Consider the following 230,686-nt stretch of genomic DNA (forward strand, 5'->3'; position numbering starts at 1 on the left):
TAGGAAATCTTAACTGGTTTGGCCTTAACTTCGATACCTTTGGGGATACCACACATCCGTATCCCAATACGCTTGTATTCGCCATCTTCCAGATGATGTTTGCCATCATCGCTCCTGCACTTATTACCGGTGCCGTGGCAGAGCGTATGAAATTTTCCTCTCTGGCCATCTTTGTAACGCTCTGGTCCATCATCGTTTATTATCCCCTGGCTCATATGGTATGGGGCGGCGGATATTTGTTCCAGATCGGTTCCATTGATTTTGCCGGAGGCAACGTAGTTCACATCAGCTCCGGTGTAAGCGCTCTGGTTCTTTCCATTCTTCTCGGAAAACGAAGAAATTTAGGAAAGGCACCGTACCACCCCCACAACGTGCCGTTTGTATTTCTCGGTGCGGCTCTTCTGTGGTTCGGCTGGTTTGGCTTTAACGGAGGAAGCGCCCTTGCAGCCAATGAGCTTGCCGCTCATGCATTTATGACGACAAACACGGCAGCAGCTTCTGCGCTCCTTTCCTGGATCTTCATTGAAGTGATTAAAAATGGCAAACCGACTCTGGTGGGAACCTCCACCGGTCTTGTGATCGGTCTGGTAGCCATAACTCCCGGTGCAGGCTTTGTGCCGATTTGGGCAGCAATCCTCATCGGAGCACTGGTAAGCCCGATCTGCTACTTCTTCATCAATGTGATCAAACCGAAGTTTGGATATGACGATGCACTTGATGTATTCGGCTGCCATGGAATCGGCGGTATCTGGGGCGGCATTGCAACTGGTATCTTTGCCCATACAAGTATCAATTCCGCAGCACCCTGGAACGGCCTGGTATTTGGGGATATCACCTTATTTCTCCGCCAGATTGCAGCCATTCTTATTACCATCGTTATCGCCGTTGTGGGAACTCTTGTGGCTGCAGGGATCGCATCTCTCATAACGAAGGGAATCAAGGTCACCAACAAAGATGAGGTGACGGGGCTTGATACTTCGGAGCATGGAGAAACTGCATATCCTGCATTTAATGGAATGGATTAATAGAAGGGGGATCATTAGATGAAGAAAATTGAAGCATTTATCCGGCCGGAAAAGCTGGAGGACATTAAAGAAATTATGGATGAATTGAAGTTAAACGGCTTAAGCGTGATGCAGGTCATGGGATGCGGCAATCAAAAGGGCTGGACAGAATTTGTACGAGGGGCGGAAGTGGACTATAACTTTCTTACCAAAATAAAGATTGAGCTTGTGGTTCCCGATTCTCAGGCGGAAGCTGTAATTGATGCCATCACCAAAAAGGCGTATACCGGAGAATTTGGTGATGGGAAAATCTTCATTTCCGATATTCAGGATGCGGTCCGTATCCGTACCGGAGAGCGGGGGGAAGACGCAATCAAATAGGTTTTTTTAAAAAGATTCTACTATATTATAAGGCCGCAGATCCTATGCTGAAAAAAGGATCTGCGGCCTTACTGCGTTGCTGTAATAAGTTATTTATACAAAATCATATCGAATTCATATTTCCGTTGTTTTTTCTATGGCAGGGTCACATCGGATTCAATAAGGTAAACCCATACTGTGGTTCTTGCTCCGGATGCAGACGAAAAAGTATCTATTTCATACAGTGACCACAATGAAGTATCAGGATCCTGCTGCCGCAGCCAGACCCGGTGCATTTCCCTGGAGGAATTGTAAACAATGGAGTCCAGGGATTGAATGGAACTTAACGTGTAATTGTTTAAGGTGCTCGCATCAATTGTTCCGTCATATTGACTGGATCGTTTCAGATCAATTAAAACAGAACCAGACACAGGGAGTATAGATATTGAAATATAGTCTGCTGCCCCATAACTTAAACGATAAATAACATTACCGACTGTCACGTCACCCACACTGCCAGAGGTAGAGAGATCAAAGTTACTTATCTGAGTCGGTGAGGTACCACTTAATCCCACAGGTCCGGCAGTTCCAGCAGGTCCAGTATCGCCAGTGGGTCCAGTGTCGCCGGTAGGGCCAGTATCGCCGGTGGGTCCAGTATCGCCGGTGGGGCCAGTATCGCCGGAGGGTCCAGTGTCGCCGGTAGGGCCAGTGTCGCCGGTAGGTCCGGTATCGCCAGAAGGTCCAGCATCCCCAGAGGGTCCAGTATCGCCGGTAGGCCCGGTATCACCAGAAGGCCCAGTATCGCCGGAGGGTCCAATGTCGCCGGTAGGCCCGGTATTGCCGGAGGGTCCAGTGTCGCCAGTAGGTCCGATGTTGCCGGTAGGCCCAGTGTCGCCGGTGGGTCCAATATCCCCCGTAGGTCCAGTATCCCCGGTAGGCCCAGTATCGCCAGAAGGTCCGATGTCACCGGTGGGTCCAGTATCTCCCGTAGGCCCAGTATCGCCAGAAGGTCCGATGTCACCGGTGGGTCCAGTATCGCCCGTAGGTCCAGTATCGCCGGTAGTCCCGGTATCGCCCGTAGGCCCAGTGTCACCAGAAGGTCCGATGTCGCCGGTGGGTCCAATATCCCCGGTAGGTCCAGTATCTCCAGTAGGCCCGGTATCACCGGCGGGTCCAGTATCCCCGGTAGGCCCGGTATCGCCGGATGGTCCGATGTCGCCGGTAGGTCCAGTATCGCCCGTAGGCCCAGCATCGCCCGTAGGTCCGGTATCGCCAGAAGGTCCAGTATTCCCGGTAGGCCCAGTGTCGCCGGTTGGTCCGGTATCGCCAGAAGGTCCAGTGTCGCCAGAAGGTCCGATGTCGCCGGTGGGTCCAATATCCCCTGTAGGTCCAGTATCGCCAGTAGGCCCAGCATCCCCGGTAGGTCCAGTATCTCCAGTAGGCCCGGCATCCCCGGCGGGTCCAGTATCCCCGGTAGGCCCGGTATCGCCAGAAGGTCCGATGTCGCCGGTAGGCCCAGTATCGCCCGTAGGCCCAGCATCGCCTGTAGGTCCGGTATCGCCGGCAGGCCCAGTATCGCCAGAAGGTCCGATGTCGCCGGTGGGTCCAGTATTGCCTGTAGGTCCGATGTCGCCGGTAGGTCCAGTGTCGCCGGTAGGCCCAGTATCACCGGAGGGTCCAATATCCCCAGTAGGTCCAGTATCGCCAGTAGGTCCGATGTCGCCGGCGGGACCAGTATCCCCAGAGGGACCAGTATCCCCGGTAGGCCCAGTGTCACCAGAAGGTCCGATGTCGCCAGTGGGCCCAGTGTCACCAGAAGGTCCAGTGTCGCCGGTAGGCCCAGTGTCACCAATAGGCCCTACGTCACCAGAAGGTCCAGTATCGCCGGTAGGTCCGATGTCGCCGGTGGGTCCAGTATCTCCAGAAGGTCCAGTATCGCCGGTAGGTCCGATGTCGCCGGTGGGTCCAGTATCTCCAGAAGGTCCAGTGTCGCCGGTAGGCCCAGTGTCACCAATAGGCCCTACGTCACCAGAAGGTCCAGTATCGCCGGTAGGTCCGATGTCGCCGGTGGGTCCAGTATCTCCCGTAGGCCCAGTATCGCCAGAAGGTCCGATGTCACCGATGGGTCCAGTATCGCCAGTAGGTCCAGTATCGCCGGTAGTCCCGGTATTGCCAGTAGGCCCAGTGTCACCAGAAGGTCCGATGTCGCCGGTGGGTCCAATATCTCCGGTAGGTCCAGTATCGCCCGTAGGCCCGGTATCCCCGGCGGGTCCAGTATCCCCGGTAGGCCCGGTATCGCCAGAAGGTCCGATGTCGCCGGTAGGCCCAGTATCGCCCGTAGGCCCGGTATCCCCGGCGGGTCCAGTATCCCCGGTAGGCCCGGTATCGCCAGAAGGTCCGATGTCGCCGGTAGGCCCAGTATCGCCCGTAGGCCCAGCATCGCCCGTAGGTCCGGTATCGCCGGCAGGCCCAGTATCGCCAGAAGGTCCGATGTCGCCGGTGGGTCCGATGTCGCCGGTAGGCCCAGTGTCGCCGGTTGGTCCGGTATCGCCAGAAGGTCCAGTATTCCCGGTAGGCCCAGTGTCGCCGGTTGGTCCGGTATCGCCAGAAGGTCCAGTGTCGCCGATGGGTCCAGTGTCGCCGGTGGGTCCAATATCCCCCGTAGGTCCAATATCTCCCGTAGGCCCAGTAACGCCAGTAGGTCCGATGTCGCCGGTAGGCCCAGTGTCACCAGAAGGTCCTATGTCGCCAGTGGGTCCAGTGTCGCCGGTAGGCCCAGTGTCGCCGGTTGGTCCGGTATCGCCAGAAGGTCCAGCATCGCCGGTAGGCCCAGTGTCACCAGAAGGTCCAGTATCCCCTGTAGGTCCGATGTCGCCGGTGGGTCCAATATCCCCGGTAGGTCCAGTATCTCCAGTAGGCCCGGTGTTTCCCGCAGGTCCGGTGTCGCCGGTAGGCCCAGTATCCCCGATAGGCCCAGTATCCCCTGTAGGCCCAATGTTGCCGGTAGGCCCGGTGTCGCCGGCGGGTCCAGTGTCGCCAGAAGGTCCGATGTCGCCAGTGGGTCCAGTATCCCCGGTAGGCCCAGTATCGCCAGAAGGTCCAGCATCGCCGGTAGGCCCAGTGTCGCCGGTCGGTCCAGTATCTCCGGAGGGGCCAATGTCGCCGGTAGGCCCAGTGTCACCAGAAGGACCGGTATTGCCAGTGGGTCCAGTGTCGCCGGTAGGTCCGATGTCGCCAGTAGGCCCAGTATTCCCGGTAGGTCCAGCGTCTCCGGTAGGTCCAGTGTCTCCCGTAGGTCCAGTGTCGCCAGAAGGTCCGGTGTCGCCGGTAGGCCCAGTATCCCCGGTAGGCCCGGTATCGCCAGAAGGTCCGGTGTCTCCAGTAGGCCCAGTATCGCCAGAAGGCCCAGTAACGCCAGAAGGTCCAGCATCGCCGGTCGGTCCAGTATCGCCCGTTGGTCCGATGTCGCCGGCGGGCCCAGTATCCCCGGTGGGTCCAGTGTCGCCGGTGGTTCCGGTATCGCCAGAAGGTCCGGCATCGCCGGTGGGTCCGGTATCGCCAGAAGGCCCAGTATCCCCGGTGGGTCCAGTGTCGCCGGTAGGCCCGGTGTTTCCAGTAGGTCCAGTATCGCCCGTAGGTCCGGTGTCGCCGGTAGGCCCAGTATCCCCGGTAGGTCCGGTATCACCAGAAGGTCCGATGTCGCCAGTGGGCCCAGTGTTGCCGGTGGGTCCAGTGTCGCCGGTAGGCCCGGTGCCTCCCGTAGGCCCAGTATCTCCGATGTCGCCGGTGGGTCCGATGTCGCCAGTAGGCCCGGTGTCTCCGGTAGGCCCAGTATCTCCGATGTCGCCGGTGGGTCCGATGTCGCCAGTAGGCCCAGTGTCACCAGAAGGTCCGATGTCGCCCGTTGGTCCGATGTCGCCGGAAGGTCCAGTATCGCCGGTAGGTCCAGTATCGCCAGAAGGCCCAGTATCGCCAGAAGGCCCGGTGCCGCCGGTAGGTCCAGTGTCGCCGGTAGGTCCAGTATCGCCGGTAGGTCCGATGTCGCCAGAAGGCCCAGTATCCCCGGTAGGTCCAGTGTCTCCCGTAGGTCCAGTGTCGCCAGAAGGTCCGGTGTCCCCGATAAGTCCAGTATCGCCGGTCGGCCCAGTATCCCCAGAAGGTCCGGTGTTCCCGGTCGGTCCAGTAACGCCCGTCGGCCCGGTATCGCCAGAAGGTCCAGTATCGCCGGTGGGCCCAGTGTCGCCGGTAGGACCAATGTCGCCGGTAGGGCCAGTGTCGCCGGTAGGCCCGGTATCGCCAGAAGGTCCAGTATCTCCGTTGGGTCCAGTGTCTCCGGTAGGCCCAGTGTCACCCGTTGCTCCGGAATCCCCGGTAGGTCCGGTATCCCCAGAAGGTCCGATGTCACCAGTCGGTCCAGTAACGCCCGTCGGTCCGGTATCGCCGGTAGGCCCAGTGTCGCCAGTGGGTCCAGTGCCCCCGGAAGGTCCCGTAACGCCGGTAGGCCCGGTATCCCCAGAAGGCCCAGAATCGCCAGTAGGCCCAGTGTCACCAGTGGGTCCAGTGTTCCCGGAAGGTCCCGTAACGCCGGTGGGCCCGGTATCCCCAGAAGGCCCAGTATCACCAGTAGGCCCGATGTCCCCGGAGGGTCCAGTGTCGCCGGTAGGCCCGGTGTCTCCCGTTGGTCCGGCATCGCCCGTCGGTCCAGAATCGCCGGTAGGTCCGATGTCGCCGGTAGGCCCAGAATCGCCGGTAGGCCCAGTGTCGCCAGTCGGTCCAGTGCCCCCGGTTGGTCCCGTAACGCCGGTGGGCCCGGTATCCCCAGAAGGCCCAGTATTACCAGTAGGACCGATGTCCCCGGAGGGTCCAGTGTCGCCGGTAGGCCCGGTGTCCCCCGTCGGTCCGGCATCGCCCGTCGGTCCAGAATCGCCGGTAGGCCCGATGTCGCCGGTAGGCCCAGAATCGCCAGTCGGTCCAGTGTTCCCGGAAGGTCCCGTAACACCGGTGGGCCCGGTATCCCCAGAAGGCCCAGTATCGCCGGTAGGCCCGATGTCCCCGGAGGGTCCAGTGTCGCCAGTAGGCCCGGTGTTCCCCGTCGCTCCAGTATCACCCGTTGGTCCAGTATAGCCCGTCGGCCCGGTATCGCCCGTCGGTCCGATGTTGCCCGTGGGTCCGGTGTCCCCTGTCGGTCCGGCATCACCAGTGGGTCCAGTGTCCCCCGAAGGTCCAGTGTCGCCGGTAGGCCCGGTGTCCCCTGTCGGTCCAGTATCACCGGTAGGCCCAGTATCGCCCGTAGGCCCAGTGTCGCCGGAAGGCCCAGTGTCGCCGGAAGGCCCAGTAACTCCAGTAGGCCCGGTATCCCCCGAAGGTCCTGTAACGCCGGAAGGCCCAGTATCCCCAGAAGGTCCAGTGTCGCCGGTAGGTCCAGTGTCCCCAGAAGGTCCTACGTCACCAGTGGGTCCAGTATTGCCAGTGGGTCCGATGTTGCCGGTAGGTCCGGTATCGCCAGCCGGTCCAGTATCGCCAGTCGGTCCAGTGTCCCCCGTAGGCCCGGTAGGTCCAGTGTCCCCCGCAGGCCCGGTATCCCCGGTAGGCCCCGTATCCCCCGTAGGCCCAACCGTCTCCCCATTATTTTCAATAACTGCCAAGATCCCCCTAAGTGGAACCTGCATAGAAAAATAAACAGTTCCTGAACTTGTATTAACAAGTGAAAGTGTAAGAGGAGGCGTTGTGACATCAATAATTCCAACTCCATAAACTTCACCCGTTTTTATGGGAGAAACTCCAGATATAAATTGCCCTTGTGATGTGCTTATTGCAAATGAAATGCCGGTGGTTGATGCGGATGATTGAGTGGATAACCACCAATGTACCATATACTGACCGGGTTCGAGAATTTGTATTTCTCCGGTAGACGGATTGTAGCTGATATTTCCAGAAAGATAGGAAACCGAATCAAAAATAACATTGGCTCCGTTGTCTACCGATAAAGCCGTATTTAAATTAACTTGTATTGCGGTAATGCCCATTGTTGTACCCCCTTTTATTATTTTAGGGATTCATAATAAATTGGTTCCTGTACTTGTATTCTATGCGTAGAAAAAATCAAGGTAACTTTCCAAGCGGCGGGAAAGGGCATTAGCCACCAGAGGATACTTGAAATTGATTCAACGCCTGAGTTTTATAAAAATATCAACAATCATCAAAAAAGTTTAGGATTGACCATTCCCCCTCATTGAAACAAAACATAAATAAAAGTATAATTATAGTAATCTCATTGCAAAATAGAAAGAATTGTACATGATCCGGGGAGGAATTATGAAAATCAGGGCAGTAGTGGTGGATAATTCAGAAGAATTATTGGTAAAGCTGACATGCATTTTAAAGGAAATAAAAGAAATCGAGCTGTGCGGAAGCTTCCGTGAAGCAGTCACAGCCATGCAGTATATCAAAGAGAATCAAATCAATCTGGTATTTTCAGATGTGGTCATGCCGGACATCAGCGGCATCACGCTTGCGGCAAAGCTTTATGAATTACCCGAACCGCCGGAAGTAGTGCTGTTATCCGGTATCCCCGGGTTTTCCCTGGAGGCATGGAAAATCCGGGCTTACGGATTTATTATAAAACCATATACAAAAGCACAGATTATAAAAATGGTTGACCGGTATAAGAAAGAATATGGAACATAAACATAAAATCTATTTCGGATTTACCCTGGGTCTGGAACACGGTGGTTTCATTTTAATGGACGAACCATGTTTCCTATGTTATAATATAAAGATAGTGAAAAAAGACCCTTTTTTTCCATAAGGAGAAAGACATGAAAGAGAAGTTTAAAATAAGGGGGCAGCTGCGGACTTACATGCAGTGGCCGCTTTATCTGAGTGCACTGTGGATTGCGGCCAATGCAGTGATTGGTGCGGTCAGTGCAAAAGCGGGAATTATCATGGCCTTGTTCACGCTTCTGTATATTGGAATCGCAGTCTGGCTCTATGTTTACAGAAGAAAACGTCTGCTTGGCGGTCTTGTGGAATTTTCCGCAGAGTATTCCTGGATGCAGAAGAATTTTCTTGCGGAACTGGAACTTCCATATGGAATCGCAGATGTAGACGGACGGATTCTGTGGGGAAATGCAGCGTTATCCGAGGTTTTAGGAGAAGAAAAGCCTCTAAAGGCCACCAAAAAAAATCTCATGACCCTGTTTCCGGAGATAACCAGGGAAGCGTTAAAGCTTAAAGATGGTACCGCTGTTCTTCATACCACACGCAATGACCGGAATTATCAGATTCGTTTAAAAGCAGTTCTGATGAAGGCCTCATCTGAAAATACCGCTGAGACCGAGGATATGGATTCCGCCGAAGAGATGCTGGTGGCGGTCTACCTTTTTGATGAAACAGAGATTCTTACTTATAAGAAAATGGTAGATGACCAGAAGATGGTGGCAGGTCTTATCTATCTGGATAATTATGACGAAGCGCTGGAAAGTGTGGAGGAAGTCCGCCGTTCTCTGCTTACGGCATTGATTGACCGTAAGATTACAAAGTACATCACCAACATGAACGGGATTGTAAAAAAGCTGGAAAAGGATAAATACTTTATCGCTATCAAACAGTCCTATATCGGCGAGCTGAAGGAAAACCGCTTCTCCATTCTTGAAGAAGTCAAGACGGTCAATATCGGCAATGAGATGGCGGTAACCCTAAGCATCGGCCTTGGTATGAACGGAGACAGTTATTACCGGAATTATGAATTTGCAAGAATTGCCATAGATATGGCACTGGGCCGCGGCGGTGACCAGGCCGTTGTCAAAGACGGTGCCAGGATTCAGTTCTTTGGAGGGAAAGCACCTCAGGTGGAAAAGACGACCCGTGTGAAAGCCCGTGTAAAAGCTCATGCATTGCGGGAACTGATGGAGACAAAAGACCGTCTTTTGATCATGGGACACCGTTTGACCGACGTAGATTCCTTTGGGGCGGCAGTTGGTATTTACCGCATTGCCACAGCCATGAATAAGAAAGCCAACATCATTATTAATGAAGTGACAACCTCCGTGAGGCCCATGCAGGAACGGTTTATCGGTAATCCTGATTATCCGGAAGATTTGTTTTTAACCGGAGCAAAAGCAGCAGAACTGGTGGATGCCAATACGATTTTAGTGGTAGTCGATGTGAACCGGCCAAGCATTACCGATGCACCGGAGCTTTTACGCATGGTTAAGACCATCGTGGTTCTGGATCATCACAGACAAAGCAGTGAGATCATTGATAACGCGGTCCTGTCTTATGTGGAACCCTATGCTTCCTCTGCCTGTGAGATGGTTGCGGAAGTCCTTCAGTACATTGCTGACGGAATCAAGATTAAATCCGCAGAAGCAGATGCACTCTATGCCGGAATCGTGATTGATACCCACAACTTCACCAATCAAACAGGCGTAAGGACCTTTGAAGCGGCTGCATTTTTAAAGAGAAACGGTGCAGACGTGGTCCGTGTGAGAAAATTGTTCCGGGATGATCTGGAGGATTACAAGGCAAAGGCAGAAGCGGTCCGCGAAGCTGAGATTTTTGAAGGCTGTTTTGCGATCAGCGTATGTCCCTCAGAAGGAATCGGAAGTCCCACTGTAGTTGGTGCTCAGGCGGCCAATGAGCTGCTTGATATTGCTGGAATCAAGGCCTCCATTGTCATGTCCCATTACAACAATACGGTGTTTTTAAGTGCCCGTTCCATTGATGAAGTCAATGTTCAGGTCATGATGGAAAAGCTGGGAGGCGGAGGCCACCGGACCATCGCAGGCGCACAGCTTGCAGATGTCAGCATCGAAGAAGCCAAAACCCGCTTGAAAGCGGTTATCAAAGAGATGATAGAGAAGGGAGACGTATCATAATGGATATTGTATTATTGGAAGACGTAAAAGCATTAGGAAAAAAAGGACAGATTGTAAAAGTAAACGACGGATATGCAAGGAATTATATTCTCCCGAAAAAGCTGGGGATTGAAGCCACTTCCAAGAACTTAAATGACTTAAAGCTGCAGAAAGCCAATGAAGCCAGAATACAGGCGGAGCAGTTAGAAGCAGCAAAGCAGCTGGCAGCCAAACTCGGAGAATCCTCAATTACTTTATCCATACGGGCAGGAGAAGGCGGCAGAGCGTTTGGTTCCGTATCCGGAAAAGAGATTTCCCAGGCGATTCAAAGCCAGCTTGGATTTGAAATAGACAAGAAGAAGCTGATCCTTCCGGAGCCGTTAAAGACATTTGGCTCCCATGAGGTTCCGATCAAACTGCACAAAGAAGTAACTGCAAAGCTGATTGTTAAAGTAGTAGAAAGCTAGGAGGCAAAACCATGGATGACGCCCTGATCAAACGGGTGCTCCCCCACAGCATCGAGGCAGAGCAGTCTGTCATCGGTTCCATGCTGATGGACCGGGATGCAATCATTGCGGCTTCCGAAATCGTTTCTGCAGGAGACTTTTACCAGCACCAGTATGGAATCATGTTTGAGTCCATACTGGAGCTTTTTAATGAGAATCTGCCGGTGGATTTGGTGACCCTTCAGAACCGGTTAAAGGTAAAGGATGTCCCCCCGGAAGTATCCAGTCTTGAGTTTGTAAGAGACATCATTACCACGGTTCCCACCTCGGCCAATGTGAAATCCTATGCCAATATTGTAAGGGAGAAAGCCGTGTTAAGGCGGTTGATTAAGGTAAATGAAGAGATAGCCAATACCTGTTACGCTGGAAAAGAGTCTTTGGAAACCATTATGGCCTTAACGGAAAAGACCATTTTTGATCTATTACAGAACCGCAACTCCGGTGAATTCGTTCCGATCCGGCAGGTTGCCATGAATGTGTTGGAAAAGATCGAGGAGGCATCGAAAAACCAGGGTACCGTAACCGGTATTCCCACCGGTTTTATCGACTTAGACTATAAGACCTCCGGTTTGCAGCCTTCGGATTTCATCTTAATCGCGGCCCGTCCCTCCATGGGTAAGACAGCCTTCGTACTGAACCTGGTGGACCATGTAGCCGTAAAAAAAGGTCTGCCGGCTATGATATTCAGTCTGGAGATGTCAAAGGAACAGCTGGTAAACCGTATGTTAGCCATGGAATCCAACGTAGATTCCCAGAAGCTGAGAACCGGTACCTTATCCGACACAGACTGGGATGCAGTGGTAGAAGGAATCGGAGTCATCGGCAATTCCAAGCTGATCATTGACGACACCCCCGGTATTTCCATTATGGAACTTCGTTCCAAATGCCGGAAGATGAAGCTGGAATACGGTCTCAGCGTAGTCATCATTGACTACCTGCAGCTCATGAGCGGAAGCGGAAAAGGCGGCGAAAACCGCCAGCAGGAGATTTCAGAGATTTCAAGGTCCTTAAAAGCCCTTGCGAGAGAACTCAACGCCCCTGTCATCGCCTTATCCCAGCTCAGCCGTGCCTGCGAAACAAGACCCGACCACCGCCCGATGCTGTCCGATCTGCGAGAGTCCGGAGCCATCGAGCAGGATGCCGATGTGGTCATGTTTTTATACCGTGATGATTATTATAACAAAGATACAGATATGCCGAATATTGCGGAAGTCATCATTGCAAAACAGCGTAATGGTCCCATTGGTACCGTGAATCTGGTCTGGAGACCGGAGTATACGAAGTTTGCAAATATGGCCCGGCAATAAGAAAGCGTTTGAAAGATTTCAATACCCTGATGGTGACACGCAGAAAGCAAAGCGTTGTGTTACCATCAGGGTATTTCAATTATATTGACATTCCTGTTCTTGTTTGATAACATCTATTAACATATAAAGCATATATGGAAATATGCTGATTCATTCACACAGGATAAAATAAAAAAAGAATTCGGATTGGATATAGTTATCAGTGATCCATAAAATGCAAGCTCCCTCTTTGAAGGAAGTGGAGCCGGGGCACTGGGCAGCCTGTCATAATCTTTCCTTAGTTTAAGAATTTAGATGAAGTTTTCCTTTAAAAATATTCATTTCCTATTCATAATCCGTATCAATCCAGCATATGATATAAATAGTAAGGTTATGAAAACTTAATGAACCAAAGGAGAGGATATAACTATGGCTGAGATACATTACTTAATATCGGATGCATCGCGCAAAGTCGATGTGGAATCCCATGTCCTTCGATACTGGGAGGACGAGCTTCAATTAGACATTCCCAGAAATGAGATGGGGCACCGGTATTACACGGAGGCCCACATCCGTTTGTTCAAGCAGATCAAAGACTTGAAGGAAAAGGGATATCAGTTAAAAGCCATTAAAACAGCGCTTGATAAGGTCATCGAGGACAGTGAAGACCCCGTCATCCCCGATGATTTACTGGAAGGCCAGATCACCCAGGAGTTGAAAGAGGGCGGGATCTCTGGTCAGGAGGGCGAAACGGGCCTAGACGTACATAACACAGCGCAGGTTTCCATTGCTCAGGGTAAAATGGAACAGTTTCAGGAAATCATGAATCACATCATTGGACGAGCCTTAGAGGTTAATAATGAGCAGCTGAGTCAGGATGTGAGCTGTCTGGTCAATGATAAGGTCATTAAGGAAATGCAGTACTTAATGAATTTAAAAGAAGAAAAAGAAGAAGAGCGTTATAAGCAGTTGGACGAGCTTTTAAGAACCTATCAAAAGGATAATAAAGGCCGTGCAGAAGCGGCGGCTTCTAAAATTCCATTTTTCAACCGCAAAAAGAAGTTCGGGAGAAATGGAAAAAAGCTATAACCTCACACTACTTTCAGATAAAAAAAGCAGATAGACCTGCTATGGCAAAAATCCGCAGTTGCCACTGAAAGTGTAAACTGCGGATTTTATGTCAGGCAATTACTTTTTACAAGCGTCTACAAAATTCTGAAATAATCGAAACGCCATTTCATCTTTCTCCCATAGATATTCCGGATGCCACTGAACCCCAAGAAAAAAAGGATACCCGGGCATTTCCAAACCTTCAACCAGTTGGTCTGGAGAATAAGCCGCAGCTCTAAGACCAGGGGCAACGTCCTTTACCGCCTGATGGTGCATGCTGTTGACCTTTAAGGTCTTTTCCCCGGTCAGCTTTGATAAAAGACTGCCTTCTGTGAGTGTGACCGTATGACTGGGGATATTGTAGCGGAAGGGCTGGGAATGGGCAATGGGGAACTCCTGCTTTACCTGAGACGAAATGTCCTGCCAGATCGTACCGCCAAGAGCGATGTTAAGGATCTGGATTCCCCGGCAGATGCCAAAAACCGGTTTTCCAAGCTCCAGAATGAGGGGGAGCAGGGAAAGCTCCATCTGGTCTCTTTCATAAGAAACATTTCCGCAGTTTGCGTGGGTCTCCTCTCCAAATATAAAAGGGTGGACGTCCGGGCCGCCGGTGAATATAAAACCGTCCAGTTCCTGAGTCAGTTGTTTTAAATCTTCTTCGGAGGCTTCTAACGGCAGTACCACTGGAATGGCTCCGGCGGTTTTTAATGCCTTTAAATAGGTGGGGCGCATTTTGATATCGTGATTATCTGTATCGTGAATGGGAGTCAGACCAATGAGGGGCTTTCTCATACAGACAACATCCTTTCTTTCTTTCTTTTATCACGGCAGAAGAATGGGAGATACAACAAAATGCCTCCCCCCAAAAAGGGAGAGGCATTTATGTATTGATAATTAAGCTTCAGAAATTGCTCCAGTTGGGCAAACGCCTTCACAAGCGCCGCAATCGATGCAGGAATCAGCATCAATGACAAACTGAGAGTCGCCCTGGCTGATTGCACTTACTGGACACTCACCTTCACAGGTTCCGCAACTAACACAAGCATCACTAATAACACGTGCCATGATAAATAACCTCCTTATATTCTATACATTTTTCTATATTTTATACTATTAATAAAAATTAATCAAGTAGCAAACAATGTATTTCATGTATAATTTTAGGAGCAAGGAGGGTTAGTTTTACCTAATCGCATGTCCCTGATTCCGCTTAAAATGATCTTTTTCGCGGCAATGGCGGCTTCCTGGGATAAAGGGGGAACATCCTTTAAAGGATAGTCCATTCCAAGGCTTTCATATTTGACCTTACCCATGTCATGGTAAGGGAGAACATCCAGTGCTTTGACATTCTTCAGTTCCCCGATAAAACGTCCAAGCCGGTATAAATCAGCAGCCTGGTCCGTAATGTTCGGAACCACCACATGCCGGACCCAGACAGGTACAGACATTTCGTCTAAGAACCGGGCAAAGTCCAGGATATTCTCATTGGAATGTCCGGTCAGAGGCTTGTGTTTTTCCGAGTCAATGTGTTTGAGATCAAGCATGACAAGACTGGTGGAGGCAAGGAGCCGCTCCATCTTTGCAAGAAGCTCTTTGTCCTCCCGCCGGAAGGTGACCCCTGAGGTGTCCAGACACGTATGAATATCCTTCTTCCTTGCAGCCTCAAAGAGTTCCGTTACAAACTCAAGCTGCATGAGCGGTTCTCCACCGGTGGCCGTGAGGCCGCCGCCCCGGTAGAAGTTCCGGGACGACTCATATTGTTTTAAAATATCTTCAACTGTCATTTCCGTACCGCCGGCCATCTTCCAGGTATCCGGGTTATGGCAGTACTGGCAGCGCATGGGGCAGCCCTGGAAAAAGACTACCATGCGCACGCCCGGTCCGTCAACGGTACCAAAGCTTTCAATGGAATGGATACGTCCTGTCATGATTGATCCGCCTTCTTTGCTTTTGTTTACATATTGTCGTGGAACGTACGGGAAATTACTTCATCCTGCTGTTCCTTTGTCAGTTTGATAAAGTTTACGGCATAACCGGAAACACGTACAGTCAGCTGCGGATAATTTTCCGGGTGCTGCTGTGCATCTAAAAGAGTTTCGCGGGTGAAGACGTTGACATTTAAGTGATGTCCGCCTTCTTCTACATAACCATCTAATAAGTTTACAAGATTGTTTACCTGAGCTGTACTGATATTTGCCATAGTGTTATCCTCCTTATGTGATTCATCTGTGTGTGTTTAATCTTCCCCATCCAGGCCCAGGAAAAGAGTAGGCACTTTACATGCCTGATCTCCCTCCGCACAGTCCGTGGAATTCAGGGTAGTTACTGTTTTCGCCATTGTCTTATCGGCGTTTATGGTACCATCCTCTGTGACCTTAATGTTCATGTGCCCGCCGTTGCCGGTCATGAATTCATCAAGCATGGAGACGATATCATCAATTTGTTTGCTTTTCGGATCTGCCATAACAGCCACTCCTTATTTCTGGTCTTCGCTGAGAGCCAGTTCTAAATCTACCTCTAAATCTCCTGAGAAAATCTTATCTTCCTTGCCAAGAGCACCCGGAATGATGGAGAAGGTATTGGAAATACCATCCTGAGCATCCTTAAATGGAAGCTTAGCAACAGATGCCAGGGAAGCGACAGCACCGTGAGTATCTCTGTGGTGCATTGGGTTTGCACCTGGTGCAAAAGCATCGCCCTTCTTACGTCCGTCAGGAGTTGATCCAGTGTTCTTACCGTATACTACGTTGGAGGTAATTGTTAAGATCGAGGTGGTAGGAATACCGTTCCGATAGGTGTGGTTTTCCTTTACATAGGTTAAGAATGTGTGAACCAGATCATGTGCGATTTGGTCAACACGGTCATCGTTATTGCCGTATTTGGGGAAGTCACCTTCTACTTCATAATCAGTGACAATGCCATTTTCATCGCGGATGGTTTTTACCTTTGCAAATTTGATTGCAGAAAGGGAGTCAGCCACAACAGAAAGTCCGGCGATACCGGTAGCGAACCAACGGGTTACTTCTTTATCATGAAGAGCCATCTGAATGCGCTCATAGCTGTATTTATCATGCATGTAGTGAATGATGTTCAAAGCATTCACATAAACGGAAGCCAGCCATTTCATCATCTGCTTATAGGATTCCATCACCTCATCGTAATCCAGATATTCGGAAGTGATGGGACGGAACTTCGGACCTACCTGTTTCTTTGTGATCTCATCCACACCGCCGTTGATTGCGTATAAGAGACATTTTGCAAGGTTGGCACGAGCACCGAAGAACTGCATCTCTTTGCCGATTCTCATGGAAGATACACAGCAGGCAATGGCATAATCATCGCCGTGGGTCACTCTCATTAAATCATCGTTCTCATACTGAATGGAAGAGGATTCGATGGAGGTCTTTGCACAGAAACGTTTAAAGTTTTCCGGAAGTCTTGTGGACCAGAGAACGGTTAAGTTCGGTTCCGGAGCAGTTCCAAGGTTGCTTAAGGTGTGCAGGTAACGGAAGGACATTTTTGTTACCAGGTGACGTCCGTCGATACCAACACCGCCGATGGATTCGGTTACCCAGGTAGGGTCTCCGGAGAATAAATCGTTGTATTCCGGTGTACGGGCAAACTTTACAAGACGAAGCTTCATAATGAAGTGGTCAACAAATTCCTGGATCTGTTCTTCGGTAAAGGTTCCTTCTGCTAAATCTCTTTCTGCATAAACATCAATGAAGGTGGAAGTACGTCCTAAGGACATTGCAGCACCGTTCTGGTCTTTCACAGCAGCTAAGTAAGCCAGATAAGTCCACTGGATTGCTTCCTGTACGTTTGCTGCAGGCTTGGAAATATCGAAGCCATAGATGGCGCCCAGCTTCTTTAAATCTTTGAGTGCACGGATCTGCTCGGATAATTCTTCCCTGTCGCGGATCACTTCAGCGGTCATTGTGCTTGGTGTGGTGTTTTTCTGTTCTTCTTTATCTTCGATCAAACGGTCGATTCCGTAAAGAGCCACACGCCGGTAGTCACCGATGATACGTCCGCGGCCGTATGCATCCGGAAGTCCTGTAATGATATGGCTGGAACGGCAGTCACGCATTTCCTGGGTGTAAGCATCAAAAACACCAGCATTGTGTGTCTTTCTGTGTGTAGTAAAGAATTCCTTGATTTCAGGATCAAGGGTATATCCATTGTCTGCACAGGCCTTTTCTGCCATACGAACGCCGCCGTAAGGCTGCAGAGAACGTTTGAAAGGCTTGTCGGTCTGGAAACCGGTGATTTTTTCTGTTTCTTTATTTAAATATCCCGGTCCGTGGGAAGTGAGTGTGGAAACAACCTTTGTGTCCATATCCAGCACTCCGCCGGCTTCCCTTTCTTTTTTTGATAATTCCAGAACCTGTGCCCAAAGATCACTGGTTTCTTTGGTTGGTCCTGCAAGGAAAGAATCATCGCCGTCATAAGGAGTATAATTCTTTTGTATAAAGTCTCTGACGTTGATTTCACGTTCCCAAGCGCCGCCGTTAAAGGCTCTCCATTCTGGTCTCATAGTAATGTACCTCCATAAAAGTTCATTTTATTAAGTAGTATAAAAAACAAGTGTCGGCAAAGATGTTATTTCCTACAATCTTTGTATGAATACATTATATATGAATACTGTATACAATGTCAATCCTTCTTATTGAGAAAATCTTTCCAAAAGCGTTTATGGGAAATGGAATTTGTACTTGCTTATTAAAAAGAAAAGTATTATATTATAAAGACAATATGTACATTTATTTAAGGAGGTATACAATATGCAGATTGATAAAGATATGCTGATTGGTCAGTTGCTTCAGATTGATGAAAGTATAGCACCGATTTTGATGCGTTCAGGAATGCATTGTCTTGGCTGCCCTTCCTCTCAGGGAGAGTCCTTGGAAGAAGCCTGCATGGTTCATGGAATAGACTGTGATGTTCTGGTTTCCCAGATCAATGAAGTGCTGGCAGTCAGATCATAAGTTTTTAAAGGAGGCGGGCCGTTAGGGTCAGCCTCCTGTGTTTTTTCTCTCTTTATTCCTTTCCCGGTAATGCGGCTGTAATGGAATCTAAAGTGGATCAGCCGGTATTTTAAAATCTTTCAATGGGGCCATTGCCCTTCACGTATGCGGGGGAAAATGAAAATTTTTATCGAAATCCCCCGTTTTTTTTTGTGAAAAATAATGGTTGCGAATGCAACTAATATGTGATAAGCTGTTTACCATCACTCAAAGGAATAAGGCAGGAGTCTGAGTGACTGGAGGTGAAATGGATGAGCCAACACAGGGAAATCGGGAAATACATCTCGATCCTCCAAAGGCTGAACAATATGTACTATGCAAACGAATTATTATCTTACCAAATAGGCTGTGGACAACAGTTTTTTTTATTGCAGATTTTTAAGTATCCTGGCATGAATCTGCAGGAACTGGCGTCTTTTGGGCATTTTGATAAGGCCACGGCTACCCGGGCGGTCAAGAAACTGGAAGAAGAGGGGTATGTTCTGACAGAAACGGGGACAGAGGACAAGCGGGTACGCAGAATTTATGCGACGGAAAAAGCAGAGCCGGTGGTAGAAAAGACATGGGAATGTGTGGAAAATTGGGAAAATATAATTTTGGAGGGATTTACAGAAGAGGAACGTGATGGGGCACAGCAGATGCTGATAAGAATGGCGGAGAATGCCCGCAATCATATGATAGAGTGCAAAGGAAAGGAATAACACAATTTATGGAACAAAGTAAGATAAAACAAGGGGCCAACCCCTTGGGATATAAACCGATCGGACAGCTTTTGATGCAGTTTGCCATGCCGGCAATCATCTCCATGCTGGTAAATTCTATTTATAACATTGTTGACCAGATCTTTATCGGACAGGGAATCGGGTATCTTGGCAATGCAGCGACCACCATCGCATTTCCCATCGTCACCATTGTTTTGGCGCTGTGTACCCTTTTGGGAGCAGGCGGAAGTGCCTTTGCAGCCATTAAGCTGGGAGAAAAAAAGGAAGAAGAGGCAGAAAAAACCCTTGGTACGGTATTTGTGCTGACCATACTTGCCAGTATCATCGTTATAGTTCTTGGCTTTCTGTTCATGGATCCGATGCTGAAGTTATTTGGAGCCACCCACAATACCATGGATTATGCAAGACAGTATACCTCTGTAATGCTCCTTGGCACTCCCTTTAACATGATAGCTGTGGTGCTCAGCAACATGGCAAGAACGGACGGAAGCCCGGCCCTTTCCATGCACGCAATCCTTGTAGGAGCTGTTATCAATACAATTTTAAATCCTATTTATATCTTTATTCTTCACTGGGGAGTCAGAGGATCTGCTTTGGCGACCATAACCTCACAGTTTATCTCAGCGGCATTTTTGGTATCATATTTTATCCACAAAGGAAAAAATATGAGATTCCGGAAAAAATATATGCGTATTGATTCTGAAGTGATCCGATCAGCACTTCCTCTTGGCATCTCCAGCGGAATCACCCAGATCGCTTCCACGATTTTGCAGGTGGTCATGAACAATTCCCTGGTCTATTACGGAAATCATTCTGAAGTAGGCGGAGATGTGGCATTGAGTGCCATGGGAATTGTCAATAAGATCAGCATGACTCTTGTATCCATCTGCGTTGGAATCGGTATTGGTTCCCAGCCTATCCTTGGGTTTAACAAAGGAGCCAATCAGACGAAGAGAGTCAGAAAAACCTTTGTTCTTGCAGCTTTTGCCTCTACCATGGTTTCTGTAGTGGGCTGGGTTGCCTGTCAGTTGTTCCCAGGCCCTATTTTAAGTATGTTCGGCACCCAGGATGTGGAGTTTTCCCTGTTTGCGGTCCGGTGCTTAAAGGTATATATGCTCGGTATTTTTACTGCCGGGTTCCAGGTAGTGGTGACCAGCTACTTCCAGTCGACCGGGCAGCCTTTAAAGGCATCTGTGCTGTCCATGCTGCGCCAGCTTTTGTTCCTGATCCCGCTCATTCTCATCCTGCCTCTCCATTTTGGCCTGGACGGAATCTTATTTGCAGGACCAGTCGCCGATATATCTTCAGCGCTTATTGTCAGCCCGTTTGTCATATATGAACTGAAGAAGCTAAATAAAATGTGCAGGAATTCTTAATGCCGACTGGGTAGGAAAGGGGAGTTTTAAACCATGAGTTTCAAGATGGAGATGGAAAAGTTTTTTGCCAAAATGGGAAAAGCGGATAAAAAAATGGCACTTGCTTTGGAACAGCCAAAACGGGGGACCGGCGAGTTGGAGCTTCTTCGATTCACCAAAAAGGTACGTGTTAAAACCTGGGACGCGGACGGTTTTTGCGGAGTCACCATCAATGGCAGCTATACGAAAAATGCACATATTCTGATGCTGCCAGGTGGTGCCTATACCTTGGAACCCACGGGGCGGAGCCGGGAAATAGCCGAGTATTTTGCGATGGAAGAGCGGATGCGGGTATCCATCTTTCAGTATCCTCTTGCACCGGAATACACGGCACTGACGGCTCACCAGTGTCTGATCAAAGCCTATACCGGTCTCATCTGCGAATATCCGGATGATGAATTTTATCTGTTCGGGGATTTTTCCGGCGGCGGACTTGCTCTTTCTTTTTTGCAGGAGCTGCGGGACATGGGAAATCTTCCCATGCCCGTAAAGACGGCGGTGGTATCTCCCTGGCTGGATATTTCGTTAAATAATCCCAGAATAAAAATTGCTAAAAAAACCGATCCGGTTCTGCCGGTCGATGCTTTAAAAGCGGCGGGAGCCAGATACTGCGGGCCTTTAGAACCGGATCATCCGTTTGTGTCTCCGATTTTCGGGGACTGGAATCATCTGGGGCCGATTCTTATATTTTCAGGAACCGAAGAGATTCTGACGCCGGATTGTGAGCTTTTGGCGGAACGAGCGGGCACCTTGGAGGGGACAGAGCTCATTTATAAGAAAGGTGCCGGTATGCCCCATAACTGGATCATGACTGCCAGCAAAGAAACGGAGGCTACCTTAGAGTTGATTTCCTCCTTTTTTCAGGAAGAGCATATGGAATTTTAAAAATGAGGTTCGACCCTTTTTTACAGGATCGAACCTCATTTTTAGATTGTGATGAAGTACTATGAACAAAGGAACGGATTAAAGTTTGGACAGAGACTGAAGGGCATGGCCTTCAATCAGGACCTCGTAATGTTCCTTGTAGTACGCTTCAGAAGCGTAATCATGACGGACCTTGGAACCGTACTCTGCAAGCAGGTTGCAGACCCGGCTGAAATCCAGAGATTTGTCAGGGGTGTTGCGGATCACCAGGTAGTACTGCCTGGAATCTGGTTTTTTATATAATGTATTCTCGCCATCGTAAACCTGTCCGATGGTCCTTGCAGCATCCGATATCTGATCTAAGCTTTGAAAACAGTAGATTCTTATAGAGGAAGCGTTTGACGGTTCTTTTGGTTTTTCGGCTTCCGGTTCGTCTTTTTTGTCTATTCCTAACAGGCTTAACAGACCGTCAGCACCTTCCAAAAGTTCGTTTGCCAGATCTCCTGGCATTGAATCCAAGTCTTCGTCGGTTGATGGTGAAAATTTAGCAAACCTTGTATCTAATTCTTCCGGATCGTCGATCTTCGTAATGACTAACATCACACTTTCGTTGGATAACGGAATTGCTTCTACCATGAGAGGAATGTCTTCTGCTTCAAATCCCACTTCGTTAGAGGCTTTCTGAATCATCTCGCGGAACAGGTTGCGGGCTTTTTCACTGCCGTAAGCAAGCTCGCCTAAATTAAGGTTTCTGACACTTAAATCAAAGCTGGTAAGCGTACAACGGATCTGATTTTCATTGATACGTTCTATCTTCATAGGATCACTTCCTGTTCTTTTAAAAATGGTGAATAATATTACATACTTCCTCAACATAACTATACTATATAATATAGTGAAAAAGCAATTACTATGTGAAAAAGTTTATATAAATTTAAGGTTTATATGCAAAAAACCGGGTATCCTATGTAATTCGTGGGAATTTCCGGTTTTATTTTTGCTTTGTAACCAATATAATATTATTTTCTGTAATTTCCGTGCAGCTTTCCTGTCTATGAGCATGGAATCATGGTTGGTACGGATTTCATAAATACAGATGAACTTAACTCCGATTGCCTTGCATATGGTGACCATTTGATATCTGAACTATTCAGGATAGAAAAGGAAACGTCTTTTGTCTGGATTGATTCCGTAAAATGGTTTTTGATGAAACCTCCATAATGTTGTTATATCCGGTTCTCCCATAAAAAATAAATAAAACAGTTGATAAAACAGAAAGAATGGATTAGAATGTATTTCAAGAGATGATATTGGACAGGCAAAAAGGAGGTGGCTTTAATCAGCGCCGTTCTGTTTGGTAAATATCAGATATGCGGCATCTTGGGAACCGGTCGGGCAGGTACAGTCTTTCTGGCGGTTCATCTTGAGCTTGAGGAATACCGTGCGATCAAGCGGGTACCCAAAAGCTTTCTTAATTACCATCGTTTCAGAAAGGAAGCACTTGTTCTAAAGGAGCTTCGCTATCCCGGAATTCCCATTGTTTATGACGTAGAAGAAGACGAAATTTATAGTTATTTAATCGAAGAGTATCTGGAAGGAGAATCTTTATTTGACCTTGTAAAAAGACAGGGCCACTTGTCTAAAGAACTGACCATATTGTATGGAATTCAGTTGACAAACATCATTCATTACCTGCATTCTGCAGGATCAAATCCCATATTACATTTGGATTTACAGCCCAAGAACCTGTTACTGTGTCACGATACCGTAAAGCTTATCGACTTTGGCCTTGCTGCGTCCTTGGATGAGGCAAATATACCTGGAGAACGGTATGGAACCGTTGGCTGTGCGGCACCGGAGCAGTATAGAAAAGACGGAATCCTTGATGAGAGAACAGACATCTATGCCATTGGTGCGATCCTCCATTATTTATATACAGGAACATTTCCCAGTCTGCCTTACAAGCCGGACCGGTTTATGGATACCGGTCTGTCCTCGGTCATCAAAGGGTGTATCAAAGAAGAAAAAGAAGAACGTTATTCATCGGCACAGGAGCTGGGGGAAAGGCTGATACAGCTTCATACGATGGGAACGGCTGCAAAAGACCGTCTGCAATCATCATCTCTTACCATCGCTCTGTTCGGGAGCAAATCAGGGGCCGGAACGACTCATATTGCCGTCGGCCTGTCCGTCTATCTTAGAAATCAAGGATATCCCAACTTATTTGAAGAAAAACATGATTCCGGCATGGGAGCCGGGCTTTCAGACTATGCAGGTGTGAAGCGGGACCAATACGGCCTTTTGCGCTACCGCAGTTTTGTTTGGAAACCTTTTTACGGCCAGGGAGTGAAGTTAAAAGATCCTCCTGTTACAGTAAGAATCAAGGATTACGGAAACCACGGGGAGAGGGCCTTTTCGGAGAAATCTGATGTAGTGCTCCTGGTGTGTGACGGAAGTCCCTGGAGCAGAATTCAATCGGAACAGGCTGCAAGTAAGGCCGTTTGCAAAGGTGTGCCTTATGGAATTGTCTATAACCATGCAGTTTTGGGGGACAAGATTCATTTGCCGGAAGGAGTACTTGCTTCCCGATGCTTCCGGGCACCTTATTATCCGGACCCATTTACCTTGAATAAAGAGTCAGAGATGTTTTACAAAGCACTGACAGCCATGATCCTGGAAGAGAAAAAAGTGATAATACCAGGAATTGAGAAATTTATGGATGGGTTCAAAAATCTGGTGTCTCGGTTTTTAAAGGAGAAATGGAAGCCTTTTAGAAAGGATACAATTTCATGATTGAAAAGAAAACATCAGTATGGCCCTTTAAAAGACGCTCCAAAAAGGCAAAGAACCAGGAAGTCATCGGCGTGATCGGAACAGGCAGATGCGTTGGAGTGACTCATTTTGCGGTCATGACAGCAGGATATTTAAGCGGAGTGCTGAGAAAGCGTTGTGCGGTCCTTGAGTGGAACAGCCATGGAGATTTCGCCGGTATGAGAAAAGTCTGCACGGAGGAAAAGGGTAAGACCGGTGTTTTTCAGGTTTTGGAAGTGGATTATTATGAACAGGCGGGGATCAATACCCTTTTACTGTGTAAAAAGTCCCGGTGCCAGACGGTGATTGTGGATTACGGAACGGTAAGAGAAGGGAATCTGGAAGAATTTTTAAGATGTGACAGACAATTTTTGCTGGGAAGCCTAAGCGAGTGGCAGATGGAGGCATTTCTGGAGTTTGAAGGAAAAGAGAATAAGGCGGAAAAAAGCTGGGAGACCTTCGTTTCCTTTGGAAGCGAAGAAGCCAGAAAAAACATGGAAAAGAGGCTGAAACGACCTGTCCGGAGAATTCCGGTTTCAGTAGATGCCTTTGTTATCACAGGAGAAATGCTGAAGTTTTACCAGAAGTTATTTTAAGGCTGGGGAGAGAAGGATGTCACGAATTTGTCCTTGTGGTCCTCTCTCCGGTCATCCTACAAAAGAAAAGATACAGGGGAGATACGGATGAAAAAAGAAGATGCCAGAGAACGGGAGGAGAGTATAAAAAGAAACCAATATCTGGAAGGGCTAAAAAAATACCGGGAACAGGGAATTACCATTTTGATTGATGGAGAGGAACTGCCGGAGGAAGACTGGAGTAAGATTTTTGAGGTAAGGGAGGATGATTGTTTTTATATGGCCGATTATATTCCGGATGAAAAGACCGGAAAACTGCAGGAAATAAGATTTGATAAGATTTATAACCGTTAGTTTTTTCTGCAGGCTAAGGGATGTGGGTTCGGATGCCATCTTCAGCCTGGAACTGGCCTAAATACCACATCAGGGTGGGATCAGGGGATTTTTAACGTAATGAAAATGTAAATATCATAAATGAGGAAGTATGATATAATCTAAAAGATAATCTACTACAAAGATAAAATGATACGATCCAATAGCAGGAGGAAAGCAGATGAATAGGAAAGCTGTGCCGGTTCTCGTGGCGCTGGGATTGATTTTGGCGGTAATTGCCGGATTTTTCGGAGTCCGGTTCCTGGAACGGTATATTCCCACGAATGAGCAGGCAGATAGGACACAACTGCTTGGTGTAAAAGAGAATGAAGTAGCCCTTTATTTAAATGAGGAATTACAGGAAGCAAAAGGAATTTTCATGGAAGGGCAGACGTATCTTCCTATTGATTGGGTAAATAGTAACTTGAATGAACGTTTTTACTGGGACAGAATGGAAAAACTTCTGGTATATGCTCTGCCGGATTCCATTGTATATGCAGATCATACCACCAAAGGTACCACCGGGAAACCTCTCATATGGGTGAATGGAGACGGAGTCTATTTATCTGTGGGACTGGTGGCCAATTATACCGATATCCGCGTGGCAGCATATGACGGCGCCAGAAATAAGCGGATGTTTATAAATAATAAGTGGGACCCCGTAACTGTGGCGACGGTCAAAAAAAACGGCAATGTACGGGTAAAAGGAGGCGTGAAAAGCCCCATCGTGACATGGATTTCAAAAGGAAATAAGGTCACGGTTTTAGAATCCATGGGACGGTGGGATAAGGTCCGGACAGAAGACGGCTTTGTGGGTTATGTAAAGCACCGCCGTCTCGGTAAGTTTAGTGACGAGACTCCTGTCAGTACCTTTAAAGCACCTGTTTATAAAAATATTTCGATGGATGAGCCGGTAAGCCTTGCCTGGCATCAGATGACGACTCCTGCGGGCAATGCCTCCTTTGACCGCGTGACCGCAAGTATGAAAGGGGTCAATGTCATCTCCCCCACCTGGTATGAACTGACGGATAATGAAGGGAATTACCGTTCCCTGGCTGATGCAGAATATGTGAAAAAGGCTCATAACAAGGGGCTGAAGGTGTGGGCTCTGATTAGTAATTTCAGCAAGGATGTAAACACGGAGATTCTTTTAGCAAAGACCTCCACCAGACGAAGACTCATTGAGTCCCTGATGGCAGAAACAGAAAAATACGGATTTGACGGAATCAATCTGGACTTTGAAGGAATCAAAGAAGAGGCAGGAGTTCCCTACATACAGTTTATCCGGGAGCTGTCCATTTTCTGCAGAGAGAAGGGGATCGTTCTGTCTGTAGATAACTATGTCCCGGTGCCCGGCAATGAGTTTTATAACCGGAAAGAGCAGGGAATTGTAGCTGATTATGTGATTGTCATGGGATATGATGAACACTATGCCGGAGGGGATGCCGGTTCTGTGGCCTCCCTTAGCTATGTAGAGAACGGAATCAAAGACACGCTTTTAGAGGTGCCAAAAGAAAAGATCATACAGGCCCTCCCCTTTTATACCAGAGTGTGGACCGTGGACAGCGGGAATAAGACCTCATCCTCTTCTTTGGGAATAGCAAAAGCCAAAGAATGGGTCAGTGAAAACAAGGTGAAGCTTCAATGGCTTAATGAGTCAGGCCAGTATTACGGAGAATTGCAGACAAAGGAAGGTATTAAAAAGATCTGGATGGAGGAAGAACGCTCCATCGGGCTTAAGATGGATTTGATCCGGCGGTATGATCTGGCCGGAGTGGCCTTCTGGAAGCTGGGGTTTGAACCGGCAGATCTCTGGGACGTGGTCCAGCTGGAAAAGAAATAACCGGCAGCCGATGACAGCCGATGAAACAAAGGACTAGAACGGATCGGATGCAGAATGATGGGAAAGTCGTCTCAAATAGTTCTTTTTTATTTCACTGAAAGATATAATTCATTAAGAATATGTGTCAGGTAGAGAATGTGAAATTAAAAAAATGGGAACCGTTGATGGCGGTGATTTTGCTGGTACTGGTATATGTGATCTCAAGCCATGCGGGGAAAATGACGGCAGGAGTCAGTGTAAAGGCTGGAAAAGAAAAGCCCGTCGTCGTGATTGATGCCGGGCATGGCGGAAATGATCCGGGAAAGATCGGGGTCGATGGAACTCTGGAAAAGGACATCAATTTACAGATCGCGAACCGGCTGAAAAAATATCTGGAAGCCTCTGATGTGGAAGTGGTGCTGACAAGAAAAAATGATAATGGACTTTATACCGAAAGAGACAACCGGAAAAAGATGGCAGATATGACAAAACGGTGTGACATCATCAATGAAGCCAATCCGGCGCTTACGGTCAGCATTCATCAGAACAGCTATCATCAGGAGGCGATTTCCGGGGGACAGGTATTTTATTATAAAAAGTCGGAACAGGGAAAGCGGCTGGCTGAGATTTTACAGGACCGGTTTGATTATGTGCTGGGAGAAAAAAATACCAGACTGCCCAAGCCCAACGACAATTATTATCTGCTCCTTCATGTAAAATCTCCTATCGTAATTGTAGAATGCGGTTTTTTGACCAACTGGAAGGAAGCGGCTTTATTAAAGTCTGAAGACTATCAGGATCGGGTGGCATGGACCATACATATGGGGATCATGGAATATTTAAACGGGAAATAATCGTTTAATACGGTGTTTCTCATTCAGGCAAAAAAGAGGCAGAGGAGAAACGGCATCCCATACAGGATTAGCGGGTGCCGTTCCTCCTCTGCCTCTGGTCCTTGTTTCTCAGTGAACAGGGATTGGTTTCTTCTGTAAGCTACAGAAGAAAGATCTTGTTTTTTCTGCAAATCTCACGCATTTCATCGGGCCAGATGCTGGCTTGTACTTCCCCCACATGGGCGCGGTCCAGGAGCAGCATACAAAGACGTGATTGCCCGATTCCGCCTCCGATGGTGCAGGGAAGTTCTCCGTTTAAAAGCATTTTGTGGTAAGGAAGCTGGCTGCGGTCTTCGCATCCGGCTTTTTTCAACTGTTCTGCCAGAGAGGTTTCATCCACGCGGATGCCCATGCTGGATATCTCCAGGGCACAATTTAAATGTTCAAACCAAAACAGGATATCCCCGTTTAACTGCCAGTCATCGTAATCAGGAGCTCTTCCGTCATGAGGCTTTCCGCCCTTTAACTGATCCCCGATCTTCATAAGGAAGACACAGCCGAACTCTTTGGTGATCAAATTTTCCCGTTCCTTCGGTGTATGATGGGGATAGCGGTCCTCCAGCTCCTGGGAGGTAATAAAGGTAATGTCCTCCGGGAGATGTTTTACCGCGTTGGGGTATTTGTACCACACTTCATGCTCCATATGCTTGATGATTTTGAAGATGGTTCTTACGGTGTCCTTTAAGGTATCCAGATTGCGATCCTCTCTGGTGATTACTTTTTCCCAATCCCACTGGTCCACGTAGCAGGAGTGGAGGTTGTCAAAGTCTTCATCTCTGCGGATGGCATTCATGTTTGTATAGAGTCCCTCGCCCGGCTGAAACCCATACTCATAAAGGGCCATGCGCTTCCATTTGGCCAGAGAGTGGACCACCTCCATGGTTTGCCCCGGAATTCCGGCAAGATCAAACTGGACCGGGCGTTCCACCCCGTTTAAGTTATCATTTAAGCCGCTGTTTTTGTCTACGAATAAAGGAGCGGATATCCTCTCCAGATTCATTTCCTTTCCAAGCTCCTTTTGAAAGGTATCTCTTATGTATTTGATGGCCTCCTGTGTTTCACGGACGGACAGCCTTGGGTCATAGTTTTCCGGTATAATCAGTTTCAATTTTTTTCCTCCCCAATAAAATCGTTTTTATCATGGTATCATTTTTAGAAAAAACCTGCAACTATTGTTTCCGCTTTTCACAAGGCCAAAGCCCCTTTGCGGCCAGCAAAAAAGTTGCATGGTGACTGGGCCTGTGATATGATAAATGGAAGTGAAAAGGAGCAATGCTATATGGTAACAGAACGAATTTATATAGAAGATAAGGATCATCCAAAGGAAGCACAATTAAAGAAGCCTGCGGAGATATTAAAAAACGGCGGCCTGGTGGCATTTCCCACGGAAACCGTATACGGACTGGGGGCCAATGCCCTGAATGAAGAGGCGGCTAAGAAAATATATGCAGCAAAGGGACGGCCATCAGACAATCCTTTGATCGCCCATATTGCAGATTTTAAGGACCTGCCAGATCTGGTTTTAGAAGTGCCGGAGGCTGGTAAAAAGCTGATGGAGGCTTTCTGGCCCGGACCTTTGACGCTGATTTTTCCAAAGAGCCGGCGGGTGCCTTACGGCACTACAGGGGGACTGGATACGGTGGCAGTCCGGATGCCGGACCATCCGGTGGCCAATGCGCTCATACGCCTGGCCGGGGTGCCCATTGCCGCACCCAGTGCCAATACCTCAGGCAGACCCAGCCCCACCACCGCAGATCATGTGTGTCAGGATATGAATGGAAAGATTGAGATGATCGTAGACGGCGGAGCGGTGGGCATCGGTGTGGAATCTACCATCATTGATGTGTCCGGTAACGAGCCGATGATATTAAGGCCCGGAGCCATCACACAGGAGATGGCATCTAAGGTTCTGGGACAGGAGATCCGTCTTGACCCTGCCATTACCTCCGGACCCATGAGCCAGGAGGTGAAACCGAAAGCACCGGGAATGAAGTATAAGCATTATGCTCCGAAAGCGGATTTAACCCTGGTGGAAGGCGAACCGGAGGCTGTCATTGGGACCATCAACCGGTTAGTAAAAGAAAAATTATCCAAAGGGTTTCAGGTGGGAATCATCTGTACCGAGGAAACGAAAGAACACTATCATGACGGAATGATAAAAAGCATGGGATTCCGTGCAAAAGAGGAAACCATCGCTCATAACCTTTATGCGGTTTTAAGAGAATTTGATGATCTGAATGCGGATTTCATTTTTTCTGAAAGCTTTCAGGACACCCATTTGGGACAGGCCATTATGAACCGGCTGACCAAGGCAGCCGGTTATCACATCATACAGACAGAGAAGGAGAAAACGTTATGACCGGAAAGAGAGAAGATTATATTACATGGGATGAATATTTTATGGGAGTCGCAGTCCTTTCTGGAAAACGTTCCAAGGACCCAAGCACTCAGGTTGGTGCCTGCATCGTAAGCCAGGACAATAAAATCTTATCCATGGGCTACAACGGGTTTCCCATGGGCTGCTCTGACGATGAATTTCCATGGGGCAGGGACAATGAAGAGAACGATCCTTACAATGCCAAATATTTCTATTCCACTCACAGTGAATTAAATGCTATCCTTAATTACCGGGGGGGAAGTTTAGAAGGCTCCAAGCTTTATGTGACACTGTTCCCCTGCAATGAATGCGCAAAAGCGATAATCCAGTCAGGCATCAAGACCGTAGTTTACGGCTCCGATAAGTATGCCGGGACCCCTGCGGTCAATGCATCCAAGCGCATGTTAAATGCAGCAGGTGTCCGGTATTACCAGTATCAGCCTACCGGAAGAAAGATAGAGATCGAGGTTTAACATGAAATTTTTACTGGCGGCGCTCAATGCCAAATACATTCATTCCAATCCCGGTATTTACAGCCTCAAGGCCTATGCAGAGGCTTATGTGGAAGAACCGGAATTAACGGATGGAAGGTTTCAGATCCAGATAGGAGAATATACCATCAACAACCAGCTTGATGATATTTTAAAGGATATCTACCTAAAACAACCGGAGGCGGTGGGATTTTCCTGTTATATCTGGAATATGGCTTATGTTTTGCAGCTGGTCCGGGACCTTCCGAAGGTTCTCCCCCAAGTGGAGATCTGGCTGGGAGGTCCTGAAGTGTCTTATGATGCAGCAGAGATCCTTCGCCGGGAACCGGGAGTTTTCGGGATCATGATGGGAGAAGGGGAAGAGACCTTTAAGGAAGTGGTGCGCAGCTATATAAAAGGAAGTCCCAGGGATTTTACCAAAATAGACGGGGTGGCCGTAAGAGATGAGGAAGGGAATGTGTTGGAAAATCCCCTGAAAAAAGCGGTGGATATGAGCCGCATCCCATTTCTTTATCAAGACCTGTCCGGTTTTAAAAACAGGATCATTTATTATGAGAGCAGCAGAGGCTGTCCGTTTTCCTGCAGCTACTGTCTTTCTTCCATTGATAAGTCCGTCCGGTTTCGTGATACGCAGATGGTCATAAAGGAACTGGACTTTTTTCTCCAAAGCAAAGTCCCTCAGGTGAAATTCGTGGACAGGACCTTTAATTGCAATCATAATCATACCATGGCCATCTGGCGCCATTTGCTGGAACATGACAACGGAATCACCAATTTTCATTTTGAGATCGCGGCGGATTTACTGACGGAGGAAGAACTGGAACTGATGTCACGGATGAGGCCGGGACTCATACAGCTTGAGATCGGTGTCCAGAGCACCAATCCGGATACCATAAAGGAAATCCGGCGAACCATGGATTTGGGAGTTTTAAAGGATATTGTATACAAGATCAATCGGTTTGGAAATATCCATCAGCATTTGGATCTGATTGCCGGGCTTCCCCATGAGGACTATGAAAGCTTCCGCAGATCCTTCAACCAGGTTTATGACATGAAGCCGGAGCAGCTGCAGCTTGGCTTTTTAAAGGTTTTAAAAGGCTCCTACATGTCGGAAAAGGCAGAGGAATACGGGGTAAGATTTAAGGAAGAGGCACCCTATGAGGTGCTGTCGACCCGATGGCTCAATTACGGAGAAATCTTAAAATTAAAAAATCTGGAAGAAATGTTAGAGGTCTACGGAAACAGCGGCCAGTTCCGTACCACCATAAAGGAACTGTTAAACGAATTTGCATCCCCATTTGATATGTTTGAAGCGCTTGCCGAATACTATGATAAACAGGAGCTGACCGGTATCAGCCACAGCCGCATGGCACGCTATGAAATTCTGGAGGATTTTATCCGTCAGCAGGCACCGGAAAGGCTTCCCATGTATCAGGATCTTCTTGTGTATGATTTATATTTGAGAGAAAATTTAAAAAGCCGCCCCCGCTTTTGTGCCGATCAGGAGCCGTATAAAGAGCAGATAAGGGCATTTTTTACAGAGGAAGCAAAATCCTTTTCCTATTTAAAAGAGGGATATGAAGGGTATGAGTCCAGACAATTGATGAAGATGGCACATGTGGAGGTATTCCGGGACCAGCGGGCGGTTCTGTTTGATTATAAAAAGAGGGATGCCCTGACCCATAACGCAGCCGTTTATGAAATCGGTATTTGGAGGAATTAATGGCAAAAAAAGAAACGAAAGCAGAATTAAGAGCGCGGGTGGACCAGGTCCTTGCAGCTCTTGACCGGGAATATGGAACGGAATATATATGTTATTTAAACCATGAGACGCCCTGGCAGCTGTTGATTGCCGTTATTTTAAGCGCCCAGTGCACAGATGCCAGAGTGAATATGGTGACAGCAGATTTATTTAAAAAATATGATTCCGTGGAAAAATTTGCGAAAGCAGATGCAAACGAGCTGGAAAAAGACATTCATTCCCTGGGCTTTTTCCGCATGAAAGCAAAGAACATCATTTCCTGCTGTCAGGATCTGATGGAACGGTTTGGCGGAGAAGTGCCGAAGACCATAGAAGAACTGACATCTCTTGCAGGAGTGGGCAGAAAGACGGCCAATGTCATTCTGGGCAATATTTATAACGAACCCAGTATCGTGGTGGACACCCACGTAAAGCGGATATCCAAAAAGCTGGGGTTCGCAAAATCAGAAGACCCGGAAAAGATCGAATATGAGCTGATGAAGATTCTTCCCAGGGACCACTGGATCTTATGGAATATACAGATTATTACGCTTGGCAGGTCCATCTGCTTTGCCAGAAGGCCTAAGTGCGGAGAGTGCTTTTTAAAGGACCTCTGCCCCAGCGCCCAGAAAACGATATCTTAAGAGAGGGGAATAAAAATGTGGTTTCATCCTATGTTGCGGTAGATTTGGAAACAACAGGTCTGGACCCGAAAAAAGATAAGATCATAGAGATCGGTGCTGTTTTGGTTCTTAACGGAGTTATAAAGGACACTTACGAAACCTTTGTAAATCCTTACCGGAAGCTGGAGGAACGGATAACCAGCCTGACCGGAATCCGGGATGAGCAGTTGGAATCGGCACCTGGAATCGAAACGGTCATCGGGGAATTTCTGGATTTTGCCGGAAAATTTCCTGTACTTGGCCATCACGTCATTTTTGATTACAGCTTTTTAAAACGTGCGGCAGTCAATGGAGGCCATGGTTTTGAACGGCAGGGAATTGATACCTTGAAGCTTGCAAGACGGTTTATGCCGCCGGAAGCAAAGAAAAATTTAAAAGATGCCTGTGAATTTTTTGAAATCAAGCAGGAACAAAGCCACCGTGCGCTGGCTGACAGTAAGTCTGCACATTTTTTGTATCAGGAGCTGGTCCGAAGATTCGGCAGCAACGAGCCGGAAGCATTTGAATCACAGCCCTTGATTTACAAGGTGAAAAAGGAACAGCCGGCATCAAATCGGCAAAAAGAACACTTGCAGGATCTATTAAAATATCATAAAATAGTTTTATCTGTGCAAACGGATCATTTATCCAGAAATGAAATATCGAGAATCACGGATAAAATCATATCACAGTATGGAAGAATATAAGAGAGGTGGGATACAACATGATTAACTTTAACAATAAAAACAACAAAAAATTAATGTCAGTGATTTTGATTGCAGTGGTAGTTTTATTAATTATTGCGATGGTTCTTCCAATGATGCTGAGTTTTATGTAAATCATCGGGGGCTTATCGCAGTTGCAGACACAATAGAGCATGAGGAATGAATATGAAAAAGAAAACTTTATCCATAACCCTGGCGGCTGTGGTATTGGCGGCAGGGATTGGTTTTCTCTCTCCGGCTTATGTTATGGCAGATACCCTTCCGGATGGAATTTATGTTGGGGAATATAATTTAGGCGGTATGACAGAAGAAGAAGCCAGCCAGAAGATACAGGGGCTGGTTAATGAAATGGAAAACCAAAAGATTACATTGGTGGTTGACGGACAGCCTATGGATACAACGGCAAAAGAACTGGGATTCCATTGGAGCAATCCGGAAGCGGTGAACCAGGCTGCCTCATCCTGGCAGGGAGGGAATTTGATCAAACGGTATTTAAATAAAAAAGATATCGAGAAGAATCCTGTGATCATTCCCCTGGAAACGGCTCTTGACGATGGAAAACTGGAAGCCTTTATCAATGAAAAGTGCGCTTCCGTTATGGTTCAGCCGCAGAATGCTACCATTGTCCGAAGCAATGGCGCATTTACAGTAACTCCGTCTGTCACCGGTAAGAATGTGGATATTGCGGCCACAAAGGAGGCCCTTAATGCGGCCCTTGCCAACGGACTCAAGGAACCAGTAACAGCAGCTGCAGTTGTTTCAGAGGTGAAGCCCGCGATCACTACAGAAGATTTATCCACCATCAATGATGTGCTCGGAACATTTTCCACCAGCTTTTCCTCCAGCGGAGCTTCCCGTTCCAAGAATCTGCAGGTAGGAGCCGGAAAGATCAACGGCCGTGTTCTTATGCCGGGAGAGACCTTATCGGGATATGAATGCATGCATCCCTTTACGGTCTCCAATGGATATGCCACTGCCGCCGCATATGAAAACGGTCAGGTGGTAGACAGTGTAGGAGGCGGTGTGTGTCAGATATCCACCACACTTTATAATGCCGTACTCCGTGCCGAACTGGAAGTAGTCCAGAGACAGAATCACTCTATGGTGGTAAATTATGTAAAACCCTCCCAGGATGCTGCTATTGCAGGAACCTATAAGGACCTTAAATTCACCAACAATTACAGCACTCCCATCTATGTGGAAGGATATACGTCAGGCAAGACCATCACCTTTACCATCTACGGAAAGGAGACCAGACCGGCAAACCGTACCTTTGATTTCGTATCCGAGACGTTGAGTGTCACCGATCCCGGTGCACCCAAAGAAGTGGTGGACCCAACCATGCCTCCCGGAAGCAGGAAGCAGGTGCAGTCCGCTCATAAAGGAATCAAATCAAGACTGTGGAAGGTGATTTATATTGACGGTGTGGAACAGAGCCGTGAGATCCTGCACACCGATACTTATAATCCTTCCAAGGCGATTATAAAGGTAGGGCCTGCGGCACCGGCCTCTGTAGCACCGGTACCAAATCCGGCACAGCCCCAGGAGACACAGCCGCCGGCAACGGAAACAGTCCCTCAGCCAGCGGAAACCAGTGCTCCTGCCACACAGACACCTGCCCCAGAAGCGACAGCCGCTGCGGAAGAAACGGTTCCTCAGGGACCTGGAATACAGGCAGAATAACATGAAGCGTATTGAAAGAGAAAACAACGGGATCATAAGACCCGGACAGGATCTGGTAGTGGCCGGTTATGCCGGCCTTTCCGGGACCCTGGAGATTGTTCAGCATAAGAAAAAGGAATTGTATCAGTGGTTTTCCAAAGACTACGTGGACCGGATACTGGAACTGGAAAACAACGGTCCGAAACCGGATCTAAAAATCTGGGAACCCTTTGGAGCCACAGAACTGGAACAGGCGGGAAAAGGCGGGATTTTAAAGGCACTTTGGGATTTGTCCGGTGCCTATATGACCGGAATCAAGTTTTCCCTCCGCCGGATTCCGGTCAGACAGGAAACCATTGAGGTTTGTGAGCGGTACGATTTAAACCCGTACCGCCTTTTCTCCGCCCGTTGCCTGCTTTTTACCGCCGATAACGGGGCGGATCTGGTGGCAGCCATGAAAGAGCAGCAGATCCATGGAGCTGTAATTGGAAAAGTGACAGAAGGGATCGGACGGATCATCGACCATGGAGACGGAGTTGGATATCTTGACCGGCCGACATTGGATGAGCTTTATAAAGTTTTGGATTGATGCCTTAAATGAAAAACAGGAGGTAAGGATATGAGGGAAAAGATATTGGCGGTCATAGAAAAAAACAGCAGGATTGATTTAAAGGATTTAGCCATTCTGCTGGGAGAAAGCGAGACGGCTATAGCCAATGAGATCGCCGAAATGGAAAAAGAACATATCATTTGCGGATACCACACGCTCATCAACTGGGATAATACCAGTGATGAAAAGGTTGTGGCCCTGATCGAGGTAAAGGTAACACCTCAAAGAGGTATGGGATTCGATAAGATTGCAGAGAGAATCTATCAGTATAACGAAGTCAATGCCGTTTATCTGATGTCCGGTTCTTTTGATTTTACCGTATTCATCGAAGGAAAGACCATGAGACAGGTGGCTCAGTTCGTTTCTGAAAAACTCTCTCCCATGGAATCAGTTTTAAGCACTGCCACTCATTTTGTCCTTAAAAAATATAAGGACCACGGAACCGTCCTTGCTGAAGAGACGCCGGATGAAAGGATGTTGATTACACCGTGAGAAATCCATTATCAGACCGGATTGCAGAGATCCCCTCTTCCGGAATCCGTAAATTTTTTGACATTGTCAGTGAGATGAAGGATGCCATATCCCTGGGTGTGGGCGAGCCTGATTTTGATACCCCCTGGCATATCAGAGAAGAAGGCATCTATTCTCTGGAAAAGGGCCGTACCTTTTATACCTCCAATGCAGGGCTGAGAGAGCTGAAGGCGGAGATCTGCAATTATTTATGCAGACGTTTTGAAGTTACCTATGACCCGGATCATGAGGTCATGGTTACGGTGGGCGGCAGTGAGGCGATTGATATTGCACTTCGTGCCATGCTGGACCCTGGAGATGAAGTCTTGATTCCCCAGCCAAGCTATGTATCCTACGTGCCATGTACCATTCTTGCCAATGGTGTTCCGGTCACCATTGATCTGGAGGCCAGGGATCAGTTTAAGCTGACAAAAGAGAAGCTGTTAGAGAAAATCACTGAAAAGACAAAAGTACTGATACTGCCATTTCCCAATAATCCCACCGGCGCGGTTATGACGGCGGAGGAATTAAAGGATATTGCAGACGTTGTCATAGAAAAAGATCTGTTTGTAATTTCAGATGAGATTTATGCGGAACTGACGTACGGCGGTGAACATACCACCATTGCGGCATTTCCAGGGCTGAAGGACCGAACCGTACTGATCAACGGTTTTTCCAAATCCTACGCCATGACCGGCTGGAGACTTGGCTATGCGGCAGCGCCCAGAGTGATCCTGGAGCAGATGTTAAAGATCCATCAGTTTGCCATCATGTGTGCGCCCACCACCAGCCAGTACGCTGCCGTAGCCGCCCTTCGTGACGGAGATAAAGAGGTGGAGACGATGCGGGAATCCTATGACCAGAGAAGGCGCTACCTGATGCATGCCTTTCAGGAAATGGGTCTGGAATGTTTTGAACCTCATGGTGCCTTTTATACATTTCCCAGTATCAAACGGTTTGGTATGACCTCCGATGAGTTCGCCACCAGACTTTTGCGGGAAGAGAAAGTAGCGGTCGTACCGGGAACGGCATTTGGAGACTGCGGAGAAGGCTATCTTCGTATTTCCTATGCATATTCCTTAAAGAACCTAAAGGAGGCCCTGGGCCGTATGGACCGATTTATTAAGAAACTTGACGGAAAGGCGTAAGAGATATGAATATCGTATTATTTGAACCGGAGATGCCTGCCAATACCGGCAACATCGGACGGACCTGTGTTGCCACAGACACAAAGCTGCACCTGATCGAACCGCTGGGATTTAAGCTGAATGACAAGCTGATCAAACGTGCGGGGCTGGATTACTGGGATAAACTGGATCTTACGGTTTACAGCGACTATCAGGAGTTTTTGGACCGCAATCCGGGCGCAAAGATTTATATGGCCACCACAAAAGGACTCCACGTTTATAGTGATATGGAATATGACCCGGACTGCTTTTTGATGTTCGGAAAGGAAAGTGCAGGAATTCCGGAAGACCTTCTTCTTGGAAATCAGGACCGCTGCATCAGAATCCCCATGTGGGGAGATATCCGGTCCCTGAATTTATCAAACTCAGTTTCCATTGTACTTTATGAGGCTTTGAGGCAGAACGGATTTGAACATATGACCATGAAGGGAGAGCTTCACCAGCTCCACTGGAAGGAATAAAAAGGATATTCCCTCATATCTCAGAATTCTGATTTGAGATGAGGCGGTAGGCTTAGAAGGCTTGCTGAACTACATAATTATATGAAATATGACAGGCGGAACTTTCTTTTGCATCGAAAGTTCCGCCTGTTTTTTGTGAGAAAATAAACGAGTCGTAATGCTCTCATAACTTATTTGTTCCTCCATATACAACTTTTCTCAAAGAAAGTAAAATATCGTCGTCAATTTGATGCAAGGAATGTAGGGATATTTTAAAATACCATACAAAAGTAACAAAAACCATAACCCTTTAGTGGAATAAAACCATAAATATATTCATAATATAGCGTGGGACGTAAAAAAGCAGAATATATATATGGATTTAATATAAAATGCAAATTTACGGAGCATGTAAATTGTATATACAAAAACCATTGGAGGGTTAGAAGTTATGAATCGAAGAATCTCAGGCATGCTTCTTGGAGTACTATTAGCGGTATCATCCATTGCCGGATGCAGCAGCTCCCAGACAGACGCAACAACAGCAAAAGAAGAAGCAAACACGGAAAAACCTGGGGGAGTGGGGAAGGTAGGTGTTGCAATGCCCACCCAGTCTTCCGAGCGGTGGATCAATGACGGTGCCAACATGAAGAAGCAGCTGGAAGCGCTGGGCTATGAAGTGGATCTTCAGTACGCAGAAGATGATGTTCAAATGCAGGTATCCCAGATTGAAAATATGATTGCTTCCGGTGTAAATTGCCTGGTCATTGCCTCCATTGATTCTTCCGCACTTGTAAATGTGGAGGAACAGGCGAAGAATGCCGGGATACCGATCATTGCCTATGACCGTCTTCTCATGGATACCGATGCTGTTTCCTATTATGCGACCTTTGATAACAAGGGAGTGGGAACTGCCATTGGGGAATACATAAAAGAGAAGAAGCAGCTGGATCAGGCAAAAGCCGAAGGAAAATCCTATACCATTGAATTCTTCATGGGCTCCCCGGATGATAACAATGCACTGTTTTTATACAACGGCCTGATGGAGGTCTTAAAACCATATCTGGATGACGGGACACTGGTCTGTGAATCCGGGCGTACATCCTTTGAGGATACCTGTATTTTACGGTGGTCTCAGGAAACCGCCCAGCAAAACTGTGAAAACTATCTGACCGGATTTTACTCAGACAGGAAACTGGATATCTGTGCTACTGCGTTAGACGGATTTGCCTATGGCTGTAAATCAGCACTGGAAGGGGCAGGCTATAAGCTGGGAGAAGACTGGCCCCTTATTACAGGTCAGGACGCGGAGCTTATGGCGGTTAAAAACATCATTTCCGGATATCAGACCATGTCTATTTACAAAGACACCAGACTTTTGGCTGAAAAGTGCGTAAAGATGGTTCAGGCGGTGCTGGAAGGAACAGAACCGGAGATCAATGATACTGAGCAGTACAACAACGGAAAAATCATTGTTCCGGCCTACCTTTGCACTCCGGTAGCGGTCGATAAAGACAATTACCAAAAGATTGTCGTGGAAGGCGGCTATTACACGGAAGAACAGCTGTCGCAGTAACAGGAAATGACATGACAGGCGGCGGGAAGAATGCCGCCTGTTTTTCCGTATCAGGAGGGTAAGAAAAGGAGCTGGGGAGATGTCCGGATACATTTTGGAGATGAATCACATCACCAAAGAATTCTATGGAGTCAAGGCTTTAGAAGATGTGAACATCAGGGTAAAAAGAGGAGAAATCCATGCCCTGTGCGGGGAAAACGGAGCCGGAAAATCCACACTGATGAATATACTCTCAGGAGTCTATCCTTACGGCTCCTATAACGGAGATGTAATATACAAAGAAAATACATGCCAGTTTCATAATATAAAACAAAGCGAAGCAAAAGGAATCGTAATTATCCACCAGGAGCTGGCTTTGAGCCCCTGCCTATCCGTTGCGGAAAATGTGTTCCTGGGAAATGAACAACAATGGATAAAAGGCGTGGTGGACTGGACCAGAACGCATAAAAAGGCCCGGGAAGTGCTTCAAAAGGTAGGGCTTGAACATGAAGATCTAAACGCTCCGGTCAATCGCCTGGGCGTGGGGAAGCAGCAGCTGATCGAGATTGCAAGGGCTATGGCAAAGCAGGTGGAGCTTCTCATTTTGGATGAGCCCACGGCGGCCCTGAATGATGAAGAAAGCAAACGGCTTCTGGGCATCCTGCTGGATTTAAAAAAGCATGGGATCACCTGCATCATGATTTCCCATAAGTTAAATGAGATCAGCGAAGTGGCGGATTCCATTACGGTAATCCGGGACGGAAAAACCATTGAAACTTTAAAAAAGGGAACCGATGAAATCAGTGAGGACCGGATTATCAAAGGCATGGTGGGCAGGGAACTGAAAAACCGTTATCCCGAAAGAATCTGTAAGACCGGCAATAAAATCTTTGAGGTGGAGAACTGGAACGTCTGGCATCCGGAGGACTTAAAGCGTCAGGTAATCAGGGATATTTCTTTTTATGTGCGAGCAGGGGAAGTGGTAGGATTTGCAGGACTTATGGGGGCAGGCCGTACAGAGCTTGCCATGAGCCTTTTCGGACGGTCCTACGGGCAGAAAATAACCGGTGTCATTAGAATCAATGGAAAACAGGTACTGATCCGCAATGTCCAGGAAGCCATCAACCATAAACTTGCCTATGTTTCAGAAGACCGGAAAAATTATGGACTCATTTTAAACGACAGCGTCAGGGCAAACATGACCTTGGCAGCCCTGCCAAGGTTTTTTTCCAAAAAAGGAATTGTGGATAAAAACAGGGAAATTCTTGCCGCAGAGGAATATAAAAAGAAAATCAATGTAAAAGCAGCTTCCATCAACCAAACGGTCAGCTCTCTTTCCGGCGGAAACCAGCAAAAAGTAGTTCTTGCAAAGTGGATGCTGACTCAGCCGGATGTGCTCATTTTAGATGAACCCACCCGCGGCATCGACATTGGGGCAAAGTATGAGATTTACTGCGTGATTAACGATCTGGCCAAGGCGGGGAAAGCGGTTATCGTGATTTCTTCCGAGCTTTTAGAGGTCATGGGAACCTGTGACCGGATCTACGTCATGAGGGAAGGCCGTATTGCCGGAGAATTATCTCAAAAAGAGGCCACGCAGGAAAAGATCATGAAGTGTATCATGGCAGACAGCGGAAAGGAAGCGTAGACATGGAAAAAAAGAGAACAGTCAATCTCAATATGAAAGAATACGGAATGGTTCTGGCTCTCATTGCGGTATTCCTTATATTTGCGGCAATGACAGGAGGGAAAAACATGTCCCCTGCCAACATCAACAACTTGATCATGCAAAACAGCTATATCGTGATCCTTGCAGTAGGGATGCTTTTGTGCGTGCTCACAGGAAATATTGATCTTGGGGTAGGCTCCATTGTTGCAGTCAGCGGTGCGGCTGTGGGAATTATGATCGTGGACTATAAAACCAGCATGTGGGCAGCCATTGCAGCCGCCCTGGTTATTGGAACCTTATCCGGAATGTTTGTAGGGTTCTTTGTTTCCAAGCTATCCATTCCTCCCTTTATAGTGACCCTGGCGACCATGCTCATGGGAAGAGGGCTTACCTATACGCTTTTGAAAGCCCAGACCAAAGGGCCTCTTCCTTCCGATTATACATACATAGGGGCCGGTTTTCTTCCCACCGTCAAGATTCCCTTTGGAGGAGGTTCCATCGACTTAATCTCCATCGGGGCGGCATTGATTGCCGCTGCCCTTATTATTTTTTTTGAATTCAGAAGTATTATGACCAGAAAGAAATATGGCCTTCCCGTTATTCCCCTCTGGCAGAGCGCAGTCAAAACCGGAGTCATTCTTTTAATCGTCGGCTTCTTCTTTTATAAGCTGTCCCGGTATAACGGAATCCCGTTTGTACTGGTCATTATGGGAGTGCTGGTGGCGCTGTATCATTTTATTACCAGCAGGACCGTTGCAGGCCGACAGATTTATGCCCTGGGAGGAAACGCAAAAGCAGCAAGGCTCTCCGGGATTAATACGGACCGGGTATATTTCTGGGTGTACACCAATATGGGCATTTTATGTGCCATTGCCGGAATCGTTTTATCCGCCCGCAATGCTTCCGCAACGCCCAAAGCCGGAGACCAGTTTGAAATGGATGCCATTGCCGCCTGCTATATCGGAGGTGCTGCAACCACGGGAGGAATCGGTACCATCATCGGAGCCGTGGTGGGTGCGTTTATCATGGGGATTTTAAACAATGGAATGTCCCTTTATGGCTGGTCAACGGATATTCAGAAAATCGTAAAAGGCGCTGTCCTTCTGGGTGCGGTCACCGTAGACTTGTTATCAAAACGGAAAAAATAACCTAAAAACAGTGAGGGCGGCATATCATTTTTCCCTCCTCTGTAAAGAGAGGGGAGTCCGTCCGGTTTCAGCAGCCAAAACTTCCTCTATAAGGAGAAAACCCCTGTATTTACCAAAAAAATGCTTAATTTTTTACATTGCCTTTACTGTAATCTGATAACAGGAATTCTTTATTTCCATTATAATCAGAATTACAAAAACTGTATTTCTGGAAAGGAAAAGGAATCCTCTAAATGATAAAAACCTATGTTGTGGATACGAATGTACTGATTCAGGCTCCTGACTCCCTGTATTGTTTTGATGACAATCAGGTGGTGCTTCCGGTAGTGGTTTTGGAAGAATTGGATCATTTGAAAAAGGCAGAAGGTGAAAAGGGAGCCAATGCCAGAGCGGCAATCAGGATTTTGGAGCAGCTTCGCCAAAAAGGGGATCTGTTATCCGGTGTGAAACTGGAGCATGGAGGGACTCTACGGATCGAAAAGAACTGCATCGACGTGGAACTTCCGCCCGATCTGCCGGATGATAAGATGGATAACCGTATATTAAAGGTCTGCAAAGGGCTTTCCGGTGAAGTGGTTCTTGTGACCAAGGATATTCTGCTGAGAATCAAAGCACAGATCATCGGGGTCAGGGCAGAGGATTTTACAACCGAGCAGGTGCCGGAGCGGGAGGAACAGTATTCCGGCAGAACCGAAGTCTATGTGCCGGAGGAGGGGGTTAAGGAATTTAAGAAAAAAGGGATTTCATCGGAATGTGTTTATATAATGGACGAAGCCGGAGAACGGAAGATACCAAAGCTGCAGCAAAATGAATTTGTGATTTTAAAAGCAGACCAGTCCACGAAAAAGACGGTCCTTGGAAGGGTCAGCGGCAGCAGGATCGTCCCTCTTGAATATGTGAAGCATAAGCCCTATGGCATATCTCCCAGGAATGCAGGACAGTATTTCCTGCAGGAAGCCTTGATGCAGCCGGCGGAGGCCGCGCCCCTGGTGATCGTAAAAGGTATGGCGGGAACTGCAAAAACCTTCTATTCACTTGCCGTAGGCTTGGAGAAGCTTTTAAACAACCCGACAGGGGAATACCGCCGGATCATTGTCAGCCGACCCAATGCCCAATTTGATTCTGATATCGGATTTCTTCCGGGAAGCGAACAGGAAAAAATTTCTCCCCTGATGCGTCCGGTCATTGATAACCTGGAACAGCTCATTGATTCCAGCGAAGAGAAACGGTATGAGAAAGAAGAGGAACTGGCGGGAAAAATAGATGAGATTTTCGACCGGGGATTGATAAAGACTGAGGCTTTGAATTATATCAGGGGACGCTCCATTGCACAGACCTATTTAATCATTGATGAAGCACAGAATATGACGCCGAATCAGGTAAAGGGGATCATCACCCGTGCCGGAAAGGGAACCAAAATTATTCTTCTAGGAGATCCCAACCAGATTGACCGCCCCTTTTTAGATGAAAGGACCAATGGTCTCAGCTATGCGGCAGAGCATATGAAGGGAAGTCCTTTGTGCTGGCAAATCACCCTGACCGCAGAGGAATGTGAACGTTCCTTACTGGCCATGGATGCGGGAAAGAGACTGTAGGAAATACAAAGGGTGCCGCGTTTTGCGGCACCCTTTTGGCTGCTATAAATTCGTGGATTTGGGAAGGCTGAAGATAAATTCCGACCCCACGCCCTCCGTGCTGATCACATCAATGTTCTCTCCATGAGACTGAATGACCTCCCGGACAATGGCAAGTCCCAGGCCGGTTCCCTTTTTGTCCTTGCCTCTGGAAACATCTGTTTTGTAAAACCGTTCCCAGATCTTTTTGATGCTGTCCTTTGGGATGCCCACGCCCTTGTCTTTGATGGATACAAAAATCTTCTCATATTTCCCAGAAGCCTGAATGTAGATGGTGGAATCCGGATAACTGAATTTAATGGCATTGTCAATCAGATTATAAAGAACCTGCTGGATCTTTCCAAGGTCTGCATAAACCATCTGAATGCTGTCAGAAAATGTTAAGTCAAAGGTGATGCTCTTTTCTCTGCAGGTACCTTCAAAAGAAGCCGCAGTGTCCTTGATTACCCGGTTAATATCAAAATTGGTGCGGTTTAGATATCCCTTGCTGTCCAGGGAGTTAAGCGTCAGCATGCCCTGTGTCAGCTTGTTTAACCGTTCGGTCTCAGAAATCACCCGGTTTAAGTATTTCTCCTGCATCTCCGGCGGTATGGTCCCGTCTAAGATGGCTTCCAAATATCCCTTGATGGAAGTCAGGGGAGACCGGAAATCATGGGAAACATTGGCAATAAAGTTCTTTTGGTATTCCTCCATTTTCCCCAGCTCGCTTGACATGTAATTCAACGTAGCCGCCAGATAGCCCATCTCATCTCTGGTATTTACCCCGATATGATGGGATAAATTTCCCTGGGCGTATTCGTTGGCACCCGCTGTGATCTTCTTTAATGGAACATACACGTTTTTCGTAAATACAAGAAGAATGATCAGGGACAGGCCGAAAATTACGGCTGCACTGATGTAAACGATGTTTAAAATGCCGTCTCTCTCCCTTTGCAGAAACGATAAGGGAAGATGGATCACCACATACCCATAGGTGGTATAATTTCCTGTAATCGGCGCATGGACGCTTAACACGTCATAGGAAAACTGGTTGTAGTATTTGCCGATAGTATAGGATTTGTTTCCCATGGAAGTGGGATCAAAGTTATCAATACTCCTGCCCTTCTTATCAGCGTTTTCGCTGTCGGCAACGATTTTTCCCTGGCGTTCCACGATCCATATCTGGGCGTTTAAATACCTTGCCTCTTTTTCCAGCTCCGGATAGGAGGCAGAAGCATTTATATTCTTTCCGTGGTACATGCTGCTGTAGGAGGAAGCAATCTCATTGGCTTCATCGTACAGGCTTTCGGAATGCTGTTTCAGTAAGTACTGGTTTGTTATTTCCGAAGAAAAGGTCGCAATGGTGATAAACCCAAGGAGTCCGAACAGAAGATAGCCCAGAATAAACTTGGTATAGAGAGAATGTGTCATTTAACGCTTCACCTCAAACTTGTAACCGATCCCCCAAACCGTAGTCAGCGCCCACGCGGCGTGATCCTTGATTTTTTCCCGCAGGCGTTTGATGTGGACATCTACCGTTCTGGTATCTCCGATATATTCGTATCCCCAGATATGATCCAGCAGCTGTTCCCTGGTAAATACCTGGTTGGGAGAGGAGGCTAAAAAGTATAAAAGCTCCAGCTCCTTTGGCGGCATCTCAATGGAATGACCCATATAAATAACGGAATAGTTGGTTAAATTGACAATCAGATCCGGATATTCCACATAATCTCCCTGCTGGTCCGTATGGGCATCGCTCTTAGAAGGAATGGCCTGGTAACGTCTCAGGACCGCCTTTACACGAGCCACCAGCTCCTTGGAGTCAAATGGCTTGATCATATAGTCATCAGCACCCAGCTCCAGGCCCAGAACCTTATCAAACACTTCGCCTTTTGCCGACAGCATGATGATGGGGATCTGGGATAAGGAACGGATCTTCTGGCAGACCTGATAGCCGTCCATACCAGGCAGCATCAGATCCAGTAAAACCAGATGTGGCTTAAATGACGGAAATACCCGGAGTGCCTCTTCCCCATCCCCGACGATCTCTGTGTCATAGCATTCTTTTATTAAATATAAGGAGATTAATTCAGCGATGTTGCTGTCATCATCTACGATCAATATCCGCTGTTTCTCTGCCATAATAGACTCCATTTCTAACATTATTTGAACATAACAATAGTTACACCGGAATCCCCTTCCCCAAATACGCCGAGCCGGAATTCCTTTACATATTTCAGTTTCTTTAAGTGCTTATGCACCGCATTTTTTAAAGCACCGGTCCCCCGGCCGTGAACCACCCGGACCTGAGGAAGGTGAGCCAGATAAGCATCATCTAAATATTTGTCTAACTGTGGAATGGCTTCATCCGTTGTCATACCGATCAAATTGATCTCCGGAGATATGGACAGGGATTTTGAGATTCGGGTGGAACTGCTTCCGCTTCCGCCTCTTTTTGAATTTCCTTTCCCGCCCGGGATGGAAACGGATTCTTCCTGGAGAAGCTCCAAATCCGATATATTGACCAGAGATCTTAAAATTCCCATCTGAACATAAAGATCGCCCTTGGCATTGGGAAGAGAGCTGACGGTTCCGTTTAGGTTCATGCTGAGGACCTTGACGCCGTCTCCCAGCTTCAGCTTCTTGGGGTCAATGCCCTTCTGGGATTTGCTCTTTTCTTTTTTTAGAGAGAGAGAAGCATCCACATCCTGAAGCTTGCTCCTTAGACGGCTTCTTTCGGCCTCCAGCTCCTTATTCACGCCGGAGTCCTTTGCCAGCTTGTTGATCTGGCGGATGGTCTGGTCAGCCGTATCTTTGGCCTCCCTTAAAATCCGCTGGGCCTCTTCCCTGGCACTTCGGATCATCTTGTCCCGGTTTTCGTCAAGACGTTCCTCCTTTTGGGTCAGACGGTTCTTTAACTGCTCCACTTCCCGTTTATAAGCCTCGATTTCCATTCGTTCCTTTTCAATGGTGACCCTGTTTTCCTCCAGATGAGTCAAAAGATCCTCAAAGGTCTCGTCCTTGGCTTCCAGATGGGTCTTTGCATCCTCAATAATATAATCCGGAAGTCCCAGTTTCTTGGAAATGGCAAAAGCATTGCTCTTTCCCGGAATTCCGATCAGCAGGCGGTAGGTCGGCTTTAACGTTTCCACATCGAATTCACAGCAGGCATTTTCCACTCCCGGAGTGGTTAAGGCAAAGACCTTTAACTCGCTGTAATGGGTGGTCGCCATGGTGCGGCATTTCATGTTGTGAAGAAACGTCAGTATGGAAATGGCAAGAGCAGCCCCTTCCGTAGGATCAGTTCCGGCCCCCAGCTCATCAAAGAGACAGAGAGAATTGCTGTCCGCCTGACTGAGGATCTGAACGATGTTTGTCATATGGGAGGAAAACGTACTGAGGCTCTGCTCAATGCTCTGTTCATCTCCTATGTCCGCAAATACCTCCTCAAAAACAGCCAGCTCAGACCCGTCAAAGGCAGGAATGTGAAGGCCGGCCTGTCCCATCAGCGTAAACAGTCCCACGGTCTTAATGGAGACCGTCTTACCTCCCGTATTGGGTCCCGTCACAATGAGAAGGTCAAACTCCCGTCCCAGATGGATATTGATGGGAACCACCTTTGCCGGGTCCAGGAGCGGATGGCGCCCATCCTTAATATTGATGATCCCTTTGGTATTGAAAACAGGTTCGCTGCCGTTATAATGCTTTGCAAGAGCAGCTTTCGCAAATATAAAATCCAGCTTGGTAAGGATGTTGAAGTTTGTCTCCAGTTCTTCCAGATAAGGCGCCAGCTGATTGCTTAGGTCGGCCAGGATCATCTCGATTTCCTTTTGCTCCTGAATTTCCAGAGTGCGCAGGTCGTTGTTCAGCTTCACAATGGCCATAGGCTCGATGAAAAGGGTAGAACCGGTGGAAGACTGGTCATGTACCATACCGGAAACCTGAGACTTATGCTCCGCTTTTACGGGGAGACAGTATCTTCCGTCTCTCATGGTGATGACTGCATCCTGAAGATAGGACCGGTTGGAATTTAAGATGGAGTTTAACTGGGCGTGGATCTTATCGTTGATGGAACGCATGGAACGTCTCACATGGTGGAGTCCGGGGCTTGCATCGTCGCTCACTTCCTCCTCCGAAATAATGCAGCGCTTGATCTCGGTATTGACTGGAGTAAGCGGTTCCAGCAACCGGAAAAATTCCTCTAAAGAATCCTCCGGCAGTTCCGAATCCTCATGCCGTCCGTAAGCCTTTGCCCTGGCGGCTGTGGTAAGCAGAGAACTAATGGATAGAATCTCCACGATCCCTAAAGAACTTCCCACCTCCAGTCTCTTGATTGAGGGCCGGATATCCTTTACCCCTCCAAAAGAAAGGTTTCCTTTCTGCCGGACTCTTGTCACGGCATCAGAAGTTTCCTTCAAAGATAACACGATTTCATGAAAATCCGTAGAAGGGACCAGATTTCTGCACAGCTCCTTTCCGGAATCGCAGGTGGCATATTCCGTAAGCGTTCCAATGATTTTATGATATTCTAAAGTTTTTAATGCTTTCTGATTCATAGATTATTCCTTTTTTTCAATGACTTCCTTTGCAATTGTTGACCAGTGTATCGTTTACAGTATAGCATACGTGAGATAAAAACTGCAATCCTCAGGTTATTTTTCATAGCTTTAAAAGGAAGTGTTAAAAGGCTCTAAAAGTCCCGTTTTTTGGGGTTTCGTAGGTTTTTCTTGCATTAAGGCTGGAAGAACCTTATAATAGTACATAGGTCTTCTGAAAAGGAGGGTAAGTATGCCGGATAATCACGGGCCAGATGATAGAAAGACGGAACCGCGTCGGTTTATCAATGAAAAGATAGTAAAACAGCCCATGTCAAAAGAGGACATGTTAAAAAGGGTGTTAGGCCTTATATTGACTGCGGTTATTTTCGGATTTGTTGCGGCGGTTACATTTGTCATATCGAGACCAGTTGCGGAACGTTTGTTTTTAGGAGAATCGTCCACGCCGGGGACTCCGGTAACCATTCCGAAGGACGACCCTGAGGCCATGTCCTCTGAGTCTGAAACAGCCACTACCGCAGCAGAGACAGAGCCGATCGAGGAATTATTAAAATCAGCGATGGAGAAATACCCTTTTTCTATGGAGGACTATAATACGCTGTACGGAAACCTAAAAGCGGTGGTCCAGAAAGCGGACAAAGGGATCGTGACAGTTCATTCTGTAAAGACCCAGAAAGACTGGTTTAATAATCCAGTGGAAAACTCCGGATTGTTTGCTGGTGTGATCATCTCCGCGGCCAACCAGGAATTACTGGTGCTGACTCCCGATGGAGCGGTGGAAGATGCGGAAGCCATTCGTGTGGCATTTTCTGATGGTACGGAAGTGCAGGGGACCATCAAGCAGACCGATAAGCTCTCCGGTATGGCGATTGTCAGTGTTTCCACAGAAGGTCTTGGGAGAACCCTTTTAGAGGAAGTCAAGGCTTTGGAACTTGGAAACTCCTATTCCGTAAAACAGGGAGATCCGGTCATAGCCATCGGCGGTCCCGCAGGTATGGTTCACTCCTCCGGGTACGGATTTATCTCCTATATCACGAAGAATGTCCAGGTGACGGACGGTATGACCCGCATCCTTTATTCCGATGTAAAAGGGAATGCAGGAACCGGTACCTTTCTTATGAATACCTCCGGCCAGATCATTGGCTGGGTGACAGACGATTATAAGAATGAAGGAAATCAGGATATGACAGCAGCCATGGCCATCTCTGATTATAAGACTATTTTGGAAAAGATGAGCAATGGAGCAGCCTTTCCCTACTTTGGCATCAAGGGCCAGGAGGTCAGTGCAGCCATGAACAGCAGCGGCATGCCCCTGGGGGTATACGTGGTTGATGTGAATGCAGACAGTCCTGCTTATAATGCAGGGATTCAGTGCGGCGACATCATCACCTCTCTTGGAGAGAAAAAAATTGTGACGATGAAAGATTTTCAGGTAATTTTAGAAAAATCCAGTCCGGGACAGGTGATACCGGTGACGGTCTCCCGTAGTGGAAGGGAAGAATATAAAGAGATAAAATTTCAGGTAACCATTGGAGCCAGGTGATTTTCCTGGCTCCCTTACTGCCTGAGTCATCATATGGAGGAATAGAATGAGATATATTGAATCATTCCGCGAAGGAATGCATGTTTCAGACGTATTTTTGTGCAAAAACAGACAGATCTGCCTGACCAAATCCGGGAAAGAATATGGCAATGTCATACTGCAGGACAAGACAGGCACCATAGATGCCAAGATATGGGATCTTGGCTCTCCGGGGATCGGGAATTTTGAAACGTTGGATTATGTATATATAGATGCGGATGTTACGGTATTCCAGAACTCCAATCAGCTGAATGTCAAAAGAATCAGGAAGGCGGAAGAAGGAGAATATACACCCGGTGATTATCTTCCGGTATCGTCTAAGGACATTGATCTCATGTATGAGGAGCTTCTTGGTTTTATAAAATCCTTGAAGAATCCATATTTAAAAAAGCTGTTGGAAAGCTTTTTTGCGGAAGACCCGGAATTTGCCAGGACCTTTAAGTTCCATTCCGCAGCAAAAAGCGTACACCATGGTTTTGTGGGAGGACTTTTAGAACATACGTTAAGTGTGGTAAAGCTGTGCGATTATTATGCAGGCTATTATCCGGGAATCAACCGGGACTTACTTCTGACTGCAGCCATGTTTCACGACATCGGCAAGACCAGGGAGCTTTCTGTTTTCCCGGAAAATGATTATACCGACGACGGCCAGCTCTTAGGCCATATCATGATCGGCACGGAGATGGTTGGAGAACGGATCCGCACCATAGCAGGTTTCCCGGAAAAGACTGCCACCGAGCTGAAACACTGCATCCTGGCCCATCACGGAGAACTGGAATACGGCTCGCCTAAAAAACCGGCCCTCATCGAAGCTCTGGCCCTTAATCTTGCGGACAATACGGATGCGAAGATGGAAACCATGGTGGAAGTTCTTAAAGGAGCAGGAGACAACACGGGCTGGCTCGGTTTCAACAGGCTGATGGATACCAATATCAGAAAAACCACCGAATAAATTACACCATAAGAAACGGTTTAAAGCAGAGGATTATCATGGATGGCTCCTCTGCTTTTTTGTTATGAAAAATATTTAAAGAACAAAAAAGTTTATTTAGAATTTCTTTCGGTTTCTCTGTCAATCATTTTAAGAATGGTTCATTATTCTAATATCAGTACAATTGAGCCGGGGGCATAATAGAAGGGTGAAACCGCCGGCTCGTATGGGAAGAAGAAGTTGTTCGCAACAGAAATCAATGATAAAATCAACACAAAAGAGTCTTGGGTTTGTCAAGAATTTAACAATGACAGACCTTATCATAAAGGAGAGATAATATGGAAGCAAATCACATCTTACTCGTGGAGGATGATAAAGAGATCAGGGAAGGCGTGGAAATCTACTTAAAAAGTCAGGGCTATGAGGTGTTTCAGGCAGCGGATGGGCTGGAGGGACTCAAGATCCTTGACAGGGAGGAAATACACCTTGCCATCGTAGATGTCATGATGCCCCGGATGGATGGCATCACCATGACCGTAAAGTTAAGGGAAAAATATGATTTTCCGGTCATTATATTATCGGCAAAAACAGAAGAGGTGGATAAGATCATGGGCTTAAATATCGGTGCAGATGATTATGTATCAAAACCATTTACCCCCATGGAGCTTCTTGCAAGGGTGAATTCCCAGCTCAGGCGTTATAATAAATATATGGAGATGCTGGAGGCAAAGGAACAGAAGGAAAGAAGCAATGTTTATGCCATCGGGGGTCTGGAGTTAAACGAAGATACGGTGGAAGTATTTGTCGATGAAAAACTGGTAAAGCTTACCCCCATTGAGTTTAAGATTCTGGCACTTTTGATGAAAAATCCCGGAAGAGTATTTTCCGCAGAAGAAATCTATGAACGGGTTTGGAATGAACGTGCAATCAATACAGACACCATCATGGTGCATGTGCGCAAGATCCGGGAAAAGATTGAGATAAATCCGAAGGAGCCAAAATATTTAAAGGTGGTGTGGGGAGTTGGATATAAAATTGAAAAACAGGCATAGGTTCAGCCTGGTCCTTGCCGCCGTGGCAGTATTGACCGCCTCTGTTGTGATGGTCGGACTTTATCCTTTCTTTAAAAATGAGTCTGCCAGACACGAAGAACCGGTATATCAGGATCAGGCATTTTTAAGATACTTAGTTTATGGCAATTATGTACTCGGACTGGAACAGGCCCAGTACCAGCAGGGAGATATACTGTCACCGTTTCAGTTTTTCTTTCCACAGGCGGAAAAAGAACTGAAAAGCCAGTCCGACAGTCCGTCGCCAGGCGGGGAGGATTCCCAGTCGGAGGAATTTGATCCCGACGGAACAAAAGAGCGGCGGGACTATATAAAGCAGCTGCGCCAGAACTGCATCCGTGAATTTGACAGCTGGAACCGGTATTTTGGAGTGATCCGGAACTCACTGGATTATCAGGTCCTTGATGAAAACGGCCAGGTCATATCCGATCATTCCGGAGGACATTCCATACAAGACAGCAAGGATTATGTATTTCAGGCAGTGCTTCATTACGATGATCTCGGCAGAATGAAGGTTGTTTCGGCCAGAGGAGAAGATACCGCAAGACTTCTGACCATGCTCCAGGACTACGGCGATTTGGACCCTATGAAAGACTATTATTGGGATTCGTATTTATATGAGCCGGAATTAAAGCTGATGAATCCCAGAAATATCACCTTTGCTTATGGAATGACGAAACAGCAGGTGACTGTGCTCAAGGAGACAGAAACAGGCTCCTTTGACTCCTATGACAATACGGACGGTGTTTTAAAGATTTTCCTCGGTCTTGTCTGTGCGGTAGCTATCGCTGCACTCCTTTTCTCCTGTCTGGACGTGACGTGGCCGGAATCCAGCCGGATATTAAGAACTCCCTTTGAGGTGGTGGCCGGTGCAGGCTTAGGGGGAGTGTCATTTGGGGCCGGTTTAACAAAACTGGTGTCGGTGACCAACCAGGGAGAGCTGTATGAAACGCTTCTTCGTGCGAACTTCCTGCCCGGTGTGGCGGAAATTATGGTAAAACTCTGGAATCTGCTCTGGTGGTCGGTGCCGTTTGCAATTGCATACTGGTCGGTTCTGTGCCTGCGGGATGTATTTCACATCGGTGTGAAACGGTATCTTAGGGAAAGAACCCTGTTTGGCTGGTTTTGCTCCTGGGTAAAGAACTGCTGTATAAAAATCTATCATTATGTAGGCAGTATCAATTTAAAGGAACAGTCAGACAAAACCATCTTCCGGATCGTTGGAATAAACTTTATCATTCTGGCAGTACTTTGCAGTCTTTGGTTCTTTGGAATCGGAGTACTGGTTTTGTATTCCATCCTTTTATTTTTCATTATGAGAAAGTACTACAGGGATTTAAGTGAAAAATACCGGATACTTTTAAAGGCCACCAACCAGATCGCAGAGGGAAACTTAGATGTGGCCATTGAGGAGGATTTAAGCGTGTTTGAACCGTTTAAAAAAGAAATACAGAAGATACAGAGCGGGTTTAAGGTGGCGGTGGATGAGGAAGTCAAAAGCCAGAAGCTGAAGACCGACTTAATCAGCAATATGTCCCATGACTTAAAGACTCCGCTGACCGCAATCATCACATATGTAAATTTATTAAAAGACGACCATGCCACACCGGAACAGAGAAAAGCCTATATAGATATTCTGGAACAGAAATCCATGCGTCTGAAATCCCTGATCGAAGATCTTTTTGAGATCAGTAAGGCCAACAGCAATAATGTGACTCTGAATCTGGCAGATGTGGACATTGTAAGCCTGTTAAAAGAGGTCAGCCTGGAGCTGAGCGATAAAATCGAAGAGTCCACCATTGATTTCCGCTGGAATCTTCCCGATGAAAAGATCGTGCTTCCTCTGGACGGGCAAAAGACCTACCGGATCTTTGATAATCTTCTGACCAATATCATCAAATATGCCATGCCAAACACCAGGGCATATATTGATATGAAAAAAGAAGATGGATATGTTGTGACCAGCTTAAAGAATGTATCTGCAGCAGAGCTTACCTTTAACCCGGAGGAAATTACAGAACGTTTTGCCAGAGGAGACCAGTCCCGCAATACCGAAGGCTCCGGCCTAGGTATGGCCATAGCCAAAAGTTTTGTGGAACTTCAAAATGGCAGACTTCTGGTGGAAGTGGAGGCAGATTTATTCCGCGTCATTATCCGGTGGCCAATCAGTTAAAGAAAAGAATTTTTGAACGTGGATGGAAAATGGAACATAGTTTTATGATATCTTGAAAACCGGACCGGAACTGTTTATACTTAGAAAAAGACATTTTCATGGGGGCGAAGATAACCGATATGATTATACAGAGCAGGCGCGTCTGGATTGCCGGCCAGTTCATTCCGGCACAGCTTGAGGTGGAAGAAGGGAAGATCACCGCCGTGTATGCGTATGAAACCAAATCCTGGGACCAGGATTATGGCAAGGACAGGATCGTTCCCGGATTTATTGATCTTCACACCCATGGAGCCTATGGTTACGATACCAACGATGGGGAACCGGATGGGCTTCGCAATTGGATAAGAAGAATACCCGAAGAAGGCGTCACCGGAATTTTGCCAACCACGGTGACCCAGTTTCCTAAAGTGCTCAAAAAAGCCGTATCCAATGTGGCAGATGTGGTGGAGAGAGGTTATGAGGGCGCAGAAATACTGGGGATTCATTTGGAAGGACCGTATCTGGATATGAAATACAAAGGTGCCCAGCCCCCGGAAGCCATCGCCAGTTCTTCCGTAGATGAGTTTCAGGAATACCAGAAAGCGGCCAGAGGGCTGATCCGGTATATCACGCTGGCTCCGGAACACGATACGGATTATGCGCTGACGAAATACTGTAAAGCTGCAGGGGTGGTGGTCAGCATGGGTCATTCTTCCGCTTCCTATGAGGAAGCGCTTATGGGAATAGCCAACGGTGCAACCTCCATGACTCACGTTTACAATGGGATGACACCGTTCCATCACCGTGAGCCGGGGCTGGTAGGAACTGCCCTCCGGGTAAGGGATATTTATGGAGAGATTATCTGTGATGGATGCCATTCCCATGTGGCGGCACTGAATTCTTTTTTTACCGCCAAAGGACGCGATTTTGGAATTATGGTAAGTGATTCCCTTCGTGCAAAGCACTGTCCTCCCGGTGATTTTTATGAAATGGGCGGTCATGAGATTGAGATACGGGAGAATGGACTGGCGTATGTAAAGGGAACGGAGACTATCGCGGGCAGTACCTTGAATCTGAATAAAGGCTTGAAGATTTTGGTGGAAGATGCCATGATTCCTTTTGATGCGGCACTTAATTCCTGTACCATAAATCCGGCAAGGTGTTTGAGAGTCGATGACCGCAAGGGACGGCTGGCAGCAGGATATGATGCGGATTTGGTGGTTCTTAATGACTCTTATGATGTGGTAGAGACGTATTGCAGAGGGGTTGGTATGTTGTAGAAGTAGGCTGAGCAGTTGGCGATTTTTACTGGCTGCTTCAGTTTTTGATTTGATTAAGATAAATGGTACGTGACTTCAACAATGGTTTTTGGTTAGGGGTTCGCAGTGCCAAGCTCGAATCCGCTGCGCTCCTTCTCGCTTGACGGCTGGCGCCGTATGCCCCAAAAATCATAATAGCTCAAAAGAATGCCAGCATTCTTTTGAGCTATTCCGCTTTTTGGGGCGCACTGCTTGGAGCTTTACAATATCCTTACATTCTTTAAAGCGCCTGTTTTTGAAAACTCTGTCCATTCACATACATTGACTGCATGATCGCCGATACGCTCTAAATATTTTGCGATCATTAACAGGTCGATACACTGGTCAACGTGTTCGGAGGAGCCTTTTAATAACTCTACCACATCTAACTTTACCTTGGAAAATAATTCATCTACCACATCATCCTGCTTTACGATCTGCTTTGCGGTTTCTACGTCCTGCTGGATAAAGGCTTCGATGGAGCTGTGTACCATTTCACGGGCGGCCACGGCCATTGCAGGGATATGACGGACTACGTGGTAGATATGTTCTCCTTTGATCCGCAGAATCAGCTCTGCGATATCAGAAGCGTGATCCCCAATACGCTCTAAGTCTGTTACCACTTTAAGAGCACTGGATACTACCCTTAGATCACCGGCAACGGGTTGCTGGCGAAGGATGATGGAAAGGCAGCGGGCTTCAATGGAACGTTCCAGATCGTTGATGGTGCGGTCCCCCTTGATGATATCCTCCGCTTTTTCAAAATCCTGGTCTTCAAATGCGATAAAGCATTGTTCAATGGAGGTTTCCACCATATGCCCCATCTCTTTGATATCATCATTTAAGAGATTTAATTCATGTTCATAATTTACTCTTGTTGTCATTGCTCTTCTCCTTTTTATTTCTGCATGAAACTCCATCAGCCAAAACGTCCCGTAATATAATCCTCGGTTCTCTTATCCTTAGGTACGGTAAACAGTTCTGTGGTCGAAGCAAATTCCACCACTTCCCCTACCAGGAAAAAGGCTGTGTAGTCGGCAATTCTGGTCGCTTGCTGCATGTTATGCGTAACGATGGCAACCGTATACTTTTCTTTTAACTCATCCATCAAATCCTCAATCTTTAAGGTAGAAATAGGATCCAATGCGGAAGTAGGCTCATCCATCAGCAGAACTTCCGGTTCCACCGCCAGGGCCCTGGCGATGCAAAGACGCTGCTGCTGTCCTCCGGAAAGACCCAATGCAGATTTTTTTAAACGGCTGGAAACCTCATCCCAGAGGGCCGCACCCTTTAAACTCTTTTCCACAATGGCATCAAGCTCTGATTTATTCTTAATGCCGTGGATTCTGGGTCCATAAGCCACATTATCATAGATGCTCATGGGAAAGGGATTAGGCTGCTGGAATACCATACCGATCTTTTTCCGGAGCAGAGTCGTATCAACTCTTGCGTCATAAATATTTTCTCCGTCAAGAAGGACTTCTCCCTCAATCTTAACATTGGGGATCAAATCATTCATCCGGTTCAATGTCTTTAAAAACGTAGACTTACCACATCCCGAAGGGCCAATAAAAGCAGTGATTTTGTTTGTATAAAGCTCCAGATTAACATCCTTTAACGCATGATTGGTGCCATAATATAAATTTAAATTGCTGGCTGAGATTTTAACGGTATTAGTATTCACGATTCTTTGACCTCCGTGTTGAATTTATGGGAAAGGAATTTTGCAAGTCCGTTGATGGCAAGCACAATCACCAGAAGGACTACCGCAATTCCGAAGGCTTCTCCGTATTTGGCCTTTTGCATACATAAGTAAAGCTGGATCGTTAAGGTTCCGCCGGATTCAAAGATTTTTCCGAAAAAGTTTTTAGGAAGAAGATATCCGCTTCCTGCGGTAAAAAGGAGGGCAGCAGATTCTCCAACAATACGCCCGATCGCAAGGATAATCCCGGTTACAATACCAGGCATAGCGCTTGGAAGCAGGATCGTGCGGATCATGTACCATTTGGTAGCACCAATGCCCAGTGCACCGGAGCGGTAGCTTTCAGGAACCGTTTTTAAAGCCTCCTGAGTGGTTCTTGTAATGAGTGGAAGAACCATAATGGATAAGGTAAGAGCACCGGTCAGAATAGAATAGCCCAGTCCCAGAGTATTTCCAAAAAACACATAGCCGAACAGACCAAAAATAATGGAAGGAATCCCGGATAAGGTTTCTGTGGTAAACTCAATGACCCGAACGATTTTGCCGCCCTTTGCGTACTCATTCAAATAAATCGCAGCACCCACTCCGATGGGAGTGGCAATAAGTAAAGTAATAGCAACAATATATAAGGTATTTACAATATTTCCAATAATTCCGAATGTTCCTTTTATAGTACTTGGAACCGTAGTAAGAAATTCCAGATTGATTTGAGGAATCCCTCTTACGAACACATATCCCATAATACCGACCAATAGCAAAATCGAAATAGAAGCGCACAGATAAATGAGAACCAGCAAAACAGAGTCCGAAATACGGGTTTTCCGGTTATAAATGCTGTTCGTTGAAGGGGCATTCGCGGGAACAGACATAACAGCGTGATTAGTCATGGTGTGCGGCTCCTTTCTTTAAAAGATTGTTCAGAGAAATGTTAATAATCATAATGAAGGCGAACAGGACAAGTCCAATGGTGAAAAGAACCTGCTTGTGAAGTCCTTGGGAATAAGACATCTCAGAAACAATCGCAGTGGTGAGGAAGCGGACAGAGTTAAATGGAAGCGGAATATTAACCGAACTTCCGGACACCAGACTGATGGCCATTGCTTCACCGATGGCACGGCCGGTTCCCAGTACAATGGCAGTAATGATACCAGATTTCCCAGCCGGGATGACCACATGAAAAATCGTCTGTATTTTTGTAGCACCAAGGGCAAGAGAAGCACTTCTCAAATGGTCAGGAACGGAACGAAGGGCTGTTTCGCTGATGTTGATCACGGTAGGAAGTATCATTAAAGACAGTACCAAAACCGCTGAAATCAGGTTTGCACCTCCGGTAAACTGATGAGTGGTGGAACCTGCAAAAATTTTTAATTCCAGCTGATACATCAGAGGATTTAAAACCAGGATTCCCAAAAGACCATAGATAACGGAAGGAATACCAGCTAACAGCTCCACCGCCGGGCGTACGATTCTTGTCAGTTTCGGAGGCGCTACTTCAGCCAGGAAGACAGCCGTCATGACACCAATGGGAACTCCGATCAAAATGGCCATGGCAGTTCCCACAATAGAAGTTAAGATAACATATAAGATTCCGAAACTTGGAGAAGCGGCAGTCGGTCTCCAGGTAGATCCAAACAGAATATCCAGGATTCCTACCTTAAACAGAGACGGAGTGCCGCTTATAAGCATGTACAAACTAATGGAGGCCACAGCCAGAACAGCAAAGAAGCCGCAGATTGTAAAAATAATCTCTGCAGCACGTTCTATTTTGGATTTACTTCCATGGCCACTGAATATGGAATATGTCTTTGGTCGCATACAAGAAGCTCCTTTCAAAAAATGGGGACGCAACGTAGATCATCGGCTGCGCCCCCAGTAAATGTTAATACCAGTAAATTAGTTTGCCGGGATTAAACCAACGGATTTTACTAATTCTTTTCCTTCGTCGGAGTAGATGTAGTCAAATAATGCTTTTACTAAATCATTTTGCTCGGAAATCTCACCTTTGGTAGCCATTACGAATGGACGGCTTAAAAAGTAAGAACCAGCTTTAATATTTTCCGGAGTAGGCTCTGTACCTTCCAGATTCATGGTCTTAACAGTATCGTCAAGAACATCAAGAGAAACGTAACCGATAGAACCTGGTGTTGATGCTACCTTTGCCATAACAGCACCGGTGCTGTCAAGCTCATTGCTGTATTTGCAGGCATCTTCAAGCTTTAATAATTCTTCAAAAGCACTTCTGGTACCGGAACCGGATTCACGTCCGATCACTACGATCGGCTGATCTGCGCCGCCTAAGTCTTTCCAGCTGGTAGTAGTGCCGTTGTAAATGTTGATTAACTGATCTTTTGTTAAGTTATCAACCTTATTGCTTGGGTCAGTAACGATTGCAATTCCGTCGATCGCTACAATATTTTCAACAATGCCTTTTGCCTTTTCTTCATCTTTTAAATTACGGGAAGAGTTACCGATGTCTGCGGAACCGTTTCCAACTGCTTCAATACCTGCACCGGAGCCAACGAATTCAGCCTGTACGGTAACGCCCGGATTAGCTTCCATAAATACTTCACTTAAAGCTGTAGCAAATTTTTCCATAGAGGTGGAACCTACCATGCTGATAGAGCCTTTTAAGTCAGCAGCGGCTGCCCCTGCGGCAGTTGTAGCTTCTGCAGAAGATGTACCGCTTTCAGAGCTTGCAGCAGTTGTGGAATCAGAAGCCTTTGTCTCAGCAGTCTTGCTTCCGCATCCAGCCAGAGCACCCATTGCAAGAATTGCCAATCCTGTTAATGCCAGTGTCTTCATATAATTTTTTTTCATAATTACTCTCTCCTCTTTTCTCCATAAAATTGCTTTCGCTTACATGTTGGAGTATATCAGCCGTCCAACATTCTTGATATCATGTTTTTGTATAAGTATTGTAAAGGTTGTGTAAAGAACTGAAAATTCAGTCTCTTCTATAGAAGAAAGTATTTGCTGTTTTTAACATAGAAATTCCTTATTTTCCGAAAGATAATGCATTGGTAAAGAAAAAATGAGCTTAAAAATTAAAATCCTGTCACTACAATGTTAAAAAATGCGGAATAGACTGGACAGAACTGGATAAAGTGTGGTAAATTGGAACGTGCGTTTTAATATGAAAGAAACTGCAAAAATATTCCGTATGTTAAGAGCGGATACGAAAGACACGAGACAGGAGGACGTTTCATGGGAGCATATCAACTGAAAATCACGATCAAAGGCAGTAAGCCGCCGATTTGGAGAAGGATTTTGGTGCCGGAAGGGATTACCTTTGCCAAATTACATCAGGTGATCCAGACTGCATTCTCTTGGAGCAATGAGCACCTGTATCAATTTGAATTCCGTTCCGAAGGGGTCCGGGTAGTTCCCTTTGAAGAAAACGAATCCAAAAAATTTCAGTATATATTAGCAGAAGAGACCATTGACAAACTGGTATCAGATACCGGTAAATTTACCTATACCTATGATTTCGGTGATAACTGGATACATGCCATCACTGTGGAAGAGGTAATCCCTGATTACAAAGCACCCTATGCCCAGGTGGTTAAATTTAAAGGAGATATCATTCCGGAAAACTGCGGTGGACTAAAAGCCTATTACGAGCTCCTTGAGAAATCCCCTGAAATGATAAAAGAATACGATATGGCTTCTGTCAATGAGGCATTCCGTCAGAACGGCCATGTATCATCAGAAGAAGTCCATATTGCGGAAATATACAAATATTACGATAAAAACAGTATTTTGGAGATTGCAAAAAGACACGGCATGAGCGGCCTTGCCAAATTAAAAAAGGAAGAGCTTGCAGAACGGACAATTTCCCATATATTAAAGAAAGAAGTCATGAGACCCTATTTCCTCTGTGTCCGTGATTCAGAAATGAAATTATTTGAACAGATAGCAGAAGGAAATTTTGAGGTTGCCTCCTGTGATATAGAAGAAATGGATTTTCTGTATGCAGGCGGTTATTTGACTTCCGAGGCAGATTCCCGGTTTTTGACAGCAAAAGAAGTGATTGAAGCATATCAGGAGTTTAATTCACCCGAATTCCAGGAAGAACGGAGCCGGATCAGCACGATCGGAGACTATCTCTGCGCTGCCAATTCCCTGTATGCCGTTACCCCGCCCTCTGTTATATTGGAAACCTTCAATAAATATGAAGCAAAAAAACTTACTTTGGAAGAACTCCTTCACGCGTATGAATGCCTGCGGCCGTATCGCAGCCTTGTTGCATACGTTGAAGGCAGCTTTGTAGATGCCACATTAGCAGAGCATAAAAGCTACGGAGAGTTTCTCAGCCGACAGAAGAAAGTTCCTTATTATATTCCGACCCAGCAGGAGATCCGTTTCATGGCAGACAATGAAGGGTTCCTGATGACTCCTGAATTACATCAGCTCGGCTCCTTTCTAACAAAAGAAATGAATGTTGATGAGGATATGATTCCATACATCCTTCGCCAGATTCAGGCACAGATCAGTCTTGGGGGACAGCTCCAGGAAGTCATGGACGATATGGAAACCTTCGGTATCTTTTTTGACGAAGCAGAACATATGGAACACTTTGCCAGCATTATCACAGATGTATGGAACCATACCAGGCTCGTGCTGAACCGGGGACACAAGCCATATGAGATGGTGATGAAAGGACTGGAAGGGGTATCGAATCAGCGTAAGGTCGCTAAAAAAATATATCCAAACGATCCTTGTCCCTGTGGCAGCGGCAGGAAATACAAAAAGTGCTGTATGAAGAAGCGGGATTGATACGAATCCCACCCCAACTATTGACATAGAGCCATAAAAATAAGACCAACGGAAAAATAGTACAAGGGCTAACTTTCCATAGGTCTTATTTTTTTATATTGGTTTATAATAATATGTCATCTATTTCTTAATCAAACAGCAGTTCCTGCATTAATTATATGCCTTCCTTTTCCATGTGGAATCAATAGAGGGGTGCCAAAGATGGGATCTATAGAAACTTCGCAATCAAGGCCAAATACGTGACGGACAGTTTCTGCTGTCATCACCTCTTCTGGAGCACCCTCTGCATACACCTTTCTATCACTCAGGGCAACCATATGATGTCCATATCGGCAGGATAAATTCAAGTCATGAAGAACCATGACAATGGTCCGGCTCTCTTTTGCATTCAGCTCATAGAGCAGATCCAAAATTTCAATTTGGTGTGCCAGGTCTAAATATGTGGTAGGCTCGTCCAGAAGCAGGATATCAGTTCCCTGAGTTAAAGTCATAGCAATCCAAGCTCTCTGACGTTGACCTCCTGATAAGGAGTCTACAGTTCTGTCTGCAATGTCAGTCATTTTTGTATCATATAAGGCCTTTTGGACCATTTCTTCATCTTCACTGGTCCATTGCTGGAGCCAGTTTTGGTGAGGATAGCGTCCCTGGCGCACAAGCTGCATAACAGTAAGTCCTTCTGGAGCAGTCGGACTCTGGGGAAGAACTGCAAGTTTACGTGCAACATCACGGGTGGACATTTTAAAGATATCATTTCCATCTAATACAACGGCTCCTCTTGCAGGCTTTAACAGGCGGCATAGAGAACGCAAAAGTGTCGATTTCCCACAGCCGTTGCTTCCCACCAAAATAGTAATTTTACCCTCTGGAATCTGTATGTCTAAATTTTCTATCACCGTATTCTCTCCATATGATATGGATAAATGATTGGTCAATAGTCTGTTCATAATTTGCCTCCTGTAGCCTATTTATTACGGTTCCGATATAATTGATAAATAAAGAATGGTGCTCCAATCAGTGCAGTAAATACTCCTGCTGGTACATCAATAGGTAAAAACAGAGTTCGCGCCACTGTATCAGCGGCCAGTAAAATCATGGCACCTAAGATAGCTGAAGCTGGTATTAGAGCAGCGTGGTTGGCACCAATAAGGCGTCTGCCCATATGAGGAGCAACAAGACCAATAAAGCCAATTGCTCCTACCACTGCAATGGCATTTCCTGCCAACGCAACACTTAAAAGTAGTAGTATGGCACGGTGCCGCTGCAGGTGTGCTCCCAGTCCAATGGCAATATCGTCTCCCAAGCCTTGCACATCTAAATGCTTTGCATGTGCCATAGAGAAAAGAAAGCAAAGGCTGACCCAGGGAAGAAGAAGCTTAACATCTTTCCAGGTCACTCCATAAACACTTCCAACCATCCAAATATAGGCCTTATCAGAAGCCACGAAATTCCCTTTAGCAATGATTAAAGTAGTCAAAGCACTGGTTACGGAAGAAATACCAATTCCTACTAAAATAAGCCTGGTAGGAGAAACCCCATCTTTCCAGCTCAGTACATAAACTAAAATAGTTACCAGTAAGGCACCTATGAATACAGCCAAAGGCATAATGCTAAAACTAGCTTCTGAAAACAGATTTATAAATATAACTGCCGCCAGGCTCCCTCCACTGGTGATGCCTATTATGTTAGGCGCTGCCAGTGGGTTTCGAATGGTGCCCTGGAGCAATGCTCCAGACATGCCTAAAGCTGCACCGGATAAAATCGCAACATAAGCTCTGGGTAACCTTAGAGAATCTAGTATCAATTTTACCTGAGAATCTGATTTTCCCAACATACCTTTTATAACCGTGAGAGGAGATAAAATCTGCGATCCTGCGCAAACACAGCCTATAAATACCACAATTAATAGCAGTAGCATTAGAATCAGTCTATTCCCGGGAGTTATTGTAGTAGAGATATTCTTAGTGAATAGTTTCGGTCTCATTTCTCACCTCTTAAGCTTCTTCTTGCGATGTAAATGTAAAAGGGTACTCCAATCACTGCAGTCATTACGCCCACTGGCGCTTCGGATGGCATGATTATAAACCGTGCAGAAATATCTGCAAGCAACAGCAGTGATGCTCCCATAACAGCACTATAAGGAATAATCCAGCGGTGGTCCCTTCCTACAAAAAATCGGGAAATATGGGGAACCATTAAGCCAATAAAACCAATGGAGCCAGCAATAGCAACGGAACTTCCTGCCAATAAAATAACAGAGACAGAAATAAGCAGCTTAACGATACCCGTGCGCTGGCCAAGACCCTTTGCAACATCATCTCCTGATGTTAAAATGTTTATATGGACAGCAAGGATAAAGGCCAAAAGCATGCCGATTATCATATACGGAAGGACCATTTCCTGATGTTCCAGATTTCGGCCAACTATTGCTCCCGCAAGCCAGGAGAGTGTGTTCTTCATACCCGATTCGCTTAAAACAAGCAGACCCTGGGTGAAAGAAGTAAAAAGAGCAGTTATAGCAGATCCTGCTAAAATAATTTTAATCGGTGTAAGCCCGTCTCTCCCGATGGAGCCAAGAAAATATACGGCAGCAGAAGAAATTGCAGCTCCGCCAAATGCCGCCCATACAATACTGACAGGCGGAAGGATATTTGGCATGGAGGCTGCCACAACAGCAAAAAATACGGCTCCGGCGTTGATTCCGAGAACACTGGGGGCAGCCAGCGGATTCTTGGTCAGAGCTTGTGTCAGAGCACCAGCCACTGCAAGACAGGCCCCAACGGTAGCCGCCACTACCGCCCGGGGAAATCTTGTATTCATTACAAGAATATGCTCTGTAGAACTGGAATTAAAATTTAAAAAGGACTGACATACATCATATAAAGAAATACGATACGATCCAAGGGATACACTTGCTGCAAAGGTAAATATCAAAATTGCTAATAATAGGATAAGAACAGTCATTTTTTGTAATGGACTCTGTAAGCGTGCCATGAACTAATCTCCCTTGCTATTTATTTTACTCCAAAGAAATCGTAAACCTGTTGAAGCATGAGCATGGCTGATTGAGGGCCTCCGCCTGCATTCCAATAAATGGAGTTTACCGGATGTACTTCATTATTCTTTACGGCTGTTAGATTTGCCCATAATGGATTCGCAACCCATTTGTCACGGAACGCAATATTTTCTTCTTCCGTCAAATTTGTCTGATCAAAAATGATATCACCTTCCATTTGAGGTATGGCTTCTTCTGACTGGAGCATAACTCCCCACTCAGTTCCCTTTTGACTGTCAGGTCGTTCAATTCCCATATCCTTAAGTACCAAAGCAGCAAAACCGTTATAAACAATTCTTGCGTGATCTGCTCTGAAATCCACAATGGAAATCTTTTTATCTTTTATCTTATCTGCTGCCTTTTCTTTGAAATAAGCAGTTTTTTCATCCCAGGTTTTAAGAAAATCATTCGCTTCCTTTTCTTTGTTCAGAGCTTTTCCAGTAATATCTAAAGTTTCTTTCCAGACATACACATCAGGCACCATCACGGTCGGTGCGATTTCAGAAAGCTGAGTGTATATTTTCTCATGGCGAAGCATTGACGCAATGATTAAATCTGGCTTTAAAGCAATAATTGCCTCTAAATTCGGCTGTGTTTCTATTCCTAAATTTTCAACTCCCTCCATTTGGTTGCGTAAATACTCATACACTGGCTTTTCAGACCAGGATTCAACGGCCCCAAGAGGCTTTACACCTAGCAGCAGAGCAGAGTCAGTCGCTCCCTGGAAAAGAGTAACCACACGGGTCGGCGTTCCTGTAATTGTAGTGCTGCCCATAGCATGTTCAACAACACGTGCTTCGGCATCAGCAGCTTTGGAGGTTTCAGCTTCAGTGCTAGTGGTTGTTGATTCGGTATTATTGCTTGATGAATTAGAGTCTTGTTTTGAGCTGGAACACCCAGCCAGAAGAGTAGTTACAACAAGCAATCCAGTTAATAATTTTACTATCTTCAAAATAGTTCACTCCTTAAGTAAGTATTTTATTATATTATGACTTTAGTTAGCTAAAACTAACCCAAAATGCCCGTTGAGTATACCATTATATAAGTAGCCTGTCAATGATAAAACTTAAGTAGTGTTATTAACTTATGATAATGTCACCTTAGGATTATCTTGAGAAAATGTCTCTTTTTGGTAAACTATTAAGATATGTATTTTATAGAAGGAATTATATATCTACCTAGTGCATTCCATAGATGTGTCTATTCACTTGATCATAGAAATCTATTATATAATAATCATAGAAATAGTCTTTCTTAGCTTTTCATTCGTATAATAAGATTATATTTAGATATTGTAAATGTGTAAAATATAGGCATATCATGCTATAATACAACCTCATTATATTATTTCTAAAAAGATGAAAATTGAAAAAGTAAATTCCAATCTCTCAACCCATACTGGAATTTAGTCCTGCACAAGTAGAATCTAATCTTTCATACGAAAGAACAGCCATCCATTTCTGTCTTGAACACCCTGCGCCGAAAGCCTGATTAGCTGTCAAGGGCTTGCCGTTAGGGGCTTTGCCCCCTTGACAGATATATCTGGCCTTACGGTATCATTTCCCATAGACAGAAAGAATAAGATACATGACTGTGGAATTTACTTCTGCATAAGACCAGAAAGCCCATAAAAATTGCTTGACACAATATAAGGTATTTTTAGAATAAACCGTTCAATATGTGCGAAACAGAGGGGAAGCCGTCCTGACAAATTCGATAAATTCAAGGGATTTTAAAGGTACAGTAGAATTTACTCTTGCACTGGAATTTACTTTTTCAAGTCAGCATTTCTAAAAAGATTGTAAAAAAGGTGTTGACATTTGTCACCTGTTTTGGTATGATATAACTCGCCGCTGAAAACGGCGGCAAAACTTCTTCCAAAACACATCGGGAAACGATGGAAAATGTTATGAAGAAAATGAAAAAAATGGTTGACAAAAACAACCATAAATGATAAGATATACGAGTTGCTGTTGAAGCAGACAACACAAAAAGCACTTTGAAAACAGAAGATTGAACAGTATGTAAAACCCTGAAAATTCTAATAAGTAAGCTGTGTTTGAACAGCTTTGAATGAGAAATTCAGAACGAATACAAGTAATTGTATACGAACCAAACAACAAGTAAAACGGGAAATAAATTAGCTAGTTAGTTGATTTTGACCGTGGATTGAACAAACTGGCAGGTCCAAGCGGTACGCTCATGAAGCTTTGCTTCATTCGCTACCATTTGCTTCGCAAATGTTCAGCTATTCACCCGAAAGTCCTTATGGAAGCGAGCTTCCAACAGACTTCCTGGTAAATATCTGACCGCTTTCAAAGACTATTTGCTTAAATTTGAGAGTTCGATCCTGGCTCAGGATGAACGCTGGCGGCGTGCTTAACACATGCAAGTCGAGCGAAGCAATTTTAAGGAAGCCTTCGGGTGGAATTAAGATTGACTGAGCGGCGGACGGGTGAGTAACGCGTGGGTAACCTGCCTCATACAGGGGGATAACAGTTAGAAATGACTGCTAATACCGCATAAGCGCACAGTGCCGCATGGCACGGTGTGAAAAACTCCGGTGGTATGAGATGGACCCGCGTCTGATTAGGTAGTTGGTGAGGTAACGGCTCACCAAGCCGACGATCAGTAGCCGACCTGAGAGGGTGACCGGCCACATTGGGACTGAGACACGGCCCAAACTCCTACGGGAGGCAGCAGTGGGGAATATTGGACAATGGGGGAAACCCTGATCCAGCGACGCCGCGTGACTGAAGAAGTATTTCGGTATGTAAAGGTCTATCAGCAGGGAAGAAAATGACGGTACCTGACTAAGAAGCCCCGGCTAACTACGTGCCAGCAGCCGCGGTAATACGTAGGGGGCAAGCGTTATCCGGATTTACTGGGTGTAAAGGGAGCGTAGACGGCGATGCAAGTCTGGAGTGAAAGCCCGGGGCTCAACCCCGGGACTGCTTTGGAAACTGTGTTGCTAGAGTGCAGGAGAGGTAAGTGGAATTCCTAGTGTAGCGGTGAAATGCGTAGATATTAGGAGGAACACCAGTGGCGAAGGCGGCTTACTGGACTGTAACTGACGTTGAGGCTCGAAAGCGTGGGGAGCAAACAGGATTAGATACCCTGGTAGTCCACGCCGTAAACGATGAATACTAGGTGTTGGGGAGCAAAGCTCTTCGGTGCCGCCGCTAACGCAATAAGTATTCCACCTGGGGAGTACGTTCGCAAGAATGAAACTCAAAGGAATTGACGGGGACCCGCACAAGCGGTGGAGCATGTGGTTTAATTCGAAGCAACGCGAAGAACCTTACCAAGTCTTGACATCGGAATGACCGGTCCGTAACGGGGCCTTCCCTACGGGGCATTCCAGACAGGTGGTGCATGGTTGTCGTCAGCTCGTGTCGTGAGATGTTGGGTTAAGTCCCGCAACGAGCGCAACCCTTATCCTTAGTAGCCAGCAGTACGGCTGGGCACTCTGGGGAGACTGCCAGGGATAACCTGGAGGAAGGTGGGGATGACGTCAAATCATCATGCCCCTTATGATTTGGGCTACACACGTGCTACAATGGCGTAAACAAAGGGAAGCAAAGGAGCGATCTGGAGCAAATCCCAAAAATAACGTCTCAGTTCGGATTGTAGTCTGCAACTCGACTACATGAAGCTGGAATCGCTAGTAATCGCAGATCAGAATGCTGCGGTGAATACGTTCCCGGGTCTTGTACACACCGCCCGTCACACCATGGGAGTTGGTAACGCCCGAAGTCAGTGACCCAACCGTAAGGAGGGAGCTGCCGAAGGCGGGACTGATAACTGGGGTGAAGTCGTAACAAGGTAGCCGTATCGGAAGGTGCGGCTGGATCACCTCCTTTCTAAGGAAGAAGAAGTAGGCATTGAGTACTTAATGAGGCATAGCCGAGTTTAGTACGAAAGCCCACCCGAACACTTAATGAAACGAAGCGAAGCGAGTTGAATTTAGTGAGAGTGGTGAGGGTTTTATATACTGTTGAGTCTTAGGTTTTCAAAGAAGTAAATAAGGAAACATCAAGAAAGACAAAAGATTTCTGGTGCCGATGCGCTTAGGGGAAACACCCGTTCCCATCTCGAACACGATGGTTAAGACTTAAGCGGCCGATGGTACTATGCTGGAAACGGCATGGGAGAGCAGGTGGGTGCCAGATTCCATTAAAAAAATCACTCGCCAGAGTGTTTTATATAGAACGGACACGTTCCAATGGGTGGAAAAGAAAACGAAGCCTGTGTTAAAGAATGTGTTAACCTGATTCAGCAGGGAAGTGCTGTTTTATATAACTGGTTTTTACCAGTGATTCGTGAGTTTGAGTACATCAAGCTTTCGAATGACTGATAAACTTCAGTCACAGTGGTAGAAATACGAAGGTGAAATCCTTCTGTTCGTATCACGCATGTACCTTGAAAACCACATATTGAAATATATCTAGATAGAGTCTTTGCAAAAAGACAATATCAAGACATCCGAGGTGTTACATCGAACGATGTAACCAAACAAAACTCGTTCAATTATCGTGACGTACGATAAACGAACAAACCTAAGACCAGAGATACAACGCTATGTATCTTAGATCAGTAGCCCGCACCCGCAGGTGAACATCGAATTGGTTAAGCTAATAAGAGCGCAGGGTGGATGCCTTGGCACTAAGAGCCGATGAAAGACGTGATAAGCTGCGAAAAGCTTCGGGGAGGAGCAAATATCCTTTGATCCGGAGATGTCTGAATGGGGAAACCCAGCTGAGCAAACCTCAGTTGTCGTATGGTGAATTCATAGCCATACGTCGGGAACCCGGGGAACTGAAACATCTAAGTACCCGGAGGAAAAGAAAGAAAACTCGATTTCCAAAGTAGCGGCGAGCGAAATGGAAGGAGCCTAAACCGTCATGCGTGCATGGCGGGGTTATGGACCGCAGGAAGTGAGACGATTTGTTACCAGAACGGTCCTGGAAAGACCGGCCATAGAAAGTGAAAGCCTTGTATGGGAAAGCAATAGTCAGCGAGCAGGATCCAAAGTACCACGAGACACGAGAAACCTTGTGGGAATTCGGGGGGACCACCCCCCAAGGCTAAATACTCCTTAGTGACCGATAGCGCATAGTACTGTGAAGGAAAGGTGAAAAGGACCCCGGGAGGGGAGTGAAAAAGAACCTGAAACCCTGTGTTTACAAGCTGTGGAACCACGTTAAAGGTGGAACCGCGTACTTTTTGTAGAACGGTCCGGCGAGTTACCGTTACTGGCAAGGTTAAGCACTGAAGGTGTGGAGCCGAAGGGAAACCAAGTCTTAATAGGGCGTTGAGTCAGTAAAGGTAGACCCGAAACCGGGTGATCTACCCATGTCCAGGTTGAAGCTGCCGTAAAAGGCGGTGGAGGACCGAACGCACATCCGTTGAAAAGGGTGGCGATGAGGTGTGGGTAGGGGAGAAATTCCAATCGAACCCGGAGATAGCTGGTTCTCCTCGAAATAGCTTTAGGGCTAGCCTCGTATTAGTCTGCCGGAGGTAGAGCACTGAATTTCCTAGGGGGCGTCAAAGCTTACCAAAGAATATCAAACTCCGAATGCCGGTCAGATGATGTACGGGAGTCAGACTGCACGAGATAAGTTGGGCAGTCAAAAGGGAAAGAGCCCAGACCACCAGCTAAGGTCCCAAAGTGCGTGTTAAGTGGAAAAGGATGTGAGATTTCAGAGACAACTAGGATGTTGGCTTAGAAGCAGCCACCCATTCAAAGAGTGCGTAATAGCTCACTAGTCGAGAGGTCTTGCGCCGAAAATGTCCGGGGCTAAAACACGACACCGAAGCTGTGGAATGTGCATTTATGTACATTGGTAGAGGAGCATTCTTAATGCATCGAAGCATTACCGTAAGGAGATGTGGAGTGTTAAGAAGAGAGAATGCCGGAATGAGTAGCGAGATGGAGGTGAGAATCCTCCAGGCCGAATATCTAAGGTTTCCAGAGTAAAGCTGATCTGCTCTGGGTAAGTCGGGGCCTAAGGCGAGGTCGAAAGACGTAGTCGATGGACAACAGGTTGAAATTCCTGTACCGCATATTATCAGAACTGTGGGGACACAGAACCGAGAGAGAACCCGGGAATGAAAAGACCGGGGCAAGCATTGGACTGGTTAAGCTGGCAAATCCGCTTAACAACAGGAAGGTGTGACGCGTACCGAACAAAAGTAGGGAAGTCTCTGTAGGGGCTGTCAAGAAAAGCCGCTATTGTGTAATATGTGCCCGTACCGTAAACCGACACAGGTGGATGAGGAGAGAATCCTAAGGCCGGCGGGAGAAGCATTGTTAAGGAACTCGGCAAAATGACCCCGTAACTTCGGGATAAGGGGTGCCTGAGAAATCAGGCCGCAGAGAATAGGCTCAAGCAACTGTTTAGCAAAAACACAGGTCTATGCAAAACCGAAAGGTGAGGTATATGGGCTGACGCCTGCCCGGTGCTGGAAGGTTACGAGGAGGGGTTAGCGGAAACGCGAAGCTCTGAATTTAAGCCCCAGTAAACGGCGGCCGTAACTATAACGGTCCTAAGGTAGCGAAATTCCTTGTCGGGTAAGTTCCGACCCGCACGAAAGGCGTAATGATTTGAGCGCTGTCTCAACAATGCACCCGGTGAAATTGAAATACCAGTGAAGATGCTGGTTACCTGCGCCAGGACGGAAAGACCCCATGGAGCTTTACTCTAGTTTGATACTGGGATTCGGTATTGCATGTACAGGATAGGTGGGAGGCAGAGAATCAAGGACGCCAGTCTTTGAGGAGCCGATGTTGGGATACCACCCTTGCGATACTGGGTTTCTAACCTGCAGCCATGACCTGGCTGGGGGACAATGTCAGGCGGGGAGTTTGACTGGGGCGGTCGCCTCCGAAAGAGTATCGGAGGCGCTCAAAGGTTCCCTCAGAATGGACGGAAACCATTCGAAGAGTGCAAAGGCATAAGGGAGCTTGACTGCGACACCGACGGGTGGAGCAGGTAGGAAACTAGGACTTAGTGATCCGGTGGTATAAAGTGGGATTGCCATCGCTCAACGGATAAAAGCTACCCTGGGGATAACAGGCTTATCACTCCCAAGAGTTCACATCGACGGAGTGGTTTGGCACCTCGATGTCGGCTCATCGCATCCTGGGGCTGTAGTAGGTCCCAAGGGTTGGGCTGTTCGCCCATTAAAGCGGTACGCGAGCTGGGTTCAGAACGTCGTGAGACAGTTCGGTCCCTATCCGGCGTGGGCGTAGGATATTTGAGAGGAGCTGTCCTTAGTACGAGAGGACCGGGATGGACTGACCTCTGGTGTATCTGTTGGTGATCAAGACCATGGCAGAGTAGCCAAGTCGGGAAGGGATAAACGCTGAAGGCATCTAAGCGTGAAGCCCCCCTCAAGATGAGATATCCCATCGCAAGAGTAAGACCCCTTGAAGACGACGAGGTAGATAGGGCAGAGGTGGAAGCATGGTAACATGTGTAGCTGACTGTCACTAATAGGTCGAGGGCTTAACCAGGTTGGTTTAGGTAAGAGGAAGAACGGATGAAAGATATAAGACAATGTGTGGTTTTGAGGGTATATGCAAGATTCATTTGCATAAGATAGATTTTTTGCGTAGATCCAGAAATGGGTTTGCGCTTTTTTGTTATTTTGAGGGAAAATAAAGTAAAGAGGAATGAAAAAGATAGTCAGGCAGAATAAGAAAAATAAGAAAATCAAGAAGTAAAGGAGAGAGCTGACTGAAATGGAGTTTCAAAATAAAACGATTGGTATTTTAATGGTCTGCCATGGAAATATATGCAGATCACCTATGGCAGAGTTTGTTCTGAAGGATTTGATTGAAAAAAGACATTTATCCCAACAGTTTTATGTGGCTTCGGCTGCGACCAGTTCGGAAGAAATAGGGAATCCGGTACATCCTGGAACTAGAAAAAGGCTGAAAGAAGCAGGGATTTCTTCGGAAGGGAAGTATGCAGTACAGCTGAGCAAAAATGATTATGATAAATATGATTACTTTATTGGTATGGAACAACGGAATATTACCAATATGATGCGGATTCTGGGGGGTGATCCTAAAGGTAAGGTAAGACGACTTCTGGATTTTGGAGCCAATCCCAGAGATATTGCAGATCCATGGTATACAGGAGACTTTGATAAAACTTATAATGATATTTTGGAAGGATGCGAAGCTTTGCTGAATCATATATTAAAACAGATAGGGGAAAATTAAGTGCAAACGGGGCGATAATAACACATAAAACCTAACAGATAAAGCCTAATAGATAAGGCTTATTATATAAAGCTTAACAGATAAAGCTTAACAGATAAAGCTTAGCAGATAAGGCTTAGCAGATAAAGCTTAGCAGATAAGGCTTAGCAGATAAAGCACATCACATAAAGCATAGCAGATAAAGCATAGCAGATAAAGCATAGCAGATAAAGCATAGCAGATAAAGCATATCACATAAAGCATATCACATAAAGCTTAACAGATAAAATTTAACAGATTAAACGATAGAAAAAGGTAATGGTGAGAAGAGATGGAAAAAAGGACTTTTTCCATATAAACTGGATGAAGTCCTTTGGTTACATGTCGGTATCGTCTATAATGGTTACGTTTAGTGATTCACAAGACAAATCCACATCTTTGCCGGCCATGGAGGGCGGGGTCAGGTAACGGATGACAGGACGTAATGTAAATCCTGGAGTGTTTTCTTTTACTACGGCAGTGCTTCCGTCGCTCAGCTTTACAATCGTGCCTACGGGATATGCGGATACACACTGAAGGAACGCACTTAGAAGATCCGGGTCGAAATGGGAGCTGGAACAGCTGGTGAGATAATCAAAAATTTTCTTTGGTGTCCATGCTTTTCGGTATGGTCTGGTGGAGCTTAAGGCATCATACACATCTGCGATGGCCAAAATACGGGCATAGAGCGGTATTTTTATTCCGGCAAGGCCGAAGGGGTATCCGCTTCCGTCAAATTTTTCGTGATGGGTCTGAATTCCCTGCAGGATCACCTGGGAGAACATATTGTATTTTCTTAATTTTTCGTAGGACAGGCTGGGGTGCTGCTTCATGATTTCAAATTCTTCATCATTTAGAGGGCCGGATTTGTTGGTGATATCCAGGGAGATATCCGTTTTACCAATATCATGAAGAAGGCCGCAAAGAGCCAGATTATTTAACTCTTCAAGGGAAAGCCCCAGGAATCTTCCCAGTAACACGCTTAATATTCCTACATAAAGACTATGGGAGTAGGTATAATTGTCATAGTCTCTGATGTCGATCATCTGGAAGAGGTACTCGTCCATATTAAGAATATTCATAACGACAGACTTTGCAGCAGCTGTAAGTTCATTATAGGTTTGCATGCTGGACTGAATGGTCACTTTTTTCAGGCTTTGATCAAAGGTGTTGCGGATGCTTGTCAGCATTTTGGCTTTTAATTCAGGCTCTACAAAATCTACGGGTTCAATGCCGTCTGTAAGTGCTGTATAAATATAGGCACCTTGCACTCCAATGATTTTCAGCCGTTTGATGATGCGTTCACTTAGTTGGTATCCGGCGACTGCAAATGGAAGCATTGGATTTGTTCCCGGGATGTTTCGGGCTAATACCATACCCTCTGTCAATTTCTCAATAGGAAGATAAATCAATTCTTTCACCTCAACAGACTATATGACTGTCTCCTCTTTGTATATTCAGAGTATTCCTTCTTATGTAAAATTTGGGAATAACTATGCTATGTCTCATTAAATTATAGTTGTAATTGATGAATGAGTCAATGAAATTTTGTAGGACAGCGGTATCGGTATGGGAGGAAAAAGACCGGAAGTTTGAGGGAGTTTGCAGTTGAAAAATATTGTTTTTACAGAGGAAAAGAGCTAAAATAGAACGAGACAGGAAAAAAGATGCTAGCCGTTCATTGAAGGGCTTTTATGCGGAGAATTGAGTTTGGGGCAGAGGAAATCCTATGATTGAGATTTTAAATGGAATGCACGAGACCATTCATTATGAATGTCCGTTGGGACTTCAGCTTTATCGTAATGTGGATTCTGAGGATTATCCCCAACACTGGCATGTGGGGATCGAGATTATTATGCCGTCAAAGGGCGGTTATGAGGTGACGGTAGGGGAAGAACACTATTTTCTGGAACCGGAGGATATTATTTTGATCCATTCCGGCGTGATCCATGCATTGAAGGCTCCTCCTGCGGGGGAACGGTATATCCTGCAGTTTGATACCACTCTTTTGTATCATTTAAGAGAGATGGAAACGCTGCTTTATATGATGCCTTCTGTAATCTTCTTTAAAAAAGGCGATGGGCTTCATTGCTTTTTTAAGGAAAGACTTGATAAGATTATCCGGGAGTACCGGGAAAACAGTACGTTTCGGGAGGCGGCCATTTATGCGGCTCTGATTGAAATTTATGTGGAACTGGGAAGAAAAGAGGTGTATCAGAAGTCTTATCCCGGAAAGGTTGAGTCCATGAAACAGCGGGAGTATTTTGAAGCGGTCATGGGGGCCTGCACTTATATCAACCGGCACTATATGGAGAATCTTACTTTGGAGGAAGTGGCTCAGATCGGCGGGTTTTCCAAATATCATTTTACCAGAATTTTTAAGCAGTATATGAATATGACTTTTTATGAATATTTAAATTCCAAACGGGTCAAACGGGCGGAAGAGCTTCTTTATAACACAAAGGAGCTGAGCATTACCGATGTTGCCATGGGGGCCGGGTTTTCCTCTATGAGTGCATTTAACCGTACCTTTAAGATGTTTAAAAACTGTTCTCCCAGTGATTACCGGAGGATGAAGCAGCAGAATATCATTCAGGAGACAAATGGCAACTAGATAAATACAAAATTAGATTTCAATAAAAGACGAAAGTTCCTTGAGAGAAAATAGTGGCTTATGCCGTGTTTTTTTCAAGGGACTTTTTTTATAAAAAGCAATATGTGCACCAATCGAAGCAAGATATGAGATGTCTTGTTTTTTATACAATGCTATGATGAAATTACGAAATAGAAAGGGGATTGCAGAGTGAGGATGCATACAGGAGGTGGTGTCTGGCGATTGAATGGGGACCGGATTCTTGTATGAAATATTCATTGGCAACGCTCCTGATAGGTTCAGATAAAATGATAAGGGGAGGGCTGTATCTCATGAATAAGGTAAAACAGATGGAATATGAGAAAAGAGCAAAGGAACTGGTAGCAGGAATGACGAGAGAGGAGAAGGTTTCACAGACCATACACAGTGCGGCTGAGATTCCAAGATTGGGGATCAGGGCCTATAACTGGTGGAACGAGGGGCTTCACGGAGTGGCCAGAGCAGGGGTGGCTACGGTGTTTCCTCAGGCCATTGGAATGGCTGCTACATTTGATGAGGAGCTTCTTCATGAAGTGGCAGATGCGATTTCCACAGAGGCAAGGGCGAAATTTAATATGCAGCAAAAATACGGGGATACGGGAATCTATAAAGGACTGACCTTTTGGTCTCCCAATGTGAATATTTTCAGAGATCCCCGCTGGGGCCGGGGGCATGAGACTTTTGGAGAAGATCCTTATCTGACTTCACGCATGGGGGTCCGTTTTATTGAGGGGCTTCAGGGAGATGATGAAAATTATTTGAAGGTTGCCGCCTGCAGCAAGCATTTTGCAGTACACTCAGGACCGGAGGATGAACGCCATTCTTTTAATGCCGAGGTATCAAAACAGGATTTGTTTGAGACGTATTTGCCTGCTTTTGAGGCTTGTGTAAAGGAGGGGCAAGTGGAAGCGGTCATGGGAGCCTATAACCGGACCAATGGAGAACCTTGCTGCGGGAGCAAGACCCTGCTTCGGGATATTTTGAGAGAATCCTGGGGATTTTCCGGGCATGTGGTTTCGGATTGCTGGGCAATCAGGGATTTCCATGAACATCACGGGGTGACGTCCTCCGCTTTGGAATCTGCCGCCATGGCCATGGAGAACGGATGTGATTTAAATTGCGGCAGCTTATTTTTATATCTGAATGAGGCGGTGGAACGGGGGCTTGTTTCGGAGGAGCGGCTAAATGAAGCGGTGGAGCATTTGATGGTGACACGGTTAAAGCTAGGGCTGTTTGATGAGGCAAAGAAGGTTCCTTATAGTGGGATTCCGTTTGAAGACAATGATACCAGGGACCATCAGGAGCTTAATTTCAAGGCAGCCAGAAAGTCCTTTGTGCTGCTGAAAAATGAAGGCAAGCTGCTGCCTCTTGACAGGAGTAAATTAAAGACGGTTGGAATCATCGGTCCGAACAGCAATAACAGAAAGGCGCTGGTGGGAAATTATGAGGGGACGGCTTCCAGATATTATACCATTTCTGAGGGGATTCAGGATTATCTGGGGGATGAGGTCCGGGTTATGGTCTCGGAAGGTTGTCATTTATTCAAAACCAAGGTGAGCGGACTGGGGCAGGACAATGACCGTTTGTCCGAGGTTCAGGGAGTTTGTGAAGCCAGTGATGTGATTATTGCATGTCTGGGGCTGGACTCCGGTCTGGAGGGAGAAGAGGGAGATATGGGCAATGAATTTGCCAGCGGGGACAAACCGAATCTGTCTCTTCCCGGACTTCAGCAGGAGGTGTTGGAAGAAATCTATAAAAGCGGAAAACCGGTGATTCTTGTGCTTTTATCCGGCAGTGCATTGGCGGTATCGTGGGCAGAGGATCATATTCCGGCCATCTTACAGGGGTGGTATCCGGGCGCACAGGGAGGCCGGGCACTGGCATCGGTTCTGTTTGGGGAATATGCGCCGGAGGGAAAACTGCCGGTTACTTTTTATCGCAGTACGGAGGAGCTTCCGGCGTTTACGGACTATGGGATGAAGGGCAGAACTTACCGTTATATGGAGCAGAAAGCCCTTTATCCATTTGGATATGGTCTTTCGTATACAGATTTTGAGGTTGGTAAGGCTGCTCTCAGCAAAAATGTGGTGTCAGAGGGGGAAATGATAACTGTTAAGGCGGCACTGAAAAATACCGGCTCTATGAAGGGGGCGGAGACTTTGCAGGTTTATATCAAATCCTGCCGGCCAGGGACTCCCAATGCCCAGTTAAAGGCATTTACTAAGGTGGAACTGGAACCTGGGGAAGAACGGGAGGTGACCCTGATTTTAAAAGACAGGTCCTTTGCGCTCCGAAATGAAAATGGAGATCTGGTTCTGGAGGAGGGAACTTACCAGGTCTATGTTGGAACCCAGCAGCCGGACGCACGGAGCAGAGAACTGACGGGGAAAGAACCGGTGTGTGTGAAGGTATCGGTGCTAAAGAGGGCTGTTTTGGAGAAATGCTGTATTTGATGGAGTCATGCTTATGGGTAAAAAAGGCGGCAAGGAAAAAACGGGAATGAGATGGTGGAATTAAAATGACGGGAAATAAAGATGGGGGTTCATAAAAGTAATGGGGAATAAAATGGAAGATGTGAAGGAATCTATCATACAACAGACCAAGGGGCCGACCTTGGGGGAGCAGCTTTGGCTTCCCAAACTGCTCAGTGACGGCTGTGTTCTTCAGCAGGGAGAGGGAACCAGAGTCTGGGGGAAGACACTCCCTTATATGGGGGTGACAGCGGAATTGGGAGCAGCAAGAGGCGGATTGGATTCAGAATTGCCGGATATTGTTTCTTCTACAAGATCAGACTCGAAAGGAGACTGGCAGATCTTGTTTCCTGAGTTAAAGCCGGGAGGGCCGTTTTCCTTAACGGTGAGGACTGAATCAGGAGGATTCAGGCGTGTGGAGGATGTATATGTAGGAGAGGTGTTCGTATGTGCAGGCCAGTCCAATATGGAGCTTCCTATGGAGCGGGTCAGGGATCGGTATCCGGAGGAGTTTGAGCGGATGGAGGAACCATTAATCCGGCTTTATAAGGTCAGGGAACAATATGATTTTAACGGACCTCTCATGGATCATGAAAAGGCAGAATGGAAGGGTTGTTCAAAAGAATCCATAGGCGGGTTTTCTGCGGTATCCTATTTCTTTGGACGATATCTTCTGGAGGACAGAAAGGTACCGGTTGGCCTGATTAATTTAAGCCTTGGAGGAACTCCGGCGGAGGCATGGATGGGGAGGGAAGCCCTGCTTTCCTACCCGGAGGCAATCGAGACGCTGGAAAAGTACAGGGATTCAAATTTTGTCAAAGAACAGATTCAAAGAAATGAAAGACTTCAAAAGGAATGGCATGACAGGATTGATGAAGAGGACTCTGGATTTAAAAATTTGGAAAAACCATGGAAGGAGATTCAGCTTCCGGGATTTTTGGAAGACGCTGGCCTTGGGAATTTCTGTGGTTCAATCTGGCTAAAAAAGAAATTTCAGGTACCGGAAACCATGGCAAAAAAAGCGGCAAAGCTATGGCTTGGAACGTTGGTGGACAGCGATCGGACTTATGTAAATGGGGTGCTTGTGGGAGAGACATTTTATCAGTATCCCCCTCGTAAATATCAGATCCCGGAAGGGCTTTTAAACTGCGGGGAGAATGAAATTGTTATCCGTCTGGTTTGTGATAATGGCAAAGGACGGATGACGCCTGGGAAAATTTATGCGGTGTTTACAGAAACGGAGCGAATCTCTTTGGAGGGGGTATGGGAATACCGGGTGGGCTTTTCGTGCGGCCCGGCTCCTCAGACGGATTTTGTATCCGGAAAGCCTACGGGCCTTTTTAATGCCATGGTAGCGCCCTGTCTTTCCTATACGGTGAAAGGGGTGCTATGGTATCAGGGCGAGTCCAATGACAAAAATCCATATACCTATAAGGACCTGCTTCAGCGGTTGATTTTGTACTGGAGAGAGGTGTGGAAACAGGAGAGACTTCCTTTTGTGGTAGCCCAGCTGCCGGGCTTTTCCATTGATTTAAAAAAGGATTCCCAGGCCTGGCCCATGATCCGTGACGCCCAGGCTCAGGCGGCACGGATTCCGGATGTGGCTGTTACCGTAAATCTTGATTTGGGAGAGTGGAATGATCTCCATCCGCTGAATAAAAAAGAGGTGGCGCGGCGGATGGCGCTGGCTGCCAGAGGGATGATCTACGGGGAACCGGTGGTTTATAAGGGGCCTGAGCTTCGTGGATGGAAAGTGACGGGGAACCGTGTGGAGCTTTTCTTTGATGCCGGAGAGGGGAAGAAAATCCGGGTGAAAGACGGAGCGGGCGCGGAAGCATTTCAGCTGGCTGGTGATGATGGCGTGTTTTATCGGGCGGAAGGGCAGGTAAAGGATAATCAAGTATCTGTTTGGCGTAAAGAGTTGGAGAAACCGATGTATCTCCGGTATGGATATGAAAATGCACCCCAAAAGGGTCTTTTACTCAATGAAGAGGGGCTTTTGGCTTCTCCGTTTTGCCTGAAACTGGAGGGAGGGGAAGGTCTTGTGTAAGAAAATTTATGACTGGGGGACCCATTTGTTTTGCGATGATTGGTTCTTTTTTAAGGAATCACCGCCTACATTGACTGATAAGTTTCCTCCTGTAACCGGATTTCAGCCCGTGGGTCTGCCTCATGACTGGCTGATTGAACAGGGAAATGATCTTTATGAAAATAGCACGGGCTGGTACCGGAAATGTATGTATTTTCAGACCATGGAGGATCGTATTGCACTGCTGCGGTTTGATGGAGTTTACATGGATTCTACGATTTATGTAAACAGAAAGAAAGCCGGAGAGTGGAAATATGGTTATTCCTGTTTTGAAGTGGACATGACGCCATGGCTGAACGACGGGGAAAACGAAATACTGGTTAAAGTGAATCATCAGTCACCCAACAGCCGATGGTATTCGGGGGCTGGAATCTACAGGGACGTGTGGCTGAAGGTGCTTCACAGGGACCGGTTGATATCGGATGGCCTGTATGTGTCGGCCGGAAAAAAGGAAGACCAGAGCTGGGAGTTAGAGATTTCTGCAGAGGTATTGTCGTTAAGCGGCGGGACGATTGGTTTTTATTTAAAAGAACGTGAGGAGGAAGAGGGGGCGGAAGACCTCTTTCTGGGGGAGTACAAGATAAAGGCAGAAGAAGGTGTCCAGACGGTAACGGCGGTGGCCTTAATTTCAAGCCCGAAGCTATGGGACATTGAATCTCCGGTTTGTTACAGCTTGAGAGCAGAGCTTTTCCGCGGGGGAGAAAAACTTCAGACCCAGTGGGTGAGAATAGGATTTCGGACGGTGGAGTTTCATCCCGATCTGGGATTTCTTCTCAATGGAAGAAAGGTGAAGTTACAGGGAGTCTGTGAACATCACGATCTGGGCTGCCTGGGGGCGGCTTACCATTCCCAGGCCATGAGAAGAAAGCTTACTATTTTAAAGGCAATGGGGGTAAATGCAGTCCGTATCAGTCACAATATGCCTTCCCAGGATGTGATGGAGCTGGCGGATGAAATGGGGATATTGATCGTTTCAGAAGCATTTGACATGTGGGAGAGGCCGAAAAATCCATATGACTATGCCAGGTTTTTTCCGGAGTGGTATCCAAAGGATGTGGCAAGCTGGGTGCGCAGAGACCGCAATCATCCCAGTTTGATCATGTGGAGTATTGGAAATGAAATTTACGATACCCATGCGGATGAGAGGGGGCAGGAGGTGACAAGACTCTTGATGGAGGAAGTAAAAAAACATGATCCGCGGGGAAATGCCAGGGTCACCATTGCCTCCAATTACATGCCTTGGGAAAATGCCAGAAAGTGTGCGGATATCTTAAAGCTTGCCGGTTATAATTACGGGGAAAAATATTATGACGCGCATCACAGGGCTTATCCGGACTGGGTCATCTATGGGAGTGAAACGGCATCTACGGTTCAAAGCCGCGGAATTTATCATTTCCCCTATTCCCAGTCTCTCCTTGGGGAGGAGGACGAACAGTGTTCTTCCCTTGGCAATTCCACCACCAGCTGGGGGGCCAGCTCTTCGGAAGCCTGTATCCTTGCGGAGCGGGATCATCCATTTTCCTGCGGACAGTTTTTATGGACTGGATTTGACTATATTGGAGAACCGACGCCTTACCATACCAGGAATTCTTACTTTGGACAGGTGGATACCGCCGGTTTTCCCAAGGATTCTTACTATATTTATCAGGCGGAGTGGACTGATTATAAAAAGGCACCCATGATCCATGTGTTTCCCTATTGGGACTTTAATGACGGGCAGAGGATTGATGTAAGGATTTGTTCCAATGCACCTGCTATAGAGTTGTTTTTAAATGGGGTCAGTCAGGGAAAGTGTGTCCTTGACCATAAGAACGGGGACCGGCTGACTGGAAATTACAGGATTCCTTATGAGAAAGGTGTTTTAAAGGCTCTGGCTTATGACGAATCGGGCAACGTGATTGCAGAGGAGGTAAGAAGCTCCTTTGGAGAGGCTGAAAGTATTTCTCTACAGGCGGAGAAGGAGTATCTGAAGTCCAATGGGAAGGATCTTCTTTTTGTTACGGTTTCTATGAAGGATGCCCAGGGGAATCCGGTGGAAAATGCCAATAACCGGATATTTATTACGGTTTCCGGAAGTGGGTCTCTGGTTGGTCTTGACAATGGGGACAGCACAGACAAAGAAGAATATAAGACGGGCAGCAGGAGACTGTTCAGCGGAAAATTGCTTGTAATAGCGGTGGCAGGCACCAAAGCAGGGGAGCTGAGGATTACAGCGTCATCCCCTGGAAGGAAGGAAGAGGTGCTGACGGTTCCGGTGGTGGAAGGAGAGGCAGAGGAAGGGTCCAGTGCCCTGGCTTACCGGGTCAGTGAAAAAATATTAAAGCAGGAGCGGTTAGAGGACCGGTTGACGGACATTCCGGTGAGGAATATAAAGCTTACAAGCGTTCCCGGAACAAGGCTGACGAAAGATCAGAAGACGGCAGTGGTATCGGCAAGGATCTGTCCGGAACAGGCATTGGACCAGACGCTTTTCTGGAGTGTGGTTGATGATAGGGGAATTCCCTCCAAACTTGCCGCTCTTACGGTTCAGGGAAATCAGGCTTGTGTAACGGCTCAAAGTGATGGCCATTTCCGGCTTCGCTGTATGTCCAGAAGCGGGACGGAAAAAATACGGATTCTGTCCACCCTGGAATTTACGGTTGAAGGCGTTGGAGAAACATTTCTAAACCCTTATGAATTTGTCAGTGGGGGCTTGTACGATTATGGAGTGGGTGAGATTGGAAACGGGAATGAAAAGGGCGTGTCAACGGCAAGGGACGGAGAGACTCACGTGGGATTTCATAACTTGAGTTTTGGCAGCGTGGGGTCCGATGAGATCACCATTCCCATCTTTGCCCTGACAGGGGAACCTTACCGCATCCGAATCTATGAAGGAATGCCTGGGGAAGGGTCTGCCAGGTTGATTGGGGATGTCATTTACCAGAAGCCTTCTATCTGGAATGTATATCAGGAAGAAACCTTTCATTTGACCAGAAAACTCCGGGGGATCACCAGCCTTTGCTTTGTGCTGGAGAAAAAGGTACATATAAAAGGATTCATTTTCACCAGGAAAAGCAGAGGGTTTGACCGTCTTTTTGCAGGAGAATGTGACGGGGTATACGGAGATCATTTCAAAAAGGAGCAAGAAGAGATCCGTGAGATCGGAAATAACGTGACCATTCGGTTTGAAGATATGGATTTTGGGGATAAGGGAACGGATTGCATTCGCATATGGGGATATACCTCAAATAAAACCAACTCCATTCTGGTGCGCTTTTTGGGAGAAGAAGGAGATGCACACGGGGAAGGAGAGCAGGAACAGATGTTGGAATTTCAGCATGCAGAAGAACCGAAAGACCAGTTTTTTGCTTTCGACCGGGTCACCGGTACAAGGACGGTGGAATTTGTATTTCTGCCTGGCAGCCATTTTGATTTCCGGTGGTTCCAGTTTATGGATTCCAGGGAAGGAAATCGCAATATGTGAAGGATCATTCGCAAAATCAGAGAAGCCAATTTATACAATATGTTATAAAATGTAAGTAAAAAGAAAGGAAATAGATACAAAACGACGAAATATTTGGAAAATCGAATGGGGTTAGACAGATATGGTTAGGGGGAATGGAGCGTTATGGGATGGGAGCAGGCATGGCTTACCTACAGAAAGCAAAACAACCGCAATTGGGAGCCGTATTTTGGTTCCATATATGCAGATGGGGAAGGTAAGGTTATCAAAACGGCATCAAAGGAGTTAAAACGGGCGGCCAGGGAAATTTTGGGAAGGGAGATGAAGGACTCCGGGCAGGAGGAACATGCTGGGATCATTTTAAAACTCGTGCCAGATCTGGGGACCGGGACGGAAGGATTCCATATAAAGGAGAGAAATGGGCAGATCTATGTCATGTCCGAGGGTGAGCCAGGACTTCTATACGGGAGTTTTTCCTGTATCCGCCGCCTTCAGATGGAAGAAGAGTTTCAGGGGTTTGATAAAAAAGAGATTCCTTCAAATCCACTCCGGATGCTCAATCACTGGGATAACATGGATGGCTCAATTGAACGGGGGTATTCCGGGAATTCCTTCTTTTTTAAGGATCAAAGAATCCTGGTAAATGAAAGGACCGTGGAATATGCCAGACTGGCCGCCTCTGTGGGGATCAATGGAGTGGTTATCAATAATGTCAACGTGAAGGGGAACGCCACCAGACTCCTTGATGAGACTTATGGAAAGGAATTGAAGGAACTGGCGGATCTTTTGGAAGCATACGGAATCAGACTGTTTTTAAGCCTGAATTTTGCGGCTCCCATGGAGTTGTCCGGGCTGTCCGGGGCTGACCCTTTGCAGGAGGATGTACGGGAATGGTGGAAAATGACCATGGCCCGCCTCTACCAACGGATTCCCGGACTTGGAGGATTTCTTGTAAAGGCGGATTCGGAAGGAAGGCCGGGTCCCTTTACTTATGGCAGAACCCATGCGGATGGGGCAAATATGCTGGCAGAGGCGGTACAGCCTTATGGAGGCGTGATCATCTGGCGGTGTTTTGTCTATAACTGTATGCAGGACTGGCGGGATAAGAAGACAGACCGGGCGAGAAGCGGTTACGATCATTTTAAACCGTTAGACGGGGCATTTCGGGACAATGTGGTGCTTCAGATCAAGAATGGACCCATGGATTTCCAGGTAAGAGAACCGGTGTCCCCTCTCTTTGGCGCAATGGAGCACACCAATGAGATGCTGGAAGTACAGCTTGCCCAGGAATACACAGGACAGCAGCGCCATGTGTGCTATCTTATCCCCATGATTAAAGAAGTTCTGGAATTTCGCTGCGGAGGTTTAGGCCGAAAACGGGTTCGTGATGTCATTAGCGGAGGGGGGAAAGGGCAGCGATGCTGCGGCATGGCAGCGGTTGCAAATACCGGTAATGATGAGAACTGGACCGGCCATGATCTGGCGGCTGCAAACTGGTATGGCTTTGGCAGACTGAGCTTTCAGATGGATTTGTCTCCGGAGGAAATTGCAAAGGAGTGGATTGTGGGTACGTTTGGAACGGACCGGAAGGTCATGGACACCATAAAGAAAATTCTTTTTATGTCATGGCCGGCATATGAAAAATACACATCCCCGCTGGGGATCGGCTGGATGGTAAATCCGGGTCATCATTACGGACCGAACGTAGACGGCTATGAATATGACCGATGGGGCACCTATCACCGGGCCGATCATCTGGGCATTGGCATCGACCGGAGTGAAAAGGGAACCGGCTATGCGCTCCAGTATGGGGAGCCTTATGCCTCCATTTACGGGGATATGAAAGCCTGTCCGGATGAGCTGCTTTTATTTTTCCATCACGTGCCTTATGTGCACCGGCTGAAATCAGGTAAAACGGTGATCCAGCATATTTATGACTCTCATTTTGAGGGGGCCCAAGAGGCAAAAGAGATGGCTGCGTGCTGGGAGTCTTTAAAGGGGAAAATTCCTGATTTCATCTTTGAAAGGGTAAAAAAGCGGTTCGACCATCAAAAGGAGCATGCGGAGGAGTGGCGGGATCAGATCAACTCTTATTTTTTCCGCAAGTCCATGATAGAAGATGAAAAACACAGGATCATTTATTGATATGAAACAAAAAGAAAGTGGTGATGGCATGGCTATAAAGGAGAAAAAGCAAAGAACGGCTGTAGATAAGACCTCTTTGCTGCACCATGTGAAAAAGGAATGGAGGCTCTATTCCTTTCTCGTGATTCCAATTATCTATTATGTGATTTTCAAGTATATCCCGGTACTTGGAAATGTGATCGCATTCCGCAGATACAAAGGGGGGGCCAGTATCTTCGGGGATTATTTTGTGGGACTTCGGTATTTTAAACAGTTTATCGGGGATCCGGATTTCTGGCGGGCGTTTTTTAATACCCTGAGGCTGAGCATCGGGTATTTAGCGGTCCGTTTTCCGGCTACTCTTATCTTTGCACTTTTAATCAATGAGATCCGGACGCTGAATTGGAAAAAGGTGGTACAGACGATTTCTTATCTGCCCCATTTTATTTCCCTGATCGTGGTCTGTGGTATGGTAAAGGAAATGCTGTCCCTGACAGGGCCGGTCAATGGGCTTCTTTCTGCTATGGGACTGGAGAAAATTGCATTTTTATCGGAACCCGCCTATTTTGATATGATCTATATCGTTTCGGGAGTCTGGCAGGCCCTTGGGTGGGGAACCATTCTCTATCTGACTGCCATGACCAATATCAACATGGAGCTGTATGAGGCGGCAGCCATTGACGGGGCAGGGAGGTTCAAGCAGGCGCTGTACGTGACGCTTCCAGGCATTCTTCCGACCATTATGACACTTCTGATTCTGGATATCGGGAATATCATAACCTCCGGGAATATGCAGAAGATCCTTTTGCTTTATAATCCTCTGACCCAGAACCGGGCGGATATCATCGGTACTTATGTCTACCGCATGGGGATAGCGGGAGGAAACTTCAGTTATGCGGCGGCGGTTGGATTGTTTGAAGGCGTCATCGGGCTTATTCTTGTGACCGCAGCCAACAAGCTTTCCAAAAAATTCACCGAAACATCGCTTTGGTAAAAGGGGGATGACCATATTATGAAAGTAAAAAAATCGAGAAAGCAGAAGGCATTTACCGTGTTCAATACCATTGTGATGATTTTTGTTATTTTCGTCACGCTGTATCCGTTCATTTATCTGGTGGCCCAGTCATTCAGCAGTGATGCGGCGGTGGCAGCAGGACTTGTAACATTTTTCCCGATTCAGCCTACGACTGCGACTTACCGCTACATATTCCGGAATATGGAGTTTTTCCGGTACTATGGAAATACGATTTTCTATTCCATTGCGGGTACTGGGATCTCGGTGTTGAGTACGTCCCTGCTTGCATATCCGCTCTCCAAGCCCAAACTGCGGCTCAACCGGTTTTTTCTGCCGTTTGTAATATTTACCATGTATTTTACCGGGGGAATGATTCCCAATTTCATTCTGATCACCCAGTGGCTGGGGCTTCGAGACAGTATATGGGCCTTGCTTTTGCCGGGAGCCATCAGTACCTTTAATCTGCTGCTGATGAAGTCCTTTTTTGCAGGAATTCCGGAAGAGCTGGAAGAAGCGGCTGCCATTGACGGAATGGGGGTTTACGGTATTTTCGCCAAAATTGTTCTGCCTCTTTCCAAACCCATTCTTGCCACCATGGCATTGTTTTATCTGGTTGGAATGTGGAATGAATGGTTCGGGCCGTTTCTTTATCTGGATACCAAGGATAAATGGCCGGTGGCCCTCTATGTAAGGCAGCTGGTGGAAGGGGCCAATAATGTAGAAGTGGGGGCAGGTTCCGAGGCCAGCAGCGTACAGGCCACGTTAAAGGCGGCAGCCATGGTAGTGACATCTCTCCCGATTATTTGTGTGTATCCCTTTGTCCAAAGGTACTTTGTCCAGGGCATGACCATGGGGGCTGTGAAGGGGTGACGGGTTTATAAAATCAAGTCTGAGGAGGTATTTGTAAATGAAAAAAAGAGTATTGGCAATGATGTATGCAGCAGCGGCAGCAGCTATACTGTCCGGCTGCAGCGGTTCTGCAACGGATGCAGCGGCGGAAAAGACACCTCAAGTGGTGGAAGATAAGGATCTGGATTATGAGTATGGGGCAGGGGTGACCTTTCATTCCAATGAGCCTGTTTCCTATTCCATGATGTTTTCGGATCATGAGAATTATCCTTATAAGGCGGACTGGAGGCTGTGGAGCGCCATTGAAGAAAAGACCAATGTGGCCTTTGATTTAACCACTGTGGCAAGAACGGATTATAATGACAAGGTTTCAGCTCTGGTAAATACAGGAGGTGCTCCTTATATCATTCCGAAAATATACGATGCATCTCCGTTTGTAGACAGCGGTCAGGTAGTTCCCATCAGCGACTGGGTGCAGTATATGCCTAATTACCAGAAATGTGTGAAGGATTGGGGCATGGAAGAGGATTTGACCAGGATACTGAGTTCTAATGGAAAATATTACCGTTTGCCCGGTCTGTGGGAAAAGGCGGCCGGAGGATATTCCTTTCTGATCCGAAAGGATGTGTTTGAAGCGGCTGGGGTGGATGTGGAGAACGAGGAAAAGAATTGGACCTGGGAAGATTTTTATCAGGCATGCAAAAAGGTCAAAGAGCATACCGGGGCAGATTATGTGTGGTCCGACCAGTACCAGCTTGGCTGTGCTATGAATCTTTCCGGCATTGAATACGGCATCCGCGCAGGAAATTCCAAGGATGGCGGAGACTGGAATCTGGGAGACGGCCTTCAATTTGATTTTGATAAAAAGGAGTTTGTCTTTACCAATACGACAAGTGATTATAAAGACTATTTGAAGTTCTGGAATAAAATGTATAAGGATGGGATTCTGGACCCGGAGACATTCACCCAGGATTCAGAACAGGCAAAGGCAAAATTCTTCCGGGGAGAATCCTATGTGCTGACCTGCAATTATCAGCAGGTCGCAGATTATAAAGCAAAAAACCGGGTCCAGGCGGATGGAGCTGACCTTTATTTCACAGTTATGCCGGGAGGCCCCAAGGGGCAGCTTCAGCCGGAAAGCTACCGTCTGGAAAGTGGGATCATGATATCCCAGAAGGCTTTAAAAGAGCTTGGAGACAAGGAATTTATAAAAATGCTCCGTTTTATTGACTGGCTCTGGTATTCCGATGAAGGCCAGACGCTTGCCTTGTGGGGCGTAGAAGGAGAAACCTATGACAAACAGGCAGATGGGACCATTGTATTAAAGCCTGATATTTATTATAACGGGATCAATGCCGGCGCCCCCAAGCAGTTAAATGTGGATTTTGGATTTGGGGGAGGTGTGTTTGCTTACGGAGGCAGCGAGAAGCTGCGTTTTTCCAAAATGACAGACGAAGAAAAAGCGTGGAACCAGAGAATCTATGATTCCAAGGAAAAGCGCAAAATCGAACCGCCTATTCTGTCCAATGAAGAGGAAAAGGAACAGATGAATTTAATTAAGGTTCCCCTGATGGATTATGTAAATACCTCTGCCCTGGAATTCATCACAGGAAAGCTGAATTTGGACAGTGACTGGGAGAAATATACGGCGGAATGTGAAGCAAAGGGAAGTGGGAAATACACGGATATGGCAAATGAGATCTTTGAGAAGACCAAAGATATGATTGGATTTTAGAAATAGACCATAACCCATTCATACTTGAAACAAAACCTGCATAAGTATGTAAAAACGTCCTAGCAGGGGGATTTTCTTGAAGGAATATATTGAGGAACGCGCGGTTGCGATCGCCAACTACATCATAGACTATCATGCAACCGTGAGGCAGACAGCGAAGAAATTTGGCATTTCAAAATCTACGGTACACAAGGATGTAACGGACCGCTTAGAGCACATCAATCCGTCCCTGGCAGCCCGGGCCAGGGTGATCCTGGACATTAACAAGTCCGAGCGCCACATCAGGGGCGGCCTTGCCACCAAAGAGAAATACCAGCATCGTCTGCAGATGTGCAGCAATAAGAATTCGTAAAGAAATGGGTGGAGGAACAGCCGCTGTCTGAGAAGTAGTAGACGTTCTCAGACGGCGGCTGTTTCCGGTTTTGAAATGAAGTTTTTTCAAAAAAGCAGTTGACATGAATCTGCAAAATATGTTATTCTTTACCCCAGTATGAAGAGACATTATCGTTTTCATGCAAATATTGACCACTTCGTTTTCGGATGAAGTTAAGCCCAGACGGACAGGCGGGTCGGCTGCCGAGCGTGGGAAACCACATTATTGATTGAGTTAGAAGCTCAAATTTTATAAGTTGATTACTTTATAATCAGTGCAATTGCACATCATCTTGTGAAACGATCAATAATAGCAGGGACAACATATTTGCTATGTAGACTCGAAATCGATAATTGTCATGAAGAATTGAAGGGCTTTATACCTAAACTCATTATGATTCATGAAATTTTCAAACAGGTGATGTACGTTCACCTGTTTTTTTTGTGTCATGAAACGCCCCATCAGGCGCTGCCCAAGAATGTGACAAAGGAGAGGAAATTGCCGTATGAACAAAGAAGATCAGAAAAGAGCGCCGATCTATGAAGCGCTTGAAACATTCCGGAAAAAAAGGGTGGTACCTTTTGATGTGCCAGGCCATAAAAGGGGAAGGGGAAACCCGGAACTGGCCCAGCTTTTGGGAGATAAATGCGTAGGACTCGATGTAAATTCCATGAAGCCACTGGATAACTTATGCCACCCCGTATCGGTCATACGGGATGCGGAGGAGCTGGCAGCCGAGGCCTTTGGGGCAGCCGATGCCTTTTTAATGGTGGGAGGGACCACCTCTGCGGTGCAGAGCATGATTTTATCGGTCTGCAAGGCGGGAGATAAGATCATTCTTCCCAGAAATGTGCATAAAAGTGCCATTAATGCTCTTGTTTTATGCGGCGCGGTACCGGTTTATGTAAACCCGGAAGTGAACAGTTTGTTAGGGATTTCCCTGGGAATGGAAATCAGCCAGGTGGAGAAAGCGATCAAGGAAAACCCGGATGCCGTGGCGGTATTTGTAAACAATCCTACCTATTACGGTATCTGCTCAGATATCCGTTCCATCGTAACGCTGGCTCATGCCCATGGTATGAAGGTCCTGGCTGATGAAGCCCACGGAACCCATCTTTATTTCGGAAAGGGACTTCCCGTTTCCGCAATGGCAGCAGGGGCAGATATGGCGGCGGTCTCCATGCACAAATCAGGGGGAAGCTTAACCCAAAGCTCCATGCTTCTTCTAAACAAAGGGGTGAACGGGGATTATGTGCGCCAGATCATAAACCTGACTCAGACGACCAGCGCCTCCTATCTTCTGTTATCAAGTCTTGATATCTCCAGAAGAAATCTTGCCCTCCGGGGGGAAGAATCCTTTGCAAAGGTGGTGGAGATGGCGGAGTATGCCCGTGGTGAGATCAATTCCATTGGAGGATATTACGCGTATGGAAGGGATTTAATCAATGGAACCAGCATCTTTGATTATGATGTGACCAAACTTTCCGTCTATACCCTGGGAATCGGTCTTGCGGGTATTGAGGTCTATGACCTGCTTCGGGATGAATATGACATTCAGATCGAGTTTGGAGATATCTGCAACATTCTGGCCTATATTTCCATCGGAGACCGGATACAGGATATTGAGCGCCTGGTAGGTGCTCTGGCCGATATTGAAAGACTTTATAAAAAGGACCGTTCTGGAATGCTCTCCGGAGAATACATCGCGCCCAAGGTGGTCATATCTCCCCAGAAGGCATTCTACTCCAATAAGGTTTCGGTTCCGGTTAAGGAATCCGCCGGGGAGATCAGCGGAGAATTCGTCATGTGCTATCCGCCGGGAATCCCAATTCTGGCACCAGGTGAGATGATCACGGAGGAAATCGTGGAATACATCATTTACGCAAAAGAAAAAGGGTGCTCCATGCAGGGGACGGAAGACCCGGCGGTGGAACACTTAATGGTATTAAAATAAAATTCCAGGCAGAGAGGAGAGTGGGAGAGATGGAGATTTGGTTTTCGGAACTGCACACTTCCAATGTAAAGCTTTCCGTTCGGATAGACAAACAGCTTTTTTCCGGCGAAAGCGAATATCAGAGAATTGATGTATTTGAATCCCAGGAGTTCGGAAAATTCGTAGCCCTGGATGGAGACATCGTATTTTCAGAAAAAGATGAATTTATTTATGATGAGATGGTAACCCATGTCCCCATGGCAGTCCATCCTTGTGTCAAACACGTGCTGATCATCGGAGGAGGAGACGGAGGCGTTGCCAAGGAGCTTTTGCAGTACCCCTCCATCGAATCCATCGATGTGGTGGAGACGGATAAGCTTTTCGTGGATGTTTGCAGGGACATTTTCCCGGAAGTGGCCTGTGGATTGGCCGATGAACGGGTGAAGGTCTATTATGACGACGGGCTTCGGTTTTTAAGAAACAAAAAAGAAGTGTATGATTTGATCATCAATGATTCTACGGACCCGTTTGGTCATACGGAAGGACTTTTTACCAAGGAATTTTACGGCAGCTGCTACAAGGCACTGAAAAGTGACGGGATCATGGTGTATCAGCATGGAAGTCCGTTCTACGATGAGGATGAGGATGCCTGCCGGAGCATGCACCGGAAGGTGTACCGTTCCTTTCCCATCAGCAGGGTTTATCAGGCCCATATTCCCACCTGTCCATCGGGCTACTGGCTCTTTGGCTTTGCATCAAAGAAATATCACCCCATCAATGACTTTAAACCGGATAACTGGAAAAAATTAAATATAGAAACCTGGTACTATACGACCAATCTTCATATGGGAGCGTTCATGCTGCCCAAATACGTAGAGGATTTACTGGAAGAGGAGGAAAAGGAATGAGCAGATTATTAGTGATCGGATGCGGCGGCGTTGCCTCTGTGGCAATTCAGAAATGCTGTCAGAACAGTGAGGTATTTACAGAGCTTTGTATCGCCAGCCGGACCAAGGAAAAATGTGATGCCTTAAAGAGCAAGCTGGAGGGAAAGACAAACACCAAAATCGAAACAGCCAGGGTGGATGCAGATAATGTGGAGGAGCTGGTTGACTTAATAAAAGCCTATCAGCCTGCAGCCGTATTAAACGTAGCTCTTCCTTATCAGGACCTGACCATCATGGATGCGTGCTTAAAAGCGGGGGTTGATTATATTGATACTGCCAATTATGAGCCTGAGAATACGGATGATCCCCAGTGGAGGGCCATCTATGAGAAACGCTGTAAAGAGCTTGGTTTTACGGCATATTTTGATTATTCCTGGCAGTGGGATTATAAGAAACGGTTTGAGCAGGCAGGGCTTACGGCACTTCTTGGAACCGGATTTGACCCTGGAGTTACCAGCGTATTTTCCGCTTATGCATTAAAGCATTACTTTGATGAGATCCATACCATTGATATCTTAGACTGCAACGGCGGCGACCACGGCTATCCATTTGCCACCAATTTTAACCCGGAAATCAATTTAAGAGAGGTGTCCGCCAACGGTTCTTACTGGGAAGACGGCCGCTGGGTGGAAACAAAACCCATGGAATTTAAATCAAAATACAATTTCCCGGAGGTGGGGGAAAAGGATATGTACCTGCTTCACCATGAGGAAATCGAATCCCTGGCAAAAAATATTCCGGGTGTTAAGAGAATCCGTTTCTTTATGACCTTTGGGCAAAGCTATTTGACCCATATGAAATGTCTGGAAAATGTGGGAATGCTCTCCACCTCTCCTATTTCATTTAACGGTCAGGAAATTGTGCCCATCCAGTTTTTAAAAGCCCTTCTTCCGGACCCTGCTTCCTTAGGTCCCAGAACGGTGGGAAAAACCAACATCGGATGTATTTTTACCGGTATAAAGGACGGAAAAGAAAAGACCATTTACATTTACAACGTGTGTGACCATCAGGAATGTTTTAAAGAGGTCGGATCTCAGGCTATTTCCTATACCACAGGAGTACCGGCCATGATCGGTTCCATGATGGTGGTTACGGGGCAGTGGAAGAAACCAGGCGTATTCAATGTAGAGGAATTTGATCCCGATCCATATATGGATGCCTTAAATCAATGGGGCCTCCCATGGGTGGTTTGCGAAGATCCGGAAACCGTTACTGTCTGGAGACAGGAATAAGCAATGAGAATAGAAGAGCTAAAGACCCCGTGTTATGTGATTGACGAGGGGAAACTGGAAGAGAATTTAAAGATTTTAAAACGGGTAAAGGACAATACGGGATGCAGCATCCTGCTGGCTCAAAAGGCGTTCTCCTGTTATGCGGAATATCCTCTGATCGGCAGATACATTGACGGCACCACCGCCAGCGGGCTTTATGAGGCAAGGCTTGGGAAAGAGGAGATGGGACTTGAAAACCATGTCTTTTCTCCCGCCTACCGGGAAGCGGATGTGAAGGAACTGGTGAAGCTCTGCGACCACATGGTATTTAATTCCTTTTCTCAGCTGGAAAAGTACAAAGACTGCTTAACGGGAACAAGCGTGGGAATCCGGATCAATCCGGAATGCTCCACTCAGGAGGATCACGCCATCTACGATCCCTGTGCACCCGGTTCCAGACTTGGAGTGACGGCAGAGCATTTTAAAGAGGAATGGCTGCCTTACTTATCCGGTCTGCATTTCCATACCTTGTGCGAGCAGAATTCCGATGATTTAAAAAAGACCCTTGATGCGGTGGAGGAGAAATTTGGGACCTATTTAAAAGAACTTTCCTGGCTGAACATGGGAGGCGGTCACCACATCACCAGACCGGATTATGATATAGAGCTTTTGGAGACGTGTATCAGACACATGCAGGAAACCTATGGCCTTCATATTTATCTGGAACCCGGGGAAGCGGTGGCACTGAATGCTGGCTATCTGGTGACAGAGGTTTTAGATGTGGTGGAAAACGGGATTCATACCCTGATCCTTGATGCCTCCGCCGCCTGCCATATGCCGGATGTGCTGGAGATGCCTTACCGGCCGCCGTTAAAGGACAGCGGAGAACCAGGGGAAAAGCCTTATACCTACCGGCTTTCTTCCTGCACCTGCCTGGCAGGGGATGTGATTGGAGATTACTCCTTTGACCGGGAAATGAAACCGGGAGATAAACTTTATTTTATGGATATGGCTATTTATTCTATGGTAAAGAACAACACCTTTAACGGGATGCCCCTGCCGTCCATTGCCATTATGGATAAGAATGGGGACTGCCGTGTGGTAAAAGAGTTTGGCTACGAAGATTTTAAAAACAGGTTATCTTAGAACAATGGCAAAGAGGAAGGAACGATGAAACGACTGACAAGCCTTCCGGCATTGGACGGGTTTTATATGCCGGGAGAATTTGAGCCTCACCGGGGCTGTATCATGATCTGGCCCAAACGCCCCGGCTCCTGGCCGTTTGGTGCAAGAGAAGCCAGAAAGGCGTTTGCAGAGATTGCAGAATCCATTGCAGACAGTGAGCATGTGATTATGTTAGCGGAGAAGGATGTTATGGAGTCCGCCCGCCAGATGCTTTCCGACCGGATCGAGGTGGTGGAGATGGCGTCTGATGATGCTTGGGCAAGAGATGTGGGCCCCACCTTTGTAGTGAATAAAGACCGGCATGTGCGGGGGATTGACTGGCAGTTTAACGCCTGGGGCGGTCATACAGACGGACTGTATGCGGACTGGGAAAAGGATGACCTGGTTGCAGGGGCGTTTCTTGAACGGTTTGGGTATCCGGCTTACGATGCCAGACATTTTGTCCTGGAGGGCGGTTCCATCCACTCCGATGGAGAAGGAACTCTTTTGGTAACCGAACGGTGTCTGTTAAGTGACGGCCGGAATCCTTCCCTCACCCGTTTGGAGATTGAGGAACAGTTAAAGAATTATCTTGGTGCAGAAAAGATCATATGGCTGCCATACGGAATCTATCAGGATGAGACCAACGAGCACGTGGATAATGTCTGTGCGTTTGTCCGTCCGGGAGAAGTTGTCTTAGCCTGGACCGATGATAACAATGATCCGCAGTATGAGATGTCTCTGGCGGATCTTAAACTCCTGGAACAGGAGACGGATGCGAAGGGAAGGCATTTTATCATTCATAAGCTGCCCATTCCCAAAGTTCCGGTCTGCATTAAAGAAGAAGAGCTTTCCGGATTCGTCTTTGAACCGGGAGAGGATCAGCGAGAGGCAGGAGAGCGTCTGGCAGCCAGTTATGTAAACTTTTATATTTCAAACGGCGGAGTGATCGTACCTCAGTTTGGGGATGAACATGACCAAAAAGCCGTAAAAATCTTAGGAGAATGTTTTCCGGATCGGAGGATTTATCCGGTATATGCAAGAGATATTATTGTAGGGGGAGGCAACATTCACTGCATCACCCAGCAGATTCCAGAAGGAGAAGTGCATGAGAAAGGTAACAGTGGCAGCGGTCCAGATGAAGTGCTGCGAAGACATCAATAAGAATATTGCAAATGCGGAGAAGTTTGTAAGGCTGGCAGCAGGGCAAGGGGCAAATGTGATCTTGCTTCCGGAACTGTTTGAGCGCCCATATTTTTGCCAGGAACGGCGGTATGAGTATTATGATTACGCAAAGACTGCAGAGGAAAATGATGCGGTAACGCATTTTGCTCCCATTGCCAAAGAACTTTCCGTCGTTCTTCCCATCAGCTTTTACGAACGGTCCGGCAATACCATGTTTAATTCTGTGGCGGTTCTTGACGCAGATGGAACCAATCTTGGTATTTACCGGAAGACCCATATTCCGGATGACCATTACTATCAGGAGAAGTTCTATTTTACACCTGGAGATACGGGATTTAAGGTGTTTGAGACCTTATACGGCAAGGTCGGAATCGGCATCTGCTGGGACCAGTGGTTTCCGGAGACTGCAAGAGCCTTGGCCTTAATGGGGGCTGAAGTGATTTTATACCCTACGGCCATCGGAAGTGAGCCGATCCTGGAATGTGACAGCATGGAACACTGGAGAAGATGTATGCAGGGACACGCAGCGTCAAACATTGTCCCCGTAGCAGCCGCAAACCGGATCGGAGAGGAAGTGGTAACCCCCTGTGAGGAAAACGGAAACCAGAGTTCTTCTCTCCGCTTTTATGGTTCTTCTTTTCTTACGGACAGCACCGGTGCGCTTATGAAATCCCTGGGCAGGGATGAAGAAGGCATAATTTTGGAAACCTATGATTTTGACGAGATTTCAAAGGACCGCAGAAACTGGGGACTATTCCGGGACCGCAGGCCGGAACAGTATGGAGCCATTACCGGGAAATTATAAACTGACTTTTTTGTGCAGATATAGCTGCGGGGCCTTTAGCCGGATTGGGATTCCAGTCAAGAAAAAACCATAAAGTTTTCATAAAAACCTCACATTTCCCATATAGATTGTAATAATCAATCAGTTGGGGAATGTGCCATGAAAAAACTGTTTAGCGGAAAGAGGCTGATTTTCTTCGGATTAGCTCTGATGGGATTAGTTGCATTTACTTTAAGCGGATGCCTTGGAAAAGGAGGCAGCGGGGATAAGGTGCGGGATATGGATTTTAATGTGGTGGCAGAGACAGACATACCGCAGGAATTAAAAGACATCATCGGGCAGAAACAGCAGTCACCTTTTAAGCTGACCTTCAGTGATGACCAGAATCTTTACATAGTGGTTGGATATGGGCAGCAGTCTACGGGCGGATACAGCATTGCCGTCAATGACTTATATTTAACCGATAATTCCATCGTTTTAAAAACAGAACTGATCGGTCCGGAAAAGGGAGAGGTCACAGGCTCTGAAGCTTCCTACCCATTCATCGTCATTAAAACAGAAATGTCAGAACTTCCGGTTGTGTTCCAGTAACGGGAGAAAATAAAACAGCCGCTCTGTATATGGCATGCAGAGGGGCTATTTTTAAATTTCTCTTTTTTCTTGTGCCGTCATATGATATACTACCTAAAACAGGAGTCATCAGGAGGAAAAGAGGAACGGTCAAATGATATTAAAGGACATATGGCTTGATGTAAAAGCGGTAAAAGCGCGGGATCCGGCAGCTAGAAGTTCCTTAGAAGTGCTTCTTTTGTACCAGGGAGTCCATGCGCTGATCTGGCATCGTTTTGCACACTGGTTTTATAAGCACCGCTTGTTTTTCATTGCCAGGCTCATTTCTCAGCTGGCAAGATTTTTTACTTTGATTGAGATTCACCCCGGCGCGACTCTGGGCCATGGGATTTTAATTGATCACGGCTGTGGAGTGGTGATAGGAGAAACTGCCGTAGTGGGCGACAACTGTACCATTTATCAGGGTGTCACATTAGGAGGAGTCGGTCTGAATAAAGGCAAGCGCCATCCCACGCTGGGAAATAATGTGACCGTAGGAGCAGGTGCAAAGATATTAGGTTCCTTTGAAGTGGGAGACAATTGTACCATTGCAGCCAACGCGGTGCTTTTAAAACAGCTGGACAACAATGTGACAGCAGTAGGAATCCCGGCCCGTCCGGTGAAAATTGATGGGGTTCCCATCCCAAAAGAAGATAAAAAAGACGAGGCCATGGAGTATTTCTGCAAGATGGAAACCCGGATTAAGGAGATGGAACAGACGATCGAGAGCCTTCAGCAGGAGCTTTCCGTATACAAAAATGGCGGGGACCATGACAAAGACGGCCAGCCGGCAGCGGGGGCTGGGGAATAGAACTACAGGAAAACTACAAAAAAAGTATATTGAAACATGCACCTGCATAAACTTTCTTAAAGGAATAAAGAAGGTAAGGCAGGTGCTATTTTATGTTGGAGCTGTTGAAGAAAAACATACATATGAATCGTTGGAAAGGAAATGCCACATCTCAGGTAACACTTGATGATGACTTTATTGTACCGGACAGCATGGACGATGTGGATCAGATCATTTTAAGTTCCGGTGAAATTACCATTGATTCCGTGAAAAACCAGGCTGAGCGGTTAGTGGTCCGGGGAAAACTTGATTTTACCATTCTCTATCGGGGTGCAGAAGGCGGGCTCCAGACTCTTTCCGGAAGCATTAATTTTGAAGAACCGATTAATGTACCGGGATTAGAAGAGCAGGATTATGTCCAGCTGATGTGGGAGCTTGAAGATTTAAACGCCGGAATCATCAATTCCAGAAAGTTAAGCGTTAAGGCTCTGGTCACGCTTCAGGTAAAGGTGGAGACGGCATATGACGTAGACGCTGCTGTGGAAGTGGACACGGGACTTGAGACCACGGACTGTCCTCAGGTGGAAATTCTCCGCCGTAATGTGGACGTGGCTACAATTGCGCTTCGTCATAAGGATACGTTTCGTATCAAAGAGAATCTTACGCTTTCCGGGAACAAGCCGAACATCGACCATATTTTATGGAGTGAGATGAAGCTGAGAGGCGTTACCACAAGGCCTGTGGATGGAAAAATGCTTTTAGACGGTGAGCTGATGGTCTTTGTCATCTATCAGGGAGAAGGGGAAGGTGCGCCCATTCAGTGGATCGAAGAGAGCATTCCATTTGAAGGAGAGCTTGCTGTATCCGAGGTCACGGATGATATGGTTCCGTCTGTTACGGTCCATTTGATTCATAAAGACATTGAAGCAAAGCCGGATTCCGACGGAGAGATGCGGGAAATGGATATGGATGCCGTGCTGGAACTGGATATGAAGCTTTACAGGGAAGACAGCATGGAACTGTTAAGCGATTTGTATTCCACCAACCGGGAGCTGAGCCTGCAGACCGGAGAGGCATGTTTTGATAAGATTTTGACCAAAAATATGAGCAAATGCAAGATCGTGGAAAAGGTATCCCTTCAAAATGCCGACCGTATCCTGCAGATCTGCCACAGTGAGGGAACGGTTAAAATTGATGATACGGAGGTCATGGAAGACGGACTTCATGTGGAAGGTGTCTTAGAGGTCCGTATGCTCTACCTGACCTCTGACGATGCCCAGCCCATTCAGTCCGCGGTTGAGGATATTCCGTTCCACTACTTAATTGAGGCTCCGGGAATCAATGCAGACACCATCTGCCAGTTAAATCCCGGTCTGGAGCAGTTAAGTGCGGTCATGATGGGTGGCGGTGTGGTAGAAGTAAAAGCTACCATTTCCCTTGATTTGCTGGCGCTGCAGCCCATCTGTGAACAGGTCATCATCAGTGCAGCCGATGCTCCCATGGATTTGGATCATCTGCAGAAGCTTCCCGGAATCGTTGGCTACATTGTCCAGCCCGGAGATTCCCTTTGGAAAATTGCCAAAAAATTCCATACTACCATTGATACCGTTATGACGGCCAATGGTTTAACGGAAAAATCGGTAAAACCAGGTGACCGCCTGATTTTAGTAAAAGAATTGTCATAAAATGGAGTGCCAGGCAGGCTTTTATTGTTCTGTCTGGCATCCTTGCGTTTAAAACGGAATGATTTTTAGAAAAAAGGGCATTATAAAGATTGCTATTCACATATCGGTTTGTCCTGTTATATAATATACTATAGCTTAGCTATGGTATTCTACAATCGATGGCGCCAATCCGCATCCAGCTGGTGCTTAAGATAGATAACAGGTTATCCTGGGCGGTAGTGACGTGATTGCAAGGCGTTATTACCGTTTACATAGTCGCAAGGAATAAAAGCTCGGAGAAAAAAATGAATTATACTTATTTATTACAGTGTGCGGACCATACGCTCTACTGCGGATGGACAAACCATCTTGAAAAACGTTTAAAAGCCCATAACGATGGAAAAGGGGCAAAATACACAAAGACAAGACGGCCCGTCCGGTTGGCTTATTATGAAGAATTCCCAACAAAGGAAGAAGCCATGCGCAGAGAGGCCGCCATTAAAAAGCTGTCCAGAAAGGAAAAGCTGAAGCTATGCAACAAAGCGGTACATCAGCATATAGTGGCAGAAGCTTCCACCCATGACAAATAGATGGAACAGCTCGTGGTTGCCGAAATTTTTCAGCTTGGGACTGAATAAAGGCAGCTTTAACGCGTAGATGATGCCGCCTGCGGTATAGATGATTCCGCCGGCCAAAAGCCATCCAAAGGCAGCAGGCGGAAGGGCCTGAATGATCTTACCGAAGGCCAGAACACAAACCCAGCCCATAGCAATGTAGATACAGGAAGAAAACCATCTGGGGCACATCACGAACCAGGCTTTGATGAGGATTCCGGAAACCGCAATGCCCCACACAAGGGCAAGTAAGCTCCACCCGGTCCGGTCGCCGAGGACGATTAAGCAAATGGGAGTGTAAGTGCCTGCAATCAGAATGAAGATCATCATATGGTCAATCTTTTTTAATAGTTTATTGATTTTTGGTGATATATCAAGTGTATGGTAAATGGTGCTGGCCGCATACAGCAGAACCATGCTGGTAATAAAGATGGCCAGAGCAGTGATATGAAGTGCTCCGTCAGAAGAGGATTTTATTAACAGCGGTACAGCAGCGATCAGTGCCAGGATCATTGCAATAAAGTGTGTAAGTGCGCTGATGGGATCTTTGATTTTTGAGTTCATAAACGGCTCCTCCTTGATAGTTAATATTAATGTTTGATGTAGTATTAAATACTATGTATTCTATATTTATATACTATACACGTTGAAATTGAAATTTGCAATATATTTTTTGAAATTCAAAGTATTCTTAAAAATGTGTTTGCCAGAACCGGTTATTTCCAAGTATAATTGGCGTAATCAATGGAAAGGTATGGAATGTTTATGAATCAGACGATCAAAGAACTCATGGAACGGAAATCGGTCCGGGTATACGAAGAGCGGCGGATTGAACCGGAGAAAAAGAAAATTATATTACAAGCAGCCTTGCAGGCGCCCACCGCAGGGAATATGACCCTTTATTCCATCATTGATGTGACGGACCAGAAGCTGAAGGACAAGCTTTCTGAGACCTGCGACAACCAGCCATTCCTTGCAAAAGCTCCTCTTGTGCTTGTTTTTGCAGCAGATTGTCAGAGGTGGTATGATTTATTCTGCAGCCATGAAGAGGAGGTGCGAAGACCGGGCATGGGAGATCTTTTGCTGGCAGTTGACGATACTCTGATTGCGGCCCAGAATGCAGTAACCGCCGCACAGTCTATGGGAATTGGCTCCTGCTATATCGGAGATATTATGGAAAACTATGAGATACATAAGGAATTATTAGGACTGCCCAGGTATGCGGTTCCTGCTGCTATGGTGGTGTTCGGATATCCAACGCGGCAGCAGAAGGAACGAAATAAGCCAAAGCGTCTGAATCCGGAGGCGGTGGTATTTGAAAATTCCTACCGCCGCTTAAGTCCCGTGGAATTTGAAGAAGAATTGAATAAAAGCCAGGGCAGGGAAGAAAACTTTTCTGCATGGGTAAAAGCCTTCTGCAAGAGAAAATGGAATTCCGATTTCAGCGTGGAGATGAGCCGATCTGTAAAAGCCATGACGGAGGCCTGGGAGAAAGAGGATTAGAAAGAATATGAACATACTATATGAAGATCAAGAAGTACTGGTCGCAGAAAAACCGGTGGGAATGGAATCCCAGTCTGCCAAATCTTTTGAACCGGACATGGTCAGTGAAATCAAAAAACATATCAACAAGGTATCCCCAAATTCCGGCGAGCCATATGTGGGAGTTATCCACAGACTGGACAAGCCTGTTGGTGGAGTTATGGTCTATGCAAAAACAAAAAACTCTGCAGAGTCTTTAAGTAAGCAGGTTTCCGGGCATCAGATGGAAAAAATATACCATGCGGTGGTATGTGGAAAACCTGTGGAAAACTCTGGGACCTACGTGGATTATTTGTGGAAAGACGGAAAAAACAATTGTTCAAAAATTGTGGAAAAGGGGATAAAAGGTGCAAAACCTGCAGAGCTTGACTTCCGGGTTGTGGATAAGACGCAGCAGAATGGAGAGGAATATTCTCTGTTGGAAATTAAGCTGAAAACCGGACGCCATCATCAGATCCGGGTGCAGATGGCAGGACATGGAACTCCTTTGTGGGGCGATCAGAAGTATAACCCCAGTTTCCAGCAAAAAAAGATCCGGGCAGATATCGCCCTGTTCGCTACCAGTCTATCTTTTGTCCATCCGGTCACGAAAAAGAAAATGACCTATACGGTAAAGCCGAAAGGACAAATGTTTGATCTTTTTTCTCTGTAAAATAAAAATATAAAGAAGGAATTTTTTACTAAATAGATACCTGCATACTTTTTACTCCGGGCGCTCATAATAGGGAATGTACAAAAGAAGTACAAAACAGAAACAGGTGAGTCCATGGAGAAACCGAGCAGGAAACTGAAGAAAACATTATTAATTTTGGGAGTTACGGGGGCAGTATACTTGAGTTTTCGATATCTGCTGCCCCTCGTGATTCCCTTTTTGATTGCATATGTATTTGCTTTGTCTCTCCGCCCGTCCGCCCTTTGGATCGAAAGAAAGACCCGTTTTACAATAAAGAAAAAAGTGATTTCTGTTCCTCTGGCGGTGATCGGGGGTGTAGAGATCATTCTTTTTATGATCGTATTCGGGATCATCGTATATGCCGGCGGTCGAAAGCTGCTGATGGAAGCCACACTCTTGTTCCAAAACCTTCCTCAGATCATGAGGAATCTGGATCACTGGCTGATGGAAAACTGCACCTTTGCGGAACAGTTTTTAAAACTTCCGGATGGCTATATGCTTCAGGTGGTCAGAGAGATCCTATCCGGAGGAGAAGCGGTGGTTAAAAGCAAAGCCATGTCGTTTTTAATGATGAATTCCATGAGTATTATCAAATGGGTGGTCCAGGTGACCGTTGTAACCGTTATTTTATTTATTGCCACCATATTAACGCTTCAGGAGATGGATGACATCCGTACCAGACGTGATAACTCCATGTTCTGCTATGAATATGCCATGCTTGGGAACCGGCTGATGTCAGTCGGAAGTGCCTGGTTAAAGACACAGGCAACCATCATGCTGTTTACCATGGGAATCTGTTCCCTGGGATTGTTTTTTATGGGAAATTCCTATTTTATACTGCTGGGAATCGGGATCGGGCTTCTCGATGCATTGCCCATCTTTGGAACAGGAACGGTGCTGATTCCCTGGGCAATCCTGGCTATGATCAATGATAACTGGGTCTACGGCGTTGGGCTCATTGTCATTTATATTATCTGCTATTTTTTCAGAGAAATCATGGAAGCTAAAATCATGGGAGGAAAAGTAGGGCTTACCCCTCTGGAAACCCTTGTTTCTATGGTTGTAGGTCTTAAACTTTTCGGACTTCTCGGGTTTATCCTGGGTCCTATCGGATTATTAATAATAGAAGATATTGTGGAGCTATATGGTGGAACGTGTTATAATTGCAAAAAAGAAACCCAGGAGGAAGAAAGGGGAAATACACGTTGAACCCAAAGGAATTGATTGAATTTTTGAAAATATTAGAAAAATTAAAATGCAACACCCGGCATAGCTGGACCACAAACAAAAGGCAGGAGAGCGTGGCAGAGCACAGCTGGCGACTGGCTGTACTGGCCATGCTCATGGAGCCTGATTTTTCTGATCTGGATATGAACAAAGTCATTCGTATGTGTCTCATTCATGACTGGGGCGAGGCGGTGACCGGAGATATTCCGGCTTTTATAAAGACAGAAAATGATGTAGCCGTAGAAGAGAAAGCCACCGGCGCTCTTTTAGAAAAGCTTCCCGATTCTCTGAAAGCACCTCTCTCGTCCCTGTTTGAAGAACTGTCACTTATGCAGTCCAAAGAGGCCAGGCTTGTAAAGTCCCTGGATAAGATCGAAACCCTGATTCAGCACAACGAAGCAGGCACAGATACCTGGCTGCCTCTGGAATACGAATTAAACATGACCTATGGAAATGAAATCTGTGACAGCTTCCCTCAGACAAAAAAATTAAGGGATCAGGTACGGGAAGACAGCAGACAGTTAATCATGGAGGAAAAACGTGGAAACGGAAAATAGTACATATGAACGGCTGAGGAAGCTGCGGAGCCGGCTTCACCAAAACCCGGAACCATCAGGTCATGAGACAGTGACGATAGAGATTCTAAAGGAATTTATTAAGACCTATACTTCTTTGGAAACCGTAGACCGGGAGGGCTGGTTTTATGCGGTACACCACGAAGAGAACGCCAAAAAGAGCGTCGCGTTCCGGGCGGATATGGATGGGATTTATGGAGAAGACGGAACTCTGTTCCATGGCTGCGGACATGACGGGCATAGTTCCGTACTGGCCGGGCTTTGTCTGGAGCTGGACAAAAAGCGGTTGGGGAAAAATGTGTATTTCATCTTCCAGCCGGCAGAAGAGACCGGACAGGGAGGAAAAGAGTGCAGCCGCCTTTTGACGGAAAAAAAGATTGATGAAGTCTACGCATTTCATAATCTTCCCGGTTATCCTCTGGGAACAGTGGTCCTGAAAGAAGGGACCTTTGCCTGTGCATCTAAGGGCGTGGTCCTTGGCTTTCAGGGAAGGCAGAGTCATGCCGCTTACCCGGAGCAGGGAGTAAATCCTGCATGGATTCTTGGGGAACTGATCGTAAAAATCCCCGAACTATTGGCTTTACCAGATTTTTCCGGCATGGTTCTTGCCACTATCATCGAGGTAAAAGCAGGAGATCAATCCTTTGGAGTCTCTCCGGGAGACGGACGGCTCTCTCTTACACTCAGAGCGGAAAAGCAGGAAGATTTAAACCGGTTTGAAGCATCCCTTTTGTCCTTTGCAAGGAAACGGGCCGGGGAAATGTCTGCTAAGCTGACGGTTTCTTACGCCGATGAATTCCCGGATACGGTCAATAAAGCAGATTGGGTAAAACGGTGCAAAGCCAGACTTATGGAGCAGAAGATCCCATGTATGGAGATATCCGAACCACTTCGCTGGTCGGAGGATTTTGGCTGGTACTTAAAGAAAGCAGACGGAATGTTTTTCGGCGTGGGAGCAGGAGAGGCTTGTCCGGGACTTCACACAAGGGAATATGAATTTCCCGATGAAGTCATGAAAACAGCCCTTGCCGCCATGAACGCATTTCTATAAGGAAAAGGCGGAGAAGAAAAGCCGGGCCCGCCTCTTGACAAACATTTGCAAATAACGTAAAATCAACCATACGATCATTTTAAATGAGAAAAGAAGCAAGACGTTGAAGAGGACTAATAAGTGATGATGTATTCCAGAGAGAAGGCCGTGTGCTGGAAGGCCTTTATACCGCTCATGACCCAACCTCCCTCGGAGTCCCGCAGCAAACTGCGGCGCATATCCTGCGTTACTGGATCAAAAAGTGAGCCGTGGATATCCATTGGCTAAATTGGGTGGCACCGCCGAGCTGTTCGGTCCCTTTTACGGAGGGAACGGATGGCTTTTTTAATTTTATGGAAAAAGGAGAATTGTCATGGCAAAGGACAAGAAATTAGTAGAAGCCATCACATCCATGGATGTGGACTTCGCCCAGTGGTATACAGATGTAGTAAAAAAAGCGGAATTGATCGACTATTCCAGTGTAAAAGGCTGTATGGTCATCAAACCGGCAGGCTATGCGATCTGGGAGAACATTCAGAGTGAGCTGGACAGAAGATTTAAGGAAACAGGGGTTGAAAATGTGTATATGCCCATGTTCATTCCAGAAAGCCTTCTTGAGAGAGAAAAGGACCATGTAGAAGGATTTGCACCGGAGGTTGCCTGGGTAACTCACGGGGGACTGGAACCGCTGCAGGAACGGCTTTGCGTAAGACCTACCTCTGAGACTTTATTCTGTGATTTTTATTCCAGAGATATCCAGTCCTATCGCGACCTTCCTAAATTATATAATCAGTGGTGTTCCGTGGTCCGCTGGGAGAAGACAACAAGACCGTTTTTGCGTTCCAGAGAATTCTTATGGCAGGAAGGCCATACTGCTCACGCCACAGCAGAAGAAGCGGAAGAAAGAACCAAGCAGATGCTTAATTTGTATGCAGATTTCTGTGAAGAAGTGCTTGCAATGCCCGTCATCAGAGGACAGAAGACCGATAAGGAAAAATTTGCCGGTGCAGAAGCGACCTACACCATCGAAGCCCTGATGCACGACGGAAAAGCATTGCAGTCAGGAACCAGCCATAACTTTGGAGACGGATTTGCAAAAGCATTTGAGATCCAGTATTCTGATAAGGAAAATAAACTCCAGTACGTCCATCAGACTTCATGGGGAATGACCACAAGACTGATCGGTGCCATCATCATGGTCCATGGAGATGACAATGGTCTGGTGCTTCCTCCAAGAATCGCTCCGACCCAGGTCATCATCGTTCCTGTCCAGCAGCAGAAGGAAGGGGTTCTCGATAAGGCATATGAACTTAAAGACGTTCTGTCCAATTTCCGGGTGAAGGTTGATGATACCGACAAGAGCCCAGGCTGGAAGTTCAGTGAATCCGAGATGAGAGGAATTCCGATCCGGGTAGAAATCGGACCGAGAGACATTGCGGAGAACCAGGCAGTTTTGGTCCGCCGTGATACCCATGAGAAAATTACCGTGTCTTTAGACGAGCTGGGCGAAAAAGTAGAACGGCTTCTTTCCGATATCCAGAAAGATATGTTTGAAAGAGCCAGATTGCACCGGGATGAGCATACCTATGAAGCATTGGATATGGATACCTTTGTAAAGACCGTAGAAGAAAAGCCGGGCTTTGTAAAGGCCATGTGGTGCGGCTGCCAGGAATGCGAGGATAAGATCAAGGATTTAACAGGAGCAACTTCCCGCTGTATGCCGTTTCAGCAGGAAAAACTGGCAGATACCTGTATCTGCTGCGGAAAACCTGCAACAAAGATGGTTTACTGGGGCAGAGCTTATTAAGGATTCCATAAAACAGCCAAAAGGAGAAACAGTGATGAAGATACAGGTTCCGGAAGCAGCAGGAAAAATCATAGAACAACTCAATATCCATGGATTTGAAGCTTATGTGGTGGGCGGTTGTGTGAGGGACAGCCTGCTTCTTCGGACACCGGAGGACTGGGACATCACCACCTCGGCAAAGCCGGAACAGGTAAAGGAGATCTTTTCCCGGACCGTGGATACAGGAATCCAGCATGGTACGGTTACGGTGCTCATGGACGGGGGAGCCTATGAAGTGACTACCTACCGCATCGACGGAGAATACGAAGATGGACGCCATCCGAAATCTGTTGAGTTTACGGGCAATCTGATCGAGGATTTAAAACGCCGGGATTTTACCATCAATGCTATGGCATACAGTGACAGAGACGGACTTGTGGATGCCTTTGACGGACGGCGGGATTTGGATAAGAAGATCATCCGCTGTGTAGGCAATGCCAAAGACCGGTTTACAGAAGATGCCCTTCGCATCCTGCGAGCCATCCGGTTTTCCGCCCAGCTGGGCTTTGACATGGAAGAGGAGACGAGAAAGGCCATCGCGGTCATCGCCCCCAATATGGAAAAAGTCAGCAGGGAGCGGATACAGGTGGAGCTTACCAAGCTTCTTCTCTCAGACCATCCGGAACAAATGGCTGCGGTGTATGAAAACGGCATTGCACCCTATATATCAGAACATTTTCTTGCAGCCGGAGAGAGAATGGGAGAGACCGGCACAATCAAACTCCTTCCGGCAGAAAAGCACATGCGCTGGTCCGGCTTTTTGCGGTCAGAGGGGCCGGAGGAAGCAGTATTAATCCTTCGTGATTTAAAGCTGGATAATGAAACCATCAGTCAGGTAAAAACGCTTGTAACCCTGTGGAAACAGGAGATGCCTGCAGATAAACCGGTGATCCGGAAAGTCATGAGCGGACTTTCTCCAAAACTTTTTCAGGATCTTTTGTGTTTCCAGAAAATTTTCTGCCCAAAGTCCTACCAGGAGACGTTAATAAAAGTGGAACAGTATGCAGAAGAAATCATTGAAAATGGAGACTGCATCCGGTTAAAAGATATGGCTGTGACCGGCCGGGATCTCATCGGGGCAGGCAGAAAGCCCGGACCTGGAATCGGGAAAGTGCTGGAGACGCTGTTTGAAGAAGTTTTAAAAAATCCGGAGTGCAATAACAGAGAGTATTTGATGAATCTGGCTGAACGGTTATAAAAAAAGCGGACGTCCCGCCCGTATAACTTTCCGCCGGATTCTGCATATTTTTTCCTGCCCTTTCATACCCTAGAAGTAGCTGATGAGCTAAGAGTTGGAGGGGTGGTTGTGAACGAGAAATACACAGAGGTGCTTTCGCAGTATGAGCTTGAAATTCTTGATGTAAAGCGCGGCCGGGGCGCCTGGTTGTGTGAAACGAATCAGGGACTGAAACTGCTTCGGGAATATAAAGGAACTTTAAAGCGCCTGGAATTTGAAGATCAGGTATTTTCGCAGATGGAAGAAGCCGGCCATATAAATGTGGATCGTTATGTTAGAAATAAAGAAGGAGAACTCCTCTCTGCCGCCGAGGACGGAACCCGCTGGATCGTAAAAAACTGGTATGCGGACCGGGAATGCAATTTAAAGGACAGCAAAGAGATTCTTTGTGCCATTGAACGGATCGCTTATTTACATAAGATACTCCGGGGAATTGAATTTAAGGAGGAATGGAACCTGGGTTCCATTTTGGTGCAGCAACCGGCGGAAGAAATGGAACGGCACAATAAGGAACTGGTGCGCGCCCGTTCCTTTATCCGCAATAAAAGGAAAAAATCAGAATTTGAACTCTGTGTGATGGGTAATTATGATACATTTTATGAACAGGCAATGGAGGCTTGTAAGGGAATGGCCAGCTTTTTAGAGACCCGTGAAAGCAAGGAAGAGTATCTTTGCCATGGGGACCTAAACCAGCATCATATTCTTATGTGCTCCCATGATGTGGCGATTGTGGAATTCAACCGTATGCATAAGGGAATGCAGATGGAGGATTTATACCATTTTATGCGAAAAGCCATGGAAAAGCATGACTGGAACTTAAAGCTCGGCATGGCAATGCTTGATACTTATTCCAAAGTGATCTCTCTTTCGGATGCAGACAGGACCTGCCTCTATTACCTGTTCTTATATCCGGAGAAATACTGGAAGCAGATTAATTTCTATTATAATGCCAACAAGGCATGGATTCCCTCCCGGAACATTGAAAAATTAAAAGATCTGGAGATACAGGAGTCTGTGCGGAGCTCGTTTTTATCAAGAATAAAATAATGGAAATGCGCTTTTCTTTTGTTCTGTTTTGCTTTATAATAGCCATAACAGAAATGGAGAGAAGGGAGTATTTGCAATGAAAGATTACAGGAGCATTTATGATGAATGGCTTTTGAATCCATATTTTGACGAAGCGACCAGGAATGAACTTCGGGGGATTGCAGATGATGACAATGAAGTCAAAGAGCGCTTTTACAAAGATCTGGAATTTGGTACTGCTGGTTTAAGAGGCATTATCGGAGCCGGCATCAACCGCATGAATATTTATGTAGTAAGAAGAGCCACACAAGGGCTTGCAAATTATATTATAAAACAGGGCGGCGCTTTAAAAGGCGTGGCCATTGCATATGACTCCAGGCATATGTCTCCGGAGTTCGCAGAGGAAGCTGCACTGACATTAGCTGCCAACGGCATCAAGGCATATAAATTTGAATCTCTGCGACCGACACCGGAGCTTTCTTTTGCCGTAAGGGAGTTAGGCTGCATTGCCGGAATCAATATTACGGCCAGCCACAATCCTCCGGAGTACAACGGTTATAAAGTATACTGGGAGGATGGGGCCCAGTTTACTCCTCCTCATGACAAAGGGGTGACAAAGGAAGTTCTTGCTATCACCGACCTTTCTGCAGTAAAGACCATGACCCGGGAAGAAGCTGTGGCAGCAGGCAGATATGAGATCATCGGAGCGGAGGTGGATGATAAATACATCGCCCATGTAAAAGCACAGGTGGTGAACCAAAAAGCCATTGACCGCATGCAGGATGAGATCAGGGTCGTTTATACGCCCCTTCATGGAACCGGTAATCTTCCCGTAAGAAGAGCCCTTAAAGAGATCGGTTTTACCCATGTCTATGTAGTCCCCCAGCAGGAACTGCCGGATGGGGATTTTCCAACGGTCAGCTACCCCAATCCGGAGGCGGAGGAAGCGTTTTCCTTAGGTCTTGCTCTTGCAAAAGAACAAAACGCAGATCTGGTTCTGGCAACAGACCCGGATGCAGACCGTCTCGGAGTATATGTAAAGGATGACAGATCCGGTAATTACATTCCCTTGACCGGCAATATGTCCGGTTCTCTTTTATGTGAATATGTACTGAGCCAGAAACAGGAGCGGGGAGCTATTCCGGCGGATGGACAGGTCATTAAGTCCATCGTAACCACCAATCTTGTGGATGCCATAGCAAAATCCTACGGCTGTGAGCTGATCGAGGTGCTCACCGGATTTAAATATATCGGACAGCAGATCTTAAAGGCAGAGACCACCGGATACGGAACCTATCTTTTTGGTATGGAAGAAAGCTATGGATGTCTCATCGGGACCTATGCCCGCGATAAGGACGCCATTTCCGCTTCCGTTGCATTATGTGAAGCCGCTGCTTATTACAAGACCAAAGGCATGACCTTATGGGATGCCATGATCGCCATATATGAGAAATACGGCTATTACAAAGATGCAGTCATATCCATCGGCTTAAAAGGAATCGAAGGACAGGCAAAGATCAGGGCAATTATGGAGACCATGAGAAATAATACACCTGAGACCGTTGGCACATACAAAGTCCTTTCCGCCAGAGATTATCAGCTTGATACGGTAAAAGACATGATCACCGGAGAAATAAGGCCCACCGGGCTTCCACAGTCCGATGTCCTTTATTATGACTTGTCTGACGATGCATGGCTGTGCATAAGACCGTCAGGAACTGAGCCAAAGATCAAGTTTTATTATGGCATCAAAGGTTCTTCTCTGGAAGATGCGGATAAAACATCGGCAAAGCTGGGAGAGGCTGTGAAGGCGATGGTAGATCAGATGCTATAATTATTATAAATGAAACCGGGGGAAACGGTACTTTGATGGTAAGACACAGAAAAAAAGGCTGTGCTTATAAGTCAGAGTACCGTTTCCCCCGGTTTGTTTGTAATGAAAAATGCATCCATAGATAAAAATATTAAGACCGCTGACCCATCAGGATTTCTTATATTTCTTAGAATATTCCTTCAATTCCTTTAAGGTTTCTCCGAACAACCGGGAAGAAGCGGTAGGATTCCGGCGAAGAATTCCCTTGCGGTAAAAAGTGAGATATTTGGTCAGCTTCTCTTTGTTTTCTGTCAGTGACTGCAGCCGTTCGGCCAGGGCGGATTCCTTTAAAACGCTGGTGGTTTCCGCTTTTAAGTTGGTGATCTTGACCAGAGTCTCAGTCTTAAACTCGGATACTTTTTGTGTGGTCTCCGCTTTTAACAGCGCGATCTGCACCTGAACCTCTTCTAGCTCCGCTTTGATCTTTGTCAAAGATTCCAGGATTCGGCCAAGGTCCAGAGCTTCTTTTACGGAACGGATGGTGTCAATGATGAAAACCACGGAAATAAGCAGGACCACAGTGATACAGGCGGTACGGCTTAATGGAAGGACCAGCCACTCCAGAGGGCGGTGGACCACTTCCGTCAGCAAAAGGGTTAAAAATCCCCAGGCAAGGGAAGTTCCAAGACAGATATATCCGTTGATATTAAAAGGTTTATAGGTATAATCCCAGTACTTCATTTTAAACAGCCGCTCCATGACGTAGCCGGTGGCGTATTCCAGTATGGAGGCACCTGCCATTCCGAAAAGAAATACCAGAAGCAGATTGCCTTTGACAGGAAGGCACAGCCAAAGCATGAGAATCGCCCCGCTTCCATATAAAGGAAGAAGGGGGAGCCTTAAAAAACCCCGGTTTACAAAGTGAAGGCTTCTTACAGAAACATAGGTTGATTCAATTACCCAGCCAATAAAACAATAGATGTAAAAAAACAGCAGCCATTGATACCAAGTGTAAACGTACATAAGCGAACCCTCTTTCTTTTATGATTCGTATTGGAATTATCATATACGTTTTTGCCCTAATTTGCAACTTAAAAAACTTGCCAAAACATATCCTGCATTTGATGGCGTGATTCCCTGGGCAGAAACGGTCAAACCATTCTGCCCCAAATAAAAAATGGTCCAAAGAAAGTGGCTTTTTACTTGCCTTAATTGCTTCTGTCATGTAGAATTATGATGTTTCATAGAATTTTAGGGATCAAGCGGTGAAATCCGCAGCACGCAGAAGCATTGATTGCAGTTACTGAAAGAATAAGGAGTTTTTCAATGAGTATATTAAACGTAGAACATCTGACTCATGGATTTGGTGACCGGGCGATTTTCCAGGATGTTTCCTTCCGCCTGTTAAAAGGAGAACACATTGGTTTAATCGGAGCCAATGGAGAAGGCAAATCCACATTTATGAATATCATAACCGGAAAGCTGCAGCCCGACGAAGGTAAGGTAGAATGGGCGAAAAGTGTGCGTGTCGGCTATCTGGACCAGCATACGGTTTTAGAAAAGGGAATGACCATCCGGGAAGTGCTTAAAAACGCTTTTGCATTTCTATTTCAGATGGAGGAGCAGATGAATGAGATTTGTGACCGGATGGGAGAGGCAGACGAGGAAACCATGGCTTCCATGCTGGAGGAGCTTGGAACCATTCAGGATCTTTTAATGGCACACGACTTCTATGTTATTGATTCCAAAGTGGAGGAAGTGGCAAGAGCGTTAGGGCTTACCGATATGGGACTGGATAAGGACGTGACAGAATTAAGCGGAGGACAGAGGACCAAGGTTTTACTTGGGAAGCTTTTGCTGGAAAAGCCGGATATCCTTCTTCTTGACGAGCCGACCAACTACCTGGATGTGGTGCATATCGAATGGTTGAAACGCTATCTTCAGGAATATGAAAATGCATTTATTTTAATTTCCCATGACATTCCTTTTTTGAACAGCGTAGTCAACATCATATATCACATGGAAAACCAGAATCTGGACCGCTATGTGGGGGATTATGAAAAATTCCAGGAGGTATATGCGGTCAAACGTTCCCAGCTGGAGGCGGCATATAAGCGCCAGCAGCAGGAGATCGCAGAGCTGGAGGATTTTGTGGCCCGCAACAAAGCCCGGGTATCCACCCGGAATATGGCCATGTCCAGACAGAAGAAGTTGGATAAGATGGAGGTTATTGAGCTTGCCAAGGATAAGCCCAAGCCGGAATTTCATTTTGTGGAGGCCCGGACCGCCGGAAAGATGATCTTTGAAACAAAGGATATGGTGATTGGTTATGAAGAGCCCTTGTCAAAGCCGCTCAACCTAACCATGGAGCGTGGGGAAAAAGTAGTTCTGGTAGGGGCCAACGGCATCGGAAAAACGACGCTGTTAAAAAGCATACTGGGGCTTGTGCCATCGTTAAGCGGAAGCGTGGAGCTGGGCGATTATTTGTCCATCGGATACTTTGAGCAGGAGATGGCTCCTGGCAATACCACCACCTGCATAGAAGAGATATGGAAAGAGTTTCCTTCCTATACTCAGTACCAGGTCCGTTCGGCTCTGGCAAAATGCGGTCTCACTACCAAGCATATCGAAAGCCAGGTGCGTGTCCTCAGCGGCGGTGAGCAGGCAAAGGTAAGATTATGTAAACTTCAAAACCGGGAGACCAATGTCCTTTTACTGGACGAGCCGACCAACCATCTGGATGTGGAAGCGAAAGAAGAGTTGAAAAGAGCCTTAAAAGAATATAAGGGCACCATTCTTTTGATCTGCCATGAACCGGAATTTTACGAAGGACTGGCAACCAGAATCATAGACTGCAGGGATTGGGCACTGAGATTGTCGTGACAGACAGAAAAACATAAAAAAACAGAGCCAGGGATCACGGAGGACCTGACTCTGTTTTAACACGTTCCATCAAAAATGCGGATAATATATGTTCAGTTCATTATTTTAGGGGGGCCGGACGGTTTTCACCGTCCGGTATGAGTATGAAAAAGCTTTGTGATTTCAAGTAAGTTACTTGAAACAAAAGGCCCGTCATCCTTTCGGATAACGTAATACTAGTATATACGGAAATTGTGACAAAAATGTGTACGATAAATTAAAAAATAATAAAGATAATAAAAATAAAAAAACCCCTTTCAAAACATAGGGATATTGTATATAATAAGATAGAAAGTGCGACCTAATTTACGAAATACACATAAATTTGACGATAAAGGTAACTTTGGGAACAGGATTTAGGGATCAGGAGGAAGAAGACTATGATGTCCAATGATATTGGAATTGATTTGGGTACAGCCAGCATACTGGTATATATTAAAGGCAAAGGTGTGGTTTTAAAAGAACCTTCCGTCGTTGCCATTGACCGTGATACGAATAAAATAAAAGCCATTGGCGAAGAGGCAAGGCTTATGATCGGAAGAACTCCGGGGAATATTATCGCAGTCAGACCGCTGCGTCAGGGAGTTATTTCTGATTATACCGTAACAGAAAAGATGCTGAAGTATTTCATTAATAAAGCCGTTGGGAAAAAGACATTAAGAAAGCCAAGAATCAGTGTATGTATCCCCAGCGGAGCGACAGAGGTGGAGAAAAAGGCAGTAGAGGATGCGACTTACCAGGCTGGAGCCAGAGAAGTATCCATTATTGAAGAGCCGGTCGCAGCTGCGATCGGAGCAGGAATTGATATTGCAAAAGCCTGCGGCAATATGATCGTTGACATCGGCGGAGGAACTTCTGATATTGCGGTGATTTCTCTGGGAGGAACCGTAGTCAGCACCTCCATCAAGGTGGCTGGAGATGATTTTGATGAAGCACTTGTCCGTTATATGCGTAAGAAGCATAACCTTTTGATCGGTGAGAGAACTGCAGAGGAAATCAAGATCAACATCGGTGCTGCATACCGCAGACCCGAGGTATTGACCATGGAGGTACGCGGACGAAACCTGGTGACCGGACTTCCCAAGACCATTGTGGTTACGTCTGACGAGACGCTTGATGCCTTAAAAGAACCGGCAATGCAGATCGTAGATGCCGTTCATAACGTGTTGGAGCGTACACCACCGGAGCTGGCAGCTGATATTTTTGACCGTGGAATTGTGCTTACAGGGGGCGGCTCTCTTTTAAGCGGACTGGATGCTCTGATCGAAGAAAAGACAGGAATTACCACCATGATCGCAGAAGACCCGCTGACAGCAGTCGCCATTGGAACCGGTAAATTCATTGAATTTACTCATGGCGGAGATAATAAGAGAGAATTTTAGATAATAATGGAGTAACAGTATATCTGGCTGCTTTCGACACACCCTGGCGGTATCTTATGATTCCGGCAGGGATTGTTATGGGCAGTCTGTCTGTATTTGCGGGAGGAAATATGGCGGCAGTCTGCGGATTTGTAGAAAGAATTAAATACAGGAACGAAGACAATGGCTATACGGTCTTAAGCCTTGTGAACCAAGGACAAGAGTACACTCTGGTTGGAAATTTCCATTACATAAGCGAAGGCGAGATGATCGAAGCGGTGGGAGCCATGACCGAGCACCCGGTCTACGGGGAGCAGATGACGGTGGAAAGCTATGAGATCAAGGTGCCTGAGGATACGACGGCCATGGAACGTTATCTTGGTTCCGGTGCCATCAAAGGAGTTGGACCCGCTCTTGCCGCCAGAATCGTCCGCCGTTTTAAAGCGGATACCTTCCGGGTTATGGAAGAGGAGCCGGAGCGGCTTTCCGAGGTAAAGGGAGTCAGCGAGAAGATGGCCATGTCCATCTCCCAGCAGATCGAACAGAAAAAAGAGATGCGGCAGGCCATGATGTTTCTTCAGGAATATGGAATATCCATGAACCTGGCCGCTAAAATCTATCAGGAATACGGACCCAGGCTTTACAGCGTAATCCGGGAGAATCCTTACCAGATGGCAGATGATATTGCCGGGGTAGGTTTTAAAATGGCGGATGAGATTGCCAGAAAGGTGGGGATTTTCACAGACTCGGACTTCCGGATCAAGTGTGGGGTCCTCTATACCCTTTTGCAGGCTTCCGGAAACGGACATACCTATCTGCCGGAGGAAGAACTTCTCTGCCAGTCTTCAGAGCTTTTGAAGGTGGAACGTCCGTTTATCGAAAAGCACCTGATGGACATGCAGCTGGATAAGCGTCTTGTCATCCGGGAGGAGGAAGGAAAGCGTGTCATCTATGCGTCCCAGTATTATTATATGGAACTGAATACTGCCAAGATGCTTCATGATCTTAATATCCGTGGGCATATGCCGGAGGAAGAGATCCGTACCAAGCTGTTAAAGATTCAGAAGGAAGAGCAGATCGAACTGGATGAAAAGCAGGTAAAAGCCGTGGCAGAAGCTGTGAACAGCGGACTTCTCATCATTACGGGAGGTCCCGGAACCGGTAAGACCACCACCATCAATACCATTATCCGCTTTTTTGAAAGCGAAGAGATGGAGATATTGCTGGCGGCCCCCACAGGCAGAGCGGCAAAACGTATGACAGAAGCCACAGGCTATGAGGCCAGGACCATTCACCGTTTGCTGGAACTGACCGGAGTTCCGGGTGACGAACGGTCTGTTTCCATGCATTTTGAGAGAAATGAAGAAAATCCCCTGGATGCAGATGCCGTCATTATTGATGAGACTTCCATGGTAGACATTCATTTGATGCAGTCCCTGTTAAAGGCCATCAATCCGGGGACCAGACTGATCCTGGTGGGGGATGTAAACCAGCTTCCCAGTGTAGGACCAGGGAATGTCCTTCGCGACATGATCGACTCCCAGTGCTTTAATGTGGTCATGCTGACCAAGATTTTCCGTCAGGCTACCCAGAGCGATATTGTGGTCAATGCCCATAAGATTAATGGAGGGGAGAGGATTCCTCTTGGGAAAAAGAGCAAAGACTTCCTATTTATTAAGAGAGAAGATCCGAACGCCATTATTAATGCCATGATCACTCTGGTACAGGATAAACTTCCTGGTTATGTTCAGGCAGATATCTATGACATACAGATTATGACTCCTATGAGAAAAGGGGCCATAGGAGTGGAGCGGTTAAATACGATTCTCCAGGAATATTTAAATCCGCCGTCCAGGGATAAGCCCCAGAAGGAGACCGCCGGAGTCATTTACCGGGTGGGGGATAAGGTCATGCAGACCAAGAATAATTACAACATCGAATGGGAAGTCCGCAACAGCTACGGAATCCCGGTAGATAAGGGAACCGGTATTTATAATGGAGATATTGGCATCATCCGGGAGATCAACAGCTTTGCGGAGCTTGTCACCGTGGAGTTTGACGAAGGACGTCTGGTGGAGTACAGCTATAAGCAGCTGGAGGAACTGGAACTTGCCTATGCCATCACCATCCATAAATCCCAGGGAAGCGAATATCCGGCTGTGGTTATTCCGGTGTTTTCAGGTCCCCGGATGCTTATGACCCGGAATTTGATCTATACTGCGGTGACCCGTGCCAGGTCCTGCGTCTGTCTGGTGGGAGTGCCGGAAATCTTTCAGGAAATGGTAAACAACGAGACAGAACAGCGCAGATATTCCGGCTTAAAAGACCGGATCTGTGAAATCAACCAGCTTTCATAACATTCTACAGGCGGGAGCCTTCTTCCTGCCTGTCTGATCATTCTAACATTCAAGGAGAATCCTTTCTGATGAATCTTTCCTTTTTCATAGATTTACTTTTTCCCAGGCGGTGTCCCGTCTGTGACGGCATCGTCATGCCAAAGGGCAGGCTGATCTGCCGGGAATGTTTACGTCAATTATCGCCCGTAAAAGGGCCGGTCTGTAAAAAGTGCGGCAAAGAAGTCATGACTGCAGAGATTGAATACTGCTTTGACTGTGAGAAGCATAAACGGACCTTTGAATATGGCCTGGCTCTTTTTAACTATGAGGAAACGGCCAGAAAGTCCATGGCAAAAATCAAATATAAGAACAAACGGGAGTATCTGGATTTTTACGGAAAAGCTGTGGCGGCCCGTTATGAAACATTGATTCGCAGAATGGATGCTCAGGCATTGGTTCCTGTGCCGGTTCACCCGGCCAGAAGAAAAGAACGGGGATTCAATCAAGCGGAACTCTTGGCCCGCCGGATCGGAGAATGTCTGTCCATTCCGGTTTTGCCACAGCTGCTTCTCAGGAATAAGAATACCATGCCCCAAAAGGGGCTGGACCCGTCAGGGAGGCTTAAGAATCTGGAGGAAGCGTTTAAAGCAGGCAAAGAAATGAATGGGGTGAAAGGCGTGATTTTGGTGGACGACATTTATACCACCGGAAGCACCATAGAAGCCTGTACCAGAGTCTTAAAAAAGGCGGGGATAAAGAGGGTGTATTTCCTCACAATTTTTATTGGACGGGGCCAATAGAATGATGTATGATAGGATTAATTACAATCAGGAGGATTACGATGATTATTAGAACTGCAGAAGAAAAAGATGTGCCCCAATTACTTGATATTTACAATTATGAAGTAGAGCATGGCTGTGCGACATTTGATCTGACTCCCAAAACTATGGAGGAGTGGATGGGGTGGTTTTATGAGCATAACGTGGACAACCATCCATTGATCGTAGCAGAAGAAGACGGAAAAGCCGTAGGCTATGCAAGCCTTTCTGCCTATCGCCCCAAGGAAGCTTACAAGACCACGGTGGAGTTGTCCATCTATGTGGATAAAGATTACCGGCGCAAAGGCATTGCCGGAAAGCTGGCATCAAACATCATAGATATGGCAAGAAAACGGGACGACATCCATACAGTTATTTCAGTAATCACAGGAGGGAATGAAGCCAGCTGCCTTCTCCATGAGCATCTGGGATTTTTATACTGCGGGACGATGAAAGAAATGGGCATGAAATTCGGGAAAATGCTGGATATAATCAATTACCAGCTGATGGTATAAAAAGGAGGGATTTGTTATGGGCCACATGGAGGGATTTTATACCTCGGGCCAGTTCGCGAAAAAAGCCAATGTCTCTATACGGACTGTCCGGTATTATGACAAGCAGGGGCTGTTAAAGCCTGCAGGGATCAGCCAAGGCGGATACCGTCTGTATACGGACTCCGATTTTGCCAAGCTCCAGAAGATTCTTTCCTTGAAATTTCTGGGCTTTTCTCTGGATGAAATCCGTTCCATCACCATCAATGACGATGACAATGACTATGTGGAAGAATCTCTCCGCCTCCAGCTGAATTTGATCCGCAAACGGATCGAGCATTTAAAGCTGGTGGAGCAGACACTGACAGAGACCTCCAGACTGGTCACAGACAACCAGAATGTAGACTGGAATAAAATCCTTCATTTAATCCATATTACCAATATGGAAAAATCTCTTGTGGAACAGTATAAGGACGCAGCGAATATCAGCATCCGCATAGGGTTACATAAAAAGTACACTAAAAATCCCCTGGGGTGGTTCCAGTGGCTCTACGGACTGATGGAGCCGTTAGAAGGGAAAGATATTCTGGAGCTTGGCTGCGGCAACGGAGAACTGTGGCTTGCCAACCAAACCCGGATTCCCCCGGATGCCCATATTTGTCTTTCTGATGTATCAGAAGGCATGATCCGGGATGTGGAGGAGAATTTAAAAGAGATTCCCGGTGATTTTTCCTTTGAGGTTTTTGACTGCCGCCAGATTCTAAAACCAGCAGACCACTATGACCTTGTAGCTGCCAACCATGTTCTGTTTTATTTGTCTAATCTTGATGGGGTATTAAGCCAGGTGGCCAAGATCTTAAAACCAGGCGGCGTATTTTGCTGCAGTACCTACGGCCAGGACCATATGAAGGAAATCAGCGGGCTGGTCAAGGAATTTGATTCCCGGATCGCGCTGTCGGAAGTGAATCTCTATGATGTGTTTGGCCTTGATAACGGAGAAGAGCAGTTAAAGTGCCATTTCCGCTCCGTGGAAAAGAAAGAATATGAAGATCATCTGGAAGTCAGCGATGCCCGGGCCTTGATGGAATATATTTTATCCTGCCACGGCAATCAGCAGGAGTATTTAAGTGACCGCTATGAGGAGTTTCGGGAATTTTTGGAGAAAAAGATGGAAAAGAAGGGATATATCCATATTACCAAGCAGGCAGGCGCTTTTCTTTGCATAAAATAAATAATATGGAAAAAACACTTGACTGTGACCTTACGTCACCCTGTATGATGGTATCATGAATTAATATGGAGGAATCACACAATGAAGGGAATTATTCTTGCCGGAGGCTCCGGCACCAGACTTTATCCGCTTACCATGGTAACTTCCAAACAGTTACTGCCGATTTATGACAAGCCAATGATCTATTACCCCCTGTCCGTGCTGATGAATGCAGGAATCCGGGATATCCTCATCATCTCCACCCCAGATGATACCCCAAGGTTTGAAGCTCTTTTAAAGGACGGTTCCCAGTTCGGAATCCAGCTATCCTATGCGGTTCAGCCTTCCCCGGACGGTTTGGCACAGGCATTTATCATCGGAGCGGAATTCATCGGAGACGACAGCGTTGCCATGATTCTTGGCGATAATATTTTTGCAGGCCATGGACTGAACAACCGCCTGTTAAACGCAGCCAATAAAAAAGACGGCGCTACAGTATTCGGTTATTATGTAGATGACCCGGAACGTTTTGGCATCGTGGAATTTGATTCTGACGGCAAAGCGGTTTCAATTGAAGAAAAACCACAGCATCCCAAGAGCAATTACTGCGTGACAGGTCTTTATTTTTATGACAACAAGGTGGTGGAATATGCGAAGAATTTAAAACCGTCGGCCAGAGGAGAACTGGAGATTACGGATTTAAACCGCATTTACTTGGAAAAAGGCAAGCTTGATGTGGAACTTTTAGGTCAGGGCTTTACATGGCTTGATACAGGAACCCATGAGTCTCTGGTGGATGCCACTAATTTTGTCCGCACTATGGAGACACATCAGCATAGAAAGATCGCCTGCCTGGAGGAGATCGCATACTTAAACCACTGGATCACAAAGGATCAGCTTATGAAGAGCATCGAGCCTTTAAAGAAGAACCAGTACGGACAGTATCTGATGGATGTCCTTGCAGGTAAATACATTGATAAACTGAACGGTTAATTTATATCAGGAGGAAGAGAACCATGAAAATTATTGTTACCGGAGGAGCCGGATTCATCGGCGGAAATTTTGTACACCATATGGTAAATAAATACCCGGAGTATCAGATCATCAACCTGGATCTTTTGACTTATGCAGGAAACCTGGAGACATTAAAACCTGTGGAGGATAAACCAAACTACAAATTTATAAAGGGCGACATTGCAGACAGAACCTTCATTTTTGATTTATTTGAACAGGAAAAGCCGGATATGGTGGTGAACTTTGCGGCGGAGAGCCATGTAGACCGTTCCATCACTGATCCGGAATCCTTTGTAAGAACCAATGTCATGGGAACCACCACCCTGCTTGACGCCTGCCGTACCTATGGCATTAAGCGGTATCATCAGGTTTCTACCGATGAAGTATACGGGGACCTGCCTTTGGACCGCCCCGACTTATTCTTTACCGAAGAGACCCCTCTCCACACGTCAAGCCCCTATTCCTCATCTAAGGCAAGCGCAGACCTTTTTGTTCTGGCTTACCAGAGGACTTACGGCCTTCCTGTGACCATTTCCAGATGTTCCAATAACTATGGACCTTATCATTTCCCGGAGAAACTGATCCCCCTGATGATCAGCCGCGCGCTGGCAGACGAGGAATTACCGGTATACGGAACAGGAGAGAATGTAAGAGACTGGCTTCATGTTTCCGATCACTGTGAGGCCATTGATTTGATCCTTCACAAAGGAAAGGTTGGAGAAGTCTATAACGTAGGCGGACACAACGAGCGCACCAACTTGGAAGTTGTTAAGACTATCTTAAAAGCACTGGATAAACCGGAAAGTTTAATCAAATTCGTGACAGACCGTCCGGGTCACGACAGACGTTATGCCATTGATCCGGCAAAACTGGAGAACGAACTTGGCTGGAAGCCCAAATATAACTTTGATACCGGAATCCGTCAGACCATTCAGTGGTATCTGGACAACGAGGACTGGTGGAAACATATTATAAACGGAGAATATCAGGACTATTTTGACAAAATGTACGGAAAACGCTTATAAATCCATCTGTAAAGTGAGGCAGTTATGAAAGTATTTGTTACTGGCGTAAAAGGCCAGCTTGGATTCGATGTAATGAACGAACTGAAGAAGCGGGGACATGAAGCCGTTGGTGTGGACATTGAAGAAATGGACATCACAGATGCGGAAAGTGTAAACCGTGTGATCAAAGCAGCTGCTCCTGATGCAGTGATTCACTGTGCAGCCTATACAGCTGTTGATGCGGCAGAAGACAATGAAGAACTCTGCCGCAAGGTCAATGCAGCAGGCACAAGAGCTATTGCAAAGGTATGCCGGGAGCTGGATATCAAGATGATGTACATCAGCACCGATTATGTATTTAACGGTCAGGGAACAAGACCCTGGGAGCCGGATGATAAAAGAGAACCGCTGAATGTATACGGTCAGACCAAATACGAGGGAGAACTGGCAATCGAAGAAACCCTTGAAAAGTATTTTACCGTGCGAATTGCCTGGGTATTCGGCATAAACGGAAAAAACTTTATCAAAACCATGCTGAATCTTGGAAAGATCCGCGATAAGCTGACGGTAGTTGCCGATCAGATCGGTTCTCCTACCTATACCTATGATCTTGCACGTCTGCTTGTGGATATGATCGAAACTGAAAAATACGGCCGCTACCATGCGACCAACGAGGGATTGTGCAGCTGGTATGAATTTGCCTGCGAAATCTTTAAGCAGGCAGGAATGAATGTTACGGTGGAGCCTGTAAGCTCCGATCAGTTCCCAGTCAAGGCAAAACGGCCCATGAACAGCCGTATGAGCAAAGATAAGCTGGACGAGAACGGCTTCCTGCGCCTGCCCTCCTGGCAGGATGCACTTGCGAGATATCTGACAAAGATCGAGTACTAAAAAGATACACGGGAAACTTTTGCTTGCTTTTTAAAGTTTCCCGTGTTATAATGTCAGAACGTCACAATTTCATAGGTTTTTCTAAAAAAAGATTGACGAATCCTGCCCCGTATGTTATAGTAATTGGGCGAATGGAAGAGCTTAGGTCTTTTTTTTATGCTCAAAAATGTTTACAGCGGAAAAAGGACTGAAACACAACAACGAAAATTTAAGTGGAGGTGGAAGTCGTGCGCACAAAAATCACACTGGCATGTACTGAATGCAAACAGCGTAACTACAACATGACCAAGGATAAGAAGACTCATCCGGACAGAATGGAAACCAAGAAATACTGTAAATTCTGTAAGAGCCATACAATGCACAAGGAAACGAAGTAATCAGCTTGTAAAGGATGTGAAATTATGGGAGATACAGTGAACAACGAGGGTACTCAGAAGCATAGCTTTTTTAAAGGGCTGAAAGCTGAGTTTTATAAAATCGTTTGGCCTGACAAAGATACCGTAACGAAACAGACGATCGCTGTTGTATCAGCATCGATTGCTTTAGGACTGATTATTGCGATTATGGATCTGATCATCAAGTTTGGTCTCAGTTTTATCTTATAATTCGTAAGGGTTAAGGTGAGTTTATGTCAGAAGCACATTGGTATGTAGTCCATACCTATTCAGGTTATGAGAACAAAGTAAAAGTCGATATTGAGAAAACAATCGAAAACAGAAACTTGCAGGATCAGATCCTGGAAGTATCGGTTCCGCTTGAAGCTGTCATTGAAATTAAGAATGGCGTTGAAAAAAAGGCCGATAAAAAGATGTTTCCCGGCTACGTACTGATTCACATGGTCATGAATGATGACACATGGTATGTGGTACGGAATACCCGAGGAGTGACAGGCTTTGTAGGTCCTGGATCAAAACCGGTTCCTCTGACAGAAGAAGAGATGGAGAAACTTGGGTTCAAGAACGAAGAAGTCATTGTTGGCTTTGAAGAGGGAGATACCGTTGTGGTAACTTCCGGTGCATGGAAGGATACCGTTGGTGCCATCAAGTCCATCAACGAAGGTAAGAAGACCATCACCATTAACGTTGAGATGTTCGGCCGGGAGACTCCGGTAGAATTAAACTTCAGCGAGATAAAGAAGATGTAACAAGTGAAAGCGGCTTATACGGGTGTATAGGCTCGTGGGAGGGAAATCCCCGACAATACCACATTATTTAGGAGGTGCCTAATTATGGCAAAGAAAGTAACAGGATATATCAAATTGCAGATTCCAGCAGGGAAGGCTACACCAGCTCCTCCTGTAGGTCCGGCTCTTGGACAGCATGGTGTAAACATCGTACAGTTTACAAAGGAATTCAACGCAAGAACAGCTGACCAGGGTGATTTAATCATTCCGGTTGTTATTACTGTTTATGCTGATAGAAGCTTCAGCTTCATAACCAAGACTCCGCCAGCTGCTGTATTGTTAAAGAAAGCTTGCAAACTTAAATCCGGATCTGCAACTCCGAATAAGACAAAAGTAGCTACAATTTCCAAAGCCGAATTACAGAAGATTGCTGAACTTAAGATGCCAGATTTAAACGCTGCATCTGTTGAGACAGCTATGAGCATGATCGCTGGTACCGCTAGAAGTATGGGTATCACCGTTGAGGAATAATTTTCTTGGCAAAGTCAAGCGCAATGCTGACTGAGTTTTGCCTTAAAGGGCGCTTAGAAAATTAGCGGTTCGGCCTGTCCCCTGGAGAGTCGAACTGCCTTTATTGCAGTCGGCGAAGTTTTAAAAACGTGGGAGGGAAAATCCCCGACAATACCACTAGGAGGTTATTTAGAATGAAAAGAGGAAAAAGATACGCAGAGGCAGCTAAGACAGTAGATCGTACTGTTCTCTACGATGCACCGATCGCAATCTCTTTAGTTAAGAAGAATGCAAGTGCTAAATTTGATGAAACCATTGAAGCTCATATCAGAACCGGTTGTGACGGACGTCACGCAGACCAGCAGATCCGTGGTGCCGTTGTACTTCCACACGGTACAGGTAAAACTGTTCGCATCTTAGTTTTCGCTAAGGGACCTAAAGCTGACGAAGCTTTAGCTGCAGGCGCAGACTTTGTCGGAGCTGAGGATTTGATTCCTAAGATCCAGAACGAAGGCTGGTTGGATTTTGATGTAGTTGTTGCGACTCCAGACATGATGGGTGTTGTTGGTCGTTTAGGCCGTGTCCTGGGACCGAAGGGCTTAATGCCAAACCCAAAAGCTGGTACTGTTACTATGGATGTAGCCAAGGCAATCAACGATATCAAAGCTGGTAAGGTTGAGTACAGACTTGATAAAACAAATATTATCCACGTGCCAGTTGGAAAAGCTTCTTTCACAGAAGAGCAGTTAGCGGACAACTTCCAGACGCTTGTTGATGCAATCGTTAAAGCAAAACCAAGTACACTTAAAGGTGCTTATTTAAAGAGTGTAACCCTGGCTTCCACAATGGGACCTGGTGTAAAGCTCAATGTAGCAAAGTTAATGAACTAATTTTGCTTTGTGGTTGACATCAAATATAAATAATGTTATACTAACTTAGTATTGACTGCCGAAGACAGCAGGTGCCGCAAGGCATAAGGTGTAAACGCCTGCCGAGGAACATACAAGAATCATTTTATGTAAATGAATTGTAGACCTCTCTGTCCTTATGGCGGAGAGGTTTTTCTTTGCGGTTTATACGAGCGGGTCATGCGGACAACCGTATGGCTTAGACTAAACAGGAGGTAAACCATAATGGCAAAAGTTGAATTAAAACAGCCGATCGTAAGCGAGATCAAAGAATTACTGGACGGCGCTGAGACCGCAGTCGTTGTTGACTATCGTGGAATCACCGTTGCTCAGGATACAGAGCTTCGTAAGAAATTAAGAGAGGCTGGTGTTTCTTACAAAGTTTATAAGAACACCATGATCCGTTTTGCAGCTCAGGGAACCGCTTTTGAAGCACTGGGCCCGAATCTGGAAGGACCTACAGCAATCGCTGTATCCAAGACAGATGCAACAGCTCCAGCAAGAATTCTTGCTGAGTTTGCTAAGACAGCTCCGGCATTAGAGATCAAGGGCGGTGTTGTTGAAGGCGTATATTATGATGCAAAAGGTATGGAGAAGATCGCAGGTATTCCTTCCAGAGAGATCCTTCTTGGAAAGTTACTTGGAAGCATTCAGTCTCCTATCACAAACTTTGCTCGTGTTCTCAAGCAGATCGCAGACGGACAGAGTGCAGAAGCATAATTTTCTTTATAAAACAAGCGAAAGCACCGTTTTATGTAGAAAAATAGCCGTTCGATGAGCCAAAGGTGAATCGAACTTCCATTAAAAGAAAACAAACATATCAAATACGGAGGTATATTATAATGGCAAAGTTAACAACAGCTGAATTTATCGAAGCTATCAAAGAATTATCTGTATTAGAATTAAACGAATTAGTAAAGGCATGTGAGGAAGAATTCGGTGTATCTGCAGCAGCAGGCGTAGTAGTTGCAGCAGCAGGCGGCGCAGCAGAAGCAGAAGAGAAGACAGAATTCGACGTAGAATTAACAGAAGTTGGTCCTAACAAGGTTAAAGTTATCAAAGTTGTTCGTGAAGCTACTGGCTTAGGCTTAAAGGAAGCAAAAGACGTAGTTGACGGTGCTCCTAAGGTATTAAAGGCTGGCGCATCTAAGGAAGAAGCAGAGCAGATCAAGACTTCTTTAGAAGCAGAAGGCGCAAAAGTTACTTTAAAGTAATTGCGTTTCCACTATATGAAAAACAGAGTGTCACACTCTGTTTTTCATATGATAAAATGCAGAAATGGTCTTGACATTTTTGCAAATTCGGGTTAGAATGAACATGTATTATCGAATGGAGTTATGATTTCACATATTTTTGTAAGTCATTATTTTCGGATGATGATTTACAAAAATATGTGATTTTTTGTTTCAGACGATATAACAATTAATAATTTTTTTTTTATAGGAGGTACACGTTATGAACAACGGTACAGTAAAATGGTTTAATGGTGCTAAGGGATACGGTTTCATCGTGAATGACGCTACAGGTGAGGAAGTTTTCGTACATTTCTCCGGTATTGTTTCAGATGGTTACAAGACTTTAGAAGAAGGTCAGAAAGTAACTTATGAAACAACAGAAGGAAACCGTGGTCTGCAGGCAGTTAATGTTTGCATGGCTTAATTGAAAGCTTCTAATTAAACTAAGCTTTAAGGGTTGTTCCCCATCTTGATGGAGGAACAACCCTTTTTTGGATTTCTGAATAAAGTCAACACAGAAATTTCTTTGTATATATAGATTTTATGCTGTCTGCATGTTATAAGATAATTCTTTGACAAATATGGCAGGCCAATGATTATAAAAGAAAAAAAGATAAACGAATGAAAACGGTTGCATATAGAATTTATATTAAAATTTTATGTATTTGTTTATTATATCTAAAAAATGTTGCGATAATCACGTTATAATATTTGACATAACTATAAAAATCTGATATTCTAAAAACAAGCATTGCAACCGGTTGCAATAAATGTGCATGGACACGTAAAAAGCAGCAGGAATTGATTTTATATGAAAAGGAGTGTATCGAGTTGAAAGTAAAATATGAAGAAATGGTAAAGGAATTTAAGAGAGTGCTGTTTAAAAATGGTTTTGGTGAACAGGATGCCCAGGCAGCGGCGGAGATTTTTGCCCAGAATTCTATGGCAGGTGTTTTTTCCCACGGTCTGAACCGTTTCCCCAGGGTCATTGAATATTTACAGAAAGGCTCCATTGATCCTTCTGTCTCTGCCGAATGTGAAAACCGGATGGGAGCATTTGAACGATGGAATGGAAACAGAGGATTCGGACCACTGAATGCAAAGAAGGCAATGGACCGTGCCGTGGAGCTGGCCAAAGAGTTCGGCATAGGACTGGTGGCACTGGGAAATAACAATCACTGGATGCGAGGGGGGAGCTACGGCTGGCAGGCAGCGGATCAGGGCTGTATCGGCATATGCTGGTCCAACACCTGCCCCAATATGCCGGCATGGGGCGGTTTGGATCGGAAGATTGGGAACAACCCGTTTATAATGGCCATTCCCAGAAGCAATGGGGAGCATGTAGTGATTGACTGTGCCGTGTCACAGTTTTCCTATGGGAAACTGGAGGACTGCCGGTTAAAGGGCATCGAGCTTCCGGTTCCGGGCGGCTACGATTCAGAAGGAAATTTAACGACTGATCCGGCTAAAATCGAAGAGACCCAGAGGGTTCTGCCTATGGGATACTGGAAGGGAAGCGGAATCTCCATTGCCCTGGATTTGATTGCAACCGTTCTTTCTAATGGAAATTCAGTAAATACCATCGGTACATTTGGTGACGAAGTGGGATTAACCCAAATTATGATTGCAATTGATCCGACCAAGATGAATTCTGTGGAGCTTACGGATCAGATTGTCGATGATATTGTAAAAGATGTAAAATCCTCGATTCCTGTAAAGGAAGGCGGGGAAGTGTATTATCCTGGAGAGCTTGAGCTTAAAAATATGAAGGACTATAAAGAGAATGGAATCCCTGTAATTGAAGAGAAATGGAATCAGGTGCTTTCCATGTAAAGGAAGAGAACCAGAAAAGGAAGTAAAACGATAACTGAGGAACAGGCAGAAGAAGCAGGAACTGTTAGGTGTACGGGGGTGTGGTGTGCAGATACAGTGACTTGCTTCTTTGACATTTTGTGAATCAATGAACCAGTGATCCACAAGACAATCAGATTGTTTTTCATTGATTGGGATGTTATAATTAATTCCGTGAAATGATATTAGATTAAGGAAAAGAGATTAAGGAAAATATATGACAATCTATGATATAGCAAAGGCAGCCGGTGTATCTCCAAGCACAGTTTCCAGGGTTATTAATAATAAAAAAGGAATTAATGAAGAGACACGCAGGCGTGTTCAGCAGCTTCTTGAAGAAAATAATTATATAAGGAATGATACGGCAAGAGGTTTGTCCATGCAATCCACAAAAATTATTGGAATCCTTCTGGAAGATATCAGAAGTTCCCACCACACGGAATCCGTCTATGTAATCGAACAGGAGATGACACGGAGAGGGTATACCTGTATCATTTTAAGCACTGGACGAACTTCTGAGCAGAAGAGAAACTGTGTCCAGATATTAGAGCAGCGCCGTGTGGATGGAGCCATTTTCATAGGTTCCGTATTTGAGACCGAAGAGATGGCGGTGCTTTTAAGAACCCATTTATCCAATATACCCATCGTCATTGCCAATGGGTATCTGGATCTGCCGAATGTTTACGGAGTTGTGGTGGATGAGGAAAAAGGAGTGGAGGATTGTGTTGAGTACCTGGCAAGTCTGGGCTATCAATTGCCGGCATTTGTAAAATCTGAGGATACCCCATCGGGACAGCACAAAGAGGACGGCTTTATAAAAGGAGTAGAAAAGCTTGGGATTTCCCCCAAAGAGGCGATTATTTACAGCTCCCTGTGTGAGGAGGCAAATCCGGGGCTGATCCTGGAACGTGGCAGCCAGATCACAGAGCAATTGGTAAAGGAACATCCGGAAGTGGATTCCATCGTATATTTGGTTGATCTTTTAGCCATTGGCGGGTTGATGAAGCTGGAGGAGCTTGGGATAAAAGTTCCTCAACAGATAGGGGTGTTAGGAATTGACAATACGTTGTACGGGCGGATCTGCAAGCCGGCCCTTACAACACTGAACAATAAACTGGTGGAGACCAGCAAAAATGCGTCCAGGATTCTGCTGGATGCATTGGAAAAGAATGAGACTTCTCATAAATTCATGCTGTTTACTGACATTGTGGAACGAGACAGTACCAGAAAAAAAGAGGGGATTTTATAATGTAAGAACTTTTTTTCATGCTCCATGGTTTCCTGTGCTGCATCAGCAGGTTATGGTTTTATTTTCCTGCCATACCCCATAGATTTAATAATAATGGCAGAAAGCTGGGCTTATGGGGTTATGAAAATGAAATGGAAAGTGGTCTGTCTCTTGGCCGTTTTTATACTGGATGTTTTATGTGTAAAGGCAATGTATGATTCTTATTCAGATACGAAGAATACTTTATTTCTGCCGGCGGATGCGGGGGCAGAGGCAAAAGATAAGGTGCGGGAGCAGTTCTCCGGAAGCAATCAGATTGCACTTACTTTTGATGATGGGCCTCATTCGGTTTATACACAACGGCTTTTGGATGGACTCCGTAAAAGAGGTGTTCATGCCACATTTTTTCTCCTGGGAGAAAATATTGATGGAAAAGAAGCAATTGTAAAGCAGATGCAGGCAGACGGGCACTTGATTGGAAATCATGGGTACAGTCATGTGCAGATGAGCAAAGAATCGGTAAAAACAGCGTGTGAGCAAATTGAAGAAAATAATCAGAAAATAGAGAAAATTACAGGAGTAAGGCCTCAATATTTGCGTCCGCCGTATGGGTCATGGAATGTAGAACTGGAGTGTACTACCAATATGTCGGTTGTTTTATGGGATGTTGATCCTTTGGACTGGAAAAGCAAGAACACAAAGAAAATAGTGCGCCATATCGTAAAACATGTGGAACCAGGTGACATAATTCTTCTGCATGATGTGTACTCAACATCGGTGGAAGCGGCGCTTGAAGTAATTGATACTCTGTCAAAACAGGGGTATACATTTGTTACGGTCGATGAATTGATGATTGATTGATCATTGCTTTAAAATCATTGAATAGCTCTGAAGATGGTTATAGACAGAATGGTAAAAATGGTAGCGAAAATGAAAAGGCGGCGGGAACAGGGAGTTTCGCTGCCTTTTCTGTTCCTTTCTGATTGATTGCTAAAATTTTTGAATAAATTTGTACGAGAAGTATGGTACTATAATGTATTTGTATACAATGTTTGATTAAGTATATGGATTTTTATGTGTTTGTTCTATAATATAGAAGTTTTTGCATTGGTCAGTACCCATATTTTTGCTTTTTAAATTTTCAATAGCGCTTGGAATGGCTAAAGAAAACAGGAGAGGAATTCCAATTTCATTCATTGCTACGTTATCAAACCCTGGTTTCCATATACGAAATATGCAGCAACTATTCTTGACAAACAGCAAAATACTGCCCATAATGGTTATAGTGAGGATATTATAAATGGTTTCAAGAAAAAAGATGTAATTTTAATGGCACAGGCATTATTTTATCGTCTGTTTCTCATTAAATATGGAATGAAACTTTTTGTCAGAGCATTCATCTGTCACAATAGATAGGAGAATAACAAATGGATTTATTTGATTACATGAGGGAAAATACGATGGAAAAGGAGTCCCCTCTTGCCTCCAGACTGCGTCCGTCTACGCTTGAAGAAGTGGTAGGCCAGCAGCATATTATCGGAAAAGACAAGCTTTTGTACCGGGCGATTAAGGCGGATAAACTGGGATCTGTGATTTTTTACGGTCCGCCCGGAACGGGAAAAACCACACTGGCAAGAGTCATCGCCAATACGACCAGTGCGGATTTTAAACAGTTAAATGCCACGGTAGCCGGAAAAAAAGATATGGAGGAAATCGTTAAACAAGCAAAAGATGCCCTTGGTATGTATGGGAAAAAGACGATTTTGTTTGTGGACGAGATCCACCGTTTCAATAAAAGCCAGCAGGATTATCTTCTTCCTTTTGTAGAGGATGGGACGTTAATACTGATCGGTGCCACTACGGAAAATCCATACTTTGAAGTAAACGGGGCTCTTTTATCCAGATCCAGGGTGTTTGAACTTAAATCCTTGGAAAAGGCTGACATTAAAGAACTCATCCGGCGTGCGGTATATGACCGGGACAAAGGGATGGGCTCCTATCACGGGGAAATTGATGAGGAAGCACTGGAGTTTCTTGCCGATGTGGCCAATGGAGACGCAAGGGCAGCCTTAAATGCCGTGGAGCTTGGAATCATGACCACGGAAAGAAGCGAAGACGGAAAAATCCATATTGATCTTCAAGTAGCACAGGAATGTATACAAAAAAGAGTGGTCCGGTATGATAAGACCGGGGACAACCATTATGACACCGTTTCTGCTTTTATAAAGAGCATGAGAGGGTCTGATCCGGATGCCGCGGTTTACTATCTTGCCCGTATGCTTTACGCGGGAGAAGATTTGATGTTCATTGCCAGAAGAATCATGATCTGTGCGGCGGAGGATGTGGGAAATGCAGATCCGCAGGCTTTGGTGGTAGCGGTGGCTGCTGCTCAGGCGGCAGAGCGGATCGGGCTTCCGGAAGCCCAGATCATTCTGGCGGAAGCGGTCACTTATGTAGCCTCTGCTCCAAAGAGCAATGCAGCCTGCCTTGCTGTTTTTGAGGCACTTCAGGCAGTAAAGGACCAAAAGACAATGCCCATTCCGGTCCATTTACAGGACTCCCATTATAAAGGGGCTGCAAAGCTGGGGCATGGCCAGGGGTATCTCTATGCCCATGATTATCCCAACCACTATGTAAAACAGCAGTATCTGCCCGATGGCATGGAAGGAACCCGGTTTTACCGTCCTACGGAAAATGGATACGAAAAAAAAATAAAAGAGCACTTAGGCTTTCTGAAAAAATAACTTTCCTTTTCATCTGTTAAGGTATATAATAGGCGTATCGTACGACCTGATTTAGCTTGATTTGGGCCGGAAGTACAATTCCGGTCATCTGTTTGCGATATTCTATCGTGAATCATTCCCAAGATTGCGAAACAAATGTTATAAGGAATCATGAAGGAGAATAGTATGCGTGAAAAATTACAGACACTGCCGTTAGCGGAATTGAAGGAGCTTGCCAAAGCCAAAGGAATCAAAGGCTGCAGTTCCATGCGAAAAGCCGAAATTATAGATATACTTTGTGAAAAGGAAGGGGAAAATTCTCCAATTTCTGCTTCAGACGGGAATGCATCCGTGGAGAAAAAGGAAGAAGCAAAGGAAGTTTCAAAGGCTCCCGTTCCGGCACCTGCGGATGCAGGCCAGAATCAGATTATGGACCAGCAGGGACTTTCTTCCGGTAACAGTCAGAGAAAGACAGTTGTTCGTTCCTATCGTTCTGAGACGCAGCAGAGGGCGTCAAGTTACCGCCCTGCTCCTGTCAGCAATGGCGAGACGCCGGTTCGGAATGAGACACGAATGGAGAATGCGGCAGAAGAGCAAAAGCCTTCTTTTCAGCCCAGTCCTGAATTGCAGGAACTGGACAGCGGGATTGAAGCCCATGGTATTTTAGAGGTTATGCCGGATGGATTTGGATTTATCCGGTGTGAAAATTATCTGCCAGGTGAGAATGATGTATATGTAGCACCTTCTCAGATCCGCCGTTTTAATATGAAGACCGGAGACATTATCCATGGCAGCCGCAGGGTAAAGACGGCTACGGAGAAGTTTGCTGCCTTACTTTATGTTAAGAATATCAACGGTTATCCTGCAAGTGTGGCAGAACGCCGTCCCAACTTTGAAAATATGACCCCCATATTCCCGGATAAACGTCTCCATATGGAAACTGCGGGAGGGAAAAATACTACCGCCATGCGGGTCCTGGATCTTTTGTCGCCCATAGGAAAAGGCCAGAGGGGTATGATTGTATCTCCGCCCAAAGCAGGTAAAACGACGTTGTTAAAGCAGGTGGCAAAAGCCATAACCGTAAACCATCCGGAGATTCACCTTATGATTCTTTTGATTGATGAGCGACCGGAGGAAGTTACGGATATTAAGGAGTCCATTGTGGGAGAGAATGTGGAGGTTCTGTATTCTACCTTTGATGAGCTTCCCGAACGTCATAAACGGGTTTCAGAGATGGTAGTAGAACGGGCCAAAAGACTTGTGGAGCACGGGCGTGACGTTGTCATACTCTTAGACAGCATCACCCGTCTGGCAAGGGCTTATAACTTAACCGTAGCACCCAGCGGCCGGACCTTATCCGGTGGTCTGGACCCGGCAGCCCTCCATATGCCAAAACGATTTTTTGGTGCGGCCAGAAACATGCGGGAAGGCGGAAGCCTTACGGTTCTTGCGACTGCACTTGTGGATACCGGAAGCCGTATGGATGACGTTATTTATGAGGAATTTAAAGGAACCGGCAACATGGAACTGGTTCTTGACCGGAAGTTATCGGAAAAGAGAATTTTCCCTGCCATTGATATCTTAAAATCGGGGACCAGAAGAGATGATCTGTTGCTTACCAGGGAAGAGGCCGAGGCGGTTGATGTTATCCGCAAGGCGACCAATACGCTGAAGCCGGAGGATGCGGTAGAAAAGATCCTTGATTTGTTTGCAAAGACAAAGAACAACCGGGAATTCGTGGAAACATCGAAGAAAATGAGGTTTTTCTAGGAAATCCGGGTTTTAATAGAAATAAATGCTTGCATTAAAATTTTTTCTATGATATACTATACAAGCTGTTTATTAGACAAAGTCGGTTTTTCGGGACCGCGATATAATAGAAATCAAAGTATGTGAGGTGAAAATCATGAAAGAGGGAATCCATCCAAATTACTACCAGGCAAACGTTGTTTGCAACTGCGGTAATGAATTCGTAACTGGTTCTACAAAGGAAGATATCCACGTAGAAGTTTGTTCTAAATGTCATTCATTCTACACCGGTCAGCAGAAAGCAGCTTCCGCTCGTGGACGTATTGATAAATTCAATCGTAAATATGGCGTTAAGGCTGAATAAGTTTGGAGCAAAGAAAAGGTTGAGTTTAGTGGAAACACTTTAGCTCAACCTTTTTTGAAATTTTGAAAAAGCAACAGGCTTCTAATTAAAATAGAGAGGTGGTTGGCGTATGAAGTATTCAGGAATCGGCGGACAGGCCGTAATTGAAGGCGTTATGATGAAGAACGGGGATGAGTATGCCACAGCAGTCCGTAAGCCGGACGGAGCCATTGAAGTAAAAAAAGATTCTTATGTCAGCATGGGGGAAAAAGTGAAATTTTTTTCGCTTCCATTTATCCGGGGAGTGTTCAGTTTTGCTGATTCCATGATTCTTGGAATGAGATCCCTGACATTTTCTGCAAGCTTCTTTGAAGATGACGAGGAGGATTTAGAACCAACCAAATTTGAAAAGCTGCTGGAGCGGATGTTCGGAGAAAAGATGGAAAAGGCGCTGATGAGTATGGTGATGGTTTTTTCCGTCGTGATGGCAATCTGCATATTCATGGTATTGCCTATGTTTCTTGCCAGTATATTTCAGCGTTTTATTCCGTCTCACACGGTGATGGCCATACTGGAGGGTGTTATCCGCATCGGGATATTTATCGCTTATATCAAGCTGGTATCCCGTATGGAGGACATTAAAAGAACGTTTATGTACCATGGGGCGGAACACAAATGCATCAACTGTCTGGAACACGGGCTGGATCTTACGGTCGAGAACGTCAGAAACAGTTCCAAGGAACATAAACGGTGCGGAACCAGCTTTCTTCTGATCGTCATGCTCATCAGCATTCTGTTTTTCATGGTGGTCCAGGTCCACACCCTTCCGCTGCGGATTCTCAGCAGAATCGTACTTATACCGGTAATTGCAGGTGTTTCCTATGAATTTCTGCGGCTTGCAGGACGAAGTGAATCGAAACTTGTGGACTTACTGAGCCGTCCGGGTATGTGGATGCAGGAGCTTACGACCAAGGAGCCGGATGATTCCATGATCGAAGTTGGGATCGCTTCGGTGGAAGCGGTATTTGACTGGCATGCATTTTTAGATAAGAATTTTCCGGAGAGGCAGTCATGAGTCTGACGCTGCAGGTTTTATTGGAAGAGGGAACAGAAGTATTATCAAAAGCAGGTGTAACAGAGGCATCTCTGGATGCCAAATACCTGCTTTTTGAGGCGTTTGAAACAGATATGACCCACTTTCTGCTGGACAGGAACCAAAGGTTATCTGAGGAAGATAATGCTTCCAGGATTAGGAATTATAGAGCAATGATAGAAACGAGATCCCAGAGAATTCCTCTGCAGCAGATCACCGGCAGCTGTGAATTTATGGGATTGGAGTTTTTCGTAAATGAACACGTGTTGATTCCCAGACAGGATACGGAAACACTGGTGGAGCTGGTTTTAAAGGAATACAAGGGACGAAAGCCTGCGGTTCTTGATATGTGTACAGGAAGCGGCTGCATTGCCGTAAGCCTTGCCGTGCTTGGCGGATTTGATCGTGTGACTGCGGTGGATGTGTCAAAAGAAGCATTAAAGGCTGCACAAAAAAATGCGGAAAATTTGTTGGGCCATGGAAGCATTACGTTCGCAGAGAGTGATTTATTTGCGTCTTTGGAGGAACAGAAAAAGTTCGATGTGATCGTTTCCAATCCTCCGTATATCCCCACCAAGATTATTGAGGGGCTGCAGCCGGAGGTACGTGATTTTGAACCGATGCTGGCACTTGATGGAAAAGAAGACGGGTTGTATTTTTACAGACGGCTTGCAGATGAAAGCCGCAGGTATATTCAGACAGGCGGAGCAGTATATTTTGAAATCGGGTATGATCAGGCTGAGGCCGTAAGTGGCTTATTAAGAGCTGCCGGCTTTGCTGGGATACGGATAATAAAGGATGCAGCAGGACTTGACCGGGTCGTGTGTGCGATTTATCAATAAGTTTGGGCGAAGCCCGTTTTGTGAGGTTCAGGAGGTTACCTATGTTTGACAGGTTAGATGATATTTTAATTCACTATGAAGAATTGATGCAGGAGCTTAATAATCCTTCTGTGGCAGAAGATCAGAATCGTTTTCGGAAGCTGATGAAGGAACAGGCAGATCTGGCGGATCTGGTTGAGGCCTACACCCAGTATAAGAAGGCAAAACAGGCTGTTGAGGACAGTCTTGCACTTCTTGAGGAAGAAAGCGATGAGGAAATGCGGGAAATGGCAAAGGAGGAATTATCCGATGCCAAAAAGCGGATTGAGGAGCTGGAACAGGAGCTTAAAATTTTGCTTTTGCCGAAAGATCCCAATGATGATAAAAATATTATATTAGAAATCCGTGCGGGTGCCGGCGGTGATGAGGCAGCCCTGTTTGCTTCCCAGCTTTATCGTATGTATGTCAACTATGCGGAAAGCCAGCACTGGAAAGTGGAACTGATCAGCGTCAATGAAAACGGAATCGGTGGCTTTAAAGAAGTTGTAGCCATGATTACGGGGAAAGGCGCATATTCTAAAATGAAGTACGAAAGTGGGGTTCACCGGGTTCAGCGTGTACCTGAGACGGAGAGCGGCGGAAGAATCCATACTTCTACGGCTACGGTTGCCGTAATGCCGGAAGCAGAGGAATTTGATGTTGTCATCGAAGATAAGGACATAAGGATTGACGTTATGCGTGCGTCCGGGAATGGCGGACAGTGTGTAAATACTACTGACTCAGCCGTGCGTTTGACTCATAATCCTACCGGAATCGTGATTTACAGCCAGACTGAAAAATCACAGCTTCAAAACAAAGAAAAGGCATTCCGCCTTCTTCGTTCCAAGCTTTATGATCTGGAATTAGAAAAACGGCAGAATTCAGAAGCAGAGGAAAGAAGAAGCCAGATCGGTACAGGAGACCGTTCTGAAAAGATCCGTACCTATAACTTCCCTCAGGGACGTGTGACCGATCACCGGATTAAGCTGACATTGTATAAGATCGATGCAATTATGAACGGGGATATTCACGAACTGCTGGATTCTCTGATTGCTGCAGATCAGGCAGAAAAGCTTGCAAGACTCAATGAAAATTAACGCAAGTGATACAAAGATTTGTGACGATATCAATGGGATCTTATTGGTGAAAATGTCTGTATATGTAACGATTATTCAATAATTTACCAAAGTTTGACCAGAAGTTTTGTGTAGAAGGCAAAAAAATGCATGTACTTGTAATATTTCAAATATTTGTTATAATATACTTAATAGAGGCAATCGCCACAGGGTGGTTGACCGTTTGAAATATTAAGAAACCTTCCCGACCGGCCAAAGTACAGGGGAGGTTTTTTGCTTTATTGACATATCATAATGATGAATGTCAGCAGTGCTAAGATGAACATGCCAAAAGACATTAAGTCCTTAAAGTCTAAATTCTTCATAAGCGACCCCTCCATTCTATGTAGAATAGAGATCAACTGCCCCATGCACGATTGCCTGCAGATATTATCTGCTAATATAATTATATGCAGACAATGTTCAGAATACTAGTGATTTGTAAATTGTAAAAAAATAGTAAGAGTTTAAGAAAATCATTTTATGTAAATTGATCTGTGTCAATTGCATGAAATGATTTTTTTGTGCAGAAGAGTGTTTTTTGGGGAGAGGTTGCAATGTGTGTGGGCTGGGGGAGGGGAGTATTGGTAAGTTTTTTTAGTTGGCGAATGGCTGTATGGAGAGGAGATGATGGGAGAAGATTTTAGAGACATTTTTTGGTTTTATGGAAAAGGTTGATTATTTTTGAAAGATGGTTTATACTTATTACAAGTTTATATAATAAATTTTGTTTCATTCTATTATCTGAAGTGATTCTTATTAATCGTTGTAATGTTTCTTATTTTTCCAATTGTTTTAATATTAATGCATTTATTTAATGTTGTGTTATTTTAACGTGAACTAAAAGTTTAGGTCAAATTGTTATTTAAGTGTTTTCAGTATATCAAATCATTCTGTATTTCAGTCAGTTATGTCTGCTTTGCCCCCTTTTCTTTTTTAATACCTGGTGATTTTTATAAACATATTCCAGGAGGTGGTGCTTTTTAATAACAGGATTATGGAAAACATCCGTCTCGGCAGAAAGAACGCCACGGACCAGGAAGTGATGGCAGCGGCAGAAGCGGCCCAGTGTACGGTTTAAAGGAATGTTGTTGTCTAAAGAAATGGTGTTGTTAGAGGGTGTTTTATATTAAAAGGAACCTTCTTGATAGAAGGAGGTTGTTGTTCAAAGAGATTTACCTTTTCCAAGGCAGCTTTTTGCTATAAAATTTTTTATTTTAAGAGTCATTATTGCTATATTTAATTCTCTTATTACAAATATTGATCTATTCTCTATATTCACTATTTTTGTTCTTTTGTTTTCTAAAAATAATCCCTTACCTATAAACAAAGTAAAAAAACATTATGTAAAGGAGGAGGTTTATTGCTTCCAGGAAAGAAGTTTTTGGGTTTCATATCAGCTATTATTATTGTTTTGTACACGAGTACATTTCTTGATGATGTATGGGCTTCTGAATTTAATAATGTGCCACAAGGGCAACCGGAAAAAGAGGTGATAGTAAAAACATCACTTTTAGCCGAGGAGGTGGAAGGATATTCACCAAATAAGAAATACACGGACCAAAATGGAACGGAGTATTGGCTAAAAGCATGGAAAATGGAACCGTATCAGATATCGGAACATAGGGAAAAGGCAGAGCGGACAATTTGTTACGAAGAGGTAGAGTGGGAGGGACAGATTCCCAAAATGGTTCCGGTAATGATAATAGATAAGATAACGGGGGAAAAGCAAAAAAAGGAATTTCCCATTGTCCATATAGAACAACGGGGGGAACGCTGGAGATCAGATTTTTCATTTACAGCTGTATTTCATTCTTATGAAGCGGACTATTACGAAATAGGAGAAAAAAGAATTCCGTTTAACAGCAGGAAGCCGGAGTTAAAAGAATGCAGTCAGGAACTTTTAGAAGAAATAGGTGTAGAGCCAGAAAATTATAGAATAACGGATGCCGTTTGGAAAGGGGATTCTTATTTTAATGAAAATGGCAACATTTGCAGGGAGGCTTTAGTTACAGGAGAAAAGAAGGTTTTTGACTATTATGTAACCTATGGAGGGGAGGCGGTATTTCCTAAGAGCCAGGGATATCAATGTGTAGCTGTATATAAAGGGTATCATTCAGTGACGGATGGGTGGAGTCCGGCTCGTGAACAGCAGGTGGATTTAGAGAACTCGAATAATAATGGAGGGGAGGGGAATTGGATCATTTTTCAGAAAAGTGTTGTTGTAACTTTGTCACTTCTTTTTGTTGTCGGCATATTTGGAATGCTGTTTTATTTAATAAAAAGGATCAGGCATAAAAAAAGAGAAAGGAAAAGAAATATGAGAAAAGTCAGAAGTAACAATAGAAAAATCAGTCTGTTTTTTTTAACTTTCATAATCATGTGTTTATCAGTTTCTCTAGATGTAAATGCGGGAGAAAGACAGCAAGAAAAAGGCTGGAAAATGGATGGGGATAGTTGGTTTTTTTATAACGATTATGGTGTTATGGCAACAGGTTGGCACTGGGTTGATGAAAGGTGGTATTTTTTAAATCCCGGCTTAAGCGGAATGAAAGGTCAAATGTTGACCGGCTGGCAGTGGATCAATGGACGCTGCTATTATTTGGCAGAACAAACGGGTGTAAAGTATTTGAAAGGCGCAATGTATGTGAGTGATATGACACCCGACGGGTATGTTGTTGGTGATACCGGAGCCTGGACGGAGAGCAATAAGATTATAGAAATATCGGGAAAGGGGATACAAACAGAGGGAATAAACAAAAATTTACCGACTGGGAGATCTACTTTTGTGAAGGGATCAGGAGGCGGATCAGGGAGTGGAAAGCAGAGCTATAGTGGCAGGAACCATTCTGCGAGTGAAAAAAAGGAAAAAGAATCAGACACCAGACCTCAGCCATCAAAACCAGCGGAGGCAGATTTAGATGAAAACAATAATGCAGGTGAAAACTCCGGCATTTCAGGACAGGAATATAAATATACGGTGAAATATGTGGATGTAACTGACAGAACCATTCTTCAGGTCATGACAGGCACAGGGAAAAAAGGAGAAACGATTCCGCTGATGCAGGAACATATTGACGGATATAGGATATGTAAGGGACAAAAGAAGAGTTTTCGATTGGCTGCGGACCGGATTAACGTGATGATTTATTATGAAAAAATAACCCCAGCTACCCCTTCTGAAGCCCAAAAAGTTAATTGGGAATTGAAGTTTATTGAAGTGGGAAAAACGGATAGAGAAATTTTTATAGGACAAAAGGGAAAGACAGAGGAAGGGAAGGAACTGTTCATTGATTTTCCGGAAACAATCATCGGAAATGATCAATACTATTATCATTCCCTGGTGCCGAGTCCATGGAGTGTTGTAGTAAATGGGAATGGAATCCAGAAATATTACATTGAATATCGTAAGGGCGATCATCTTCCGGAAGAACCTGATCCAAATGCAGAAGGTAAAGAAAGGTTAAATTATTGGCTGGATATTGCTAGGCAAGCGGATAAATCCATTACAGGAGAAGAACCGGCGGACCAACAGATTATTACTGGGAGCCAGAAGGAAGGAAACGAAAGGCTCCTTAACCTGGTCTCTATGGCAGATGGAACAGACCGGAAAGAGGTATATTTGATTGGAAAGGGGTATCCCCCCAATGCTTCCGTTATCGGACAGAAGTTTCCAATGGTGAAAAATATATCGGAGCTTTCCATGGAACGATTCATAATTTCTGATGATACCTATACGGTTTTAAGGGTTGGATTTGAGAAAACGTATGAGGAGAGCACATGCAGCCATGATTATGAAATTATAGATGAAGTCGCTGCTACATGCACGGAAAATGGTCATTTGACCGTTTGCTGTAAAAAGTGTGGGAAGGAGGAAACCGTCATATTACCAGCAAAGGGTCATGCAGATGCAGATCATGATGGTATCTGCGGTGTGTGTCAGGAACCAGCAGATGAGATACCGGAAGCGGTTCATTATAGTATCGGTGATCTACGGATCAGGAGCATTGGTGACAAGCTATATTTGTTTCGCTGCATAGATGATGATTTTGAGGATGCCATGGAAAACAGTCAAAAGCTGGCCTTATTCTTGTGTGACAGCATCATAAGATCAGATATCAATGGAGCATCGAAAAAGTTTGAGTTTGGTAATAGCAACAATTATAAGTATTCCAAAGTTAGAGATTGGCTTCTTGAAAATGCGAATGACGACAATTTTGTTCATCAGACCTATATAGGGATGACATACTCATATTTAGGAGTAACACCTATTGGAGCGTATGAACAGTTTTCAGAGAATTGCTTAAACGGAGAACGCAGTGGTTTTCAGCAAATGCAGGATCGCGTATTTATTCTTTCGGTTGATGAGGCCATTAAATACAAAGATTATCTATGGAAATTTAATGGAAGTCAGGAGAACAATCCAGAATCCCAGCTTTCTGCATATTCCAGGGGATACTACTTGAGAACACCTCAGACAAATGGGCAAGGAATTTATGTGGTAAGTCTGGTGGATGGAAATATTCGGCCAACGGAGATATCAGATACCAGTATTGGAATTCGACCAGTCATGGCAGTAACTCAAAGTTAATTTAGGAAAGAAACAGGTTTTCGGAGGAAAAATGAGAAAGAAAATGAAGAAAGGGACGGCATACGCATTGTGTGCCGCCTTGACAATGACATCTTTACCGACATTAGAAGTGTTTGCCAATAATGTTCTATTGGCAGGAGAACCCGTACTGGCTCAGGTGGGAACTCCTTCCCAGGCAGAAAGGGATATAGAGATTGAGAAGAAGCCTGAAAAAGAGCCTGAAACAATTGTTGATGATTTAGATCAGAATTTTCCTGAATTATCGGATGCTCCTGACAAAGCTACTTGTTCCCAGGCAAATAAGCCCCCTGTGGAGATTATAGTGCAGCCTTCCCTGGTAACAGTAAAAAAGGTTGAATTAACGGCTGCCAGTTCCCTTGGTGATATCTGGGACACCTGGTCAGGGAAAACAAGCTTTGAGTTTTTGAGCGGAAACCAGGGAGAGGGAACCAAGGAAAAACCTTATCTGATCAAGAACCGGGAACAGCTTATGGGCCTTTCCGAACTTACCGCCATGGGAATGCTGGTACCGGAGGCAGAAGGGGCCAAATATGCCGGTGATTATTCCGGGTGCTACTTTGCCCTGGGAGAAAACATTGACCTTCAGGGAGTGAACTGGATTCCCATTGGCTTTTACCGGGATTCTTCTGAAATTGCCGGTGAAGTACCAAATTCCTTTAACGGTCATTTTGATGGGAATGGAAAGACCATTAAAAACTTAAAACTGAATTCGTTTGACGGCTATGACAATGTTGGATTATTCGGAGCCGTAACCAATGCTCAGATTCATGATCTGACCATAATCCCGGACGGTACGATTAAGGGAAATGACCGGACCGGCGTGGTGGTAGGATATGCGGATAGCAGTGAGATCCGCAACATAACCGTAAAGAACGCCAACATCAGCTCCACAGGCATTTCCGGAGGTATCGCCGGTGAAATCAGTAATTCAGTCATTGAAAATGCGGACTGTGAAAAAATCATGATTGATGCGAAAGACGGAAGTGAAGTTATTTATGTCGGTGGAATCGCAGGGATTGCTTCTGATTCTACTATCGTAGACTGTCAAGTTTCCACCGGTATCGGTTCGGAAAGAATCCAGGGAACAGGATACGTTGGTGGAATTGTTGGATATCAAAATTCCACGGATATATTCAATACCTATATCAGCGGAACCATCGGAGGGTATCATTCCACGGCCATTGGTGGTGTTACCGGAAGGTATGCGGCCGGAATGCTAAAAGTGGCCCGTTTTGCCGGAACCATTGGAAACTCTCAGCTTGGTTCCATGGCAAGGGAAGGAACCTTCATTGGAACCAGACAGGGAGCCGCAACCAACTATAACTTTGTGGAGGATGTGGCGTACCTGTTTGCAGATTCGGAAAGCAAGATCAGTGCCAACGTGTGCGGATCAGAGATCGAGGATGATAATGATTACACGTATGATGCTCACATTGGTTACTGGCACACCGGGGATCTTTATTACACCTTGGTACAGGGCGGGGCAAAAAAGACCATATCTGATCAGTACTTTTATGAGGAATTAGAAAAGGGTATCTTAACCGTTCTTGATGAAGAAACAGGGGATTATACATTAGATCACTTTGCTCCTGATGCGGTGGGCCGGCCAGTGAGAGGATATCTTTTAAATGTCAATCAGATTGATACCGTAGCAAATGGCCAGAACTTTTATGACATTGCTTCTTTAGAGGTAAGAGGAAGCTCCCAGTATTCCAAACCAATTGACAAAGAAAACCGGGGAGCTATCGCTGCAGGAACTTCTGTAATGGTAACAACAGCAGCAAAGAATACGGATACAGAAAAGTATCAAATGGAGGGGACTCCTTACTACGTCAATGAAAAAGGGAAAAAGGTGAGTCCCACTTATTCTGACAGCAGCCGCACCTATGGCTTTCTTATGCCAGAGGAAAATATTTCTGTATCGGCAGATTATAAAAAAGTGGCCGTATCCATAAACGTTGTTCCGGAAAACTATACCTTTTCCGTTATCCAGACGAGGACCGGAGACAGAAAGAACCCCGTAAAGACGACCGAGATCAAAAACGGGACCGGAAAGCTGATCGCCCGGTACATTAATGGTGTATTGGAACAGGGAACCCAAGTGCAGCCAGTCAATATCAAAGCAGTGATTGATGCAAATAATGACGTGGCGGATAACCGGGTAAAATGGAGCATAGATGACCCCCAGCTGATCACTCTGGCGAGAAATAATGACGAAGAGACAGACGGATATACGGAACAATCCGCCAGCATTTCCGTCAACCTTTCCGCTTCCTTTTTCCAATCCATTATAGAAGAAGCGGAAAAGAAACAGGCGGACGAAAATTACCGGTACAAGATTCCTAATACAATTTATGGAGCCGGGCACCAGAATGGCGGAGTAGCAGTTTTGACCGCACAGACCAGACCTTCCACGTCCTTTGAAGGAAAACCCTGTACGGCCAACAGCCGGATCAACGTTACCTTCCAGATCATTGATAATACGTTAGTGGCAACGGAAGGTGCCATGCTTGATAAACAGGCTCTTACCTATACGGTTACAAGGACCCTCACAGGGGACCGGAAAGCACCAAATGAAACCATAACGGTAACGGCTCCCCAGTCTTTAACGGCTACCTTTACCCCTGATTTCTTCTCCAGAGATGAAGTGACCTGGACAAGTTCGGATACATCTGTGATCGTGGTATCCCAGGAGCAGGAAGCTTACCGGGATGCATCTGTATCTGCTTTAAAGGATGCGGCATGGATACATAACATCATGGCAACCGATAATGGAATCAAAAACAACGATCCTTATGCGAAGATTTCGGGAAGCGGAAGCCGGGAAGCAGTAATCACGGTAAATGGAAAAGACAAGCTGGGAAATAAAGCTTCCGCAGCTTGTCAGGTGACTGTCAACTTTGTGACCAATGATCAGACCAGAGTAGTTCCGGAAGGAATTGTCTTGGATCAGGAAGAATTGTCATATTCCCTGGGGTATCAGATGACAGGGGATATCAGTTCTCAGATAGCAGGAAAGAAAGGATTTGACAAGAAGAAACTTTCCGCAACGGTTCTTCCGGATCTTAATGAATCTTCGGAACACAAACCATATGACCGTACCGTGGTATGGACTTCCTCTGACCCGGAAGCAGTATCGGTTGATGAACAGGGAAATGTAGCCCCGGTGGACGGTGCAGCCTGGATCAGGGAAGCAATGAAAAAGGCACCATATGAGGCTGAAAAGGTTGTGGAGATCACAGCTGCCACAAAAGACGGAAAAAAAGCGGCAGCTTGTAGGGTGAAGTTATTCTTCCAGGCAGAATGTGTGGAAGCTGACCGGAACCGTGAGACTTTTGATTTGGTGCTGACAAAAACAGGAAGAAGAAGTAATCCTGTTTACACCTGGACCGGGCTGGAAGCAAAAAAGTTTTCTGCTTCCGTTTATCCGGAGAATCGGGAAAAAAAGGGAGTTCAGTGGCGGTCCTCTGATCCAGGAGTTCTTTCTGTAGATTCAGCGGGGAATGTAAGGGCCGTAGTAATCAATGAGAAACAGGAAATTACCGCTGGCTGGATCAGCCAGGCAATTGGAAAATCTCCATACACAGGAAGCATTACAGCTATGATTTATGCGGAAAGCAACGATGGAACGCTGTCTGATCCAGTGAATGTCAAGTTAAATGTGAAGGTGATTGACAATACGACTTCCGGTGGAGGTTCTTCCGGAGGCGGAGGCGGCGGAGGCGGAGGCGGAGGCGGTGGGGGAAGCCGATCCGTAGGAGTGACCAGTAGCGGAAATATCCAGGGACCGGCAGGCCCATCCGGAGCAGTAACAGGAACCTGGACCCAGATGGGAAATGAAAAATGGATCTTTGCATCGAATCGTACCTATACCGATGAATGGGCATATATTAGTAATCCTTATGCAACGGGAGAGCAGGAAAAGGCTTCCTGGTTCCGGTTTGATAAGGAAGGATTTATGGTTACCGGCTGGTACACGGATGCAAAAGATGGAAACATTTATTATTTAAAAGCTATCTCTGACGGAACCCAGGGCCAGATGCTTACTGGTTGGCAGAACATAGATGGATTCTGGTACTACTTTAATCCGGTCTCAGATGGAACAAAAGGAAAACTACTGACAAATATAACCACATCAGATGGCTACACAGTAAATGAAAATGGCCAATGGATCAAAGATGGAAAGGTAGTTACAGTATGAAAATATACTACAGAGTAGTTATGGTATGTTCTGATCGGATTAAAAATGGAAAAGATATTAGTTTTGAAATTCCAGTACCAGTACCATTTGAAACCCATCAGGAAGCTGAAAACAATGTATCCAGCTTTTTAGTCAGAATGGAACGAATAGATGATGAAGTGGTTATCAATATTTCTTGGAGGGAAAAGCGAGAGCAGAAACCAATAGCAATAATTCGTTGGGAAAACTGGAATCTCTATAAGTGAACGTAACAAAAGATTCCAGTGTCGGAAAAGGAATTATAAATCCTCTGGAAGATGAAGAACCATGTGCGATAAAGTTTAGTGAAATCCTTTCTCTTCTAACAGAAAAAAGTAGCTTTTCACTCCAATACTTAGCATATGGTATAGAACCCTTTTATTGGGAAGAACAGAAGATATAGAAACTAATAAAAGATACAGAATAATATGTGAATAAAATAGGATTCCTTCTGTCCTGAAGGACGGAAGGAAAGGGGAGGAAGAAATGAACAAAGTGATTTTAATGGGAAGATTAACCCGTGATCCGGAAGTCAGATATTCCCAGGGGGAGCGTTCAATGGCAATAGCAAGGTACAGTCTGGCCGTTGACCGAAGAGGACGTAGAAGTCAGGAAGGTAGTGAACAGACGGCAGATTTTATCAACTGCGTTGCATTTGATAAAGCAGGAGAATTTGCGGGGAAGTATTTTCGCCAGGGTATGAGAGTACTTATCTCAGGAAGAATCCAAACTGGAAGTTACACAAATAAAGATGGTGTAAAAGTTTATACAACAGATGTTGTTATAGAGGACCAGGAATTTGCTGATAGCAAAAATGCTTCAGGTGATGGAACCTCCAGATCAGAACCTTCCAGTGCAGTGGGAGATGGATTTATGAATATTCCGGATGGTGTGGAAGATGAGGGACTGCTATTTAATTCATAGGGGTAAAAAATGAAATTAACGACTAAAGATAAAAACAAAAATATTCCGGTAACTGTATTATCGGAAACTGGAAATAAATATGGAATCGTGGTTGGAACATACAATCATATGGTATGTGTATTACTGAACATTGGAGAGTATATAGACGTACCGGATCATAAGGTTAAAAGAATAAATAAAAAACCTAAGTTTGCGGATTGTTAAAGTAGCCAATAAAACATCAAAATATTATATATGTACATTGAAAACCGAATAAGTTTTAACCGATAGAAAAGAAACTTTGATATAGAAAGGGCATAAAGATGAATATATATGAAGTTCATAAGAAACTGGTTATTGATCATTCTCCCATTTCCCTACATAAAACAACCGAAGTGATTTATAAATGCCCATACTGCGAAAAACATTTAATTACGTATTGTTTGACTGAGGAGAGGGATGAAAGGTTCCATGAACAAAAGTGTTTATATAATGATGGAGATACAATAGACACTCCAGAAGAATACTGGAAAAAATTAGATACAGAGCTTATGGTTGGAGAATGTGACGCATGTGGAAATCAAATTAAAGAAATACACTTTGATTTATTGGATCAAGAAATACCATATGAATTTATAGTTCAAGATCCGGATCATTTAATTAAAAATTTTGAAGAATTAACTTTGTATGAATTAATGACAGGAAATAAACGAATCGGTCATATTTTTCAATATAATCAGGGGGAGATTGAGAAAGAAGCGTTGATTGTCGATGATGAATCATGTAAAAATTTTACTAGACCCCCAGAAAATTACATTAGAAATAAAGTATATCGTGTTGATCTGGAATGCCTTACCGATCTTGTTAATGTAGAAGTTAAGAATATTGGGGTATGCAATGGCCATTATGAGGGGGATGAGCAGAAAAGTATCTGGGAAATGTCTTCTGAAATTGTTCTTTATCTGGTTGATAATTTAGAGAAAATAACCTAATACATTAGTCCTTGATTTCCCTTTTAGAAAGTAGTATAATATACGTATATATATACGTATTAAATTACGTGTAAAACTGAAAGGAAGTAAATATGTTTGTTGTTACAAGCCGTGACCTTCAAACTAAGCTGAAGGGCATAAAAGAGCGAGTGAATAAAGGTGAAGAAGCAATTTTACACAGTAATGGACATGATGATCTTGTTTTGATTACACTTGAAAGATACAATGAATTGTTGAATATTGAGAAAGATCAAAACAAAATTAAATAGAGAGGGGATAGAAAATGGCAGAAAGTAAATATAAGATTTATGGTGAAAGCCCCGATAAGAGTATAAAAAAATCATATTGGGATGCTGCTAAGGGGCTTCAGCAAGTCGATGGTTTAACTCCAACCCAATACCTATCAGAGTTGGCCGAGGCAAATATTGAAGGGGAATTATCTTATGAAGAAGTAGAAGACTTATTATACAAGCGTTATGAGGATGAAACACCGGAAGATATTGAGAGGAGAAACAAAGAGGCAGATCTTGTTGCAGCCAGGATAGCACATATCCTGGACAGCCCTGGCTATCCTCTTCAAATAGCTTCCTTAAAAGCTATTCACCGGGAACTTTTTAAAGATATCTATGATCATGCCGGACAATTTAGGCTGGTAAATATTTATAAGCAAGAGCCAATACTTAATGGTGCAACTGTAAAATATACAAATTACACAGCTTTAGAAGATACCCTTGAATATGATTTTAATGTGGAGAAAAGTAAGAGTTATTCTGGATACACACAAGAGCAGATCATAAAAAGAATAGCATCTTTTACGTCATCTATTTGGCAGGCGCATCCATTTATGGAGGGGAATACACGAACGACAGCCGTATTTATGGAATGTTATCTAAATAATATGGGCTTTCAAGTCGATAATACAATGTTTAAGAATTGTAGCCATTATTTCAGAAATGCTCTGGTTCGTGCTAATTATGCTTTATATGCAAAAGGGATAGTGGAAACCAATGAATTTTTGGAGAAGTTTTATCGAAATTTGCTAATTGGAGGAAAAGATAACTTAAGTAACCGTGAGCTAACGTTAAGAGAATGTTTCATTCAAAAGGATATGGATAGATAGGTTTGATTAAATTTCCATATTATGGTATAGTGAAAAAAGATAAAAAATAACCACCCCGCCTGACAAGTGAGAATGGTTATTTTAGAAAATATTATTTAGGAAACTACCGAAACAGTTACCCTTTGTTAGAATATCATGTATTGATGATTATGTCAATTATGTAACAAAGGGGATAGAGTATGAATATTACGACAGAAAAAGTAAAAGAAGCAGGATATTGGTGCAAGAAAATTATAGAATTAAATCAACAATATCAATCTTGTGAAAATGGAATTAAGCGGCAGAAAAGTTTAGGGTACAAAATAGGCCAGATTATCGTTAGATGGTTTCCTAGCATGTTTATAATACTTATCATAGTGCTTGGAATATTGGTATATCGTCTAATCTTAGCATACCCTATTGAACCACCAAATCCAGATGCTGTACTTTTGAACGAACTTATAGTACCAGCCTGGAGATATTTCGCTATATTAAGTATAATTGATTTTCCCCTATCTTTATTTTGGGGACTTTATAGTACAAATAGGAGTCTCAAAAAGGTAATTCAAAAGAGTGATGAGTTAAAAAAACAGTTGGATAGTGTTGTTAAAGAAAAACTTGAAATTATTAGTATAATTCCTGAAAAATATCGATATCCATTGGCAACGGATTATCTTGCGGATGTATTGATATGTGGAAGAGCAGATACCATGAAAGAGGCGTTGAATCTTTATGAAGAACAAATACATCGCTGGAAAGTAGAAAGTAAAATGGATGCGGTTCTGAAGAGGCAACAAAGCAATAATAACCTATTATGGGCTCATGTTGTAGCTGATATATTGTTTAGGTAAAAAGGGAGGAAATGATATGAAAAAGAGATTAATCGGGGCAATATTATCGACGGTACTTACTGTAACCATGGCAACACCGGCATTTGCGGAAATCATCTGGACTGCAGATAAGCTTCCGGCAGGATATACAACCAATGAGTGGGAGAATAAGGATTTTTATCTTAATGCTGGAACTGCAATTAAGAGAGATACCTATACATTTTATGTTAAAGATTTACATGGTAATCTAATGAAAAATGCTTCATTTGCTGGAGGTTCAAGAACTGATGAAAATGGTGTATTTATTGATGCAACTGGTCATGTATGCTCTTATGGAACTGAACTTGCTGAAATTGAGTATTTTAATTCTGTTCCATATTCACATTCTTCATGGCAGCAAGATTCATCAAAACCATTAAATGAAAATGGAATTAGTAATTACTGGTATGGATCTAGTCGTTCGTCTTCAACAAGTATATGGGAATGGTTAATGGTATCCCCTGATGGTAAACAAGATGGTTTAAAATATGCTTATTGTTTTAATGAATATGGATACCTCTACACTAATACCATTACTCCAGATGGATATCAGGTAAATGAGCTTGGCCAGCTGATGATTGATGGAAAGGTAATGACCAGGAAACCCAATGATGTTACTCCTTGGTATGGATTTGTAAGGTTTCCAATTGGCGCATTAGGTTATGACTATGAATCAAGTGAAAGAGCGTCTCAGACATGGGGAACCCCTAATCCATATTTTTAACAACTAAATAAAATTTCTTTCAAAGACTATCGGTTAATCATAATCGGTAGTCTTTTTTATTATGGGCTTTAGCCTGTTGAACATGGGTGAGTTTCTTTTTAAGAGAAATGAATCCATGTGAAATAATAAACCACCCGCTATGCGGGTGCGAGTCAGTAAGTTATACAAAAAATCACCTTTCCGATTATAATAGAGGTGTCCAAGCCACTATTAAAGAAAGGAAAGGTGATTTCATTGGCGAAGAAAGCCAATGAACTGGCACATACGAAATGGATGTGCAAATATCATATCGTCTTCACACCTAAGTATAGACGAAAAGTAATTTATAATCAATACAAGGAAGATTTGAGAGATGTTTTGAAGCAACTATGCAATTATAAGGGAGTACAAATCTTAGAAGGCCATATAATGCCAGATCATGTACATATGCTGGTAAGTATTCCGCCTAAAATTAGCATATCTAGCTTTATGGGTTATCTGAAAGGAAAATCCGCCCTTATGATGTTTGATCGCCATGCAAACCTAAAGTATAAATTCGGAAACCGACATTTTTGGTCGGAAGGATACTACGTAAGCACGGTAGGACTAAATGAGGACACCATCCGAAAATATATAAAGGAGCAGGAGAAAGCGGATATTTTACAAGATAAACTAAGTGTAAAAGAATACGAGGACCCTTTTAAGGGTTAGTCGGTATTACAAAGGCCCCTTCAGGGGTGGCAACGAGTCAAAAGCATAGTGGCTTGAACGAAGTGAAAGCCAGCGCCTTGAGACGCTGGCCTAGTATCAAAGGGTTATACCCTTTTCACAAGCCACCCGTTTTACGGGTGGTCTTGACTGCAATTAAGAGGAAAAAAATGAAAAATATTTTACAGAGACTTGAAATAAAGAGAAAAACAGCTGGACTTATGGCTTTAATCTTAACAACAATGGCGTTTTTACCATATATTCCTGAGAACATAGTTTCATTTGCAGATTATGCGCAAATCATTGAACCAGCAGCATGGGTATCCTGGGATTCTAGTGTTTATGGAGCAGAAGCAAGTTCTAGGGGTTACACGCCTACTGGACTTATGTATGAAACTAAATGGATCAATTTAAAGGATAATGCAGGTTATGTATTTCCAGCAGGAGCTAAGCAATATCTGGTTGAAAATAAGCAAAATAGTAATGGCGCCTTTAGCGAGTTTGACAAAACCTTTCTATATTGTGTACAAGGTCATACAGAGAATGCCATGATATACCTTGGAAGCCAGGCATTTCTTGATAATTACTGGACCGCAGATAAAAGGCCACCATTATTTCCAAAAAAAATAGGAGATGAAAAAAGAGAAAAATTCAATTTTTTAATGAATGTATATGCTACCCACATGGGAAGCAATGACAGCATAGAAGCCTGTAATGATGCTAATGCTGGGACTTCCCAATACATTATTGCATCTATTATTAACTGGATTGCGGCAGATGAATGTGGCTTTACTGGTGACTGGGAACATGATATAAGTGCGTTCCGTGAAAGTGACAATTATAAGGCCGTGTTAATGCAGTTAAATCCCAATGCAGTCGGGGACCGCTCCATTTATAATCAGCTCTCCAATACGCAAGTGGCGCCAGAGTATGCAGCAAGAGGCTGTAAGAACTGGGCTGAGTGGACCTTTGGTAATGTATGGGATGCAGCTACTATTACTAAGGACTTTGAAGAAGATTCCGGTGAAACCGTTTACTTTGCTAAAATGGATCATCCTACGGATGCTTATACCATTACCATTCCATATCCTAATGATGTTGTAAAAGGTTATTATCAGAGACTATCTGCAAAAGACCTTTTTGGGGACTGGACCTACAGTGGACCAACGGACGCAGGTCTTGTATTTACTTCCCTATCTGGTGATGTACCTGATAATGGGCAAGGAATTGGAACTCTTTATTGGGCAAATCAAAGTCAGGTAGGTGCTACCTTAGCAAAAGATATCGGTTCGGCCCAACTTGCAACTTTTAAGTTTTATACAAGAAATCCTAATAGTAAAGATGGAAGTTATGCTTTTGATATTTCTCAGACATACTTTGCAGCCAAGATGGATAAAGACTTAGAGGTCCATGTGCGTATTGGATCTGGAGGATCAGGAAAAGTACAGCGTTTTAAACATACAGAAGGATTTGGTGCCAGTTATAACGTGGGTATTCTGAAGTTTGATTCTGAAACAGGAAAGCCCTTGGCCGGTTCTCATTGGGATATCTTAGAAAAATTCGATGATTCCCAGCTTGACAGCACCGATCTGGATTTAGAGAGTCCAGGAGATTACTCTTCCAATACTGGCTCATTAACCGGCGCATCATGGGAAGAAGATGAAGGAAGCGATGAAGATCGAATTTCTACAAACTACAGTGGAGACATGGGATTAAACGATTCCGAATCGAACTTATATAACCAGGCCAATTCCTCCAGTTCCCAGTTTGAACGATGGACAGACCCGGAAAATGATCCCTGCAACGCTGATGAACATATTACAGATGAAAACGGAGAACTCCATTACGTTGACTCCCAGGGAAATATTCATCGTAAAGTCGCTCATTCCGATGCAAGAAGCTATACCTATGAAAAGGGCTATTGCAGTGGCCATCCGGCCCCTGTCGTAGAGTATGAAGAAGTCCCGGAGCCGGAATATGACGAAGAAACCGGAGAGCAGACCAATGAGGATGAGATCGAAGCGGTAGAAGAATATAACCAGCAGCTTCATGACAGTGCATGGGCCGAGTGGCTGGCCGGGGTGGAAGAGTGTGAGCGGTTAGTGGAAGAAGGTGGTTTCTTTCATGCCATTGATCCAACTGGAAAGACCCAAAAGGAAGCCTTGGAAAAGGACCGGGATCAGTTCTACAAAGACTTCATTTCCTTAACCTATGAATACTCTGCAAAGGAAACGACCCCAGCACCTGGCTATTCTCTTCACGGAAGTCATCCGGATGATATTCCTCTGGAATGGCGAACTGTATCATCAAGTGAATTTAAGAGCTATCAGTCTTCCGGCATGGATCACACCGGGAGTTCGGAAGATGGACCGGACATGGAAGCGGACTCTATATCTTCTGGTACACCTCTCGAACAGCAATCAACCCCAATCTCCAAACAGCAGTTTCTTATGGGATTTGGTGCATTGGATCAAGTAACTCCAAATGATCAGAAAGAAGTTATTATTTCCAGTGACAGATCAGAGGAGGAAATACCAGTAGAACATGATACCGAGGCTCCGTCTGAAGCAAATACTGAAACACAATCGGAAACCGGAGCAGAAACACAGCCGGAGATAGAAGAGGAAACACAAAAGGAAACCGAGGCAGAAACACAGCCGGAGACAGAAGAGGAAACACAAAAGGAAACCGAAGCAGAAACTCAGTCAGAAACCAAAGGTGAGGTACCGGCAGAGACAGAGACAGAATCAGAGACCCTGGAAGAACCCAAAACTGAAATACCACCAGAAACAGTAAGTGAGAATCTACCAGAAGCCATTTCAGAGACACAGGTTATGGAACTTCCAGAGCCTGTAAAAAAACAGAAGGCAACCCCTTCTCAGGTAGAAGTCGTCAACGGTGGAATCTCTTTTACCGGCTTTTTTGAAGGAGTCAAAAATAGCGTTCAGTTTCTGGCAAATAAGACAAAAGCACTTTTCCGCTTATCAGATGACGATGATGGGGATAGAGGCGGATCATCATCACTTTCCTCTCTTCCGGAATCTACGGAAACAAGCCGAATAAATCCCCTTGAATCATCCATCAAGGACTGGACCTTTATCGCTTATGATCATCGAACAAAAGGAGAAATCCACTTTAATAAAAAAGATATGGATTTAAAGGCTGGGGAATCTGATTCTTTCAATGCTTATGGGGATAGTCAAGGTGATGGAACTTTAGAAGGAGCCGTTTACGGATTGTTTGCGGCAACCGATATTTTTCACCCGGATGGGCATTCCGGTATCCTCTTTAAAAAGGACAACCTGGTATCCATAGCAACAACTGACCGAAACGGAGATGGAAGCTTTCTGGCTATTACTCAGGCTCCTGGCTATACATTTAATTATCAAAACGGAACAATTGTAAAAACCTCTGATGGCTGGGCAAATTCTGCACCAACGAACCTTTACACTGCGATGGGAAAAGCTATTGGAAAGGAATCTGATATGGAACGTTTTAGCGGTCACACAGAAAGGGGAAGCAGCATTTCCCTTACGGACAGCCGGAACGAAACCTCAACAGGCTATGAAAAGCTTTCCTCCAATCAGGGAAAGGACGGAACAGGAGAAAGCAACCATTCCTATCCTATCAAGAACAACGAAGCATTAAACGGCAATTGCTGGATCGGTCAGCCTTTGATTGTCAATGCGGATGGAACCCAGTATTACATCAAGGAACTGACTCGTTCGGAAGGCTATGAACTTTCTGTTTATGGAAAGGATGCAGCCGTCAGCAACAAGGAGGCATTTGAAGCCGGTGGAAATCCTTCGGCAGAGGGAACTGTATCTGCCGGAAGCATTGGAATCGACAGGGTAAAGCATGTTAATACCTTTACGGTAAAAAGTAATGGAACGATAAACGGATACCGGATCTATGCACAAAATATTCCGGAGGGAGCCACGTTTTATATTACCAGAAGTGAGGTTGTAGAAGATCCAAAGGGGACGCATACGGAATATGTGACCAGGGAGGAAACCGCCCTGGCAGAAGAAGCCGGAGCAAGAGTCATTATAAATGGTTCCAGCGTGGAAGCGAAAGCAGGGGATACGGTAACACTTCCCAATGGTGAAAGTGCCGTAGTAAGCCAGGTTTCTGATCCGGAGTATGATTACACTTCAGTCCGCCCGGATAATGCCCTCCGTTATACCATTCCTACCTTTGAGGATAAGAAGAATACAGAGGATCTAATGGAAGATGCCAATGAAGCACTGAAAATAGCTTCCTTTAAAGAACCGGATGAGGGTGCCCCCTGGATTTTGATTCCCCTGGAGGGAGAAACCTTTGAAGAACAGGCAAAGAGCCTCTATGAAGGAATGGAAGAAGCCGGTCTTTCCGTTTTTAACTGCTTGCGAGTGCAGGATGTCACCGATGGAAAAGCCGTGATTCGTTACTCCTACCGGGTAGGAAATTCTGTATCCTCCGGTGTTTATGATGAAGTAAACAAATTGACTTATATCAAGAAATCTCTGGACTACAAGATTAATGGAACTGAGGTTTCTGGCTATATCTATGTTCCATACACCTTGGACCAGTTAGCAGATTATAAAGAAAATGGAAACGGATTTCTTACCTTTGCAAAAGTAAGAGCAGGAGAACTTTCAAAGAAACAGGCAGTATTCCCGGAGGATCTATCTGCAATTACGATCAAAGAAAGCCCGGAACACACTTACTGGGTGTATGGCCAGGGAGAACCGCTCCGGAATAATGATGGCAGCATTAAGAAAATTATGGTGGAAGAAGAAGTTCAGGTTGCGCCAGGATATGAACTGAAGGATGTGGACACCCCGGTAGCCGCTATATATGACGGAAAAGGCTATACCATTAATGCAGGGGGAGAGGAAGGGAATGCTTCTACTGATTATAAAATCAAATATGAGGATACTTTTGTAGAAGGGTCCAATATCACGCCAGAGGAATATACCGGTTATTACGGAAATATTTCTGTATCTCCCAACATGTCCGGTGCCGGAACTTTTATTGAAACAGTGACCCTCCGGTATGGCTGGAACCAAATTTATTCTGACGGAGGAACTCGTAATAATAATATATCCGTTGAGGAGCGCCCCATCCTTCAGAAAATCAAGATCACAAAGGACATCTCTGTAAAGGAGGATGGCACTTATGAAAATAACACGTATGCGAATACCGACATTGAAGATCATTACACTGAAAATGGAGGTGGAACCGGAAATAATGCAAAGTATTTAAAGAACTTCCGGTTTAAAGCGTATTTAAAATCCAACTTAGAACGGCTTTATCGGGCCGAAGATGGAACCATTCTCTGGCAGGACCGGAATGGAAATCCGGTGGATATCAAAGCATACCGGAACACATTCCCGGAAAAGGTGCAAAAGGTCTATACAAACGTAGACCACCAGACTAATCCGCTTATAAAAGATTCCAATAAAGCAGCCATTGCCAACAAGGAACTGTACGGTTTTTCAAATGGTTTAATTAATGCAGAACAGAACAATGGATATACGGCAGTCCTGGAAAAAACGATCCAAACAATCAAAGATGAGGAAGGAAAGGAAATATCCGTCAGTCGTTACAACTATGAAAAGTTCTTTGATGCCATAAAAGTGGCCAATGAAGACCGGTGGGACCGAACAGACAATGACAGCACTTCTTTTAAGCCGTTTGCCTGGATTAAAAAACTCCTGTTTGGAACCGGTGGAGGGGAGACACAGTATCCAGCAATTCATAACAATCCAGACATGAAAAACAGTATTAACACCTCTGAAGAAGCTGAAAACAATTCCCAGCGTTCGGATCATGTCCGCCAGTTTGCCATCACCTGGTACTTGGATGATGAAGTTGCAAAGCTTGTAAAGAAGAATCCGGCTGGAGAAACCGAAGGCATCGCAGGAAGTGAAACGTATTCTGATGAAATTTATGATAAGGCGTTGTCCGAAGCAATTAAAAAGGCAGAGAATTATTTAAAACCATTCTTCAGCTATGACCTTGATGAAATTTATTCCATTGCCTGGGACAGCGAAGCAGAGGGAGGAAAGGACAAAGATACAACGACCCTAAGCGCCGACCAGGAAGATGCAGAGGCCCGGTATTGTTACGGAGTATCCGAATATCTCCCCTACGGAACCTATGTGGCCGTAGAACAGCAGCCTTTTAACAAGGATTTGGGGGATCTTTTCAATAAGCATTACAAAACAGATGCCCCGAAAGAAATTGAACTTCCCTCCGTCTACGAGGAAGGAAAATCCGGATCAGACAAAACCCCGGAGGAGTTGGCCATTTATTACCGTTATAACGAAATGGATACTGTTTCCCAGCTTTCTTCCAAATACCACATCCGATTTAATGAGGAATGGCCTGGAGAGAGTGCAGAGGACAAGCGAACGTATGTGATCCGGGCGCATAGCCGGTTAGGAGATTATGAGATTTTTCCTTATGGTCTGGACCTTCAGGCAATTTCCGGTTCCGCTGCTGGTGATCCTTCCGGAAAAGGACATTTTACCATCACGCAGGAAAAAAACGATCCGGGAAAAGATTATTACAATACCATGGTTGATCCGGTAGAAAACGGAGGAAATTCAAATAGCCATTACCAGGGCGATGATGGAAATGCCGGAAAGGAAGCCCCTAACGGCACCACCTATGAAACCGATGGAGTGGAAAAAATATACCACTATGGATCAATATCAGAAGATAAGCAGATCTATGATCAGGTTGCATTTCCTGGTGAAAAAGGAGAAGTCCATAAGGATCATGTGACTGCCATGGAAGGGATGCAGACCGCTTATGATGGCAAATATGCCTCTATGCTGGTTCCCTGGACGGTTACGGAGCCAGCGGATGAATTAACTGATACCAAACAAAATGAAAATGGTACATCAAGCTATAAAGGGTATGGTTATCGGAAATTTACAAATACCTTTTATACAAGCCGGTTAAGAATCGAAAAACTGGATTCGGAGACCGGAGAAAACATCTTACATGACGGTGCCTTGTTTGCCCTCTATGCCGCTTCCAGAGAGGATGGAGAGACGACAGACGGCCTGGTAAAGTTCTATGAGACAGATACCCGCATCAACGGCTCTAAGGAGTTTTTGACAGCCATGGGAGCGAAAAAAATCAGTAAGATTGGTGCCACATGGACGGGAATCGTTCCGGCAGGAACCCCAATCTGTGAGGAAACAAAGCAAGTGATTCTTGCCGATCAGGAAGGAAGAAGAACAGGACAGTTTGAAGCCTTCGCCACAACAAGAGATGGCCTACAGGCAAAGGAAGAGGATGAGACAAGTACTGAAAATCAGGATCAGAACACCGGATATCTTGTGACACCCCAGCCCCTTGGAGCCGGAAGCTATGTCCTTTGTGAAATCAAGCCTCCGGCAGGCTATGTGAGAACAAAGCCGGTAGCCATTGAAGTTTATTCCGATAAAACCACCTATTATCTGGACGGAAACCGGGATAAAAGAGTAGCGGCAGCAATCTATGAGAATCAAGGTGAAAATGAAACATTAAAAGAAGATACGGCCAGGATCTATGTAGCAAATACGCCCATTCGCCTAGAGGTATCAAAAATCAAGGATTCTAATCAAACGGTCACTTACAAAACTGATACCAGGCTGGAAGGAACGGAACTGGAATTAAAGAAAAAGTACGGGATGGAAAACCTGGAATTTGCTTACAAGAACGGAACTTATTTAGGCTATGCCTGGTACAAGGGAACCATAGAAACCCTTCAGTCCAGAAAGGATGCCGGTGAGGATGTGGAACTGGTGTACATAGACGGTGTGTTTGCCGGTTACGGTCTGATCTCCAGGCCCCTGGATACCGCCGATGATCAAAACCGTTACGTTGCCGGTGCAAAGATGACCCTTTATGATGCCATAGAGATCAAGGAAAATGGAGACAGCGGTGATTACGGATATGATGGTGTGGAAGTAACCAGGGACCGGAATAATAATGTGCAGTCCATAAAGGTAAAAAAGGGATACGCTGGAAATACCGTAGAATTTATTAAAAAAGACGATCCGGAAGAAAGCCTTGCAGGAGGAACCGGAGAAGGCACCTGGACGTACCAAACCATTGACCGGGGGGACACAGACATTCTTTTCTATTCCCTGGCCAATCTTACGGTAATGGAAACCGGTACGGATGGAACTGTTTACGGCTATGACAGGAATGGAACTAAGGTCCAGGCAAAAAATAAGGAATCCTTATTCCTCCTAAAAGCAGGAAAACCAGTCTTTGAGCTGGCCGGTGGGGATTTAACCACTGTCCGCTACATAAAGGCAGACAAGCGCCTAGAACTTCCTTTGGGAGCAACGCTTTATCATTTAGATGGAGAAGGAAACCGGGATGCATATGTCGATCCAACTACTGGAATGGCCTACTCTAAAGAAGGGGATAAGTTTCTGGTATGGCCGGTAAAGCTATCAAAGAATAAAACCGGAGCAATTATCGCCAGGGAAAAGATTAAAACCTACCGGATCGCTTCAATCAATGCAGACACAGATCAGGAGTATACTACCGGAACGTACCAGGGGAAAACCTTTATAAAGAGCATGAATCCAGTATTAAACGGCCACGGCTTACCGGAGTATTATCAGAAATCCAATAAAACCTATAAAAAGGGAGATCCTATTTATGACATTGATGGAGATTATGTTCGATACCGGTATGATGATCTCTTAGATGCTTTCAATAAGGCCGCTTACCGGATTAATGATAAGGCCGGAAAAGATGCCATTGGAAACGAAGAAGATACCACCGACGATCCGAAGCTCTATCATCGCCAGGGGGAAGCCAGGATAATAGAAAACTCCTGGACTACCGGAGATAAATATACAAACGATGATTTACGATTTGAGGTTACGGTTGGACAAGCAGATATGCTAAAGCGTGTAATTCCAGGAACATACATCATGGAAGAGGTAAAAGCACCTTCCGGCTATCGAAAAGGATTCCCCCAGGGAATTACCGTAGAGGAAACCAAAAAAGTACAAACCACCGGAATGGAAGATCCTAAGATCAAAGTAGAGATCACAAAGACCGATGCGGCCAGTCAGTACCGGATACCAATTATCAGTGACTACCAGAATGGCCTGATTGTGACAGAACCCAAAGGCTCTTACAGCTATAATCTGATCAACGGTGCACATCTGGCACTTTATAAAGCCAAAAGAGTTTCCACTACGGACATCCACACCTATCCCAAAGGTTATTACCTGGTCAAAGAAGAAAACAAACCGGCAGAGTGGACCGTAGAAAGTACGAAAAATAATGCACCGGTGCGGATTGTAGCTGACTGGATTACCGATGGAAAAGCCAAGTACTTTGAAGGAATCCCGGCCGGAGATTACATTCTGGAGGAATCAGAAGCAGCAACCGGGTATGTAAGAACTTCTATGGAGATAACGGTAAAAGCTGCCGGGGATGTTCAGACCATCAACGTAACCAATGATCACACGAAGCTGGAGGTCTATAAGTACTTCTTAGACAACAAGGGAGTTAAGACCCTTCTGCCAAACGATCATGCGGCTGGATTGGCCATATATGAAGCCAAAACAGACCAGGATGGAAACATTTTAATGGAAGGAGGAAAGCCCCAGTATGATGAGTCAAAGAAAGTAGATCAGTGGACCACAGACGATTTAAGCCAATACACAGAGTTGACGGAAAAGAGCAAGAAGCTTGTGGACCGCATGAAAGGCTTTCTTGGCATTACCGATAATAAATCCAGTTTCCTTACCGATTTTGAAGCCGCTTACCGGGAAAAGGGAGAAGATCTTACCTATCTTACCTGGTACACCAAAGCTGGAAAGCGGAGTGCAGAACGGACAGAAAGCAAACCAACTGGAAAGGGAGAAAGCATCACCCAGACCTGGACCACCGATACCGGGGCGGTAATCCGAATCACCATTTACCGGAACGTGACAAACGGTGCCCTTGACCCCAATGGAAAGCTGCCACTCAACTTTGAATACCAGTTTAACTACCAAGAGAATGAGGGAATAAAAACCTATGACACTTTACAGGGAATGCATCGTCTGGATTATCTGCCTCTGAATGCAGAAAAGGACGGGAAAAAGATCGGGGCGTATGTTCTGGTGGAAGAAAAAGTTCCGGAAGGATTTGAACCGGCTAATCCAAAAGCCATAGTCATTCACGAAACAGGAGCCATACAGCGAGTCAGCTTACAAAATGAAGAGAAGTTCATTAACGTCTTAAAGGTTGTCACAGATGGAACAAATCAGTACGCAGCCGAAGGAGCCGAACTTGCTCTATACCGGGCCGATGAAGCAGGAAATTTAGTAAAGGATGAAGCACACCTTATAGAAACCTGGATCTCCGGAACAGACGGACGCTACACCAAAGAAGACCAGTTTAATGACAAAATCATAGAAGGGTTTAAGGTTGGAGATTTAAAGCCTCACCGGATCAGCAAGGTTGCATATGGAACGTACTTCATCGTAGAAGTTACCCCGCCACCTTACATGCAGAAAGCAGATCCCGTGAAGATAGAAGTGGGAGCAGAAAAGATTCCGGTTTACCGGATCACCAATATTCCTACTGTTGGAGCATTGGAAATTCATAAAAAAGCTTCTGATACCAATGAGGGATTAGAAAATGCCCGTTTTAAAGTAACCAACACAGATACGGGAACAGTCTGGTACATGACAACCGGCACTGAAGGAAACGCTGTTTTAAAAGAGCTCCCCGTTGGTGAAGTCCAGACAGATGGAACCATAACGCCTTATACCTATGTTATAGAAGAAATTTCCCCACCGGATTTTTACCAGATTTATGAGGGAAAAAAGAAATTCCAATTTGACGGAAAAGGGAACGAAAAAGAGATACTTTATTCCTGTGAAATTGAGAATAAACCAACACAAATATTTTTTAAAAAGACAAACTTTGATACAGGAATGGCTATTGAAGGTGCGAAGATAGCAGTGTATGAGGCAATAGCCATTGACGGAGAATATCAAAAGAATGGAGGAGCCATAGCAACGGTCCTTTCCGGGGAAGACGGCTTTACTCTAAAGAAAAAACTAAAAGCAAGCCAGGTCTACATCATGGAGGAGTTAAAGGCTCCGGCTGGATATGCTGTGTCAAAACCAGTGATCTTTACCGTAAATAAAGCAGGAACAGGTATCCAGAATGTATCCAATAATTTTCATGTATTAAAACTTGCCAGTGAAAACGGAGCCATTGAAGCGCTTACCGTAACCGGCCGGGTACCGGTAAAGGTATATACCATTTTAAAGGATCTGGATACCGGCTATGAATTGCCCGCCTTAATAGGAACCGGAGAAAATCAAACCGTAACCGCCATGGATGGAATTACCGAAGGTCATTTATATGAAATCACAGAGTATACCAGATATTCGGATGGAAGGTCTGAGAAATCCTTTAAGGAAACCAGGCGGATCTACTTTGACGAAAACGGAACCTACACCTTACCTTCCAGGACGTACCTGGGAACCAGAGAGAACTTAACGGATGGGGAAGGAAACGTTCTGGCCAGCTGGGCAGTCAACGAGGAAAACCACGAGTATACGATTCTGAATCCCGTTGTGAAAGAAATACCAATAGCCAAAGTAACAAGCAGCATCGGGGCGGATTATGAAGCGGTGAAAGCAGGAAGTGTCATAAAGTACTCTATTACTTACACCAACACCTACGACCACCCGGCAGATATCCGGATCAAAGCGATCCTAACAGATGGACTGGAATATTTAAGATCTACCGATTATGGAACCGAGCAGAACGGAATTATCACATGGAATCTTAGGGATGTTGCTGCCCATGAAAGCGGTACCGTGGAAGTGGTCGCGACCATAAATGGAGAGACAGGAACACAGGCAAAAGCGTGGTTTGAAACAAAAGTAAATGCCGTATCAAAGCGCACAGCCCTGGCAAACCCCATTGTACCGGACGGATCTATTACCATTGTAAACAAGCTGACCGGTACCGGAATACCCGGTAGTACGGGGCACTCTGAAAGTCAAACCGATTCCTTTAAATACCATGTGAAGCTTACCGATCAGAATGGAGTTGTTTTAACTGGATACCAGGCATTTGGAGGCTCCGTGGAGGGGCGGATCAAGGGAGAGGGAACCATTACCCTGACGGGAGATGGATATATAACGTTTGCCGGACTCCCTTACGGAACCAAATATGAAATAAGCCAGGAATCAGCAGACAACTATGAACTGGAAGGAGGGACTATAACCGGAGAGATACAAAAAGCGTTACAGAGCGCCGTATTTAAAAATAATCAGGATGACAAAGTGATCCGGGAGCTTTTGACAGCTGGAGGGACTTATCAGTTGACAGAAACCACGATCTACAGTGATAAAAGCAATGTTACCACCGGGATATACCGGTTTACCATTAATAGCTCCGGCATGGTTGATAATGTAGATATGGAAGATAAGCCGGTGAATCTGAACTTTGTAAAGGTTGATAGAGACACCAATAAAATCATAAACGGCGGGAATTACAGCCTGATTGATAAAAATAGTGGAGAAGTCCTTCATGAATTTACCGTAGAAAATAGTACACCAGTCACAATTCCTTCAGAACTTATTACTCCAGGACAGGAATATGTATTCCGGGAAGATTTCCCACCAGAAGGTTATGCCTTTGAAAAGGAAATTCACTTTATTGCAGATGAAAATGGGATATCGGAAACAATCATTATGGAGGATAAGCAAACAGATATTAGCATTATAAAAATAGATGAAGAAACTGGTGAACCTCTCACCGGCGGACGTTTTGTAATCAGGGAAAAGGAAACCGGCAAGGTTATAAAATCCTTCTCCCAGGAAGGAAAGTCCTGCCAATTAAAAGGGATTTTGATCGCAGGGAGAACGTATGAGTTAATTGAAGAGGAAGCTCCGCCTGGCTATGCCTATACCCAAAACGTGGAGTTTACGATTCCCAGGAAAGCTGTACCCCTTAAAATAACAATGACGGATAAAATGACAGAGGTTGTCATAAAAAAACTATCATATAGCAGCTCAGAAAGTACCCCGTCACAGGCGGAAAAGCAAATGCCGGGAAATACCCTGCAAATATTAAATGAAGATAAATCCCCAGCTAAGGCAATAAGAAATGCCTCATATGTAAACGTTGGAGATAATCTTATTTTTCAAACGTCAGATCAATTTGAACAAATCAAAGGGCAGTTGATTGCCGGAAATAAATATTGGCTGCATGAGATACAGCCTGCAAAAGGATTCTCTTATTCGGAAGACGTCCCTTTTACTGTTAATAAAAATGGCAGCAGGGATACAGTAATCATGATCAATCACCCAACACATATGATACTGTCAAAAAAGTCCATAACAGGCCAAAACGAGCTCCCCGGCAATCAGATGAGTGTTAGAAATAAAAGTGGATCTATTGTAGATGAATGGATTTCTACAGACCAGCCTCATCAGATAATTGGTGATCTAAAAGCAGGAGAAACCTATTATTTCTGTGAGGAAAAGCCCAAAAGCGGATACGCATATTCAGAACCTGTTACATTTACTGTAAAACGTAATAATAGTATTACCATGGCAGAAATGAGAAACGACACAACAAGAATAAAAATTTCTAAAATTGATGGAAAGGGGAAAATGCTGGAAGGAGCAGTTTTGCGCATTCTGGACGAAGCGGGGAATGTAATAGTAAAAGACTTTATAACCGGTATGGAAGCGGTCAATATAAATGGAGTCCTGGATGCTGGCAGGAAGTACATTCTTAATGAGGTAAAAGCACCAGAGGGATATCTTTCCGCTCCTGATGTAGAATTTATCGTTCCCAAAGAGGCAAAACAGCTGGATGTTTTTATGACGGACTTAAAGGTTCCCGGAACCAAAGGAAATGATCCTGAACCAGTGCCACCCCCACCCCCTGAACCTGATCAGCCTGAAAATAAGGTTAAAGTAGGAAAAATTACAGCAACATACGTTAAAGATCCTTTTAATCCTGCATGGCTGGAATTAATTTACGGAAAAGTAAAAGGAAAGCGGGGGGAGAAAACAGGAGATAATACTCCGGTTGTATTCTGGATCTTCGGAATATTGATTTGCCTTTCCGGGGCATTTATTACATTGAAAAGTGGAAAGCACAGAACAAATAAAACGGATAGTGACCTTAGTAAATGAAGCTAAATCATATATTATCTAAAAGTAGTACCATTCAAAACAAATCCAAACAGATTGGAAATTTAAAAAAGATATTTTTAATCCTGGTATGGTTGTCAGGAGCACTCATGTTTGGCACAAAATTCATAGATCGTTACAGAACATACCAGGCAGCAGACCAGGAATATAAAGCATTAAATCAAAATATTTGGAACAATAAAAATAAATCTGATTCTCCCCCGCCAGCCTTTCAGCCGTCAACTCCCAGGCGGTCCCTTCACCTTCAACTAAAGAAAATCAATCCAGACTACTTATTCTGGCTGGCCATCCCAGGAACATCAATTAATTATCCCGTAGTAAGAAGCCCCCGCCCCGGTTACTATTTAAACCACACCTTTGGGGGAACTGAAAATCCCAGCGGCTGTCTGTTTATTCAAGAGGATACTCCCGCCCCAGGCAATGGGAATACAGTGATTTTTGGTCACAATATGAAAGACGGAACTATGTTTTCAGATTTAAAAAAGTATAAGGATGAAGAATATTATAAAAATCATGCCATCTTTTATGTGTATGATAAGGAAAGCTGGCATAAAGCTGAAATATTTTCAATTCAAATCAGACACGAGAGTGATTTGGATTGCTATGAAACGGAGTTTCATAATCAAAGCGAAAAGCAGCAATTTATTTACCGCATGGAGGAGTCATCCATACACCCTGCTGTATTTACGCCTTCTGTAGAAGACCCATTCATTTCCCTTTCTTCTTGTTATGGAAAGACCGGGAGAATCATTGTACAGGCATCTATCCTGTGTTATACTGAGGATTAGCAGTATTTGTGAAAAATAAAAAAATCAAACAGGAGGTCTAACCTATGGAAACAATAAAAATCGGTATTTTAGGAGCAGGAAGAATTGCAGCAGTGCTGGCGGATACAATGGTTCAAATGCCAAAAGTGCAGCTCGTGGGAGTTGCTTCCAGAAGTCTTTACAAAGCCCCAGGAATTTGCTTCACGTTTCTCCATCAAAAAGGCTTATGGGTCCTATGAAGAACTGGCAAAGGATCCGGAGATTCAATTGATTTACATCGCGACCCCTCACTCGGAACATTGCAGGAATGCAAAGCTGTGTCTGGAAAATGGGAAGCACGTGCTTTGTGAAAAATCATTTGCAGCCAACGCCTCACAGGCAGAAGAGATGATTGCTCTGGCCAAAGAAAAAAATCTTTTAATTACGGAAGCCATGTGGGTAAGATATATGCCAATGGCCGAGACCATAAGAAAGGTGATAGCTTCCCGGCATTATAGGGGAACCGATGACTCTTACTGCCAATCTCTGTTATCTGGTTTCAGATAAGCCTCGTCTCATTGAACCGGAACTTGCAGGCGGTGCACTGCTTGATGTTGGTGTGTATACTTTAAACTTTGCTTCGCTTATATTTGGAGATGATATTACAGATATTAAGTCCAGTGTGGTTAAGACCGAAACCGGAGTGGATGCACAAAACAGCATTACCCTTACCTACCAGGGAGGTAAGATGGCCATTCTTAACAGTTCGTTACGGGTTATTTCTGACAGGCAGGGAATTATATACGGCACCAAGGGATATATGGTGATTGAGAATATCAACAACTTTGAATCCATAAAGGTTTACGACACGGAACGGAACGTGGTTGAGACATACGAAAGGCCAAAGCAGATCTCTGGTTATGAATATCAGATAGAAGCCAGTGCCGATGCCATTGAAAAGGGACTGACAGAATGTCCTCAGATGCCTCACAAGATTACATTGAATATTATGAACGTAATGGATGAGCTAAGGCGGCAGTGGGGAATCCGTTATCCGTTTGAGGGGTAAAAAAGAGCTTTAATTATCAATCCCGCGTATTGGGTTTAACGAAATAGCAAGGGCTGTTAAAATAAGAAATTTTGCCGGAAATACCATGGTAAATGGATTTGCATTTTATCTGCAATATCTGGAAAAATTCTATAATTTTAACAGCCGTTTTAAAAAGGTTTTTTGTACCGTGAAAATTTTTACTTCAGTTGGCCGAGGCAAATATTGAAGGGGAATTATCTTATGAAGAAGTAGAAGACTTATTATACAAGCGTTATGAGGATGAAACACCGGAAGATATTGAGAGGAGAAACAAAGAGGCAGATCTTGTTGCAGCCAGGATAGCACATATCCTGGACAGCCCTGGCTATCCTCTTCAAATAGCTTCCTTAAAAGCTATTCACCGGGAACTTTTTAAAGATATCTATGATCATGCCGGACAATTTAGGCTGGTAAATATTTATAAGCAAGAGCCAATACTTAATGGTGCAACTGTAAAATATACAAATTACACAGCTTTAGAAGATACCCTTGAATATGATTTTAATGTGGAGAAAAGTAAGAGTTATTCTGGATACACACAAGAGCAGATCATAAAAAGAATAGCATCTTTTACGTCATCTATTTGGCAGGCGCATCCATTTATGGAGGGGAATACACGAACGACAGCCGTATTTATGGAATGTTATCTAAATAATATGGGCTTTCAAGTCGATAATACAATGTTTAAGAATTGTAGCCATTATTTCAGAAATGCTCTGGTTCGTGCTAATTATGCTTTATATGCAAAAGGGATAGTGGAAACCAATGAATTTTTGGAGAAGTTTTATCGAAATTTGCTAATTGGAGGAAAAGATAACTTAAGTAACCGTGAGCTAACGTTAAGAGAATGTTTCATTCAAAAGGATATGGATAGATAGGTTTGATTAAATTTCCATATTATGGTATAGTGAAAAAAGATAAAAAATAACCACCCCGCCTGACAAGTGAGAATGGTTATTTTAGAAAATATTATTTAGGAAACTACCGAAACAGTTACCCTTTGTTAGAATATCATGTATTGATGATTATGTCAATTATGTAACAAAGGGGATAGAGTATGAATATTACGACAGAAAAAGTAAAAGAAGCAGGATATTGGTGCAAGAAAATTATAGAATTAAATCAACAATATCAATCTTGTGAAAATGGAATTAAGCGGCAGAAAAGTTTAGGGTACAAAATAGGCCAGATTATCGTTAGATGGTTTCCTAGCATGTTTATAATACTTATCATAGTGCTTGGAATATTGGTATATCGTCTAATCTTAGCATACCCTATTGAACCACCAAATCCAGATGCTGTACTTTTGAACGAACTTATAGTACCAGCCTGGAGATATTTCGCTATATTAAGTATAATTGATTTTCCCCTATCTTTATTTTGGGGACTTTATAGTACAAATAGGAGTCTCAAAAAGGTAATTCAAAAGAGTGATGAGTTAAAAAAACAGTTGGATAGTGTTGTTAAAGAAAAACTTGAAATTATTAGTATAATTCCTGAAAAATATCGATATCCATTGGCAACGGATTATCTTGCGGATGTATTGATATGTGGAAGAGCAGATACCATGAAAGAGGCGTTGAATCTTTATGAAGAACAAATACATCGCTGGAAAGTAGAAAGTAAAATGGATGCGGTTCTGAAGAGGCAACAAAGCAATAATAACCTATTATGGGCTCATGTTGTAGCTGATATATTGTTTAGGTAAAAAGGGAGGAAATGATATGAAAAAGAGATTAATCGGGGCAATATTATCGACGGTACTTACTGTAACCATGGCAACACCGGCATTTGCGGAAATCATCTGGACTGCAGATAAGCTTCCGGCAGGATATACAACCAATGAGTGGGAGAATAAGGATTTTTATCTTAATGCTGGAACTGCAATTAAGAGAGATACCTATACATTTTATGTTAAAGATTTACATGGTAATCTAATGAAAAATGCTTCATTTGCTGGAGGTTCAAGAACTGATGAAAATGGTGTATTTATTGATGCAACTGGTCATGTATGCTCTTATGGAACTGAACTTGCTGAAATTGAGTATTTTAATTCTGTTCCATATTCACATTCTTCATGGCAGCAAGATTCATCAAAACCATTAAATGAAAATGGAATTAGTAATTACTGGTATGGATCTAGTCGTTCGTCTTCAACAAGTATATGGGAATGGTTAATGGTATCCCCTGATGGTAAACAAGATGGTTTAAAATATGCTTATTGTTTTAATGAATATGGATACCTCTACACTAATACCATTACTCCAGATGGATATCAGGTAAATGAGCTTGGCCAGCTGATGATTGATGGAAAGGTAATGACCAGGAAACCCAATGATGTTACTCCTTGGTATGGATTTGTAAGGTTTCCAATTGGCGCATTAGGTTATGACTATGAATCAAGTGAAAGAGCGTCTCAGACATGGGGAACCCCTAATCCATATTTTTAACAACTAAATAAAATTTCTTTCAAAGACTATCGGTTAATCATAATCGGTAGTCTTTTTTATTATGGGCTTTAGCCTGTTGAACATGGGTGAGTTTCTTTTTAAGAGAAATGAATCCATGTGAAATAATAAACCACCCGCTATGCGGGTGCGAGTCAGTAAGTTATACAAAAAATCACCTTTCCGATTATAATAGAGGTGTCCAAGCCACTATTAAAGAAAGGAAAGGTGATTTCATTGGCGAAGAAAGCCAATGAACTGGCACATACGAAATGGATGTGCAAATATCATATCGTCTTCACACCTAAGTATAGACGAAAAGTAATTTATAATCAATACAAGGAAGATTTGAGAGATGTTTTGAAGCAACTATGCAATTATAAGGGAGTACAAATCTTAGAAGGCCATATAATGCCAGATCATGTACATATGCTGGTAAGTATTCCGCCTAAAATTAGCATATCTAGCTTTATGGGTTATCTGAAAGGAAAATCCGCCCTTATGATGTTTGATCGCCATGCAAACCTAAAGTATAAATTCGGAAACCGACATTTTTGGTCGGAAGGATACTACGTAAGCACGGTAGGACTAAATGAGGACACCATCCGAAAATATATAAAGGAGCAGGAGAAAGCGGATATTTTACAAGATAAACTAAGTGTAAAAGAATACGAGGACCCTTTTAAGGGTTAGTCGGTATTACAAAGGCCCCTTCAGGGGTGGCAACGAGTCAAAAGCATAGTGGCTTGAACGAAGTGAAAGCCAGCGCCTTGAGACGCTGGCCTAGTATCAAAGGGTTATACCCTTTTCACAAGCCACCCGTTTTACGGGTGGTCTTGACTGCAATTAAGAGGAAAAAAATGAAAAATATTTTACAGAGACTTGAAATAAAGAGAAAAACAGCTGGACTTATGGCTTTAATCTTAACAACAATGGCGTTTTTACCATATATTCCTGAGAACATAGTTTCATTTGCAGATTATGCGCAAATCATTGAACCAGCAGCATGGGTATCCTGGGATTCTAGTGTTTATGGAGCAGAAGCAAGTTCTAGGGGTTACACGCCTACTGGACTTATGTATGAAACTAAATGGATCAATTTAAAGGATAATGCAGGTTATGTATTTCCAGCAGGAGCTAAGCAATATCTGGTTGAAAATAAGCAAAATAGTAATGGCGCCTTTAGCGAGTTTGACAAAACCTTTCTATATTGTGTACAAGGTCATACAGAGAATGCCATGATATACCTTGGAAGCCAGGCATTTCTTGATAATTACTGGACCGCAGATAAAAGGCCACCATTATTTCCAAAAAAAATAGGAGATGAAAAAAGAGAAAAATTCAATTTTTTAATGAATGTATATGCTACCCACATGGGAAGCAATGACAGCATAGAAGCCTGTAATGATGCTAATGCTGGGACTTCCCAATACATTATTGCATCTATTATTAACTGGATTGCGGCAGATGAATGTGGCTTTACTGGTGACTGGGAACATGATATAAGTGCGTTCCGTGAAAGTGACAATTATAAGGCCGTGTTAATGCAGTTAAATCCCAATGCAGTCGGGGACCGCTCCATTTATAATCAGCTCTCCAATACGCAAGTGGCGCCAGAGTATGCAGCAAGAGGCTGTAAGAACTGGGCTGAGTGGACCTTTGGTAATGTATGGGATGCAGCTACTATTACTAAGGACTTTGAAGAAGATTCCGGTGAAACCGTTTACTTTGCTAAAATGGATCATCCTACGGATGCTTATACCATTACCATTCCATATCCTAATGATGTTGTAAAAGGTTATTATCAGAGACTATCTGCAAAAGACCTTTTTGGGGACTGGACCTACAGTGGACCAACGGACGCAGGTCTTGTATTTACTTCCCTATCTGGTGATGTACCTGATAATGGGCAAGGAATTGGAACTCTTTATTGGGCAAATCAAAGTCAGGTAGGTGCTACCTTAGCAAAAGATATCGGTTCGGCCCAACTTGCAACTTTTAAGTTTTATACAAGAAATCCTAATAGTAAAGATGGAAGTTATGCTTTTGATATTTCTCAGACATACTTTGCAGCCAAGATGGATAAAGACTTAGAGGTCCATGTGCGTATTGGATCTGGAGGATCAGGAAAAGTACAGCGTTTTAAACATACAGAAGGATTTGGTGCCAGTTATAACGTGGGTATTCTGAAGTTTGATTCTGAAACAGGAAAGCCCTTGGCCGGTTCTCATTGGGATATCTTAGAAAAATTCGATGATTCCCAGCTTGACAGCACCGATCTGGATTTAGAGAGTCCAGGAGATTACTCTTCCAATACTGGCTCATTAACCGGCGCATCATGGGAAGAAGATGAAGGAAGCGATGAAGATCGAATTTCTACAAACTACAGTGGAGACATGGGATTAAACGATTCCGAATCGAACTTATATAACCAGGCCAATTCCTCCAGTTCCCAGTTTGAACGATGGACAGACCCGGAAAATGATCCCTGCAACGCTGATGAACATATTACAGATGAAAACGGAGAACTCCATTACGTTGACTCCCAGGGAAATATTCATCGTAAAGTCGCTCATTCCGATGCAAGAAGCTATACCTATGAAAAGGGCTATTGCAGTGGCCATCCGGCCCCTGTCGTAGAGTATGAAGAAGTCCCGGAGCCGGAATATGACGAAGAAACCGGAGAGCAGACCAATGAGGATGAGATCGAAGCGGTAGAAGAATATAACCAGCAGCTTCATGACAGTGCATGGGCCGAGTGGCTGGCCGGGGTGGAAGAGTGTGAGCGGTTAGTGGAAGAAGGTGGTTTCTTTCATGCCATTGATCCAACTGGAAAGACCCAAAAGGAAGCCTTGGAAAAGGACCGGGATCAGTTCTACAAAGACTTCATTTCCTTAACCTATGAATACTCTGCAAAGGAAACGACCCCAGCACCTGGCTATTCTCTTCACGGAAGTCATCCGGATGATATTCCTCTGGAATGGCGAACTGTATCATCAAGTGAATTTAAGAGCTATCAGTCTTCCGGCATGGATCACACCGGGAGTTCGGAAGATGGACCGGACATGGAAGCGGACTCTATATCTTCTGGTACACCTCTCGAACAGCAATCAACCCCAATCTCCAAACAGCAGTTTCTTATGGGATTTGGTGCATTGGATCAAGTAACTCCAAATGATCAGAAAGAAGTTATTATTTCCAGTGACAGATCAGAGGAGGAAATACCAGTAGAACATGATACCGAGGCTCCGTCTGAAGCAAATACTGAAACACAATCGGAAACCGGAGCAGAAACACAGCCGGAGATAGAAGAGGAAACACAAAAGGAAACCGAGGCAGAAACACAGCCGGAGACAGAAGAGGAAACACAAAAGGAAACCGAAGCAGAAACTCAGTCAGAAACCAAAGGTGAGGTACCGGCAGAGACAGAGACAGAATCAGAGACCCTGGAAGAACCCAAAACTGAAATACCACCAGAAACAGTAAGTGAGAATCTACCAGAAGCCATTTCAGAGACACAGGTTATGGAACTTCCAGAGCCTGTAAAAAAACAGAAGGCAACCCCTTCTCAGGTAGAAGTCGTCAACGGTGGAATCTCTTTTACCGGCTTTTTTGAAGGAGTCAAAAATAGCGTTCAGTTTCTGGCAAATAAGACAAAAGCACTTTTCCGCTTATCAGATGACGATGATGGGGATAGAGGCGGATCATCATCACTTTCCTCTCTTCCGGAATCTACGGAAACAAGCCGAATAAATCCCCTTGAATCATCCATCAAGGACTGGACCTTTATCGCTTATGATCATCGAACAAAAGGAGAAATCCACTTTAATAAAAAAGATATGGATTTAAAGGCTGGGGAATCTGATTCTTTCAATGCTTATGGGGATAGTCAAGGTGATGGAACTTTAGAAGGAGCCGTTTACGGATTGTTTGCGGCAACCGATATTTTTCACCCGGATGGGCATTCCGGTATCCTCTTTAAAAAGGACAACCTGGTATCCATAGCAACAACTGACCGAAACGGAGATGGAAGCTTTCTGGCTATTACTCAGGCTCCTGGCTATACATTTAATTATCAAAACGGAACAATTGTAAAAACCTCTGATGGCTGGGCAAATTCTGCACCAACGAACCTTTACACTGCGATGGGAAAAGCTATTGGAAAGGAATCTGATATGGAACGTTTTAGCGGTCACACAGAAAGGGGAAGCAGCATTTCCCTTACGGACAGCCGGAACGAAACCTCAACAGGCTATGAAAAGCTTTCCTCCAATCAGGGAAAGGACGGAACAGGAGAAAGCAACCATTCCTATCCTATCAAGAACAACGAAGCATTAAACGGCAATTGCTGGATCGGTCAGCCTTTGATTGTCAATGCGGATGGAACCCAGTATTACATCAAGGAACTGACTCGTTCGGAAGGCTATGAACTTTCTGTTTATGGAAAGGATGCAGCCGTCAGCAACAAGGAGGCATTTGAAGCCGGTGGAAATCCTTCGGCAGAGGGAACTGTATCTGCCGGAAGCATTGGAATCGACAGGGTAAAGCATGTTAATACCTTTACGGTAAAAAGTAATGGAACGATAAACGGATACCGGATCTATGCACAAAATATTCCGGAGGGAGCCACGTTTTATATTACCAGAAGTGAGGTTGTAGAAGATCCAAAGGGGACGCATACGGAATATGTGACCAGGGAGGAAACCGCCCTGGCAGAAGAAGCCGGAGCAAGAGTCATTATAAATGGTTCCAGCGTGGAAGCGAAAGCAGGGGATACGGTAACACTTCCCAATGGTGAAAGTGCCGTAGTAAGCCAGGTTTCTGATCCGGAGTATGATTACACTTCAGTCCGCCCGGATAATGCCCTCCGTTATACCATTCCTACCTTTGAGGATAAGAAGAATACAGAGGATCTAATGGAAGATGCCAATGAAGCACTGAAAATAGCTTCCTTTAAAGAACCGGATGAGGGTGCCCCCTGGATTTTGATTCCCCTGGAGGGAGAAACCTTTGAAGAACAGGCAAAGAGCCTCTATGAAGGAATGGAAGAAGCCGGTCTTTCCGTTTTTAACTGCTTGCGAGTGCAGGATGTCACCGATGGAAAAGCCGTGATTCGTTACTCCTACCGGGTAGGAAATTCTGTATCCTCCGGTGTTTATGATGAAGTAAACAAATTGACTTATATCAAGAAATCTCTGGACTACAAGATTAATGGAACTGAGGTTTCTGGCTATATCTATGTTCCATACACCTTGGACCAGTTAGCAGATTATAAAGAAAATGGAAACGGATTTCTTACCTTTGCAAAAGTAAGAGCAGGAGAACTTTCAAAGAAACAGGCAGTATTCCCGGAGGATCTATCTGCAATTACGATCAAAGAAAGCCCGGAACACACTTACTGGGTGTATGGCCAGGGAGAACCGCTCCGGAATAATGATGGCAGCATTAAGAAAATTATGGTGGAAGAAGAAGTTCAGGTTGCGCCAGGATATGAACTGAAGGATGTGGACACCCCGGTAGCCGCTATATATGACGGAAAAGGCTATACCATTAATGCAGGGGGAGAGGAAGGGAATGCTTCTACTGATTATAAAATCAAATATGAGGATACTTTTGTAGAAGGGTCCAATATCACGCCAGAGGAATATACCGGTTATTACGGAAATATTTCTGTATCTCCCAACATGTCCGGTGCCGGAACTTTTATTGAAACAGTGACCCTCCGGTATGGCTGGAACCAAATTTATTCTGACGGAGGAACTCGTAATAATAATATATCCGTTGAGGAGCGCCCCATCCTTCAGAAAATCAAGATCACAAAGGACATCTCTGTAAAGGAGGATGGCACTTATGAAAATAACACGTATGCGAATACCGACATTGAAGATCATTACACTGAAAATGGAGGTGGAACCGGAAATAATGCAAAGTATTTAAAGAACTTCCGGTTTAAAGCGTATTTAAAATCCAACTTAGAACGGCTTTATCGGGCCGAAGATGGAACCATTCTCTGGCAGGACCGGAATGGAAATCCGGTGGATATCAAAGCATACCGGAACACATTCCCGGAAAAGGTGCAAAAGGTCTATACAAACGTAGACCACCAGACTAATCCGCTTATAAAAGATTCCAATAAAGCAGCCATTGCCAACAAGGAACTGTACGGTTTTTCAAATGGTTTAATTAATGCAGAACAGAACAATGGATATACGGCAGTCCTGGAAAAAACGATCCAAACAATCAAAGATGAGGAAGGAAAGGAAATATCCGTCAGTCGTTACAACTATGAAAAGTTCTTTGATGCCATAAAAGTGGCCAATGAAGACCGGTGGGACCGAACAGACAATGACAGCACTTCTTTTAAGCCGTTTGCCTGGATTAAAAAACTCCTGTTTGGAACCGGTGGAGGGGAGACACAGTATCCAGCAATTCATAACAATCCAGACATGAAAAACAGTATTAACACCTCTGAAGAAGCTGAAAACAATTCCCAGCGTTCGGATCATGTCCGCCAGTTTGCCATCACCTGGTACTTGGATGATGAAGTTGCAAAGCTTGTAAAGAAGAATCCGGCTGGAGAAACCGAAGGCATCGCAGGAAGTGAAACGTATTCTGATGAAATTTATGATAAGGCGTTGTCCGAAGCAATTAAAAAGGCAGAGAATTATTTAAAACCATTCTTCAGCTATGACCTTGATGAAATTTATTCCATTGCCTGGGACAGCGAAGCAGAGGGAGGAAAGGACAAAGATACAACGACCCTAAGCGCCGACCAGGAAGATGCAGAGGCCCGGTATTGTTACGGAGTATCCGAATATCTCCCCTACGGAACCTATGTGGCCGTAGAACAGCAGCCTTTTAACAAGGATTTGGGGGATCTTTTCAATAAGCATTACAAAACAGATGCCCCGAAAGAAATTGAACTTCCCTCCGTCTACGAGGAAGGAAAATCCGGATCAGACAAAACCCCGGAGGAGTTGGCCATTTATTACCGTTATAACGAAATGGATACTGTTTCCCAGCTTTCTTCCAAATACCACATCCGATTTAATGAGGAATGGCCTGGAGAGAGTGCAGAGGACAAGCGAACGTATGTGATCCGGGCGCATAGCCGGTTAGGAGATTATGAGATTTTTCCTTATGGTCTGGACCTTCAGGCAATTTCCGGTTCCGCTGCTGGTGATCCTTCCGGAAAAGGACATTTTACCATCACGCAGGAAAAAAACGATCCGGGAAAAGATTATTACAATACCATGGTTGATCCGGTAGAAAACGGAGGAAATTCAAATAGCCATTACCAGGGCGATGATGGAAATGCCGGAAAGGAAGCCCCTAACGGCACCACCTATGAAACCGATGGAGTGGAAAAAATATACCACTATGGATCAATATCAGAAGATAAGCAGATCTATGATCAGGTTGCATTTCCTGGTGAAAAAGGAGAAGTCCATAAGGATCATGTGACTGCCATGGAAGGGATGCAGACCGCTTATGATGGCAAATATGCCTCTATGCTGGTTCCCTGGACGGTTACGGAGCCAGCGGATGAATTAACTGATACCAAACAAAATGAAAATGGTACATCAAGCTATAAAGGGTATGGTTATCGGAAATTTACAAATACCTTTTATACAAGCCGGTTAAGAATCGAAAAACTGGATTCGGAGACCGGAGAAAACATCTTACATGACGGTGCCTTGTTTGCCCTCTATGCCGCTTCCAGAGAGGATGGAGAGACGACAGACGGCCTGGTAAAGTTCTATGAGACAGATACCCGCATCAACGGCTCTAAGGAGTTTTTGACAGCCATGGGAGCGAAAAAAATCAGTAAGATTGGTGCCACATGGACGGGAATCGTTCCGGCAGGAACCCCAATCTGTGAGGAAACAAAGCAAGTGATTCTTGCCGATCAGGAAGGAAGAAGAACAGGACAGTTTGAAGCCTTCGCCACAACAAGAGATGGCCTACAGGCAAAGGAAGAGGATGAGACAAGTACTGAAAATCAGGATCAGAACACCGGATATCTTGTGACACCCCAGCCCCTTGGAGCCGGAAGCTATGTCCTTTGTGAAATCAAGCCTCCGGCAGGCTATGTGAGAACAAAGCCGGTAGCCATTGAAGTTTATTCCGATAAAACCACCTATTATCTGGACGGAAACCGGGATAAAAGAGTAGCGGCAGCAATCTATGAGAATCAAGGTGAAAATGAAACATTAAAAGAAGATACGGCCAGGATCTATGTAGCAAATACGCCCATTCGCCTAGAGGTATCAAAAATCAAGGATTCTAATCAAACGGTCACTTACAAAACTGATACCAGGCTGGAAGGAACGGAACTGGAATTAAAGAAAAAGTACGGGATGGAAAACCTGGAATTTGCTTACAAGAACGGAACTTATTTAGGCTATGCCTGGTACAAGGGAACCATAGAAACCCTTCAGTCCAGAAAGGATGCCGGTGAGGATGTGGAACTGGTGTACATAGACGGTGTGTTTGCCGGTTACGGTCTGATCTCCAGGCCCCTGGATACCGCCGATGATCAAAACCGTTACGTTGCCGGTGCAAAGATGACCCTTTATGATGCCATAGAGATCAAGGAAAATGGAGACAGCGGTGATTACGGATATGATGGTGTGGAAGTAACCAGGGACCGGAATAATAATGTGCAGTCCATAAAGGTAAAAAAGGGATACGCTGGAAATACCGTAGAATTTATTAAAAAAGACGATCCGGAAGAAAGCCTTGCAGGAGGAACCGGAGAAGGCACCTGGACGTACCAAACCATTGACCGGGGGGACACAGACATTCTTTTCTATTCCCTGGCCAATCTTACGGTAATGGAAACCGGTACGGATGGAACTGTTTACGGCTATGACAGGAATGGAACTAAGGTCCAGGCAAAAAATAAGGAATCCTTATTCCTCCTAAAAGCAGGAAAACCAGTCTTTGAGCTGGCCGGTGGGGATTTAACCACTGTCCGCTACATAAAGGCAGACAAGCGCCTAGAACTTCCTTTGGGAGCAACGCTTTATCATTTAGATGGAGAAGGAAACCGGGATGCATATGTCGATCCAACTACTGGAATGGCCTACTCTAAAGAAGGGGATAAGTTTCTGGTATGGCCGGTAAAGCTATCAAAGAATAAAACCGGAGCAATTATCGCCAGGGAAAAGATTAAAACCTACCGGATCGCTTCAATCAATGCAGACACAGATCAGGAGTATACTACCGGAACGTACCAGGGGAAAACCTTTATAAAGAGCATGAATCCAGTATTAAACGGCCACGGCTTACCGGAGTATTATCAGAAATCCAATAAAACCTATAAAAAGGGAGATCCTATTTATGACATTGATGGAGATTATGTTCGATACCGGTATGATGATCTCTTAGATGCTTTCAATAAGGCCGCTTACCGGATTAATGATAAGGCCGGAAAAGATGCCATTGGAAACGAAGAAGATACCACCGACGATCCGAAGCTCTATCATCGCCAGGGGGAAGCCAGGATAATAGAAAACTCCTGGACTACCGGAGATAAATATACAAACGATGATTTACGATTTGAGGTTACGGTTGGACAAGCAGATATGCTAAAGCGTGTAATTCCAGGAACATACATCATGGAAGAGGTAAAAGCACCTTCCGGCTATCGAAAAGGATTCCCCCAGGGAATTACCGTAGAGGAAACCAAAAAAGTACAAACCACCGGAATGGAAGATCCTAAGATCAAAGTAGAGATCACAAAGACCGATGCGGCCAGTCAGTACCGGATACCAATTATCAGTGACTACCAGAATGGCCTGATTGTGACAGAACCCAAAGGCTCTTACAGCTATAATCTGATCAACGGTGCACATCTGGCACTTTATAAAGCCAAAAGAGTTTCCACTACGGACATCCACACCTATCCCAAAGGTTATTACCTGGTCAAAGAAGAAAACAAACCGGCAGAGTGGACCGTAGAAAGTACGAAAAATAATGCACCGGTGCGGATTGTAGCTGACTGGATTACCGATGGAAAAGCCAAGTACTTTGAAGGAATCCCGGCCGGAGATTACATTCTGGAGGAATCAGAAGCAGCAACCGGGTATGTAAGAACTTCTATGGAGATAACGGTAAAAGCTGCCGGGGATGTTCAGACCATCAACGTAACCAATGATCACACGAAGCTGGAGGTCTATAAGTACTTCTTAGACAACAAGGGAGTTAAGACCCTTCTGCCAAACGATCATGCGGCTGGATTGGCCATATATGAAGCCAAAACAGACCAGGATGGAAACATTTTAATGGAAGGAGGAAAGCCCCAGTATGATGAGTCAAAGAAAGTAGATCAGTGGACCACAGACGATTTAAGCCAATACACAGAGTTGACGGAAAAGAGCAAGAAGCTTGTGGACCGCATGAAAGGCTTTCTTGGCATTACCGATAATAAATCCAGTTTCCTTACCGATTTTGAAGCCGCTTACCGGGAAAAGGGAGAAGATCTTACCTATCTTACCTGGTACACCAAAGCTGGAAAGCGGAGTGCAGAACGGACAGAAAGCAAACCAACTGGAAAGGGAGAAAGCATCACCCAGACCTGGACCACCGATACCGGGGCGGTAATCCGAATCACCATTTACCGGAACGTGACAAACGGTGCCCTTGACCCCAATGGAAAGCTGCCACTCAACTTTGAATACCAGTTTAACTACCAAGAGAATGAGGGAATAAAAACCTATGACACTTTACAGGGAATGCATCGTCTGGATTATCTGCCTCTGAATGCAGAAAAGGACGGGAAAAAGATCGGGGCGTATGTTCTGGTGGAAGAAAAAGTTCCGGAAGGATTTGAACCGGCTAATCCAAAAGCCATAGTCATTCACGAAACAGGAGCCATACAGCGAGTCAGCTTACAAAATGAAGAGAAGTTCATTAACGTCTTAAAGGTTGTCACAGATGGAACAAATCAGTACGCAGCCGAAGGAGCCGAACTTGCTCTATACCGGGCCGATGAAGCAGGAAATTTAGTAAAGGATGAAGCACACCTTATAGAAACCTGGATCTCCGGAACAGACGGACGCTACACCAAAGAAGACCAGTTTAATGACAAAATCATAGAAGGGTTTAAGGTTGGAGATTTAAAGCCTCACCGGATCAGCAAGGTTGCATATGGAACGTACTTCATCGTAGAAGTTACCCCGCCACCTTACATGCAGAAAGCAGATCCCGTGAAGATAGAAGTGGGAGCAGAAAAGATTCCGGTTTACCGGATCACCAATATTCCTACTGTTGGAGCATTGGAAATTCATAAAAAAGCTTCTGATACCAATGAGGGATTAGAAAATGCCCGTTTTAAAGTAACCAACACAGATACGGGAACAGTCTGGTACATGACAACCGGCACTGAAGGAAACGCTGTTTTAAAAGAGCTCCCCGTTGGTGAAGTCCAGACAGATGGAACCATAACGCCTTATACCTATGTTATAGAAGAAATTTCCCCACCGGATTTTTACCAGATTTATGAGGGAAAAAAGAAATTCCAATTTGACGGAAAAGGGAACGAAAAAGAGATACTTTATTCCTGTGAAATTGAGAATAAACCAACACAAATATTTTTTAAAAAGACAAACTTTGATACAGGAATGGCTATTGAAGGTGCGAAGATAGCAGTGTATGAGGCAATAGCCATTGACGGAGAATATCAAAAGAATGGAGGAGCCATAGCAACGGTCCTTTCCGGGGAAGACGGCTTTACTCTAAAGAAAAAACTAAAAGCAAGCCAGGTCTACATCATGGAGGAGTTAAAGGCTCCGGCTGGATATGCTGTGTCAAAACCAGTGATCTTTACCGTAAATAAAGCAGGAACAGGTATCCAGAATGTATCCAATAATTTTCATGTATTAAAACTTGCCAGTGAAAACGGAGCCATTGAAGCGCTTACCGTAACCGGCCGGGTACCGGTAAAGGTATATACCATTTTAAAGGATCTGGATACCGGCTATGAATTGCCCGCCTTAATAGGAACCGGAGAAAATCAAACCGTAACCGCCATGGATGGAATTACCGAAGGTCATTTATATGAAATCACAGAGTATACCAGATATTCGGATGGAAGGTCTGAGAAATCCTTTAAGGAAACCAGGCGGATCTACTTTGACGAAAACGGAACCTACACCTTACCTTCCAGGACGTACCTGGGAACCAGAGAGAACTTAACGGATGGGGAAGGAAACGTTCTGGCCAGCTGGGCAGTCAACGAGGAAAACCACGAGTATACGATTCTGAATCCCGTTGTGAAAGAAATACCAATAGCCAAAGTAACAAGCAGCATCGGGGCGGATTATGAAGCGGTGAAAGCAGGAAGTGTCATAAAGTACTCTATTACTTACACCAACACCTACGACCACCCGGCAGATATCCGGATCAAAGCGATCCTAACAGATGGACTGGAATATTTAAGATCTACCGATTATGGAACCGAGCAGAACGGAATTATCACATGGAATCTTAGGGATGTTGCTGCCCATGAAAGCGGTACCGTGGAAGTGGTCGCGACCATAAATGGAGAGACAGGAACACAGGCAAAAGCGTGGTTTGAAACAAAAGTAAATGCCGTATCAAAGCGCACAGCCCTGGCAAACCCCATTGTACCGGACGGATCTATTACCATTGTAAACAAGCTGACCGGTACCGGAATACCCGGTAGTACGGGGCACTCTGAAAGTCAAACCGATTCCTTTAAATACCATGTGAAGCTTACCGATCAGAATGGAGTTGTTTTAACTGGATACCAGGCATTTGGAGGCTCCGTGGAGGGGCGGATCAAGGGAGAGGGAACCATTACCCTGACGGGAGATGGATATATAACGTTTGCCGGACTCCCTTACGGAACCAAATATGAAATAAGCCAGGAATCAGCAGACAACTATGAACTGGAAGGAGGGACTATAACCGGAGAGATACAAAAAGCGTTACAGAGCGCCGTATTTAAAAATAATCAGGATGACAAAGTGATCCGGGAGCTTTTGACAGCTGGAGGGACTTATCAGTTGACAGAAACCACGATCTACAGTGATAAAAGCAATGTTACCACCGGGATATACCGGTTTACCATTAATAGCTCCGGCATGGTTGATAATGTAGATATGGAAGATAAGCCGGTGAATCTGAACTTTGTAAAGGTTGATAGAGACACCAATAAAATCATAAACGGCGGGAATTACAGCCTGATTGATAAAAATAGTGGAGAAGTCCTTCATGAATTTACCGTAGAAAATAGTACACCAGTCACAATTCCTTCAGAACTTATTACTCCAGGACAGGAATATGTATTCCGGGAAGATTTCCCACCAGAAGGTTATGCCTTTGAAAAGGAAATTCACTTTATTGCAGATGAAAATGGGATATCGGAAACAATCATTATGGAGGATAAGCAAACAGATATTAGCATTATAAAAATAGATGAAGAAACTGGTGAACCTCTCACCGGCGGACGTTTTGTAATCAGGGAAAAGGAAACCGGCAAGGTTATAAAATCCTTCTCCCAGGAAGGAAAGTCCTGCCAATTAAAAGGGATTTTGATCGCAGGGAGAACGTATGAGTTAATTGAAGAGGAAGCTCCGCCTGGCTATGCCTATACCCAAAACGTGGAGTTTACGATTCCCAGGAAAGCTGTACCCCTTAAAATAACAATGACGGATAAAATGACAGAGGTTGTCATAAAAAAACTATCATATAGCAGCTCAGAAAGTACCCCGTCACAGGCGGAAAAGCAAATGCCGGGAAATACCCTGCAAATATTAAATGAAGATAAATCCCCAGCTAAGGCAATAAGAAATGCCTCATATGTAAACGTTGGAGATAATCTTATTTTTCAAACGTCAGATCAATTTGAACAAATCAAAGGGCAGTTGATTGCCGGAAATAAATATTGGCTGCATGAGATACAGCCTGCAAAAGGATTCTCTTATTCGGAAGACGTCCCTTTTACTGTTAATAAAAATGGCAGCAGGGATACAGTAATCATGATCAATCACCCAACACATATGATACTGTCAAAAAAGTCCATAACAGGCCAAAACGAGCTCCCCGGCAATCAGATGAGTGTTAGAAATAAAAGTGGATCTATTGTAGATGAATGGATTTCTACAGACCAGCCTCATCAGATAATTGGTGATCTAAAAGCAGGAGAAACCTATTATTTCTGTGAGGAAAAGCCCAAAAGCGGATACGCATATTCAGAACCTGTTACATTTACTGTAAAACGTAATAATAGTATTACCATGGCAGAAATGAGAAACGACACAACAAGAATAAAAATTTCTAAAATTGATGGAAAGGGGAAAATGCTGGAAGGAGCAGTTTTGCGCATTCTGGACGAAGCGGGGAATGTAATAGTAAAAGACTTTATAACCGGTATGGAAGCGGTCAATATAAATGGAGTCCTGGATGCTGGCAGGAAGTACATTCTTAATGAGGTAAAAGCACCAGAGGGATATCTTTCCGCTCCTGATGTAGAATTTATCGTTCCCAAAGAGGCAAAACAGCTGGATGTTTTTATGACGGACTTAAAGGTTCCCGGAACCAAAGGAAATGATCCTGAACCAGTGCCACCCCCACCCCCTGAACCTGATCAGCCTGAAAATAAGGTTAAAGTAGGAAAAATTACAGCAACATACGTTAAAGATCCTTTTAATCCTGCATGGCTGGAATTAATTTACGGAAAAGTAAAAGGAAAGCGGGGGGAGAAAACAGGAGATAATACTCCGGTTGTATTCTGGATCTTCGGAATATTGATTTGCCTTTCCGGGGCATTTATTACATTGAAAAGTGGAAAGCACAGAACAAATAAAACGGATAGTGACCTTAGTAAATGAAGCTAAATCATATATTATCTAAAAGTAGTACCATTCAAAACAAATCCAAACAGATTGGAAATTTAAAAAAGATATTTTTAATCCTGGTATGGTTGTCAGGAGCACTCATGTTTGGCACAAAATTCATAGATCGTTACAGAACATACCAGGCAGCAGACCAGGAATATAAAGCATTAAATCAAAATATTTGGAACAATAAAAATAAATCTGATTCTCCCCCGCCAGCCTTTCAGCCGTCAACTCCCAGGCGGTCCCTTCACCTTCAACTAAAGAAAATCAATCCAGACTACTTATTCTGGCTGGCCATCCCAGGAACATCAATTAATTATCCCGTAGTAAGAAGCCCCCGCCCCGGTTACTATTTAAACCACACCTTTGGGGGAACTGAAAATCCCAGCGGCTGTCTGTTTATTCAAGAGGATACTCCCGCCCCAGGCAATGGGAATACAGTGATTTTTGGTCACAATATGAAAGACGGAACTATGTTTTCAGATTTAAAAAAGTATAAGGATGAAGAATATTATAAAAATCATGCCATCTTTTATGTGTATGATAAGGAAAGCTGGCATAAAGCTGAAATATTTTCAATTCAAATCAGACACGAGAGTGATTTGGATTGCTATGAAACGGAGTTTCATAATCAAAGCGAAAAGCAGCAATTTATTTACCGCATGGAGGAGTCATCCATACACCCTGCTGTATTTACGCCTTCTGTAGAAGACCCATTCATTTCCCTTTCTTCTTGTTATGGAAAGACCGGGAGAATCATTGTACAGGCATCTATCCTGTGTTATACTGAGGATTAGCAGTATTTGTGAAAAATAAAAAAATCAAACAGGAGGTCTAACCTATGGAAACAATAAAAATCGGTATTTTAGGAGCAGGAAGAATTGCAGCAGTGCTGGCGGATACAATGGTTCAAATGCCAAAAGTGCAGCTCGTGGGAGTTGCTTCCAGAAGTCTTTACAAAGCCCAGGAATTTGCTTCACGTTTCTCCATCAAAAAGGCTTATGGGTCCTATGAAGAACTGGCAAAGGATCCGGAGATTCAATTGATTTACATCGCGACCCCTCACTCGGAACATTGCAGGAATGCAAAGCTGTGTCTGGAAAATGGGAAGCACGTGCTTTGTGAAAAATCATTTGCAGCCAACGCCTCACAGGCAGAAGAGATGATTGCTCTGGCCAAAGAAAAAAATCTTTTAATTACGGAAGCCATGTGGGTAAGATATATGCCAATGGCCGAGACCATAAGAAAGGTGATAGCTTCCGGCATTATAGGGGAACCGATGACTCTTACTGCCAATCTCTGTTATCTGGTTTCAGATAAGCCTCGTCTCATTGAACCGGAACTTGCAGGCGGTGCACTGCTTGATGTTGGTGTGTATACTTTAAACTTTGCTTCGCTTATATTTGGAGATGATATTACAGATATTAAGTCCAGTGTGGTTAAGACCGAAACCGGAGTGGATGCACAAAACAGCATTACCCTTACCTACCAGGGAGGTAAGATGGCCATTCTTAACAGTTCGTTACGGGTTATTTCTGACAGGCAGGGAATTATATACGGCACCAAGGGATATATGGTGATTGAGAATATCAACAACTTTGAATCCATAAAGGTTTACGACACGGAACGGAACGTGGTTGAGACATACGAAAGGCCAAAGCAGATCTCTGGTTATGAATATCAGATAGAAGCCAGTGCCGATGCCATTGAAAAGGGACTGACAGAATGTCCTCAGATGCCTCACAAGATTACATTGAATATTATGAACGTAATGGATGAGCTAAGGCGGCAGTGGGGAATCCGTTATCCGTTTGAGGGGTAAAAAAGAGCTTTAATTATCAATCCCGCGTATTGGTTTAACGAAATAGCAAGGGCTGTTAAAATAAGAATTTTGCCGGAAATACCATGGTAAATGGATTTGCATTTTATCTGCAATATCTGGAAAAAATCTATAATTTTAACAGCCGTTTTAAAAAGTTTTTTGTACCGTGAAAATTTTTACTTCATATTATAAATTGATACTAACGTTCTTCGTTCATGCGCCCTTTAGAATCCACATAAGAGCCATCGATCATACGGTTTGTGGCCATAAGTCCGAGTACTCCGTCCTGGTTTTGGTTAAAATAGTACCAGGAACCATCAATTTTATGCCAGCCGGTGGCCAGAATTCCGATATGATTGGTGTAAAACCAGCCACCATAATCGGGATCATAAATCCATCCGGTTACCATCGCGCCTTCCTGAGACCCTTTTTCCCGATTAAAATAATACCAGTGGCTGTTTATATGGTTCCAGCCGGTGGCCATATATCCATTGTCCATAAAATAATAGGATTTTCCCTGATATTCTCCCCAGGTTCCGGCAGGAGAGCTTAAATTCCATTGATTTACAAAACGCCAGCCTGCTTCATCCTTTGTCCAATAACCGGATAAATATACGGATTCCTCCTTTGTATGTGCGAAACTGACGGTGTGACTGGAGCCTGACGATAGGAACAGGAAGAAGAAAGTCAGTGCAAGCAGGGAGCGCATCAGAAAACGGCGGTGGAAAATATTCACAAAAACGGTCACCTCCTTAAATTAGTCCGTAGAATTTCTGATTCGATTATAAGTGATGGATTCATAAAATACAATGCAGGAACGGGAACTGTAAGATTTTCGACGGAATTCTGTTTAAAATTTATTATAATTTTCTTGACACCTATCAAATGGTTTGTTATATTACATATAGAACAATAGAAAGAAATGTTTCTATATAGCCGGATAAAAGGAGGAAGCTATTATGAACATTAATAAATTTACTCGAAAATCAATGGAAGCTGTCCAGAATTGTGAAAAACTTGCATATGAATATGGAAATCAGCAAATCGAGCAGGAGCATTTGCTTTATAGCCTTCTTACAATAGAAGACAGTCTGATTTTAAAGCTTATTACAAAGATGAACATACAGAAAGAGCAGTTTTTAAATGAAATCGTCCAGGCCATTCAAAAGCTGCCGAAAGTAAGCGGCGGACAGTTATACATCAGCAATGACTTGAATAAGGTACTGATCAGTGCAGAGGATGAGGCAAAAGGAATGGGAGATGAATACGTCTCCGTGGAGCACCTATTCCTTGCAATTTTAAAACAGCCGTCCAAGCCGGTTAAAGAGTTATTGCGGACCTATGGCATTACAAGAGAGAATTTTTTAACTGCACTTTCTACGGTACGCGGCAACCAGCGGGTGGTGAACGACAACCCGGAAGCCACCTATGACACGTTGAATAAATATGGCTATGATATGGTGGAGAGAGCCAGGGACCAAAAGCTGGATCCGGTAATCGGCAGAGACAGTGAGATCCGTAACGTAGTCCGTATTCTTTCAAGAAAGACAAAGAATAACCCGGTGCTCATTGGGGAACCAGGAGTTGGTAAGACTGCGGTTGTTGAAGGTTTGGCCCAAAGAATTGTGCGGGGCGATGTTCCCGAAGGGTTAAAGGACAAAAAGCTGTTTGCCCTTGATATGGGGGCTATGCTTGCAGGAGCCAAGTACCGGGGTGAATTTGAAGAACGTTTAAAGGCCGTCCTTGATGAAGTGAAAAAGAGCGACGGACGGATCATACTTTTTATTGATGAGCTTCATACCATCGTAGGGGCCGGAAAGACAGAAGGTTCCATGGATGCCGGAAATATGCTAAAGCCTATGCTGGCAAGAGGAGAACTCCACTGCATCGGCGCTACCACTCTTGATGAATACCGGCAGTACGTGGAAAAAGATCCCGCTCTGGAGCGGCGTTTCCAGCCGGTCATGGTAGATGAGCCCACGGTGGAAGATACCATTTCCATACTGAGAGGATTAAAGGAGCGGTATGAGGTTTATCATGGAGTTAAAATCACCGACTCCGCTTTGGTTTCTGCAGCTGTCTTGTCTGACCGCTACATCAGCGAACGTTTTTTACCGGATAAGGCCATTGACCTGGTGGATGAAGCCTGTGCCATGATTAAGACAGAGCTGGATTCCATGCCGGCGGAGTTGGATGAGCTTTCAAGAAGGATCATGCAGATGGAAATCGAAGAAGCGGCTCTAAAAAAAGAGACCGACCATTTAAGCCAGGATCGTTTGGCAGAACTGCAGAGAGAGCTGGCAGAGCTGCATGATGAATTTGCACGGCAGAAAGCCCAGTGGGAAAATGAAAAGGCATCAGTGGACCGGTTGTCTTCTTTAAGAGAGGAAATTGAAAACTTGAACCGGGAAATACAGGATGCAAAACAGAAATATGATCTAAACCGTGCGGCAGAGCTGCAGTACGGAAAATTGCCTCAGCTTCAGAAAGAACTGGAAGAGGAGGAGGAACGGGTAAGGAATCAGGATTTAAGCCTGGTTCATGAAAGTGTGACAGAGGAAGAAATATCAAAAATTGTTTCCAAATGGACGGGGATTCCCGTATCCAGACTGACAGAAAGTGAGCGGAATAAGACCCTTCATCTGGATCAGGAGCTTCATAAACGGGTCATCGGACAGGAAGAGGCAGTCACAAAAGTAACAGAAGCCATCATTCGTTCCAAGGCAGGGATCAAGGACCCCACAAAGCCCATTGGTTCCTTCCTGTTTTTAGGTCCTACCGGTGTGGGAAAAACAGAGCTTGCCAAAACATTGGCCCAAAGCCTGTTTGACGATGAAAACAACATTGTAAGAATTGATATGACCGAGTACATGGAAAAACATTCCGTATCCCGTTTGATCGGAGCACCTCCAGGATATGTGGGATATGACGAAGGCGGCCAGCTCACAGAAGCGGTTCGGAGAAAACCCTACTCAGTGGTTTTATTTGATGAGGTGGAAAAAGCCCATCCCGATGTATTTAATGTGCTTTTACAGGTGCTTGATGATGGACGTATCACCGATTCCACAGGTAAGACGGTGGACTTTAAAAACACCATTATTATCATGACTTCCAATATTGGTTCCCAGTATCTGCTTACAGGCATTGATGAGAAGGGGGAAATCAGGGAAGATGCAGAAGCAATGGTCATGAATGATTTAAGAAATCATTTCCGGCCGGAGTTCTTAAACCGTCTGGATGAAATCATTTTGTTTAAACCCCTGAACAAGGATAACATCAGAGGAATCATTGATCTTTTGATGGCCGATTTGAACAAGCGGATGCAGGACCGTGAGATAAAGATTGAACTGACTGATTCTGCAAAAAATATGATTATGGAGCGGGGATACGATCCTGCATATGGAGCACGCCCATTAAAACGGTATTTACAAAAACATGTGGAAACCCTGGCAGCTAAAATCATACTGGGTGAAGAGGTTCGTGCAGGCAAAGAGATCGTAATTGATACGTCTGAAGACGGGCATCAGTTGATTGCATATTTGGAATAAAAAAATGATGCATAAAAAAATTGTAAATTAATAATGTGATATAGAAGAAAATGTAGTAAAAATAAAAATGCGCTCTGACAGGGCAATAAAAACCAACGGAAGGTAAGGAAAACCATTGGGCAATAAAGCCAAATCACAGCGCATTTTTTTTAGCAAAGCCGAGATTCTTCAAGTCAATTCCTTAAACACTCCAAAGAATATCCCGGTTAATCGTATGGTAGAACAGATCCCGAATCATTTTTTGATCCTTCGTCTGTCCAAGAATCCACATCAGTTTCGTAACCGTAGCCTCCAGTGTCATATCATAAGCTTCTAAAAGTCCAAATTCTTTTTTTATGGTATGTCCCACTTCATAGACTGACATATTGCTGCCCTCATTGGTGACCTGGGTGGTCATGACCACGGTTTTTCCAAGAGAGACCCATTTTTCTATGGCTTTATAAAAGTCTCCCGTATCATAGGAGGGAAGTCCACCCACTCCAAAGGATTCAATAATGACCGCATCATAATGTTCCGCCATATAATCAAGTGTCTCTGCCCCCATGGAAGGAATCAGCTTCATCAGAGACACATGCGGATTTAAATGGTGGAAAAATTGTAATTTTCCGGAGTATGATTTTTTATCATCAAGGTAAAATATTACGTGACCATCCTGAATGGTGGCAATATATGGAAAGTTAATGCTTGAAAATGCGTTATAGCTTTTGGTGCGGACCTTTTTCCCTCTGGTGCCGGCGATGGCTTTTCCGTCGAAAACAATGGTCACACCGTGAGCCCGGTCATCACTGGCAAAGCGCAGACTGTCAAATAAATTTATACGAGCGTCCGTATTTTCCATATCAATGGGTTTTTGTGCACCGGTTATGACAATGGGTTTTTGTGAATTCTGAATGAGATAAGATAAGGCAGCGGCCGTATATGCCATGGTATCCGTACCATGACAGATGACGAAACCATCGTATTCATCATAATGGTCTTCCATAGCCTTTGCTATGATGAGCCAGTGCTTTGGCTGCATATTGGTACTGTCAATATTTAATACCTGCAGACTGTCTGCCCTGCAGAAGTTTTTCGCCTCCGGGACATAGGAAAGCAGTTCGTTGGAGGTCAAAAGCGGTTTTAACCCGGAGTCGCCCCTCTTGCAGGCGATGGTTCCGCCTGTGCCCAGCATTAGTATTTTTTTCATTTAAAATCACCTCTTGAAAGATTCTGAACCTGATTGTAGCATTTCTTTTTCCGTTCGTATAGGGCATTTGTTGAAAATAATGGATAACTATGTTAAAATTATATATAATTAAGAAACAGGAGAGAAAGCAATGACTCAAGTACCAAAGGATCCGGTGATATTATTAAGTTATATGAACACACAATTAAGAGATTTTTATCCTTCACTGGAAGAATGCTGCAAAAGTCTGGGGATTCAGGAAGAGGAAGTTACACGCACCCTGGCTTCCATTGACTATCGCTATGATCGTGAGAAAAATCAATTTATATAAATAACGACATTCCCTGAAGGGGAAAATAAAGGGTCGTCGCTTATGCGGTGGCCCTTTTTGTAAAAAAGAAAGACAGGAGGTAGATTCATGGATACGATTTGGATACAGACCGTGGAATTGTGGAATTGGTTAATGAACCATCTGATCTATATCAATCTGGTTCTTTCCATAATCATTGTATTTTTTCAGCGGCGGGACCCCAAAGCGGTCTGGACCTGGCTGCTGGCTTTGTATTTTATTCCGGTATTCGGAATATTGTTTTACCTCCTTCTGGGTCAGGATATGCGGAAGAATAAGATGTTCCGGGTAAAAGAAATTGAAGACCGGATGAGCTATTCCATAAAAAACCAGGAGGATTTTTTAAGAAATAATGATATGAGCCTGGTTTCCTCTTTATCCAGAGATTATGCCGATTTAGTCCTCTATAATCTGGAAACCTCAGGCTCCGTCCTCACGGTCGATAATGAAGTTACGATTTTTACGGACGGAGAGGACAAATTCCGGGATTTGAGAAATGAATTATCAAAGGCAGTCCACTTCATTCATTTACAGTATTACATTATAAAAGACGATGAACTATTTGATTCCATAATTCCAATTCTGATCGAAAGGGCAAAGGCAGGGGTGGAAGTCCGGATTCTCTGTGACGGTATGGGCGGGCGTTTTATGCCCAAGTCCAAGTGGAAGCTGTTAAAGGAAAACGGTGTGAAGGTAGGCATCTTTTTTCCGCCCATTATGGGGCGGCTCCAGCTTCGTGTAAACTACAGAAACCACAGAAAAATCGTTGTCATTGATAACCGGGTGGGATATGTGGGCGGATTTAACATTGGAAGGGAATACATTTCAAAAGATGCCAAATTTGGGTATTGGCGGGATACGCATTTAAAATTAACCGGAGGTTCGGTGTTAAGCCTGCAGATCCGGTTTGCTTTAGACTGGAATTATGCCGCAGGAGAAAATCTGTTCAAGCATATGAAATATTTCTGTGAAAATGATGACGGAACCTGCCTGGAGTCTTTGGGAGTAGTTGACATAACCAGAAAAGAAAAGAAGCTGGGAATTCAAATTATAGCCAGCGGGCCTGATGCAGGCAGCAGACAGATCCGGGATAATTACCTCCGGTTGTTTTCCAAGGCAAGGCATCACATCTATATCCAGACGCCTTATTTTGTGCCGGATGATGCCGTACTTTCCACTTTGCGGTTAGCTGCCCGTTCCGGTGTGGATGTAAGGCTGATGATTCCTTGTAAGCCGGACCATCCCTTTGTTTACTGGGCGTCTTATTCCTATGTAGGGGATCTGCTTTCGGCTGGAGCCAGATGCTACACCTATGAAAATGGGTTCCTTCATGCAAAAGGGGTGATGACAGATGGGAAGGTCAGCTCCTATGGAACCGCCAACATGGATATCCGCAGCTTTGAGCTCAATTTTGAAGTCAATGCAGTGATTTATGATGAGGAAACCACACAAAAGCTGGAAGAACTGTTTTTAAAGGATTTAGAGGTATGCAAAGAGATTACACCTGAGATTTATGAGGACCGGAGCATCTTCATCCGCATCAAGGAGCAGGGCAGCAGACTGCTGTCTCCTCTTTTATAGAATTCTTTACCGCACAACATAATTTCTCCATAACCGGCGCATAATGAAAGTTATGAAGACACTAACACAAATTGATTTAAAACAATTACCCATGAACTTCTGCAGATGCGGAGTGACAGGCTGGTGCCTGGAGGTTATTTTTACCTCAACGGAATCCATTTTGCGTCATGACTGGCGGCTGATGGGGCAGACTTCTCTGTTGATGTTCCCCATCTATGGCTGCGGAGCCTTGCTTGGTCCCATCGGACAATTCATCGACCAATGGCTGAGCCCCGGACAAAGGCTTGCACCAAGGCCGGGAGAACTTGCCATCCGGCATGGATTCCTTTATATGGTTCTTATTTTTGTGGCAGAATATATTTTTGGATCGCTGCTCACACTCACCGGAATGTGTCCCTGGGATTACTCCGGACGCAGCACCAACATCGACGGGCTTATCCGCCTGGATTTTGCACCGTTGTGGTTTGCCACCGGACTGTTGTTTGAACAAATTACAAAAAAGAGAGGAAGGTAGTATTGTAATTAAAGTCGCCATTTTATATAATAGATAAAATGGAGGGCGAGAGCAATGATACGTTTTATACTGGTAGCAGCAACAGTCATTTTATTTTTGGTTTTAAGTATCCCGGTCCTCATTTTTGAATGGCTGACTGGGAAAAGAGACCGCCATCTGCGGGACAGACAGAGCATTGCGGTGGTAAGAAGGATTTTCAGGGTAATCCTGTCCTTTGCCGGTGTGAAGATCACGGTAAAGGGAAAAGAGAACATTCCGGCTGATCGTGCCGTTCTCTATGTGGGAAACCATAGAAGTTATTTTGATATCCTGGTGGGCTACGTTACCGTCCCCGGTCTTATGGGATTTGTGGCCAAAAAAGAGATGGAGAAGATTCCTCTGCTCTCCACCTGGATGAAATTTGTGAATTGCCTGTTTTTGGATCGGAAGAATTTGAAGGAAGGCTTAAAAACCATTCTTACAGGCATCGAGCAGGTGAAAAACGGGGTCTCCGTCTGGATCTTTCCGGAAGGGACCAGAAATAAGAATGAGAATCCTCTGGACCTTCTTCCCTTTAAGGAAGGAAGTCTTAAAATTGCAGAAAAAAGCGGATGTCCCGTAGTTCCGGTAGCCATGACAGGGACTGCGGAGGTTTTTGAAAGGCATTTGCCTTTTATCCGGCCGTCCCATGTGACCATTGAATTCGGCAAGCCATTTTATCCCAAGGAATTGGAAGCGGAGTTCCGCAAATTTCCGGGAGCGTATGCGGAAAGTCAGATCAAGACCATGCTGGGAGAACAGCTAAGCCTGAATGAGAACCACACGTAATTACACAATCAGATAAAGGGAAGAAGACCTATGAAGACATTAGACCTACAGGAAATCAGAAAGCAGCTAGACGGGATCGACCGGGAGATGGTTGCCCTCTTTGAAACGCGTATGGAGCTGTGCAGAAAAGTGGCCGAATATAAGATAGGCACCGGTAAGCCGGTCTATGACGGAGAAAGAGAACAGCAGAAGATCGATGCGGTCACTGGTATGGTGGAAGGGGAATTCTTAAAGCAGGCGGTAAAGGAACTGTTCACCCAGATGATGACCATCAGCCGTAATTATCAGTACAAGCAGATGGCAGAATCTGGTTTTCAGACAGAACATACCTTTAAACCCGTAAAGAATCTTGCGCTTGCAGGAGCAAGGGTTGTGTATCAGGGGGTGGAAGGTGCTTACAGCCATGGCGCAGCCTTAAAGTATTTCGGCCCGGAAGCCAGTCTCTACCATGTGGCAACCTGGGATGATGCCATGAAGGAAGTGGAGGAAGGCAGAGCAGACTATGCAGTGCTTCCCATTGAAAATTCCTCCGCAGGTGCGGTGACGGACAATTATGACCTTCTGATGAAATATCATAATTACATCGCGGCTGAAACCTTTTTAACGGTAAACCATGCTCTTTTGGGACTTCCTAATGCCAGGACAGAAGATATACGGACCGTATTTTCCCATCCACAGGCCCTGATGCAGTGCTCGGAGTTTCTAAATGCCAACAGGCAATGGAAGCAGATCAGTGTGGAGAATACGGCGGTGGCAGCCAAAAAGGTCCTGGAAGAGGGAGATCCTTCCCAGGCCGCCGTAGCCAGTGAAATTGCCGGAGAGCTTTATGGCCTTAAGGTTTTGAGTTCTTCCATTAACCATAACAAAAACAATACCACCCGTTTTATCATCCTTACCAAAGAAGCGGTATACCGGGAGGATGCACAAAAAATAAGTTTGAGTTTTGAACTGCCTCATAAGAGCGGTTCCCTTTATAATATATTGAGCAATTTTATTTACAACGGAGTCAACATGTTTATGATCGAATCCAGACCCATTCCCGGAAGAAACTGGGAATACCGGTTCTTTGTTGATATTGAAGGGAATTTAAGCCATGCGTCCGTTCAGAATGCCTTAAAGGGAATTTCCGAGGAAGGCCGCAATATGAGGATTTTAGGAAATTATTAAGGGCTTTTCATAAGTTCGGTCTGATTCAGACCGGACTTAAACTTTACACAGGGAGGAAATTATGAAATCTCAGGAATTGATACTGTACCGCGACTTAGAATACCGGGAACTCTTTGACCAGATTGCGAAACTGCTGACACGTTCCCCGGAGGAAAAATCAGAAGCAATGCCGGATTCCCATGCCTGTGCGGGTCAGATGATTAAGCTGGCGTCCTCTTACGGGTTTTCGGGAAACCTATGGCATTGTTTTTTGGCATTATGCCTGGCGGACAATGAAAATGCCTACAGCACCTCCTGTGAGGTGGTAGGGCCTGTAAGAGGGACATTAAACCAGCTCGCAGCCCATGATTTTGCCATCTTCAAAGAACTTTTTTCTTACGATATCAGCACCTTGGATGATAGGGGAGCGTCCGGAATATGGTCTTCGCTGAAAGACTACGAGGCACCGGATGAGAGCAGCAGTGTTTATAATCCATGGATCCGGGACCAGATTCTTGCACTTGCAAAAGCACTTTCCTGCGCTTCTGATGAGGAGGTATTTAAGGCAGAGGTCACAGAATTTTACCGCCGGTTCGGGGTAGGGAAATTTGGCCTTAACAAGGCGTTTCGTGTGGAGGGAGAAGAAAACCATCCAAGAATCCTTCCGATTACAAATATTGAAACCATTGATTTATCCGATATCATCGGTTATGAGCGCCAAAAGCAGAAGCTTATAGAAAATACGGAGGCGTTTTTGAATGGAAAGGCTGCCAATAACGTCCTGTTATTCGGGGACAGCGGAACCGGGAAGTCCTCCAGCATCAAGGCCATTTTAAATGAATACTATGACAGGGGATTAAGGATCATTGAGGTTTACAAGCACCAGTTTCAGATGCTTTTAAAGGTCCAGGAGCAGATAAAAGACCGGAATTACAAATTCATCATCTATATGGATGACCTGTCTTTTGAGGACTCGGAACTGGAATATAAATATTTAAAAGCCATTATGGAAGGGGGCCTGGGAGTAAAACCTGGGAATGTGTTGATTTATGCCACTTCAAACCGCCGCCATTTGATCCGGGAAAAGTTCAGCGACAAAAGAGAATTGGATGATGAATTACATAATAATGATACCGTCCAGGAAAAACTTTCCCTGGTTGCCCGCTTCGGCGTGACCATTTATTATGGTTCTCCCGATAAAGCAGAGTATTTAAATATTGTAAAGGAACTGGCCGCAAGGCACCAGATAACCATGCCGCTGGAGGAGCTTTATGCAAAGGCAAATATCTGGGAATTGCAGCATGGGGGTCTGTCTGGAAGGACTGCAAGCCAGTTTTTAACTTACATTTTGGGGAAGAAAGAAGAAAAATAGGGAATTATGGAATATTTTACCTGGATTTAACACAGAACTTACAAACATAGAGTAAAATAGTAGCAAAACGGCCCTTAGAATGGGCGGTAAGGAGGGCAAGTATGGCAATCAAATTGTTTGCTGCCATTGATGTTGGATCATTTGAATTGGAACTTGGCATATATGAAATTTCAGTCAAAAGCGGAATACGAAAGATCGATCATGTCCGCCATGTAATCGCCCTTGGGAGGGATACTTATAACAACGGCAAAATCAGTTATGATTTGGTAGAGGAGATGTGCAGTGTCATAAAAGATTTTGCGGACATTATGCAGTCTTATAAGGTCATCGGATACCGGGCTTACGCCACCAGTGCTTTGCGGGAGGCAAAAAACAACCAGATCGTTTTGGACCAGATCAAGGTAAGAACCGGAATTGAAGTTAAGATCATAAGCAACTCGGAGCAGCGCTTTATCAGTTATAAAGCCATTGCTTCAAAGGATGCAGAATTCAGTAAGATCATTGAGAAGGGGACTTCCATTGTGGATGTTGGCTTTGGGAGCATGCAGGTATCCCTGTTTGATAAGGATGCCCTCATTTCCACTCAGAATCTGATGCTGGGAGTACTTAGAATCCGGGAGATGATGGGAGCTGTGCAGGTCAACACCAAGATGCAGAACACCCTGATCGAAGAGATGGTAGATAATGAGCTTTACACCTTCCGGAAGGTGTATTTAAAAGACCGGGAGATCAAAAATCTTATCGGAATCGGAGAGAGCATTCTCTATCTGTCCAGGGGCAGCAACGGAGGAAAGGCGGTGGAGTGGATCACAGCCGAGGAATTCATCGTTTTTTACGAGAAGATTCTAAAGATGTCCAGTGACCAGATCCAGGAGCGGTTTGGAGTCAATGCAGAATATGCAGAGCTTCTTGTACCGGCGGCCATCATCTATAAACGGGTTTTGGAACTGACCGGTGCGGAGATGTTCTGGATTCCCGGCATCCGTCTGTGTGACAGCATAGCCGCTGAATATGCAGAAGAGAGTAAGTCGGTCAAATTCCATCATGATTTTTCCGAGGACATTCTTGCAGCGTCAAGAAACATGGCAAAGCGCTATAAATGTCATGTGCCCCATACGGCAATTCTGGAAAAATATGTTCTGGATATTTTTGACAGCATGAAAAAATACCATGGCATGGGAAAGAGAGAACGCCTTCTTCTGCAGATTTCCGCCATTCTTCATGCCTGCGGAAAATTTATTACCATGAGAAAACCAAGCGAGTCTGCGTATCATATCATTATGTCCACAGAAATCATTGGGTTGTCCCACATGGAACGTGAGATCATTGCCAATGTGGTCCGGTATAACGGAGTAGAATTCGATTACAGCCGGATGCATCTGAATGAAGAGATGTTCCGCAATACAAAGGGAGAACTCTCCAAAGAGGATATCACCATATTGATGGCTAAACTGACTGCCATTTTAAGACTGGCAAACTCCATGGACCGCAGCCATAAGCAAAAGCTTTCCGACAGCCGCATGAGCGTGAAGAACCGCCAGCTTGTGGTTGTTACTTCCTATGAAGGCGACATCACCCTGGAATCTGTGGCATTTCAGCAAAAGGCGGATTTCTTTGAAGAGATCTTTGGAATAAGACCTGTCTTAAAACAGAAGAGGAGGTTGAGCTAATGGCAGATATCAATGAGATTTATTACAATCCTGAAAATTATGTAAATCGGGAACTGAGCTGGATCGAATTTAATTACCGCGTACTCAGTGAAGCGAGAGACAAAAACATACCTCTGTTTGAACGGCTGAAATTCCTAAGTATTACTGCCTCCAATCTGGATGAATTTTATATGGTCCGTGTCGCTTCTTTAAAAGACATGGTCCATGCAAAATATACGAAACCTGATATAGCAGGGTTAAAACCCTCGGATCAGCTGGAAAAAATCAGCGAGAAGACCCATGAGCTGGTAGCGGTACAGTATTCCACCTATAACCGTTCCCTTTTGCCTGCCTTAAAACAGAACGGGCTTCGTGTCATTATCAATCACGAGGATTTAAGTGAAGAAGAAGGAAGCTATGCGGACCGCTATTTTGAGCGGGATGTTTATCCGGTCCTGACTCCCATGGCTGTGGATTCCTCCCGCCCATTTCCTCTCATACGGAATAAAACCTTAAATATTGCTGCGCTTTTGAAGAAAAAAAGCGGGGAGGAAGAACTGGAATTTGCCATGGTCCAGGTGCCAAGCGTTCTGCCGAGGATCGTGAAGCTGCCGTCAAAAGAAAAGGGAATGCAGGCGGTTATATTGCTGGAACAGATCATTGAGCGGAATATGGAACGTCTGTTTTTAAATTACAATGTAATAACCTCCAGTCCCTTCCGGGTCATGAGAAATGCTGATTTGACCATTGATGAAGAAGAAGCGGTAGACTTATTGGAAGAGATCCAGAAGCAGCTGAAAAAGAGACAGTGGGGCGAAGCCATTCGTCTGGAAGTGGAAGAAAAAATGGATAAGCAGCTTCTTAAGATTCTGAAGCGGGAATTAAACATCAGCTCCAGCGATATCTTTTCCATTCCCGGTCCCCTGGATCTGACATTTTTGATGAAGATGTACGGATTGGAAGGATTTGACCATTTAAAAGAGGTTCCTTATGTGCCCCAGCAGGTTCCAAGACTGATGAACGAGGATGATATTTTTACCAACATCCGAAAGGGTGATATACTGCTCCATCACCCTTATGAGACCTTTGACCCTGTGGTAAATTTTGTGAAGGAGGCGGCCAAGGACCCGGAGGTTCTGGCAATTAAGCAGACCCTGTACCGGGTCAGTGGAAACTCCCCCATTGTAGCTGCTTTGGCGGAAGCCGCGGATAACCGGAAGCAGGTCTCGGTTCTGGTGGAATTGAAAGCCCGTTTTGACGAAGAGAATAACATCAACTGGGCCAAAAAGCTTGAAAAGGCGGGCTGTCATGTGATCTACGGTCTGGTAGGCTTAAAAACCCACAGCAAGATTACTCTGGTGGTCCGCAGGGAAGAAGACGGAATCCGCCGGTATGTCCATTTGGGAACCGGGAATTACAACGATTCTACGGCAAAGCTCTATACCGATTTCGGTCTCATGACCTGCAATCCCCAGATCGGAGAAGACGCGACCGCGGTATTTAATATGCTTTCCGGTTACTCGGAACCTCTTCACTGGAATAAATTAGTAATGGCCCCCATCTGGCTGAGAGCCAGATTCTTAAAGATGATCCGCCGGGAGATGAAAAATGCCCGCTCAGAAAAGCCGGCTCACATCATCGCCAAGATGAATTCTCTCTGCGATAAGGAGATCATTGCGGCTCTTTATGAGGCTTCCTGTTCCGGTGTGAAGATCCAGCTGATCGTGCGGGGAATCTGCAGCTTAAAGGCGGGAGTTCCCGGTTTAAGCGAAAATATTTCCGTCCATTCCATTGTGGGGAATTTCCTGGAACATGCCAGAATCTTTTATTTTGAAAATGACGGCAGTCCCGAAGTCTATCTTGGAAGTGCGGACTGGATGCCCAGGAATCTGGACCGGCGGGTGGAGATCATGTTCCCCGTGGAAGAGGAAGCATTGAAGGAACGAATCATAAATATCCTTAAAATTCAATTAGAGGATAATGTTAAGGCTCATATTTTACTGCCGGATGGAACCTATGAAAAGCCGGATAAAAGGGGGCGGGTCCAGAGAAACAGCCAGGAAGAATTATGCAGAGAGGCAGAGCGTTCGGTAAACGCCGAGCTTAAAAAATCAAACCCCCAGGCCAGCCGGGTATTCGTTCCGACAGAGAGCCAGAATTAAGTGGAAAATCAGATGGGAATTACCTTATTATAGGTTTTTTGTAAGAAAATAGTAAGGCAAAGATACCTTTCTTGTGGTAAAATGGATGCAGGCTTTTTCTTTTTAAAAAGGGAAGAGCCGCTTACATAACGACAAGGGAGGTATTTTTTCATGTCCGAAACGATAAGCATTCTGGTTGTGGATGATGAGAAGGAAATTGCAGATCTGGTTGAAATTTATCTGGTCAGTGATGGATATAAAGTATACAAGGCGAACCATGCGGAAGAAGGGCTTGAGATACTGGAAAAGAATCCGATTCACTTAGTACTTTTAGACATCATGATGCCTGGCATGGATGGACTCTCCATGTGCAAGAAGATAAGGGAAACCAATAACATCCCAATCATCATGCTGAGCGCCAAGTCAACGGACTTAGACAAGATATTGGGGCTGGGAACCGGAGCGGATGATTATGTAACAAAACCATTCAATCCGCTGGAACTGACGGCCCGTGTAAAATCTCAGCTTCGCCGTTATACCCAGTTAAATCCCAACAGCTCGGTCAATGAAGCGGCAAAGAATGAAATTGCAATCCGTGGACTGACGATCAACAAGGACAATCACAAGGTGACTGTTTATGGAGAAGAGATAAAACTTACTCCCATTGAATTTGACATCCTTTATCTGCTGGCTTCCAATCCGGGAAGAGTGTTCAGTACCGATGAGATTTTTGAAAAAGTATGGAATGAAAAGGTTTATGAAGCCAATAACACGGTAATGGTACATATCAGGCGTCTGAGAGGCAAGATGAAGGAAGACACCAGACAGAATAAGATTATCACCACTGTTTGGGGGGTAGGATACAAAATTGAAAAATGATATCAATCGCCGTTTCCATACCCGGGTCGTCGCCAATATTTTTTACAGTGCAGTCGTTACGGTATTGATCGAACTCTTTCTTGTGACCAATATTTCCTTAATCGCCTCCTATATGCGCAATACCCAGAGAGACAACGCATTCGTGGAGATGCTGACCACCTTTGATGCGGTTGTGATCCTGATTTATGTTGTATTTGGAATCGGTGTTTTTACCGTCACCTTTCTCCTCCTTCAGGAAAAGTCCATGCGCTACATCGCCAGGATTTCCGATGCCATGCAGAGCATTTCCGAGGGTGATCTAAACATTACGGTAGAGATCGAAGGGGATGATGAATTTTCCGTTATGGCTGCCAGTCTGAATAAGATGGTGGGAGACTTAAAGGAATTGATGGATAAAGAAAGGGAAGCGGAACGGACAAAGAACGAATTAATTACGAATATTGCCCATGACTTACGGACTCCTTTGACCTCCATCACCGGATATCTGGAACTGCTGTCCGGGGAGAAAAAGCTGGATTCTGAGGTTCAGAAAAAGTACATAGGTATTGTATACGTGAAGACAAAGCGGCTGGAGAAGCTGATTGAAGATCTATTCGGATTTACGAAGCTGAACTACGGAAAGATGTCCATGCATGTATCAAGGGTGGACGTGGTAAAGCTTCTGAGCCAGCTTCTGGAAGAATTTTATCCCAGCTTTGTGGATAAAAATCTCTCTTATGAACTTCAAAGCAATGTCCCCGTCCAGTTCATTACAGCAGATGGCAATCTTCTGGCGCGTCTGTTCGACAATCTCATCAACAATGCCATCAAGTACGGAGCCGACGGGAAACGGATTCTCGTAAGGGTTCACGGAGACGAAGACCAGGTAACGGTTTCCGTCATCAATTACGGCTATGTGATTCCCTCAGAAGAACTGCCTTTGATCTTCAATAAATTCTACCGTGTGGAGCAGTCCCGTTCCACCAATACCGGAGGAACCGGGCTGGGACTTGCCATAGCGAAGAATATCGTGGATATGCACGGCGGCAGCATTGATGTGACCAGTGATTTGTCCGGTACGGTATTCACGGTAAAGCTGAAGGTTGATTTTGATGTAAACAAAGAGAACTTTGGAAAGATAGGATGACACAGGATGAAATTCAGAAAGATAGCTCTGATTTGTGCCATAGCGTTCACCTTAGCAGGCAGCTTCCGGCTGCCTGCTTTCGGCATGACCGCTTCTGACGCAAATTCTCAGACAAATGAATTTAATGCGGCTTCTGATCTGGCAATGTCCATGGAGGTTTCCTATGGATACGACGGAAACGCAAAAAGCGGACGTTATGTTCCGGTCAATGTTACACTGAAAAGCCGTTCGGAGTCTCCATTTTCAGGAACCGTTCGGGTGGATGCCATGGAATCGGATTTTGACATATACCAATATGAGTATCCGGTGTCGGTGGGAGCCGGGAAGTCCCTTGAGGAATCCCTGGATATTCCGGTAGGCCGGGCAGATGTGCTTTATGTCAAGCTGATTGATTCCCAGGGGAAGGAACAGATCCGCAAGCGTTTGAAAATGAATGTGACCACGGATACGGCGGAGCTGTTTGTAGGGATCTTATCGGACCAGCCTCAGAAGCTCTCCTACATGGATGGAGTCGGTGTCAATTACAGCTCCGTCCGCATCAAAACATTTAATATGGAAACGGAAAAGATGCCGGATCATGTGATTGGTCTGGATCTTTTGGATGTTCTGGTGATTACGGATTATGACACCGGAAGGCTTTCCGAGAACCAGCTGTCGGCCATATGGGAATGGGTGAAGGAAGGCGGAACCCTTCTTTTCGGCACCGGGCAGAGAGCAGACAATTCCCTATATGCCTTCCGGTCCCAGCTTCTGGAAAAGAATTATTCCCCTCCCACCCTGCGGTCGGTGGATATGGGAGTGGAATACTCCACCAACGGACCGGGGGATTCCTTTTTAAATCTGGTCTGTGCAGACGTTTCCTTAAAAGGAGGGACCGGAGTTCTCTCCAATGACCAGTTTTCCGTCCTTACTACCGTGGTAAAAGGAAAAGGGATCGTAGGGGTGGCTGCCTACGATTTTGTGGACATTGAGTCCTTTTGCAAAGCGCATCGTTCCTATGTGGATAAGCTCTTTACGGCACTCCTTGGAGAGACGAAACTCAATAATCTATCCTCTTACCTCTATAGCGGTAATTCCGGCCAGTACTGGTCCGTTCAGAATATGCTCAATACCGGCAATGCGGATAAGCTTCCGAATCTGGTTCTTTATATCGTACTGATTGCCGGGTATATTCTTTTAATAGGGCCGGGCCTTTACCTGTACTTAAAAAAGAAGGAGCGCAGAGGCTATTACCGTACGGCGGTGGTGGTGGTTTCCTTTGTCTTTACTGCGGTTGTGTATTTAATGGGAATTGAAACCCGGTTTAAGGATACATTTTTTACTTACGCCACCATTTTGGATACCACGGATGATTATGTGGATGAGTATACCTACATCAACATGAGGACTCCATACAATAAGGCATATTCCATTTCTCTGGACCCATCTTATGACATACTGCCCATCACAAGAAGCAATAGTTATGAGATGACTCCTGCTCCCCAATTTACGGGGGATGAGGATTATAAGGTCCGGGTCCGATATGGGAAAGACGATACCAGGTTTACCGTACAGAATGCGGCAGCATTTACACCGGAATATTATTCACTCAGAAAGCGGACGCCTAATTCGGATCATCAAGGACTGCTGGGAGACATTACCCTGTTTGAAGGAAAAGTTTACGGGACGGTCACCAACGAATACCCCTTCCCCGTGGAAAAGGTCGGTGTGCTCATGTATGGGAAAATGGTGGTCATTGATGGACTGAAGCCTGGTGAAACAAAGAAGTTAGACGGTGTTCCGGTCATCAATTATCCACTTAACAGTTCCTTTATTGTGTCTGCCCGTGTAACCGGGAGCTATGAGTATCCCCAGGCGGATATCGAAGATCCGGCCTATATGCTGGCCCTTTCAAGGACGAACATATTAAGCTTTTATCTGGATAAATATTCTTCCTTTTACAATCAGGAAGCAAGGATCGTGGCCTTCAGCAAGAAGCAGTCCGACAGCCAGTTCCTTTTAAATGGAAATTATGAGACCTATGGTATGTCCATGTTTACCTCCACTCTACAGGTAAATACGAAAAAAGATGGAAAAACCTTTAAGTCCGCACTGATGAAAACACCTGAGGTGATCAGCGGACAGTATTATTCCGATTCCAATGCTGCTTACGCGGTGGACCCGGTTGCGTTGGAGTACTCCCTGGGCAACGATTTGGAGGTGGAGAAGCTGATGTTTGAGAACCCCTCCGAAGAATTTTTAAACAACGAAGGCATTGCTTATACCAATCTGTTCAAGGGGGATATTTATTTTTATAACCACGATACAGGCAATTATGATCTCATGGATGCAGGCAAAACGGTTTACTCCGCCAGCGAACTCACGTCTTATCTGTCTCCGGGCAATACGCTGACCGTGAAATATGTATGTGACAATGCCGGGGAGAAAAACTGGTATGTGACGCTGCCCATGCTGTCTGTCATAGGAAGGGACAAATAATGCTGGAAATAAAAAAATTATGCAAAAAATTTGGTAAATTTCATGCACTGAATGGTTTGGATCTCCATATTCCCAAAGGCTCTCTCTATGGATTTGTAGGGCCAAACGGAGCAGGGAAGACCACCACCATCAAAATTATGACCGGACTTTTGGTTGCAGACAGCGGCCAGGTGCTTATCAACGGCGTGGATGTGACAGGAGGCTTAAATGATCTCAAGCAAAGTATTGGCTATGTGCCGGATTTTTTCGGAGTCTATGACAATTTAAGGGTCAATGAATACATGGAATTTTTTGCTTCCTGCTATGGACTTGACGGATTGAAAGCGAGAAACCGTTATATGACGCTTTTGGAACAGGTGGGATTGGAGGATAAGATAAATTTCTATGTGGAAAGTTTATCCCGGGGAATGAAACAGCGGCTCTGCCTGGCAAGAGCACTGATTCATGATCCCCTTCTGCTGGTTCTGGATGAGCCGGCTTCCGGCCTGGATCCCAGGACCCGGTTTGAGTTTAAAGAGGTTTTAAAGGATTTAAAGGAACAGGGGAAAACCATATTCATAAGCTCCCATGTGCTCTCCGAGCTTTCTGAGCTGTGTACGGATATTGGGATCATTGACCAGGGAAAGATGGTCTTGGGAGGAAGCATGGAAGAAATCCTTCGCCGGGTCAATGCAACCAACCCGCTGATCATCTCTGTGCTTGGCAACAAGGAAAAGGCTCTCACCATTTTAAAAAGCCAGCCCTGTGTCCAGACCATTGCAGTAAAGGATCAGGACATCCGGGTCAACTTCATCGGTGACGATCAGGATGAAGCCCTTCTTCTCCAACAGCTTGTGGATGCAGAAGTGATGGTCCATGGATTTTACAGGGAGCAGGGAAGTCTTGAATCCCTGTTTATGCAGATAACCGATCATGATAAAGAAAAGGCGGTGCTTGTACATGAAATTGAACCCGGTCTATAAACGGGAGATAACGGTCAGCGCCAGAAGCTTCCGTCTGGCCCTGATTTTAGTACTCTTTAATTCCATTTTAGCGCTTGTGGTGCTTCTTAATATGTACTCTGTGGTGGAACAGGTAAAGCTGACGGCTGAGATCCAGTATTCCTCCTTTACCGGTATCTATGTATTTGTGGCAGTGGTGGAGTTCGTCATGCTTATGTTTATTATGCCGGCCCTGACGGCGGCAAGCGTCAGCGGTGAACGGGAACGGCAGACCCTTGATATTTTACTGACCACCACCTTAAAGCCCTGGGAGATCATTTGGGGAAAGCTGATCGCTTCCTTTGGAACCATGTTTTTAATGGTCATGTCCAGTTTTCCCCTTCTTTTCGTATCCTTTGTATACGGAGGAGTGACGGCCTATGATGTTATGATCCTGCTTTTGTGTTATCTGGCTGTGGCACTTCTGTGTGGAAGCATGGGAATCTGTTTTTCCTCCATATTCAAACGTTCCACCATTGCTACGGTGGTAAGCTATGGGGTACTGGTCCTCATTGCCGCCGGAACCTATGCGGTGAATGTGTTCGCCCTGTCCATTGCCCGTATGAATGCCAACAACACCTACGCCTCCTCCCTCATCGGAATGGCGGATCAGGCCAATTCCGGCCCGTTTTTATATCTCCTGCTTTTAAATCCCGTGGCAACCTTTTATGTCATGATAAACAGCCAGACCGGGGATAATCAGGTGATAAAGAGCTTAAACCAGTGGTTCGGCCCTCATCCGGAAAGCGCAATCATGGATAACTGGGTGGTGTTAAGCATTTTAATCCAGCTTCTGCTGGCAGCCATCTTTCTTTATACGGCGGTAAAAGCCATCAGTCCGGTGAAAGGAAGAAGGAAAAAAAACAAATAACAGGAGGTTTTTATGCTCACAATCGGATGCCATCTGTCTTCCTCCAAGGGGTATTTTGCCATGGGAAAAGAGGCAGTGAATATCGACGCCAATACATTTCAGTTTTTTACCCGGAATCCAAGGGGAACCAGGGCAAAAGCCATGAATCCTGATGACGTAAATAAATTTCTTGCCTATGCCGGTGAGCATCAGATCAACCGGATTCTGGCTCACGCACCCTATACGTTAAATGCCTGCTCGGCGGATGAACATCTTCGGATTCTGGCCAGAGACACCATGAAGGACGATTTGGAACGCATGGAGTATACGCCTGGGAACTGCTACAACTTTCATCCGGGAAGCCATGTGAAGCAGGGAGTGGAAATCGGGATTCAATACATTTCCGACATGCTCAATCAAATTCTGACCCCAAAGCTTCATACGACGGTTCTTTTGGAAACCATGTCCGGCAAGGGCAGCGAGGTAGGAAAGGAATTTGAGGAACTCAGGGAGATCCTTGACCGGGTGACCCTTCAGGAACACATGGGCGTATGTCTGGATACCTGCCACGTGTGGGATGCCGGCTATGATATCCGCAATGACCTTGACGGAGTATTGCATCAGTTTGACCAGGTGATCGGCTTATCCAAGTTAAAAGCCATCCATTTAAATGACAGCTTAAATGCGCTGGGGTCACACAAAGACCGCCATGCAAAAATCGGAGAGGGGTTCATTGGAGCGGAGGCTTTGAAACGGATCGTGACCCATCCGCTGTTAAAGGATCTGCCGTTTTATCTGGAAACGCCTAATGATCTGCCCGGATATGCAAAGGAAATAGCCATGATGCGGAATGCAGGATAGCACATTTGCAGATCATATAGTATAATGAAGAAATCTTACAGCTTAGGAGGAATTGACATGGGAATTGTGAAGGCGCTTACGACCGCAATCGGCGGTTCATTGGCAGACCAATGGCTTGAAGTGATTGAAGCCGGGGAAATGGGAGATCAGACCGTATTTACTACGGGAGTGAAAATCCGGAAAGGGTCCAATACAAAGGGAACCGATTATACCGTTTCCGATGGCTCCGTGATCCATGTTTACCCCAATCAGTTTATGCTTTTGGTGGACGGAGGAAAGGTCATTGATTATACAGGAGAGCCAGGTTATTTTACCGTAAAGAATTCCTCTCTGCCCTCCCTTTTTAACGGACAGTTCGGAGAAGCCTTAAAGGAATCCTTTGACCGGGTCCGGTATGGAGGAAAAACACCGACCTCACAGAAAGTATATTTTATTAATTTACAGGAAATTAAGGGAATCAAATTCGGCACTCCCAATCCGATCAATTATTTTGACCAGTTTTACAATGCAGAGCTGTTTTTACGGGCTCACGGTACTTATTCCATTAAAGTAACGGACCCCCTTCAGTTTTATTCGGAAGCCATTCCAAAGAATGCGTATAAGGTGGAAGTCAATGACATCAATATGCAGTATTTATCAGAATTTCTGGAAGCTCTCCAGTCTTCCATCAATCAGATGTCTGCCGATGGAATCCGAATTTCTTACGTGGCCTCCAAAGGAAGGGAACTGGGACAGTATATGTCCGACGTTCTTGATGAACAGTGGAAGGCCCGCCGGGGAATCGCCATACAGTCGGTGGGGATCGCAAGCATCTCCTATGATGAGGATTCCAAGGATTTGATCCATTTACGCAATCAGGGTGCCATGTTAAGTGATCCGTCTGTGCGGGAAGGTTATGTGCAGGGAGCCGCAGCCAGAGGCATGGAGGCAGCAGGGCGCAATTCCAACGGTTCTGTGGCCGGATTTATGGGAATGGGCATGGGAATGAACGTGGGAGGCGGATTTATGAGTGCAGCTTCCGGTGCCAATATTCAGCAGATGCAGATGAACCGGGAACAGCAGATGAAGCAGGGGCAGCAGCAGGAGAGCAAAGGGCAGGAAAGCAGCCAGGCGCCTCAGTCAGCAGCCGAAAACAGCTGGATTTGCAGCTGCGGAAGTGTCAATACCGGCAACTTTTGTCCGGAATGCGGAACGAAAAGGCCGTCCGGCCCATGGACCTGTGAATGCGGTGCTGTTAATTCCGGGAAATTCTGTTCCAACTGCGGCAAGCCAAAGCCATGAGCGGGATCATAACCTACCATTGTCCCAATTGCGGCGGACCCCTTAAATTCGATCCGAAAAACCAGAATTATGCCTGTGAATTCTGCTTATCAAGGTTTACAGAAGAAGAGGCAAAGGAGGCAAAGCCGGAGGAGAGAGGGAATGGTCAGGGAGAACCTCTTCTTTATGCCTGCCCCAGCTGCGGTGCGGAAGTTGTGACCGATGAGACAACCGCAGCTTCCTTCTGCTACTATTGTCATAATCCGGTGATTTTATCGAAGCGGCTTTCCGGGGAATACCACCCGGATTATGTGATTCCATTTTCCATTGAGAAAGAAAAAGCGGTGGATATTTTCAATCAATGGATAAAGAAAAAACGGTTTATTCCCCGTGCTTTCTACAGTGAAGAGCAGATAAACAAGATTACCGGGGTTTATTTTCCCTATCTGTTATACAGCTGCCGGGCGGAAGGAACTCTTTTTGCAAAGGCCGATCGTCTGCGCGTATGGGTCAGCGGAAATTACCGGTACACGGAGACCCAGACCTATGAGATCAAAAGGGAAGGTTCCATGCCTGTAAAATTTGTTCCCAGAAATGCCTTAAAAAAGGCCAGCCGGGAGTTGACGGAGGGAGTTCTGCCCTATGAGACGGACAAAATGAAGCCCTTTTCCATGGGGTATCTATCCGGTTTTGTGGCGGAACGCCGTGATATGGAACAAGAGGACTTTTCCGAGGAAGTCAAAGCCGAGATCCGTTCCTTTGCGGTAAGTTCCTTAAAAAACAGCATTACGTCCTATGATTCCGTAAGGGTTCAGGACCAGTCCGTCCTGCTGGAGGACGAAACATGGGAATATGCCCTTCTTCCGGTATGGGCGCTTACTTATCATGATCAGGCAAAAAATGAGATGTATTATTTCACCATCAACGGGCAGACCGGAAAGGTCTGCGGAAAGCTGCCGGTGGATAAAGGCAAACTCCTTTTATTGTTTGCTGAAATATTCTTTCCCGTACTTTTGGTAATGCTGATTGTGGGGTATCTGATATGAAGACAATGAAATGGATGGACATACAAAAAAGAAAATCAGTGGTTTTATGGGTGTTTTTCTTCCTGTTCTTTGCTGCTTTTTTTGGAAAAAACGATTCCTTTGGAGAAGAGGGGCGGGTATTCGATGATGCCGGCCTTTTTTCCCAGGAAGAGAAAGCCGCCTTTGAAAACCAGATAACATCCATGAGAAAAGAAATGAACATGGATGTGGTGATCGTAACCACCAGAGATGCGGGCGGTAAATCTGCCGGAGAGTTTGCGGAAGATTATTATGTTGACGGGGGTTACGGCGTCGGCTCAGATTACAGAGGTGTCCTGCTTTTGATGGATATGGATAACCGGGAAGTCTATATCCTTCCCGTAGGAAAGATGAACCGTTTTTTAACCGATAAACGTTGGAATGCGATTCTGGATAGATCCTACGAGGCCATAAGCCAGATGGATTATGCTGCCTGTGCCCAATATTTTTTAGACGGAGTGACCCGGTATTACAGGGCAGGTATTCCGGGAGGACAGTATAATTATGACAAGGAGACCGGAAAAATCAGTGTTTACCGCAGCATCCGCTGGTACGAAGCGGCGGTTGCCGCCGGAATCGCCCTTATGACAGCCGGCCTTTCCTGTATGGGAGTGGTATCCCGGTATTCCATGAAAAAGGAACGGGACCGGTCAGGAAACTATTTAATGGCCTATCGGGGAAACAGCCAGTTCCGGTATTCCGACCAGACCGATCATCTGATCAATAAAACCGTTACCCATGTGATCATCCCAAGAAATCATGGGGGAGGAAGTGGCGGAGGAGGCTTTTCCTCCGGCGGCAGAAGCACCACTCATTCCTCATCAGGACGCACCATGGGAGGCGGAGGCCGTAAATTTTAAACGCTTATAATAAAAGTGATTTTTCTAAGGTAAAAAAGTCTGGAAAAGGAGAATTCCTTCACCAGACTTTTTTGTTGTCAGCCATGGAGCTCTATGGGGACGGGCTGATCCATAACCATGGAATCTTCCGTTACCTTACAGTCATATGCCAGGAGATGGACTCCTGCTTTTTGTGCTTCGATTAACACCGACGCAAATTCCGGATGAGTCTCTCTGTTTGGTTTAAAGGCGGTCATCTCCTTCATCTGGATAACAAATAAAAGGTAAGCTTCATAACCCTCCTCATGAGCATGAATCAGCTCTTCCACGTGCTTGATGCCCCGCTCGGTAGGAGCATCCGGAAACATGGCAAGACCATGCTCTTCCAGAGTAACACCCTTGACTTCCATAAAAGCAGAAAATTCCGGGTCGTCCGACTGAAAGGCCAGGTCAAACCGGGAATGATCATAGGTGACTTCCCGTTTGATATTTTTTATGGTAAGGCCGAAGCCGGATTCTTTCCGGTCAATTTTGTGAAAAGGGAGGGAGATCTGCCTGCTGTTTGAAAGCAGCCATTCGTAAGCCGCCTGGTTTGGGGCCTGGGAATCCATGTTGATGAGAAGAGGACCGTTTTTTCTCTCTTTCCAAACTCCAATGAGAGAGTAGTGTGTCTTTCTCCCGAGGACGGCCGCTTCCGGATGAAACTGCACCAGCACCGTAACGCCTGGAATTAAAAGCTCTCTGCACCGTCCGGTATTTTTTACATGACAGACAACGGTTTCCTCTTTTTTGCTGTCCCCGGAAATCAAAACATGAGCGATAAAACGGTTGGGACGGCTGAGGAAGATCCCCTTTCTCATATGTTCGTATTTCATAAGGCGATTCTGTCCTTTCTATATTAATGAAACTAACCCAAGAATACTAACTTGATCTACCAAGCTATCTTACCACAGAGAAAAAGAAAATGATAGTGCTGCCGTATGTCTCTGCAAGAAATACATATGTCCGTATAAAGAATACTTTTCGCTTGCACCATTTTGTAAAGTGTGCTACAATGCTGGCAAGGTTTTCATCAATTCATACTATCACAAAGCAGGAAAGGAATCAGAAACCATGGAATTATCCTATCAAAGTACCCGGGGCGGCGAAGCCGGTGTAACGGCTTCCCAGGCAATTTTAAAAGGGCTGGCAGCAGACGGCGGCTTATTTATGCCTTGCTTTATTCCAAAGCTTGACAAAACCATGAAGGAACTCTCTCTCATGACCTATCAGGAAACCGCTTATGAAGTCATGAAGCTTTTCCTTACAGACTATACCGAAGCTGAATTGAAAAGCTGTATCGAGCGGGCCTATGACAGCAAGTTTGACACCCAGGAGATTGCTCCTCTTTCCAAAGCGGATGGTGCTTATTATCTGGAACTGTATCATGGAAGCACCATTGCATTTAAGGACATGGCTCTGTCCATTCTCCCACATCTGATGACTACAGCTGCGAAGAAGAATCAGGTGAAAAATAAGATCGTGATCCTGACCGCAACCTCCGGAGATACAGGGAAAGCAGCCATGGCAGGCTTTGCGGATGTGGAAGGGACCGAGATCATCGTGTTCTATCCGAGGGACGGTGTGAGCCGGGTCCAGGAGCTTCAGATGGTGACGCAAAAAGGGGACAATACCCATGTGGCAGCCATTCACGGAAACTTTGATGATGCCCAGACCGGTGTGAAAAAGATTTTTGGTGACAAAGAATTTGCGGACTTTTTGGAAACGAAAGGGTATCAGCTATCTTCTGCCAACTCCATTAACATCGGAAGACTGGTTCCCCAGATCGTGTATTATGTATACGCATATGCAAAGCTGCTTTCCACCGGAGAACTTGCAGATGGAGAGTGGATCAATGTAACCGTTCCTACGGGGAATTTCGGAAATATTCTGGCGGCTTATTTTGCAAAGCAGATGGGAGTCCCGGTTAAGACCCTGATCTGTGCCTCCAATGACAATAAAGTGCTCTTTGATTTCTTCCAGTCCGGCACCTATGACCGGAACCGGGAATTTATACTGACCAGTTCTCCTTCCATGGATATCCTGATCTCCAGCAATTTAGAGCGTCTGATTTATTTAAGCACCGGATGCGATGCGGCTTTAAGCGCAGCTCTTATGAAAGAACTGAGTGAAAAAGGCAGCTATACCGTAACCGGAGAGATGAAAGAAAAGATGGCAGATTTTGCAGGAGGCTTTGCCCTGGAAGAGGAGAACCGCGCCACCATCAAGGATCTGTTTGACCGCACCGGATACTTGATCGACACCCATACGGGAGTGGCAGCGGCCGTATACCGCAATTACAGGCAATCCACCGGAGACAATACAAAGACAGTCATCGCCTCCACCGCCAGCCCTTATAAATTCTCCAGAAATGTGCTGGAAGCCATCGAAGGAAAGCAGGAGACAGAGGACGAGTTTCAGATTATTGATCATCTGGCCGGTGTATCCGGTATCCCCATTCCTCTGGCAGTAGAAGAAATCCGCACCGCCCCGGTACGTCATAATACCGAATGTGATGCGGACCAGATGAAAGAAACGGTGCTGCGCTTCCTGGGCTAACGGAGAGTCCGGTATGCGAACCTCCGCCATTTCCCCCGAAGGACTCTGTTGGAAAAGAAGATTGCCCGAACCAGCCAATCGATGGTCATGGCGATCCAGATTCCCATCAGGCCAAGTCCAAAGTGAAGGCTTAACACGTAGGCTAAAACAATACGGCAGATCCACATGGAGCAGATGGAGACCACCATCGTATAACGGACATCCCCTGCCGCCCGCAGGCCATTGGTAAGACAGAAGGCCAGCGGATGGATGAGCATACAGCAGATGCTGTGGTATAGCATCAATTTTACCGCCAGGGAACTGGTTTCCGGCGACAGCTGGAACAGGTTCGTAATGACATTTAAAAACGGTATGAGGGAAAGATTTAATACGATCAGCCAGGTATAGGCTGTTTTCAGCAGCTTTCCCATATATCTTTTGGCCTGATCCAGTTCTCCCGCTCCCACGCACTGGCCCACCACCGTTACCATGGCGATGCCGATGGCCGTTGCCGGTATGGTCTCCAGACCGCAGATGGTACTTGCCACCGCATTTGCAGCAATGGCGATGGTGCCAAAGCTGGAGATGAGACTGGAAAGCAGCAGCTTCCCAAGCTGGAAGATGCTGTTTTCCACTCCGTTGGGAACTCCGATGTAAAGAATCTTCCGCAGCATGTCCTTATCAATTTTGAATGTAAAATCAACGGACAGGCCGGCATGTCTTTGAAGGAGCACTAACATAATGACGGCGCAGAAGATTCTTGAAATCAGGGTGGAGAGTCCCGAACCTGCCACGCCCATATGGAGTCCATAGATAAAAATAATATTTCCCACAATATTAAATAAGTTGGCAATGAAGGATACTCTCATGGATACCCCGGAGTTTCCCACCGAGCGGAACAGCGCAGCCGAACTGTTATAAAAGGCCAGGAAAGGATAGGAAAGGGAGGATAAGTAAAAATAAGCCCTTGCATTTCCCATTACATCCTGGTCGATATTTCCATAGATAAGACGCAGAAGCGATTCATTGAAAATCAGTGTAACAGTCATTAAAATTATGGAAAGGCCGCCCACTGCCAGAAAAAGCTGGCCGGCGGCATTGGAAACATTTTTTTCATCTTTTCGTCCGATATACTGGGCGGTGACTACGGAACCGCCGGCAGCCATCGCACCGAACAGACCAATTAAAAGGACATTGATGGTGTCCACGATTGATACGCCGGATACGGCTGCTTCTCCAACGGAAGCCACCATAAGAGTATCGGTCATTCCCATGGCAACGGCCAGAAACTGCTCGATGACCAGGGGAAAGATGAGCTTTCTCAGCTGTTTCTTTGTAAATAGTTCCCTTGTTTCCTGATCAGGAGGCACGCTGCCGGTCTCAGGACCAGACGCAGTCAGTTGGTCTTCTTCCATCTTTTGATTCATAACATTTCTCCCATATTGTATTTATTCTAATACTATTATAAAGCATTGTCCCGATGAAAGCAAAATGTAACTTTGTTATAAAAAAAACGATCTTTTTAAAATTATTCTTTCCAAATGGGTCATAATAGTATATAATGAAAAAATAAAAGATAAAATCTTAGAACAAACGGAGGTTCGTGATATGTTAGTTTCAGCAAAAGAAATGCTTGAAAAAGCAAGAGACGGAAAATACGCAGTCGGACAGTTCAACATTAATAACCTTGAGTGGACAAAGGCTATTTTACAGACAGCAGAGGAATTAAAATCTCCAGTCATTCTGGGCGTTTCCGAAGGTGCTGGTAAATACATGACAGGCTACAAGACTGTAGCTGCTATGGTGAAAGCCATGATTGAAGAATTAAAGATTTCTGTTCCCGTAGCGCTTCATCTGGACCATGGCTCCTATGAAGGCTGCTACAAATGCATCGAGGCAGGATTTTCCTCCATCATGTTTGACGGTTCCCATTATCCCATCGCTGAGAATGTGGAGAAAACGACTGAACTTGTAAAAGTTTGTGCAGAAAAGGGACTTTCCCTGGAAGCTGAAGTTGGTTCCATCGGCGGGGAAGAAGACGGCGTTATCGGAATGGGAGAATGTGCAGATCCCGATGAGTGCAAGCAGATCGCTGATTTAGGCGTAACCATGCTGGCTGCAGGAATCGGCAACATCCATGGAAAATATCCGGAGAACTGGGCTGGTTTAAGCTTTGAAACTCTGGCTGCTGTAAAAGATAAAGTAGGCGACATGCCTTTGGTACTTCACGGTGGTACAGGCATTCCGGAAGATCAGATCAAGAAAGCCATCAGCCTTGGCGTTGCAAAGATCAATGTAAATACCGAGTGCCAGCTTTCCTTTGCAGAAGCTACCCGTAAATACGTGGAAGCAGGCAAGGATTTAGAAGGCAAGGGCTTTGACCCAAGAAAACTTCTTGCTCCTGGTACGGAAGCCATCAAAGCAACCGTAAAGGAAAAGATGGAATTATTTGGTTCCGTTGGTAAAGCTTAATTGCACCTTCTTAAAATATTTTTGAAAAAGTACTTGATTTTTTTAAGAAAATGATTTATTTTAGATAGGAACGATGGCGTTCTCCTTGTATTAGGAGGGCGCCTTTTCTAATTTTATGCATATTCAAATAATATGGAGACTTTAAAAAAGGGCAAACTGACTTAATATTATTAAGTGGTAATTCATATGAGAGGATGGAAAATTTATGAGTGAAGTTGTGAACGTAGCCGAGATGTTCGGTAAGAATGTATTTAATGAAACCGTAATGAAAGAGCGTTTACCAAAATCTGTTTTCAAGAAATTAAAGAAAACAATCGAGGATGGCGCAGAGTTAGATCCTTCCATTGCTGATGTCGTTGCACATGCAATGAAGGACTGGGCAATAGAAAGAGGTGCGACTCACTATACCCATTGGTTCCAGCCACTTACCGGCATTACTGCAGAAAAACATGATTCCTTCATTTCTGCTCCGACATCAGACGGAAAAGTAATCATGGAATTTTCCGGCAAGGAGCTTGTAAAAGGCGAACCGGATGCTTCCTCCTTCCCTTCCGGAGGACTTCGTGCAACTTTTGAAGCCAGAGGATATACTGCATGGGATTGTACTTCACCTGCATTTTTAAGAGAAGATGCGATCGGTGTCACCCTTTGTATCCCCACTGCTTTCTGCTCCTATACAGGAGAAGCACTTGACAAAAAGACCCCTCTCTTAAGATCCATGGAAGCTGTCGATGAGCAGGCGATAAGAATCTTAAGATTATTCGGAAATACCACTTCAAAGAGAGTCACTCCATCCGTTGGACCGGAGCAGGAATACTTCCTGGTTGACCATGAAAAATATTTACAGAGAAAAGATCTGGTTTATTCCGGCCGTACCCTATTCGGCGCAATGCCTCCAAAGGGACAGGAGTTAGAGGATCATTACTTTGGCTCTATCCGCGAGAGAGTTGCCGCTTACATGAAGGAAGTAAACGAAGAGCTTTGGAAACTTGGCGTTCCGGCAAAGACACAGCATAATGAAGTAGCTCCGGCACAGCATGAGCTGGCACCGATCTTTGAACAGGCAAACGTAGCGGTTGACCATAACCAGCTGGTGATGGAGACCTTAAAGAAAGTCGCAGGACGCCACGGATTAAACTGTCTGCTTCATGAAAAGCCATTCGCAGGTGTAAATGGTTCCGGTAAGCATAATAACTGGTCCTTAACCACGGACGACGGAATCAACTTATTAAATCCAGGAGAGACCCCTCATGAGAATATCCAGTTCTTACTGGTATTATCCTGTATCTTAAAGGCAGTAGACAAACATGCGGACCTTCTTCGTGAATCTGCAGCAGATGTAGGAAACGATCACAGACTGGGTGCCAATGAGGCTCCGCCTGCAATCATTTCCGTATTCATCGGCGAGCAGTTAGAGGATGTGGTAGATCAGCTTTGCAGCACCGGAGAAGCTACCCGTTCCAAGGTTGGCGGAACCTTAAAGACAGGCGTTAGAACCTTACCTGATTTATTCAAGGATGCAACAGACCGTAACAGAACCTCTCCATTCGCATTTACCGGCAACAAGTTTGAGTTCCGTATGGTTGGTTCCTCTGATTCCATTTCTTCTCCAAACGTAGTATTAAACACCATTACTGCAGAGGCGTTTAAAGAAGCAGCGGATATTCTGGAGAATGCGGAAGATTTTGATACTGCAGTCCATGATCTGATTAAAAACCAGTTATCAGCCCATAGAAGAGTCATCTTTAACGGCAACGGTTATTCCGCTGAATGGGTAGAAGAAGCGGAAAAGAGAGGTCTTCCAAACTTGAAGTCCATGGTAGAAGCCATTCCTGCACTCACCACGGAAGCTTCCATCCGGATGTTTGAAGAATTCAAGGTATTTACAAAGGCAGAGCTGGAATCCCGTGTTGAGATTGAATATGAAGCATACAGCAAAGCCATCAACATTGAAGCAAGAACCATGATTGAGGTGGCCAGCAAGCAGCTGATTCCGGCGGTTGTAAAATACACCTCCATACTTGCGGATTCTATAGGAAAAATCAAGTCCGCATGTCCGGATGCAGATACCAGCGTTCAGGAAGAACTTCTTGTGGAAGTAAGCGCATATCTTTCCGATATGAAGGTGGCTGTAGCCGCTCTGTCTGAGGTAGCCGACAAGTGTGCAGCCATCGGAGATAACAAAGAACAGGCAACCGCTTATCATGATGAAGTAGTACCGGCCATGGCGGCTCTTCGTACTCCGGCCGACAAGCTGGAACTGATCGTAGACAAAGAATTATGGCCATTGCCAAGCTACGGAGATTTGATCTTTGAAGTATAAGAAATCCATAAATCGCTGTTGAAAACAGCCTGGTAATAAAAAAGAATGATGAAATAAGCCTTGAATGGGATGTGTGAGCAGACCCATTTCAAGGCTTGTTTTATGTCCTTTTTTCAATCGGGTAGCCAAGCTGAAGAAATTCTGCTAAAATGGAAGGGGAATAAAAACAAACAATATAAACAACGAAACAAAAAATAAAAATTCAAATGATACGATTGAGAAAGAAGGCTGTATAAAATGGAAACGATGAAATATATAACGGAAATCCTGGAAAAAATCATTCACATCCCAAGTCCCAGCGGCTATACCAGGGAAGTCTTAAAAGCAGTACAGGAGGAAGCCCGGTCCTTTGGATATTCCTCCACCTACAACCGTAAAGGCGGCCTTATCATAGAAGTACCCGGAGAGACCAAAGAAGTTTTAGGTTTATCCGCTCATGTAGATACGCTGGGTGCCATGGTCCGCTCCATCACCCCCCAGGGAATGCTGAATATGGTTTTAGTGGGCAGTTTCATGATGGAAAGCATTGAGGGGATGTACTGCAAAGTGCACACCAGAACCGGAAAGACCTACACAGGAACCATTTTGACCAAAGAGCCGTCGGTCCACACCTATGACAATGCCAAAACCCTGGAGCGTAAGGCAAAGAATATGGAAGTCCGCCTTGATGAGCTGGTAGAAAGTGAAGAAGACGTTCTGAAACTGGATATTTCAGCCGGTGATTACATCAGCTTTGATCCCATGTTTGTCTATACAGAAAGCGGTTACATCAAATCCCGCCACTTAGATGACAAGGCTTCCGTGGCAGTGTTATTAGGCTTGTTAAAAGACATCTCCGAATCAGGGAAACGTCCAAAGAGAACATTAAAACTTGTGATCAGTAATTATGAAGAGGTAGGTTTCGGAGCAAGCTGGATTCCGGAAGACATCGAAGAGTTTATTGCTGTGGATATGGGCGCCTTAGGCGATGACCTGACGGGCGGAGAAAGGAAGGTATCCATTTGTGCCCAGGATTCCTCCGGCCCCTATGATTACGAGATGACAAGCCAGCTGATTGCCATCGCAAAAGAACAGAACATTGACTATGCCGTTGATGTGTTCCCTCACTACGGATCTGATGTGGGAGCGGCCATCCGAGGCGGCAATAACATTCGCGGGGCACTGATCGGCCAGGGAGTCCATGCGTCCCACGGAACAGAAAGAACCCATATCAAAGGTATGGAGCAGACATTAAAACTGCTGAAAGGTTATATTGAGCGGTAAGGAAACTCCTGTCTCAAATTCTTTCAAAATAATGAATATGGTGGAATGTTTTCCTGTTTTTATGGTATAATCATAGCCATACTAAGACAAGCAGCCTTTGAGGATCAAATTATGAAATTACATGCTTTTGCAATCTGTGCTTATAAGGATTCCCCCTATCTGGAATCCTGCATCCGTTCTTTAAAAGCACAGACCGTACAATCAGATATTCTGCTGTGCACCTCTACTCCCAGCCCTTTTATTACCGGACTGGGAGAAAAGTACGGCATTCCCATATACATCCGGCATGGGGAAAGCAGCATAAGGGACGACTGGAACTTTGCCTATCACAAGGCAGATGCCCGTTTTGTGACCATTGCCCACCAGGATGATTTATACCGGAAGGATTATGCAGAGAAACTGCTGGAATGTGAGAAAAAATACCCGGATATGACTGTATTTACCGGAGGATATGCGGTGGTAAAAGAAGGTCGGTTATCCGGATTTGAGGCCGTGGAATTTATCAAACGGATTCTTCGGCTTCCTTTGCGTTTCCGCAGAATCAGCCACCTTACCTGGGTAAAAAAAAGTGCTCTGCGATTTGGCAATTCCATATGCTGTCCCGCATGTGCATACAATAAGGAAATGCTGGGGGAGCCTCTGTTCACCTCCCCGTACCGGTTTGCACTGGACTGGGATACCTTGTATAAGCTGGCAGAGCTTCCGGGGCGCTTTATCTGCGTGGAAAGGCCCGTTCTATTTTACCGTGTCCATGGAGACGCCACGACAAAAGCCTGTATTGCGGATAACAGCAGGGCAAAAGAAGAAGCGGAGATGTTTTTAAAGATGTGGCCTGCACCGGTTGTAAAAGTGCTCATGCATTTTTACCGGAAGGCTTATAAGGAGTATGACTAAAGACTGGAGGATCAGAGAATGAAAGTTGTATTATTAGCAGGTGGGCTTGGGACCCGGATCAGTGAGGAGAGCCATTTAAAACCAAAGCCCATGATTGAAATCGGAGAGCGGCCCATACTCTGGCATATTATGAAGTATTATTCCCAGTACGGGTTCCATGATTTCGTGATCTGCCTGGGATATAAACAGTATGTCGTAAAGGAGTTCTTTGCGGACTATTTCCTTCATACCTCAGATGTGACCTTTGACCTGGCCAATAACAGCATGGAGGTACATAATAATTATTCTGAACCATGGAAAGTGACTCTTGTAGATACGGGGTTAAAGACTATGACCGGAGGCAGAATCAAACGCATTCAGCCTTATATCGGGAATGAACCGTTTATGCTCACCTATGGGGACGGAGTTTGTGATGTGGATTTAAAAGCCTTATTAAAATTCCATGAAAGTCACGGAAAGACAGCCACCATGACCACCGTAAACATTGCACAGTTAAAAGGAGTGCTGGATATTGACGAAGGGAATGTGGTTCGTTCCTTCCGGGAGAAGGCGGAAGCGGATGCCAGCCTGATTAACGGCGGATTTATGGTATTGAATCCGGAGGTTTTCTCTTATTTAAAAGATGATACCACAGTTTTGGAACAGGAGCCGATGCAGCGGCTGGCAGAAGAAGGACAGCTTATGAGCTTCCATCACACCGGCTTCTGGCAGTGCATGGATACCCAGCGTGAGATGAAGAAGTTAGAAGATCTATGGCAGTCCGGAAAGGCCCCCTGGAAGATTTGGGAGAATTAATATGACAAGTTGGACAAATACAAAATGGAATGAATTTTCTGAGTTTTATAAAGAAAAAAAGGTTCTGGTCACAGGACACACCGGCTTTAAAGGGTCCTGGCTGTGCCGCCTGCTCATAAACGCAGGTGCGTCTGTAACCGGTTATTCCCTGAATCCGCCTACAACTCCAAGCCTGTTTGAAGTGACCGGACTTTCCGGTTACATGAACTCCATAACCGGCGATATCCGGGACCTGGAGCATCTGAAGAACGTATTTGAAGAGACAAAGCCGGAAATCGTTTTTCATCTTGCGGCCCAGCCTATTGTCCGGGACTCCTATAAGGACCCGGTATATACCTATGAAACCAATGTCATGGGGACCGTGAATGTGTTAGAGTGCATTCGTCTGACCTCCTCCGTAAAGTCCTTTTTGAATGTCACCACGGATAAAGTGTATGAAAATAAAGAATGGGAGTACGGATACCGGGAGACGGACCCCCTTGACGGCTATGACCCCTATTCCAACAGCAAGTCCTGTTCCGAACTGGTGACCCACAGCTATGCCAAGTCCTTCTTTTCCGACGGTCGGACGGCGGTCTCCACCTCCCGTGCCGGCAATGTAATCGGGGGCGGGGATTTTGCCAATGACCGGATCATTCCGGACTGCATACGGGCGGCATCAAAGAAGCAGGATATTATCGTGAGAAATCCTCACTCCACAAGACCCTACCAGCATGTTCTGGAGCCCCTTTCTGTTTATATGACGATTGCCATGAAGCAGTATGAGGACCGGTCTTTCCAGGGATACTATAACGTGGGACCCGATGACAGGGACTGTATCACCACCGGGACGTTGGCAGGACTGTTCTGTGAGATATGGGGAGAGGGGCTTACGTGGGTCGACCGTTTTTCCGGAGGACCTCACGAGGCAAACTTTTTAAAGCTGGACTGCTCCAGAATCAAACAGGTCTTTGGCTGGAGTCCCAGGTATGGAGTAAAAGAAGCGGTAGAAAAGACCGTTCAGTGGGCAAAGGCCTATTTGGGCGGGGCAGATATGCTGGAAGTTATGGACCGGCAGATAGAAGAATTTTTTGACTTATAAATGATGAGAGGAGGTAGCAGCGATGTTTGAGCACAAATCAGAAAAAGAAGCCAGGGAGGAAATCCTTGCGCTTGTAAAAGAATATTGTGATACATTTCACAATCAGAAAAAGCCCTATCAGGAAGGGGACCGTATTTCTTATGCCTCCCGTGTATATGACCATGAGGAGATGGTAAACTTAGTGGACAGTTCTCTGGAGTTTTGGCTGACCTCCGGACGCTATACCAATGAATTTGAAAAGAAATTTGCAAAATACTTAAACGTTCGTTTCTGTTCTCTGGTAAACTCCGGGTCTTCTGCCAACCTACTGGCATTTATGGCTCTGACTTCCCCCCTTTTAAAGGAGCGCCAGATCAAGCGGGGAGATGAGATCATTACCGTGGCAGCAGGATTTCCAACCACAGTGAACCCTGCGATCCAGTACGGGGCAGTACCGGTATTTGTGGACGTAACCATTCCCCAGTATAACATTGACGTGACCATGCTGGAAGCAGCGCGTTCCGAAAAGACCAAGGCGGTCATGATTGCCCATACCCTGGGGAATCCTTTTGATTTATCTGCGGTTAAGGCATTTTGCGATCAGTACAACCTGTGGCTGGTTGAGGATAACTGCGATGCACTGGGAACCAAATATACCATTGATGGGGAGGAACGTTTTTCCGGTACCATCGGAGACATCGGAACCTCCAGCTTTTATCCCCCCCACCATATGACCATGGGAGAAGGAGGTGCTGTTTATACCAGCAATCCTCTTCTCAATAAGATCATCCGCTCGTTGCGTGACTGGGGAAGGGACTGTGTCTGCCCATCCGGTACGGATAACTTATGCGGACACCGGTTTGACCGTCAGTACGGGGAATTGCCCTTAGGCTACGACCACAAATACGTTTATTCCCATTTCGGATATAATTTAAAGACCACAGATATGCAGGCAGCCATCGGCTGTGCGCAGCTGGATAAATTCCCTTCCTTTGTAGAACGCAGACGTCATAATTTTGAACGTCTTTATAAAGGGGTCGCTGAAGCATCGGACAAGCTGATCCTTCCCGAAGCCTGTCCCAACTCCAAGCCCAGCTGGTTCGGATTTTTGATCACCTGCAAAGAAGGGGTGGACCGGACGAAGGTGGTACAGTATGTGGAATCCAAGGGAATCCAGACCAGAATGCTGTTTGCCGGAAACTTAACGAAGCACCCCTGCTTTGACCAGATGAGAGAAGCAAAGGAAGGATTTCGGATCGTAGGGGAATTAAAGAATACGGACCGGATTATGCAGGATACATTCTGGGTAGGTGTTTATCCGGGAATGACCGATGAGATGATTGATACCATGGCAAAGGTCATCAAAGAGGCCGTAAGGCAGTAAAATGACCGGCAGGGACTGATCTGCCTGTTTTAAAGGGCAGGCAGAATGGAGGAAACATGGAACAATATGATTTAACAAAGGTCCATCAGGCGAATCTTGCCATATTAAAAGAAGTCGACAGGATCTGCCGCAAATACCGGATCAAATATCTCCTGGATGCAGGAACTCTTTTGGGAGCCGTAAGGCATAAAGGCTTTATTCCATGGGATGACGATGCGGACCTGGCGTTCACCCGGCCCAATTACGAGGCATTTTTAAAGGTGGTCAAAAGAGAACTGCCGGAGAACATGGAACTTCTGGAACCTAAGGATTTGAGAAACGGAAAAGGCTTTTATGATTTTACGGCCAGAATTATTTATAAGAACAGCAGGACCCATGATGATACCAAAGAGATGGAATATTATGAGGGAAAGTTGAATCATCTCTGGGTGGATCTATTCACTATTGATGAATTGCCGGAACGGAAAACGGCAGCGAACATGACCCTGCTTCTTCATACCATTATTTACGGGTTGTCCATGGGACACCGGTACAAGCTGGATTTTAAAAAATACAGCCTGACCAATAAAATCTGTGTGGGAATTCTGGCTCTGATCGGAAAGCTGATCCCTATGAAGGTCTTAAGAAAGCTCCAGTATATGGTGGCGGTTAAAGACCGGAAGGGGAAGAGCAGGCTGCGCTATTACAGCAATTATCAGCCGGATTATCTCTATGTGACCCTGCAAAAGGAATGGTGCGAGGAAACCGTGGACTTAGAATTTGAAGGTACGATGCTGATGGCTCCCAAGGGCTGGCATGAAGTTCTCTCCTGGATCTATGGAGATTATACCAAGCTGCCTCCCGAAGACAAGCGAATCCCCACTCATTCCAGTACACAAATCAGGATATTTGAATGAGAAGGGAATATTTAACACCATTGCCAGCAAAATTCATAACGCATTTGTGAAGATTTTCTGACTTTTTTCCAAAAGCACTACAAAAAAAATACTGCATCAGATATAATGTTAAATGATAAATAAGGAGGAAATTATGATGAAGAACAGAGCGTTCATGATATGTGCCGTGTCAGCTTTATTATTAACTGGCTGTACCAAAAGCAATATTCTTTCTTCAAGCGGCCCTGCAGAGCCGGTTTTTGAAACCCAGCAGGGAATTGTTTTAGACTGGACTCAGATCGGGAACGATATGGATGAAGAGTTTGTTAACAATGATCAGTATCCAATGGCAGTAAGCGTGAATTACAGCCTTGATCCTAAGAAAAAAAGCCTGGATCTGACCTTGATGGTAAAAGATGGAACCACTCCAGAGGAAGCGGTGGAATTTGCGAATGCTGCCGTAAGATATTTGAATGATGAAGTAGCTACCCAGGATTTTTCTTATGAAAGATCCAGTGAAACCTCTTATGGAGGATTTTTTAAGGAATATGATTTAAATCTTATCGTTATGCCCGATAATACGATGACACAGCAGAAATACTGGCTTGTTGATATGAAAATTCCAAAAGGATCTGATAAAACCATTGAAGCAAAAGAAGGTGCAGTCATTATGGAGACAACGGCTGCAGCAGAGGGAGACGATTCTGAGGCAGACGATGTGGAAACAACTGCCGCTTCTCCTACGAAATAAGGTCTTATTTATGGAAATAAAAAACATGGACAGGAATCGGTTACAGTCGATTCGGCCCATGTTTTTTTATTATAGAAATTTTATTCCGTATCCACAGCCAGACCGCTGTGATAGGAGTAATTCCCAAGTTCCTTCAACAGCCTGTTATGATCCAGACTTTTTAACGGAATCGGTGATGTCAGCTCCTGGTTCAGGAGATAGAACACATCGCTGCATTTTGCCATGGACTGATGAAATAACTCCGGGAAAGAGGCTTTGGAAGCCAGTCTCCGGTTCCAGGGATTGCACCAGGTTTCATGGTTTAGATTAAAGGTGATCACAGGGTCCGGAGGGATGTCCGTAACCAGCTTTTTCGATGCAATGGGATTGCGCAGAAACAGTGATTCCAAAAATTCAATGCTGTTCTTTTTCCGGCTTTTCGGGTCTGCCAGTGTCCGGCAGCCCAGCCGCATGGCAAAAATGGAGCGTGAGACCATACGGGGGGTCACTTGAAAATTATTCCGGTAATTTAAAGGGTAATAGGTTTCGTTGATGCAGCCGGATAGGAATTTTGAGATAAACTGGGTCTCCTGGCCGTTTAAACAAATGGTGGCAGCCTGATTAAACTGCGACGGCTTTTTTTTCTTGTATTTCATAAGAAGCAGTGCATCAATATCATTCTCCAGCATGGCATGCAGACCATGATGATAATTGGTCGAGTTTTTCACTTCGTATTCAATTCTTCCGTAAACATACGGGTGGCAGATGGAATCTCCGATGTAATGGCAGAAAAAGCCGCTCATATAGGAGATGGCCTGCTCCCGCTGCTGTCTGGATTCAATTTGAGACAGACGGTTCAGACAGGTAACAAAAAAATCATGTACATGATTTTCGTGCATATAAGAGCCTACGTTTCGGTAGTCCCTGTGGCGGAGTATGGGTATATTGTAAAAAAACATATCCGGACCCTGTAGACCAAGCTGATAAAGCCACCGGTATTTGGAAATGATACGCTTTAGGGGAGTATTCGGCATATCATTATAGACCCTGACTCCCAGCAGATAATGGGTTGTAAAACCGGGCATATTGTTCACCTCTCATTTTTAGTAAGTAAAATGGCACGTAACTTGATTATACCATAGGTTCCTTTTTTTTGTGTAAAAATCATTGGAAATTTTCATACTATGCAGGTTCAAAGAATATGTGTTAAGGAAAGCATTCAGGAGATGATCCTATGATACATCGCATACATGAACTGGTATGGGGGCCATGGATGTTAATCCTCTTTCTTGGGATTGGTATCATATACACCATAAAAACAGGTTTTTTTCAAATCAGGAAATTGCCTTACTGGTGGATGAAGACCATTGGAAGCATTCAGGAGGATGAAGCAGACACCAAAGGCGGAGTGACGAAATTCCAGACAGCCTGTACAGCACTTGCCGCTACCATCGGAACGGGCAACATCGTGGGAGTGGCCACGGCACTCACGGCAGGAGGGCCCGGTGCCATTTTTTGGATGTGGGTATCAGCGGTCATCGGTATGATGACAGGCTATGCGGAAACCATGCTGGGAATCCGTTACCGGTACCGGGATCAAAGCGGTGCATGGATCTGCGGTCCCATGGTCTATCTGGAGCGGGGGCTTAAGCTGCCCGGCTTAGGCATGCTCTACAGCTTCCTGTGCATTATGGTATCCCTGGGGATGGGAAGCATGGTCCAGTCCAATTCCATTGCGGAAACCATGGAATACTCCTTTGGCATTCCTTCCGTCTCCATCGGAGTTGTTTTGACCGGAATCGTATTCCTGGTAATCCTTGGCGGCATCAGCCGGATCGCTTTTGTTTCAGAACGGCTCATTCCAGTTGCTGCTGGTATCTATATGTTGTTTTCCATGGTGGTTATTATGTCCTGTTTCGATAAAATTCCATATATTTTTCAATGTATTTTCAAAGATGCCTTTCAGCCTATCTCCTTTTTTTCCGGAACAGCTGGTTACGGGATCAGCAAAAGCCTGCAGTACGGCATATCAAGAGGTGTATTTTCCAATGAGGCTGGGCTGGGGAGCATGGCAGTGCTTCATGGGGCGGCGGAGGAAACAACTCCCGAACAGCAGGGAATGTGGGCCATGTTCGAGGTATTCTTTGATACCATCCTGATCTGCACCATGACCGCCTTTGTGATTCTCTGCATGACAGACGGCAATGCGGCAGGCTCCGGCTACGACGGAGCAGCTCTGACCGCTTACAGCTTTTCCAAACGGCTGGGTCCGCTGGGGCAGTATTTAGTATCCGGAGCCATGCTGGTGTTTGCCTTTGCAACCATTATTGCCTGGTACTATCTTGGCCGTCAGGCCGCTACATATCTGGCAGAAAGTCTGAAAAAAAGAAACAGCCTCTATATTTTACAACGCCTGTTAAGAGGAAAAATATACACGGTACTGTATTTGGGGGCAGTATTCATGGGCTGCCTGGCAAAGCTGGAAACCGTCTGGGAGTTCTCTGATATCTGGAACGGCTTCATGGCGCTACCAAACATCATAGCCCTGATATTTTTAATGAAAGAGGTAACGGTACCAAAGTAAAGGTCCAGGAAGCCGGATATCTTATTTTCTCTTATCGCCGGCATGCATAAATACGGATTCCTTCCATATAAATAAGTAAGCAATTTTGAAATGGGAGGCATGTTCCTATGTGTACGGCGATTACCCTGCAGTCCAAGCAGGGAGAAACCTTTTTTGGAAGAAATATGGATTTTTCTTACGATATTGAACCTCATCTTTACATTGTTCCCTCCGGCTATGAATGGAATAATGGTCTGAATGGGGAAAGGATTCGCAACAGATACCGGTTTATTGGAATCGGTCAGGAGCTTGACGGGCTTTTAGGCTTTTTTGACGGGGTCAATGAAATGGGATTTGCGGCGGCTGCCCTTTATTTTGCAGGCTATGCCAATTATAATTCCGGACCCGGAAACGATCAGCAGGAATCCATAGCATCCTTTGAGTTTCTTCATTACATTCTGGGAAGATGTTCCAATGTAGAGGAATTACAACAATTACTGAGGCGGGTCAAAATCACAGGTCTGGAAGATCCGGTCACAAGGACCGTAGCACCACTCCACTGGCTTGCCGCAGACAAGAGCGGAAACTGCGTTGTCATAGAGCAGACAGACAATGGCCTGGAAGTATTTCAAAATCCCATAGGTGTCCTGGCAAACAGCCCCGATTTTAAATGGCACATGACAAATTTAAGAAATTATATGGAAGCAAGTCCTGTACAAACCGAGGAGGCATCCTGGGGAGGTTACCGCCTGACGCCCTTTGGACAGGCGGGAGGAACCGAGATCCTTCCGGGAGGATATACATCACCCTCCCGGTTTGTCCGCACGTCTTATCTTAAATCATTCATTCCAGTACCTGAAAACAGGAATGAAGCCGTTATTTCCTGCTTTCACATCATGGAAAGCGTTACCGTACCAAAAGGTGCGGTTATTACCAGCCGCAATCAATACGACTACACCAGATATACAGCATTTATTAATACGGCTACCTGTGAGTATTTCTTTAAGACCTATGACAACATACAATTAGGCACCGCAGGGCTGTTTGAATATGCGGCCCCCTATCCAAGACTTGTAAATCTTGGCGGCATCTGACATCAAAA

The 230,686-nt window shown here is 45.1% G+C and carries 175 protein-coding genes, 3 rRNA genes, 1 pseudogene and 1 other annotated feature (1 of these 180 cut by a window edge); of the genes and pseudogenes, 145 read left to right on the forward strand and 34 right to left on the reverse strand.

Features of this window, described 5'->3' with window-relative positions; genetic code table 11:
- Together VIG27_RS01395 and VIG27_RS01400 are read left to right on the forward strand one after the other, a co-directional pair.
- Positions 1-1,025 carry the 3' portion of an ammonium transporter gene (locus tag VIG27_RS01395; RefSeq protein ID WP_394524605.1) on the forward strand. 211 nt of this gene lie to the left of the window's left edge, so the window shows 1,025 of its 1,236 coding nt (coding positions 212-1,236); its start codon lies off the left edge, out of view; its stop codon occupies positions 1,023-1,025.
- A gap of 18 nt (positions 1,026-1,043) precedes the next feature.
- Complete coding sequence (locus tag VIG27_RS01400) at positions 1,044-1,385, forward strand: P-II family nitrogen regulator (protein WP_394524608.1); 342 nt, start codon at positions 1,044-1,046, stop codon at positions 1,383-1,385.
- Between the two features lie 134 nt (positions 1,386-1,519).
- On the opposite strand, the gene VIG27_RS01405 is transcribed toward VIG27_RS01400, so the two are convergent.
- From VIG27_RS01405 to VIG27_RS01430, 6 genes are all read right to left on the reverse strand, one after another.
- Entirely contained in the window at positions 1,520-1,867 is a 348-nt protein-coding gene (locus VIG27_RS01405) for a hypothetical protein (protein WP_394524610.1), read from the reverse strand.
- Between the two features lie 62 nt (positions 1,868-1,929).
- Positions 1,930-3,216 carry a hypothetical protein gene (locus tag VIG27_RS01410; RefSeq protein ID WP_394524612.1) on the reverse strand — a complete coding sequence of 429 codons (1,287 nt, stop codon included), beginning with the start codon at positions 3,214-3,216 and terminating at the stop codon, positions 1,930-1,932.
- Positions 3,217-3,222: 6 nt separating this feature from the next.
- Positions 3,223-3,378: a hypothetical protein gene (locus VIG27_RS01415; protein WP_394524614.1), complete on the reverse strand. Its 156-nt coding sequence runs from the start codon at positions 3,376-3,378 to the stop codon at positions 3,223-3,225.
- Positions 3,379-3,384: 6 nt separating this feature from the next.
- Positions 3,385-4,095, reverse strand: a complete 711-nt coding sequence (locus tag VIG27_RS01420; protein WP_394524615.1) for a hypothetical protein — start codon at positions 4,093-4,095, stop codon at positions 3,385-3,387.
- A gap of 9 nt (positions 4,096-4,104) precedes the next feature.
- Positions 4,105-6,633 (reverse strand): hypothetical protein, encoded by a 2,529-nt coding sequence (locus tag VIG27_RS01425; protein WP_394524616.1) that lies wholly within the window; start codon positions 6,631-6,633, stop codon positions 4,105-4,107.
- A 171-nt stretch (positions 6,634-6,804) separates the two neighbouring features.
- A complete protein-coding gene (locus VIG27_RS01430; protein WP_394524618.1) occupies positions 6,805-6,999 on the reverse strand; it encodes a hypothetical protein in 195 nt (64 codons plus the stop codon).
- A 680-nt stretch (positions 7,000-7,679) separates the two neighbouring features.
- Between VIG27_RS01430 and VIG27_RS01435 the strand changes: the two genes are divergently transcribed.
- The 5 genes from VIG27_RS01435 to VIG27_RS01455 all read left to right on the forward strand — a co-directional run bounded on the left by VIG27_RS01435 (position 7,680) and on the right by VIG27_RS01455 (position 13,103).
- On the forward strand, positions 7,680-8,051 hold the full coding sequence (locus VIG27_RS01435) for a LytR/AlgR family response regulator transcription factor (protein ID WP_394524621.1): 372 nt from the start codon (positions 7,680-7,682) through the stop codon (positions 8,049-8,051).
- 131 nt (positions 8,052-8,182) lie between these two features.
- Complete coding sequence (locus VIG27_RS01440) at positions 8,183-10,243, forward strand: DHH family phosphoesterase (RefSeq protein ID WP_394524623.1); 2,061 nt, start codon at positions 8,183-8,185, stop codon at positions 10,241-10,243.
- Positions 10,243-10,689 carry a 50S ribosomal protein L9 gene (gene rplI, locus VIG27_RS01445; RefSeq protein ID WP_394524626.1) on the forward strand — a complete coding sequence of 149 codons (447 nt, stop codon included), beginning with the start codon at positions 10,243-10,245 and terminating at the stop codon, positions 10,687-10,689. Before VIG27_RS01440 ends, rplI begins: the two co-directional genes overlap by 1 nt.
- Before the next feature lie 11 nt (positions 10,690-10,700).
- Positions 10,701-12,035: a replicative DNA helicase gene (dnaB, locus tag VIG27_RS01450; protein WP_394524628.1), complete on the forward strand. Its 1,335-nt coding sequence runs from the start codon at positions 10,701-10,703 to the stop codon at positions 12,033-12,035.
- 408 nt (positions 12,036-12,443) lie between these two features.
- The gene (locus VIG27_RS01455) at positions 12,444-13,103 is read left to right on the forward strand and encodes a helix-turn-helix domain-containing protein (protein ID WP_394524630.1); all 660 of its coding nucleotides are present in this window, start codon (positions 12,444-12,446) and stop codon (positions 13,101-13,103) included.
- A 99-nt stretch (positions 13,104-13,202) separates the two neighbouring features.
- Here the strand turns inward: VIG27_RS01455 and VIG27_RS01460 are convergent, their stop codons facing one another.
- The 6 genes from VIG27_RS01460 to pflB all read right to left on the reverse strand — a co-directional run bounded on the left by VIG27_RS01460 (position 13,203) and on the right by pflB (position 17,661).
- Positions 13,203-13,916 carry a gamma-glutamyl-gamma-aminobutyrate hydrolase family protein gene (locus VIG27_RS01460; protein ID WP_394524633.1) on the reverse strand — a complete coding sequence of 238 codons (714 nt, stop codon included), beginning with the start codon at positions 13,914-13,916 and terminating at the stop codon, positions 13,203-13,205.
- Positions 13,917-14,018: 102 nt separating this feature from the next.
- A complete protein-coding gene (locus tag VIG27_RS01465) occupies positions 14,019-14,189 on the reverse strand; it encodes a DUF362 domain-containing protein (RefSeq protein ID WP_077613191.1) in 171 nt (56 codons plus the stop codon).
- 95 nt (positions 14,190-14,284) lie between these two features.
- Positions 14,285-15,052 (reverse strand): pyruvate formate-lyase-activating protein, encoded by a 768-nt coding sequence (gene pflA, locus VIG27_RS01470; protein WP_394524636.1) that lies wholly within the window; start codon positions 15,050-15,052, stop codon positions 14,285-14,287.
- A gap of 26 nt (positions 15,053-15,078) precedes the next feature.
- Entirely contained in the window at positions 15,079-15,324 is a 246-nt protein-coding gene (gene grcA3, locus VIG27_RS01475; protein ID WP_394524639.1) for an autonomous glycyl radical cofactor GrcA3, read from the reverse strand.
- A 36-nt stretch (positions 15,325-15,360) separates the two neighbouring features.
- Complete coding sequence (locus VIG27_RS01480; RefSeq protein WP_394524641.1) at positions 15,361-15,588, reverse strand: hypothetical protein; 228 nt, start codon at positions 15,586-15,588, stop codon at positions 15,361-15,363.
- 12 nt (positions 15,589-15,600) lie between these two features.
- Positions 15,601-17,661, reverse strand: coding sequence for a formate C-acetyltransferase (gene pflB / locus VIG27_RS01485; RefSeq protein ID WP_394524643.1), 2,061 nt, complete (start codon positions 17,659-17,661; stop codon positions 15,601-15,603).
- Between the two features lie 247 nt (positions 17,662-17,908).
- Between pflB and VIG27_RS01490 the strand changes: the two genes are divergently transcribed.
- The 4 genes from VIG27_RS01490 (at position 17,909) to VIG27_RS01505 (ending at position 21,173) form a co-directional block, all read left to right on the forward strand.
- The gene (locus tag VIG27_RS01490) at positions 17,909-18,112 is read left to right on the forward strand and encodes a DUF1858 domain-containing protein (protein WP_394524645.1); all 204 of its coding nucleotides are present in this window, start codon (positions 17,909-17,911) and stop codon (positions 18,110-18,112) included.
- 290 nt (positions 18,113-18,402) lie between these two features.
- Positions 18,403-18,852, forward strand: a complete 450-nt coding sequence (locus VIG27_RS01495; RefSeq protein WP_394524647.1) for a MarR family winged helix-turn-helix transcriptional regulator — start codon at positions 18,403-18,405, stop codon at positions 18,850-18,852.
- Between the two features lie 8 nt (positions 18,853-18,860).
- The gene (locus VIG27_RS01500; protein WP_394524651.1) at positions 18,861-20,249 is read left to right on the forward strand and encodes an MATE family efflux transporter; all 1,389 of its coding nucleotides are present in this window, start codon (positions 18,861-18,863) and stop codon (positions 20,247-20,249) included.
- Positions 20,250-20,282: 33 nt separating this feature from the next.
- Positions 20,283-21,173 (forward strand): alpha/beta hydrolase fold domain-containing protein, encoded by an 891-nt coding sequence (locus VIG27_RS01505; protein WP_394524653.1) that lies wholly within the window; start codon positions 20,283-20,285, stop codon positions 21,171-21,173.
- A 78-nt stretch (positions 21,174-21,251) separates the two neighbouring features.
- Here VIG27_RS01505 and VIG27_RS01510 read toward each other — a convergent pair whose 3' ends face one another.
- Entirely contained in the window at positions 21,252-21,971 is a 720-nt protein-coding gene (locus tag VIG27_RS01510; protein ID WP_394524655.1) for an adaptor protein MecA, read from the reverse strand.
- Between the two features lie 510 nt (positions 21,972-22,481).
- Between VIG27_RS01510 and VIG27_RS01515 the strand changes: the two genes are divergently transcribed.
- From VIG27_RS01515 to VIG27_RS01535, 5 genes are all read left to right on the forward strand, one after another.
- Entirely contained in the window at positions 22,482-23,945 is a 1,464-nt protein-coding gene (locus VIG27_RS01515; protein ID WP_394524657.1) for a serine/threonine protein kinase, read from the forward strand.
- The gene (locus VIG27_RS01520; RefSeq protein ID WP_394524659.1) at positions 23,942-24,559 is read left to right on the forward strand and encodes a hypothetical protein; all 618 of its coding nucleotides are present in this window, start codon (positions 23,942-23,944) and stop codon (positions 24,557-24,559) included. Before VIG27_RS01515 ends, VIG27_RS01520 begins: the two co-directional genes overlap by 4 nt.
- A gap of 87 nt (positions 24,560-24,646) precedes the next feature.
- Positions 24,647-24,892, forward strand: coding sequence for a hypothetical protein (locus VIG27_RS01525; protein ID WP_394524660.1), 246 nt, complete (start codon positions 24,647-24,649; stop codon positions 24,890-24,892).
- A gap of 199 nt (positions 24,893-25,091) precedes the next feature.
- Positions 25,092-26,753 (forward strand): glycosyl hydrolase family 18 protein, encoded by a 1,662-nt coding sequence (locus VIG27_RS01530; RefSeq protein WP_394524661.1) that lies wholly within the window; start codon positions 25,092-25,094, stop codon positions 26,751-26,753.
- Between the two features lie 137 nt (positions 26,754-26,890).
- Entirely contained in the window at positions 26,891-27,586 is a 696-nt protein-coding gene (locus VIG27_RS01535) for an N-acetylmuramoyl-L-alanine amidase (protein ID WP_394524662.1), read from the forward strand.
- Positions 27,587-27,725: 139 nt separating this feature from the next.
- Here the strand turns inward: VIG27_RS01535 and asnA are convergent, their stop codons facing one another.
- Positions 27,726-28,733: an aspartate--ammonia ligase gene (gene asnA, locus VIG27_RS01540; protein ID WP_394524663.1), complete on the reverse strand. Its 1,008-nt coding sequence runs from the start codon at positions 28,731-28,733 to the stop codon at positions 27,726-27,728.
- A gap of 171 nt (positions 28,734-28,904) precedes the next feature.
- On the opposite strand from asnA, the gene VIG27_RS01545 reads away from it, so the two are divergent.
- The 14 genes from VIG27_RS01545 (at position 28,905) to VIG27_RS01610 (ending at position 43,997) form a co-directional block, all read left to right on the forward strand.
- Positions 28,905-29,984 (forward strand): L-threonylcarbamoyladenylate synthase, encoded by a 1,080-nt coding sequence (locus VIG27_RS01545; protein ID WP_394524666.1) that lies wholly within the window; start codon positions 28,905-28,907, stop codon positions 29,982-29,984.
- Positions 29,981-30,475 carry a deoxycytidylate deaminase gene (locus VIG27_RS01550; protein ID WP_394524667.1) on the forward strand — a complete coding sequence of 165 codons (495 nt, stop codon included), beginning with the start codon at positions 29,981-29,983 and terminating at the stop codon, positions 30,473-30,475. Before VIG27_RS01545 ends, VIG27_RS01550 begins: the two co-directional genes overlap by 4 nt.
- A gap of 1 nt (position 30,476) precedes the next feature.
- The gene (locus VIG27_RS01555) at positions 30,477-32,216 is read left to right on the forward strand and encodes a B12-binding domain-containing radical SAM protein (RefSeq protein WP_394524668.1); all 1,740 of its coding nucleotides are present in this window, start codon (positions 30,477-30,479) and stop codon (positions 32,214-32,216) included.
- The gene (nth, locus tag VIG27_RS01560; RefSeq protein WP_394524669.1) at positions 32,216-32,878 is read left to right on the forward strand and encodes an endonuclease III; all 663 of its coding nucleotides are present in this window, start codon (positions 32,216-32,218) and stop codon (positions 32,876-32,878) included. Before VIG27_RS01555 ends, nth begins: the two co-directional genes overlap by 1 nt.
- Before the next feature lie 17 nt (positions 32,879-32,895).
- A complete protein-coding gene (locus VIG27_RS01565) occupies positions 32,896-33,603 on the forward strand; it encodes a PolC-type DNA polymerase III (protein WP_394524670.1) in 708 nt (235 codons plus the stop codon).
- Between the two features lie 183 nt (positions 33,604-33,786).
- The gene (locus VIG27_RS01570) at positions 33,787-35,304 is read left to right on the forward strand and encodes a VanW family protein (protein ID WP_394524672.1); all 1,518 of its coding nucleotides are present in this window, start codon (positions 33,787-33,789) and stop codon (positions 35,302-35,304) included.
- Position 35,305: 1 nt separating this feature from the next.
- On the forward strand, positions 35,306-35,872 hold the full coding sequence (locus tag VIG27_RS01575; protein ID WP_394524673.1) for an AIR synthase: 567 nt from the start codon (positions 35,306-35,308) through the stop codon (positions 35,870-35,872).
- A gap of 30 nt (positions 35,873-35,902) precedes the next feature.
- Positions 35,903-36,385: an Lrp/AsnC family transcriptional regulator gene (locus VIG27_RS01580; RefSeq protein WP_394524675.1), complete on the forward strand. Its 483-nt coding sequence runs from the start codon at positions 35,903-35,905 to the stop codon at positions 36,383-36,385.
- Entirely contained in the window at positions 36,382-37,551 is a 1,170-nt protein-coding gene (locus tag VIG27_RS01585) for an aminotransferase class I/II-fold pyridoxal phosphate-dependent enzyme (protein ID WP_394524676.1), read from the forward strand. Before VIG27_RS01580 ends, VIG27_RS01585 begins: the two co-directional genes overlap by 4 nt.
- Before the next feature lie 5 nt (positions 37,552-37,556).
- On the forward strand, positions 37,557-38,051 hold the full coding sequence (trmL, locus tag VIG27_RS01590; RefSeq protein WP_394524678.1) for a tRNA (uridine(34)/cytosine(34)/5-carboxymethylaminomethyluridine(34)-2'-O)-methyltransferase TrmL: 495 nt from the start codon (positions 37,557-37,559) through the stop codon (positions 38,049-38,051).
- 430 nt (positions 38,052-38,481) lie between these two features.
- Positions 38,482-39,606, forward strand: coding sequence for a multiple monosaccharide ABC transporter substrate-binding protein (chvE, locus tag VIG27_RS01595; protein WP_394524679.1), 1,125 nt, complete (start codon positions 38,482-38,484; stop codon positions 39,604-39,606).
- A gap of 79 nt (positions 39,607-39,685) precedes the next feature.
- Positions 39,686-41,233 carry a multiple monosaccharide ABC transporter ATP-binding protein gene (gene mmsA / locus VIG27_RS01600; RefSeq protein ID WP_394524680.1) on the forward strand — a complete coding sequence of 516 codons (1,548 nt, stop codon included), beginning with the start codon at positions 39,686-39,688 and terminating at the stop codon, positions 41,231-41,233.
- A 2-nt stretch (positions 41,234-41,235) separates the two neighbouring features.
- The gene (gene mmsB, locus VIG27_RS01605; RefSeq protein ID WP_394524681.1) at positions 41,236-42,402 is read left to right on the forward strand and encodes a multiple monosaccharide ABC transporter permease; all 1,167 of its coding nucleotides are present in this window, start codon (positions 41,236-41,238) and stop codon (positions 42,400-42,402) included.
- Positions 42,403-42,635: 233 nt separating this feature from the next.
- Complete coding sequence (locus tag VIG27_RS01610) at positions 42,636-43,997, forward strand: PhoH family protein (protein ID WP_394524683.1); 1,362 nt, start codon at positions 42,636-42,638, stop codon at positions 43,995-43,997.
- 42 nt (positions 43,998-44,039) lie between these two features.
- On the opposite strand, the gene VIG27_RS01615 is transcribed toward VIG27_RS01610, so the two are convergent.
- From VIG27_RS01615 to VIG27_RS01625, 3 genes are read right to left on the reverse strand one after another with little or no spacing between them, the layout of a single operon-like run.
- Positions 44,040-45,446: an ATP-binding protein gene (locus VIG27_RS01615; RefSeq protein WP_394524684.1), complete on the reverse strand. Its 1,407-nt coding sequence runs from the start codon at positions 45,444-45,446 to the stop codon at positions 44,040-44,042.
- The gene (locus VIG27_RS01620) at positions 45,447-46,157 is read right to left on the reverse strand and encodes a response regulator (RefSeq protein ID WP_394524685.1); all 711 of its coding nucleotides are present in this window, start codon (positions 46,155-46,157) and stop codon (positions 45,447-45,449) included. It abuts the gene before it with no gap.
- A 20-nt stretch (positions 46,158-46,177) separates the two neighbouring features.
- Positions 46,178-48,571: an endonuclease MutS2 gene (locus VIG27_RS01625; RefSeq protein WP_394524686.1), complete on the reverse strand. Its 2,394-nt coding sequence runs from the start codon at positions 48,569-48,571 to the stop codon at positions 46,178-46,180.
- A gap of 232 nt (positions 48,572-48,803) precedes the next feature.
- On the opposite strand from VIG27_RS01625, the gene VIG27_RS01630 reads away from it, so the two are divergent.
- The 5 genes from VIG27_RS01630 to nagA all read left to right on the forward strand — a co-directional run bounded on the left by VIG27_RS01630 (position 48,804) and on the right by nagA (position 55,586).
- Positions 48,804-50,114 carry a S1C family serine protease gene (locus tag VIG27_RS01630; RefSeq protein WP_394524688.1) on the forward strand — a complete coding sequence of 437 codons (1,311 nt, stop codon included), beginning with the start codon at positions 48,804-48,806 and terminating at the stop codon, positions 50,112-50,114.
- 46 nt (positions 50,115-50,160) lie between these two features.
- Positions 50,161-51,105, forward strand: coding sequence for a 3'-5' exoribonuclease YhaM family protein (locus VIG27_RS01635; protein ID WP_394524689.1), 945 nt, complete (start codon positions 50,161-50,163; stop codon positions 51,103-51,105).
- 317 nt (positions 51,106-51,422) lie between these two features.
- Complete coding sequence (locus tag VIG27_RS01640; RefSeq protein WP_394524692.1) at positions 51,423-52,136, forward strand: response regulator transcription factor; 714 nt, start codon at positions 51,423-51,425, stop codon at positions 52,134-52,136.
- Positions 52,108-54,327, forward strand: coding sequence for a sensor histidine kinase (locus tag VIG27_RS01645; RefSeq protein WP_394524694.1), 2,220 nt, complete (start codon positions 52,108-52,110; stop codon positions 54,325-54,327). Before VIG27_RS01640 ends, VIG27_RS01645 begins: the two co-directional genes overlap by 29 nt.
- A gap of 119 nt (positions 54,328-54,446) precedes the next feature.
- Positions 54,447-55,586 carry an N-acetylglucosamine-6-phosphate deacetylase gene (gene nagA / locus VIG27_RS01650; protein WP_394527364.1) on the forward strand — a complete coding sequence of 380 codons (1,140 nt, stop codon included), beginning with the start codon at positions 54,447-54,449 and terminating at the stop codon, positions 55,584-55,586.
- Positions 55,587-55,825: 239 nt separating this feature from the next.
- Here nagA and phoU read toward each other — a convergent pair whose 3' ends face one another.
- The 5 genes from phoU to VIG27_RS01675 all read right to left on the reverse strand — a co-directional run bounded on the left by phoU (position 55,826) and on the right by VIG27_RS01675 (position 60,123).
- Positions 55,826-56,488, reverse strand: a complete 663-nt coding sequence (gene phoU / locus VIG27_RS01655; protein WP_394524696.1) for a phosphate signaling complex protein PhoU — start codon at positions 56,486-56,488, stop codon at positions 55,826-55,828.
- Positions 56,489-56,523: 35 nt separating this feature from the next.
- Positions 56,524-57,288 carry a phosphate ABC transporter ATP-binding protein PstB gene (gene pstB, locus VIG27_RS01660; RefSeq protein ID WP_394524698.1) on the reverse strand — a complete coding sequence of 255 codons (765 nt, stop codon included), beginning with the start codon at positions 57,286-57,288 and terminating at the stop codon, positions 56,524-56,526.
- Entirely contained in the window at positions 57,285-58,193 is a 909-nt protein-coding gene (gene pstA / locus VIG27_RS01665; protein WP_394524700.1) for a phosphate ABC transporter permease PstA, read from the reverse strand. The genes pstB and pstA overlap by 4 nt, the downstream gene beginning before the upstream one ends.
- Positions 58,186-59,121, reverse strand: coding sequence for a phosphate ABC transporter permease subunit PstC (pstC, locus tag VIG27_RS01670; RefSeq protein ID WP_394524701.1), 936 nt, complete (start codon positions 59,119-59,121; stop codon positions 58,186-58,188). Before pstC ends, pstA begins: the two co-directional genes overlap by 8 nt.
- Before the next feature lie 78 nt (positions 59,122-59,199).
- Complete coding sequence (locus tag VIG27_RS01675) at positions 59,200-60,123, reverse strand: phosphate ABC transporter substrate-binding protein (protein WP_394524703.1); 924 nt, start codon at positions 60,121-60,123, stop codon at positions 59,200-59,202.
- A gap of 387 nt (positions 60,124-60,510) precedes the next feature.
- Between VIG27_RS01675 and VIG27_RS01680 the strand changes: the two genes are divergently transcribed.
- Entirely contained in the window at positions 60,511-62,082 is a 1,572-nt protein-coding gene (locus VIG27_RS01680; RefSeq protein WP_394524704.1) for an IS1096 element passenger TnpR family protein, read from the forward strand.
- 131 nt (positions 62,083-62,213) lie between these two features.
- Here the strand turns inward: VIG27_RS01680 and VIG27_RS01685 are convergent, their stop codons facing one another.
- The 4 genes from VIG27_RS01685 to VIG27_RS01700 are packed head-to-tail and all read right to left on the reverse strand — an operon-like array spanning position 62,214 to position 66,086.
- Positions 62,214-63,026 carry an ABC transporter ATP-binding protein gene (locus tag VIG27_RS01685; RefSeq protein ID WP_394524708.1) on the reverse strand — a complete coding sequence of 271 codons (813 nt, stop codon included), beginning with the start codon at positions 63,024-63,026 and terminating at the stop codon, positions 62,214-62,216.
- Positions 63,027-63,043: 17 nt separating this feature from the next.
- Entirely contained in the window at positions 63,044-64,063 is a 1,020-nt protein-coding gene (locus VIG27_RS01690) for a FecCD family ABC transporter permease (RefSeq protein WP_394524710.1), read from the reverse strand.
- Entirely contained in the window at positions 64,060-65,073 is a 1,014-nt protein-coding gene (locus VIG27_RS01695; protein WP_394524713.1) for a FecCD family ABC transporter permease, read from the reverse strand. Before VIG27_RS01695 ends, VIG27_RS01690 begins: the two co-directional genes overlap by 4 nt.
- A 20-nt stretch (positions 65,074-65,093) precedes the next feature.
- Entirely contained in the window at positions 65,094-66,086 is a 993-nt protein-coding gene (locus VIG27_RS01700; protein WP_394524716.1) for an ABC transporter substrate-binding protein, read from the reverse strand.
- A gap of 1,380 nt (positions 66,087-67,466) precedes the next feature.
- Between VIG27_RS01700 and VIG27_RS01705 the strand changes: the two genes are divergently transcribed.
- The 4 genes from VIG27_RS01705 to VIG27_RS01720 all read left to right on the forward strand — a co-directional run bounded on the left by VIG27_RS01705 (position 67,467) and on the right by VIG27_RS01720 (position 73,367).
- A 16S ribosomal RNA gene (locus VIG27_RS01705) occupies positions 67,467-68,997 on the forward strand.
- Positions 68,998-69,188: 191 nt separating this feature from the next.
- Positions 69,189-69,306 (forward strand): 5S ribosomal RNA (rrf, locus tag VIG27_RS01710).
- A 455-nt stretch (positions 69,307-69,761) separates the two neighbouring features.
- Positions 69,762-72,653, forward strand: a 23S ribosomal RNA gene (locus VIG27_RS01715).
- The 16S, 23S and 5S rRNA genes sit together here, the layout of an rRNA operon.
- Before the next feature lie 228 nt (positions 72,654-72,881).
- Positions 72,882-73,367 (forward strand): low molecular weight protein-tyrosine-phosphatase, encoded by a 486-nt coding sequence (locus tag VIG27_RS01720; RefSeq protein WP_394524718.1) that lies wholly within the window; start codon positions 72,882-72,884, stop codon positions 73,365-73,367.
- A 356-nt stretch (positions 73,368-73,723) separates the two neighbouring features.
- Here the strand turns inward: VIG27_RS01720 and VIG27_RS01725 are convergent, their stop codons facing one another.
- Positions 73,724-74,725 carry an HD-GYP domain-containing protein gene (locus VIG27_RS01725; RefSeq protein ID WP_394524720.1) on the reverse strand — a complete coding sequence of 334 codons (1,002 nt, stop codon included), beginning with the start codon at positions 74,723-74,725 and terminating at the stop codon, positions 73,724-73,726.
- Positions 74,726-75,114: 389 nt separating this feature from the next.
- On the opposite strand from VIG27_RS01725, the gene VIG27_RS01730 reads away from it, so the two are divergent.
- The 19 genes from VIG27_RS01730 to VIG27_RS01820 all read left to right on the forward strand — a co-directional run bounded on the left by VIG27_RS01730 (position 75,115) and on the right by VIG27_RS01820 (position 100,992).
- Positions 75,115-75,999, forward strand: coding sequence for a helix-turn-helix domain-containing protein (locus tag VIG27_RS01730; protein WP_394524721.1), 885 nt, complete (start codon positions 75,115-75,117; stop codon positions 75,997-75,999).
- Positions 76,000-76,310: 311 nt separating this feature from the next.
- A complete protein-coding gene (locus VIG27_RS01735; RefSeq protein ID WP_394524723.1) occupies positions 76,311-78,470 on the forward strand; it encodes a glycoside hydrolase family 3 C-terminal domain-containing protein in 2,160 nt (719 codons plus the stop codon).
- A gap of 100 nt (positions 78,471-78,570) precedes the next feature.
- Complete coding sequence (locus VIG27_RS01740) at positions 78,571-80,538, forward strand: sialate O-acetylesterase (protein ID WP_394524724.1); 1,968 nt, start codon at positions 78,571-78,573, stop codon at positions 80,536-80,538.
- Entirely contained in the window at positions 80,531-84,040 is a 3,510-nt protein-coding gene (locus VIG27_RS01745; RefSeq protein ID WP_394524725.1) for a glycoside hydrolase family 2 TIM barrel-domain containing protein, read from the forward strand. Before VIG27_RS01740 ends, VIG27_RS01745 begins: the two co-directional genes overlap by 8 nt.
- Positions 84,041-84,184: 144 nt before the next feature.
- Positions 84,185-86,164, forward strand: coding sequence for an alpha-glucuronidase family glycosyl hydrolase (locus VIG27_RS01750; protein WP_394524726.1), 1,980 nt, complete (start codon positions 84,185-84,187; stop codon positions 86,162-86,164).
- 1 nt (position 86,165) lies between these two features.
- Positions 86,166-87,137 (forward strand): ABC transporter permease, encoded by a 972-nt coding sequence (locus VIG27_RS01755; RefSeq protein ID WP_394524727.1) that lies wholly within the window; start codon positions 86,166-86,168, stop codon positions 87,135-87,137.
- Between the two features lie 18 nt (positions 87,138-87,155).
- Positions 87,156-88,028, forward strand: a complete 873-nt coding sequence (locus VIG27_RS01760) for a carbohydrate ABC transporter permease (protein ID WP_394524729.1) — start codon at positions 87,156-87,158, stop codon at positions 88,026-88,028.
- 37 nt (positions 88,029-88,065) lie between these two features.
- A complete protein-coding gene (locus tag VIG27_RS01765; RefSeq protein ID WP_394524730.1) occupies positions 88,066-89,742 on the forward strand; it encodes an extracellular solute-binding protein in 1,677 nt (558 codons plus the stop codon).
- Positions 89,743-89,818: 76 nt separating this feature from the next.
- Complete coding sequence (gene spoIIID / locus VIG27_RS01770; RefSeq protein WP_394524731.1) at positions 89,819-90,094, forward strand: sporulation transcriptional regulator SpoIIID; 276 nt, start codon at positions 89,819-89,821, stop codon at positions 90,092-90,094.
- Positions 90,095-90,620: 526 nt separating this feature from the next.
- Entirely contained in the window at positions 90,621-92,069 is a 1,449-nt protein-coding gene (locus VIG27_RS01775; RefSeq protein WP_394524733.1) for an aminotransferase class I/II-fold pyridoxal phosphate-dependent enzyme, read from the forward strand.
- A gap of 29 nt (positions 92,070-92,098) precedes the next feature.
- Entirely contained in the window at positions 92,099-92,956 is an 858-nt protein-coding gene (gene speE, locus VIG27_RS01780) for a polyamine aminopropyltransferase (protein WP_394524734.1), read from the forward strand.
- On the forward strand, positions 92,953-94,227 hold the full coding sequence (locus VIG27_RS01785; RefSeq protein WP_394524736.1) for a saccharopine dehydrogenase family protein: 1,275 nt from the start codon (positions 92,953-92,955) through the stop codon (positions 94,225-94,227). Before speE ends, VIG27_RS01785 begins: the two co-directional genes overlap by 4 nt.
- A 3-nt stretch (positions 94,228-94,230) precedes the next feature.
- Entirely contained in the window at positions 94,231-95,352 is a 1,122-nt protein-coding gene (nspC, locus tag VIG27_RS01790) for a carboxynorspermidine decarboxylase (RefSeq protein WP_394524739.1), read from the forward strand.
- 24 nt (positions 95,353-95,376) lie between these two features.
- The gene (gene aguA, locus VIG27_RS01795) at positions 95,377-96,534 is read left to right on the forward strand and encodes an agmatine deiminase (protein WP_394524743.1); all 1,158 of its coding nucleotides are present in this window, start codon (positions 95,377-95,379) and stop codon (positions 96,532-96,534) included.
- Complete coding sequence (aguB, locus tag VIG27_RS01800) at positions 96,479-97,360, forward strand: N-carbamoylputrescine amidase (RefSeq protein WP_394524744.1); 882 nt, start codon at positions 96,479-96,481, stop codon at positions 97,358-97,360. The genes aguA and aguB overlap by 56 nt, the downstream gene beginning before the upstream one ends.
- Before the next feature lie 138 nt (positions 97,361-97,498).
- On the forward strand, positions 97,499-97,930 hold the full coding sequence (locus VIG27_RS01805) for a protease complex subunit PrcB family protein (protein ID WP_394524747.1): 432 nt from the start codon (positions 97,499-97,501) through the stop codon (positions 97,928-97,930).
- Positions 97,931-98,063: 133 nt separating this feature from the next.
- Positions 98,064-98,759 (forward strand): serine O-acetyltransferase, encoded by a 696-nt coding sequence (gene cysE / locus VIG27_RS01810; protein WP_394524749.1) that lies wholly within the window; start codon positions 98,064-98,066, stop codon positions 98,757-98,759.
- A gap of 92 nt (positions 98,760-98,851) precedes the next feature.
- The gene (locus VIG27_RS01815; protein ID WP_394524753.1) at positions 98,852-100,423 is read left to right on the forward strand and encodes a DUF3794 and LysM peptidoglycan-binding domain-containing protein; all 1,572 of its coding nucleotides are present in this window, start codon (positions 98,852-98,854) and stop codon (positions 100,421-100,423) included.
- Positions 100,424-100,707: 284 nt separating this feature from the next.
- A complete protein-coding gene (locus VIG27_RS01820) occupies positions 100,708-100,992 on the forward strand; it encodes a GIY-YIG nuclease family protein (protein ID WP_394524755.1) in 285 nt (94 codons plus the stop codon).
- Here VIG27_RS01820 and trhA read toward each other — a convergent pair.
- Positions 100,933-101,580, reverse strand: a complete 648-nt coding sequence (gene trhA / locus VIG27_RS01825; RefSeq protein WP_394524756.1) for a PAQR family membrane homeostasis protein TrhA — start codon at positions 101,578-101,580, stop codon at positions 100,933-100,935. The two genes, VIG27_RS01820 and trhA, sit on opposite strands and share 60 nt — an antisense overlap.
- A 180-nt stretch (positions 101,581-101,760) precedes the next feature.
- On the opposite strand from trhA, the gene VIG27_RS01830 reads away from it, so the two are divergent.
- The 9 genes from VIG27_RS01830 to VIG27_RS01870 all read left to right on the forward strand — a co-directional run bounded on the left by VIG27_RS01830 (position 101,761) and on the right by VIG27_RS01870 (position 112,006).
- Positions 101,761-102,519 (forward strand): nitroreductase family protein, encoded by a 759-nt coding sequence (locus tag VIG27_RS01830; protein ID WP_394524757.1) that lies wholly within the window; start codon positions 101,761-101,763, stop codon positions 102,517-102,519.
- A gap of 7 nt (positions 102,520-102,526) precedes the next feature.
- Positions 102,527-103,210, forward strand: coding sequence for an RluA family pseudouridine synthase (locus VIG27_RS01835; RefSeq protein WP_394524758.1), 684 nt, complete (start codon positions 102,527-102,529; stop codon positions 103,208-103,210).
- 114 nt (positions 103,211-103,324) lie between these two features.
- Complete coding sequence (locus VIG27_RS01840; protein WP_394524760.1) at positions 103,325-104,440, forward strand: AI-2E family transporter; 1,116 nt, start codon at positions 103,325-103,327, stop codon at positions 104,438-104,440.
- Entirely contained in the window at positions 104,437-105,015 is a 579-nt protein-coding gene (locus VIG27_RS01845) for an HD domain-containing protein (protein WP_394524762.1), read from the forward strand. The genes VIG27_RS01840 and VIG27_RS01845 overlap by 4 nt, the downstream gene beginning before the upstream one ends.
- Entirely contained in the window at positions 104,999-106,084 is a 1,086-nt protein-coding gene (locus VIG27_RS01850) for a M20 metallopeptidase family protein (RefSeq protein WP_394524765.1), read from the forward strand. The genes VIG27_RS01845 and VIG27_RS01850 overlap by 17 nt, the downstream gene beginning before the upstream one ends.
- Before the next feature lie 352 nt (positions 106,085-106,436).
- On the forward strand, positions 106,437-107,870 hold the full coding sequence (gene proS / locus VIG27_RS01855; protein WP_394524767.1) for a proline--tRNA ligase: 1,434 nt from the start codon (positions 106,437-106,439) through the stop codon (positions 107,868-107,870).
- 34 nt (positions 107,871-107,904) lie between these two features.
- Positions 107,905-109,107, forward strand: a complete 1,203-nt coding sequence (locus VIG27_RS01860; RefSeq protein ID WP_394524769.1) for a CCA tRNA nucleotidyltransferase — start codon at positions 107,905-107,907, stop codon at positions 109,105-109,107.
- A gap of 108 nt (positions 109,108-109,215) precedes the next feature.
- Positions 109,216-110,193, forward strand: a complete 978-nt coding sequence (locus VIG27_RS01865) for a spore coat protein CotS (protein WP_394524772.1) — start codon at positions 109,216-109,218, stop codon at positions 110,191-110,193.
- A gap of 76 nt (positions 110,194-110,269) precedes the next feature.
- Complete coding sequence (locus VIG27_RS01870) at positions 110,270-112,006, forward strand: phospho-sugar mutase (RefSeq protein WP_394524774.1); 1,737 nt, start codon at positions 110,270-110,272, stop codon at positions 112,004-112,006.
- A gap of 147 nt (positions 112,007-112,153) precedes the next feature.
- Here VIG27_RS01870 and VIG27_RS01875 read toward each other — a convergent pair whose 3' ends face one another.
- Positions 112,154-113,008, reverse strand: coding sequence for a putative ABC transporter permease (locus tag VIG27_RS01875; protein WP_394524775.1), 855 nt, complete (start codon positions 113,006-113,008; stop codon positions 112,154-112,156).
- A gap of 303 nt (positions 113,009-113,311) precedes the next feature.
- Between VIG27_RS01875 and VIG27_RS01880 the strand changes: the two genes are divergently transcribed.
- From VIG27_RS01880 to VIG27_RS02110, 47 genes and pseudogenes are all read left to right on the forward strand, one after another.
- Complete coding sequence (locus tag VIG27_RS01880; RefSeq protein WP_394524777.1) at positions 113,312-114,868, forward strand: ABC-F family ATP-binding cassette domain-containing protein; 1,557 nt, start codon at positions 113,312-113,314, stop codon at positions 114,866-114,868.
- A 419-nt stretch (positions 114,869-115,287) separates the two neighbouring features.
- A complete protein-coding gene (locus VIG27_RS01885; RefSeq protein WP_394524779.1) occupies positions 115,288-116,289 on the forward strand; it encodes a rod shape-determining protein in 1,002 nt (333 codons plus the stop codon).
- Positions 116,290-116,399: 110 nt separating this feature from the next.
- The gene (locus VIG27_RS01890; RefSeq protein ID WP_394527367.1) at positions 116,400-118,625 is read left to right on the forward strand and encodes an ATP-dependent RecD-like DNA helicase; all 2,226 of its coding nucleotides are present in this window, start codon (positions 116,400-116,402) and stop codon (positions 118,623-118,625) included.
- A gap of 68 nt (positions 118,626-118,693) precedes the next feature.
- Positions 118,694-119,404 carry a ComF family protein gene (locus VIG27_RS01895; RefSeq protein ID WP_394524780.1) on the forward strand — a complete coding sequence of 237 codons (711 nt, stop codon included), beginning with the start codon at positions 118,694-118,696 and terminating at the stop codon, positions 119,402-119,404.
- A 41-nt stretch (positions 119,405-119,445) separates the two neighbouring features.
- Complete coding sequence (locus VIG27_RS01900; RefSeq protein ID WP_394524781.1) at positions 119,446-119,937, forward strand: GNAT family N-acetyltransferase; 492 nt, start codon at positions 119,446-119,448, stop codon at positions 119,935-119,937.
- A gap of 25 nt (positions 119,938-119,962) precedes the next feature.
- Complete coding sequence (locus tag VIG27_RS01905) at positions 119,963-121,144, forward strand: MerR family transcriptional regulator (RefSeq protein ID WP_394527369.1); 1,182 nt, start codon at positions 119,963-119,965, stop codon at positions 121,142-121,144.
- Positions 121,145-121,225: 81 nt separating this feature from the next.
- Positions 121,226-122,116 (forward strand): glucose-1-phosphate thymidylyltransferase RfbA, encoded by an 891-nt coding sequence (gene rfbA, locus VIG27_RS01910; RefSeq protein ID WP_394524783.1) that lies wholly within the window; start codon positions 121,226-121,228, stop codon positions 122,114-122,116.
- 23 nt (positions 122,117-122,139) lie between these two features.
- Complete coding sequence (rfbB, locus tag VIG27_RS01915; protein WP_394524785.1) at positions 122,140-123,162, forward strand: dTDP-glucose 4,6-dehydratase; 1,023 nt, start codon at positions 122,140-122,142, stop codon at positions 123,160-123,162.
- A 24-nt stretch (positions 123,163-123,186) separates the two neighbouring features.
- Positions 123,187-124,032: a dTDP-4-dehydrorhamnose reductase gene (rfbD, locus tag VIG27_RS01920; RefSeq protein WP_394524787.1), complete on the forward strand. Its 846-nt coding sequence runs from the start codon at positions 123,187-123,189 to the stop codon at positions 124,030-124,032.
- Between the two features lie 227 nt (positions 124,033-124,259).
- Entirely contained in the window at positions 124,260-124,409 is a 150-nt protein-coding gene (gene rpmG, locus VIG27_RS01925; RefSeq protein ID WP_024838263.1) for a 50S ribosomal protein L33, read from the forward strand.
- A gap of 24 nt (positions 124,410-124,433) precedes the next feature.
- Positions 124,434-124,637 carry a preprotein translocase subunit SecE gene (gene secE / locus VIG27_RS01930; RefSeq protein ID WP_394524788.1) on the forward strand — a complete coding sequence of 68 codons (204 nt, stop codon included), beginning with the start codon at positions 124,434-124,436 and terminating at the stop codon, positions 124,635-124,637.
- Between the two features lie 23 nt (positions 124,638-124,660).
- Positions 124,661-125,176, forward strand: coding sequence for a transcription termination/antitermination protein NusG (gene nusG / locus VIG27_RS01935; protein WP_394524790.1), 516 nt, complete (start codon positions 124,661-124,663; stop codon positions 125,174-125,176).
- Positions 125,177-125,260: 84 nt separating this feature from the next.
- A complete protein-coding gene (gene rplK / locus VIG27_RS01940) occupies positions 125,261-125,686 on the forward strand; it encodes a 50S ribosomal protein L11 (RefSeq protein ID WP_394524791.1) in 426 nt (141 codons plus the stop codon).
- A 173-nt stretch (positions 125,687-125,859) separates the two neighbouring features.
- On the forward strand, positions 125,860-126,555 hold the full coding sequence (gene rplA / locus VIG27_RS01945; protein WP_394524793.1) for a 50S ribosomal protein L1: 696 nt from the start codon (positions 125,860-125,862) through the stop codon (positions 126,553-126,555).
- A 40-nt stretch (positions 126,556-126,595) separates the two neighbouring features.
- Positions 126,596-126,739, forward strand: a sequence feature (ribosomal protein L10 leader region).
- 59 nt (positions 126,740-126,798) lie between these two features.
- Positions 126,799-127,293 (forward strand): 50S ribosomal protein L10, encoded by a 495-nt coding sequence (gene rplJ / locus VIG27_RS01950; RefSeq protein WP_394524795.1) that lies wholly within the window; start codon positions 126,799-126,801, stop codon positions 127,291-127,293.
- Positions 127,294-127,415: 122 nt separating this feature from the next.
- Positions 127,416-127,787 carry a 50S ribosomal protein L7/L12 gene (gene rplL, locus VIG27_RS01955; protein WP_026893227.1) on the forward strand — a complete coding sequence of 124 codons (372 nt, stop codon included), beginning with the start codon at positions 127,416-127,418 and terminating at the stop codon, positions 127,785-127,787.
- 241 nt (positions 127,788-128,028) lie between these two features.
- Positions 128,029-128,232, forward strand: coding sequence for a cold-shock protein (locus VIG27_RS01960; RefSeq protein ID WP_158377501.1), 204 nt, complete (start codon positions 128,029-128,031; stop codon positions 128,230-128,232).
- A gap of 407 nt (positions 128,233-128,639) precedes the next feature.
- Positions 128,640-129,641, forward strand: a complete 1,002-nt coding sequence (gene yiaK, locus VIG27_RS01965) for a 3-dehydro-L-gulonate 2-dehydrogenase (protein WP_394524802.1) — start codon at positions 128,640-128,642, stop codon at positions 129,639-129,641.
- A gap of 235 nt (positions 129,642-129,876) precedes the next feature.
- Positions 129,877-130,908: a LacI family DNA-binding transcriptional regulator gene (locus VIG27_RS01970; protein ID WP_394524805.1), complete on the forward strand. Its 1,032-nt coding sequence runs from the start codon at positions 129,877-129,879 to the stop codon at positions 130,906-130,908.
- Between the two features lie 120 nt (positions 130,909-131,028).
- Positions 131,029-131,748 (forward strand): polysaccharide deacetylase family protein, encoded by a 720-nt coding sequence (locus VIG27_RS01975; protein ID WP_394524808.1) that lies wholly within the window; start codon positions 131,029-131,031, stop codon positions 131,746-131,748.
- A 566-nt stretch (positions 131,749-132,314) separates the two neighbouring features.
- Positions 132,315-133,631: a replication-associated recombination protein A gene (locus VIG27_RS01980; protein ID WP_394524809.1), complete on the forward strand. Its 1,317-nt coding sequence runs from the start codon at positions 132,315-132,317 to the stop codon at positions 133,629-133,631.
- Between the two features lie 165 nt (positions 133,632-133,796).
- Entirely contained in the window at positions 133,797-135,380 is a 1,584-nt protein-coding gene (gene rho / locus VIG27_RS01985) for a transcription termination factor Rho (protein ID WP_394524811.1), read from the forward strand.
- A 136-nt stretch (positions 135,381-135,516) separates the two neighbouring features.
- Positions 135,517-135,723 carry a 50S ribosomal protein L31 gene (gene rpmE / locus VIG27_RS01990; protein ID WP_394524814.1) on the forward strand — a complete coding sequence of 69 codons (207 nt, stop codon included), beginning with the start codon at positions 135,517-135,519 and terminating at the stop codon, positions 135,721-135,723.
- A gap of 109 nt (positions 135,724-135,832) precedes the next feature.
- The gene (locus VIG27_RS01995) at positions 135,833-136,777 is read left to right on the forward strand and encodes a DUF1385 domain-containing protein (RefSeq protein WP_394524816.1); all 945 of its coding nucleotides are present in this window, start codon (positions 135,833-135,835) and stop codon (positions 136,775-136,777) included.
- Positions 136,774-137,637, forward strand: coding sequence for a peptide chain release factor N(5)-glutamine methyltransferase (gene prmC, locus VIG27_RS02000; protein ID WP_394524819.1), 864 nt, complete (start codon positions 136,774-136,776; stop codon positions 137,635-137,637). The genes VIG27_RS01995 and prmC overlap by 4 nt, the downstream gene beginning before the upstream one ends.
- Before the next feature lie 41 nt (positions 137,638-137,678).
- On the forward strand, positions 137,679-138,752 hold the full coding sequence (gene prfA / locus VIG27_RS02005; protein WP_394524821.1) for a peptide chain release factor 1: 1,074 nt from the start codon (positions 137,679-137,681) through the stop codon (positions 138,750-138,752).
- A gap of 1,510 nt (positions 138,753-140,262) precedes the next feature.
- Positions 140,263-143,361: a DUF6273 domain-containing protein gene (locus tag VIG27_RS02010; protein WP_394524822.1), complete on the forward strand. Its 3,099-nt coding sequence runs from the start codon at positions 140,263-140,265 to the stop codon at positions 143,359-143,361.
- A 31-nt stretch (positions 143,362-143,392) separates the two neighbouring features.
- Positions 143,393-147,583, forward strand: a complete 4,191-nt coding sequence (locus VIG27_RS02015; protein WP_394524823.1) for an N-acetylmuramoyl-L-alanine amidase family protein — start codon at positions 143,393-143,395, stop codon at positions 147,581-147,583.
- Positions 147,580-147,828, forward strand: a complete 249-nt coding sequence (locus VIG27_RS02020) for a hypothetical protein (protein WP_394524825.1) — start codon at positions 147,580-147,582, stop codon at positions 147,826-147,828. The genes VIG27_RS02015 and VIG27_RS02020 overlap by 4 nt, the downstream gene beginning before the upstream one ends.
- Before the next feature lie 259 nt (positions 147,829-148,087).
- Positions 148,088-148,525 (forward strand): single-stranded DNA-binding protein, encoded by a 438-nt coding sequence (locus VIG27_RS02025; RefSeq protein WP_394524826.1) that lies wholly within the window; start codon positions 148,088-148,090, stop codon positions 148,523-148,525.
- Positions 148,526-148,534: 9 nt separating this feature from the next.
- Positions 148,535-148,729: a hypothetical protein gene (locus tag VIG27_RS02030; protein ID WP_394524827.1), complete on the forward strand. Its 195-nt coding sequence runs from the start codon at positions 148,535-148,537 to the stop codon at positions 148,727-148,729.
- A 98-nt stretch (positions 148,730-148,827) separates the two neighbouring features.
- Entirely contained in the window at positions 148,828-149,496 is a 669-nt protein-coding gene (locus VIG27_RS02035) for a hypothetical protein (RefSeq protein ID WP_394524828.1), read from the forward strand.
- 92 nt (positions 149,497-149,588) lie between these two features.
- Positions 149,589-149,765, forward strand: coding sequence for a type II toxin-antitoxin system Phd/YefM family antitoxin (locus VIG27_RS02040; protein ID WP_394524830.1), 177 nt, complete (start codon positions 149,589-149,591; stop codon positions 149,763-149,765).
- A gap of 14 nt (positions 149,766-149,779) precedes the next feature.
- Complete coding sequence (locus VIG27_RS02045; RefSeq protein ID WP_394524831.1) at positions 149,780-150,616, forward strand: Fic family protein; 837 nt, start codon at positions 149,780-149,782, stop codon at positions 150,614-150,616.
- Between the two features lie 179 nt (positions 150,617-150,795).
- On the forward strand, positions 150,796-151,446 hold the full coding sequence (locus tag VIG27_RS02050) for a hypothetical protein (RefSeq protein ID WP_394524832.1): 651 nt from the start codon (positions 150,796-150,798) through the stop codon (positions 151,444-151,446).
- Between the two features lie 16 nt (positions 151,447-151,462).
- Entirely contained in the window at positions 151,463-152,188 is a 726-nt protein-coding gene (locus VIG27_RS02055) for a hypothetical protein (protein WP_394524834.1), read from the forward strand.
- A gap of 225 nt (positions 152,189-152,413) precedes the next feature.
- Positions 152,414-152,878 (forward strand): IS200/IS605 family transposase, encoded by a 465-nt coding sequence (tnpA, locus tag VIG27_RS02060; protein ID WP_394524837.1) that lies wholly within the window; start codon positions 152,414-152,416, stop codon positions 152,876-152,878.
- A gap of 545 nt (positions 152,879-153,423) precedes the next feature.
- Complete coding sequence (locus VIG27_RS02065) at positions 153,424-167,046, forward strand: SpaA isopeptide-forming pilin-related protein (protein WP_394524838.1); 13,623 nt, start codon at positions 153,424-153,426, stop codon at positions 167,044-167,046.
- Between the two features lie 107 nt (positions 167,047-167,153).
- Positions 167,154-167,852 carry a class B sortase gene (locus VIG27_RS02070; RefSeq protein ID WP_394524839.1) on the forward strand — a complete coding sequence of 233 codons (699 nt, stop codon included), beginning with the start codon at positions 167,154-167,156 and terminating at the stop codon, positions 167,850-167,852.
- Positions 167,853-167,896: 44 nt separating this feature from the next.
- Positions 167,897-168,879: pseudogene (locus VIG27_RS02075) on the forward strand (Gfo/Idh/MocA family protein).
- Between the two features lie 188 nt (positions 168,880-169,067).
- Positions 169,068-169,778: a Fic/DOC family protein gene (locus tag VIG27_RS02080; protein WP_394524840.1), complete on the forward strand. Its 711-nt coding sequence runs from the start codon at positions 169,068-169,070 to the stop codon at positions 169,776-169,778.
- Positions 169,779-169,957: 179 nt separating this feature from the next.
- Entirely contained in the window at positions 169,958-170,608 is a 651-nt protein-coding gene (locus VIG27_RS02085) for a hypothetical protein (RefSeq protein WP_394524832.1), read from the forward strand.
- Positions 170,609-170,624: 16 nt separating this feature from the next.
- Entirely contained in the window at positions 170,625-171,350 is a 726-nt protein-coding gene (locus tag VIG27_RS02090) for a hypothetical protein (RefSeq protein WP_394524834.1), read from the forward strand.
- A 225-nt stretch (positions 171,351-171,575) separates the two neighbouring features.
- Positions 171,576-172,040, forward strand: a complete 465-nt coding sequence (tnpA, locus tag VIG27_RS02095; RefSeq protein ID WP_394524837.1) for an IS200/IS605 family transposase — start codon at positions 171,576-171,578, stop codon at positions 172,038-172,040.
- A 545-nt stretch (positions 172,041-172,585) separates the two neighbouring features.
- Positions 172,586-186,208: a SpaA isopeptide-forming pilin-related protein gene (locus VIG27_RS02100; RefSeq protein WP_394524838.1), complete on the forward strand. Its 13,623-nt coding sequence runs from the start codon at positions 172,586-172,588 to the stop codon at positions 186,206-186,208.
- A gap of 107 nt (positions 186,209-186,315) precedes the next feature.
- Positions 186,316-187,014 (forward strand): class B sortase, encoded by a 699-nt coding sequence (locus tag VIG27_RS02105; protein WP_394524839.1) that lies wholly within the window; start codon positions 186,316-186,318, stop codon positions 187,012-187,014.
- 44 nt (positions 187,015-187,058) lie between these two features.
- Positions 187,059-188,039 (forward strand): Gfo/Idh/MocA family protein, encoded by a 981-nt coding sequence (locus tag VIG27_RS02110; protein ID WP_394524841.1) that lies wholly within the window; start codon positions 187,059-187,061, stop codon positions 188,037-188,039.
- Positions 188,040-188,238: 199 nt separating this feature from the next.
- Here VIG27_RS02110 and VIG27_RS02115 read toward each other — a convergent pair whose 3' ends face one another.
- Positions 188,239-188,775, reverse strand: coding sequence for a glucan-binding protein (locus VIG27_RS02115; RefSeq protein WP_394524842.1), 537 nt, complete (start codon positions 188,773-188,775; stop codon positions 188,239-188,241).
- A gap of 223 nt (positions 188,776-188,998) precedes the next feature.
- Here VIG27_RS02115 and clpB point away from each other — a divergent pair, with 223 nt between their 5' ends.
- Positions 188,999-191,587, forward strand: coding sequence for an ATP-dependent chaperone ClpB (clpB, locus tag VIG27_RS02120; RefSeq protein WP_394524843.1), 2,589 nt, complete (start codon positions 188,999-189,001; stop codon positions 191,585-191,587).
- 181 nt (positions 191,588-191,768) lie between these two features.
- Here the strand turns inward: clpB and VIG27_RS02125 are convergent, their stop codons facing one another.
- On the reverse strand, positions 191,769-192,773 hold the full coding sequence (locus VIG27_RS02125; protein WP_394524845.1) for an asparaginase: 1,005 nt from the start codon (positions 192,771-192,773) through the stop codon (positions 191,769-191,771).
- A 130-nt stretch (positions 192,774-192,903) separates the two neighbouring features.
- Here VIG27_RS02125 and VIG27_RS02130 point away from each other — a divergent pair, with 130 nt between their 5' ends.
- From VIG27_RS02130 to VIG27_RS02210, 17 genes are all read left to right on the forward strand, one after another.
- On the forward strand, positions 192,904-193,083 hold the full coding sequence (locus tag VIG27_RS02130) for a DUF4250 domain-containing protein (RefSeq protein ID WP_394524846.1): 180 nt from the start codon (positions 192,904-192,906) through the stop codon (positions 193,081-193,083).
- An 87-nt stretch (positions 193,084-193,170) separates the two neighbouring features.
- Positions 193,171-194,682 (forward strand): cardiolipin synthase, encoded by a 1,512-nt coding sequence (cls, locus tag VIG27_RS02135; protein ID WP_394524847.1) that lies wholly within the window; start codon positions 193,171-193,173, stop codon positions 194,680-194,682.
- A gap of 43 nt (positions 194,683-194,725) precedes the next feature.
- Entirely contained in the window at positions 194,726-195,196 is a 471-nt protein-coding gene (locus tag VIG27_RS02140; RefSeq protein ID WP_394524848.1) for a putative ABC transporter permease, read from the forward strand.
- Between the two features lie 54 nt (positions 195,197-195,250).
- A complete protein-coding gene (locus VIG27_RS02145) occupies positions 195,251-196,003 on the forward strand; it encodes a lysophospholipid acyltransferase family protein (RefSeq protein WP_394524849.1) in 753 nt (250 codons plus the stop codon).
- 30 nt (positions 196,004-196,033) lie between these two features.
- Positions 196,034-197,170 carry a prephenate dehydratase gene (gene pheA, locus VIG27_RS02150; RefSeq protein WP_394524850.1) on the forward strand — a complete coding sequence of 379 codons (1,137 nt, stop codon included), beginning with the start codon at positions 196,034-196,036 and terminating at the stop codon, positions 197,168-197,170.
- 61 nt (positions 197,171-197,231) lie between these two features.
- Entirely contained in the window at positions 197,232-198,521 is a 1,290-nt protein-coding gene (locus VIG27_RS02155; RefSeq protein WP_394524851.1) for an ATP-binding protein, read from the forward strand.
- A gap of 101 nt (positions 198,522-198,622) precedes the next feature.
- Complete coding sequence (locus tag VIG27_RS02160; RefSeq protein ID WP_394524852.1) at positions 198,623-200,191, forward strand: exopolyphosphatase; 1,569 nt, start codon at positions 198,623-198,625, stop codon at positions 200,189-200,191.
- Positions 200,191-202,332: an RNA degradosome polyphosphate kinase gene (locus tag VIG27_RS02165; RefSeq protein WP_394524853.1), complete on the forward strand. Its 2,142-nt coding sequence runs from the start codon at positions 200,191-200,193 to the stop codon at positions 202,330-202,332. The genes VIG27_RS02160 and VIG27_RS02165 overlap by 1 nt, the downstream gene beginning before the upstream one ends.
- 150 nt (positions 202,333-202,482) lie before the next feature.
- Positions 202,483-203,190, forward strand: coding sequence for a response regulator transcription factor (locus tag VIG27_RS02170; RefSeq protein WP_394524854.1), 708 nt, complete (start codon positions 202,483-202,485; stop codon positions 203,188-203,190).
- Positions 203,180-204,316, forward strand: a complete 1,137-nt coding sequence (locus tag VIG27_RS02175) for a sensor histidine kinase (RefSeq protein ID WP_394524855.1) — start codon at positions 203,180-203,182, stop codon at positions 204,314-204,316. The genes VIG27_RS02170 and VIG27_RS02175 overlap by 11 nt, the downstream gene beginning before the upstream one ends.
- A 6-nt stretch (positions 204,317-204,322) precedes the next feature.
- Positions 204,323-206,794: a hypothetical protein gene (locus tag VIG27_RS02180; RefSeq protein ID WP_394524856.1), complete on the forward strand. Its 2,472-nt coding sequence runs from the start codon at positions 204,323-204,325 to the stop codon at positions 206,792-206,794.
- Entirely contained in the window at positions 206,794-207,756 is a 963-nt protein-coding gene (locus tag VIG27_RS02185; protein WP_394524857.1) for an ABC transporter ATP-binding protein, read from the forward strand. Before VIG27_RS02180 ends, VIG27_RS02185 begins: the two co-directional genes overlap by 1 nt.
- A complete protein-coding gene (locus VIG27_RS02190; protein WP_394524860.1) occupies positions 207,734-208,645 on the forward strand; it encodes an ABC transporter permease in 912 nt (303 codons plus the stop codon). The genes VIG27_RS02185 and VIG27_RS02190 overlap by 23 nt, the downstream gene beginning before the upstream one ends.
- Before the next feature lie 12 nt (positions 208,646-208,657).
- A complete protein-coding gene (locus tag VIG27_RS02195; protein ID WP_394524863.1) occupies positions 208,658-209,485 on the forward strand; it encodes a deoxyribonuclease IV in 828 nt (275 codons plus the stop codon).
- Positions 209,486-209,542: 57 nt separating this feature from the next.
- Positions 209,543-210,766 carry an SPFH domain-containing protein gene (locus tag VIG27_RS02200; RefSeq protein WP_394524865.1) on the forward strand — a complete coding sequence of 408 codons (1,224 nt, stop codon included), beginning with the start codon at positions 209,543-209,545 and terminating at the stop codon, positions 210,764-210,766.
- Complete coding sequence (locus tag VIG27_RS02205; protein WP_394524866.1) at positions 210,763-211,791, forward strand: TFIIB-type zinc ribbon-containing protein; 1,029 nt, start codon at positions 210,763-210,765, stop codon at positions 211,789-211,791. Before VIG27_RS02200 ends, VIG27_RS02205 begins: the two co-directional genes overlap by 4 nt.
- Positions 211,788-212,669, forward strand: coding sequence for a TPM domain-containing protein (locus VIG27_RS02210; RefSeq protein WP_394524867.1), 882 nt, complete (start codon positions 211,788-211,790; stop codon positions 212,667-212,669). The genes VIG27_RS02205 and VIG27_RS02210 overlap by 4 nt, the downstream gene beginning before the upstream one ends.
- Before the next feature lie 77 nt (positions 212,670-212,746).
- Here VIG27_RS02210 and sfsA read toward each other — a convergent pair whose 3' ends face one another.
- Positions 212,747-213,523: a DNA/RNA nuclease SfsA gene (gene sfsA, locus VIG27_RS02215; RefSeq protein ID WP_394524868.1), complete on the reverse strand. Its 777-nt coding sequence runs from the start codon at positions 213,521-213,523 to the stop codon at positions 212,747-212,749.
- A 238-nt stretch (positions 213,524-213,761) separates the two neighbouring features.
- Here sfsA and thrC point away from each other — a divergent pair, with 238 nt between their 5' ends.
- Positions 213,762-215,246, forward strand: a complete 1,485-nt coding sequence (gene thrC, locus VIG27_RS02220; RefSeq protein WP_394524869.1) for a threonine synthase — start codon at positions 213,762-213,764, stop codon at positions 215,244-215,246.
- Here thrC and VIG27_RS02225 read toward each other — a convergent pair.
- A complete protein-coding gene (locus VIG27_RS02225; RefSeq protein WP_394524870.1) occupies positions 215,243-216,652 on the reverse strand; it encodes an MATE family efflux transporter in 1,410 nt (469 codons plus the stop codon). The genes thrC and VIG27_RS02225 overlap by 4 nt on opposite strands.
- Before the next feature lie 181 nt (positions 216,653-216,833).
- On the opposite strand from VIG27_RS02225, the gene fba reads away from it, so the two are divergent.
- From fba to VIG27_RS02270, 9 genes are all read left to right on the forward strand, one after another.
- A complete protein-coding gene (gene fba / locus VIG27_RS02230) occupies positions 216,834-217,697 on the forward strand; it encodes a class II fructose-1,6-bisphosphate aldolase (RefSeq protein ID WP_394524871.1) in 864 nt (287 codons plus the stop codon).
- Between the two features lie 205 nt (positions 217,698-217,902).
- Entirely contained in the window at positions 217,903-220,020 is a 2,118-nt protein-coding gene (locus VIG27_RS02235; RefSeq protein ID WP_394524873.1) for a glutamine synthetase III, read from the forward strand.
- A gap of 237 nt (positions 220,021-220,257) precedes the next feature.
- Positions 220,258-221,283, forward strand: a complete 1,026-nt coding sequence (locus tag VIG27_RS02240; protein ID WP_394524874.1) for a M42 family metallopeptidase — start codon at positions 220,258-220,260, stop codon at positions 221,281-221,283.
- A 111-nt stretch (positions 221,284-221,394) separates the two neighbouring features.
- Positions 221,395-222,177: a glycosyltransferase family 2 protein gene (locus VIG27_RS02245; protein ID WP_394524875.1), complete on the forward strand. Its 783-nt coding sequence runs from the start codon at positions 221,395-221,397 to the stop codon at positions 222,175-222,177.
- An 18-nt stretch (positions 222,178-222,195) separates the two neighbouring features.
- On the forward strand, positions 222,196-222,972 hold the full coding sequence (rfbF, locus tag VIG27_RS02250; RefSeq protein ID WP_394524876.1) for a glucose-1-phosphate cytidylyltransferase: 777 nt from the start codon (positions 222,196-222,198) through the stop codon (positions 222,970-222,972).
- A 1-nt stretch (position 222,973) separates the two neighbouring features.
- Entirely contained in the window at positions 222,974-224,053 is a 1,080-nt protein-coding gene (rfbG, locus tag VIG27_RS02255) for a CDP-glucose 4,6-dehydratase (RefSeq protein ID WP_394524878.1), read from the forward strand.
- 22 nt (positions 224,054-224,075) lie between these two features.
- Positions 224,076-225,416, forward strand: a complete 1,341-nt coding sequence (rfbH, locus tag VIG27_RS02260) for a lipopolysaccharide biosynthesis protein RfbH (protein WP_394524879.1) — start codon at positions 224,076-224,078, stop codon at positions 225,414-225,416.
- Between the two features lie 56 nt (positions 225,417-225,472).
- Positions 225,473-226,312, forward strand: coding sequence for a LicD family protein (locus VIG27_RS02265; RefSeq protein WP_394524880.1), 840 nt, complete (start codon positions 225,473-225,475; stop codon positions 226,310-226,312).
- Between the two features lie 133 nt (positions 226,313-226,445).
- The gene (locus VIG27_RS02270; protein WP_394524881.1) at positions 226,446-227,042 is read left to right on the forward strand and encodes a hypothetical protein; all 597 of its coding nucleotides are present in this window, start codon (positions 226,446-226,448) and stop codon (positions 227,040-227,042) included.
- Between the two features lie 80 nt (positions 227,043-227,122).
- Here VIG27_RS02270 and VIG27_RS02275 read toward each other — a convergent pair whose 3' ends face one another.
- Positions 227,123-228,106 (reverse strand): zinc dependent phospholipase C family protein, encoded by a 984-nt coding sequence (locus tag VIG27_RS02275; RefSeq protein WP_394524882.1) that lies wholly within the window; start codon positions 228,104-228,106, stop codon positions 227,123-227,125.
- 149 nt (positions 228,107-228,255) lie between these two features.
- On the opposite strand from VIG27_RS02275, the gene VIG27_RS02280 reads away from it, so the two are divergent.
- Together VIG27_RS02280 and VIG27_RS02285 are read left to right on the forward strand one after the other, a co-directional pair.
- Positions 228,256-229,605 carry an alanine/glycine:cation symporter family protein gene (locus VIG27_RS02280; protein ID WP_394524883.1) on the forward strand — a complete coding sequence of 450 codons (1,350 nt, stop codon included), beginning with the start codon at positions 228,256-228,258 and terminating at the stop codon, positions 229,603-229,605.
- Between the two features lie 107 nt (positions 229,606-229,712).
- Complete coding sequence (locus VIG27_RS02285; protein WP_394524884.1) at positions 229,713-230,678, forward strand: linear amide C-N hydrolase; 966 nt, start codon at positions 229,713-229,715, stop codon at positions 230,676-230,678.
- Positions 230,679-230,686: the final 8 nt, after the last annotated feature.

Origin of the sequence: Lacrimispora sinapis (assembly GCF_043633585.1) — a bacterium.
Classification (GTDB): Bacteria; Bacillota; Clostridia; order Lachnospirales; family Lachnospiraceae; genus Lacrimispora; species Lacrimispora sinapis.

Bases quoted from the DNA above. Each gene is read 5' to 3' on its own strand.
- VIG27_RS01400 (WP_394524608.1), top strand. From the start codon at position 1,044: ATGAAGAAAATTGAAGCATTTATCCGGCCGGAAAAGCTGGAGGACATT.
- VIG27_RS01435 (WP_394524621.1), top strand. From the start codon at position 7,680: ATGAAAATCAGGGCAGTAGTGGTGGATAATTCAGAAGAATTATTGGTA.
- VIG27_RS01440 (WP_394524623.1), top strand. From the start codon at position 8,183: ATGAAAGAGAAGTTTAAAATAAGGGGGCAGCTGCGGACTTACATGCAG.
- rplI (WP_394524626.1), top strand. From the start codon at position 10,243: ATGGATATTGTATTATTGGAAGACGTAAAAGCATTAGGAAAAAAAGGA.
- dnaB (WP_394524628.1), top strand. From the start codon at position 10,701: ATGGATGACGCCCTGATCAAACGGGTGCTCCCCCACAGCATCGAGGCA.
- VIG27_RS01455 (WP_394524630.1), top strand. From the start codon at position 12,444: ATGGCTGAGATACATTACTTAATATCGGATGCATCGCGCAAAGTCGAT.
- VIG27_RS01460 (WP_394524633.1), bottom strand. From the start codon at position 13,916: ATGAGAAAGCCCCTCATTGGTCTGACTCCCATTCACGATACAGATAAT.
- VIG27_RS01465 (WP_077613191.1), bottom strand. From the start codon at position 14,189: ATGGCACGTGTTATTAGTGATGCTTGTGTTAGTTGCGGAACCTGTGAA.
- pflA (WP_394524636.1), bottom strand. From the start codon at position 15,052: ATGACAGGACGTATCCATTCCATTGAAAGCTTTGGTACCGTTGACGGA.
- grcA3 (WP_394524639.1), bottom strand. From the start codon at position 15,324: ATGGCAAATATCAGTACAGCTCAGGTAAACAATCTTGTAAACTTATTA.
- VIG27_RS01480 (WP_394524641.1), bottom strand. From the start codon at position 15,588: ATGGCAGATCCGAAAAGCAAACAAATTGATGATATCGTCTCCATGCTT.
- pflB (WP_394524643.1), bottom strand. From the start codon at position 17,661: ATGAGACCAGAATGGAGAGCCTTTAACGGCGGCGCTTGGGAACGTGAA.
- VIG27_RS01490 (WP_394524645.1), top strand. From the start codon at position 17,909: ATGCAGATTGATAAAGATATGCTGATTGGTCAGTTGCTTCAGATTGAT.
- VIG27_RS01495 (WP_394524647.1), top strand. From the start codon at position 18,403: ATGAGCCAACACAGGGAAATCGGGAAATACATCTCGATCCTCCAAAGG.
- VIG27_RS01500 (WP_394524651.1), top strand. From the start codon at position 18,861: ATGGAACAAAGTAAGATAAAACAAGGGGCCAACCCCTTGGGATATAAA.
- VIG27_RS01505 (WP_394524653.1), top strand. From the start codon at position 20,283: ATGAGTTTCAAGATGGAGATGGAAAAGTTTTTTGCCAAAATGGGAAAA.
- VIG27_RS01510 (WP_394524655.1), bottom strand. From the start codon at position 21,971: ATGAAGATAGAACGTATCAATGAAAATCAGATCCGTTGTACGCTTACC.
- VIG27_RS01520 (WP_394524659.1), top strand. From the start codon at position 23,942: ATGATTGAAAAGAAAACATCAGTATGGCCCTTTAAAAGACGCTCCAAA.
- VIG27_RS01525 (WP_394524660.1), top strand. From the start codon at position 24,647: ATGAAAAAAGAAGATGCCAGAGAACGGGAGGAGAGTATAAAAAGAAAC.
- VIG27_RS01530 (WP_394524661.1), top strand. From the start codon at position 25,092: ATGAATAGGAAAGCTGTGCCGGTTCTCGTGGCGCTGGGATTGATTTTG.
- VIG27_RS01545 (WP_394524666.1), top strand. From the start codon at position 28,905: ATGGTAACAGAACGAATTTATATAGAAGATAAGGATCATCCAAAGGAA.
- VIG27_RS01550 (WP_394524667.1), top strand. From the start codon at position 29,981: ATGACCGGAAAGAGAGAAGATTATATTACATGGGATGAATATTTTATG.
- VIG27_RS01555 (WP_394524668.1), top strand. From the start codon at position 30,477: ATGAAATTTTTACTGGCGGCGCTCAATGCCAAATACATTCATTCCAAT.
- nth (WP_394524669.1), top strand. From the start codon at position 32,216: ATGGCAAAAAAAGAAACGAAAGCAGAATTAAGAGCGCGGGTGGACCAG.
- VIG27_RS01570 (WP_394524672.1), top strand. From the start codon at position 33,787: ATGAAAAAGAAAACTTTATCCATAACCCTGGCGGCTGTGGTATTGGCG.
- VIG27_RS01575 (WP_394524673.1), top strand. From the start codon at position 35,306: ATGAAGCGTATTGAAAGAGAAAACAACGGGATCATAAGACCCGGACAG.
- VIG27_RS01580 (WP_394524675.1), top strand. From the start codon at position 35,903: ATGAGGGAAAAGATATTGGCGGTCATAGAAAAAAACAGCAGGATTGAT.
- trmL (WP_394524678.1), top strand. From the start codon at position 37,557: ATGAATATCGTATTATTTGAACCGGAGATGCCTGCCAATACCGGCAAC.
- chvE (WP_394524679.1), top strand. From the start codon at position 38,482: ATGAATCGAAGAATCTCAGGCATGCTTCTTGGAGTACTATTAGCGGTA.
- mmsA (WP_394524680.1), top strand. From the start codon at position 39,686: ATGTCCGGATACATTTTGGAGATGAATCACATCACCAAAGAATTCTAT.
- mmsB (WP_394524681.1), top strand. From the start codon at position 41,236: ATGGAAAAAAAGAGAACAGTCAATCTCAATATGAAAGAATACGGAATG.
- VIG27_RS01610 (WP_394524683.1), top strand. From the start codon at position 42,636: ATGATAAAAACCTATGTTGTGGATACGAATGTACTGATTCAGGCTCCT.
- VIG27_RS01615 (WP_394524684.1), bottom strand. From the start codon at position 45,446: ATGACACATTCTCTCTATACCAAGTTTATTCTGGGCTATCTTCTGTTC.
- VIG27_RS01620 (WP_394524685.1), bottom strand. From the start codon at position 46,157: ATGGCAGAGAAACAGCGGATATTGATCGTAGATGATGACAGCAACATC.
- VIG27_RS01625 (WP_394524686.1), bottom strand. From the start codon at position 48,571: ATGAATCAGAAAGCATTAAAAACTTTAGAATATCATAAAATCATTGGA.
- VIG27_RS01630 (WP_394524688.1), top strand. From the start codon at position 48,804: ATGCCGGATAATCACGGGCCAGATGATAGAAAGACGGAACCGCGTCGG.
- VIG27_RS01635 (WP_394524689.1), top strand. From the start codon at position 50,161: ATGAGATATATTGAATCATTCCGCGAAGGAATGCATGTTTCAGACGTA.
- VIG27_RS01640 (WP_394524692.1), top strand. From the start codon at position 51,423: ATGGAAGCAAATCACATCTTACTCGTGGAGGATGATAAAGAGATCAGG.
- nagA (WP_394527364.1), top strand. From the start codon at position 54,447: ATGATTATACAGAGCAGGCGCGTCTGGATTGCCGGCCAGTTCATTCCG.
- phoU (WP_394524696.1), bottom strand. From the start codon at position 56,488: ATGACAACAAGAGTAAATTATGAACATGAATTAAATCTCTTAAATGAT.
- pstA (WP_394524700.1), bottom strand. From the start codon at position 58,193: ATGACTAATCACGCTGTTATGTCTGTTCCCGCGAATGCCCCTTCAACG.
- pstC (WP_394524701.1), bottom strand. From the start codon at position 59,121: ATGCGACCAAAGACATATTCCATATTCAGTGGCCATGGAAGTAAATCC.
- VIG27_RS01675 (WP_394524703.1), bottom strand. From the start codon at position 60,123: ATGAAAAAAAATTATATGAAGACACTGGCATTAACAGGATTGGCAATT.
- VIG27_RS01680 (WP_394524704.1), top strand. From the start codon at position 60,511: ATGGGAGCATATCAACTGAAAATCACGATCAAAGGCAGTAAGCCGCCG.
- VIG27_RS01685 (WP_394524708.1), bottom strand. From the start codon at position 63,026: ATGAACAGACTATTGACCAATCATTTATCCATATCATATGGAGAGAAT.
- VIG27_RS01690 (WP_394524710.1), bottom strand. From the start codon at position 64,063: ATGAGACCGAAACTATTCACTAAGAATATCTCTACTACAATAACTCCC.
- VIG27_RS01695 (WP_394524713.1), bottom strand. From the start codon at position 65,073: ATGGCACGCTTACAGAGTCCATTACAAAAAATGACTGTTCTTATCCTA.
- VIG27_RS01720 (WP_394524718.1), top strand. From the start codon at position 72,882: ATGGAGTTTCAAAATAAAACGATTGGTATTTTAATGGTCTGCCATGGA.
- VIG27_RS01725 (WP_394524720.1), bottom strand. From the start codon at position 74,725: ATGCTTCCATTTGCAGTCGCCGGATACCAACTAAGTGAACGCATCATC.
- VIG27_RS01730 (WP_394524721.1), top strand. From the start codon at position 75,115: ATGATTGAGATTTTAAATGGAATGCACGAGACCATTCATTATGAATGT.
- VIG27_RS01735 (WP_394524723.1), top strand. From the start codon at position 76,311: ATGAATAAGGTAAAACAGATGGAATATGAGAAAAGAGCAAAGGAACTG.
- VIG27_RS01740 (WP_394524724.1), top strand. From the start codon at position 78,571: ATGGGGAATAAAATGGAAGATGTGAAGGAATCTATCATACAACAGACC.
- VIG27_RS01750 (WP_394524726.1), top strand. From the start codon at position 84,185: ATGGGATGGGAGCAGGCATGGCTTACCTACAGAAAGCAAAACAACCGC.
- VIG27_RS01755 (WP_394524727.1), top strand. From the start codon at position 86,166: ATGAAACAAAAAGAAAGTGGTGATGGCATGGCTATAAAGGAGAAAAAG.
- VIG27_RS01760 (WP_394524729.1), top strand. From the start codon at position 87,156: ATGAAAGTAAAAAAATCGAGAAAGCAGAAGGCATTTACCGTGTTCAAT.
- VIG27_RS01765 (WP_394524730.1), top strand. From the start codon at position 88,066: ATGAAAAAAAGAGTATTGGCAATGATGTATGCAGCAGCGGCAGCAGCT.
- VIG27_RS01775 (WP_394524733.1), top strand. From the start codon at position 90,621: ATGAACAAAGAAGATCAGAAAAGAGCGCCGATCTATGAAGCGCTTGAA.
- speE (WP_394524734.1), top strand. From the start codon at position 92,099: ATGGAGATTTGGTTTTCGGAACTGCACACTTCCAATGTAAAGCTTTCC.
- VIG27_RS01785 (WP_394524736.1), top strand. From the start codon at position 92,953: ATGAGCAGATTATTAGTGATCGGATGCGGCGGCGTTGCCTCTGTGGCA.
- nspC (WP_394524739.1), top strand. From the start codon at position 94,231: ATGAGAATAGAAGAGCTAAAGACCCCGTGTTATGTGATTGACGAGGGG.
- aguA (WP_394524743.1), top strand. From the start codon at position 95,377: ATGAAACGACTGACAAGCCTTCCGGCATTGGACGGGTTTTATATGCCG.
- aguB (WP_394524744.1), top strand. From the start codon at position 96,479: ATGAGAAAGGTAACAGTGGCAGCGGTCCAGATGAAGTGCTGCGAAGAC.
- VIG27_RS01805 (WP_394524747.1), top strand. From the start codon at position 97,499: ATGAAAAAACTGTTTAGCGGAAAGAGGCTGATTTTCTTCGGATTAGCT.
- cysE (WP_394524749.1), top strand. From the start codon at position 98,064: ATGATATTAAAGGACATATGGCTTGATGTAAAAGCGGTAAAAGCGCGG.
- VIG27_RS01815 (WP_394524753.1), top strand. From the start codon at position 98,852: ATGTTGGAGCTGTTGAAGAAAAACATACATATGAATCGTTGGAAAGGA.
- VIG27_RS01820 (WP_394524755.1), top strand. From the start codon at position 100,708: ATGAATTATACTTATTTATTACAGTGTGCGGACCATACGCTCTACTGC.
- trhA (WP_394524756.1), bottom strand. From the start codon at position 101,580: ATGAACTCAAAAATCAAAGATCCCATCAGCGCACTTACACACTTTATT.
- VIG27_RS01830 (WP_394524757.1), top strand. From the start codon at position 101,761: ATGGAAAGGTATGGAATGTTTATGAATCAGACGATCAAAGAACTCATG.
- VIG27_RS01835 (WP_394524758.1), top strand. From the start codon at position 102,527: ATGAACATACTATATGAAGATCAAGAAGTACTGGTCGCAGAAAAACCG.
- VIG27_RS01840 (WP_394524760.1), top strand. From the start codon at position 103,325: ATGGAGAAACCGAGCAGGAAACTGAAGAAAACATTATTAATTTTGGGA.
- proS (WP_394524767.1), top strand. From the start codon at position 106,437: ATGGCAAAGGACAAGAAATTAGTAGAAGCCATCACATCCATGGATGTG.
- VIG27_RS01860 (WP_394524769.1), top strand. From the start codon at position 107,905: ATGAAGATACAGGTTCCGGAAGCAGCAGGAAAAATCATAGAACAACTC.
- VIG27_RS01870 (WP_394524774.1), top strand. From the start codon at position 110,270: ATGAAAGATTACAGGAGCATTTATGATGAATGGCTTTTGAATCCATAT.
- VIG27_RS01875 (WP_394524775.1), bottom strand. From the start codon at position 113,008: ATGTACGTTTACACTTGGTATCAATGGCTGCTGTTTTTTTACATCTAT.
- VIG27_RS01880 (WP_394524777.1), top strand. From the start codon at position 113,312: ATGAGTATATTAAACGTAGAACATCTGACTCATGGATTTGGTGACCGG.
- VIG27_RS01885 (WP_394524779.1), top strand. From the start codon at position 115,288: ATGATGTCCAATGATATTGGAATTGATTTGGGTACAGCCAGCATACTG.
- VIG27_RS01890 (WP_394527367.1), top strand. From the start codon at position 116,400: ATGGCGGCAGTCTGCGGATTTGTAGAAAGAATTAAATACAGGAACGAA.
- VIG27_RS01895 (WP_394524780.1), top strand. From the start codon at position 118,694: ATGAATCTTTCCTTTTTCATAGATTTACTTTTTCCCAGGCGGTGTCCC.
- VIG27_RS01900 (WP_394524781.1), top strand. From the start codon at position 119,446: ATGATTATTAGAACTGCAGAAGAAAAAGATGTGCCCCAATTACTTGAT.
- VIG27_RS01905 (WP_394527369.1), top strand. From the start codon at position 119,963: ATGGAGGGATTTTATACCTCGGGCCAGTTCGCGAAAAAAGCCAATGTC.
- rfbA (WP_394524783.1), top strand. From the start codon at position 121,226: ATGAAGGGAATTATTCTTGCCGGAGGCTCCGGCACCAGACTTTATCCG.
- rfbB (WP_394524785.1), top strand. From the start codon at position 122,140: ATGAAAATTATTGTTACCGGAGGAGCCGGATTCATCGGCGGAAATTTT.
- rfbD (WP_394524787.1), top strand. From the start codon at position 123,187: ATGAAAGTATTTGTTACTGGCGTAAAAGGCCAGCTTGGATTCGATGTA.
- secE (WP_394524788.1), top strand. From the start codon at position 124,434: ATGGGAGATACAGTGAACAACGAGGGTACTCAGAAGCATAGCTTTTTT.
- nusG (WP_394524790.1), top strand. From the start codon at position 124,661: ATGTCAGAAGCACATTGGTATGTAGTCCATACCTATTCAGGTTATGAG.
- rplK (WP_394524791.1), top strand. From the start codon at position 125,261: ATGGCAAAGAAAGTAACAGGATATATCAAATTGCAGATTCCAGCAGGG.
- rplA (WP_394524793.1), top strand. From the start codon at position 125,860: ATGAAAAGAGGAAAAAGATACGCAGAGGCAGCTAAGACAGTAGATCGT.
- rplJ (WP_394524795.1), top strand. From the start codon at position 126,799: ATGGCAAAAGTTGAATTAAAACAGCCGATCGTAAGCGAGATCAAAGAA.
- rplL (WP_026893227.1), top strand. From the start codon at position 127,416: ATGGCAAAGTTAACAACAGCTGAATTTATCGAAGCTATCAAAGAATTA.
- VIG27_RS01960 (WP_158377501.1), top strand. From the start codon at position 128,029: ATGAACAACGGTACAGTAAAATGGTTTAATGGTGCTAAGGGATACGGT.
- VIG27_RS01970 (WP_394524805.1), top strand. From the start codon at position 129,877: ATGACAATCTATGATATAGCAAAGGCAGCCGGTGTATCTCCAAGCACA.
- VIG27_RS01975 (WP_394524808.1), top strand. From the start codon at position 131,029: ATGAAAATGAAATGGAAAGTGGTCTGTCTCTTGGCCGTTTTTATACTG.
- VIG27_RS01980 (WP_394524809.1), top strand. From the start codon at position 132,315: ATGGATTTATTTGATTACATGAGGGAAAATACGATGGAAAAGGAGTCC.
- rho (WP_394524811.1), top strand. From the start codon at position 133,797: ATGCGTGAAAAATTACAGACACTGCCGTTAGCGGAATTGAAGGAGCTT.
- rpmE (WP_394524814.1), top strand. From the start codon at position 135,517: ATGAAAGAGGGAATCCATCCAAATTACTACCAGGCAAACGTTGTTTGC.
- VIG27_RS01995 (WP_394524816.1), top strand. From the start codon at position 135,833: ATGAAGTATTCAGGAATCGGCGGACAGGCCGTAATTGAAGGCGTTATG.
- prmC (WP_394524819.1), top strand. From the start codon at position 136,774: ATGAGTCTGACGCTGCAGGTTTTATTGGAAGAGGGAACAGAAGTATTA.
- prfA (WP_394524821.1), top strand. From the start codon at position 137,679: ATGTTTGACAGGTTAGATGATATTTTAATTCACTATGAAGAATTGATG.
- VIG27_RS02015 (WP_394524823.1), top strand. From the start codon at position 143,393: ATGAGAAAGAAAATGAAGAAAGGGACGGCATACGCATTGTGTGCCGCC.
- VIG27_RS02020 (WP_394524825.1), top strand. From the start codon at position 147,580: ATGAAAATATACTACAGAGTAGTTATGGTATGTTCTGATCGGATTAAA.
- VIG27_RS02025 (WP_394524826.1), top strand. From the start codon at position 148,088: ATGAACAAAGTGATTTTAATGGGAAGATTAACCCGTGATCCGGAAGTC.
- VIG27_RS02030 (WP_394524827.1), top strand. From the start codon at position 148,535: ATGAAATTAACGACTAAAGATAAAAACAAAAATATTCCGGTAACTGTA.
- VIG27_RS02035 (WP_394524828.1), top strand. From the start codon at position 148,828: ATGAATATATATGAAGTTCATAAGAAACTGGTTATTGATCATTCTCCC.
- VIG27_RS02040 (WP_394524830.1), top strand. From the start codon at position 149,589: ATGTTTGTTGTTACAAGCCGTGACCTTCAAACTAAGCTGAAGGGCATA.
- VIG27_RS02045 (WP_394524831.1), top strand. From the start codon at position 149,780: ATGGCAGAAAGTAAATATAAGATTTATGGTGAAAGCCCCGATAAGAGT.
- VIG27_RS02050 (WP_394524832.1), top strand. From the start codon at position 150,796: ATGAATATTACGACAGAAAAAGTAAAAGAAGCAGGATATTGGTGCAAG.
- VIG27_RS02055 (WP_394524834.1), top strand. From the start codon at position 151,463: ATGAAAAAGAGATTAATCGGGGCAATATTATCGACGGTACTTACTGTA.
- VIG27_RS02065 (WP_394524838.1), top strand. From the start codon at position 153,424: ATGATATACCTTGGAAGCCAGGCATTTCTTGATAATTACTGGACCGCA.
- VIG27_RS02070 (WP_394524839.1), top strand. From the start codon at position 167,154: ATGTTTGGCACAAAATTCATAGATCGTTACAGAACATACCAGGCAGCA.
- VIG27_RS02085 (WP_394524832.1), top strand. From the start codon at position 169,958: ATGAATATTACGACAGAAAAAGTAAAAGAAGCAGGATATTGGTGCAAG.
- VIG27_RS02090 (WP_394524834.1), top strand. From the start codon at position 170,625: ATGAAAAAGAGATTAATCGGGGCAATATTATCGACGGTACTTACTGTA.
- VIG27_RS02100 (WP_394524838.1), top strand. From the start codon at position 172,586: ATGATATACCTTGGAAGCCAGGCATTTCTTGATAATTACTGGACCGCA.
- VIG27_RS02105 (WP_394524839.1), top strand. From the start codon at position 186,316: ATGTTTGGCACAAAATTCATAGATCGTTACAGAACATACCAGGCAGCA.
- VIG27_RS02110 (WP_394524841.1), top strand. From the start codon at position 187,059: ATGGAAACAATAAAAATCGGTATTTTAGGAGCAGGAAGAATTGCAGCA.
- clpB (WP_394524843.1), top strand. From the start codon at position 188,999: ATGAACATTAATAAATTTACTCGAAAATCAATGGAAGCTGTCCAGAAT.
- VIG27_RS02125 (WP_394524845.1), bottom strand. From the start codon at position 192,773: ATGAAAAAAATACTAATGCTGGGCACAGGCGGAACCATCGCCTGCAAG.
- VIG27_RS02130 (WP_394524846.1), top strand. From the start codon at position 192,904: ATGACTCAAGTACCAAAGGATCCGGTGATATTATTAAGTTATATGAAC.
- cls (WP_394524847.1), top strand. From the start codon at position 193,171: ATGGATACGATTTGGATACAGACCGTGGAATTGTGGAATTGGTTAATG.
- VIG27_RS02140 (WP_394524848.1), top strand. From the start codon at position 194,726: ATGAAAGTTATGAAGACACTAACACAAATTGATTTAAAACAATTACCC.
- VIG27_RS02145 (WP_394524849.1), top strand. From the start codon at position 195,251: ATGATACGTTTTATACTGGTAGCAGCAACAGTCATTTTATTTTTGGTT.
- pheA (WP_394524850.1), top strand. From the start codon at position 196,034: ATGAAGACATTAGACCTACAGGAAATCAGAAAGCAGCTAGACGGGATC.
- VIG27_RS02155 (WP_394524851.1), top strand. From the start codon at position 197,232: ATGAAATCTCAGGAATTGATACTGTACCGCGACTTAGAATACCGGGAA.
- VIG27_RS02160 (WP_394524852.1), top strand. From the start codon at position 198,623: ATGGCAATCAAATTGTTTGCTGCCATTGATGTTGGATCATTTGAATTG.
- VIG27_RS02165 (WP_394524853.1), top strand. From the start codon at position 200,191: ATGGCAGATATCAATGAGATTTATTACAATCCTGAAAATTATGTAAAT.
- VIG27_RS02170 (WP_394524854.1), top strand. From the start codon at position 202,483: ATGTCCGAAACGATAAGCATTCTGGTTGTGGATGATGAGAAGGAAATT.
- VIG27_RS02180 (WP_394524856.1), top strand. From the start codon at position 204,323: ATGAAATTCAGAAAGATAGCTCTGATTTGTGCCATAGCGTTCACCTTA.
- VIG27_RS02185 (WP_394524857.1), top strand. From the start codon at position 206,794: ATGCTGGAAATAAAAAAATTATGCAAAAAATTTGGTAAATTTCATGCA.
- VIG27_RS02190 (WP_394524860.1), top strand. From the start codon at position 207,734: ATGAAATTGAACCCGGTCTATAAACGGGAGATAACGGTCAGCGCCAGA.
- VIG27_RS02195 (WP_394524863.1), top strand. From the start codon at position 208,658: ATGCTCACAATCGGATGCCATCTGTCTTCCTCCAAGGGGTATTTTGCC.
- VIG27_RS02200 (WP_394524865.1), top strand. From the start codon at position 209,543: ATGGGAATTGTGAAGGCGCTTACGACCGCAATCGGCGGTTCATTGGCA.
- VIG27_RS02205 (WP_394524866.1), top strand. From the start codon at position 210,763: ATGAGCGGGATCATAACCTACCATTGTCCCAATTGCGGCGGACCCCTT.
- VIG27_RS02210 (WP_394524867.1), top strand. From the start codon at position 211,788: ATGAAGACAATGAAATGGATGGACATACAAAAAAGAAAATCAGTGGTT.
- sfsA (WP_394524868.1), bottom strand. From the start codon at position 213,523: ATGAAATACGAACATATGAGAAAGGGGATCTTCCTCAGCCGTCCCAAC.
- thrC (WP_394524869.1), top strand. From the start codon at position 213,762: ATGGAATTATCCTATCAAAGTACCCGGGGCGGCGAAGCCGGTGTAACG.
- VIG27_RS02225 (WP_394524870.1), bottom strand. From the start codon at position 216,652: ATGAATCAAAAGATGGAAGAAGACCAACTGACTGCGTCTGGTCCTGAG.
- fba (WP_394524871.1), top strand. From the start codon at position 216,834: ATGTTAGTTTCAGCAAAAGAAATGCTTGAAAAAGCAAGAGACGGAAAA.
- VIG27_RS02235 (WP_394524873.1), top strand. From the start codon at position 217,903: ATGAGTGAAGTTGTGAACGTAGCCGAGATGTTCGGTAAGAATGTATTT.
- VIG27_RS02240 (WP_394524874.1), top strand. From the start codon at position 220,258: ATGGAAACGATGAAATATATAACGGAAATCCTGGAAAAAATCATTCAC.
- VIG27_RS02245 (WP_394524875.1), top strand. From the start codon at position 221,395: ATGAAATTACATGCTTTTGCAATCTGTGCTTATAAGGATTCCCCCTAT.
- rfbF (WP_394524876.1), top strand. From the start codon at position 222,196: ATGAAAGTTGTATTATTAGCAGGTGGGCTTGGGACCCGGATCAGTGAG.
- rfbG (WP_394524878.1), top strand. From the start codon at position 222,974: ATGACAAGTTGGACAAATACAAAATGGAATGAATTTTCTGAGTTTTAT.
- rfbH (WP_394524879.1), top strand. From the start codon at position 224,076: ATGTTTGAGCACAAATCAGAAAAAGAAGCCAGGGAGGAAATCCTTGCG.
- VIG27_RS02265 (WP_394524880.1), top strand. From the start codon at position 225,473: ATGGAACAATATGATTTAACAAAGGTCCATCAGGCGAATCTTGCCATA.
- VIG27_RS02270 (WP_394524881.1), top strand. From the start codon at position 226,446: ATGATGAAGAACAGAGCGTTCATGATATGTGCCGTGTCAGCTTTATTA.
- VIG27_RS02275 (WP_394524882.1), bottom strand. From the start codon at position 228,106: ATGCCCGGTTTTACAACCCATTATCTGCTGGGAGTCAGGGTCTATAAT.
- VIG27_RS02280 (WP_394524883.1), top strand. From the start codon at position 228,256: ATGATACATCGCATACATGAACTGGTATGGGGGCCATGGATGTTAATC.
- VIG27_RS02285 (WP_394524884.1), top strand. From the start codon at position 229,713: ATGTGTACGGCGATTACCCTGCAGTCCAAGCAGGGAGAAACCTTTTTT.